Source organism: Pseudomonas sp. K2I15 (genome assembly GCF_002204795.1).
Taxonomy (GTDB): Bacteria; Pseudomonadota; Gammaproteobacteria; order Pseudomonadales; family Pseudomonadaceae; genus Aquipseudomonas.
This window is the reverse complement of the sequence record NZ_NIXO01000001.1, coordinates 1-230,686: the sequence shown is the minus strand read 5'-3', so window position 1 is coordinate 230,686 and position 230,686 is coordinate 1. Positions and strand designations below refer to the sequence as shown.

The following is a 230,686-nucleotide window of genomic DNA, read 5'->3' as shown; positions in this document are numbered from 1 at the left end:
AGGTTGTCGATATAGATCGCCACCGCGCCATCCAGCGCACTGCGCCCATTGGTGATGGCCGTGGCAAACAGCTGTGCGCTGGCCTCGTCATTGGCATCGATGGCCTGCTGGCGGCTCTTCTGCAAATTGATCAGGCGGATGTTGTAGTTGTTGATGGTCTCGGCCACCAAGGCCGCAGACTGAATCAGGTTGCCGGCCGCTTCTTCGCGCTGCTGGGCGATCAGCGAGACGTTGCGCTTGAGCTCTTCGTTGACCAGGCCAAGTTCGGCTTGCAGGCGCGGGTCAACACTGGCGGCGATGATGCTGTCCAGGCGCTTGGTCGGGTCTTGGGCGTCGTCGATGGCGTCGGTCAGCGAGGCCAGGCGGCCTTCTTTCTGCCACTGGGCGAACAGCTCCTTGTAGCGCGAACGCGGCGCCGACAAGGCGCCAATCGCCACGCGAAAGCCGGTGGTTTCGTTGCTTTGTTCGGTGCCGTCGGCGGCGAACAACGGGTACTCGCGGCGCATGCCGGTAAACAGCGTGCCCTCGCCTTCCAGGTAGTTGCCGCCCTTGACCACGAAGCCGCCATAGGTGCCCTGGCGGCGCCCGGCGTGCACCAGTTGGAACGATTCCTGGACCATTTCCGCCGCGTTGCCGATCACATCGAACATGCCGATCGGGTTGGGCAATTTGGTGCCGATGGGCATCAACCGTGCAGCCTGGCCGGTGCCACCGGCGACCTGATTGAACACCGCGTAATCGGCAAGCGGGCCGTCGCTTTCATTGCCCTCGACGCGCCGTGGAAACAGCCGGCCTTCCAGGTCCTGACGGCTGACCGCCTGGCCACCGCGTGCGGCGAACTCCCACTCCACTTCGGTGGGCAGGCGTACAAAGCCCAGGCCGCCGTCGTCCGCCGAAGAACCACGACCGCTCACCGGCAGCAGCTCGCGGTGGTATTTCATCAGCCAGGCGCTGTACACCGCCGAGAAGCGCTCGGCCTCAAAGCGCGACAGCTTGACCTTGGGCAAACGCGCCGCCATGCCAGTCGGTACGTCGCACGTCGGGGCCGGCTCGCCGCTGGCCAGGGATTGCGCCTGGGACATGACCTGCGCGTATTGCCGCGCGGTGACTTCGTACTTGCCGATGAAGTAGAGCATCGGCTTGAGCGGGGTCTTGGCGTCGGTCTTGGGCATCAAGGGCGCGATGACCTTGTTCCAGTCCTTGGGCAGATCCTTGAGGGTGAACTGGCCGTTGATAAAGTCGCGGCGATAGCCGGAAATGAACGACTGCTGATAGCCCGCCTCGCCTTCACTGAACGGGTAGCCGAGGCTGATCTCGCGGTCATCCAGGGTGCCTTGGGCCAGCACGTAGGCGTAGCGGAACAGCATGTTGCCTTCGCACGGCAGCGGCAGGCTGACGTCGTCCGGCAGCGGCTTGGGGTTGTCCAGCTTGTCGCTCGCTTCATCGGCCCAGGCCACGGTGGCCAGGGTCAGCGCCACGGCGGCGCCCAGTAACTTATACATCTCTGATTCCTTCAGAAGCCTGGATACGCGCCACACGCCAACCGCCACAGGCCGCCGCCACGGCGCTGACGCCGAGGACAGCAGCCAGGGCCAGGCCGTAATGACGCGCCAACAGGTGACTGGCGTACTCGCCCGGCACCTGCACGAATAATTGGTTCAGGCCTGACTCTGCCAGGCCGTATAAAAGTCCACTCAACACCGCGGCAAACCCGGCGCTGTACAGCGCCTGCAGCACCACGAACAGCAACAGCCCTGCGGTGGAAAAACCCAACAGCCGCAGCACCGACAATTCCCGCCGCTTGCGTGCAACCGATGCCAGCGCGCCGGCAAAGATCGCAGCAAACGCGCCCGCCAAGGCCAGCCCGGCGATGATCCAGAACACGATCGACAGGTTGCGGCTCAACGACTGCACTTGGGCGATCGTCTGGGCCTGGGTCGACACCAGCAAATTCTGCCCGACGAAATACACCCGCAGCGGCTCCACATCCACCAGGCGGCGCGCATACAGACGGAACGCCGGGTAAACCCGCTGCTCACTCACGCCTGCTGCATCGCCGTCCCAGCCAAACGCCGGCACCGCGCGGCCATCACGATAATCTTCCGCCGCTTCCAGCAAGCCCAAGGGCGCAAACAATCCGTCCCGGGCGAAGGCTTCCAGCGGCAACACGTGCAGCACTTGAACCCGCGTGCGTTGCGACTCGACGCGCCCCGCCACCTGGCGACCAAAACTTGCCTCCAGCCAATCCCCGGCCTGTGCCCCGAGCTTCTCGGCGGCGGTGTGGCTCAGTACGATTTGATCCAGGCCCTTGGGCATTGGCATACCGGCCAGCAAGGGGTCGTTGGCGGCCGTCGGCAACATCTCCACCGTCACTGCGCCCAACTGCGCCGTGGCTGCAATCTGACGGGTACGCGGCAAGGCGAACGCCACGTCACGGCGCTGGCGCAGCTGCTCGACAAACTCACTGCTGAATCGACCACCGCCCAGCGGAATAATTTCCCGGGTGGCGGGGTCGTTTTCCAAACGTTCGGTCAAACTGCTAACCAGTCCATATTTCAGGCCAAATAACACCAGCAACGGCGCGATCACCGCCACCAGCGCGAGCACCGAACACACCGACAGCCACGCATCGTTGCGGTAGTCCTGCCAGGCCAGGGAAGCCACCAGTGCGATCCGCATCAGCACGCCTCCCCGAGGGTGGCGGTGACGCCGCCGTCGGTGTCGCGACGGCAGCTGATGCGCCGTACCTGCAAGCCGCTGGCCCGGGCCAAGGGTTCGTCATGGGTGGCGATCACGCAGCACGCGCTGTTGTTCCGGGCCTGGGCCAACAGCGCCTGCATCACGCGTTCGGCGTTCAACGGGTCGAGCGCAGCGGTCGGTTCATCCGCCAGCAACAGTTGTGGACCGTGGGCCAACGCCCGGGCGCAGCTGACGCGCTGACGCTGGCCGACGGACAACGCCGCAGGCTTCTTATCCAGCTGATCAGTGATTTCCAACTGCTCGGCCAACCGCGCCACGCTGCCGTCGTCCTTCAAACCCAGCAATTGCCGCGACAACGCAATGTTGCCGCGTACGTCGAGAAAGCCCAGCAGGCCGCCGGTTTGCAGCACATAACCCAAGTGCCGACTGCGCAGTTGAGCCAGCTCGCTTTGCTGATCGCCACGCCAAAGCCCGGCGATGTCGACGCGGTTGAAATCGAACTGACCGACCTGATCCGGCGCCAATACCAGCGCCAGCAAATCCAGCAGAGTGCTCTTGCCGCAGCCACTCGGCCCGACCACCGCCAACTGTTCACCCGCACGCAGTTGCAGGCCCGGAATCACCAGGCTGTAGCGCTGGGCCCCGACGCCCCGGCTCTTGTGCACTGCGCTCAAGTTCAGCATTACGGCAACGTCGACAACGGCACGCGGTACAACGCATCACCCGGCTCGGCATCGCCGAAACGGACCCAGTTCGCCACATCGTTGTGGAAGGTTTCGTAGAGGCGGATCTTCGAATCCAGCTCGTCGATAAAGTCTTCCTGCTCGGCCACGCTCAACGACAACCATAGATCCTGGGTCATGTTCAGCGACTTGCTGCGGTACGGCAGGCCTTCGAGGTATTCGCCAAGAATGCCGCCGTCCGCCAGGTTGCCGCCCTTGCGCAAGGCCTGCGGGTCGCGGCTCATGTAGGCCGAGGCGCTGGCGATTTCCTGGAAGAAATCCTTCGGTGAAGTCTGGGTTTTACGCGCCGCGTCGACGATCAGTTTCAAGGATTGCTGCAAATCGTTGAGCTGCAATTTGGTCAGCATCACGCACACCTGGAAGGCTGGCAGCGCGGTGTTGGTCAGGTCGCGGTCGGCGGTCCAGGCGCTGACCAGTTGCGGCGCCTGACTCGCGGTTTTGCGCCCGAGGAAGTCCATGTGCATCGCATAGCCAACAGCGGCCGACTTGTCTGCCAGCGTCGGCGCAGCGCTGAGCAGCGGTACCGGCTGCGGCGTATTGCTGCGCACCTGATGCACCAGGTTGGCGAACACCGTGCCGATTTCGTCGACCCGCTCGCCGAACTTGCGCACATCGCCACCCGGCACCGGCGTGTACAGGTCGCCGATCTGTGGGTTGGCGTCGGCGGTCAGCGTGCGGTACTGGGTTTCGGCGCCGCTGTGGGTTTTCTTGCCGGCGTCGGTGCGCAGGTGCAGGGCGTAGATCTTGATCTGCTTGCCCAATGCGGCCTGGCGCACTTCGGCTTCGTTCATCTGGGTGGTGGCGAACGGGTCGTTCTTGCGCAGCGCACCGGCATCGGTCACCAGCAGGATCAAGCGCCCGCCATAACCGGACCAGTCCATGCCGTCCACCGCCTGCATCACGCCGGCGAACGCATCTTCGTTGAATGAGTGACTGGAGACGGTAGACGCCTTTACCTGCCGTGCCATGTCGAGGAAGCGTTGTGGGTCGCGGCCCTGATCGAGGGTGATCAGGGTCTTGGCCACGTATTCCAGGCCGGGGGTTTTCTTGATGCTGTTGCGAAAGCCCACCAGGCCGAAGCTCACGCTGTCCAGCTCGCCACGTTCGGCGATGCGGGTTTGCAGTTCGTGGACCACGTCGCGGACCTGGTCGATATAGGGCTGCATCGAGACGGTGGTGTCGACCACCAGCACCACAGCTGTACGGAACGCGTCGGCGTTGGCATTGATCACCGGCGTTCGTCCGACAGCCTTGGCGCTGGAGTCAGGCGTGTTGCCAGGGTCGATGGAGGCGACGTTGAGCAACTGCACCGGCTGGCCGTTTTCGTCGAAGCTCTCTTTGGAATCGAAGATCGGCAGCAGGTAGAACTGGCTCTGCGGGACGGCGCTGGCGGTCGGTTCCAGGGCCAGCACTTGCTGGTTGTCCTCGCTGTTTTTCTGCACCTTGAGCAGCAGGTTTTTCGCCGCGGCAGGATCGGCCAGCAGCTTTTCCACTTCCGCGGATTGGCGCAGGAACATCACCGGCGCCCGGCCCGACCGCTCGGTGAACTTGAGCACCAGGCTCTGCTTCCAGTCGCTGACTTGCGCCGCCGGCAACCAACCGTCGCTACGCCCGTCAGTGGCGGCGCCAACACGCAACCACGGACTGCCGTCGATGTCTTTGCGCTGGTAAACGTAGAGCACCGAAAACGCCGGCAAACCTTCGCCTGGCGCCCCGCCCGCCTCGTGGGAAAGCTTGGTGCCAGGCTTGCTCAGTACGCGCTGGAACAGGGTTTTCTTGCCGGCCATCAGCAGCGGACGTTGGCCTCCGTCGACCTCCGCGACCACCGGTTGCACGGCAGGCGGCGTGACTGTCTTGGCAGCCGCAACGACCGGCGGCGCGGCGGGCGCGTCATCTTTCAACCACCAGTAACTGGCACCGCCAATCGCCAGCGCGACCGCCACGGCAACTGCCGCCAACGCCAGCACCGGCCCACGGGTTTGTTCAGACACGGCGGAGTGCTGCGTCGGCGTCACCACCGGCTGGCGCACCGGTTGCGGCTGCGGCTTGTCGGTCGGGATTTCGATGGAAACCGGCGTGAGTCCTGCCAGGTCATTCGAGACCGCAACCGGAATCGGCAGAGGTCGAATCAGCGTTGCCTCTACCTGCGTGTCCTTCGGCAACTGATCCAGCGCCGTCAGCAATGCCGCCGCATCCGGGAAACGTTCCGCCGGGTCTTTGGCCAGCAGCTTGCGCAGCACCTCCTGATAACGCCCGTGGTGCACCGGCAATTCCGGCAGCGGTTCAGTGAGGTGCGCCAGCGCAGTAGAAAGCGCATCCGTTCCGTTGTAAGGCAGCTTGCCCACCAGGATTTCGTAGAGCACCACGCCCAACGCATACAGGTCAGCGCGCCCATCAATCTCCTGGCCCCGCGCCTGTTCCGGGCTCATGTAGCTGGGCGTGCCGACGGCAAATCCGGCCTGGGTGAACTGGGTGCGATCATCCAGCGACTTGGCGATACCAAAGTCCGACAACACCGCCGTGCCATCCGCGCGGAACAGAATGTTCGCCGGTTTCACATCACGGTGCACCAGGCCTTGGGCGTGGGCATAGCCCAGCGCCGAAGCGATCTGGCGGATATACGTCAGCCCCTGCTCCGGCGTCAGGCCCGCGGCAATGCGCTCCTTGAGCGTGCCGTTGGGCAGGTATTCCATGGCCATGTAATACAACTCACCGACATTGCCGATGTCATGGATCGTCACGGTGTGCGGGTGGGACAAACGCGCCAGGGTCTTGCCTTCGCGCAGGAAGCGCTCGCAAAAGCTCGGGTCGGCCGCCAGCGCCGCCGCCATGATCTTCAACGCCACCTTGCGCTCCAGGGAACGCTGGGTCGCCAGGTACACGCTGGCCATGGCGCCAACGCCGATTTCGCCTTCGATGTCGTACCCGGGAATGATGATGTTCATGTCGACACCTTCACAACGATGGCGGTGATGTTGTCCGGCGCGCCGCGATTGAGGCCCAGGTGTACCAGGCTGCGGACGATTTCATCCGGCTCGGCATGGCTCAGCACTTCGCGAATCTCGTGGTCTTCGACGGTCTTGTTCAGGCCGTCGCTGCACAGCAGGTAACTGTCGCCGGGAGCGATCAGCAGGTCTACCGACGACAACGCCAACTGCGCTTCCACACCAATCGCGCGGGTGACGATGTTGGCCCGCGGGTGCACCCGGGCGTCGGCCTCGCTGAGCAGGCCGCTGTCTTGCAGGTCCTGCACGTAGCTGTGGTCGCGGGAGATGCCTTCCAGCAGGCCGTCCCGCAGGCGATACAGGCGGCTGTCGCCGGCCCACAAACACACGCCGCGCAAGCCTCGGGTAGCGAGCAACACCACGGTGCTGCCCATCATGGTGACGCCGCGGTGGGCGGTTTCTTCGCGTACAGCGCCGTTGACCCGCAGCAGGTCGCTGCGCAACGCCGCCGTGTATTCCTCCAGGGAGCGGCCTACGGGAATACCGCGCAGGCTGTCGACGATCAGGCTGCTGACGTAATCCCCCGCCGCGTGCCCGCCCATGCCGTCGGCCACCACCCACAAGCCGTTTTCCGGCAGGTCGAGGCAGGCGTCTTCATTGACTTGGCGAACCATGCCGACGTGGCTTTTGCTGGCGGATTTGAACGTGGACCGCATCTACACAACACCTTCTTGGCCGAGCAAAAATTGCGCAAAATCGCCGGCGGCAGGCAGGCCCTGACACCGCAATAAACCGGGGGAAATCTGTTGCGAGCCACGGCCCCACCACAGGCTGGCGCCTTCACAGGCCTGTTCGGCGAGCGCGGTCATGCGTGCTTGCGGGTCTGTGGCGTCGACGCGCTGCAAGCCGGCAAAGCGGCTGCCCACCGTGCGTGGTCGGCAGGCTGGCGTGCCGAGGCTTTCGATTCCGTCGCTGAACCCTTCGAACGTAGCGCCGGCATCCAGCGTGCTCAGCAGCAGTTCTTCCACCTGTTCAAACCAGGCGTCCGGGCCGCCGACGACGGAGGCCGGGTCGGTGTCGTGATCCAACAGCGCAGCCACGGTCAGCGGGAAATAGCGGCCCACACGGTCGATGCTCGGCATCACCACGCCCACCGCCGCGTCCGGCCCGCACACGCCCGGCGCCAACACGAAGCGCCACAGCGGGCTGACCAGGTACGCGTTCAACCAGTCAGCCCCAAGGCTGGTCTGGCTGGCGAGCAAGCCAGACGCCAGCCAACTGTCCCAAGGGCCGATAAAACTCTGCGGCAGCGCGCGGCTGACAAAGTCGCCGCGGCTGGCCAACTTGCCGTAGAAGCCCAACGTGGTCATAACCGCTCCGGCAGGCTGAAGCCGTTAAGCACGCGGTTCTTGAACGGGTTGAAGGCGCTGTTGGCCCGCAATTCGTAGGAGATGCTCGCGCCGTCGACCCGCAGGCGCAGGTTGAAGCGGTCCGGCGAATTGCCGGCGGTCAGGTCCGATTGCTCAAGCAAACGGAACCACGCCCACGGGCCATCCAGCGTCACACCGGAGCGCCCGCTGGCCGACGGCGGCATGATGGAAATACGCACCACGCCAATGCTGCCGGGGTTGGGCCACTGCATCGCAACCGGGCGACTCGGGCCGTGGTCGTAGCTCAGTTGTTGGCCGTCCAGGTCCAGCAGGAACTGGGTGATGGTCGCGTCCATCGCCACCGGTTTGAGCTCAAAGCGCACAACCGGCTGGGTACCACCGGCGCGGAAAAACGCATCACGAATGGTCGCCGCCCGCTGGAAGGTTTGCAGCACGCCCGGTGCGATGCCGAGCTTCTGCGCCGCACCCGGCTGCCAGCGCCAGGTCTGCGTGGAGGTGTCGACGTAAGGTTGCAGGTACTTGCGAAAGTAGTTGTCCATCACCCCGCCCACCCCAAAGAACTGGCCGAAGTCATCCAGGGTCGCATCCCGCGCACTGCCGGGCGACATTGGATAACGCCCGGCCAGGGACTGGCGATACACATTCACCACTTCGCTGACCCACGCCGCGTTCAGTTGATTGCGCACCCCGCCCATCATGCTGTTGGTGGTGGAGTTGACCACCGACTTGACCAGCCCCTGCACCAGCGGCGGCTGACGCTCGGCATTCAGGCTGACCCGGGTGGCCGCAGCCGCCGCCTGGTTTTTCGCTTCGCCAAGCAATGCATCGCCACTGGCACCGACCATGGCACTGACCTGCACATACAGCGCGTTCATGTCCGCCAGCAGGCCGTCGATGGCCGCCGGCTCGCCTTCGTTCTTGCTGACGATGCTGTTGAGTTCGGCGAAGTGCGCGGTCACCGGGTCTTCACTGGCGGCCGGTGCATTCGCGCTCGGCTGATCCTGGCCGAGCAGGCTGCCGAGGCGCTCCTTGAGTTTGTCCACGCCGCCTTCTACCGGCGCGCCCTTGGCGGCCAGCAGGCGTTCTTCCTGCTGCAAGTCGGTCTCCTTGGAGACCGCCACCAGCAGCTTTTTCAGCGGCGACGTCGGCCCGGAAATCACCCGCAGCACATCCGCCGCCTGGGCCACGCTGGTGATCGGCACAAAGTCGATGTCGGCCAGCAAGGCGTCCCACTGGCGTTGATAGTCCTGGAAGTACAGGCGGCGTACGTCGGCCGCGAGGCTGACCACGTTCTGTTGATCGGCCTGTTCGCGGCCCAGCACCCATTGCTCTTCAGCGAGGGTGCCGGTCTGGTTCAGGCTGGTCAGCAGGAAGCCCTGGCGATAACCCTTGGCGGTGAAGAAGCCGCTCAATGGCTCACCCAACGGCTTGCCGCTTTTGCGACTGAACACCAGCGCAGCATCGCGGCCCGCCGCTTCGTTGATGCGAAAGTCCGGCACACCTTCCGGCAGCTTCTGGCGCTTGATGCGGTCGTATACACGCTGGGCCACCGGCAGTTGTTGCAACTGCCGACGCAGGTCGTCGATCAAGCGCGGGTCGAGACGGGCGCTTGGCGGATGGCGTTCGAACAAAGCCTGCAAGTGCCCGATCAACGCCTGGCGCTGATCCGCCGGCAAGTCGCGCGGCAGGTTGCGGTCCCAGTCCAGGGCGATCCAGGCCTTGATGAAGTCCGGGTCGTAATGCTCGTTATCGGCGAGCATCAGGTAGGCCTTCAAGCCCTCGTAGAGGAAGTCGGAATTGCCGCCGCTGTGCAGTTGCTCTTCGATACGCGTCACCAAACGGGGCGCGAATACGGCGATCAACAGCTTGCGGTAGACGCTCGCAGATTCGGCTTCGAGCATGTCGCCCTGATACAGGCCCAAGCCTTCGGACCAGCTTGGCGAGTCGCCCGCCAGGTTCTTCACGGCGTTGAGCAGCGGCAATACCGCGAGCACTTCGCGTTGCGCCGGGCTCAGGCTCTGCACGGTCTGGCCCAACGGTGCGACCTTCTGGTCAACCTGGGCGATATAGGCCTGGTTGGCGCGATAGCTCACCCACCACAGGGTGCTCACCACCAGCACCAAGGCCACAGTTGCGGCCAACACGCCACGGGCAATCCACTTGCGACGGCGCTCGACCTTCGGGTTGACGCCCACCAGGCCACGCTCGGCAAACGCCACGGCGGTGAACAGTTTTTCGATGAAGTAGCTGCGCCCGGTACCGGTCTGGCGTGCCAGGTGCTGGCGGTCCAGGTTCATGCTCTGGGCCATGGCACCGATCAAGCGGTCAATCGGGCTGCCTTCCTGGGTGCCGCTGGTAAAATACACGCCGCGCAGCAATACGCGCTCTTCAAAGGCGTTGGGTTTGAACACGCCTTCGAGGAAGCCTTGCAGGCAATCCTTCAACGCGCCGAACTGCTGCGGGAAGCCGTAGATCAGGTCGCGCCGCGCCGGGTCGCGCTCCTGTTGCAGGCGTTCCACCAAGCGCTCGTTGAGGCGCTGTTCCAGGCCGGCGAATTCGCTTTGCAGATGGGCCAGCGGGCTGTCGCTGTTCTTGCCGTCGTCCAGGGCGAAGGTCATGCCCCACACCTGGGCGCGCTCTTCCTTGCTCAGGTTGTCGAAGAACTCCATGAAGCCCGGCACCAGGTCGAGCTTGGTCAGCATCAGGTAGATCGGGAAGCGCACGCCCAGTTGGGTGTACAGCTCCTGGATGCGCAGGCGGATCGCGGCGGCATGGGCGGCGCGCTCGGCGTCGCTGCCCAGCAGCAGGTCCGAGAGGCTGATGGCGATAAACGCGCCGTCAATCGGGCGCCGGGACCGCTGCTTTTTCAGCAGGTCGAGGAAGCCCAGCCAGGCGGCTTTGTCCACCGTGGAGTTGCTGTCTTGCGTGGTGTAGCGGCCAGCGGTGTCGAGCAGCACCGCCTGATCGGTAAACCACCAATCGCAATTGCGCGTGCCGCCCACGCCACGTACCGCACCGGCACCCAGCTGCGCAGCCAAGGGGAAGTGCAGCCCGGAATTGACCAGCGCGGTGGTCTTGCCCGAGCCCGGCGGGCCGATGATCACGTACCACGGCAACTCGTACAGATTGCGGCGCTCGTCACCGCCCAGCTTGGCTTTTTTCAACAGGACCAGGGCTTCGTCCATGCGCTGGCGCAGGGTCGCCAGTTCTTCGGCGGTGGCGACGCTGGCAGGGTCTGGCGGCGTCTCAGCTGCGAGGCTGCGCATCACTTGCGCGGCCTGGCGGCGGACTTGGATAATCCGAAACACGCGGTAGGCAATCCACACCGCGAACACCAGGATGATCAGCGCCCAGCGGCGCCCTTCCGGCACCAGCACATCGAGCAACGGCCCCACAAACCAGATGATCAGGCTCAAGGCGATCAGGCCCAGCAGCGGGATCACCCAGCGAATCACAAAACTGAAAAACGCCTTCACTCGACCCCCTCCGCCAATACGGTGATTTCTACCCGGCGATTGCGCGCACGGCCTTCAGCGGTGGCGTTGGTGGCCACCGGCTCGGTGTCGCTGCGGCCTTCGGCGCTGAAGCGTTCCGGCTGGCCGGTCTTGGCCGCGAGAATCTCCAGCACCGACTTGGCCCGCGCCTCGGACAGCGCCCAGTTGGACGGGAACCGCAGGGTTGCAATCGGACGGTTATCGCTGTGGCCGGTGACGCGCACCTGGCCCTTGACCTTGCGGATGGCGTCGGCGATACGCAGCATCAGCGGCTGGAAGTCGTCGACGATGCTGGAGCTGGCCGAGGCGAACAGTTCGTCGCCACGGATGGTCACTACGGAGCGGTCGACGGCATCTTCCACTGCTACACGACCGGCCTTGATGTCTTCGACGAGGAAGCCCGCCAGGCGTGGCCGCTCGATGATTTTCGGCTGTGCAACCTGACGGTCGATGGCCTGCACCGGGATTTCACCCAGGGCATGAATATTCTTGAACACCGGCTCGGCATCCGACGCCAGCTTCATCCGCAGCCCGAACAGCAACGCCAACAGCAGCGCCACGCCGATGGCCACGGCGATCCACGGCGGCATGAATTGCGCCAGGCGATCACGGGCCACGGCCACGCCGCGCCAATGGGGCGACAGCTCGCGCTCATGCTCGCCGCGCGCACTGCGAATCGCCGCAGCAGTGCGCTCACGCAAGGCTTCCAACTGGCTACGACCGTCGTTCATCACGCGGTAGCGACCTTCGAAACCCAGGCACAGGCACAGGTACAACAGCTCCAGCAGGTACAGGCGTTCGCGCGGGCTTTGCAGGCAGTGATCCAGCAACTGGAAGACCTTTTCGCCGCCCCAGGCTTCGTTGTGCACGGTGATCAACAAGCTCTGTTTGCCCCAGTCACTGGCGCTGCCCCACGGCGTACTCAGCACGGCTTCATCGAGGGCGGTGCACAGCGCGTAACGCGCCAGCAGCACATCGTTGCGGGCCACGCCGGACGCCTCGGCACGCTCTTCAAACTGGCGCAGGTAGGCCAGCAACTGCGCGCGCAGGCTCGACGGCGCCGGGTGCGCGATCGTATTGCGCAAGCGTGTAAGCAACGACAGCAAAGGGCCGGCGGCGCTTTCCAGCGGGTTCAGGCCTTGGGCCTTGCCGGTCAGAATTGGCGCGGCAGGCATCGACAGCGGTGCAGGTTCTGCGCGAACCGGCTCCGGCGCGCGGCCGCCCGGGCGCGGCATGAACTGGGTGCGGTCATCGTCATTGGGATGCATCGCGGATTATCCTCGGATGGCCCAGAAAGCCAGGTTCAACCCCGGGAACTGGCCGGCGATGTGAAACGCAAAACCACCGGAATTACTCAGTTGCTGCCAGTGCTCACTGCCCCGGTCCAGCTCGTAATAAGTGCTGCCTGCGTGGTACGGAATCTGCCGTGGCGCCACCGGCAGCGGCAGCAGGCCGATGCCCGGCAGTTGCAGGTTGACCAGGTCGCGGATGTGTTCCACCGAGCCGACTTTGCTTTGCTGGCCGAAGCGCGCGCGCAGGGTTTCGCCCGGCACATCGGCGCGTACCACCAGGATGAAACTGGCGCTGTCGATCAGGGTTTTGTCGGCCAGCATTGCCACGTGCACGCCGTAGGCTTTTTCGACAATCGGGATCGGCGTGGCCTTGCTGTCGATCAGCATCGACAGCGCCTCGCGCAGCGCCTGCATCACCGGGATGAAGCTCAGGGCCAGGTCGTCGTGCTGGTATTGCGGGTATTCCTGGGGGCGGCGGCCGGCGGTGGAGAACGTCGAGAACTCGCCCGCCAGGCTCACCAGTTCGCTGAAAAACCGCTCCGGGTGCAGCGGGCTCAACTGGCTCAGGTGCTGGATCAGCGGCTGGGCTCGGTTGACCAGTTGCAGCAGCATGAAGTCGGCAATCTCTGAAGCACCACCGGCGCCCGAGGCCACCACGCGACCGGCCAACGCCTCGCCGCGCTGGTGCAGCAGGCCCAGCAGTTCGCTGCGAAACGCGGTCAGCGGTTTGCTGGCGGTCACATCGAGTACCGGCGGGATGTAGCTGTCGTCGAGCACCAGGGCGCGGTCGGCGCGTTTTTCCTTGATGCGCACCAGGCCAATGGCCGCGTAATCGCTGATGCCATCCTGGGCCGTCAACAAGCGCAAGGCGCGGGAGCCAACAGCCACGGGCGCACGGTTTTCGAAGGGTGCGTTGTCGTCGCGTACTTCGCGCACCTGGCTGACGTAGCGCGCCGCTTCCAGCGCTTCGCCTTCATCGACGGTGTCACGGGCGCCGGCCCGTTTGAGGGGCAACGCCAGGTACACCAGGCCATCGCGCAGGTTGTCGTCGATGTTCAGCGGGCTCGGCGCCAGGTCATCCTGGGGGATATTGAACGGCGTGCCGTCGGGCAACAAACCGCGCGCCGAGACAATCGCCAGCTTGCCCTGGGCCAGCAGGCCCTGGTCGATCAACAATTCGGAGAAGCCCCAGGCCCCTGCCGACAACGGGCGGCTGCGCGCATCGATCAGGTTTTCCAGGTAACGGTCATGCTGCTGGAAGTGCTGCGTTCCGATGAACATGCCTTCCGACCAGACCACGCGATTGTTCCAGGACATGGGGGCTCCGATTCTTATTGGGCAGGGCTGGATGGGGGAACCACGACATCGGCACGCACCGCATGCACATCGAGGCTGATCTGGTATTCGGTGTATTGGCGCGCAGGCACGCTGAGCACCGTGCGCCACTCGGCGCGGTCCAGCTCGCGATAGCCCACCAGCAGGCCGATCTGGCGAGTGGACGGGTCGAGGTTGCGCTGGACGCTCAATTGCTGGCCGGGCTGGATCACCACTTCGTCCTGGTCGAGCAGGTCGAGGCCGAGGGTCGACTGGGCGCGATCGGCCAAGGCGAAGTAATCGGAACGGCTGAAGGTGGCGGCGTTTTTCAGTTCGAAAATCCGCACGCGTACCGGGGCTGCCTGGCCATTGGCGCCGGGGTTGAGCCCGGAGATGGCGTGAAAATGCAGCTCGACGGCGGCGGTGTCTGCCTCAGCCTCGGGGGCCTCGGGTTTGGCCGCATCCTTGGCACACGCCGTCAGCAGAAGCGCTGCGGCGGCTGCGAGTAAAAACCTGGGAATCATCCTGCGTCCTCAATGACGTACTTAGCTATCCGTTGTTCCGTGTACTGCGTTTTTAGCGGCGCTGTCGGGTGCTGTGCTCTTCGTAGGCGCGGCTGAATTCACGCCCGAACAGGTCCTGGAAATCTTCCTGGGCCTCGCGGGAAATATTGCTGTAGAGCTCGGTGAACTGCTGCCAGTACTGGGCCTGGCGCGAACCGTTGAAGATGCTCGACAGCCCGCCGGGCTTGCCCATGCGCTCTTCGAGCTGCGCCGGTTCAAAGCGCGTCAGCAGGTGTTTGATGGCAGCCTCGACCCCGGCCATGACGGCCAGTTGGTGCGCCCGCAGATCGTCGAAACTGTCGCGTACGGCCAAGTCCGGCGCCATAAACGCCTGGTTGCTGTGGCGTAGTAGCAGCAGTAACGCTTCGTCGGCATTCGGGGCGAATTTCAACGGATTGTTTTCCACCGGTTGGATCACCGTCTGCTGCATGCGGAACTCGCCCTTGAGGCTCGCGCGAGCACGCAACACGTCGATCAAACCTTCGACCATCAGCCGGTAGCTGCGCCCGATGCTTTCCATCTGGGCTTCGGCCTGGGCCTTGTCCAGGCGCAACTGATCGAGGCCGGCACCGCGCAGGAAGGCTTGCAGCAAATCGGGTTGGTTGGCGTCGACCACGGGGAGCGGTTGCTCGACCTTGGGTGGCTCGATGATCGGTGGCGGTGGCGGTGGCGCAACAGGCTTGGGCGCAGGGGCATCGCCGAACAAATCCCAGTCTTCGGGAATCACTGAGCCCGAGACCGCCGGCGCAGGCGGTTCAACCACGGGCAGCGGCGTCGGCGGGCGGAAGTCGTGTTGTTCGGCCGGCACGTGATCGTGCACGGTGGCCGGCGGTACGCTGGTGGGTGCGAGGAAGTCGAACAGGTCCGGCAGGGTGTCCATCGACGAGGCGCCCTGGAACTGCGGCGCGATGACCGGCTGCGGCGTCGGGGCCTTCACGGCGGCGCCCATCAGGGCTTCGAAGCTGTTGGATGAGTCGCCGGCGAAAACCTGGTTGTCTGTCACTTTCAGGTTGAAATCGATGCGCGCCTGGATTTCGTAATCACCGATGCGGATCAGTTCGCCGTCTTGTAATGGCTCACTGTTTCCCCGGCGCAAACGAATACCGGCGTTGACTAATTCGACACCGTTGGTGCTGTTATCGGTTAAATAATAACGCCCCTCTTTGTATTGAATAACGCAATGCTGCGTAGAAACCAGGCGCTCGGGATCAGGCAATATCCAGTCATTTTCGGAACCGCGGCCAATAGCCATCACCCCCTGATCCATGGACTTTTCAGAACACTGGCCAGGGGTAATCTTGTGATAACTAGTGATAGTCAAGCACAGCGACATCTTGCCTCCTTGCTGATACTTCGCGCGCGGCCATTCCCTGGGAGAGGTGCTCCCGAGGGATCCACGACAGATCCTTCCAATACCTTGAAAGCCTGCTTCAACCCGCGTAATTGCTGATCTTAACCGGCCTCTATGACAAAAATCCTGCCTCGGCATCCGCTTCGACTGATCAGTCGCACAAGATGTTAAGCACCGCACATCTGTCATAGAGGGCGAATAGCTTACCTTGACAAGGCATAAGTACTACACCAAAAATGCACAACTTCTTGAACACCAATGATGGCACTTTGAAATCGAAACGATGTCAGAGCGCTTAATATGACCAAGAAAACATGCAAAGTTCCTCGCGCAACTAATGCATGAATTGCCCGTCATCTTACGGGCTGATAGGGAGATCGAATTTAGTGGATGTGCCTCTGCTGCTCGCCGCCGTTTCCGCGAATTCGCCTTGTGGCGAAGACCTGGAATATGACGCCGATTATTTGCATCTTGAGCGTGCCGCACAGGGTCAACCCGAGCGCAGCATGGGCGACTCGATCCTGCCTGCCGAACCTCCGGAATGGCGCAGCATCCAGCAGCAAAGCCTCGACCTCCTGCAACGCAGCAAAGACCTGCGCATCACCCATTTCCTGTTGCAAAGCGCCCTCGCCCTCCAGGGCATTGCCGGGCTTGCCGACGCGCTCACGCTGATCAACGCGCTGCTGCGCGAATACTGGGCCGACCTGCATCCGCGCCTGGATGCCGATGACGACAACGACCCCACCGTACGCATCAATGCCCTCAGCGGCCTGACCAGCGACACCACCATTCGCCTGCTGCGCGAAAGCATCCTCACCCGCTCACGCACCTTCGGCCCCGTCAGCCTGCGCGCCGCGCTGAATGCCAGCGGGCTGCAAAGTTTCCCCGGCGAAAACCTCGGTGCCGAACAGCTCAACGGCGCGTTCCTCGACAGCGACGCCGAGCAACTGCAAGCCACCCGCGACGCGCTGAACGCCGCCCGCGCGGCCTGCGAAGCCATCGAACAACACGTCAGCGACCAGGTCGGTTCCGCCCAGGGCGTGGACCTCGGCCCCTTGAAGCAACCGCTCAAGCAGGCCGTGCAGATACTCAATCAATACGCCCCACACAGTGGCGCCGCCAGCGAGCCCGAGGTTGTCAGTGACGACAATGCCCCCTCGGTTGAATACGCCGCGGCGCCCGCTGCAGCACGCCCCAGCGGCGACATCGCGAGCCGCGATGAAGTGCTGCGCAGCCTCGACAAGATCCTTGCGTACTACACCCGGCACGAGCCCTCGAGCCCGCTGCCGGTGCTGTTGAACCGGGCGAAGAATCTGGTGCACGCCGACTTTGCGGCCATCGTGCGCAACCTGATTCCCGACGGCATGTCCCAATTTGAAAATCTGCGCGGGCCCGACAGCGAATAAGCGTACGGATCGCGCAGTTACAACACCGTCGCTCAAGCGACCAGGAGCAGCAACGTGGCGAAGCAAAGTTCTCAGAAATTCATCGCGCGCAACCGTGCGCCTCGGGTGCAGATCGAGTACGACGTCGAGCTCTACGGCGCCGAGAAAAAGGTCCAGCTGCCCTTTGTCATGGGCGTGATGGCCGACCTCGCCGGCAAGCCCGCCGAGCCTCTGGCGGCTGTGGCCGACCGCAAGTTCCTTGAAGTGGACGTCGACAACTTCGACTCGCGCCTTAAGGCCATGCAGCCACGCGTCGCGTTCCACGTGCCCAATGAGCTGACCGGCGAGGGCAACCTGAGCCTGGATATCACCTTCGAAAGCATGGACGACTTCAGCCCCGCCGCCGTGGCGCGCAAGGTCGACTCGCTGAACAAGCTGCTCGAAGCCCGCACCCAACTGGCCAACCTGCTGACCTACATGGACGGCAAGACCGGCGCTGAAGAAATCATCATGAAAGCGATCAAGGACCCGGCATTGCTGCAGGCCCTTGCGAGCGCGCCGAAGCCGGCAGGGGACCAGTAATCATGACCGAGAATACCGCCCGCGAAGGCGCCCAGAACCTGGGCGCTACCGAAGAAACCAGCGAGTTCGCGTCGCTGCTGCTGCAAGAATTCAAACCCAAGACCGAGCGTGCCCGCGAAGCCGTGGAAACGGCCGTGCGTACCCTGGCCGAGCAGGCTCTGGCCCAGACCGACCTGGTGTCCAACGACGCCATCAAGTCGATCGAGTCGATCATCGCCGCCATCGACGCCAAGCTCACCGCCCAGGTCAACCAGATCATCCATCACCAGGATTTCCAGCAACTGGAAAGCGCCTGGCGTGGCCTGCACTACCTGGTGAACAACACCGAGAGCGATGAGCAGCTGAAGATTCGCGTGCTCAACATCTCAAAGCCCGAGCTGCACAAGACCCTGAAGAAATTCAAGGGTACCGCGTGGGACCAGAGCCCGATCTTCAAGAAGATGTACGAAGAAGAATACGGCCAGTTTGGCGGCGAACCTTACGGCTGCCTGGTGGGCGATTACTACTTCGACCAGTCGCCCCCCGATGTGGAGTTGCTGGGCGAGCTGTCGAAAGTCTGCGCCGCGATGCACGCACCGTTCATTGCCGCTGCCTCGCCAACCGTAATGGGCATGGGCTCGTGGCAGGAACTGTCAAACCCGCGTGACCTGACCAAGATCTTCACCACCCCGGAATACGCCGGCTGGCGCTCCCTGCGTGAATCGGAAGACTCGCGCTACATCGGCCTGACCATGCCGCGCTTCCTGGCGCGCCTGCCGTACGGCGCCAAGACCGACCCGGTGGAAGCCTTCGCCTTCGAAGAAAACACCGACGGCGCCGACAGCTCCAAGTACACCTGGGCCAACGCCGCGTACGCGATGGCGGTGAACATCAACCGTTCGTTCAAACACTTCGGCTGGTGCTCGCGCATCCGGGGCGTGGAGTCTGGCGGTGAAGTCGAGAACCTGCCGGCCCACACCTTCCCCACCGATGACGGCGGTGTGGACATGAAGTGCCCGACCGAAATCGCCATCAGCGACCGCCGTGAAGCGGAACTGGCGAAGAACGGTTTCATGCCGCTGCTGCACAAGAAAAACACCGACTTCGCCGCCTTCATCGGCGCCCAGTCGTTGCAGAAACCGGCCGAATACGATGACCCGGACGCCACCGCCAATGCCAACCTGGCCGCGCGCCTGCCGTACCTGTTCGCCACGTGCCGTTTCGCGCATTACTTGAAGTGCATCGTGCGCGACAAGATCGGTTCCTTCAAAGAGAAGGACGAGATGCAGCGCTGGTTGCAGGACTGGATCCTCAACTACGTCGACGGTGACCCGGCGCACTCCACCGAAACCACCAAGGCCCAGCACCCGTTGGCTGCTGCCGAAGTGATCGTGGAAGACGTTGAAGGCAACCCGGGGTACTACAACTCCAAGTTCTACCTGCGCCCGCACTACCAGCTTGAAGGGCTGACCGTGTCGTTGCGCCTGGTATCGAAACTGCCTTCGGCGAAAGGCGCGTAAAAAATCGGAACTGGTTCGCTCCCTGTAGGAGCGAGCTTGCTCGCGAAAAACTTGAAGGCGCTGCGTTCATCCAGGGTGCCAGCGTCATCGTTGACGACCTTCGCGAGCAAGCTCGCTCCTACAGGGGTCGGCGGCGTTAATAAATTCTGTGGCTGAGACCACACAGGGAGAAAACATGGCTGTTGATATTTTCATCAAGATCGGCGACATCAAGGGCGAGTCCATGGACAAGGCCCACAAGGACGAAATCGATGTATTGAACTGGAGCTGGGGCATGGCCCAGTCCGGCAACATGCACGTTGGCGGCGGCGGCGGCGCGGGCAAGGTGAACATCCAGGACCTGTCGCTGACCAAGTACGTCGACAAGGCTTCGCCGAACCTGATGATGCACTGCGCCAGCGGCAAGCACATCGACAAGGTCAAGCTGACCGTGCGCAAGGCCGGCGGTGAAAGCCAGGTCGAGTACATGATCATCAACCTGGAAGAAGTGCTGGTCACCTCCCTGAGCACCGGTGGTTCGGGCAGCGATGACCGCCTGACCGAAAACGTCACCCTGAACTTTGCCCAGGTGATGGTGGACTACCAGCCACAGAAAGCCGACGGCACCAAAGACGGCGGCGCGATCAAGTTTGGCTGGAACATCCGCTCCAACACCAAACGCTGATCGCCCCTGTAGCCGCCGCTTTCGGTGGCGGCTGCAAGCCCCCTGTTCCTCTCGCAACCCGTCCGTGGAGCTGCTTTGGTGGTAACTGAAATTGCTTCCCGCGATCGCCTGCAACCGTCCCTGCTGGACCGGTTGACCGACGATGACCCGACCAATCCCAAGGAAAGCGCCGACAAACGCGTGCTGTCCCTGAGCCAATTAAAAGCCTCGGTGCTGCGTGACCTGACGTGGCTGCTCAACACCACTTCATTGCTCAATGCCGATGCCACGCTGCACACGCCGGCCGGTACTTCGGTGGTCAATTACGGCCTGCCGGCGCTGGCGGGCAACAGTGTCTCCAGCGTGGATGTCAGTGCCCTGGAAGCCTTGATCCACCAGGCTATCGCCACCTTCGAGCCGCGCATCCTGCGCCATACCCTGCGGGTCAAGGCTCGCGTGGGTCATGGCGAGATGAACCACAACGCGCTGAGTTTCGAGATCGAGGGCGACCTGTGGGCGCAGCCGGTGCCGTTGCGCCTGTTGCTGCAAACCGACCTGGATCTGGAGTCGGGCCATGTGCGCGTGGTGAACGCCGACCAGCGGAGACGCCCATGAACCCGCGCCTGCTGGAGCTGTACAATCAGGAACTGCACCACGTGCGCGAAAGCGCCGCGGAGTTCGCCAAGGAATACCCGAAGATCGCCAGTCGGCTGACCCTGTCCGGCATGGACTGCGCCGACCCGTACGTCGAACGTTTGCTCGAAGGCTTCGCCTACCTGACCGCCCGGGTTCAACTCAAACTCGACGCCGAATACCCGACCTTCACCAACAACCTGCTGGAGATCGCCTACCCGCACTACCTGGCGCCGACCCCGTCGATGACCGTGGTGCAGCTACAGGCCGATCCCGACGAAGGCTCCCTGGCCAGCGGTTTTGCGCTGCCCCGCGACACCGTATTGCGCGCCGCGTTGGGCCGCGAAACCCAGACCTGCTGCGAGTACCGCACCGCTCACCCGGTGACGTTGTGGCCGTTGCAAGTCGCCCAGGCCGAGTACTTCGGCAACCCGTCGGCGGTGCTCGGGCGCCTGGCCGCCAGTGAACCCAAGGCCAAGGCCGGCTTGCGCCTGACCCTGCGTACCGGCGCCGAACTGCCGTTCAACAGCCTCGCGCTGGATAACTTGCCGCTGTACCTCAGCGGTGCCGACGAGCAACCGTTCCGCCTCTACGAACAACTGCTGGGCAATGCCTGCGCGGTGTTCGCGCGCAAGCCTGGCGGTGATTGGGTGGAACGCCTGCCGCCGGATGCATTGCGCTCGCGCGGTTTTGACGACGCCGATGCAGCGATGCCGGTGGTACCTCGCGCCTTCCAGGGCTATCGCTTGCTCCAGGAATACTTCGCCCTGCCCCACCGTTTTCTGTTCGTCGAATTCGCCGAACTGAGCCGCGCAGTCAAACGCTGCGACGGCCAGGAGCTGGAACTGATCGTGCTGTTCGACCGCCACGACCCGAGCCTGGAAGGCAGCGTCGGCAAGGCGCAATTCGTGCCGTTCTGCACCCCGGCGATCAACCTGTTTCCCAAGCGCGTGGACCGGATTCACTTGTCCGAGCGGGTCAACGAACACCACGTGATCGCCGACCGCACCCGGCCGATGGATTTCGAGATTCATTCCCTGAGCGGCATCACGGGCCACGGCACCGGGCCGGAGCAGCCGTTTTTGCCGTTCTACGCAGTGCGCGACCCATCGCGCTACGGCCGTGACCAGGCGTATTACAGCGTGCGCCGCGAGCCGCGCGTGTTGTCCAGCGACCAACGCCGCAACGGGCCGCGTTCCACCTACGTGGGCAGCGAAACCTTCGTCAGCCTGGTGGACAGCCAGCAAGCGCCGTACCGCCATGACCTGCGCCAGTTGGGCGTTACCGCGCTGTGCACCAACCGCGATTTGCCGCTGTTCATGAGCGTGGGCAACGGCAAGACCGACTTTACCCTGGCCGACAGCGCCCCGGTGCTGGCGGTGCGCTGCGTCGCCGGGCCAAGCCGCCCACGCGCCAGCCATGCCCATGACGCCAAGGCCTGGCGCCTGATCAGCCAGTTGTCGTTGAACTACCTGTCGCTGAGCGAGCAAGGCCAGGGCGCCGCGGCGCTGCGCGAACTGCTGCGCTTGTATGGCGACAGCAACGACGCCGCCCTGCAATTGCAGATCGAAGGCCTGCGCGAGGTCAGCAGCAAAGCGGTGACCCGTCGCCTGCCGATGCCCGGCCCGATCGTGTTTGGCCGGGGCCTGGAGATCACCCTGGAATTTGATGAAAACGCGTTCCGCGGCACCGGCGTGTTCCTGCTCGGTGCGGTGTTTGAACGGTTCCTGGCACGCTACGTGTCGATCAACAGTTTTACCGAGACGGTGATCCGTACCACCGAACGCGGCGAGATCATGCGATGGAAAGCCAAGCCCGGACGTCGTCCGACCCTGTGAGTACCCTGGATGCGATGCATCAGGAGCCCTGGGAATATGACTTCTTCCAGGCGCTGCGCCGTATCGAGTGCGAATCGCCAGACCTGCCACGCCTGGGGCATTCCCTGCGCCTGGCGGATGATCCGCTGCGCCTCGGCCAGCAAGCCGATTGCACCTTTGCGCCGGCCACACTGGCCTCGGTCGAGCCCGGTGCTGACGGCAAACCGGCACGCCTGGAGCAGTTCTTCTTCGGCCTTGGCGGCCCCAACGGCCCGCTGCCGCTGCACATCACCGAGTACGTGCGCGAACGCCAGCGCAACAACGCCGACAGCACCAGCAAGCGCTTCCTGGATGTGTTCCACCACCGCCTGCTGACCCTGTTTTATCGGGCCTGGGCCGAGGCACGGCCGACCGTCAGCCATGACCGCCCGGACGATGATTACTGGTCGGCGCGCCTCGCAGCCTTGAGCGGTCGCGGTACACCGAGCCTGCTCAACCAGGGCCTGATCCCCGACACGGCGAAGCTGCACTACAGCGGCCACCTGTCAGCGCAAACCCGCTACCCGGACGGCCTGAAGGCGATTCTGGGCGAGTACTTCGGCCTGCCGGTGGAGATCGAAGAATACGTCGGCCAATGGCTGGAACTGCCCGAACGCAGCCGCGTGAGTGTCAGCGCCAACCAGTTGGGCGTGGATTTTTGCCTGGGCAGCCATGTGTGGGACCGCCAGCATAAGTTCCGCATTCGCCTGGGCCCGCTGAAGCTCGATGACTACATGGGCATGCTGCCCGGCAGCCAGCCGTTCAACGAACTGGTGGCGTGGGTCGCCGAATACCTGGGCCATGAACTGGACTGGGACCTGAACCTGATTCTGCAACAACCCGAAGTGCCGGCCCTGCAACTCAATGGCCAGTTCCGCCTGGGCTTCAACACCTGGCTCGGCCAACCCGAGCACGACGCCAACGACCTAATCCTGGCCCGGCATTACGCCGAACACGCCAACACCTCAAGGAATCCAGAGCATGGGTGAAATCAGTCGCGCCGCACTGTTCGGCAAACTCAACAGCGTGGCCTACAAGGCCATCGAAGCCGCCACCGTATTCTGCAAATTGCGGGGCAACCCGTATGTGGAACTGGCCCACTGGTTTCACCAGTTGCTGCAACTGCAGGACTCGGACCTGCACCGCATCATCCGCCAGTTCAACGTTGAGCCAGCACGTCTGGCCCGCGACCTGACCGAAGCCCTGGACCGCCTGCCCCGTGGCTCGACGTCGATCACCGACTTGTCGTCCCACGTGGAAGAAGCCGTCGAGCGCGGCTGGGTGTACGGCAGCCTGATGTTTGGCGAAAGCCAGGTGCGCACCGGTTACCTGGTGCTGGGGATTCTCAAGACGCCGAGCCTGCGCCATGCGTTGCTGGGTTTGTCTGGGGAGTTCGACAAGATCAAGGCCGAAGCCCTGAGCGAACGCTTTGACGAATACGTCGGCGACTCGCCCGAGAATGCCTTGAGTGCCAGCGACGGCTTCAACGGCGGCGCCGTGCCCGGCGAAGCCAGCGGCGCCATGGCCCCGAGCGCGATGGGCAAGCAGGAAGCCCTCAAGCGCTTCACCGTCGACCTGACCGAACAAGCCCGCAGCGGCAAGCTGGACCCGATCGTCGGGCGTGACGAAGAGATCCGCCAACTGGTGGACATCCTCATGCGTCGCCGCCAGAACAACCCGATCCTTACCGGTGAAGCCGGTGTCGGCAAGACCGCCGTGGTCGAAGGTTTCGCCCTGCGCATCGTCGCCGGTGACGTACCGCCCGCGCTGAAAGACGTGGAACTGCGCAGCCTCGATGTGGGCCTGCTGCAAGCCGGCGCGAGCATGAAAGGCGAGTTCGAACAGCGCCTGCGCCAGGTCATCGAAGACGTCCAGGCCTCGCCGAAACCGATCATCCTGTTTATCGACGAAGCCCATACCCTGGTGGGTGCCGGTGGCGCCGCCGGGACCGGCGACGCGGCCAACCTGCTCAAGCCTGCACTGGCTCGCGGCACCTTGCGTACCGTGGCCGCCACGACCTGGGCCGAGTACAAGAAGCACATCGAAAAAGACCCGGCCCTGACCCGCCGTTTCCAGGTGGTGCAAGTGGCCGAGCCGTCGGAAGACAAGGCGCTGCTGATGATGCGCGGCGTGGCCTCGACCATGGAAAAACACCATCAGGTGCAGATCCTCGACGAAGCCCTGGAAGCGTCGGTGAAGCTGTCCCACCGCTACATTCCAGCGCGCCAGTTGCCGGACAAATCCGTGAGCCTGCTGGACACCGCCTGCGCCCGCGTCGCCATCAGCCTGCACGCGGTGCCGGCGGAAGTCGACGACAGCCGTCGCCGTATCGAGGCACTGGAAACCGAGCTGCAAATCATCGCCCGCGAGCATGCGATCGGCATCGCCATTGGTGCGCGCCAGACCAACAGCGAAGCGCTGCTGAGCGCCGAGCGTGAGCGCCTGGCGACGCTTGAAACCCGCTGGGCCGAAGAGAAAACCCTGGTGGACGAACTGCTCGCCACCCGTGCGACGCTGCGTGAAAAAGCCGGTGTTGTGGACAGTGATGCGGGTAACAACGAGAGCGATCAATTGCGTGCGCAACTGGTCGACCTGCAACAGCGCCTCAGCACCCTGCAAGGCGAAACCCCGCTGATCCTGCCAACCGTGGATTACCAGGCCGTGGCCTCGGTGGTCGCCGACTGGACCGGCATTCCGGTGGGCCGCATGGCGCGCAACGAACTGGAGACGGTGCTCAACCTCGACCAGCACCTGAAGAAACGCATCATCGGCCAGGACCACGCCTTGCAGATGATCGCCAAGCGCATCCAGACCTCCCGCGCCGGCCTCGACAACCCGAGCAAGCCGATTGGCGTGTTCATGCTTGCCGGCACCTCCGGCGTGGGCAAGACCGAAACCGCCCTGGCCCTGGCCGAAGCCATGTACGGCGGCGAGCAGAACGTGATCACCATCAACATGAGCGAGTTCCAGGAAGCCCACACCGTGTCCACGCTCAAGGGCGCGCCACCGGGTTACATCGGCTACGGCGAAGGCGGCGTGCTAACGGAAGCGGTGCGGCGCAAACCCTACAGCGTGGTGCTGCTGGATGAGGTGGAAAAAGCCCACCCGGACGTGCACGAAATCTTCTTCCAGGTGTTCGACAAGGGCGTGATGGAAGACGGCGAAGGCCGGGTGATCGACTTCAAGAACACCTTGATCCTGCTCACCACCAACGCGGGTACCGAGCTGATTTCCCGGGTCTGCAAGGACCCGGCGAACATCCCCGAGCCCGAGGAAATCGCCAAGGCCCTGCGCCAGCCGCTGCTGGAGATTTTCCCACCGGCGCTGCTCGGCCGCCTGGTGACCATTCCGTACTACCCGCTGAGCGACGAGATGCTCAAGGCAATCACCCGCCTGCAACTCAACCGCATCAAGAAGCGCGTGGAGAACACCCACAAAGTCGCCTTCGACTACGACGATGAAGTGGTCGACCTGATCGTGTCCCGCTGCACCGAAACCGAAAGCGGCGGGCGGATGATCGACACCCTCCTGACCAACAGCCTGCTGCCGGACATGAGCCGCGAATTCCTCACCCGCATGCTCGAAGGCAAGGCGCTGGCGGGCGTGCGCATCAGCACGCGGGATAACGAATTGCACTACGACTTCAACGATTGACCTGACGGAATGCGATCAAAACTGTGGGAGCGGGCTTGCTCGCGAAGGCGGTGCATCAGTTGATGCATCTGGTGGCTGATTCACCGCATTCGCGAGCAAGCCCGCTCCCACATTTGGAGCCGGTTCCTACAGTTATTACGCAATTTACGGGTTAACCGATGCTATTCAACCAAGCCTCACGCCTGGCCAAGATCACCAGCCCCTTGGGTCCGGATGTACTGCTGCTCAATGAAATGGGTGGCGGCGAAGAGCTGGGGCGACTGTTCAATTTCGAATTGCAGCTGACCTCGCTGGACGCCAACATCGACCTCAACCAGTTGCTGGGCAAGCCGATGAGCCTGAACCTGCAACTGGCGGATGGTGGTGAGCGGCACTTCCACGGCATCGTCGCCCGCTGCAGCCAGAACATCGACCAGGGCCAGTTCGCCAGTTACCAGGTGACCTTGCGCCCATGGTTATGGCTGCTGAGCCGCACTTCCGACTGCCGGATTTTCCAGAATCTGAGCATCCCGCAGATCATCAAACAGGTGTTTCGCGACCTGGGTTTTTCCGATTTCGAAGACGCCTTGAGCCGGCCGTACCGCGAGTGGGAATACTGCGTGCAGTACCGCGAGACCAGCTTCGATTTCGTCAGCCGCCTGATGGAACAGGAAGGTATCTACTACTTTTTCCGCCACGAACAGGACCGCCACGTGCTGGTGCTGGCCGACGCCTATGGCGCCCACAGCAACGTGCCCGGCTACGACTCGGTGCCTTACTACCCCAAGGACGAGCAGCAGCGCGAGCGCGACCATATGCACAACTGGCACCTGGCGCAGGAAGTACAGCCCGGCTCCCTTGAGCTCAACGACTACGACTTCCAGCGCCCCAGCGCCAGCATCGACGTACGCTCGGCCATGCCGCGCCCGCACACCGCCGGCGACTACCCGCTGTACGACTACCCCGGCACCTACGTCAAAAGCGAAGACGGCGAACACTACGCGCGCACCCGCATCGAAGCCCTGCAAACCCTGCACGAACAAGTAGAGTTCAGCGGCAACGCGCGAGGCCTGGGTTCCGGGCATCTGTTCAGCCTCACCGGCTTCAGCCGCCGCGACCAGAACCGCGAATACCTGATCGTCGGCGCCCGCTACTACGTCTCCCAGGAAAGCCTCGAAAGCGGCGGCGGCGCAGCCTCGGCCCAGTTCGAAAGCACCCTCACCTGCATCGACGCGCAACAGAGCTTCCGCCCGCTGGCCAACACCTACCGGCCCATCGTCAAAGGCCCGCAAACGGCACTGGTGGTGGGGCCCAAGGGCGAGGAAATCTGGACCGATCAATATGGCCGGGTAAAGGTGCATTTCTATTGGGACCGCCACGACCAGTCCAACGAAAACAGTTCGTGCTGGATTCGCGTGTCGCAGTCCTGGGCCGGGAAAAACTGGGGCTCGATGCAGATTCCACGGATCGGTCAGGAGGTGATTGTGAGCTTCCTGGAAGGCGACCCGGACCGGCCGATCATCACCGGGAGGGTGTACAACGCTGAGCAGACCGTGCCTTACGATTTGCCGGAAAACGCCACCCAAAGCGGGATGAAAAGCCGCTCCAGCAAAGGCGGCACGCCGGCCAACTTCAATGAAATCCGCATGGAGGACAAGAAGGGGCTGGAGCAGTTGTACATCCACGCCGAGCGTAATCAGGACATCGTGGTTGAGGTGGATGAAAGTCATTCGGTGGGGCATGACCGGAACAAAAGCATCGGGCATAACGAGACGGTGACCATTGGCAATAACCGCCTGCGCATCGTTAAGCAGGAAGACATCCTCTCGGTGGGCCAAAAGAAGACCGACAGCATCAGCCAGAGCTACGTCATCGAAGTGGGTGAAAACCTGCGGCTGGTGTGCGGCGAAAGCATCCTGGAGCTGAACGCCAGCGGGCAAATAAACCTCACCGGCGTGCAAATCAGCTTCTACGCCAGCGGCGACGCCGAGTTCAATACCGGCGGCGTGCTGCACCTGAACAACGGCGGCGGCCCCGGCGCGACACCCGATGGACAGGGCTCCAAAGCCAGCATCGATGCCAACGTGAAAGCCGCGTTCCCACCGCCTAAAAGCTCCTGACGAGACCTGTTTTCCATGACGTACCGAATCAACGAATTCCAGTTCCAACTGCCTGCCGGCGAGCTGCAGGACGCGACGATCAACATCCTCAAGTTCCCCGATTTGGGCACCTCGCTGATCGTCAGCCGCAGCTTCCTTGCCGAGGGTGAAACCTTGCAGAGCAACTTCGACGACCAGCTCAAACGCCTGGAAAAACAGGTGCAGGACCTGCGCTACCAGCCGGGTGTTACCGTGCGTCTGGGCGCGGCCCAGGAAGTGGAAGGCATCGAGTTGCGCAGCCAGTTCAACAAGGGCAACGACAAGGTATTCCAGTATCAATTGGCGCTGGTATTGCCCGGCACGCGCAAGATGCTCGCCTTGAGTTACGTGAAGGCCGACAAGCTGGGTGATGCCGAAGCGGCGCATTGGGCGACGATCAAAAACTCATTGTCGTTCGACGCGATTTCCTGATGAGCACCGTGCATGTCTGACGCTCTATGGGCGGCCCGCATGGGCGATGCGCTGTCGCATACCTCGATGATGGCTGACATCCTCGGCGGTGTGCTGGAGGTGGCTGCCAATATCGCGATCACTGCCGTCGCGACCGCTGCCGTGGTTGCCGCCACCGGCATTACCGTCGTCACCGGCGGGCTCGGCTGCTTCTTGCTCGGCGCAGTTGTGGGCACGATTGTCGGCTTCGCCATGAGCAAGAGCGGGGCGGACAAGGGGTTAAGCAATTTATGCGAGAGCTTCAGCAACGCACTGTTCCCGCCCACGGTGCAGGCAAATATTCTTACCGGCTCCACCAATACCCTCACCAATAACATTCCTGCCGCCCGCGCTGCCGGTGCGATCACGTCCCATGTCGCACCGGCTGGTATAGAACAGGAAGACCCCAAGCCTGAAGCAGAAGCCAGTTACCTGGACATGGCCGAGAGCTTTTTCTCCCAGATGTGGCGCCCCACTGTCGCTACTCCCGCACCCGGCGCGGTGCCCAAACCGCTGGACCTGGTCGTCTGCATGAAGCATCCGCCAATGCCGCCGCAGTTTCTGGCAGAGGGTTCGGAAAAGGTCACGGTCAACGGCCAACCCGCCGTCCGTAGCGGCGACCGCAGCACTTGCGATGCGACGGTGGTGTCGTCCGGACTGATTTCGTCGAACGTGACCATTGGCGGCGGCTCGGTCGTGGTGCGTGAAATTCGCAGCGGCAAGACTCCGGGCGTAGGGCTGGCGGTCACCGCGTTACTGATGCTCAAGGGTGGCAAGGGGAAGTTCTTCAGCAAACTGCCGTGCATGTTGATTGGCGGTGCGACCTCAATGGCTGTCAGCAGCGCGATGGGGGCCATGGCCAACGCCGCCATGGGCTCGTCCAACCCGGTGCACGCCGCAACCGGCGCGAAAGTGCTGGGCGATGCCGAGGAGCTGGATTTTGTATTGCCCGGCATCCTGCCGATTGACTGGCAGCGCTTCTACAACAGCCGCGATGAGCGACGCGATGGGTTATTCGGCGCAGGCTGGGGCGTACCTTACGAGGTGTGTGTTGAGATCCAGCCTCATCCCGAAGGCGGCGAGACGCTGGTCTACACCGACGAGCAGGGGCGGCCCATCGACATGGGCTCTATTGCATTGGGCAGCGCGGTGTTCAGTGCGGGTGAAGGGCTCGCGGTGCGGCGACACCTAAATGGGCAGTTACTGATCGAAAGCGACGACGGCGTGTACCGCTTGTTCGAGCCTACACCAGCAAACCCGTCGCGACTGCGCCTGATACAGCTCGGTGACCGCAACGACAACCGCATCCACATCGACTACGACGCCGGCGGACGCCTGGTGCGGCTGCGCGATACCTTCGACCTGGTGCAGGTCGAACTGATCCGGGACCGTGAACAGGTCACTCGCATCGAACGTCTTTATCCCGACCAACACCGTGAAGTACTCGTGAGCTATGGCTACGACGCAGCAGGTAGTCTGGCTGAGGTACGCGATGCCAGCGGCCAGGTGCAACGGCGCTTCGCTTACGACGCCGGGCGCCGAATGGTGGAGCATCAGTTGCCCACCGGGTTGCGCTGCTTCTATGACTGGGCCTTGATTGAAGACCTGGAATGGCGTGTAGTCCGACACTGGACCGATGAGGGCGACGCTTACCAGTTCGACTATGACTTGAAGACCGGCCTCACCCGCGTTACCGACAGTTTGCAACGGGTCAGCACCCGGCACTGGAACACTCAGCACCAGATCATTCAGTACAGCGACAACCTCGACCAGACCTGGCTGTTTGAGTGGAACGACGAACGCCAGTTGCTCAGCGCCACCGACCCGCAGGGCGGGCGCTATGAATACAGCTACGACGAGGCGGGCAACCTGATCGGCGAAACCGACCCGCTGGGTCGCAGCGATTCAACCCTATGGTTGGAACATTGGGCGTTGCCGCTGGTGGAGACCGACGCAGCCGACAACAGCTGGCAGTACCGCTACGACCCACGCGGCAACTGCATTGCCGAAACCGATCCGCTGGGCCACATCACCCGCTACCGTTATGACGTCCACGGCCAGGTCGTGGAAATCATTGATGCCACCGGCAAAAGTAAAAAGCTGCGCTGGAACCCGTTCGGGCAACTGGTCGAGCATGTCGATTGCTCGGGTTACCCAACGCGCTTTCGCTACGACGAGCGGGGCTATTTGCAGGTCATCACCGACGCCCTCGGCGAGCGTACTCAATTCAGCTACGACGCCCAGGGGCGCTTGCTCAACAGCCAACTGCCGGACGGGCGCACCGAGCAGTATCAGCGTGATGCCAGCGGTCAGTTGGTGGGCTATACCGACCCCGCCGGCCACACCACGCTCTACCAGCACAACCGTCGTGGCCAGGTGCGCCAGCGTACCGATGCCCACGGTCGTCAGGTGCAATTCGGCTACGATAACTACGGACGGCTGCAAGCGCTGATCAACGAGAACGGCGAACGTTATCGGTTTGCCTGGGATGCCGGGGATCGGTTGACCGAGCAACAGGACCTTGACGGAAGCGCCAAGCGCTACGACTACGACCGCCTGAATAACATCACGGCGGTGACCGCCGTTGCAGCGCCTTATGGCAATGGCTTGGCAGTGGTTCCCGAGATGCCACCGGCGCCCATCGTTCATCAACTTGAGCGCGATGCGGTAGGTCGACTGATTGCGAAAGTCACCGACGATGGCAGCACCGACTACAGCTACGATGCGCTGGACCAACTGACGGCAGTCACCTTCACCGACCTGCAGGGTAATGCCCAAGCTCTGGGCTTCGCTTACGACGCCCTTGGCCAATTGCTTGCCGAACAGAGTTCAGCGGGCAATCTGCAACACCACTACGACGAACTCGGCAACCTGATCCAGACCCAACTGCCGGACGGCCGTTGGCTCAATCGCCTGTACTACGGCAGCGGCCATCTGCACCAGATCAACATCGACGGTCAGGTCATCAGCGACTTCGAGCGCGACCGCCTGCACCGCGAAGTGCTGCGCACCCAAGGCCAGATCATTACCCGCAGCGAATACGACCGCAGCGGCCGCCTGCGCTCACGCCAACGACGCCACGTCAGCCAGCCCTCGTTGATGCCAGCAGCCGCGCAAAAGCAGTTCGAGTACGACCCCGCCGACAACCTGATCGGCAAACTCGACCAACAGCCCGCAGCACAACACCGTCAACTGCTGCACTACGACGCCACCGGCCGCATCATCGCCAGCCAGGACAACCTGCAAGGCCAGCGCGAAACATTCGCCTACGACGCCGCCGCCAACCTGCTCGACGGCCCACAACCAGGTGCCGGGCTGGTGGTGCACAACAAGCTGCTGACTTATCAAGACAAGCGTTATCGCTACGACGCATTTGGCCGGATGATCGAAAAGCGCAGCGCTCGCCATGGTGTACAGCGGTTCGCCTACGATGCTGAGAGCCGCTTGACGGAGGTGCGTAACGATAAAGGCACCGTCGTTACCATGTCCTATGACCCGCTGGGCCGCAGAATAGGTAAGTCGCTCCAGCAAGACGGTGGCTACTTATCAAGTCAAACCCGTTTTACGTGGGACGCCCTGCGGTTGCTGCAAGAACATCGCAATCAACAAACCAGTTTGTACATCTACGAGGACGATGGTTTTGAACCTCTTGCACGCGTGGATGGCCAGGGGGCCCTACAGAACACCCGGTACTACCACAATGACCTCAACGGAATACCGGAGCAATTAACCGAGGTCGACGGGCATCAAGTCTGGCAAGCCACCTATCGGGTCTGGGGCAATACGCTTGAGGAGATACGCGAGCCGTACTATCTCGAAGAACAGAACTTGCGACTTCAAGGTCAGTATCTGGATCGGGAAACCGGGCTGCACTTCAACACCTTCAGGTTCTATGATCCGGATGTAGGTCGTTTTACCACCCCGGATCCCATTGGCCTGCAAGGGGGTTTGAATCTCTATCTTTATGGCGCCAACCCTTTTACCTGGCTGGATCCATTAGGCTGGGCTCCTACCCCCCTCAACAAACCCGGATTTTATGTGTATGGGCTCTACGCTCCGAATGCTAAAACGCCCTACTACATAGGCCATACCGAACAGAATCCTTCAGCACGTGAACGACAGCATGACAAGACTACGCGGCTGGGTAATGGAGAGCTGAGGGTGTTGAAGGGTCAAGATGGAAAGATGACTTACTCTCAAGCAAAAGGCTATGAACAAGCCTATCGAGAGAAGTACAAAACCAAGGGCAAGTTTCCGGGCAACGTCATCGAACCCATCAATAAAAGTCGAACCGATACACGCGGTAAAACTCACTATAAAAATTATAGGGCTGCGGCCAAGGCGCTGGGCATCAAACCAAGCAAAATCAAATCCTGCACTTAGAAGAGGCCGCTGTATGAAAAACCTCACGACACCTAAACCCGGTGATCTTTTTTACATCCCGGCTCTCAATGCATCAGATGAGCCTGGATTTGTGATTGCCCGCTATATCGAGCTCATTCCACCGGCGCTGGGGCACCTGATCGAGATTTTCGCAAAGTTTTATACAAAAATGCCTGCTTCTATCAATGAGGTAGATACCTCAAAACGCCTATTCCGACCGATTTTCTGCAGCCTGCGCTTTTCAGGTATTCCTCGCTGGAAGATTCTGTTCAGCGATCCCGACTACAAAAAGTCGTCGTCTGGATATGATGCGATTCAATTCGCATTTGATTCGGAAATTTGGACAGGTGGCATTAGCAAACCCGCGACAGAGCAACAGTTGGCTAATATTGAGCCGTCCATTTGCTGGCGTATGCACCACATCATTTTCAGGGTCATTGCCCATTTACGTGGAGTCCTTGCTGAGAACGAACTCATGAAGTACGAGTGCTTGCCCGAAGATTTGCGCGTCGACAGCGCTATAGCCTCGGAACGGGTCAACAAGGCCGTACTCGGCGCGCAAGCACTATTCGACGCTCAATAAAAATGGGACAAGGACTGAATTACAAGTTCACCAAAAACCGAGCGGCTCGGTCAGAGTAGAAAATGGGGTCAATCCACGAATCGAGAAATACTGACTACTCGATAATTATGAAACCGTGGTCTGACCCCGTTTCCCCACCGACTGAAGAGGTCCATGAGGGATTACTTGGCGGAGGCATCGGCTACGTTTTTGCCGACAACCGAGCGAAAAAGATGAAGGAAGGCGATGAGGCCGGGTATTTCCTCGTCCAATTTACATAAGCCCAGCCAGATTCGCGGAGGCCTGGAGAGGTGATTGGTAATCGAGTAACGGAGTTATTTAACGAATTACGATTCCTACAAGCGATATCGTTCGCCAGCCACTGTAAATAGGAATATCACCCCCTCCCGCCAAGCAAGAGTAGCCGGTTACGTTGAACGACGCCGGGCAGGATCGGTGATTAACCCAGCGGGCAACTCACTGCCAAACGCGACGAGATAGAAATTCTGATGAGCAAATATTTATCAACACTCGAAATCGCCTGCCCTCCGGAGAGCCTCCAGGCTCAAAGTATTCGAGAGGCAGCCGTACTCTATATTTATCTCCTTGCAACCAAATGCAGGCTGCCTGCTGGCGGAATCGCCAAAATAATCCTTAAGCCAGCACCAGTCGAGGCGGAGCAAACACTCACGGATGTCTGCATCTACTCTCATCCATTCAAGCACCTCGATAAGCTACCAGCGGACGCTGCGGAGGGTGCCATTCGCCGTTCGTTAATCGAGGACATTCATGAAGTGCTGTTGTCGCTCGCGGTGCTTAAAGGCTGGGATGCCGATCCGATACACAAGCTCCATGCCGAGATTATCAAACGTGACTATCAGTTTTCAGGCACCGCCGGACGCGCACTAAAAAACCCGTCCAAAACGCTCACTGCGACGGCCGCTTGGCGTACGGATCAATACATCCATATAGGCGTTCTGGTGCAAGGATCCAAAAACACACCTGAAGCATTTTTCACCGCTACACGAATCGGCATCGCGTTGGGTCTTTTTGAGTCCCTGCTAGGCGCTGTTGAATGGATAAACGATCAAACCGTCCGGCTGTTCCAGGCAAACAAACGCGACTATTGGGAGATTGATACAACCACCAAAACGGTGGGGTTTCACTTTCCCAGAGCAGAGTCCGGTGATGCCCACGGCAAGTTTGACTTAGCGAAAATGTATATTGATGGGCACATAGTCGAGCAGGATTTTGAACAAGCCCGACAGTGGCTGGAACGCTCAGCCGCTCAAGGTTTTTCGCGTGCAGTCAAACTTTTGCAGCGCATGAATGATCGTGATGAGAACCTCGCCGACCCGGTGATGAACAGCAAGAAATAAACCCGAGAACGGATGGGATCAAACCATAAAGTGAAAAAACGAATCAGTGGCCGGGTTCATTTTTTTCCTCAGCCAGCAGCGATGCCGACTGGAAAACCACCGACGCCTATAGCGCTGGAGTTGCGCAAAAGCGATTCAGGGAAGAAAAACTACCAGTTCGATATAAGCGCTTCGCTAAGGCCATTTTTCGTGCTCAGTGAGGCTGCGCTTGACGTTCTGGGCGATCTGTTCGGGCCACAAGGACAAGTTCACTGGTGCTGGAGTCAAAATAGTTGTGAAATAACCGATTGGAGATCCGCATGCTGATTACCGAGGCGCTTGACTCATTTTCATCTGCCAGCGGCCAGCTGGCGGATTACCTGGCAAAGGTCCCGGCCAAGTACAGCAAAACCAACAAGCTGCGCATTGAGTCGCTCACCCGTCTGGCGTACCTGTTGTATGTCATTAACGAAAAAGACCTTGCCGGACAGATCACCGAGCCACTGTCCCGGATTCCTTTCGAGAACAACTACGACTACTGGGTATGGATTGAGGCAGCACTGGTGCTGAATGGCACGTTGGCCAAGGAACAGGGCAATACTGCGGTTTATGAGCAGGCGTTGACGCGCGTGCTGGAGGCACTGTCTTCAGGGAACGAGCTGCAGATAACGGTAAAGCGCAATACACATGAGCGCTTTATAAAGGGTGAGACGTTAAGTCTGGAAAAAATACAGGACGCTGCCGAGGAAAAGGACTTCGTCACAGAGGGAAATCAACGCATTACCTATTTGATATAGCCTGCTGAAGATCAAGTTTTTCGACAAGCCTGAATATTATCCAAGCGAGAAAATCAACGCCGACATTAGTGAAAATATAAATAGAATAAATGAGATCATTGGCGCGATCGGACTGCAAAAGCTCGCGCCATTTAAATGATCGTCAACGTAAAAGGGGACGGATCTATTTAATACTTTTATTCGCCCCCCTTACCGAAGCTTTATTCAGCCTCTGCCGCTTCAGCCTCCTTCACCGCGACCAGCCTTTTAAGCATCTTGTTCATCTCTGCGTAGCGTTGTTCGATGCGATCCATGCGGCTCTCAGGGGTACGGGGCTCTGAGGAGTCAGCGACAGCTGGCCGCGTGTAAACCTGACCGTACCTTTTCGCGATGTCTTCAAGCGGCCCCTCGGCGGCATCAAGCAGTTTTTCAAGGTTGTCCAAGCGCTCACCGGTTGTCGTGGGCGCGTTGGGCGACTTGCCGACTGCCGGGGCATCCGGCCCTTCGTTTATGGAAATGATGGAATTAGCGAGCAATTCGACGTTTATTTCAGCGCCTTCCACTCGCGCCTCCATTTTTTGCTGATCGGTCGCGGAGGGGTCAACGGTAGATTTAGTCCCGTCTGCATTCTTTTTTTGCGCGCCGGGCATTTCAGTTTGTGCCTTGATTCTTTGTTCCATGGCGTTCGAAACAGCATATTGAGCGGGAGTGAACGCCAGCCTGACCAACCCGCTCAGTGTCGCCTCGACAATGGCATTACGCGCAACAGCTGCAAGCCCTTGGGGAAGAGGTGGAAAAAAGCCTCGACGTTGCAATTCATTGATGGTCTGCGTGTTATGGGCCGCATTCGCCGGACTGTTTGGGCCACCGGATAGTTTCTGCGTTGTTTTGTGATATGAACTACCCGCTTTGGGTTTACCTTTATTAACTTCCTCCGCCTTTTTTCCTTTCTCTTTATCAGCTTTGGGTTTGTCTTTAGTTTTACCGCCTCCCCCTTTTCCAAAACCACCGGGCCGGTACGCTCTCTTGGCCCGTTCTTCATGGGTCGCCTCCGGATAACCATAGTCTGCCTTACGCGTAGCCGACTCAGGCTCACCATACGGCGTATGAATAACCTCGGGGGGTACCGGAACTTTCTGTTGTGGGGTGTCAGTATTGACGTGAGGTAAAACACGAGGGGTGTAGAACTGATCGGATAACTTCATATTATTAACCTCTAATAAATACTCAATTTAAAGAGGGCTCCCTGCAACCTCGACCTTTTACGTGGTTCAACAGAATAAAAAGTTCCAGGCTTAATACATTACGATTCAGACAAGCTATGTCGCTTCCACTCCCCCTCAACAAAAAATGGGCACCCGACCCAGTCGGCGTGCCCATCTTTCATCCCGCGCTCGCTGTGTGCGTAGCGCGTGCTTCTTTACTTACGGATTAACGCTGTCTTTAAGCGACTTGCCTGGCTTGAACGCAACGGTGTTGCTCGCCTTGATTTTAACCGGCTCGCCGGTTTGCGGGTTTTTGCCGGTGCGGGCGCCGCGGTGGCGCTGCAGGAAGGTACCGAAGCCCACCAGGGTGACGCTGTCCTTGCGATGCAGCGCGCCGGTGATTTCTTCGAGTACGGCGTTGAGTACGCGGTTAGCCTGTTCTTTGGTCAGGTCTGCTTTTTCAGCGATAGCGGCTGCGAGTTCTGGTTTACGCATAAGTGAAGCCTCTTTGACGGTTTTTTGTTGTTATGTCCGTGCTGCTCTCTTTCGGAGCAGCGCCCAAGGCGCCGCAGGCTCTACTCTGCGGCAGACGGGAGTGAGGATGGCATGCCATCGGGGCCTGCGCCAGTCTCACGGCGACCTTTCTACGGTCAAAATGATGCTTATTCCGACAGAACGACCGGTATTTACGCCAGCAACGGCGGAAGCTCTTTGTTGAGGGCCAGTTTTTCCATGACGGCCGTGCCAGTCAGGGCGTAACCCAGCAGCCGCCCGCTGGCATCGCGGCACAGGGCCTTGATGTCGGCGCCCTGCCCTTCGACGCTCCAGACGCCTTCGGTGCCCCGTGGGGGTGGCGAGACGACCAGCGGGCAGATCGGGGTTTTTACCGTGACGGGCATCGGGCCGTAGCTGACGGCAGTCGCGTTGCCCGCCAGGGTCTGGGCCAGGGCGCGGGCGCAGCTCATCAGCGGCATCACGTACAGCAGGTTCAGGCCATCGACCTCGGCGCAATCGCCCAAGGCGTAGATATTGGCGTGGGAGGTCTTGAGGTGGCGGTCGACCATGATCCCGCGGTTGATCTGCAAACCGGCGGCTGCGGCCAGGTCGACACGCGGGCGCAAGCCGATGGCAGACACCACCAGGTCGCACTGGATCACTTCACCATCCGACAGGTGGGCTTCCAGGCCCTCAGCGTTGCGTTGCAGGCGATTGAGCACCGGGCCCAGGTGGAAACGCGCACCCAGGCCTTCGAGCCCGGCCTGCACCGCTGCGGCCGCCGCCGGGTGCAGCAGGGTCGGCATGACTTGCTCGCACGGCGCCACCAGGTCGATCTCATAACCGCCGAGGATCAGGTCGTTGGCGAACTCGCAGCCGATCAGCCCGGCGCCCAGCAGCAGCACCCGGCGTTTACCGGCCGCAGCCGCACGAAAACGCGCGTAGTCTTCGAGGTCGTTGATCGGGAAAATCAGCTCGGCGGCGTCACCTTGCACCGGCACCCGCACGGTTTCTGCGCCCCAGGCCAGGATCAGGTCACGGTAGGCCACCGCTTCCTCGCCGATCCACAAGCGCTTGTGGCCAGGGTCGATACCGCTGATGCGGGTGTGGGTGCGCACTTCGGCCTTCAATTGCTCGGCCATGGCGCCCGGCTCAGCCATGCTCAGGCCGTCGGCTTCCTTGTTCTTGCCAAAGCCGGTGGAGAGCATGGGCTTGGAGTAGGAGCGCCCGTCATCTGCGGTGATCAGCAACAGCGGGGTTTCGCTATCGAGCTTGCGAAACTCCCGAGCCAGGTTGTAACCGGCCAAACCCGTGCCGACGATCACGACAGGTGCGTTCATTCCTTTCTCCTTGCAGTTAAATTCTGGAATCAGCCGATTTCGATCATTTCGAAATCCATTTTGCCCACGCCGCAGTCCGGGCACAGCCAGTCTTCGGGGACGTCCTGCCACAGGGTGCCCGGCGCGATGCCATCATCCGGCCATCCGTCTTTTTCGTCGTAGATCAGGCCACAGACGACACATTGCCACTTCTTCATTACTTGCTTCCTCAGGGTCCAGGCGTGTTGGCCGACGGTCGATAGATCCAGCCTTGCCGTGCGGCTCAGGGCGTTTTGTACTGATCGGCACGCGCAGATGCAAGCATGATCGACGCATGGGCTTGGCGCCGCCCGGCAAAAGTCCAGGGTGCCATGGTAAGCTCGCCGCCTCATTAACTGCCAATAATGACCCTCCGTGCCGCATTCAAACACCCTTCCCGATGCTTGCCGATGGCTGCCCCAGAGCCTTCTGAGCCCACTGCCCGCGCCGCTGACACTCAACTGGCTGTTCGATGAAGGTTCGCTGACCCGACGCCTCACGCGCTTGTCCAACGATGGCTTCAGCGTGACGCCGCTGTTCGAAGGCTGGCAGCCGTTGCGAGACGACGAATGTGCCGCCCTGGGCTTGTCTGCGGCCAGCATCGGCTGGGTGCGCGAAGTGTATTTGCGTGGCCATGGCCAGCCGTGGGTATTCGCCCGCAGCGTGGCGGCCCGCAGCGCCTTGCAGGGTGACGGTTTGCACATGGATGAGTTGGGCAGCCGGTCGCTGGGGGAGTTGCTGTTTTGTGATCACGCCTTCACGCGCCAGCCCATCGACGTGTGCCACTATCCACGTGAATGGTTGCCCACCGCAGATCAGGCTGATGACTTGTGGGCGCGCCGCTCGCGCTTTGATCGCGGGCCGCTGAGCGTGCTGGTGGCTGAAATCTTCCTGCCGACCCTGTGGCAAGCCGTGCACGACCATCCGGAGAATTGCTGATGTACCAGCGCCTGCTCAAATCCCTGAATCACTTGAACCCCAGGGCCTGGGACTTCATTCAACTGACCCGGATGGACAAGCCCATCGGCATTTATCTGCTGCTGTGGCCCACGCTGTGGGCGCTGTGGATTGCCGGCAAGGGTTCGCCATCGCTGCTCAACATCGTGATCTTTGTACTCGGCGTAGTACTCACCCGCGCCGGCGGTTGCGTGATCAATGACTGGGCCGACCGCAAGGTCGACGGCCATGTGAAACGCACCGAGCAGCGCCCGCTGGTGAGCGGCAAGATCAGCTCAAAAGAGGCGCTGGTGTTCTTCGCGGTGCTGATGTTCATCAGTTTCCTGCTGGTGCTGCTGACCAACTCCATGACGATCTGGCTGTCCCTGGGCGGCCTCGCGCTGGCGGCCAGCTACCCATTCATGAAGCGCTACACCTATTACCCGCAAGTGGTATTGGGCGCGGCGTTTTCCTGGGGCATGCCGATGGCGTTCACCGCCGAGACGGGCACCCTGCCCGCCGCGGCATGGCTGTTGTACATCGCCAACCTGTTGTGGACGGTGGGTTACGACACGTACTACGCCATGACCGATCGCGACGATGACCTGAAAATCGGGGTCAAATCCACCGCCATTTTGTTTGGCGATGCCGACCGGGTGATCATTCTGACGTTGCAGGGCCTGGCACTCGTGTGCCTGTGGCTGGCGGGGGTGCGCTTTGAGTTGGGCGGCTGGTTCCACCTGGGCTTGCTGGCGGCGGCCGGGTGTTTTGCCTGGGAGTTCTGGTACACCCGGGACAAGGACCGCCTCAAATGCTTCAAGGCGTTTTTGCACAACCACTGGGCCGGGTTGGCGATTTTTGTCGGGATTGTGGCGGACTACGGGCTTCGGTGAGAGGCCACGCCCCTCACCCTTGCCCGGGTTTAATCAGGGTTTGGCGACTTTCCAGGCCCCGTCCATTTTGCCGTCACCTGTCATGTCACCGGCCTTCTTGTCCATGACGAAGGTGTAGAGCGGCTTGCCGTTGTAGGCCCATTGGCTTTTCTGGTCGTCACGGGTGACGACGGTCCACTTGCCCATGGGCTTGGCGGTCGAATCGGCCGCCAACGGCGGCCAGTTGGTGGCGCACTTGTCGTTGCACATGGATTTGCCGCCGGCATCCTTGGCGAACGTGTAGAGCGTCATCCCATTGGAGTCCACCAGCATCCCGCCTTTGGTCGTCGCCGGGTCTGCCGCAAAGGCCAGTGTCGGCAGCGTTAACGCGGCCGTTACCAGCAGGGCTTTCCAGGAAAAAGTACTGTGAGTCATGGGAACCTTCCTTTTGTGGTTGTCAGGATTCGGACCCAAAGAGTAGTCCAGACAGGCGCCGATTGCCCAAGCGACTAAATTACTGTCACACGACTGCAATAATTCCGTTATCTAATGCGGCGCAAGACAGTTAAATGACAAGAGGATTTAGCATGGTTGGCAGGAGCATTCTGATCGTTGACGACGAAGCGCCCATTCGCGAGATGATCGCCGTTGCGTTGGAAATGGCCGGCTATGACTGCCTGGAGGCGGAGAACTCCCAGCAGGCCCATGCCATTATCGTCGACCGTAAGCCCGACCTGATCCTGCTGGACTGGATGCTGCCCGGCACCTCCGGCATCGAGCTGGCCCGCCGTCTGAAGCGTGATGAGCTGACCGGCGACATCCCGATCATCATGCTCACCGCCAAGGGCGAAGAGGACAACAAGATCCAGGGCCTGGAAGTCGGCGCCGATGACTACATCACCAAGCCCTTTTCCCCACGGGAACTGGTCGCCCGTCTGAAAGCCGTGCTGCGCCGTGCCGGCCCTACCGATGGCGAAGCACCGATCGAAGTCGACGGCTTGATTCTGGACCCGATCAGCCACCGCGTGACCATCGACGGCAAGCCGGCCGAAATGGGCCCTACCGAATACCGCCTGCTGCAATTCTTCATGACTCACCAGGAACGTGCCTACACCCGCGGCCAGTTGCTGGACCAGGTCTGGGGCGGCAACGTGTATGTGGAGGAGCGTACCGTCGACGTGCATATCCGCCGCCTGCGCAAAGCCTTGGGCGACGCTTACGAGAATCTGGTACAAACCGTGCGCGGCACCGGCTACCGGTTTTCCACCAAAGGCTGAGCCAGACCGAACTGCCCAGACAGCTGAAAGGACGCGTGTTTAAGTGAACCAAAACTGGTATGGCACCCTGATCCGCCACATGCTCCTGCTGATCACCGGCTGCCTGCTGGTGGGACTGGTCAGCGGCTATTACGGCTGGAGCCTGGCCGTCGGCATCGGCATTTACCTTGGCTGGACCCTCAAGCAATTGCTGCGCCTGCACGAATGGCTGCGCCAGCACAAACCCGACGAAGCGCCACCCGACGGCTACGGCCTGTGGGGCGAGGTGTTCGACAGCATCTACCACCTGCAACGCCGCGACCAACGCGTGCGCGGGCGGCTGCAAGCGGTGATCGACCGGGTGCAGGAATCCACTGCCGCGCTGAAAGACGCGGTGATCATGCTCGACAGCGATGGCAACCTTGAATGGTGGAACCGCGCCGCAGAAACCCTGCTGGGCCTCAAGACGCCCCAGGACAGCGGCCAGCCGGTGACCAACCTGGTGCGCCACCCGCGCTTCAAGGAGTACTTCGAGCAGGACAACTACGAAGAAGCGCTGGAAATTCCGTCGCCGACCAACGACCGCGTGCGCATCCAGCTGTACCTGACGCGCTACGGCAATAACGAACATTTGATGCTGGTGCGTGATGTCACACGCATTCATCAGCTGGAACAGATGCGCAAGGATTTCGTCGCCAACGTCTCCCACGAACTGCGCACGCCGCTGACGGTGATTTGCGGCTACCTGGAGACGCTGCTTGATAACGTCGAAGACGTGAACCCGCGCTGGACTCGCGCCCTGCAGCAGATGCAGCAGCAAGGCGGGCGCATGCAAACCCTGCTCAACGACCTGCTGTTGCTGGCCAAGCTGGAAGCCACTGACTACCCGTCGGACAACCACCCGGTGCCGGTGCAAAGCCTGTTGCAGACCATAAAGAGCGATGCGCAGGCGTTGTCCGGGCAGCGTGAACAGCAGATTACCCTGGAAGCCGACCCGTCGATCCTGCTCAAGGGCAGTGAGGGCGAATTGCGCAGCGCGTTTTCCAACCTGGTGTTCAACGCCGTCAAATACACCCAGGACAAGGGCAACATCCGCATCCGCTGGTGGGCCGATGACCAGGGCGCGCACCTGAGCGTGCAGGACGCCGGGATGGGCATCGACGCCAAGCACTTGCCGCGCCTGACCGAGCGCTTCTACCGCGTCGACTCCAGCCGCAACTCCAACACCGGCGGCACCGGGCTAGGCCTGGCCATCGTCAAACATGTGCTGCTGCGCCATCGCGCGCGGCTGGAAATCAGCAGCGTGCTGGGCCATGGCAGCACCTTTACCTGCCATTTCCCGCCAGCCCAGATGACGCGCTCACGGGTCATTCAACAGGACGAGTGAGCCTCCACCCGGCAGCCGCCACTAGGCAAGCGCCCCGTCAGCCGCTACATTGGCTGACTTGTGCCTGCCTTTCAGGCCCACCTGCTCACCCTTTTTGATTAGACGGAACCCGCAAAACCCCATCATGGACCCTTCCCCTGGCATCACCCTCGCGACACTCTTCGCCGACTTCGGCATGATTCTTTTTGCACTGATCCTGGTACTGCTCAACGGTTTTTTCGTTGCGGCGGAATTTGCCATGGTCAAACTGCGCTCGACCCGGGTCGAGGCCATCGCCCATAAAAACGGCTGGCGCGGGCAGATCCTGCGCACCGTACACAGCCAGCTCGACGCGTACCTGTCGGCCTGCCAGTTGGGTATCACCCTCGCCTCCCTGGGCCTGGGTTGGGTCGGTGAGCCTGCCTTCGCGCACATCCTCGAACCGTTGCTGGGCGCGATCGGCGTGCAATCGCCGGAAGTGATCAAGGGCGTGTCGTTTTTTGCCGCCTTCTTCGTGATCTCGTACCTGCACATCGTGGTCGGTGAACTCGCGCCCAAGTCCTGGGCGATTCGCAAGCCGGAGCTGCTGTCGCTGTGGACTGCCGTGCCGCTGTACCTGTTCTACTGGGCCATGTACCCCGCGATCTACCTGCTCAACGCCAGCGCCAACGCCATCCTGCGCATCGCCGGCCAGGGCGAGCCTGGCCCGCACCACGAGCACCATTACAGCCGTGAAGAACTGAAACTGATCCTGCACTCCAGCCGTGGCCAGGACCCGAGCGACCAAGGCATGCGTGTATTGGCCTCCGCCGTGGAAATGGGCGAACTGGAAGTGGTCGACTGGGCCAACTCCCGGGAAGACCTGGTGACCCTGGACTTCAACGCCCCGCTCAAGGAAATCCTGGCGTTGTTCCGTCGCCACAAGTTCAGCCGCTACCCGGTGTACGACGCCGTGCGCAACGAGTTCGTCGGCCTGCTGCACATCAAGGACCTGCTGCTCGAGCTGGCGGCCCTGGACCATATTCCCGAGTCGTTCAACCTGGCCGAACTGACCCGCCCACTGGAGCGCGTATCGCGCCACATGCCGCTGTCGCAATTGCTCGAGCAGTTCCGCAAAGGCGGCGCGCACTTTGCCCTGGTGGAAGAAGCCGACGGCAAGATCATCGGCTACCTGACTATGGAAGACGTGCTGGAAGTGCTGGTAGGCGACATCCAGGACGAACACCGCAAGGCCGAGCGCGGCATCCTCGCGTACCAGCCGGGCAAGCTGCTGGTGCGTGGTGACACGCCGCTGTTCAAGGTGGAGCGCCTGCTGGGCGTCGACCTGGACCATATCGAAGCCGAGACCCTGGCAGGGCTGATCTACGACACCCTGAAACGGGTGCCGGAAGAGGAAGAAGTGCTGGAGGTTGAAGGCCTGCGGATCATCATCAAGAAGATGAAAGGGCCGAAGATCGTGTTGGCCAAGGTGCTGTTGCTCGATTAGAGCATGCTCCCTGCAGGATCGAGCTTGCTCGCGAAGAACGTTAACGATATTGCTGGGAACCTGACACCCAGCGGCGCCCTCAGGTTTTTCGCGAGCAAGCTCGCTCCTACATAAGCCTTACCGCGTGCCCAATGCAAAATTGGGCAACGCCTGCACCGGCTGGTTGAATTCATACGGAATCGACACCAGCCCCAACGCCGTCGTGCGTTGCACCACAAAATGCAGATGCGGCCCGCTGCTGTTGCCGGTATTGCCCGACAGCGCCAACGGGCTGCCCACCGCCACGCGCTGCCCTTCCCTGACGCTGACCGAACCTTGCTTGAGGTGCAGGTACACGCCCTGGGTACCGTCATCGTGCTGCACCCGCACGAAATTGCCCGAGGGATCGCTGCCCCGTCCGGATTGGGCACTCTCGGTTCTCACCACCACACCTGCGCGCGCCGCGATGATTGGCGTGCCTTCGGGCATGGCGATGTCCATGGCGTAGCGGCTTTTGAGGTCGGAGTGGCTGAAGGTCCCGTTTGGGCCTTGGGTGAGGCGGAACGGGCCGCCGCGCCAGGGCAACGGATAGCGGTAGGACGCGGGTTGCGGCGCATACACAGGCTTTTGAATCACCCGCTGCTGATACACAAACGCCTGCGCCCCGGGTGTGTATCGGTCGCTGAAGACCACGGCGCCGTCAGCGTCGATGGATTTGTAGAGGGTCATGGACGTCGCCGACGTGGCGACGGCGAACAGTCCACAAAACAGCAGTGAGCGCACGAGCATGAGGTTGGCCTGCCGAGGGACGACTGAATGGCAGGCTAGCAAAGGATCATGACAATACAGGATAAGGCGCTGCCCCTTAATTGGCTGTCAGATCACGCACCCGGCACAAAATGCTTCTGTGCGGTGCCGCGGGCAATCAGCCGCGAGATGTAATCGAGCTTCTGCGCATCCTGGTCGATAAACCGGAAGGTCAGCTGCAGCCAGTCACTGTCAGGCCTGGGCTCGTAGGCCACGATGGCGTGCAGGTAGCCGTTGAGACGGGCCACCTCGGCGTTTTCGCCCTGCTCCAGGTCGAGCACGGCGCTTTCCAGTACCTGAGGCAGGACTTCACCGCGACGCACCACCAGCAGCGCCTCCTTGATGCTCAGCGCCTTGATCACACACTGCTGGGTGCCGCTGGACAGGCGCAACTGGCCCTGGCCACGACCGCCGGCTGGCGACGCTGCCGGAGCGGCCTGCACCGGCGGGCTGTTGAGCAAACCTTTGCTCGGCGCGGCCACTGGAGCCGGCTTGATCGCTTCAGGCTTGCCGCCCGTCAGGGCGCTGAGGGAATCGTTGCCGAACGCCGAGTTCATCTTCGTCGGTGCGCTGGCAAGCAAAGCGTCGAGGCGGCCGATCTTGTTCAGCGCCTGCTTGACCTTGTTCAACAGCTGTTCATTGGTGAACGGCTTGCTGACGTAGCCGGAAACGCCGGCCTGGATCGCCTGCACCACGTTTTCCTTGTCGCCACGGCTGGTCACCATCACAAACGGCATGGTCTTCAGATGTGGCTGCTCGCGGCACCAGGTCAACAGTTCGAGGCCAGACATTTCCGGCATTTCCCAGTCGCACAGCACCATGTCGAAGGTTTCGCGCATCAGGATGGCCTGGGCCTTTTTGCCGTTCACCGCATCTTCGATCTTGATCCCCGGGAAGTAGTTGCGCAGGCACTTCTTCACCAGATCGCGAATAAACGAGGCGTCATCCACCACCAATACACTGACTTTGCTCATCGACCCTTCATCCTATAAAAACCCCGGCAAGCATAACGCTTCGCTGATGGCATTTCGCCAAAACTCTTCAGTCACGCCGGGACTTTACGTTTCCCCGTCGCGCAAAAATTCGTACGCCACAAACGAAAACGCCCGACCAAAGGCCGGGCGTTTATTTCTCGGGCAATCTTACTTATCGTCAGGAACGCCAGGAACATTAGGGATTTGATCGGCTGTGCCTTCAACTTCGGCTTTCATGCGCTTGAGGCCCATGTGCCGCACGTCGGTACCACGGACCAGATAGATCACCAGTTCCGAGATATTGCGCGCGTGGTCGCCGATGCGCTCCAGCGAACGCAGCACCCAGATGATGCTCAACACCCGCGAGATAGAGCGCGGGTCTTCCATCATGTAGGTCGCCAGCTCGCGCAGGGCGGTCTTGTACTCACGGTCGATGATCTTGTCGTACTGGGCCACCGACAACGCCAGCTCGGCGTCGAAGCGGGCAAACGCGTCGAGGGCGTCGCGGACCATGTTGCGCACCTGGTCACCAATGTGGCGCACTTCGACATAACCACGCGGCGCTTCACCTTCTTCGCACAACTGGATGGCGCGACGGGCGATCTTGGTGGCTTCGTCGCCGATGCGCTCCAGGTCGATCACCGACTTGGAGATGCTGATGATCAAACGCAGGTCGGACGCCGCCGGCTGACGACGGGCCAGGATGCGCAGGCATTCTTCGTCGATGTTGCGTTCCATCTGGTTGATCTGGTCATCGATCTCGCGCACTTGCTGGGCCAGGCCCGAGTCGGCCTCGATCAGCGCGGTGACCGCATCGTTGACTTGCTTCTCCACCAGCCCGCCCATGGCCAGGAGGTGGCTGCGCACTTCCTCAAGCTCGGCGTTGAACTGCGCGGAGATGTGGTGGGTAAGGCCTTCTTTGCTAATCATGTTGGCGTCCTTGGAACGTCCAGTAAGGTGCGGTCGACCGCAGCATCAGTTCAGTGAGCAACCAGCCACCTGCTAGCCGTAGCGACCGGTGATGTAGTCTTCGGTCTGCTTCTTCGCCGGGTTGGTGAATAGGGTATCGGTGTCGCCAAATTCCACCAGTTTGCCCATGTACATGAACGCGGTGTAGTCGGAAACCCGCGCCGCCTGTTGCATGTTGTGGGTCACGATGACGATGGTGAACTTGGATTTCAGTTCGTAGATCAGCTCTTCGACTTTCAGCGTGGAGATCGGGTCGAGGGCCGAGCACGGTTCGTCGAGCAGCAGCACTTCCGGCTCCACGGCGATGGTGCGCGCGATTACCAGACGTTGCTGCTGGCCGCCGGACAGGCCCAGGGCCGACTCGTGCAGGCGGTCCTTGACCTCGTCCCACAGTGCCGCGCCTTTCAACGCCCATTCAACGGCTTCGTCGAGGATGCGTTTTTTGTTGATGCCCTGGATGCGCAGGCCGTAGACCACGTTTTCGTAGATGGTCTTGGGGAACGGGTTGGGCTTCTGGAACACCATGCCCACCCGGCGACGCAGCTCGGCCACGTCTTCGCCCTTGCGGTAGATGTTGGTGCCGTACAGGTTGATCGCGCCCTCGACGCGGCAGCCGTCCACCAGATCGTTCATCCGGTTGAAGGTGCGCAACAAGGTCGACTTGCCGCAGCCGGACGGGCCGATGAAGGCGGTCACGCGCTGCTTGGGGATGTTCATGCTGACGTCGAACAGCGCCTGCTTGTCGCCGTAGTACAGGCTCAGGCCCGGGACTTCGATGGCCACGGTTTCCTGGGCCAGGCTCAGGCTCTGCTTGTCGCGACCCAGGGCTGACATGTTGATGCCGTGGGAATGGGTTTCATGTTGCATGGGATGCTCCCTGTGCTACCAATTCGGTGGGAGCGGGCTTGCTCGCGAAAGCGTCAGGTCAGTCGACCTATGTGTTACTGAAACACCGCATTCGCGAGCAAGCCCGCTCCCACATTATTTAGTCCGCGTTCACTTCAATTAACTGTCCAACGCTTTGTACTTCTCGCGCAGGTGGTTACGAATCCACACCGCCGAGAGGTTGAGCGTGGCGATCACCAGCACCAGCAGCAAGGCGGTTGCGTACACCAGCGGCCGTGCAGCTTCAACGTTGGGGCTCTGGAAGCCGACGTCATAAATATGGAAGCCCAGGTGCATGATCTTCTGGTCCAGGTGCAGGTACGGGTAGTTGCCGTCCACCGGCAGCGACGGCGCCAGTTTCACCACACCCACCAGCATCAGCGGCGCCACTTCACCGGCGGCACGTGCCACAGCGAGGATCATGCCGGTCATCATCGCCGGGCTGGCCATCGGCAGCACGATCTTCCACAGCGTTTCCGCCTTGGTCGCGCCCAGTGCCAAAGAACCTTCACGCACGGTGCGGGGAATCCGCGCCAGGCCTTCTTCGGTGGCCACGATCACCACCGGCACCGCCAGCAGCGCCAGGGTCAGGGACGCCCACAGCAAGCCCGGCGTACCGAAGGTCGGAGCCGGCAGGGCTTCGGCGAAGAACAGCCGGTCGAGCGAGCCGCCCAGCACGTAGACGAAGAAGCCGAGGCCGAACACGCCGTAAACGATAGCCGGAACGCCCGCCAGGTTGTTTACCGCGATGCGGATGATGCGGGTCAGCGTGTTTTGCTTGGCGTATTCACGCAGGTACACCGCCGCCAGCACGCCGAACGGAGTCACGATCATCGCCATGATCAGGGTCATCATCACGGTGCCGAAGATCGCCGGGAAAATCCCGCCTTCGGTGTTGGCTTCCCGCGGGTCGTCGCTGAGGAATTCCCAGACCTTGCTGAAGTAGAAACCCACCTTGGTCACGTAACCCATGGCGTTCGGCTGGTAGGCATGCACCACCTTGCCGATGCCGATTTCCAGCTCTTTGCCGTTGGCATCGCGAGCGGTGAGGCTGTCGCGGTTGAACTGGCTGTGCAGGTCCGCCAGGCGGGCTTCGATGTCTTTGTAGCGGTTGTTCAGTTCGGCGCGGCCGCTGTCCATGTCGGCTTGAGCGGTGGCGTCCAGCTTGCCTTCCAGCTCCAGTTTGCGACCGTGCAGGCGGATGCGTTCGAGGCCGGCGTTGATCGCGCCGATGTCGGACTTCTCAAGGGTCTTGAGCTGGGCCGCGAGCTTATTCACGCGGTCGACACGGGCTTGCAGTTCCGGCCAGGCGGCCTCGCCTTCGGCGATGACCTTGCCGTCCTGCTTGACGTTGACCAGGGTGCCGTAGAAATTGCCCCATTCACGACGTTCGATGGCCATCAGTTCGGCCGGCTTGGTCTGGTTGGTCAGCCACTCGCCGACGATCCAGGTGAAGTCGTTGCCGTTCAAGTCGCGGTTACCGACCTTGATCAGCTCGCGGGTCATGAACTCCGGGCCTTGGTCGGGCACCGGCAAACCAGCGCTCTTCAGGCGCTCACGAGGCACTTCTTCTTTCTGCACCACTTCGCCGATGACGATGTGGTTTTCCTGGCCCGGTACGTTGTAGCTGGCCTGGATCAGGTCGGCCGGCCAGAAGTGGCCCAGGCCGCGCACGGCAATCACGGCCAGCAAACCAAGGGTCATGATGACCGCGATGGACACCGCGCCACCGCTGATCCAGACGCCCGGGGCGCCGCTCTTGAACCATCCATTCAGGGAGTTCTGTTTCACAGACTTCTACCTTTCTTAAAGCGACGAGTATTTCTTGCGCAGACGCTGACGAATCAGCTCGGCGAGGGTGTTCATGATGAAGGTGAACAGCAGCAGCACCAGCGCCGAGAGGAACAGCACGCGGTAGTGGCTACCGCCGACTTCCGACTCGGGCATTTCCACCGCGACGTTGGCCGCCAGCGTGCGCAGGCCTTCAAACAGGTTCATCTCCATCACCGGGGTGTTACCGGTGGCCATCAGCACGATCATGGTTTCACCGACCGCACGCCCCATGCCGATCATCAGTGCCGAGAAGATACCCGGGCTGGCGGTCAGGATGACGACGCGCGTCATGGTCTGCCATGGCGTGGCACCCAGGGCCAGGGAGCCCAGGGTCAGGCCGCGCGGCACGCTGAACACGGCGTCTTCGGCAATGGAGTAGATGTTCGGGATCACCGCAAAACCCATGGCCAGGCCGACGACCAGAGCGTTGCGCTGGTCGTAGGTAATCCCCAGGTCGTGGGAGATCCACATGCGCATGTCGCCGCCGAAGAACCAGGTTTCCAGGTACGGGCTCATGTACAGCGAGAGCCAGCCCACAAACAGGATTACCGGAATCAGGATCGCGCTTTCCCAGCCGTCCGGAACCCGCAGGCGGATCGACTCAGGCAGGCGGCTGAAGACAAAGCCGGCGACCAGGATGCCAATCGGCAGGAGCATCAGCAGGCTGAAAATACCCGGCAAATGCCCTTCGACATACGGCGCCAGGAACAGGCCGGCGAAGAAGCCGAGGATCACCGTCGGCATCGCTTCCATCAATTCGATCACCGGCTTGACCTTGCGGCGCAGGCTCGGGGCCATGAAGTAAGCGGTGTAGATCGCAGCGGCAACGGCCAGTGGCGCCGCCAGCAGCATGGCGTAGAACGCAGCCTTCAGGGTACCGAAGGTCAGCGGGGCCAGGCTCATCTTGGGTTCGAAGTCGGTGTTAGCGGCGGTCGATTGCCAGACGTATTTAGGCTCGTCGTAGTTTTCGTACCAGACCTTGCTCCACAACGCGCTCCAGGAAACTTCCGGGTGCGGGTTGTCCAGCAGCAGCGGTTGCAGCTTGCCGCCGGCTTCGACGATCACACGGTTGGCCCGTGGCGACATGCCGAAGACGCCGGTGCCATCGACCACCGAATCCACCAGCAGCGTGCGGTGGGCGGTGCTGTGGAACACGCCGAACTTGCCGGAAGCGTCGAGGGCGGTGAAGCCTTTACGACGCTCTTCAGCGGTAATTTCAACAATGGGCGCAGTGCCCATCTGGAAGGTACGGATCTGCTTCAGGCGTTGTTCACCGTCCGGGTCGCGGGCCATGAACCACTGCGCCAGGCCGCCGCTGGAGTTACCGATGATCAACGAGATGCCGCCCACCAGTTGGGTGCTGGCCGTGACTTGCGCAATGCCATCTTCCAATAATTTGTATCGACCGTTGAGGCTCTTGTCCCGCAGGCTGAAAACGTCTGCCTGGGCGCGGCCGTTGATCACGTAAAGCCACTGCTGGCGCGGGTCAACGAAGATGGACCTCACCGGCTCGGCCATTTGTGGAAGCTCGATGCGCTTCTGCTCGGTGGTGACTTCCTCGGTCATCATGTTTTCTTCACGGCTGATGGACAGCACGTTCAGATGCGCACCGCTGGAACCGGCCACCACCAGCGTCGAGTCGGTGGCGTTCAACGCTACGTGCTCAAGCGGGCGACCTTGTTCGTCGAGGACGATCGGCGTTTCGCCGTACGGGTATTCGATGGCGGGCGAGATGGTCTTCTTGCCGTCCGGGTACGACACTTTATAAGTGTGGCGGAACACCAGGGACTGGCCGTTGGACAGGCCGAGGATCACCAGCGGGCTACCGGGCTGGTCTTCACCGATGGAGGCGACGGTCACACCGGCCGGTAACGGCAGGTCAACGCGCTTGAGTTCGGCACCCGTGTCAACGCTAAAGAACAGCGCCTGGCCCTTGTCGGAAATCCGCATGGCGACCTGGTTCTGTTCTTCCATGGAGATCATCAGCGGCTTGCCGGCGTCCTGCAGCCAGGCAGGCGTCAGGGCGTCTTCCTTGGTCAGGTTGGCGCCGTGGAACAGCGGGGCGACCACGTAGGCAAGGAAGAAGAAGATCAAGGTGATCGCGCCCAGGACGGCGAGGCCGCCGATCAGCACGTACCAGCGGGTCAGGCGATCCTTGAGCGCGCGGATGCGGCGCTTGCGTTGCAGCTCAGGCGTATTGAAGTCAATGCGCTTGGGGGGAGAACTCGTCGTCATGGTGGAATTGGCCAGATCATTCATGCGCACACCCTAGCGGTCCTGTATGACAGAAAGATGACAATGCAGTGACGCAAGAAATCCGCCGCGCAGCATGGCTGGCAGCAGACTAAAAAATGGGAGGCGAGGTCCAGGTCTTACAGACCCCGCCCAGGCCTTGAACCGTGGGTAAACCCCGGGTCAAGGCAGGTTTACCGGCGGCTTATTTGCCACCTTCTTTCAGGCCCAGGTCAGCCAGTGCCTTGGCGGCAACTTTGGCTGGCAGAGGGATGTAGCCGTCTTTCACTACCACTTCCTGGCCCTGTTTGGACAGAACCAGCTTCACGAACTCGGCTTCCAGCGGGGCCAGAGGCTTGTTCGGGGCTTTGTTGACGTAAACGTAGAGGAAGCGCGACAGCGGGTATTTGCCGTTCAGGGCGTTTTCTTCGCTGTCTTCGATGAACTCAGTGCTGCCTTTCTTGGCCAGGGCCACGGTTTTCACGCTGGCAGTTTTGTAACCGATGCCCGAGTAACCGATGCCGTTCAGCGAGGAACTGATGGACTGCACAACCGACGCCGAACCTGGCTGTTCGTTTACGTTAGGTTTGTAGTCGCCTTTGCACAGGGCTTCTTCCTTGAAGTAGCCGTAGGTGCCGGATACCGAGTTACGACCGAACAGTTGCACTGGCTTGTTGGCCAGGTCGCCAGTCACGCCCAGGTCGCCCCAGGTCTTGACGTCAGCTTTGGCGCCGCACAGACGAGTCGAGGAGAAGATCGCGTCGACTTGCTCCATGGTCAGGTGCTGGATCGGGTTGTCCTTGTGCACGAACACGGCCAGGGCATCCACGGCAACCGGGATAGCGGTTGGCTTGTAGCCGTACTTCTGCTCGAAGGCAGCCAGTTCGGTGTCCTTCATCTTGCGGCTCATCGGGCCCAGGTTGGAGGTGCCTTCAGTCAGCGCAGGAGGTGCGGTGGCGGAGCCGGCGGCCTGAATCTGGATGTTGACGTTCGGGTATTCCTTTTTGTAGGACTCGGCCCACAAAGTCATCAGGTTCGCCAGGGTGTCGGAACCAACGCTGGACAGGTTGCCCGATACACCGGTGGTCTTGGCGTACGCCGGAATTGCCGGGTCAACACCAGCGGCTACCGCGTTAGCGGTCGCAACGCCAGCAGCGACAAAAGTCATTGCCGCCATCAAACGTTTCAGTTTCATGCCTTGCTCCTAGCAGATAGGGATAGTTGGATCGGGGCCAAGTATCGGTAGGCCGTGTGAACACTCTATGTCCGTAATGTGACAATTAGATGAAAGGCCACTATTTGTGAAAACTCTGACAGGGAGGGGGGAAGGTCAATAAAATCGGGGGCTTGCGAGGAGGTTGAAGCGATTTCTTGGAAACACTCTGTAATCGTTGTAGAGCAGAATCTGTGGCGAGGGAGCTTGCTCCCGCTGGGTCGCGTAGCGGCCCCAAAAATGGAACTGCTGCGCAGTTCAACGGGAGCAAGCTCCCTCGCCACAAGTTATCCGTCAGTTTTCATAAAAGTGTTAACGCCCACGCTTCCACAGGTACCCACCCACCGCCATTCCGATCACACACAGGACAGCAACGTAGTAAGCCGGGCCCATCGGGCTCTCCTTCATCAGCAGCGACACGGCCAATGGCGTCAGGCCACCGAATACGGCGTAGGCGACGTTGTAGGAGAAAGACAAACCACTGAAACGCACCACTGGCGGGAACGCTTTCACCATGACATAGGGCACCACACCGATGGTGCCTACAAACAGCCCGGTCAAGGCGTACAACGGGAACAGCCAGTCCGGGTGAGCCATCAGGCTGTGATAGAGCGTCCAGGAAGTTGCCAGCAACAAGGCACAACCAATGATCAGCACACGCCCGGCACCGAAACGGTCAGCCAGGGCGCCGGAGGCAATGCACCCCAGGCTCAGGGTAACGATGGCCAGGCTATTGGCCTGCAGCGCCACCGTAGGGCTGAAGTGATAGACCGTTTGCAGCACGGTCGGCGTCATCAGGATAACCACGACCACACCGGCCGAGAGCAACCAGGTCAACAGCATCGACAGCACGATGGCGCCACGGTGATCGCGCAATACCGCACGCAACGGCAGCTCGGCAGCCAAGGTTTTACGCTGCTGCATCTCGGCGAAGATCGGGGTTTCGTGCAGCCAGCGACGCAGGTACACCGACAGCAGGCCGAACACGCCGCCCAACAGGAACGGGATGCGCCAGGCGTAATCCGCAACCTGCTCCGGGCTATAAAGGGTGTTGATGGCGGTGGCCACCAGCGAACCCAACAGGATGCCGGCCGTCAGGCCGCTGGTCAGGGTGCCGCAGGCATAACCGATATGACGCGGCGGCACGTGCTCGGAAACGAACACCCATGCGCCCGGCACCTCACCGCCAATTGCGGCGCCCTGGATCACGCGCATCAGCAGCAACAGGATCGGCGCCCACAGGCCGATCTGCGCGTAGGTCGGCAGCAAGCCCATGATCAGGGTCGGCACGGCCATCATGAAGATGCTCAGGGTGAACATCTTCTTGCGGCCCAGCAGGTCGCCGAAGTGCGCCATGATGATCCCGCCCAGTGGGCGCGCCAGGTAGCCGGCGGCGAAGATGCCGAAGGTCTGCATCATGCGCAGCCATTCGGGCATGTCAGCGGGAAAGAACAGTTTCCCGACCACCGTGGCGAAAAACACGAAAATGATGAAGTCGTAGAACTCCAGCGCCCCGCCCAAGGCAGACAGCGACAGGGTTTTGTAGTCGTTGCGGGTCAGCGGGCGCGAAGGTTGCGCACTGCTTGCGGGCACGGAGGACATGGCAAGGCTTCTCTTATAGTAGTCAGGACGGCAAGCCCGGGACTTGCGGCAGGCTTGGCAAGATAGCAAATCGCTTGAAAAAGCACAGCGTTGAGCCGTTAACAGTTCAGATAAGCGAAATATTCCCGTCGCAGACGTGCAATTAACATGAGCAGGAGCACAGTTGCCGGAAAAAGCCGCGATACAGCGTCTATTTACCGACCAAATGAGCGCCGGGAGGTCGTCGTGGCGCCGACGGCTCGATATACTCGGCCATTGCAAGCGCCAGACCCGCATCCTTGAGGGGCTGCTGTGCCAAAACGCCGTTGGTGTCCCTCCAGCCGATTTGGCAGAGTTTCCCTTTAGTACGCCTTACGAGAAACGCATTGAGCGGTGTATGTTGGTGCTGAAACGTTTTTCCAGAGACGGCTATCCACTTGAAATACCCATGAAGCGTCACGGGTCAGAGGCACCGGCATGATTGAACTCGAACAAGAAGATCCTATCCCGCAAGGCGATCTCGCCCTGCAAATCACCGCACTCCCGCGTGAAACCAACGGTTTCGGCGACATCTTCGGCGGCTGGCTGGTCGCGCAGATGGACTTGGCCGGCACCGCCATGGCGAGCAAGGTTGCCGGTGGCCGCGTGGCGACCGTGGCGATTGATCGCATGGCATTCCTGGTGCCAGTGGCAGTCGGCGCACAGCTTTCCTTTTATACACAGGCCCTGGAAATCGGCCGCAGCTCGATCCAGATGATGGTCGAAGTGTGGAGTGATGACCCACTCTCCAGCGAATGGCGCAAGGTGACCGAAGCCGTGTTTGTGTTCGTTGCCATTGATGGCAGCGGTCGCACCCGGTCGGTTCCGTCGCGGGCGCGTTAAACATCGCGACGCTTTGACGGTCCATTGCCCATTGTCTGCCATTGAGAACGCGCGCCTATGTCTACGCCCAACGTTGAAACCGTAAAACTGGATGAGCTGAACGCTTGGCGCATCCGCCATAACGGCGCCGAATTGTTGGTGGCCCAGCAAGGCGCACACATCGTCAGTTACCAGCGCACCGGCGAGAAGCCGCTGATCTGGCCCAACGACCACGTGGTGTTCAAGAAAGGCAAAGGCATTCGTACCGGTGTGCCGGTGTGCTGGCCGTGGTTTGGGGTGTTCGACCGCAACCCGCAAAGCGTGAAGGCCATGTACCAGGGCGACGAGCCGGCTGGCGCGCATGGTTTTGTTCGGACCGCCGACTGGACGTTGGCTGGTGTTGAAGCTGAAGGCACAGCGTTGCGGGTTGAGTTGGAACTGCTGGTGCCTGAAGGTGGGTTCCCGGGCTGGCCGCATCAGGTCGACTTGAAGATGAGCATCCTGCTGGATGATCAGCTTCACATCAGCCTGACCAGCCATAACCGTGGCACCGATACTGTCAGCCTCAGCCAGGCGCTGCACAGCTACTTTGCGGTCAGCGATGTACGCAATGTGCAGGTCGAAGGCCTGGACGGCCTGGCCTATATCGATACCGCCGACAGCTGGAGCCACAAGCAGCAAGCCGGGCTCCTGCACTTCACCGCCGAGACCGACCGCATCTACCTCGACACGCCCGCCCAACTGAATATCGTCGATAAAGACTGGCAGCGCCGTGTTCAGCTCACCAGCACAGGCTCGTGCTCGACGGTGATCTGGAACCCCTGGACCGAACGCGCCAAGGCCTTCAGCGACATGGCCGACGACGGCTGGCAGGGTATGTTGTGTATCGAAACCGCGAACGTGCTGGACGATGTGGTGACGCTGGCCCCGGGTGAAAGCCATACCCTGGGCGTGAGCATCAGCGGTATCGCCCTCTAGAAACCCAATTCAAATTGTGGGAGCGGGCTTGCTCGCGAATGCGGTGTATCAGTCGGCACATGTATTGACTGGCACACCGCATTCGCGAGCAAGCCCGCTCCCACATTGGGTTATGTGTTGGTCCTACAGATCGGATTCCTTCACCGCCCGCACTTTCCCCGCATCCAGCGCATAGGCCGCATCGGCCAGGTCATTGTTGACCTTTTCCACCTTCAGCGTGCCCGTCACCCAAAGCGGCGTGTAGATATCCTCCAGCTTCAAACCCTTGGGATAACGCACCAGCACCAACTGGTTGGGCGGCGGTGGTGGCACGTGGATGCAGGCGCCCGGGTAAGGCACCAGGAAGAACAGCGTACTGCGGCCCTTGGCATCGGTTTCCAACGGCACCGGGTAACCCCCGATACGGATGTTCTTGCCATTCATGGCGGCCACGGTCTTGGTGGAATACATCACCGCCGGCAAACCCTTGCTCTGCTTCAGGCCGCCTTTATCCGTGAAGGTGCCTTGGGCTTCCGGGGAGTTGTGGTCGATTTCCGGCATTTCTTCGAGGGCTTTCTGGTCTGACTTGGGCATCAGTTCCAGCCAGTCGGTTTCCGGCAGTTCGCCAGCGTGCGCCAGGCCAGAGCCCAGCAAGAGGAGAGTCAATAGAAGACGGCGCATGGAGAGGCTCGGCAAGGATTACAGTGCCGGCATTCTAGCCCTCTGCGCCTGCGCAGCGCAGAGGGCTTGGTCGCTAAATTACTTCTTTCTCAGCAGACCGTAGATCACCAGCAGCACGATGGCGCCGATCAGTGCACCGATAAAGCCGGCGCCCTGGCCCGCCTGGTAGATACCCAGTGCCTGGCCACCATAGGTAGCAACCAGCGAACCGGCGATACCCAGCAGGATGGTCATGACCCAGCCCATGCTGTCGTCGCCTGGTTTCAGGAAACGCGCCAGCAGGCCGACGATCAAACCGATAAAAATGGTTCCAATAATACCCATGGCATTTCCCTCTGAATGAAGTGAGCTAAGTCAAAGCCTAGTCAGACTTTGGCTTCCTGCAATCAGAGGGTGGCGGGTAACAATGGTTCCCGCCCGGCCTTGGGTTATTGCTCGGCGATCAGCGCTTCGACCTTGAGGATCTGCGCTTCCAAAGTCGCGCGATCCTTGCAGCGCAGGTTGGCGTGGCCGACCTTGCGCCCGGCCTTGAAGGCCTTGCCGTAGTGATGCAGATGGCAGTCATCGATGGCGATGACTTTTTCCACCGGCGGCACCACACCGATGAAGTTGAGCATGGCGCTCTCGCCGACCTTGGCCGTGGAACCCAATGGCAAGCCCGCCACCGCCCGCAGGTGGTTTTCGAACTGGCTGCACTCGGCGCCTTCGGTGGTCCAGTGCCCGGAGTTGTGTACGCGCGGGGCGATTTCGTTGGCCTTCAGGCCACCGTCGACTTCAAAGAACTCGAACGCCATCACGCCGACGTAATCCAGTTGCTTGAGCACACGGCTCGAATAGTCTTCGGCCAGGGCTTGCAGCGGGTGGTCGGTGCTGGCCACGGACAGCTTGAGAATGCCGCTGTCGTGGGTGTTGTGTACCAGCGGGTAGAAGCGGGTTTCGCCATCGCGGGCACGCACGGCGATCAGCGAGACTTCACCGGTGAACGGCACGAAGCCTTCCAGCAGGCAGGCGACGCTGCCCAGCTCGGCGAAGGTACCGACCACATCGGCAGCGGTGCGCAGGACCTTCTGGCCCTTGCCGTCGTAACCCAACGTGCGGGTTTTCAACACGGCCGGCAGGCCGATGGAGGCGACTGCAGCGTCCAGGTCTGCCTGGGACTGGATGTCGGCGAAGGCCGGCGTCGGGATGCCCAGGTCCTTGAACATGCTCTTCTCGAACCAGCGGTCGCGAGCGATGCGCAAGGCTTCGGCGCTCGGGTACACCGGTACGAACTGCGACAGGAAGGCCACGGTTTCGGCCGGGACGCTTTCGAACTCGAAGGTCACCAGGTCGACTTCATCGGCCAGTTGGCGCAGGTGATCCGGGTCGCTGTAGTCAGCCCGCAGGTGTTCACCCAGCGCAGCCGCGCAGGCGTCCGGCGCCGGGTCCAGGAAAGCGAAGTTCATCCCCAGCGGCGTACCCGCCAGGGCCAGCATGCGGCCCAGTTGGCCGCCACCGATTACACCGATTTTCATCGTCACAACCTCAGGCAATGCGTGGGTCTGGATTGTCCAGGACGCTGTCTGTCTGCTCAGCACGGAATTTTTTCAGCACCGCGTGGAACTGCGGGTGCTTGGCACCGAGGATGCTGGCGGACAGCAAGGCGGCGTTGATCGCACCGGCCTTGCCGATCGCCAGGGTGGCCACCGGAATACCGGCGGGCATCTGCACGATGGACAACAGCGAGTCCACGCCCGAGAGCATCGACGACTGCACCGGTACGCCAAGCACTGGCAGGTGAGTCTTGGCCGCACACATGCCTGGCAGGTGAGCTGCACCGCCGGCACCGGCGATGATCACCTCGATGCCACGGGATTCTGCTTCATCGGCATACTGGAACAGCAAATCCGGAGTGCGGTGGGCGGAAACCACCTTCACTTCATAGGGAATGCCGAGTTTTTCCAGCATATCGGCGGTGTGGCTAAGGGTGGACCAATCGGACTTGGAGCCCATGATCACGCCAACCAATGCACTCATCGTCGTGCCTCTTCTCTCTGGGCGCCCGCAGGCGCGTCAAAAAACAACAAGCCACGCGGGAAATCCGGCGTGGCTTGGTGTACGAATTAAGGCCGGTTGGACCGGCCGAAGGCCGCGCAGTATACCGTAATAACGCAGATAAACAGCCCCTGGGATGACCATCTGTCTAGCGGCGCAAAGTGGCGGTTTTATTGACTTCTAGGTCAGCGAAAACACCGCAAAACTAATGTGGGAGCGGTCTTGCTCGCGAAGGCGGTGTATCAGCCACAGATGGGTTGCCTGACACGACGCTTTCGCGAGCAAGCCCCACATTTGATCTGTGTTAGCTCAGGTATTCTGCGCCGCGCCACCTTCCAGCTTGCGCCACAACAACCGCACATTCGCCTTGCGCACCAGGGCGCAGCGGTACAAACGAATCTCCAGCGGCACATGCCATTGCGGGCCACCGCACACCACCAGTTCGCCCCGGGCCAGCTCGGCGCGCACGCTCAGCTGCGGCACCCAGGCAATGCCCAGGCCTTCGAGGGCCATGCTTTTCAGGCTGTCGGCCATGGCGGTTTCGTAAATCGTGGTGAAGCGCAGCGCCCGCTGACGCAGCAGCAGGTTTACCGAACGCCCCAGAAATGCCCCGGCGCTGTAGGCCAAAAGCGGCACACTGCCCTCGCCTTCCAGGTCGAACAGCGGCTTGCCGTCGGCATCGGCGGCGCACACCGGCAGCATCTCGGTGTTGCCCAGGTGCAGCGACGGGAAGATCTCGGGGTCCATCTGCATCGCAGCGTCCGGGTCGTAAAACGCCAGCATCAAGTCGCAGCCGCCTTCGCGCAGCGCATGCACGGCGTCGCCGACGTTGGTGGCGACCAACCGGGTGGCGATGTTCAACCCTTCGTTACGCAACTGCGCGATCCAGCGCGGGAAGAAGCCCAGCGCCAGGGAGTGCGCCGCCGCCACTTGCATGACTTCACCCTGCCCGCCTTCCAGGTGATGGAGGTGGCGCAATACCTCGCCGAGCTGCTCGACCACGGTACGCGCGGTGACCAGGAACAACTGCCCCGCCGCCGTCAGTTCGACCGGCGTACGTGAGCGATTGACCAGGGTCAGCCCCAGCGCAGCCTCCAGGCTACGGATGCGCCGACTGAACGCCGGCTGGGTAACGAAGCGCCGCTCCGCCGCCTGGGAGAAGCTGCGGGTGGCAGCCAGGGCGCTAAAGTCTTCCAGCCATTTGCTTTCAAGGTTCATCACATCCTCCCAGGGCACGCACCATTTTGGCACACACGTCCGTCATGGTAACGGGGTCACACCGACATTATGCCGTTTATGCATAGGCCAGTGTTTAACAGCATTGGCCCAAAATCTTGCGCAAGCCTAGCATTCACAGCGTTCCGGCCTAGCCTGGGTCCCTATCGAGATGATTTCCGTCATGTCCTCCGCTGCATCTTTCCGCACAGAAAAAGACCTGCTTGGCGTACTCGAAGTACCCGCTCAAGCGTATTACGGCATCCAGACCCTGCGAGCGGTGAATAACTTCCGTCTCTCGGGCGTTCCGATTTCGCATTACCCGAAATTGGTGGTCGGCCTGGCAATGGTCAAGCAGGCAGCTGCTGACGCCAACCGCGAGCTGGGCCAGCTCAGCGAAGCCAAGCACGCTGCCATCAGCGAAGCCTGTGCCCGCCTGATCCGCGGCGATTTCCACGAAGAGTTCGTGGTGGACATGATTCAAGGCGGCGCTGGCACTTCAACCAACATGAATGCCAACGAAGTCATCGCCAACATCGCGCTGGAGGCCATGGGCCACAGCAAGGGCGAATACCAATACCTGCACCCCAACAACGACGTGAACATGGCGCAGTCGACCAACGACGCCTACCCGACCGCGATCCGCTTGGGTCTGCTGCTGGGCCACGACGCACTGCTGGCCAGCCTCGACAGCCTGATCCAGGCGTTCGCCGCCAAAGGCGTCGAGTTCAGCCACGTCCTGAAAATGGGCCGCACCCAGCTGCAAGACGCCGTGCCGATGACCCTCGGCCAGGAATTCCGCGCCTTCGCCACCACCCTCGGTGAAGACCTGGCCCGCCTGAAAACCCTGGCACCTGAGCTTCTGACCGAAGTGAACCTGGGCGGCACCGCCATCGGTACCGGCATCAACGCCGACCCGCGTTACCAGGCCCTGGCCGTTCAACGCCTGGCCACCATCAGCGGCCAGCCGCTGGTACCGGCTGCCGACCTGATCGAAGCCACCTCCGACATGGGCGCCTTCGTGCTGTTCTCCGGCATGCTCAAGCGTACCGCGGTGAAGCTGTCGAAGATCTGCAACGACTTGCGCCTGCTGTCCAGCGGCCCACGCACCGGCATCAACGAGATCAACCTGCCGGCCCGCCAGCCAGGCAGCTCGATCATGCCCGGCAAGGTCAACCCGGTGATCCCGGAAGCCGTGAACCAGGTTGCGTTCCAGATCATCGGTAACGATTTGGCGCTGACCATCGCGGCCGAAGGCGGCCAGTTGCAACTGAACGTGATGGAGCCGCTGATCGCCTACAAGATCTTCGACTCGATCCGCCTGCTGCAACGCGCCATGGACATGCTGCGCGAGCACTGCATCGTCGGTATCACCGCCAACGAAGCCCGCTGCCGCGAGCTGGTGGAACACTCCATCGGCCTGGTCACCGCGCTGAACCCCTACATCGGCTATGAAAACGCCACCCGCATCGCCCGTATCGCCCTTGAAAGCGGCCGCGGCGTGCTGGAACTGGTGCGCGAAGAAGGCTTGCTCGACGACGCCATGCTCGACGACATCCTGCGCCCCGAAAACATGATTGCCCCACGCTTGGTCCCGTTGAAGGCCTAAGCGTTTGTTGCACCGCTCACCAGGTTGAGGGACTAGACACCTCTCACCTTTTGAGGGCCTGAAGGCTCGTTCTTCAGGCCCTTTTTTTTGCTTGTAGGAGCGAGCTTGCTCGCGAAAAACTACAAGGCACCGCGCGCATCCAGGAGGAACTCATCATCGTTAACGACCTTCGCGAGCAAGCTCGCCCCTACAAACCTTTAATCGCCTCGTGCAGACGAATCACACACTCCTAGGTATAGTGCCGCCCCTCTTCGCGTCAGCGGTCGTCGGTAACGAGACCCTGGGAAGCGCGAAACCGCATGAATAACAAAACCCGCAAAAGGATTGGGGTCGGAGCGTCGTGCACTGCCTGGTGCTGAGCGATGCGTCGGACCGTCCTGCGTTTGCCATTAGAAAAATCAGCGAGGAACACTCCATGCTAGAAGTCATCAACGACTTCCTCTCAGGGAAAGTATTGATCGTGCTCATTGTCGGGCTCGGTGGTTACTTCACGATCCGCTCGCGTTTCGTTCAATTGCGTCACTTTTTCCACATGTTTTCGGTGTTTCGCGACAGCCTGAAAAGCAGCGCCGGCCAACTCAGCTCGTTCCAGGCGCTGATGCTCAGCCTCGCCGGGCGTGTGGGTGCCGGCAACATCGCAGGCGTCGGCATTGCCGTGACCCTGGGTGGCCCGGGCGCCGTGTTCTGGATGTGGGTCACCGCACTGGTGGGCATGTCTTCAAGCTTTATCGAGTGCTCTCTCGGCCAGCTGTACAAGCGCACCGACGCTGAAGGTACCTACCGTGGCGGCCCGGCGTATTACATCCAGCACGGCCTGCACAAACGCTGGCTGGGCATGGTGATGGCGTTTCTGCTGCTGGTCACCTTCGGCTTCGCCTTCAACGGCCTGCAAGCCCACGCCGTAACCCACTCGCTGAACAACGCGTTTGGCCTGGACACCACCTACACCGGCCTGGCCCTGGCCGTGCTGCTGGGCCTGGTGTTCATCGGCGGGATCAAGCGTATCGCCTCGATCGCCGACCTGCTGGTGCCGGTCAAGACCCTGGTCTACATCGCCGTGACCCTGTACGTGATCGTGCTGCAATTCGACCACGTGCCGGCCATGCTCGCGACCATCGTCAAGAGCGCCTTCGGCCTCGACCAAGCCTTCGGTGGCCTGGTGGGCAGCGCGATCATCATGGGCGTGAAACGCGGCGTGTTCGCCAACGAAGCCGGTTTGGGCAGCGCGCCTAACGTGGCGGCGGTGGCTTCGGTAGAGCACCCGATCGCCCAAGGCGTGGTGCAAGCGTTCAGCGTGTTCCTCGACACCTTCGTGATCTGCACCTGCACCGCGTTGCTGATCCTGCTGTCGGGCTTCTACACCCCGGGCTTCGAAGGCGACGGCATTGCCCTGACCCAGAATTCCCTGGCGGCAGTGGTGGGTGACTGGGGCCGGATGTTCATCTCGGTGGCCCTGGCGTTGTTCGTGTTCACCTCGATCATGTACAACTACTACCTCGGCGAGAGCAACCTGCGCTTCATTGTGGGCGACAACCGCAAGGTGTTGATCGGCTACCGTGCGCTGGTGCTGGTGCTGATTTTCTGGGGTTCCATCGAGAACCTCGGCACTGTGTTCGCCTTCGCCGACATCACCATGACCCTGCTGGCGTTCGTCAACCTGTTCGCCCTGGCGTTCCTGTTCAAGATCGCCATGCGCATCCTGAATGACTACGACGGCCAGCGTGCGGCGGGCATCAAGACGCCGGTATTTGATTCCAGCAAGTTCCCGGACCTGGACCTGGACCGCAAGGCCTGGCCGGCCAACCCGGTGAAGCCTGAGCCAACCGCTCAAGCATCGGCTGAACTGAGCGCTCAAACGCAACGCTAAGCCTAGATAGATGACACGCCGCCCGGCCTTGGGCATGCTCTGGGCCCGGCGGCGTTTTTCGTTCAGGAGATTCTTCGATGCAACCAGCCAACAACATCATGGTGCTCTACACCGGCGGCACCATCGGCATGCAGGCCAGCGCCAACGGCCTGGCGCCCGCCTCGGGTTTTGAAGCGCGCATGCGCGAACAGCTTGCCAACGAGCAACTGCCCACCTGGCGCTTTCGTGAAATGGCCCCGCTGATCGACAGCGCCAACATGACGCCCGCCTACTGGCAGCGCCTGCGTGTGGCGGTGATCGAAGCGGTGGACGCCGGCTGCGACGCCGTGCTGATCCTGCACGGCACCGACACCCTGGCCTACAGCGCGGCGGCCATGAGTTTCCAACTGCTGGGCTTGCCGGCGCCGGTGCTGTTTACCGGCTCGATGCTGCCCGCCGGTGTGCCCGACAGTGATGCCTGGGAAAACGTCAGCGGTGCGCTGGTGGCGCTGGGCGAAGGCCTGGCATCGGGTGTGCAACTTTACTTCCACGGCAAGCTGATGGCACCCACCCGCTGCGCGAAGATTCGCAGCTACGGCCGCAATCCATTTGCCGCCCTGCAACGTAACGGCGGCGTGGCCAAGGCGGACAAACTTCCGGCAGCACTGGATTACCGTCACGACAAGGCCCTGGCGAATGTCGGCGTACTGGCGCTGGTGCCGGGCATCGCCGCAGCGCAATTGGATGCGCTGATCGGCAGCGGCATTCAGGCGCTGGTGCTGGAATGCTTCGGCAGTGGCACCGGGCCGAGCGACAACCCCGCGTTCCTCGCCAGCCTCAAGCGCGCGCAGGACAACGGCGTGGTCGTGGTGGCAATCACCCAATGCCATGAAGGCGGCGTGGAGCTGGATGTGTACGAGGCCGGTAGCCGCTTGCGTGGCGTGGGCGTGTTGTCCGGTGGCGGGATGACCCGTGAAGCGGTGTTCGGCAAGCTCAATGCCTTGATCGGCGCTGAGTTGGACACCGCCGAAATCCGCCGCCTGGTCGAACTCGACCTGTGTGGCGAACTGAGCTGACCGGCATATAACTTGCTCCTCTTCCCGCCATCCCCTGGCTGGAAGCTCCCATGCTGCACTCCCACCTCACCACCCTCAACGCCGTCTCGCTGGTGCTCAACACCTTCAAGGCCGAAGGCCAACCCGCCGAGGCCTTGCTGGCCGGCAGTGGCATCTGCGCGGCGGACTTGAGCCGCGCCGACACCCGCATCACCACCAACCAGGAGATGCGCGTCTGCGCCAACGCCGTGGCCCTGCGCCGGGATATCGGCCTGGAACTGGGCCGGCAAATGCACGTTTCTTCCTATGGCATGCTCGGTTACGCACTGCTCACCAGTGCCACCTTCGGTGACGCTTTGCGCCTGGCGCTGCGGTATCCGGCGCTGCTGGGAACACTTTTCGAGCTTGACCTTGAGGAAGACGGCACACGCATCTGGTTCAGTGCCGCGGATTACCGGGAAAACCCGGCACTGGAAATGTTCAACGTCGAACTCTGCCTGGCCTCGTTGAAGGTGATCTGCGACGACCTGCTGGGGCATGTCCTGCCGCTGCTGGGTGCGCGCTTTGAACACGACGCCCCGGATTACCGCGCGCGTTACGCCGAAAGCTTCGCCTGCCCGCTGCAATTCGGCGCCACCGCCAACGCGTTTGCCTTCGACCGAAGCTGGCTGGACCAACCGCTGCCATTAGCCGACGCCGTCACCCACCAGGCCATGGCCGAGCGCTGCCGCAAGCAAAACACCGAGTTCACCGGGCGCCAGGCCTGGCTGGGCAAGATTCGCCACCTGCTCGCCAGCCAACTCAGCGCCGCACCGGGCCTCGACGGCCTGGCCGAGCAGATGAACTGTTCCCCCCGCACGTTACGCCGGCACCTGCATGACCTGGGCTGCAGCTATCAGGAGTTGCTGGACGAGCTACGCTTCGAGCGGGCCAAACGGATGCTGGGCGAGGATGAACTGCCCATTTACCGAATTGCCGAGGCGCTGGGCTTCAGCGAAACCGCGAGTTTCCGTCACGCCTTTGTGCGCTGGAGCGGTGTAGCGCCGAGCCAGTTCCGCCCCTGAAGCCACTTGCTGGGGCGTGGCCGCGCCATTTCGGGGCGAATTACGGTCACACACTTTGGCCATATTTATCCCCTTTTGGCCGCTCCTGCCGTTCTCATAAACCCCGCCCGCCGCAAGACTGCATGCATCGACACAGCCTGCGGAGAACAACAATATGCTGACGATCTACTCGGACGATCACCACCTGCACCACGGCCGATGCGAGCTGATGGACGGGCAACTGATGCCCTGCTTCGAAATGCCCTCGCGCGCCGACCATGTACTGCAACGGGTCAAGGACCGTGAGCTGGGCCCGGTGCAGGTGCCCGAGGATTTCGGCCTGGCCCCGCTGCAACGCATCCACAGCAACGACTACCTGGCCTTCTTCAAAGGTGCCTGGCAACGCTGGACCGCCTTCGGCCAGGACGGCGACCTGCTGCCCTACACCTGGCCCGCCCGCACCTTGCGCCGGGTGATGCCCACCAGCCTGCACGGCCAGCTCGGCTATTACAGCTTCGACGGTGGCGCCCCGATTACCGCCGGTACCTGGCAAGCCGCTTACAGCGCAGCGCAAGTTGCACTCACCGCCCAACAGGCCATCCAGCAAGGTGCCCACAGCGCCTTCGCCCTGTGTCGCCCACCCGGCCATCATGCCGCCGCAGACTTGATGGGCGGTTACTGCTACCTCAACAACGCCGCCATCGCCGCCCAGGCCTTTCTCGACCACGGCCACAAGAAAGTCGCGATCCTGGATGTGGACTACCACCACGGCAACGGCACCCAGTCGATTTTCTATGAGCGCAGCGACGTGCTATTCACCTCGATCCATGGCCACCCGGAAGCGGAGTTTCCGTTCTTCCTCGGTTATGCCGACGAGCTGGGCGAAGGTGCCGGCGAGGGCTTCAACTTCAACTATCCGCTGCCTGCTGGTTCTGGCTGGGAGACGTGGAGTGCCGCACTGGAGAAAGCCTGCCGGGAAATCGAATGCTACGGCGCCGACGTCATCGTCGTATCCCTGGGCGTCGACACCTTCAAGGACGACCCGATCTCGCAGTTCAAGCTCGACAGCCCGGATTACCTGGCCATGGGCGCCCGCATCGCGCAACTCGCCACGCCCACGCTGTTTGTGATGGAAGGCGGCTACGCCGTCGAAGAAATCGGCATCAACGCCGTCAACGTTCTCGAAGGTTTTGAACACGAGGGATCCGCCCAATGAACATGCTCAAGCCTCTGCTCCTCAGCGCGCTGGTGCTTAGCGGTGCCGTGCAAGCCGAAGAAAAAACCCTGCGGGTCTACAACTGGTTCGACTACATCACGCCCAAGGCCCTGGAAGACTTCAAGGCCCAGAATCCCACGATCAAACTGATCTACGACATCTTCGACACCAACGAAGCCCTGGAAGCCAAGCTGCTCACCGGCAACTCCGGCTACGACGTGGTGGTGCCGTCCAACGTGTTCCTGGCCAAGCAGATCGAAGCCTCGGTGTTCCAGCCGCTGGACCGCAGCAAATTGCCCGACTGGAACCACCTCGATCCCAAGCTGATGAAGCTGATCGAAGCCAACGACCCGGGCAACAAATTTGCCGTGCCCTACATGTACGGCACCATCCTGATCGGCTTTAACCCCGACAAGGTCAAGGCCGCGCTCGGCGCAAATGCCCCCGTGGACAGCTGGGACCTGATCTTCAACGTAGAGAACATCAGCAAGCTCAAGCAGTGCGGCGTAGCACTGCTGGATTCGCCTTCGGAGATCCTTCCGCTGGCCTTGCAGCACCTGGGCCTGGACCCCAACAGCAGCAATCCTGCGGACTACGTAAAAGCTGAGGCGCTGATGATGAAGATCCGCCCGTACATCACCTACTTCCACTCCTCCAAATACATGGCCGATATTGCCAACGGTGACATCTGCGTGGCCGTCGGCTATTCGGGCAGCTTCTCCCAGGCCGCCAACCGCGCCAAGGAAGCCAAGAATGGCGTGATCGTGGACATGCGCCTGCCCAAAGAAGGCGCGCCCATCTGGTTCGACATGCTCGCCATTCCCAAAGGCGCCAAGGACCCGGAAGACGCCTACACCTTTATCAACTACCTGCTGCAACCCGGCGTGATCGCGCCGATCAGCGATTTTGTCGGCTACCCCAACCCGAACAAAGACGCCACCGAACTGGTCGATCCGGCGATCCGTAATAACCCCAACCTGTACCCGACCGAAGCCGCCATGGCCACGCTCTACACCTTGAAGCCGCTGGGCCGTGATGCAGAGCGCGCCAGGACACGGGCCTGGACCAAGATCAAATCCGGCACCTGATACGGAGGCCCTCCACCCCGCAACGCGTAACGCGTTGCGGGGTGGAGGGCCCAACAGTTAACTACCACCCAAGCCTGCGCAGGCCCCGTAACTTTCTGGCAATTACATCGACCTTTTGCCAGCAAGGAACGCCCCATGCCCCAGTCGCCCAACGCGCAAGCATTCGTCAATACCAACAAGCTGCTCACCCAACTGACCACCGGCCCATCCCCTCGGGAAGTCGCCTCCAACATCTTGCGCCCCGCCCTGAAGGAGCTTTATCCCGAGCTCGACATCGACCCGGACCTGGCCATTGTCGTCTCGCCGTCCTGGCTGATCGTCGATAAGGAGGTTGTTCCCGGAGTGCCACAACATGACTCGCTCACCGGCGCACTGGCCCGGCATGCCCTATCAGGCACGCCACTGCGCTACATCGATGGCGAGCATTACCTCACCTACCGCTCTGCCAGCGGGCCAGACGTTCATTTGCCGGTACGTATTGATGCCATCGCACGGCTGATCAACGATTGCGCCCCGCTGCTGTTTACCGCATATCAGGAACAGCAACTGGACTTCTGGAACCAGACCGATGGCCCCCAAGGCACCCGCTGGCAAGCCTTCGCCACTGCGTTGCGAACTGCCTGGGACATCAAGGCATCCGTAGGCTGGGATGAAGACGAATGTGCCATGGCCAGGAACGTGTTTCTTTATCCCGATTACGCCCTGCGCCTGCCCAACGACAAATATGGCACCCGCGCCTACCTGATGGACGTGGATATCGACAAAGGTACCCGCACCGATCACCTCAACCTGAACCCGCTCGCCATCCTGATCGGCACCCACGATCAACACACGATGATCCTGACGTACTCGATCGCCACCGGGTATGAGCAGTTCCATAGCCTCGACGAGCTGGGCCAGGCACTGACCCGGCACGCCAGCAACCTGAAAGAAAAGTCGCTGCAATGGCGGTTGTTTGAACCCGAAGGGGATTTTTTCGAGCAACAGGCCTGCGCCCTCATCGGCTTGCAAATCGATGCCATTGGCGACATCGGCTCGTTCGTAACTCCGGACCCGGCCGCCGAAGACAGCGTCGAGGCCGAGCGGCTGGAGTTCAGCCAGCTGTCGTCAGCCGACAGGGACAAACTCGAAAAAATCAGCGAAGCGTTACCCGACTGGCTGAAAAATGCAGACGCGGCCGACCTGTCCAGCTACAGCCGCTACATGCTCGACCTCGCCACACTGAACGAGCGTGTGGCGAATAAAACCTACCAGGACGGGCTTGCGCTGATTGGCGATTACGCCCTTCAGGCGATTGCCGGGGAAATGGCCAAAAGCCTATCGCCTGCCCAAAAAACCGACCTGGGCCTGGGGGTCGACGCCCAACTCGAACAACAACTGATGCTCAAACTGGCGCAGGTGCAGATCACCGTCACCAGCCAGGTCGTGTGGGGGCTGTTTACCGCGCCGGGGCTGACAAGCACCGTCACCTTCAGCTTGGCCGAACTGGCGCTGGAAAACCTGATCGCCCTGCCTTTGGGCAACAAGGTCGCCCAGTACAGGGATGGCCGCAGTCTGCCGACCTGGATGAGCGTGACGTACCTGCAAGACCTGATCACCCTCGTGAATGTCGGCGAGCAATACCCCAAGCTGGTCAAGACGACGTTGCTCGACGACCCCGCACAATCGCTGCTTCGCCAAACCCTCTATACCGATCAGTTGCGCCTGCAGTTGCCGCTGCTGGCCCTGCAATACAAGATCCGCAATCAGTTTGGCGTTGACGAACTAGGCTACCGCTACCTCTGCGCCGCCATGGAAACCGACCCCAACCAACGGCGCGTCGATGGCCAAACCGTGGTTATCCGTCCCCTGGCCTTCGTCCCCACACGTCGTACCAGCCAGACAGCAGACCCCGTCAGCAACATGTTCGTGATTGGTCCGCAAATACCCGGTAACGGCCCCTGCCTGTTGTACCGACCGCTGTTCGCCGAACCCCTGATGCAGTTTGCCTCGCCGAACAACCTGATCTACGCCGTCAAACAGTCAACTTCCCTGCGCCAATCGGTATTGGCCTGGCTGCCCGACAGCGTGCGCTTTGACTACGCACAGTTTGTCTTCCCCGGGACCATCACGTCACCTTGGGTGCTCTCCGAGCTGCTGGTCGAACCCGTGACGGCGTTGACCATGAGCGGGCCGGTCATACTCGCCAGCCAGACCCTGCATGAGGACAACCTGGCCACGCTGTTTAAATCCAACGCGGCGGCGCTGGTCGACCTCGCCGACAAGCAGTCGGTATCCAACGCAGAAGCCCGCTGGGAAAGCTTCAAGCGCGCCGGTTGGTTGATCTTCAACGCAGCCCTGCCCTTCCTCGGCAAAACCGTGGGCACCGCAGCCTGGGTCAAACAGCTTATCGACGATGTTCAAGAAGCCATCGACGTCAGCTAGCGCAACGACGGCGAAACCAAGTGGGCCTGGTCAGCCCTGACCGATATTTTTCTCAACCTGGGCATGGCCCTGGCACTGCACCTGGCCAGCCGGCAAGGCCCAGGCCTTGCCGGGCACGCTGAAAAACCCAAGGTAACCGAGCTGGAGACGCTCACCCCGCCCAAGCCACTGGGCAAGCTACCGACCACTCAGCTACCCGACATCAAGACGTCCGAGTTGCCCTCCGGGCATGAGGACTCACTGCACACCCTGGGCGCCTTGACCCGCAAGCCGCTGAACCTGAAAAGAACCCTGGAGAGCTTCAACGTAGCAAAGCCCCAAGCACTGGGCGCGCAACAAACCCTGCCCGGCTCGCATCAGCATCTCTACCCGCTGAACGATCACTGGTATGCCCCGGTGGGCGAGCGCTGGTTCCAGGTCCAGGTGGATGAAAATGACGCAGTGATGATCGTGGATGCCACACGACCCGATCGCCTCGGCCCATTGCTGATCAACAACCGCGCCGGGCAATGGTTTATCGATACGCGCTTGCGCCTGCGCGGTGCGGGTTTCCGAAGTCGGATGAAGAAAGGCCAGCGGCTCAAGCCCGCCACCATCGCTGACCTGCGTGAGCAACTGAAGATTTTCGACAGTCAGGAGCGCAGCCACCGGGTCGCTCTGGAGGCCGCCCGTAAAGCCAGCAGGGCCGCACCGCCGGCCAGCAAAGACGCGGCGCTGGCAACGTTTATCAGTGCCTTGGATAAGCGCCGGGAAGAGTTCGAAACGCCGATTGCCCAACTCAAGTCGCTAAGCATCCTTGATGTGGTGCCGGACTATTCCAAGCGCATGCTCACGTATCTGAAACACCAGATATCCATTGCTCAAGCAGGCATCGACGAACTGTTGACCGATTTCCAGCGCGGGGTGAATGCCATGGGAAAAAATGCGGCAAACGATGCGAATTCAGTCTTCAGCCATCGAAGCATTACCGATACGACCTTGAAGCTGATCACCCAGATCGAGTACGTCCATTTACGCTTCAAACATCTCAGGGAACTGGGCGCCGAGGGTGCAGAGCTTGAAACAGAGTCCCGCGAAAACCTGCCAGAGCTTGAACTCGATGACTTGAAAAGCTTTCGCATCGCCCTGCCTCGCTACCTGTGCCTTAAGAAAGGTGGCGGGGTGGCAATGGCCGAGGCGCGCACCAGCATCTACGAAATTATCAATGTTACCGAACTCGCTATCAGGAGCACCCGCGAGCTTGAAGGAACACAGGCTGGGACCACGCTCGACGCACAAATTGAAGCACTGGATAACCTCGCCGACCAATTCACCGTCATCAATCAGAATCTCCTGGACCTGCCAGACGAATACCCCGGTTTGGTACTGAGGGAGCCCGTCGAGGAAGTGCGCCAGCAGATCGAGGAGTTTTCACAACGGGCCGTGAAGCAACTGAACAGCGCCCTGCGGGAAAAACGCGCTCAGGACGCCAAGGACGAAGGCTCGGCTTCCGCCAGTGCGCCCAAGAAAAAAACGATCATCAAAACACGCTTCAAAGGTGTGGTGGTCGGTGAGCCCCGCGCGGACGACCCCGCCCTGGTGGACATCAGGGCGCCCGTCACCCATAACGTCATCGCGACCTTCCACGAAAAAACCCCGGGCGTCTGGGTGCAACGCCAACCCGCGACGCCAGCCGTCAGCCACCCGCCCACCGTGAGCCTCGCCAACAGCCTTAGAAACGGCAATACGCTGCTCGACGATGTCGAGGGCTTCATCGACCGCACCACACTGCTGGCTGACGACCTTAAACGGTTGCCGGTGGAGATCGAGGAGAAATTCGAGCGCCGGGCGCAAGCCATGGAGCAGGCCAGCAAAACCATCGAGCAGGCCGCGAATGCCACCAACGAGACCGACAATACCGCCTCTGTCGCGGCGACTAAACGACTCGACGATGCGGTCAAAAAACTCTACCGCGAAGGGCGGCGCATCAGGCTCGACATGCTCAAGAAACGCCTGCCAACGGCCGGCCATGTGGAGCTACTCGCCAACGAAGGCGAACTGACCATCCAGGCCGTGGGTGTTCGTCGCAGGCTTAAGGGCCCCAGGAAAGACTTCATGCAGGAATACGAAGTACGGGAACAGAAAACCGGCCGGGTGTTGTGGTACGCGCACTTTCACTACAAGGCAATGACCGCGCCTGCCGAGACCTACACCACCGCGCATTTGAAAACACTGGAGCAACGCCGCCTGGGCGGAGCGTTCGAAGACCGTGAAGGAATCTCCGAGCAGGCTAGACGAGAAATCTACCGGGCCAAAATCGGCTCGCACCTGGCCCGATCGCTATTTTTGAGCACGGCCTCCGGCCAGCCGCCGGAGACGGCTACTCCCACGCCTGGCCCAAGCGCATCAGCGCCTGGCTGATTTGCGCCTCGGGCACCGCAGCAAAACCCAGCACCAGGCCGGCACGTTGGTCCGGCGGGGTGCTGGAACCTGGCAACCAATAGCTGCTCAGCCCATTGATTTCGACGCCAACCGCTGCGGCTTTTTCGATCAGTTGCTGCTCCCGCGCCAGCCCCTCTACCGGCACCGCCAGGTGTAATCCCGCCGCGACCGCCGGCAGGCGGCCAACACCCGCCACTGCCTCCGGCCATTCGGCCAACAACGTATTCAGGCGGCTCAACGCCGCCCGACGCATGCGCCGTACATGGCGCTGGAAATGCCCGGCGGCCATGAACTCGGCCATCACCGCTTGAGTGCTGACCTCGGAATGGCGCACATCCACCGCCCGGCGCCGGGCAAAAGCCTGTACCAGGCCCGGTGGCAACACCAGATACCCCAAGCGCAACGCCGGAAACGCGACTTTGCCGAACGTACCGACATAAAGCACCCGCCCGCTGCGGTCCAGCGCCGCTAACGGGGCCAGGGGCGCGCCGCTGTAGCGGTACTCGCCGTCATAGTCGTCCTCGACGATCCAGCCGCCTGTGCGCTCGGCCCACGCCAGCAACTCCAGGCGCCGGGCCAGGCTCATGACCACGCCCGTCGGGTACTGATGCGAGGGCGTGACATAGGTCAGGCGGCAGCCACTGACGGCGTTGAGCTCGGTGCAGTCGATACCCTCACTGTCCACCGCGATGCCGTGGAGTGTTGCCCCAGCAATTGCGAACGCATGGCCTGCCGCCCGGTAGCCGGGGTTTTCAACCGCCACCCCGTCTCCCGGCTCCACCAGCAGCTGTGCACAAAGGCTAATCGCCTGCTGCGCGCCACTGGTGATCACTATTTGCTCAGCGGTGCACTGCATGCCCCGGGAGCTGCGCAGATAGGCGGCGATCAAACCGCGCAGGCGCTCGTCCCCCGCCGGGTCGCCATAGCACAGTTGCTGCAGGTCCGGCTTGCGCCAGAAAGCCGCATTCAGCTTGGCCCAGACCTCGAAAGGGAACAGATCAAACGCCGGTACACCCACCCGAAAAGCCCGTGGCGGGCCGCTCGGCGGCAGCGCCAAATGATGGTTTTCCACCCGTCCCAAGGCCGGGCTGTGGATAACTCGACTGGATGAAACCACAGGTAAATCCAGCCAATTTGTGGATAACCCTGGGGATAAGCCTGTTGATAACCCTGTGGACACTTTTGTGGATAGTTTTTTCGCGCTGCCTGGCCCCTGAGGCAGTTGTGCCACATAGGTGCCGTCGCCCACCCGGCCTTCGATAAAGCCTTCTGCATACAGCTGGTCGTAGGCCCGCACCACACTGTTGCGGGAAATCGACAACGCCGCCGCCAGGTCACGGCTGGCCGGCAGTCGGGTACCGCTGACCAAACGCCCGTCCAGCACCCGCTGGCGCAACGCCTGGTAAAGCTGGCGCGTCAGGCCGTGGCGGCGATCCAGTTCTATACCGGCCGGGTTGAACGACAGCGGCGGCTCTATCGGGGGCATCGCAGGCACTCCGGCAAAATTGGACCCATAAAATGGATCACAGATGGCTCTTACAACGAACCAATAGCCTGCCTAGGATGCAGGCATTCGCCAAGGAAAATCTTCATGTACACACCCCGCGCCTTTGCCCTCGATGACTTGCCCGAAATCCAGCAATTGATCCAGCACACGCGCCTGGCGCAGTTGGTGACCTTTGGTGAGCAAGGCCTGCAGGCCAGCCACCTGCCGCTGCTGCTCAACCCCGATGAAGGCCCCAACGGCACGCTCTATGGCCACATGGCCAAGGCCAACCGCCAGTGGCAAGACCTGCAAAACGGCAGCGAAGCACTGGTGATTTTTGCCGGTGCCGAGGCCTACATCAGCCCGGCGTTTTACCCAGCCAAGGCCGAGCACGGCAAAGTGGTGCCGACTTGGAATTACCTGGCGGTGCACGCCTACGGCAACGCCGAAGTGTTCACCGACGCCGAGCGCCTGCTCCGGTTGGTCAGCGCCCTCACTGACCGCCATGAAGGCACTCGCGCCCAGCCGTGGAAAGTCAGCGACGCCCCGGCCGACTACATTGACGGCATGCTCAAGGCCATCGTCGGTTTCGCCCTGCCGATCCAGCGCCTGGAAGGCAAACGCAAGCTCAGCCAGAACCGCAGCGCGGCCGACATCGCCGGGGTGCGTGACGGGCTGGCGGCAAGCGAAGACGTACGCGACCAAACACTCGCCCGATTCATCCCAAAGGAAGGAGCCCCTTCATGAGCCCGATCGAAATCCGCCCGGTCACCGCCGCCGACCACGCCGCCTGGCTGCCCTTGTGGCAGGCCTACCTGCGCTTCTACAACACCGAACTGCCGGACGCCGTCAGCCAAAGCACCTGGCAACGCCTGATCGACGCCCATGAGCCGACCCATTCGGCCCTGGCCTGGCAGGACGGCAACGCCGTGGGCATGGTCAACTTCATCTACCACCGCTCCAACTGGAGCATCGAGAACTCCTGCTACCTGCAAGACTTACTGGTGGACCCGGCCCAGCGTGGCACCGGCGTCGGCCGCAAACTGATCGAATTCGTCTACACCACCGCCAAGGCGGACGGCTGCTGCAAGGTCCACTGGCTGACCCACGAGACCAACGCCACTGCCATTCAGCTGTATGAACGCATCGCCGAACGCCCCGGCTTTATCCAGTTTCGCAAAGGTCTTTAAGGAGAACTGCATGTCGACATCATTGGCCGATTGGAAAGGTGTTCCGGCGCCCACCGTCACCGTTATCGAAGGACGCTTCATCCGCCTCGAAAAACTCGACCCGGCCCGCCACGGCGACGGCTTGTGGCAAGCCCTGCAAGGCCCCGGTGCCGACCCGAAGTTGTGGGACTATTTGCCTTACGGCCCCTTCCTTGAACGCGCCGCCTTCGATACCTGGCTGAACAACCACGCGCTCAACAGCGACCCGTACTTCTTCAGCGTGATCGACCGCGCCAGCGGCGACGTGCAGGGCATTCTCAGCCTGATGTCGATCGTGCCGGCCCAGGGCCGCATCGAAATCGGCCACGTGACCTTCGGCGCACCGATGCAACGCTCGCCGAAAAGCACTGAGGCGGTGTACCTGCTGGCCAAGTATTCGTTCGAACAGGGCTACCGTCGCCTGGAATGGAAGTGCAACAACGACAATGCTCGCTCCAAATACGCGGCAGAGCGGTTGGGCTTCAGTTTTGAAGGGGTGTTTCGCCAGCACATGGTGGTGAAGGGGCAGAACCGCGATACCGCGTGGTATTCGATCCTCGATGGGGAATGGCCGGCGATTGGGGCGGGGTTTGAGCGGTGGTTTTCGGATGAGAACCAGACGGCTTCAGGGCAGTTTAAAAGCCTGGCGGAGTGCCGCCGCCAGGCTCTGTAAGCCTTAAACCAGCTTCTGGGCCAGCACTGCGATGTGCTCCGGCCCGATCCCGCAGCAACCGCCCAAATGGCTGGCACCCCGTGCCTGCCAATCGGCCGCCCAGTGCAGGTAACCGGGCGGGTCGAGATCGTCGCGCAAAGGGTCCAGGCCGTCGTTGGCCGTAGCCTCCTTGGGTTGCGGCGGGAAGGCGTTGGCGTAGGCACCGATATGAATCGCCACCCCCAGGCGCTCGAAGGTTTGTCGCGCGGCGTCAATCGCCGCACCGATCACTTCGGGCTGGCTGCAATTGAACAACAACACCTTTACCCCCAACTCGGCGGCCGCCACGGCTGCATCGGCGACCGGCTCGCCGGAACGCAGGCGTGGCACTTCGTCGGTGTCTTCATCCTTCAGGGTAAACGACAGCCAGAACGGCTTGCCATCCTGAGGCAGACCGGCGCGGATGGCCCGCGCCTCAACGATCGAACTCTGGGTTTCCGCCAACCAGACGTCGACATGGGGCGCCAGGCCTTGCACCAGCGGCGTCAGTAACTCCGTCACGCGCTGTGCCTCAAACAGGTCCGGACGATAGGAGCCAAACAACGGCGGGATTGAACCCGCCACCCGTACCGCCTTGCCTGAGGCTTCAACCGCCCGTCGCGCCAACTCACCGGCCAGCGCCGCCAGGGCCTGGCCTTCAGCGGCAAACCGCGCTTCGCCGATATGGAACGGCACCACCGCGTAGCTGTTGCTGGTGATCACGTTCGCCCCGGCCAGAATATACGCCGTGTGCACCGCCTCCACCGCTTGCGGAGCTTCGCTCAAGGCCAGTGCCGACCACTCCGGCTGCCTGAACGGCGCCCCACGGCGTTGCAGTTCGCGGCCCATGCCACCGTCGAGGATTACTGTGCTTGCTGCGCCCATATGCTTTTTACTCATAAGCTTATGAAAATAACTCACTATGAGAGTCGTTCTTATAACTATTTAATACGCCCCATCCGGTTAATAACAACCTTTTTATTCAGGTGTCGACTTTGAAATATCAACCGCTGCTAGCTCTGGGCCTTACGATTCTGGCCGCCTCCACCCAAGCGTTCGGCGGTGCGACCCTGGACCGCGTTGAGCAAAAGAAAGAACTGGTGGGCGTGTTGATGGAAAGTTACCCGCCGTTCTCGTTTCTCAACGACCAGAACCAACTCGATGGCTTCGACGTGGACGTAGCCAAGGCCGTGGCGAGCAAACTGGGGGTCAAGCTGCGCCTGGAAACGCCGTCCTGGGACGTGATCGCCGCCGGCCACTGGAGCGGGCGCTACGACATTTGCATTTGCTCCATGACCCCAAGCAAGGCCCGCGCCGAAGTATTCGACTTCCCGGTGCAGTACTACGCCTCGCCGGCCGTGATCGTGGTCAATGCCAAGGATGATCGTATCCACAGCGCCAAGGACCTGAGCGACAAGAAAGTCGGGCTCACCAGCGCCTCCAGCTATGAAAGCTACCTGAACAAAAACCTGGTGATCGAGGGCGCCGAAGACACTCAGTTGCAGTATCCCTTCGAGAACGTGCAGATCGCTCCGTACGACACCGATAACGTGGCCTTCCAGGATTTGGGCCTGGGCGCAGGAGTTCGCCTCGACGCGATCCTCACCAACCTGGTGACTGCCCAACCGCGGCTGACTCAGGACAAGCGCTTCAAGCTTGCCGGTGAGCCCCTGTACTCCGAACCGAACGCGGTGGCCATCGAAAAAGGCGACGCCCAGTGGGACAGCAAAGTGCGTGAAGTCTTCGCCCAGCTCAAACAGGACGGCACCCTGAGCAAGCTGTCGCAAAAATGGATCGGCGCTGATATCAGCCAATGACAGCGTTCCCGACACCTCCCAAACCAACGGTGGCCACGTCGCGGGTGCAACGGCTGTTTGGGTTCAGGACCCGGCTTTACCTGACCTGGGCAGCCCTATGTGCCTTGTTCGCCAGTTTCTTCCTGAGCTTTGACCTGAAGTTCTCAATCATCCTCGACAAGCTGCCCAATCTGGTAGGCCTGCACCTGGCGCCCAACGGCTTCCTGCAAGGTGCAGCGCTGACCTTGTTCCTGTGCCTGTGCTCGATTGTGGCTTCGTCACTGCTGGGCTTTGTCACGGCACTGGGGCGCCTGTCGAAAAGCGCCGTGGCCTTCGGCATCGCCAGCTTCTACGCCTCGTTCTTTCGTGGCACGCCGCTGCTGATACAGATCCTGCTGATTTACCTTGGCCTGCCGCAACTGGGCGTGGTGCCGGGCGCTATCGCTGCGGGGATCATCGCCCTGTCCCTGAACTATGGCGCCTACCTGAGCGAAATCTTTCGCGCCGGCATCCTCGGCGTCCCCCACGGCCAACGGGAAGCAGCCCTGGCCCTTGGCATGCGCGACAGCGTGATCTTCTGGAACGTCACCCTGCCCCAGGCCATGCGCACCATTATTCCGCCCACCACCAACCAGTTCATCTCGATGCTCAAGGACTCATCCCTGATCTCGGTCATGGGCGTCTGGGAAGTGATGTTCCTGGCGCAATCCTATGGCCGCTCAAGCTATCGCTATATCGAGATGCTGACCACGGCAGCGATTATCTACTGGGCCATGTCCATCGGGCTGGAACTGATCCAGGCGCGCATGGAGCGGCATTACGGCAAGGGGTATGTGCGGCGCGGTTGATGAGTTTTTAATCGCCCCTGACTAGAGACATCTCCCGCACACGCGGGGTCGTGGGCCTGACATTTATCCGCCCTTTACCTCGCTAAATTCCCCAACCTCATACATCAAGAGGTTGGGTTTACATGCCACTCATACAGAAACAACTCGCACTCGCCATCACCCTGGCGCTGGGGGTCACCGGTACTCAATTCGCCCATGCGCGGGGGGATATCGACCCAGACAGCGAGTGGATCCAGCTGCCTGTCGATGGCAAACCAACTCACCATCACCCCGTACTGCCCGAACCCGAGAGCGACTTCCACTTCGCCGACCATGCAACCACCCGCAACGGCCAACGTGTCGCTCATGTGCTGGACCACGCCGTGGACACTCTGCTGGCGTCAGGCGAACTCGACGAGTGGGAAGAATACGAACTGGAAAACATTGGCAAGGAGTTAGCGAATCTCAAGCCAGGGCGCCTGGGTGCAGTGCTTGAGCAACTGGCGGGCAGCCAGAATGCCAACCTTGCCACCGCCACTCAAAACAGCATGAAACAGCTGAACGCCAAGCTGCTTTCAGCCATGCGCCAGTTGAACGATGACGCAAGCCCTGGCCGCGTCTGGGTCCAATCCCTGGGCAACACCGGCAAGCTCGACAGCCAGAACGGCAGCGCCGGTTTGCAGCAACGTACCCAAGGCCTGATGCTGGGCAGCGACTGGTCGGTAGGCGACGCCTGGCGCGTGGGTGTAATCGGCGCCAAGTCCGCCAGCGACCTGAGCGCCAAACGCTTCAAGGGCGAGCTGGACAGCTGGCACCTCGGCGGTTACGCCGTGCGTCAGGACGGGCCACTGGCACTGCGCCTGGGGGCCATCTACAGCAGCCATGCCGGTCAAACCAAACGCAGCATAGACTTTGATTTTGTCGAATACCGCGAGCAGGCCAAAGGCAAATACAACGCCCAGAGCCAGAACGCCTTTGCCGAGCTGGGCTATGTGTTGGACAAGGGCAGCTTCAGCGTCGAGCCCTTTAGCGGTGTCGGCTACCAGCGCTATCACCGCGACCGCTACAAGGAAAAAGGCGGCATTAGCGCCCTGAACGTCGGCGCCCAAACCCAGGAAAACCTCAGCAGCACTTTCGGTTTACGCCTGGCCAGCGCGTTTACGCTGGACAACCAGATGGCCCTCAAGCCGCACCTGAGCACAAGCTGGAAGCATCTCTATGGTGACGTGAGCAGTACCGTGCGCCAGTCCTCTGCCTGGGTGAAAAAGTCAGGCTTCAACAGTGACTTCTCTATCGAAGGCACCTCCCTGGACCGTGACAGCGTGGCCTTGCACACCGGGCTCGACCTGGCGCTGTCGGCGCAACACACCGTGGGCCTGGCCTATACCGCCGAGGTCGGCAGCAACAGTCGCAACCAGGGCGTGACCGGCCAATGGACCCTGGCTTTCTGATTATTGGGCGAAAAAAAGGGGGCACATGCCCCCCCGAGGTTTAAGCGGTAGTGTCGAAGGCTGTTACTCAGCCTTCGATTTCAATCAGGATTTCGCCCGGGTTGACCCGGTCGCCCTTGGCCACGTGAACGGCGGTGACCTTGCCGGCGATGGCCGCCTGTACTTCGGTCTCCATCTTCATCGCTTCAGTGATCAGCACGGCCTGGCCGGCTTTCACCACGTCACCTTCCTTGACCAGCACGTCGACGATATTGCCCGGCATCGCCGTGCTGACATGGCCAGGCTCAGTGGCGTGCTTGCGCTTGCTGCCGCCGCTGCTGACGAACTCGTTGAGCGGTTCGAACACCACTTCTTCGGGCATGCCGTCGATGGACAGGTAGAAGTGGCGCTTGCCTTCGGCCTTGACGCCAACCCCGGTAATATCCACGCGGTAGCTTTCGCCGTGCACGTCGATCACGAACTCGGTCGGCACACCTTCGCCACCGGCACGCGCTACGCCACCGGCTTCAGGAATCGGCAACAGCACTTCTGGGCTCAAGGTGCCGGCGTCACGTTCTTCGAGGAACTTGCGGCCGATGTCCGGGAACATCGCGTAGGTCAGCACGTCTTCTTCAGACTTGGCCAACGCACCGATTTCGCCACGCAGCTTGGTCATTTCCGGCTTGAGCAAGTCGGCCGGGCGTACGTCGATCACCTCTTCGTTGCCGATCGCCTGGCGGCGCAGTTTTTCGTTCACCACGCCCGGCGCCTTGCCGTAGCCGCCTTGCAGGTAAAGCTTCACTTCGTTGGTGATGGTCTTGTAGCGCTCACCGGCCAGCACGTTGAAGAACGCCTGGGTGCCGACGATCTGCGACGTCGGAGTGACCAGCGGCGGGAAGCCGAGGTCTTCACGAACGCGCGGGATTTCGGCCAGCACTTCGTTCATACGGTTCAGCGCGCCCTGCTCTTTCAGCTGGTTGGCCAGGTTGGAAATCATCCCGCCCGGTACCTGGTTGACTTGCACACGGGTGTCGACGGCGGTGAATTCGCTTTCGAACTGGTGGTACTTCTTGCGCACGGCGTAGAAGTACAGGCCGATTTCCTGCAGCAGCTCAAGGCTCAGGCCGGTGTCGAATTCGCTGCCTTTAAGGGCGGCGACCATCGACTCGGTGCCCGGGTGACTGGTGCCCCAGGCAAAGCTGGAGATGGCGGTGTCGATGTGGTCGGCACCGTTTTCGATGGCCTTGAGTTGGCACATTGCAGCCAGGCCGGCCGTGTCGTGGGAGTGGATGAAAATCGGCAGGCTTTGCTCGGCCTTCAGCGCCTTGACCAGTTCGCCGGTGGCGTACGGGGTCAGCAGGCCGGCCATGTCCTTGATCGCGATCGAGTCGCAACCCATGGATTCCAACTGCTTGGCCTGGGCCACGAACGCCTCGACGGTGTGCACCGGGCTGGTGGTATAGGCGATGGTGCCCTGGGCATGTTTGCCGGCAGCTTTCACCGCTTCGATGGCCACCCGCAGGTTACGCACGTCGTTCATCGCGTCGAAGATGCGGAACACGTCGATACCGTTTACGGCAGCTTTAGCGACGAAGGCTTTGACCACGTCGTCGCTGTAGTGACGGTAGCCCAGCAGGTTCTGGCCACGCAGCAGCATTTGCAGGCGCGTGTTGGGCAACGCCGCGCGCAGTTTGCGCAGGCGCTCCCACGGGTCTTCTTTCAGGAAACGTACGCAGGCGTCAAAGGTCGCGCCGCCCCAGACTTCCAGCGACCAGTAGCCGACTTTGTCGAGCTTGTCGCAGATCGGCAGCATGTCGTCGGTGCGCATGCGGGTCGCCAGCAACGATTGGTGGGCGTCGCGCAGGATGGTGTCGGTTACGAAGATCTTTTTAGTCATTGGAATATTCCTCACAGGCCTGCGTAGGCGGCGATGGCGGCGGCGATAGCCAGGGCCAGCTCTTCGGGTTTGCGCTTGATCGAGTAGTTGGTCAGCTCAGGGTGGCTTTCCACAAAACTGGTGTTGAACTGGCCGCTGCGGAATTCCGGGTTACGCAGGATTTCCTGGTAGTAGGCGGCGGTGGTCTTCACGCCTTGCAGGCGCATGTCGTCCAGGGCGCGCAGGCCGCGGTCCATGGCTTCTTCCCAGGTCAACGCCCACACCACCAGCTTCAGGCACATCGAGTCGTAGAACGGCGGGATGGTGTAGCCGGTGTAGATCGCCGTGTCGGTACGCACGCCGGGGCCGCCGGGTGCGTAGTAACGGGTGATCTTGCCGAAGCTTGGGAGAAAGTTGTTCTTCGGGTCTTCGGCGTTGATCCGGAACTGCAACGCGAAACCCCGGTGCTGGATGTCTTCCTGCTTGACCGACAGCGGCAGGCCCGACGCGATGCGGATCTGCTCACGCACAATGTCGATGCCGGTGATTTCTTCGGTGATGGTGTGTTCCACCTGCACCCGGGTGTTCATCTCCATGAAGTACACCTCGCCCTCGGCGAGCAGGAACTCCACAGTGCCGGCGTTCTCGTAGCCCACGGCCTTGGCTGCGCGCACCGACAGGTCGCCGATGTACGCGCGCTGTTCAGGGGTCAGCTGGGGGCTTGGGGCGATTTCGATCAGCTTCTGGTTACGGCGCTGGATCGAGCAATCGCGCTCGAACAAATGCACCACGTTGCCGAAGCTGTCACCGAGAATCTGCGCCTCGATGTGCTTGGGATTGACGATGCATTTTTCCAGGAACACTTCCGCCGAACCAAACGCCTTGGTGGCTTCGGAAATCACGCGAGGGAAGGCTTGTTCGAGTTCTTCACGGCTGTTGCAGCGACGAATGCCGCGCCCGCCACCACCGGAGGTGGCCTTGAGCATGACCGGGTAACCAATGCGGTCGCCTTCGGTCAGGGCTTCGGCGATGTCGGCAACGTTGCCTTCAGTGCCAGGGGTGACCGGCACGCCGGCCTTGATCATGCTGCGGCGGGCTTCGGTCTTGTCGCCCATACGGCGAATCACTTCTGCCGACGGGCCGATGAATTTGATCCCGCGTTCGGCGCAAATGTCTGCCAGCTCGGCGTTTTCCGAGAGGAAGCCGTAGCCGGGGTGCAGCGCGTCGCAACCGGTTTCCACCGCCAGGTTCACCAGCTTGCGCGGGTTCAGGTAACCGGCCAACGGCTCGGCACCGATGCTGTGGGCTTCATCTGCGCGCTTTACATGCAGGGCATGGCGATCAGCATCGGAATAGACCGCGACCGAACGAATGCCCATCTCGGCGCAAGCACGCACGATACGTACGGCAATCTCACCACGGTTGGCGATCAGGATCTTTTTTATCACTTGGAAATTCCCTTGAGCCGATTGCTACCTACTTCGACCCTGGAGGCGGGTCGGCGCGTGACCAAATGTTTCAAGCCAGTCGCGAGACACACACTATGCCCCTGCAGGGATTAACAAAAATCAATAATAATTGGGTTGTGTATAAGTAAAGACTTATAGTCATCGCATCAGGGGTCGGCGGAAGTATTTGAGTAATGCGTAAGTCATTGATGCGTATGACATTGCGTCAGTTGCAGATTTTCAATGAAGTCTGTGATTTGCGCTCCTACAGCCGTGCAGCCGAGGAAATGTCCCTCACGCAACCGGCCGTCAGCCTACAAATCAAACAGCTGGAAGAGCTGCTGGGCCAGCCGCTGTTCGATTATGTGGGCAAAAAGCTCTATATGACTGAGGCCGCCGAAGCGTTGCAACGGGCCAGCCGAGACATTTTCGGGCGCCTGGAAAACCTCGACATGCAGCTCTCAGACATGCAGGGCTCATTGCAAGGCCAACTGAAGCTGGCGGTGGAATCCAGCGCCAAGTACTTCGTGCCGCACCTGTTCGCCGCCTTCAAGCGCCAGCACCCTGAGGTCAACCTGCACCTGACAGTGGTCAACCGCGCTCAGGTGATTCGCCGGCTTTCGGACAACCGTGATGACTTGGTGATCATGTCCATGGTGCCCCAGGACATGGGCCTGGAATTCCTGCCATTCCTCAACAACCCGATCGTCGCCGTGGCGCCCCACGATCACCCGCTGAGCCATCAAGGGCCATTGCGTTTGCAGGACCTGGAGCCGTACACGCTGCTGTTGCGCGAGCCGGGTTCCGGGACGCGGATGGCGTGTGAGGAATACTTCAAGGAAAAGCGCGTGCACTTCACCCAGACGGTGGAAGTGGCCTCGGCCGAGGCACAGCGTGAATGCGTGTGCGCAGGGTTGGGCGTGGCGCTGTTGACGCGCCACGCGGTCAACCTGGAACTGGCCACCGGCGGGCTCAAGGAGCTGCCGGTGGAAGAACTGCCGCTGTACCGCAGTTGGTGCCTGGTGCAGGCCAAGGCCAAGCGCCTGTCACCGGTGGCCCATGCATTCCTGGGCTTTATCCGCAGCGAGCGGCTACAGATCAGCGCGCTGGCTGAGCGCTTCGCTGGGCAGCCGCGGGTGCCTGCCAGTGGAGTTCCGGGTAGTCGCTGATGCTCTGTTGCAACTGACGCTGATCGCAGCGGTCTTCAATTGCACGACGAAACGCCATGCGGCGCTGGTCTTCCTGTTGGCGACGAGTCTTGACGGTGCTGTTGCTTTCTTCGTATTGCCGAGCCATTTCGAGTCTCCCAATGCGAGTACGGGGAGTACAGAATGGGCTTGGGCGATGACGATTTGGCGGCGCGGGGATGACAGGACGATGAATCTTCCGGGGCATAACCCAATCAAAATGTGGGAGCGGGCTTACTCGCGAATGCGCAGTGTCAGTCACTGAATAGCTTGGCTGGCCCACCGCTTTCGCGAGCAAGCCCGCTCCCACATTGGTCTGCGTACAAACTATCAGTCGTCGAGGGCTTTTACGGATTTGGGCGACAACCGAAGGCTGCGCAAGCTGCGCTTCACGCTCTTGAGGTGGTTGACCAGGCTCGGGCCGCGCGCCATGGCCACGCCCATTGCCAGCACGTCGATCACCACCAGGTGGGCGATACGCGAGGTCAGCGGGGTGTAGATTTCGGTGTCTTCGTGCACGTCGATCGCCAGGTTGACGGTCGACAGCTCTGCCAACGGCGTCTGGCTCGGGCACAGGGTAATCAGGGTCGCGCCGCTTTCACGCACCAGGTTGGCGGTGATCAGCAGATCCTTGGAGCGGCCAGACTGGGAAATGCAGATCGCCACGTCGGTAGGCTTCAATGTCACCGCCGACATCGCCTGCATGTGCGGGTCGCTGTAGGCCGCGGCCGTGAGCAGCAAACGGAAGAATTTGTGCTGGGCATCCGCCGCCACTGCACCGGACGCGCCGAAGCCGTAGAACTCCACACGCTGGGCCTGGGACATGGCGGTCACGGCTTTTTGCAGTTCCACCGGGTCGAGCTTTTCCCGCACTTCCATCAGGGTGTGCAGGGTGGTGTCGAAGATTTTCAGGCTGTAGTCGGCGACGGAATCGTCTTCGTGAATCGCGAACTGGCCAAAGCTCGCACCGGCCGCCAGGCTCTGGGCCAGCCTCAGCTTCAAGTCCTGGAACCCGGAGCAACCGATGGCGCGGCAGAAGCGCACGATGGTCGGCTCGCTGATGCCCACGCTGTGGGCCAGGTCGGCCATGGAACTGTGCATCACAGCCGCAGGGTCAAGCAGCACGTGATCGGCAACCTTGAGTTCCGATTTGCGTAACAGGTGGCGCGACTGGGCGATATGTTGCAACAGGTTCAAAGGGATGGACTCTTGTTATTGGCAGACGCCAGGGATGTAGCAAGCTTGTAGTTATACTACAAGAATTACCGATTTGCCCGTTCGATGCATCACTTAATCACGCTGCTGCCCGCTGAATCAGCGGGCAGGCCCGATGTAGCCCCGCGTGCGGCTTGGGCTCAACTAGGGAAAATCGGCATTTTTTCGTAACAAATCTGCCAGGCCGTCCGCTTCCATCGGCCGACTGATCAGATAGCCCTGCACCTCATCACATTGCTCGGCCCGCAGGAAATCCAGCTGCTGCTGATCTTCCACGCCCTCGGCCACCACCTTGAGCGACAGCCCATGCGCCATGGCGATGATTGCGCGGGTGATCGAAGCATCCTCGCGACCCTGGCCGAGACCCCGGATGAAGGTCTGGTCAATCTTCACGTAGTCCACGGGGATGCGCTTGAGATAGCTGAGGGACGAGTAGCCGGTGCCGAAATCATCAATCGCCAGCTTCACACCCAGGTCGCGCAGTTGCTGAAAGGTCGAGATGATGTGCTCAACACTGTCGAGCAGCTGGCTTTCGGTCAGCTCCAGCTCCAGGTACTGCGGATCAAGCCCGGTTTCTTCCAGCACCTGGCGCACCAGGCTGACCAGTTTGCCCTGGCGCAACTGGTGCACCGACAGGTTGACCGACACGCGGATCGGCGCCAGCCCCTGGCGCTGCCACTCGCAGGCCTGCCAGCAGGCCTGGCGCAACACAAACTCGCCCAGCGGCACGATCAAACCGGTTTCTTCGGCCAGCCCGATAAAGTCGCCAGGCGGAACCATGCCCCACTGCGGATGCTCCCAACGAATCAACGCCTCGACGGCATTCAGCTTGCCGCTGGCCAGGCACAGCTTGGGTTGATAGAACACCGTGAGTTGGCGCTCATCAATCGCCTTGCGCAGCTGGTTCTCCAACTGCAAACGCTCCAGGGTGCTGGCTTGCAGGCTGTCGGTGTAGAACTGGAAATTATCGCCGCCCAAATGCTTCGCGTGCTGCATGGCCATGTTCGACTGGCTGACCAGCGCGGATATTTCCCGCGCATTGTCGGGCAGCAGGCTGACGCCCATTGAGGCACTGACCACCAGCTCGTGCCCTTCCACCGTCACCGGCACCCGCAACTTGGCCAGCAACCGCGTGGCCACCCGGGCCAGGCTCGACAGGTTGCCGTAGGCGTCGAACAGCACGGCAAATTCATCGCCAGAGAGGCGCGCAATGGTGTCGGCTTCGGGCAAGGCATTGATCAAGCGGCGGGCCATTTTCTGCAATAACTGGTCGGCCACTTCATGGCCGAGGCTGTCGTTGAGCAGCTTGAAACGGTCCAGGTTGATGTGCAGCAAAGCCAGGCTGCGACCGCCCTGGCGCACCCGCTGATGGGCTTCGCGCAGCCGCTCGCGGAACAGTGAACGGTTGGCCAAGCCGGTCAATTCATCGTAGTGAGTGAGGTAGCGCATGCGCTCCTCGGATTCGCGCCGTGCAGACAAATCGGCGAAGAAGCCCACGATATGGCTGACATTTCCCCGAATATCACGCACCACATTCAGCTGCAGCCATTGTGGGTAGAGTTCGCCGTTCTTGCGGGTTTCCACCAGCTCGCCCTGCCAGGTGCCGTGGCTGAGCAGCGCCTGGCGGATCACCGGGAAATGGCGCCGCGCGTCACGGCTGCTGGGCAGTTCGACGACGTTGCGGCCAATCATGTCGTCAATGTCGAAGCCGGTGACGCGGCTGAACGCCTGGTTGACCGCTACCAGCACGTAGTCCGGGTCCAGGATAACAATGCCTTCGCTGGCGGCCTCAAACACCGTCGAGGCCAGCCGTTGCTGTTCTTCCAGGGCCTTGCCGGCGCTGATGTCGCGGCGGGTACCGAGCATCCGCGTAACGCGCCCGCTGGGCGAGCGCTCCACGGCGCGGCCACGGTCCTGAATCCATACCCAATGGCCATCGCCATGGCGCACCCGGTATTCCACCAGGTAATCCTCGCTGCGGCCCTTAAGGTGCTCCACCAGCGCACGCTTGAGCAGGGGCAAATCGTCCGGGTGCAGCCGCGGCTTGAGGTGGCTGAGCATCGCCGTGACGTATTCCGGCTCCAGGCCGAACAGCTCCTTGAGCTGGGTGTGGTGGACTTCGTCGGTTTGCAGGTTCCAGTCCCACAGGCCCAGTTCGCTGGCCTGCAACGCCATGGCCAGGCGCGCTTCGCTTTTGCTCAGGGCCAGGCTGGCGACATCCAGCTCCTGACTGCGCTGATCGACGCGGTGTTGCAGCCCAATCTGCGCCTCGCGCAATTCCTGTTCAACTTGGCGCCGCTGCTCCACTTCACGCACCAGTTCCTGGTTAAGCTGCTCGCTGCGCTGCTGCGCTTGCTGCAAATGCTCGATCAATGCCTGATTCTGGAAGCGTCGCAGCAGCCCGCGTTGAATCAGACGATTGACCTGCCATGCCACCAGGCTCAGGGACGCCAGCAAAATAAGGCCCAGGCAACCCCAGCCTTGTTGTTGCGGGTCGCCGCTCCAGAACAAATAGACAATCGCAGGCACCAGGCAGGGCACGGCAAACGAAAGGAACGCCGGCAAGCTGACGGCGTAAGCAACGCTGGCGGACAAGGTCGCCGCACCCAGCAGGCCGAACACCCAAGCCTGCTGCGCAAAACTGTCCACCGGTACCAGAGCAATGGCCGCGCTGGCCAATGTCAGGCCACTGACCGCTGAACCGAGCATGAACATGCGACCCCAGATCGGCTGCGCCTGGCGGCTCGGCATTGCCGAATCGAACGCCGCCACCTGAATCACCCGCAGGGCCACCAGTGCCAGCAGCCACACCAGCCAAATGCTGTCCAGCAGGTAGCGCTGCGGGCTCCAGAGCAACCAGGCGCAGACCAGGCCGTTAACCAGCATTAATAAGGTAGGCAGCAGGGAGCCTTGGTAAAGCAGGCGCGTGCGCTCGACCGCCATCTCCATGGCGTAGTGTTTGCGGATAACCTGCGCCGGCGCCACAGAGGGGCCAGCCAGGTCAATGCTAAGGGTCATAGGCAGTGTTCTTATAATGGTGAGCCCGAAACGTGCACGGAGCATACACAAGCAAACGTCCGGGCCAAACAGCTCCACGTCATTAAAATATCGCAATAATTAGCCGCAAACCTTGGAGCCAGACGGCTTGAGTGAGACAGGGCGCGGGCTGTGGCCAATGACCGACCGGTCATCACTGGGAACATATTGTTCGGCTACCGAGCATTGTCTGTCGGGTTTTACGCCGACCATCCGGCATTGGGATTTGCCCGACTCCCCCGGGCACCCTAGAATGCGCCGATGCGCGATGATCTCTCCCTTTTGCTGAACTCCCTCAACGATGCCCAACGCCAGGCCGTAGCAGCCCCCGTTGGCCGTCAGTTGGTCCTGGCCGGTGCTGGCTCCGGTAAAACCCGAGTGCTGGTGCACCGTATCGCCTGGTTGATCCAGGTCGAGAACGCCTCACCTCATTCAATCCTGTCGGTGACCTTCACCAACAAGGCCGCTGCCGAGATGCGTCATCGCATCGAGCAGTTGATGGGCATCAGCCCGGCCGGCATGTGGGTGGGCACCTTCCACGGCCTGGCGCACCGCCTGTTGCGGGCCCATTGGCAGGAAGCGGGCCTGGCCCAGACCTTCCAGATTCTGGACAGCGACGACCAGCAACGCCTGGTCAAGCGGGTGATCCGCGAGCTGGGCCTGGATGAACAACGCTGGCCGGTCCGTCAGGCCCAGTGGTTTATCAATGGCCAGAAAGATGAAGGCCTGCGCCCGCAACATATCCAGGCCAGCGGCGACCTGTTCCTGGCCACCATGCGCAGCATTTATGAAGCCTATGAAGTGGCCTGCCAGCGCGCCGGCGTCATCGACTTCTCCGAACTGCTGCTGCGCGCCCTCGACCTGTGGCGCGACAACCCGGGCTTGCTGGCGCACTACCAGAAACGCTTCCGCCACATCCTGGTGGACGAGTTCCAGGACACCAACGCCGTGCAGTACGCCTGGTTGCGCCTGCTGGCCAAGGGCGGCGACAGCTTGATGGTGGTGGGCGACGACGACCAGTCGATCTACGGCTGGCGCGGCGCGAAAATCGAGAACATCTACCAATACAGCGACGACTTCCCGGACGCCGAAACCATTCGCCTGGAGCAGAACTACCGCTCCACCGCCGGGATCCTCAAGGCCGCCAACGCCTTGATCGCCAACAACACCGGGCGCCTGGGCAAAGAGCTGTGGACCGACGGCGGTGAAGGCGAAGCGATCAACCTGTACGCGGCCTTCAACGAGCACGATGAAGCGCGCTACGTGGTGGAAACCATCGAAAGCGCCTTGAAAACCGGCCTGGCCCGCAGCGATATCGCCATTCTTTACCGCTCCAACGCCCAATCGCGGGTGCTGGAAGAAGCCTTGCTGCGCGAACGCATTCCGTACCGCATCTATGGCGGCCAGCGCTTCTTCGAACGTGCCGAAATCAAGAACGCCATGGCCTACCTGCGCTTGCTGGAAGGCCGCGGTAATGATGCGGCGCTGGAACGGGTGATCAATATCCCGGCACGCGGCATCGGTGAGAAGACCGTCGAGGCGATCCGCGACCACGCACGTCACAGCGATGTGTCGATGTGGGAAGCAATGCGCCTGCTGATCGCCAACAAAGGCCTGACCGGCCGTGCGGCCGGTGCCTTGGGCGTGTTTGTCGAACTGATCGAGAACCTCGCCGCCAAGTGCATGGAAATGCCCCTGCACCTGATGACCCAGACCGTGATCGAGCAGTCCGGTTTGATCGCGTACCACGAAGCGGAAAAAGGCGAGAAAGGCCAGGCCCGGGTAGAAAACCTTGAGGAGCTGGTCAGCGCCGCGCGCGCGTTCGAAAATAACGAAGAAGACGAAGACCTGACGCCCCTGGCGGCCTTCCTCGGCCACGCGTCACTGGAAGCCGGCGACACCCAGGCTGACGAGCATGAAGACAGCGTCCAGCTAATGACCTTGCACAGCGCCAAGGGCCTGGAATTCCCGTACGTGTTCCTGGTGGGCATGGAAGAAGGTTTGTTCCCCCACAAGATGAGCCTGGAAGAACCCGGCCGCCTCGAAGAGGAACGCCGCCTGGCCTATGTGGGCATCACCCGGGCCATGCAGAACCTGGTGATGACCTACGCCGAAACCCGACGCCTGTACGGCAGCGAGACCTACAATAAGGTGTCGCGCTTCGTACGTGAGGTGCCGAAAGGCCTGATTCAGGAAGTGCGCCTGTCCAACAGCGTCAGCCGCCCGTTCGGCGGCGGCCAGCAGCAGAACTCCAGCAGTATGTTTGCCGGTTCGGAAATCCCCGAGACGCCATTCAGCCTTGGCCAGCAGGTCAAGCATGCGATCTTCGGCGAGGGCGTGATCCTCAACTTCGAAGGCGCCGGTGCCCAGGCCCGGGTGCAGGTGAACTTCGCCGAAGGCAGCAAGTGGCTGATGATGGGTTACGCCAAGCTTGAAGCAATCTGAAACAACTGCGGAACTGATCGTTCCCGCGCTCTGCGTGGGAATGCCGCCTGGGGCGCTCCGCGTCCCGCCATACACACATCGCCACATGAAGAATGGCACTCGCCCTTGTATTTGGCAGCGGTGGGGCCAATATCTGTAATAAGTCCTACAGACGATTCGGTATTGGCCTTACGCAAAAGCCCGAAACACTATGCCGCTAGCCACTGACATCACACCTGTGCAACATGGCGCGCGTGCAATCCACAAATGGGAATTCCCTTTATGAAACGTTTTCTTAGCATCGCCATGGCGTTGTGCATCGGCCTGACGATGAGCCTCGACGCCAACGCCAAGCGCTTCGGTGGCGGCAAATCCATGGGTTCGGCGCCAAGCCACCAGACCAGCCAAATGGCCCCATCCGGCGGCGGCATGGGCGGCGCAGCTGCGACCGCTGGTGCTGCCGGTGCCGCAGGCGCTGCTGCCAAGGCTGGCGGTGCTTCGCGCTGGTTGGGCCCTCTGGCCGGTATCGCGGCCGGTGGCCTGCTCGCTTCCATGTTCATGGGCGGCGGCTTCCAGGGTATGCAGATCTTCGACATCCTGATCATGGCGGTCATCGCCTTCCTGATCTTCCGCTTTATCGCCGCCCGTCGTCGCAAGCAACAGGAGCACATGGCTCCAGCCGGCGCGCCGATGCAGCGTGAAGTGTTCGAGCAAAAGCCAGCACTGAACTCGATGTTTGGTGGTTCGGCTGCACCTGCCGCCGCTCGTCCGGTGATCAACGCGCCAGCCTGGTTCAACGAAGAGCGTTTCGTCGAAGCGGCCCGCAGCCACTTCCAGTCCCTGCAGCAACACTGGGACGCCAACGAAATGGACAAGATCGCCGAGTTCGTGACCCCGCAATTGCTGGAGTTCCTCAAGCGCGAACGTGCGGACCTGGGCGACGGCTTCCAGTCGACCTACATCGAAGACCTGAAAGTGCAGCTTGAAGGTGTGGATGACCGCGCCGACAAGACCATCGCCACCCTGACCTTCAGCGGCGTGTCGAAAACCTCGCGTTTCGACCAGGGCGAAGTGTTCAGCGAAAGCTGGAACATGGAACGTCCACAGGGCGACAACCAGCCTTGGCTGGTCGCCGGTATCCGCCAGAACGGCTGATCCCTGCACGCCTTGAGTGCGCTGTAACAAAAACCCCGGACTTGTCCGGGGTTTTCTATTTCACGGTTGCACTTATAGCGAGCTACTGTATAAAACGCCCCTATAAACCGCGCCATCTAGCAAGAGGATCCCGGCCGTGGAAGAAGTTATCGAACAATTGCGTGAAGCCAACGAACCGGTGCCGGTTCCTCTGGAGCTGCCTGACGAAGACCAACTGGTGGAGATTGAAGAAGAACTCTTCATCAATATTCCATTCGTCTTCAAAGAGTTTCTGCTGACCGTCAGCGATGTGGTCTACGGCAGCCTCGAGCCAGTGACAGTGACCGACCCGGGTTCCCACACCTACCTGCCGGATGTGGCCTCGACCGCCTGGGACTTGGGCGTACCGCGCGAATTGATCCCGATCTGCCAGGACGGCGACGACTACTACTGCGTCGAAGAAGACGGCACCGTGGTGCTGTGGTCCGGCGAAGAAGAACTCGTCACCGAAGAAACCTGGGAATCGGTATGGCACTGGGCACGGGACGTCTGGCTGGAAAGCTGAGACCCCTCACCACCTTGTAGGAGCGAGCTTGCTCGCAAAAAACGTCAACGATAACGCTGCCCTCCTGAGAGAACGCGGCGCTCTCAGGTTTTTCGCGAGCAAGCTCGCTCCTACAACGTATCCTTATGGTTATCCAGCGTCTCCAGCAAGGCGACCTGCATCCGCGTATGCACGCGGATGAACCAGCGCCAGAGCACGGCGGCCACCGCAGCCGTCACCACAGCGATCAGCACCAGCAACTTGTTGGTCGGCAGGATACTGGCTGATAAGGCTGCCAATAGCAGGAAAATCACCAGCAGCGAAAGGATCGGGATTACTTCGGCAATCACCCGGCGCACGCGCTGAGTGTGGCGACCGGCCATTTCCGGTTTGACGCTCATCTCCGCCAACAGCATCGACAGCGCCTTGAGCTTGCGGTACGCCGCAATCAAAAACGGCAGCGACAACAGCAACGCCCCGCCCCAGATCAACGCCTTCTGCCAGCTCGGATCACTGACCCAGCCTTCCAGATAACCGCCAATGCGCGCGGCAAAGAAACTACCCGCAAAGAAAATCGCGATCACCAGCGCCAGATTCACCCCCACCTGCAGAATGATCTTGCGGATCATCGATGCCAGCATCGCACCCTCGCCCTGTGGCTGAATGCTGCGCAGCCACTCGCCATACATCCCGAACACCCGGCTCATACGCTTGGGCATCACTGCGGCTATCTTCAGTGACAGCGGGTCAGCGCCACGAATCAGATAAGGCGTGAGCAGCGTGGTGATCGCTGAAACAGCCACCGCCACCGGATACAGAAAGTCACTGGTGACCTGCAACGTCATCCCCAGCGCGGCGATGATGAATGAAAATTCGCCAATCTGTGACAGGCCCATCCCTACCCGCAGCGAGGTGCGACCATCGTTGCCGGCGATAAACGCTCCAAGGCCGCACGACAACATCTTGCCCAGCACCACCGCCACAGTAATCACTGCAATCGGCCAAGCGTATTGCAGGAGGATTTGCGGGTCGATCATCAAGCCAATCGCGATAAAAAATATTGCACTGAACATGTCGCGAACCGGTTCGATCAGGCGCTCAATCTTCAGCAACTGCCGGGATTCTGCCATTATCGCGCCGATCAGGAACGCCCCCAGCACCATGCTGTACTCCAGCTTGACCACCAGCAGGCAGAAGCCGAAACACAGGCCCAACACGGTGATCAGCAGCATCTCGTTGCTTTCGAACTTGGCCACGTACTCCAGTAGGCGTGGCACCAGCAAAATCCCGATGACCAGCGCGACAATCATGAACAACGAGAGCTTGCCGACGGTGGAGAACACCTCGCCGGAACTGACCGTGCCGCTGACGGCGATGCTCGATAGCAAGGCGATGATGCCGATGCCCAGGATGTCTTCGACGATCAGCACGCCAAAAATCAGCTGGGCAAAGCGCTGGTTTTTCATCTTCAGGTCATTCAGCGCCTTGACGATGATGGTGGTCGAGGAAATCGCCAGGATCGCGCCCAGGAATAGCGAATCCATGGTGTTCCAGTCGAACCAGCGGCCGATTTCGTAGCCGATCCAGATCATCAGGATGATCTCGAGGAACGCCGCGATAAACGCGGTGGCGCCAACCTTGAACAGCTTGCGCAGGCTGAATTCCAGGCCCAGGCAGAACATCAGGAAGATCACCCCCAGCTCGGCCAGGGTCTTGATTGTGTCTTCGTCATGGATCAGGCCAAACGGCGGGGTGTGTGGGCCGATGATGAAGCCGGCGACGATATACCCCAGCACCACCGGCTGCTTGAGCCGATGGAACAGGATTGTCACCACCCCGGCCACCAGCATGATCACGGCCAGGTCCTGGATAAAGCTGATGGCGTGCATGGCGAGGGGCTCCTTGAGGGGTACTGGTGCTTTTCCCATTTCCACGAATGCGCGCCGAAAGGTCGCAATGAACGGAAAGAAAAGTCTGCCTTGATCGTAAGAAATGCCCTTGAGATGGGCTTTTGAAGGGTAACACCGCGACTTGCGACAGAAAGCCGGTGCAATATATGGAAACAGATCGCCCCAGGCGTGACGGCAAGCCGGCCCCCAGCGTCCCGTTATGAATGGCTCTGCAAAGATTCCAGCACCCGCAGAGGTGCCTCCCCACCCAATGCCTACAAACCCGTGAGTGTGCTATGGAACCCGGAAACACCCAGCTGTCGATGACAGTATTGATGACCCCAGACATGGCCAACTTCTCAGGCAATGTGCACGGCGGCACGCTGCTCAAGTACCTCGACGAAGTGGCCTACGCTTGCGCCAGCCGTTATGCCGGCCGCTATGTGGTGACGTTGTCGGTGGACCAGGTGATTTTTCGCGAGCCGATCCATGTCGGCGAGCTGGTGACCTTTTTGGCCTCGGTCAACTACACCGGCAACACGTCGATGGAAGTAGGGATCAAGGTGGTCACCGAGAACATCCGCGAGCGCTCAGTGCGCCATACCAATAGCTGCTTCTTCACCATGGTCGCGGTGGATGACCAGCGCAAACCGGCCGCAGTGCCGCCGCTGCAACCGCAGAACAGCGAAGACAAGCGCCGGTTTGTGCAGGCCCAGCAGCGCCGGCAGATTCGCCAGGAGCTGGAGAAGCGCTATCAGGAAATCAAGGCCGACGGCCCATAAATCCTGGGCTGTAAACCCAATCAAAAATGTGGGAGCGGGCTTGCTCGCGAAGGCGGTGTATCAGAAACACATTGAGTGACTGACACTGCGCCTTCGCGAGCAAGCCCGCTCCCACATTGGTTCTACGGTGTTCTTAGTAGCGCGCGCACTTGTCAAAGTGCGCGCACACATCAAAGCGTTGGTCCAACTGGGCCATGCGCTCCATGTGGTGATTAACCACCTCCATCGTGACGCTCTTTCGGGCATTCCCGTAGTACTGCAACATCAGCTTGTCGTTCTCCGCTACGCGCACTTTGATCGCACTGTCCTTGGGCTGCATCCACTGCTCCAGAATGGCATCCTCAGTTCCCCGCAGGCGCAGGCGGTACACGTCGGTGTACAACCCCAAGGCCCGGGTAATCCGACCGGCAGATTCTTTATTCGACAGCTCATAGTTCTGCCGATACTGGTTCCAGTAATCCGGCGGCAAGTTATACGAGCCCATTAACGCCTTGCGCTTGGCGATCAACTCATCAAGTTCTTGAGGCGAGGTCTGCATTCGGTCAACTTTGTTCTCTGACACGATGGCCGTGATCAACTGCGCGCGCTCTTCAATTATCCGATCAATCAACACCGTTCGCTGCGGAGTATCCGGTAACAGCTTGCCGAATATCGGGCCTTTGCCCTGGCAAGACGGCATGCCTGTCTCGAACAGCGGTTGCGGGATCCGCACGTCCTTGCCGTCCAATCGTGAAAGACGCTGAAGCAGCGTACTGCAACGGCCCCCCTGCAAGTCGAAGATCACTTCGTACTCTTCACCCGCCTTGGGCGTGAGGTTGAACGATTTGCCACAAACATAGGAGCCGCCGTTGGTGTTGATCATCAACATGGTGTCCTTGCCGGGCGCCAGCTTGATCTCCAGCAACCCACGGGCCTTGGCCGGCGGCGGCACAAGCATGTCGGCCCGGCGCTTGGTGTCCGCCATGAGGAAGTTGTTGAGCATGCCGGTGGTCTGGCCGGTGCAGTGTTGCGCGTCGTAGATATCGAGCGTGGTGTTGGAGGTGTTGGAGATGAACCGCAACTTCGCCGCATCGGGCTCGGTTGCGTCAGGGTAGGTACCGTGGACGCTGCAACCGCTGAGCAGCGAAACCAGGGCCAGGGCAGCCAATGCCCGTGGCGGATGAAGCAGGGATAGCGACATGATCTTCCTTGATGAACGCAGAGGGCAAAAAGACGGCCGATGGTACCGGACCCCCTTTGCCTCTCTCAATCAGGAATATTCCTACAGCCCGATTGGCGTCGCCTCAAAGCGAACCCGTGGATGCGCGATACGGTCCTGGGCGCGCACCAGCTCCAGCTCGTAACTGGCGCACGCCTGGGTCTCCAGCAGCACTTCGTGCACCGCTGCGGCGGTGAACTCAAAGGCTGCCACCAGGCTGTCGCCCAACAGCACCCGCGCCAGGAACAGACCAGACGTCAGGTCACCCACGCCCACTGGCTGACGCGGGAAAGCCAGCAATGGCCGGCGCAGGTGCCAGCTGCCTTCGGCCGTAACCAGCAGCATCTCGAAACCGTCCGGCAGTTTGCCGGGGTAATCCAGGTGCTTGACCAACACCGCTTTCGGCCCGCGGGCCAACAAAGCACGGGCCATGCCCAGGCAATCGAACAGCGACTGCGGCTTGCGCCCGGCAAAGCTGTCCAGCTCCAGCTGGTTGGGGCACAGGAAGTCAGCCATGGCTGCCGCTTCGTCCAGCAGGAAGTCGCTGACCTCCTGGGGCACGATGCAGCCTTTTTCCGGATGGCCCATCACCGGGTCGCACAGGTACAGGGCCTTGGGGTTGATCGCCTTGATCCGCGCCACGCCGGTAAGGATCGCCCGGCCCTGGGCCGCGCTGCCCAGGTAGCCCGACAGCACCGCGTCACAGTTGCCCAGCTCGCCAATCGCCGCGATGCCTTCCACCAACGCAGGAATTTGCTGCGGCGCCAACACTTCTCCCGCCCACTGACCATACTGAGTGTGGTTGGAGAACTGCACGGTATTGAGCGGCCACACATTCACCCCGACCCGTTGCATGGGGAACACGGCGGCGCTGTTTCCGGCGTGGCCAAAGACAACATGAGACTGGATCGCAAGCAGATGGGGCGTACGTTTCATGCAGGGGATTTCCGTAAAGCCGTTGAAATTCTGGCTGCGCAGTATGCGACTAAACGCGGCCTGTACGACAGACCGGAGACGCAGTTAAGCTGGCCGTACTTTGTTGGAGTTCATCGAATGCTGACCCTCGGAAATATCTTCGTGCTGATGCTGCTGGCGACCGGTGCCGCCTGGCTTTGGCACAACCACGGCCTGCGCGAGCGGGCGCTGGAACGGGTCAAGCAGCATTGCGCCAAGCTCGACATCGAGCTGCTCGATGGCGCCGTGGCGTTGAAGCGCATCGGTTTTGTGAAGGATGCCAGCGGTCGGCGGCGGTTGGCGCGGATCTACAACTTCGAATTCACCGTGACCGGCGAAACGCGGCACCCGGGGACCATCACCCAGTTCGGCGCTCACAGCGCGCAAATCGAACTGGCGCCCTACCCGTTCGAAATCAAGACCCCACTGCCCAGCGCCGAAATCATCGAGCTAAGCCAGTGGCGCCAGGAGCATGGCAGCAGCAAAACCCGTCACTGACGGCAATCGGCTAACGCACGCTGCAATTGCGCCACATCCTGCGCTTCACTGAAGATCAATTCGATACGCGAGTCCCGGCGCCATTCGCTGGGCTGCCAGGCTAAGACTGCGTTATCCACAGCGTTGGCCGACACCCAGCCGTCCAGGCTGTGGATAACCAGTTTCGCCCGCCGCCAGTCCAACGATTCCAGCCATTGTTGCAGGCGCTGCCCGTCGAATTGCTGGCTCGGATGCCAGCGCCAGCCAATGCTCCATCCACCCTCCTGGCCTTGACTGAGGCAGATAGGCGAAGTCGGATCCGTCCATATGGCCGGCATTTGCCCCACGCCCTTGGGCACCTCGAAGTTATCCACAGCCGCTGCGGCTTGAACGTTCAAACCCGGTAACTGCGCCAAGGGCAGTTGCACCTGCTGCGTCCAATAGATCGGCCGGTCGGGCAATTGCCCCTGAATCGCCAGGCGCTGCGCCTCACTCAGGGTTTCATTCTTGTTTAATACCAGCAGCCCGGCGCTGGGCAACGCTTCGCGCTGGGCCACAGGCAACGGCTTGCCCGCCGCCAACGCCTGGGCGTCCAGCACCAGCACGCACGGCTGCACCGCCAGCACCTGCTGCCAGGGCGCTTCCCGCAGTTGCTTGAGCAATTGCGCCGGATGCCCAAGCCCGGACGGCTCGATAAACAGCCGGTCGGGCTTGGCCTTACGCAACAAACGGCCGAGCCCTACCTGGAACGGCGCCCCATTGACGCAACACAGGCAGCCACCCGCCACTTCACCGAGGGCGATACCGTCGTCATCACGGGTCAGCAATGCTGCATCCAGGCCAATCTGCCCGAATTCATTAATCAACACCGCCCAACGCTCGTTGGCCGGACGCTGGGCCAGCAGGTGCTTGATCAGGCTGGTCTTGCCGGCGCCCAGGGGCCCGGCAATCACGTGGGTGGGAATGTTCTGCAGCATGGTGGACATCATTCAGACCGTGTAGAGAGGTTTGATCCTACCCGGTTACGCCAACCAATCCAGCGTCAGAATCAACCGTCGCTGATCGGCTTGCAGCTGCGGCGAACGGTGGATCAGGCCAAAACCTTCGTTGCCGTGCCATTTTTCGCCCTTGAGCAAGGCCACTTCGCCACAGTGGATTTGCTCAATGCGTTCTTCCGGCTCCGCGCTTGCCTGGCTCAGGTGCCCCCGCTCCATCACGCCTTCGCGCAGCCACTGGCTGCCGATGCCGGCGTAGGTGGTGATCAGCCGCACCGGCACATGGTCCACGTGAAAACGCGGACACATGGCCTTGTCCAATAGCCTCAAACGCACGCCGATACGCTTGGCGCCCAGCAAACAGGCAAAGGCGCTGACCAGCCACGACACGTCGGCGATAAAGCCTTCGTAGCCTTCAAGATCGCGGCAACCTGAGGCGAAGTCCTGCAAGTTGGGCTCGGCGTCTTCGCTGTTCAGCTCAACCACCAGCGACTCCGCCAACGGCTCATTGAGTGCCACCAGCAACGCCCCAAACTCGGCGATATGCAGCGGCAACTGGCGCTGCCACACCGCAAGGTTTACGCCGTCTTCAAGGATATCGGTGAGCACGGCCGGGGTTTCGTCCTGGACCTGGCGAATCACCGGGCGCAGTTTCAGTGTCGGTGCCAGCATCAGGCAGCCTCTTCAAACCAAGGGCCAAAGGGATCAGCCAACAACCGCCAACCTTCGACGCCTGTGGCCATTTCATCATCAGTCAGCAAGCAGGTGTCCAGCTCGGCGGTCATCTGCGCGAAATCGATGTTCTGCCCGATAAACACCAGCTCCTGGCGGCAATCGCCGGTGCTCGGCTGCCAATTGTTCATAATTGCCGCAACGCCTTCCTCGTCCTGTGGCCATTGGGTTTTCGGTACGAAACGCCACCAGCGCCCGGCAAAGCCATGGCGCATCAGGCCGCCGGCTTGCGACCAACTGCCGGCGTCCTGATGTTTACTGGCCAGCCAGAAAAAACCCTTGGAGCGCAGCAGTTTTCCATTCACCCAAGGCCGGTCGATAAAGTCGAAAAACCGCTGTGGATGGAACGGGCGGCGGGCGCGATAAGCCGTTGAAGCGATGCCATATTCCTCGGTTTCCGGCACATGCTCACCACGCAATTCCTGCAACCAACCGGGTGCCTGGGAAGCGCGCTCGAAGTCGAAACGGCCAGTGTTGAGGATCTTTGCCAGCGGCACTTCGCCCATGACCATCGGGATGATTTCCGCCTGGGAGTTCAGGCGTTCCAGGATCGCCATCAATTCCTGACGCTCGCTGCTGCTGATCAGGTCGATCTTGCTGATGAGGATCACGTCGGCGAATTCGATCTGCTCGATCAGCAGGTCGGTGATCGAGCGCTCGTCCTCTTCACCCAAGGTTTCGCCCCGTGAAGCCAGGCTTTCGGCAGCCTGGTAGTCGAGCAGGAAGTTCATGCCGTCGACCACGGTGACCATGGTGTCGAGCCGGGCGATGTCCGCCAGGCTCTGGCCTTCTTCATCGCGGAAGGTGAAGGTTTCGGCCACCGGCAGCGGTTCGGAAATGCCGGTGGACTCGATCAACAGGTAATCAAACCGACCTTCCTTGGCGAGCTTTCCGACTTCTTCCAGTAAGTCTTCGCGCAAGGTGCAGCAGATGCAGCCGTTGCTCATCTCCACCAGTTTTTCTTCGGAGCGATTGAGGGTGACGTCGCGCTGGACCTCACTGCCATCGATGTTGATTTCGCTCATGTCGTTGACGATCACCGCCACCCGCAGGTTTTCGCGGTTGCGCAGCACGTAGTTGAGCAGCGTGCTTTTACCGGCGCCGAGGAATCCGGACAGCACAGTAACGGGGAGACGGTTGGGCATCAGGTGTTCCTCATCAGGGTTGGCCGGTCAAATCGCCCGTTGATGGCGTTCGCGCAGCTCTTCACGTTCTTTGGCTTCGATACACAGGGTGGCCGTGGGGCGCAGCAACAGGCGCTTGAGGCCGATCGGCTCGCCAGTTTCACGGCACCAGCCGTATTCGCCGCGAGCCAGGTGTTCCAGGGCTTCGTCGATCTTGTCCAACAGCTTCTTTTCGCGCTCCAGCAGGCGCAGTTGCCATTGGCGCTGCTCTTCAGCGCTGCCCACATCAGCGGGATCGCTGTTGGGCTCCTGTTCGCGCAGCACCATGAATTCAGCGTCGATGCGCACTTGCAGGTCATTACGCTGGGCCAGCAACAGCTCGCGGAAGAACCCTTGCTGGGCTTCATTCATGTAATCGGCGGACGGTTGGGCGAGAAGGTCTTGTTCGGTCATCGGAGGCGGTTCACGGGTCAGGCTGTCTTTTAATGTTATAGTATAACAGTACAAATAAGCCAATCCCCCTTGCTCAGAGCGACGAAGGGCGCAATGCTTGCAGCCGAATAACGCCCCGAGAGCCTCCATGAAATACCTGTTGTGCGGTGTGTTGCTGATAGTGGCGAGCCAGGCCAGCGCCCAAGTGCCAAGCCTGCTGGCCAACTGCACGCGCAGCGCCAACTTGCTGGCGTGCGTCGACGCGCAGGGCAACGCCTACAGTGTCGCGACGGCAGGCAGCACCACGTATTTGCGGGGTTTCGAGGTGATCGGCAAACGCTATTGGGCACAAACCAACAGCCGCTACGGGCAGCTGACGTTCTTTACCGGGTTGGCGTCCGATGGTGAGGCGTGGGTCGGCTACACGCGGCGAGTGGGCTGGACCACCATCAACCGGTTTTCCAGTTCCGGTGGTGCCAGCGCCAAGTTCACCTGTAGCCGAATCACCGGCTGTTAGACCTGGCCGGTTTTCTGTTCCTGAACCCAGGCCATGTAGCTGTTCATCGGCGGGTTTTTCTGGAAGTAGCTTTTCAGCCCTTCAAATAAACCGTCTGCCACCGCCTGTTGATGACGCGCGGTGACCAGCCGCTGGGCGTCCTGGGTGTTGGAGATAAACCCGGTTTCCACCAGGATCGACGGCACGTCCGGCGACTTGAGTACCGCGAAGCCGGCCTGTTCCACGCGCTTTTGATGCAGCGTGGTGATGCTTTGCAGGCTGCCCAGCACTGAACTGCCCAGTTGCAGGCTGGAGGCGATGGTGGCGTTCATCGACATGTCGAGAATCACCCCGGCGAGCATCGGATCCTTGTCCTTGAGATTGAGCAAGGTGGTGGCGCCCAGCAGGTCGGCGCCGTTTTCCCGTTGCGCCATGAAGCGCGCAGTGGCGGACGTCGCCCCACCTTCAGACAACGCATAGACAGAGGCGCCGGACGCCGTAAGCCGTGGCGCCGCATCGGCGTGCACCGAGATAAACATGTCGGCCTTGTGCTGCCGGGCGATGTCCACGCGTTTACGCAGCGGCACAAAGAAGTCGTCGTTGCGCACCAACTTCACATCGAAGCCCTTCTCACGCTTCAAGCGCTTGGCCAGCAGTTGGGCGATGGACAACACCACGTCTTTTTCGCGCTGGCCCTTCGAGCCGATGGCGCCGGGGTCCTTGCCACCATGGCCTGGGTCGACCACCACGATGATGTCGCGTTTCGGATGCGCCCTGTCCACCGGTGCCGCCAAGGGTGCAGCCAACGCCGCCGGTGCCGCCGCGATTTGCTGCGGCGCATGAGTGGCGCTGGTCAGGTCCAGCACCAGGCGATGACCTTGGCCATCCTGCGGCGGCAATAGAAAGCTGTTGAGCTGCATCGGCGCCTTCAAATCCAGCACGATCCGCGTATCGCCCTGGCCAAAGTGCCCCGAGCGAATCGAGGTAATGCCGCTGTTGGTCAGGGCCAGTTGGCTGAAATCCCCGGTCAACTTCGCGCCGCTCAAATCGATGATCAACCGTTCCGGCGCGGTCAGGGTGAATGTCTTGTATTGCACCGGGCCGCTGAGATCCAACACCAGCCGCAGCTTGTTATCCGAACGCCACAGCCGTGCATTGCGGATCTGCGCGGCAGACACGCCAAAGGGCAGGGTGAACACCGCACTGGCCAGCAGCAGGTTGAGGAGTTGACGTCTGTGCATGACTTACACCGCAAATAAAGGAGCGTCCGTACTCGACATGACTGAATAAAAGACAGGGCAGAAAAACTTTCGCCGACTCAATTGTAATAATATAACATGTCTTTTTATTTCCAACGATGGACCTGCTCATGAACGCGCTGACTCTGCCCGATATCGCCGCGCAGGCTTCACGCCAAGCCTTGCCGCTCGATTGGGTGGGCATGTGCGGCATTGCCCTGCCCATTCTGATCGACGGCCAGCGCCTTAGCGCCACGGCTGATGCAGGCGTCAGCCTGGACGACGGCGAGGCGCGTGGCATTCATATGTCGCGGCTTTACCTGGCGCTAGAGATGCTTGAACAGCAGCCGCTTACGCCAGCACTGCTGCGCAGTGTATTGCAACGTTTTCTCGAGAGTCATGAAGGTTTATCCACAAATGCCTACCTGCGGATTCATGTGGATCTGCTGCTGAAACGCCCCGCGTTGGTCAGCCCGTTGGCCGGCTGGAAAAGCTATCCGGTGAGCATCGAAGCGCGTCTGGAAAACCAGATGTTCCACGTGGAACTAAAAATTGACGTTACTTACTCTTCAACCTGCCCTTGCTCGGCGGCACTCGCCAGGCAATTGATTCAGCAGCAATTTATCGAAGACTTCGGCAACACACCGCTGCAACACGAAGACGTGTTGACCTGGCTGGGCAGCGCCAACGGCATTGTCGCCACGCCCCACAGCCAACGCAGCAGCGCGCTGTTGCAGGTCCGCCTTCAAGGCGATCAGCCAACGTTACCGCTGACGCAACTGATCGACGAAACCGAAGCCGCCCTCGGCACCGCCGTACAAACCGCTGTAAAGCGCGCCGACGAACAAGCCTTCGCCCTGGCCAACGGGCAGAACCTGATGTTCTGCGAAGACGCCGCCCGCCGCCTTAACCTCGCCTTGAAACGCTCGGATGCGGTCATTGCCTTCCACTTGAAAGTGATCCACGCCGAAAGCCTGCACGCGCACGATGCCGTGGCTGAAAGCCGCTGGACGAGACCTTCCGAATGATCACCTGCACCGCTTTGCGCTGGGGCGCCCCCGGCCAACCCCTGACACCTGCTGTTGATTTCACCCTGGAAAAAGGCAGCCTCACCGGCATCATCGGCGCCAACGGCACCGGCAAGAGCAGCCTGCTCAAAGTCATCGCTGGCTTGCAGAAGCCACTGGCGGGGAAAGTGACCCTCGATGTCCCACGCCGTGGCGGCCTGTCGTTCCTGCCCCAGCAACAGAACCTCGACCGCCAGTTCCCTATCAGCCTCGAAGAGTTGGTGGCCGCCGGTTTCTGGGGTAGCAAGCAAACCCCACAACAACGCACCGAGCGTCTGAAAGCCGTGCTCGAAGACTGGTGCCTCAGTGGCCTGGAGCACCGGCCGTTGATGGCTTTGTCGGGCGGCGAACTGCAACGCGCCCTGCTCGCCCGCATGAGCCTGGCCGAATCGCCGATATTGCTCCTGGACGAACCACACGCTGCCCTCGACGAAGACGGCCAGGCACTGTGCTGGAAACACATCCACGCCTGGCACGACGCAGGCCGCACGGTGGTCGTGGTGTGCCATGACCTCGGCTCCGTACGCCAACACACCCAGCAAGTGGTGCAGATCAAAAGCAGTGGCTGCGTGTTCGGTTCAAGTAAAGAACTGATCCGCCCGCAGCCACACATGCAGGTGGCCTGATGCACTTCGCCGCCCACCTGTGGATGCCGTTTCTCGACTTTGTTTTTATGCGCCGCGCGCTTGTCGGCGGACTGGTATTGGCGTGCAGCACAGCGCCGTTGGGGGTATTCCTGATCCTGCGCCGCATGAGCCTGATCGGTGACGCGGTGTCCCACGGCATCCTGCCCGGCGCCGCCTTGGGCTTCTGGTTCGCCGGCCTGAGCCTGCCCGCGCTGACCATTGGTGGCCTGGGCGCCGGCCTGAGCATGGCCGGCCTCGCCGCCTGGATCACCCGCCGCACCGGGCTTAAGGAAGACGCCAGCCTTGCTGCCATCTACCCGATCTCCCTGGCCAGCGGCGTGCTGATCCTCGGCCTCGCCGGCAAGCGCCTCGACCTGCTGCACCTGCTGTTCGGCTCGGCCCTGGCGGTAGACGGCCCGACCCTTACCGGCATGCTCTGGGTCTCGGGCTTCAGCCTGATCGCCATGGCGGTGATCTACAAACCGCTGCTGCTGGACACCCTCGACCCGCTGTTCCTGCAAACCGTCAGCCGCCTCGGCCCGCTGGCCCACGGCCTGTTTTTGACGCTGGTGGTGCTGAACCTGGTGATCGGTTTCCAGGCCATCGGCGCCTTGATGGTGGTCGGCTTGATGATGCTGCCGGCGATTGCTTCACGTTTCTGGAGCCGGCGCCTGCCGGTGTTGATCGCCATATCCGCGGTGCTGGGATGCCTGTCGGTGTGGCTTGGTTTGTTGCTGTCGTTCTACTACTCGCTGCCCAGCGGCCCGGCGATTGTGCTGGTGGCTGGCGGCGGGTACCTGCTGTCTGTGGTCTTCGGTCCGGTGCACGGCTTGCTGCGCCGCCCGCCTTTGCTTACATCCCAATGAGGTGTTTCCCGATGCGCGCTCTACTCGTGCTGTTCAGTGTGTTGCTGCCGCTGTCGTTCGCGACGGCCCAGGCTGCCGACAAGCTTCAGGTGGTTACCAGCTTCAGTATTCTTGACGACATGACCCACCAGGTCGGTGGCGATCACATCCAGATCAGCAACATGGTCGGCCCCGACGCCGACGCCCACACCTACGAACCAACGCCAGACGATGCCAAAGCCCTGCTCAAGGCGAAGGTCATCATCAAGAACGGCCTGGGCTTCGAGCCGTGGCTGGATCGCCTGGTCACCAGCACCGAGACCAACGCCACTGTGGTCACCGCCAGTAAAGGCGTGCTCTCCCACACCATGGAAGAGGACGGCGAAACCATTCCCGACCCGCACGCGTGGCACAACCTGGCCAACACCGTTATCTACGTGAACAACATCACCAAGGCGCTGATCGCTGCCGACCCGGCCAATAAGGCCGACTACGAGCACAACAGCCAGGTGTACCTGAAAGAAATCTACCGCCTGCTGGCTGAAGCCAAGGCCAAGTTCGGCGCACTGCCGCCGGGCAACCGCCGCATCGTGACCTCCCATGACGCCTTCGGTTACCTGGGCCAGGCCTACGGTATCGAGTTCCTGTCGCCTCAAGGCCTGTCCACCGAACGTGAACCGTCTGCCGCCGAAGTCGCCACGCTGATCACCCAGATCCGCAAGGACAAAGTCAAGGCCGTGTTCATGGAAAACATCAAGGACTCGCGTCTGCTCCAGCAGATCGCTGACGAAAGCGGCGCGCAAATCGGCGGCACCCTGTACTCCGACGCCCTGGCAGCCGAAGGCCCGGCCAGCACCTTCACCGGTCTGTTCGAATACAACCTCAACACCCTGTGCGCGGCCCTGAGCAAGCCATGACCCTAAGGATGCTCGACCTGGAAGAGGCTGCCATCGGCAGCCGCTTTCCACTCGCTAGCGTGCTCGACGCCCTGCCGTGGAACAGCGATGGCTTGATTGCCGCCATCGCCCAGCAACACGGCAGCGGCGAGGTGTTGATGCTGGCCTGGATGAACCGCCGGGCCCTCGACGAAACCCTCGCCACCGGGCAGGTCTGTTACTGGTCCCGCTCGCGCCAGCAACTGTGGCGCAAGGGCGAAACCTCCGGCCACTGGCAGCAACTGGTGGAGGCACGCCTGGATTGTGACGGCGACGCCGTGTTGCTGATCGTCGACCAGCAAGGCTCGGCCTGCCACACGGGCCGGCCCACCTGCTTCTACAACGCCATCGATGGCAGTTACGTAAACATCATCACCGCGCCCCTCAAGGAGCCTGACGCATGATCCGCAAGAACCCTTCCGGCGATCTGCCCGTGATTGCCGAATCGGCCTACGTCGACAAAACCGCAATCATCTGCGGCAAGGTGATCATCGGCGAAAACGTATTTGTCGGCCCTTACGCAGTAATCCGCGCCGACGAAGTTGACGCCAATGGCGACATGGACCCGATCACCATCGGCGCCAATTCAAATATCCAGGACGGCGTGGTGATCCACTCAAAATCCGGCGCCGCCGTGACCATTGGCGAGTTCACCTCCATCGCCCACCGCTCCATCGTTCACGGCCCGTGCACCGTGGGTGACCGGGTGTTTATCGGCTTCAACAGCGTGCTGTTCAACTGCGTCGTCGGCGACGGCTGCGTGGTGCGCCACAACTCGGTGGTCGACGGCCGCGATTTGCCCGCCGCGTTCTATGTGCCCTCCACCACCCGCATCGGCCCCAACACCGACCTGTCCCAGTTCCCGCCGGTGAGTGTCAGCGCTTCGGAGTTTTCCGAAGACGTGGCGCGCACCAATGTCGACCTGGTGCTGGGTTACAAAGCCCTGCAAAACGAGTTCTGACCATGAGCCGCCTGCTGATCCGCAACGCCCGCCTGGTGAACGAAGGCCAGGAATTCGAGGCCGACCTGCTGGTCGCCAATGGCCGTATCGAGAAGATCGCCCGCAGCATCGACAACGCAAATGCTCCGGTGGAAATCGACGCCCAAGGCCAGTGGCTGCTGCCGGGGATGATCGACGACCAAGTGCACTTCCGTGAACCCGGGGCGCCGGACAAAGGCAGCTTCTACAGCGAATCCCGCGCGGCGGTGGCCGGTGGCATCACCAGTTTCATGGACATGCCCAACACCAGCCCGGCGACCCTGAACCTGGAAGCCCTGGCCGACAAGAAGCGCCGCGCCGCGCTGCATTCGGTGGCCAACTATGGCTTTCACTTTGGGGTGAGCAACGACAACCTCGACACCGTGGCCGCGCTGGACCCGCGTGAAGTCGCTGGCGTCAAAGTGTTCATGGGCGCCTCCACCGGCAATATGCTGGTGGATGATCCGAAGATTCTGGAACGCCTGTTCGCGCAAGTGCCGACCATTCTCCTGGCCCACTGCGAGCACACGCCCAGCATCCACGCCAACGAGCAACGACTGCGCGAGCGCTTCGGCGACCACATCCCTGCCGTGGCTCACCCGCTGATTCGCGACGCCGAGGCTTGCTATCGCTCATCGTCGTTAGCGGTGGAACTGGCCAAGCGGCACGGCACGCGCCTGCATGTGTTGCACATCACCAGCGCGCGGGAGTTGGTGCTGTTCGAAGACAAACCCCTGGCGGAAAAACGCATCACCGCTGAGGTCTGCCTGCATCACTTATTGTTCGATGACCGCGACTACGCGCACCTCGGCCACCAGATCAAATGCAACCCGTCGATCAAGACACGCGCCGACCGCAACGCCCTGCGCTTGGCATTGTTGAGTGATCGTTTGGATGTGATTGGCAGTGATCATGCGCCGCATACCTGGGCGCAAAAACAGCTGCCGTATCGAGAAGCGCCGTCAGGCTTGCCGCTGGTGCAACACGCCCTGCCGGCACTGCTGGAATTGGTGGCCGACGGCTTGCTGCCGCTGACCACGCTGGTGGCAAAAACCAGCCATCGCGTCGCGGACCTGTTTGCGATCCCCGACCGTGGCTACCTGCGCGAAGGCTATTGGGCCGACCTGGTACTGATCAAACCCGAACCCCACGGCAAGCCCGTCAGCAGCCAGCCGATCCTGGCCCGCTGCGGCTGGACGCCCTTCGCCGAGCGCAGCTTCCGGCACAGCGTCAGCACCACCCTGGTCTCCGGCCACCTGGCCTGGCACGACGGGCGCGTGCACGACAGTTGCCAGGGTTTGCCGTTGCATTTTCAGCGTTAAGCGCGGGGTTTGACCGTACCGCAATTGCTGCCCAGCCACTGCGCGTGGGTGTCCAGGCTGCCCTTCTGCTGAACGCCGGTGGCGTTGAAGGTGCCGTTAACCGTGGTGGTGAATTCCTGCTGGCTCTGGAACGTCGCCACGCCGGTGCCCTGGGCTTTCGGGCAGCTGAAACGGAATTTCCACTGGTTGCCGGTCTTGTCCGTCACTTCCTGTTTACAGCCCGATTGCGGGTCCGTCAGTGGGATGGAATCGGACGCCACCTGGGCTTGGGTCAGGCACACTTGCACGCCTTTACCGGCCATGGTGACGCCTTGCTTCTCGAGCATCGCGCGTTGTTCCGGGGTCATCTGTTGCTTGAGCTGACCGAGGATCAGCGACAAGTCCGGCAGGTCCTGGTTATCGACCTTCATGTTGCTGGTGGTCAGCTCCCACAAGCCCGGCGCCAACATCTGCGCTTGCGCCGCCACGGGCAGCGTTAAACCAACAACCATGGCCAAACCAAGCAGACGAGCATTCATCGGGTAACTCCTGGGCAATTGTCGGCTTTAGACGCCGCAAAAGCGCCAGTGTTGCACAGCAAATAAAATAGCGACATTCGTGGCCGAACATGGTCTGTTAAGCACTTGTTTGTCAGGAGTACCGTTGTCCATGGATTTCTTTGGCCCGCACCTGCTCGCCTATTTCATTGCCACCCTGCACTTTCTGGGCACCCTCGCCGCCATCCACGCGGTGCTGACCGTCAGGACCGCCCAAGGCTCGATTGCCTGGGCCTTGTCGCTGATGTTCATCCCTTACCTGACGCTGATTCCGTACCTGATCTTTGGTCGCAGCACCTTCGACGCCTACATTCAGGCGCGGCGCCAGGCCAACCAGGAAATGCACAAGGCGATCACCGAGCTGAACTGGCGCCCATGGGTCGAAGAAGCACTGGCCGCGCGCAACTCCCAGGCCTACGCCTCGCTGCGGGCCATGCCGAAGCTGGGGCGCATGCCGTGCCTGGCAAACAATCAGGTGCGCTTGTTGATCAATGGCGAGGCCACGTTCAGCGCGATTTTCGAGGCGATTCGTTCGGCGAAGACTGCGGTGCTGTTCCAGTTTTTTATCATCCATGACGACGAACTCGGCCGCCAACTGCACGCCCTGCTCAAGGAAAAAGCCGCCGAAGGCGTCTCGATTTTCGTCCTGTATGACCGTATCGGCAGCCATGCCCTGCCCCATCGCTATGTGCAGTCGCTGCGGGACGCCGGGGTGCAGGTCAAGGCATTCGCCACGCGCAGCGGCTGGCTCAACCGCTTCCAGGTCAACTTCCGCAACCACCGCAAGATCGTGGTGGTCGATGGCATTACCGGGTTTGTCGGCGGGCATAACGTCGGTGACGAATACATGGGCAAGAAGCCGCCCCTGGCGCCGTGGCGTGATACCCATGTGCAGGTCAGCGGCCCGGTGGTGGCGTGCTTGCAGGAGTCGTTTGCCGAGGACTGGTTCTGGGCCGCGCGGGAGCTGCCGCCGCTGCTGCTGCCGGATACCTACCCGGATGACGGCGTGCTCTGCCAATTACTCGCCAGTGGCCCGGCGGATCCTTATGAAACCTGCTCGCTGTTTTTCGTTGAAGCGATTCATGCGGCGACCGAGCGCGTGTGGATCACCAGCCCGTATTTCATTCCCGATGAGGCGGTGTTTGCTGCATTGAGGCTGGCGGTATTACGCGGGGTGGACGTTCGCCTTCTACTGCCGTCGCGGCCCGATCACCGCATCGTCTATGCCGCGTCCAGCCTGTATGCGATCGAAGCGGTACGCGCCGGGCTTCGAGTCTTCCGCTACAAGCCCGGGTTCCTGCATCAAAAAGTGGTGTTGGTGGACAGCGAAATCAGCGCCATCGGCAGTGCGAACCTGGATAACCGTTCATTCCGGCTGAATTTCGAAGTGATGTTGCTGACGGTGGATGACACCTTCGCCAGCCAGGTAGAGCAGATGCTGCTGGAGGACTTCGCCCAGGCCCATGAAATCAGCCAGGAAGAAAACCGCCAGACCCACCGCCTGCAACAACTGGGCATGCGGGTCGCGCGGCTTATTTCCCCAATCCTGTAAGGCTTGCACCGAACCACATGTGGGAGCGGGCTTGCTCGCGAAAGCGCAGTGTCAGTCACTGAATGTGTTTCTGATACAACGCCTTCGCGAGCAAGCCCGCTCCCACACAAGCCCGTTCCCACATTTAGATCACCGGTGCCATTGCTTACTGGTACAGATCGTCCCGCGTCCACGGCAGCTCGTGGCTACCATCGGCATGGGGTTTCACCGCCAGAATCTGATGCAGGTTGATCCAGCCCCGGGCAAACGCATACGCACAGCCGGCCAGGTACAGCCGCCAGATGCGCAAGGCCTGCGCAGGCACCATTTTGCCCGCCGCTTCCAGATTGTCTTCCAGGCGCTCGCTCCAGTGATCCAGTGTGCGCGCGTAATGCAGGCGCAGGCTTTCGACGTCGACCACTTCCAGGCCCACGTCACTGATCTCGGCGGTCATCATCGACAGGTGCGGCAACTCGCCGTTGGGAAACACATAACGCTCGATAAAGTCCCCGGCGCCACGCCCAACCGGCCGACCATCGATGTGCTTGGCGGTAATGCCATGGTTCATCACCAGGCCGCCCTCACGCACCGCGCCGTACAAAATCTTGCAGTACTGCGCCAGGTTGGCGTGGCCTACGTGTTCAAACATCCCCACGCTCACCACCTTGTCGAACCGCCCATCCTGAGGCAAGTCGCGGTAGTCGAGCAGCGTCAGCTCAACCTGGTCTTCCAGGCCTTCGGCTTTCACCCGCTCCTGGGCCAGCTCAAGCTGTTCCTTGCTCAGGGTGATGCCGAACACCTTGACCCCAAATTCCTGCGCGGCGTATCGCGCCAGCCCGCCCCAACCGCAGCCCACGTCGAGCAAATACTCCCCCGGCTGCAGCCGCAATTTGCGGCACAGGTGACGGAATTTATCTTGTTGGGCTTGATCGAGGGATTCGCTGCCGGTCTCGAAGTACCCGCAGGAGTAGGCCATGTCGCGGTCCAGCCAGAGCTGGTAGAACTCGTTCGACAGGTCGTAATGGTAGGAAATAGCGGCGGCGTCGGTGGCCTTGTCGTGGATCGAGCGCACCGGACGACTGTCCTCGCCGTCATCAACCAAGGCATGACTCAACTCGTCAACGACCCTGATCACTTCGGAAATGGAGCCTTCCAGCTCCAGCTTGCCCTCGACGAAGGCTTCGCCCAATGAATCGAGCGTCGGATGGCTTAGCGTGGAAACCATCATGGGGTCCTTGACCACAATGGTGACGCTGGGATCCGGGCCCAGGTTAAATTCATGGCCGTCCCAGAGTCGAAGACGCAGCGGTAGCTTGAGATTCTGTAAGGCCGGTGGAAGTTGCGCGAGCATGAGTAGTCCCCCCTTGTTTCAGACGTCTGAAATGAGGGTAGACCATTCATAGAAAAATTAGGAGGCTATCGATTCAATAGCCCTTTTCTATGGTGCCCGCCGCTGGAGCAAACCGTCCTGGATCCACTGTTTCAGCCAGGTAACCGCTTGCAATGGCGCGCCCTCCTGGTAAGTGACTGCCAACTCGGCACACAGTTCGGAAAAATTCCAGCCGCTGGTGACCATGCCTGTCAGGGCGCTGCTTTCAGCCGGTTCCAGGCTGCGGTATTGGCAAATATTCTGATGGCGCCAGACCAGGCACACCTGCGCCAACGGCAAGGCATCGCTGCCGGGAAAGTCCCACTCACCTTTGCTCGCGCGCCAGATGCCCAGGCTGTTGAAATCACACAGCACCTGCTGCACCGAGGGCGCCAACTGCACTTGCAGCCCGGGCCAGTCTTCGGGCGGCAGCGTTGCCATGTGTTGCAGGGTTAAAGGCTCGCCCTGCGGCGCATCAAAGGCCAGGGTGAATGCCCACTCCAACCGTGCCAGCTCGGCCAGCGCCAACCCTTGTTCGGCATAATGCTCAACGATAAACCCGGGGAAACGCTCGCCAAACCAGCGCAGGCTGTAATGGGCCGAGGGATAACGGCGGATATAGGCCGAACCCAGCTGCGCAAACTCATCATCCCCCAGCCAATACCAAACCGCGCTGAAGTCATCGCGCAGTACTTCCTGTAACCGTGCGTGATAGGCGTTGTGGTAAATCGCCAGGCCCGTCTCGACATCCAGAGTCGGGCCGCCGATCAAGGTGGCGCTGAAGGGGTTGTCGGCAGCGGATGTCTCGGCCAGCAAATGCTGCTCAAACGCCAATTGCCAATCGATCAGGCGCATAACGCTCTCCTGTCCAATGCGCTCGCGCCCAGTTCGCGGGCCTTGCTCAGCTCGTCGAGCAACTCCTGGAACGGCGGAAAATGGTCATCGCGCTCCAGCAAGGTCGAGACCGGGCCAAGGTGCTCCAGGGTCTGCTGATACAGCGCCCACACCGGATCGCAGACCGGATGGTCATGGGTGTCGATCACGTAGTCGCCGTAATCCATGTGCCCGGCCAGGTGCAGTTGGCGGATGCTTTCGGGTGGCAGGTTGCGGATGAATTCCCAGGCGTCGAACCCGTGATTGCGGGAGCTGACGTATACATTGTTCACGTCCAGCAACAGTTGGCAGCCGGTGAGATGGGTCAGGGCGTTGAGAAACTCCCACTCGGTAAACTCGTCCGCCTTAGAGCGCACATAACTGGAGACATTTTCCAGCACGAAAGGACGCTGCAACACATCCTGCACCTGCCGCACGCGACCGGCGACGTGGTACAGGCTTTCTTCGGTGTAAGGCAGCGGCAGCAGGTCATGCAACTGGTGCGCGTTGCCGCGGCTCCAGCACAAGTGATCGGAAATCCACGCCGGCTGGATGCGCTCGGAGAGCTGCTTGAGTTGTTTCAGGTAATCGATATCGAGGGCATGCGGCCCGCCGATTGAAAGGGACACACCATGCATCACCAGGGGATAACGCTCGGCTATCGCATCCAGGTAGTACAAGGCCTTGCCGCCCTGGACCAGATAATTCTCGGAGATCACTTCGAACCAATCCACGGCCGGCGATTGTTCAAGGATCTGCTGGTAGTACTCGCTGCGTAAACCCAGGCCGTAACCCAGACACGGAAGGGAGGCGGACATAAAAACACTCCTGGGGAAAGTGTCCGCAGCGGCGGGGGGCCCGCTGCGGTTGCACTCGGTTGTCGGTTACTCGCCGACGGTGCCGCCTTTCTGGTCGCACATCGCCTTGCTCATCGACAGAAAGCCGTGGCCCTTGCAAACACCCTGGCCTTTGCACGCGTTTTCTTTGGTCTTGCAGTCGTTCTGGCCTTTGCAGGCGTTGACGCCATAGCAATGAACCGAGGCGTCAGCTGCTTGTACCTGGGTAGCGACACCGGCAAACATGCCAGCAGCAGCGATAGCAAGGGCGGCACCAGAAACTGCGTTTTTGAAGTTCATTTTGTATTCCTCGTGATCGGTAGTGGAGTCGGTCTGAACGGATTGTTCAGTCTCGACATAGCACTAGAGTGAGGTCCCCCAATGGCGTTACAGCGAGGCTGAAAAAAATTTGAAATTTATTCGTCCAGTTTCAACAACGGCTCCTGAAACCGCAACAGACGCCCCGCATTACCCAGCACCAACAGCGTACTGAGGTTGTGCAACACCGCCGCAATCATCGCCCCCGCTGCGCCCAGCCAGCCAAATGCAGCGAACACCACGATGGCCAGCGTCCAGCCCAAACCGATGATCACGTTGACCTGCAACGTGTGCCGGCACTGGCGGCTCAGGCGTACGCAAGTGCCCAGGCGCCGCAGGTCGCTGCCGATCAGCACCACGTCCGCCGACGCCAGGGCGATATCCGCCCCGCCCGCGCCCATCGCCACACCGACCACACCGGCCTTGAGCGCCAGGGAATCGTTGATCCCGTCGCCCACCACCATCGGCCGGAAGCCGCTGCCGATTTCCCCCAGCACGCGGTTGAGTTTGTCTTCCGGCAAGGCCTGGGCTTCGACATCACTGATGCCCACTTCCAGCGCCAGGCTGTCGGCCACGCTTTGGCGGTCGCCCGTCAGTAGCAGTTGGCGACCAAGGCCGAGTTCACGCAGCTCCTTCATCGCCTGGCGGGCTTCAGGTTTAACGCTGTCCGCCAGCAACATCCACGCGAGGAACTGCCCGTTCAGCGCCAGCCCGGCAATCGGGCCGTCGTGATTAGGGACCACCGTGGTCGCGATACCCAATTGCTCAAACAATTCCGGCCGACCAAGAGCGGCTTCGCCCTGACCCGTCTGCGCCACCACACCAAGGCCCTGACGCTCGCGAATATCCGACAGCACCAGCATTTGCTCTTGCGTGGCCAACCCCGCCAACGCCCGGCTCACCGGGTGGCTGCTGGCCGAGCCGAGGCTGGCCGCAAGATTGAGCAGCACTTGCCGATCCGGCTCCGTAGTTTCGATGGACTGCAAACGCAGGGTGCCAAACGTCAGGGTGCCGGTCTTATCGACCACCAGTGACGTCAGGTCTGCCAACTCTTCGAGAAACGCCGAGCTGCGAATCAGAATGCCGTGACGCGCCGCGACTGCAATGCCTGCAATCGCCGTGGCGGGTGCCGACAACACCAACGCACACGGGCACGCCGCCACCAGCACCGCAAGCATCGCCTGGGCGTCATTGGTCACGAACCAGGTCACCGCCGCCAGCAACAACACCAGCACCATGTAACTGCCGGCGTAACGTTCCAGCAACCGGGTGATCGGCGGCTTGGAACGTTCAGCGCTCTGCATCAGGGCGATGACTTTGCCCAGGGTCGACTCATTGCCGGTGCGGGTCACTTCAAGGCGCAGCAGGCCGTCGAGGTTGATCGCGCCACCAAACACCTGCACGCCAACACTCGCCTCCAGCGGCACCGATTCTCCGGTGATCGGCGCGGTATCCAGGCTCGCCTGGCCCGACAGCACCACGCCGTCGGCGGGCACCCGGTCACCGGCGCGCACTTCGACGATATCGCCGGTCTTCAGGATACCGTTGTCGACTTCCAGAATGGTCCCGTCAGCCTGCACCAGGCGCGCATGGCTGCGGGTCAGTTTGCCCAGCGCGTGAATCGCCTCCTGGGAACCGATAACGCTGCGCTCTTCCAGCACATGGCCGAAGATCATGATGATCGGCAGCAGCGCGGCGGTCAGCAGGTCGCCGGTGGCCCAGGCGCCCAGCATCGCCAGCGCGATCAATTGGTCGGTGATGCCATGCAGGCTTGGATAACGCAGGCTGTACCAGGCCGAGCGCATAACGGGCACCGCCACCAGCAACGAGGCGACACCCAGCAGCAGTTGGCTGACGCCAGTTTGGTCCGGCGCCAACCAACGCCATACCAAGCCGAGGCTGAGCAGGCCCAAGGCGAGCATCGCCAGGGTCAGTTGCCGGGCGGCGCTGCGTTGTTCGGCCGATGAGAGCATCGGGGCTGCGTGGGCGGTCATTGTTCGGCTCCCTGAATGATCAGGCGGGAATCGTCTTTAGGGTCGACCGTGGTGACAGAACCGGCCTGACCGAGAATCTTCGGCAGGCGTTCGCGGTACAGGCGCAGCAACAGGCCGGGGTCTTTAACCTGGGCCAGGCTGGCGACGGTAGCGGTTTGTGCCTGGGCGTTGGCCAGGCGCTCGCTGGCCTGGGCGTGGGCCACCTGCACGGCGCGGTCGGCGTCCTGATTGGCAGTTTGGGTAAGTTTTTCGGCGTCGGTGCGGGCGTTGGCCACGGCCTTGTCGGCTTGCTGGCTGGCGGTCAGCACCGCGTTGAAGGCGTTGACCGCAGGGCCCGGCAGGCTTGATTGCACGTCGACACGAGTGACTTCAATGCCCAGGCCAAGCCCGGTGGAAGCCAGGTCGGCCAGGCGTTGGTTGATGCCTCGCACCAGGTCACCGCGCAGGCGCTCTCGGCGTTCGGCGGCCTGGTTATCGGCGCCGATCAGCTCGGGGCGCGCCACCAGAATGGTGTCCAAATCCCGCGCGGCGGTCAGCACCACGGCGCTGCGGGTGACCAGCCGATCCAGGGCCGGTAGAACATGATCGCCCTGCAACACAAAGGCGTAGGGCTCGGTGACTTTGTAGAACACCCGCACATCCAGCTGCACCACGCCGGCATCGCCGGTCAGCAGGTAGCCAGAGCCGGCCAGCGCATCGCTCAGCGGCGTGGCAAAACTGGCCACGCGATCGGCTTGGGTGGCCGCATCGGAACGCAGCAGGTTTTCCACCCGCCGCTCAATCACCCGGTCCGCTGCCGGCAACAACACCACCTGCTCGAACGGACGCGGCCAGGCCAGCAGCAGCCCGGCATTCTGAATCCGGTCCAACGCGCCGAAGTGCAGCACCACGGCGCGGTTCTGCGGGTCGATCTGGCGCACATTGGAAAACGCCCACGCCAGCGCGGCCAATACCGTCACCGCATACAACGCCAGAAACGTCAGCCGTCCAGCCTGGATCCACGGGCTGTCGAGGCTTTCCCGCTCACTCATGGCTGGATATCCTTCGGCCCATCCACCAATGCACGGAACGGCGCCGCGTCGGTGCGCAGGATGATTTTAGTGCCCTGCGTGACCACCGTGCCGAGGGTGTCGAGGGAGCGCAGCAGGTTGTACAGCTGCGGATTGCCGGCATAGGCACGGCCATAAATCTGCGCAGCTTCCACCCGCGATTGCGCTTCGATATCGGCGGCTCTCACCGTGGCATCGGCCTGGACGATTCGCGCATCACGCTCGGCGGCAGAACGAATCTGCGCCGCTTCACGCTTGCCCACGGCAGTGCGTTCGGTGGCGATGGTCTCGCGCTCGGCGCGCATGCGGTCAACGGTGGCGGCCAGGGTCACCGAGGGCAAGGTCAGCCGTTCGACGCCGACCTGCACCACACGCACGCCATAGGTGGTGAGCAATTGTTGATCAATCTGCTGGCGCAGCTGCGCTTCAAAATCGGCAATGCGCACTTGGCTGGCGTCAGTGTTCACCAGGTTGGCCAGGTCGAAACTGGCGGCGGTGGTTTCCAGCGCCGAGCCGACAAAGGTGCGAATCTGCCGCGCCGCTTCATCCGGCTGGTTCTGCACCGCGCGCATAAAGCGTTGCACGTTGTCGGCATCGCCCTGCACCTGCCAGGCCACGTAGGCCTGCACGATTATCCGCAGGCCATCGCGGGTGCCCACATCCTGCAAACCGCTGGAGGTGGTGCGCAGGCGCAGGTCCACCGGAATCGCCGCTTCGAACGGCGCCGGCCAGCGCCAGCCCAGGCCCGGTTCCAGCAGTACCCGCGACGGGTTGCCGAAGCGGGTAATCACCGTGGCTTCACCGGAACGCACCTGCACCAGGCTGGCAGCGGCGACGGCAAACAGCACCAGCAACACCGCCCAGCCCATACGCCGCCAAGGGAACGGGCCGGCTTCTTGTTCATCACCGTGGTGGTGATGATGGTGGCCGTGGTGGTGACCATGGCCTGCGTGATCGTGAGAATGAGCGCTCAACAGATGAACTCCTTATTGAACGGCTTTACGCGGCACCGCAGGGTCGGCCGGTAAGGTAAAGGAACGCAGATCGATGGTCGGTGCGCCACTGGCGCCCAAGCGATGATCAAGAATGAGTAATTTGGCGTGGGCCAGGCCCAGGCTCAGTTGGCTCAGGTACTGCTCCAGCACGAAGGCCTGGCCGGCCTGCTGATAGGCCTTTTGTTCGGCACTGAAGCGCAGGTCTGCCGCCTGGGCGCCGGCACTGACCTCATGGGCCGTGGCCTGGGCCTGGTCGCGGGCAGTGCTGGCTTGCAGCAACGCCTGGTTGGTCTGCTCGCTGGCGGCGCCGCGCTCCCGGGAGATCAGCGCCTGGGCGCCAATTTGAGCGGCTTGCACCGCGTGGTAGGCATTCGCCGCACCGGATGGCGGGTGAATGGCTTCCACCACGGTAGCGAGGATTTCCACACCGCTGTCGAGTTTCTTCAGGTCCGCTTGCACGGCCTGGCCAATTTCATCGGCGAGGCTGTTGCGTTGTTCACCGAGCAATTCGTCGAGGGTGCGCGAGGCAAATTCGTGGACCAGAATGCGGCTGGCGGTGCTGCGGATCAGCGTGGGCACATCGGCACTGTTGTAGGTGGCGGCCAGTGCAGCCTGATCGGTCAAGCCGATACGGTACACAAAGCGCACATCCATATTGACGATCTGGAAGCTCTGCTTGTCGCCACTGCTGCTGGCGATCACCTGGGCTTTGTCATTCACATGGCTGGCGTCCCACAAGCGGTTGGCAATCAACGGCGCCGGGCCTTCGGCGGGCGCGACGTCGGTGTTTGCCGTTTCGCCAACACTGGCGGCCAGCTCATGGACCACACCGTTTTCCACGTTCAGCACCCGGCCCAGCGGCCACGGCAAACCGGCATGCAGGCCAGGCCCGAAGACCTCCACCGGCTTGCCAAAGCGTTCATAAATCCCACGGCTTTGCAGGGCGACTTCATGCACGCCAGTCAGCAACCAGCCTACGGCCAACACCACCACCAGCACCGGCAGGAATGCCCGGCGCATGTAGGTAAAGGCCCAGATTTGCCGCAGGTCGATGCCGAAACGGTTGTGCAGTTCGTGCTGCAAGGCGAGCAGCGGTTGTGGCGGCCAGCGCAGCATTCCGGCGATAAAACTTTGCGCCATCAGGCGCGGTTCAAGGCGCTGCTGGCGAGGGCTGAACAGCGACAGCAGGCCTCGTAACAGAAACTCCAGCGCCACCAGTGCCGGCAACAGGCCGATCAACACGGCCAGGCGCAATGGCCACACGGATTCTTCACCGGCAAACAGCAGGCAAATCGCGCTGATCACCAGGCAGATAATCGCCACCCGGCTCAGTTGCGCGAGCTGCGTGGCTTCCGGCCATTGGGCGGTGCTTTCCTGGGCCATGCGCCGTTCAAACACCAGCAAGCCGAATGCCAGCGCCAGGGCAATCGCAGCACCCACGCTTGCGGCCTGGCCCAACGCTGCGGCGGGCAACGTCAGGCTCCAAAACTCCAGGAAGCTGAACAGTGCCAGCAACGACCAGCCGCACAGCCAGAAGACCGGCGCGCCAATCTGCACCAGCAAGCCACTACCGACGCGGCCAAACAGGCGGTTGAGCCAGCCAGGTTCTTCTTGTGGCAGCGGCTGTTCGATCAGCAGTGCAGCCGGCTCCTCCAGCGCCATGGCCCGCCAATCCGCGACCCACCACGCCGATTGCAAGCCGGCCACCAGCACCAGCAACGCCGAGGCACAGTTGATCAGCACCACCGGCCAGATCGACAGCGGGGCGAACAGCGCCACAAACAGCGCCAGCATCCAGCCGCCAACCGCCAGCACCGTCAGGCCAATGCCGGCCTGCCTTAACCGGCGGGCATGAAACAACCCTTGCTGAAAACGCGGCAGCCCTTCGATAGCCACGTCATCAGCGTCCAGATCCACTCGCATCCCCAAACGCCCACCCAGAAACAATTAGTTACTCTATAACCCAAAGCGTGAAATTTTTGTTTGGTTTCACGGAGATAGTGACGAAACCCCCAGAAACAGGAGCCATCACTGGTTTCAGCCGTGATAAATCGGCACACTCCCCACAGTTTTTCGCGGGCTTACGGACAAGGAAGCGTCACTCCCCATGATTTCGATCTATCAGCTTAAACCGCGTTTTCAAAACCTGCTGCGGCCTTTGGTGCAGCGCCTCTACGACAACGGCACCACCGCCAACCAGATCACCGTGCTGGCCGGGGTGGTTTCCCTGTTGGTGGGATTGCTGATCGCAGGCTTCGCCCAGCATGTGTGGCTATTTGCGCTGATCCCACTGTGGATGATCCTGCGCATGGCCCTCAACGCCATCGACGGCATGCTGGCACGGGAATTCGGCCAACAATCGCGGCTCGGCGCCTACCTCAATGAACTGTGTGACGTGATCGCCGACAGCGCGCTGATCCTGCCGTTTGCGCTGATCCCTGATGTCAGCCTGGCGCCGGTATTGCTGGTGACGCTGCTGGCGGTGTTCAGCGAATACGCGGGTGTACTCGGGCCGATGGTCGGGGCTTCGCGGCGCTATGACGGGCCCATGGGCAAGAGCGATCGGGCGTTTGTGCTCGGCGTGCTGGCCACCGGTGTGGCGCTGGGCTGGCTCGGTGCCGGTTGGGTCGATGCGGTGATGTGGCTGGTCGCGGCCTTGCTGGCCTACACGATGGTCAACCGCGTGCGCCAAGGCCTCAAAGAAGAACAAACCTCCCCTTCTGCATAAGGATTTTGCGATGCGTGAACAGCAAGAGCACACCTTCAGCACCCATGACGGGGTGGAGCTTTTCTACCGTCATTGGCCCGCCACTGCGCCCGCAGGCTTTGCGCCACGCAAGGCGATTTTGCTGTTCCATCGGGGCCACGAGCATTCCGGGCGCATTGCCCACCTGGTGGACGAGCTGAACCTGCCGGAATTCGACTTCTTCGCCTGGGACGCCCGCGGCCATGGCCAATCCCCTGGCGAGCGCGGTGACAGCCCGAGCTTCGCCACCAGTGCGCGGGACGTGCAGACCTTCGTTGACCATATCGGCGCCAGCTACAACATCGAGGAAGAAAACCTCGCGGTGATCGCCCAAAGCGTCGGCGCGGTGATTGCGGCGACCTGGGTGCACGACTACGCGCCGAAGATTCGCTCGCTGGTGCTCGCCTCCCCCGCGTTCAAGGTCAAGCTCTACGTGCCTTTCGCCCGGCCGGGCCTGGCGTTGATGCGCAAGTTTCGCGGCAACTTTTTCGTCAACAGTTACGTCAAGGCCAAGTTCTTGAGCCATGACCCGGAGCGCGTGGCGTCTTACGACAGCGATCCGCTGATCACCAAAGCCATCTCGGTGAACGTGCTGCTGGGCCTGTACGAAGCCGCTGACCGGGTTGTAGCCGATGCCCAGGCGATTCAGGTGCCCACCCAACTGTTAATCTCCGGCTCGGACTTTGTGGTGCACCGCAAACCCCAGCAGCAGTTTTTCGACCGCCTCGGCAGCTTGAAGAAAGAACTGCACATCCTCCCCGGCTTCTTCCACGACACCCTCGGTGAACGTGACCGCGCCGTGGCCTTGAGCAGCGCCCGGCGCTTTATCCTGCAGAACTTCGAGCACCCGCTGGACCGCGCCAACTTGCTGGATGCCGACAAGATCGGCCTGACCTGCGCCGAATCCGAATCCCTGGCCGCGCCGTTGCCGCGCAACTCGCTGCGCGACCTGTACTGGCGCATGACCCGCGCCAGCATGGGCCTGGGCAGCAAGCTGTCGGATGGCGTGAAGCTTGGTTTCGACACTGGCTTCGACTCCGGCAGCACCCTGGACTATGTGTACCGCAACAAGCCCACCGGCAAAGGCGGGCTGGGGCGGATGATCGACACCAACTACCTGAACTCCATTGGCTGGCGCGGTATTCGTCAGCGCAAATTGAATGTCGAAGAATTGCTGCGACTGGCAATGGGCAAGCTGCGGGACGAGGCTCGCGAGGTGCGTATCGTCGACATTGCCGCCGGGCATGGTCGGTACATTCTGGAAGCCTTGCAGGGCGTTTCGCCGCTGCCGGAATCGATCCTGTTGCGGGACTACAGCGACATCAACGTGCGTGACGGTGGCGCGCTGATTCGTGAGAAAGGCCTGGGGGATATCGCCCAGTTCGTCAAAGGTGATGCGTTTGACCGGGCGGATCTGGCGGCGTTGGAACCCAAGCCAACGTTGGCGGTGGTGTCGGGCTTGTATGAGTTGTTCGCGGATAACGCGATGGTCGGCGGGTCGCTCGCCGGTTTGGCCGAAGCCGTGGAGCCCGGTGGCTACTTGGTCTACACCGGCCAACCGTGGCACCCGCAACTGGAACTGATCGCCCGCGCCCTCACCAGCCACCGTCAGGGCCAGGCCTGGGTGATGCGCCGGCGCAGCCAGGCGGAAATGGACCAACTGGTGGAAGCTGCCGGTTTCCGCAAGATCACCCAGCGCGTGGATGAGTGGGGGATTTTCAGCGTGTCCCTGGCACAGCGGGTCTGACCTATGCGTGAACCTGGCCTGTTAAAACCGGCGGTGCTGTGGCTGCTGTTGTTGGCGCCGCTGTTTTTCAGCACCTACGGCTTTGCTACGTGGGTCACCAGCCAGCGCAGCGACGTGGGCACGATGGTGTTCGGCTGGGAAACCCATATCCCGTTCTGGGCCTGGACCATCGTGCCCTACTGGTCGATCGACCTGCTCTACGGTTTCTCACTGCTGCTGCCCAGTACGCGCCATGAGCTGAAACAACACGCCTTGCGCCTGCTGACGGCCCAGGTGATTGCGGTCACTTGCTTCCTGATCTGGCCGCTGCGCTTCACCTTCGAACGGCCGGAGTTGGACGGCGTATTCGGCTGGTTGTTTGCGGTACTCGCGGGGTTCGACAAGCCGTTCAATCAGGCGCCGTCGCTGCACATCGCCCTGCTGGTGGTGCTGTGGATAATGTACCAACGGCATAGCCAGGGCCTGTGGCGCTGGGTGGTGCATGGCTGGTTCGCGTTGATCGGGCTGTCGGTGCTGACCACTTATCAACATCACTTTATTGACTTACCCACAGGCGCCCTCGCCGGCTGGCTGTGCGTGTGGCTGTGGCCGCTGGAACATCCGAGCCCGCTGCTGAATGCGCAGTTGACCAGGGACCGGCAGCGCTGGCGGCTTGGGTTGCGCTATGGCTTCGGGTCGTTGGTGTGTTTGATCCTCGCGTTTACCCTCGGTGGCGGTTGGTTGTGGCTGATTTGGCCGGCGGTTTCCCTTGGGTTGATGAAGGCGAATTATCTGGTGCTGGGGGTTTCGGGCTTTCAAAAGCGCGCCGATGGACGACTCAGCCCGGCGGCGCGTTGGCTATTTGCGCCGTATCTGGCGGCGGCCTGGATCAACTCACGCCTGTGGACACGTAAACATCCACAGCCCGATCAGGTTGTGGATAACGTTTGGCTGGGGCGAATTCCTACGGGCAGCGAGCTGGATTCATTCAAGGCCGTGGTCGATCTGTGCGCCGAATTACCGATTAATCCACAGGGCCGCGCCTATTACAGCCTGCCCGTGCTCGACCTCACGCCGCCCACTGCGGTGCAATGCCTGGAAGCCGCCCAAGCCATTGAACGGCTGCGCTCAGCCGGCCCGTTGCTGGTGTGCTGCGCTCTCGGTTACTCACGCAGCGCCACCGCCGTGGCTGCGTGGCTGCTAAATACCAGGCGCGCAAGCGACGTCGACGAGGCGGTGGCTATTATTCGTACAGCACGCCCGCGTGTGGTCCTGCATCCCGCTCACCGTGAAGCACTTGAGGGTTTAGCCCATGCCCGCTGACATGGAATTACAAGTCGTCGCCAGCCTGCTGCGCCGGGGCCGCTCCCTGGACCAGTTATCCACAGGCCTGACGTTGCTCGGTGTGCTGTTCGGCCTCGCGCAACTGCTGATGGCGAGCATTACGCCAATCTGCCTGATCCTCAGCCTGTGGATGATTGTGCTCGGGCTGCTGCAAAAGTATTGGGCGTTGCGGGTGGCCTTCGATGCCGACCTGTTCGCCTTGCTGGCCCGCGACACCGAGCGCACGCCCGATTTTGATCAGGCCATGCAAACCCTTGGCCTGCAATCCGCCAAACGCGCGGGCCGGCCCTGGACCGAGCGCCGTCGCGGCGCCCTGAAACTGTTGCGCAAGCAAGCCTACCTGCTGGCGGCGCAAGTGCTGCTGACCGTGGCCGTCATCCTGGCCAGCCCTTGGCTGCCCTTCGCCGGATAAGGAATCCTCATGTTCGAACCCGTGGTCGCCACCCTGATTACCTCCATGGCCCGCACCGTCACCGGCGCCCGCAGCCTGTGGCTTGGCTGTGCGCCCGTGCCGGTGCAACGCATCTACTACGCCAACCACAGCAGCCACGGAGATTTCGTGCTGCTGTGGGCATCGTTGCCACAGAACCTGCGCAAATTCACCCGCCCGGTGGCCGGCAGCGACTACTGGAACACAAGCGCCCTGCGCCGCTACATCATCAACCGGGTGTTCAACGGCGTACTGATCGACCGCGAGCGCAAAGACCCTGTGGATAACCCCTTGCAACCCATGCTCCAGGCCCTGGAAAACGGCGACTCGCTGATCATCTTCCCCGAGGGAACGCGCAACCTGGAAGACGGCTTGTTGCCGTTCAAATCGGGGCTGTATCACTTGGCGAAGAGTTATCCACAAGCCGAGTTGATCCCGGTGTGGATCGCCAACCTCAACCGGGTCATGCCCAAGGGCCGCGTGCTGCCGCTGCCATTGCTGTGCACCACCAGTTTCGGCGCACCGCTGCAACTGGAGGACGGCGAAGACAAGGCACTGTTCCTCGCCCGCACCCGCGACGCCTTGCTCGCCCTCGCCCCGGAGCATTCCTGACATGGATAGCCAAACCCTGATGTTGTTCGGCGGGATCGGCGCGATCCTGGTGCTCGCCTCGCTGATCGGCCTGATCCTCAAACTACGCACCCGTGGCACGCCCAACGCGGTGATCGACAACCTTAACGCGCGCATCAACGCCTGGTGGGTGATGGTGGTGGTGATCGGCGTGGCCTTCTGGCTCGGCACCGGCGCGGTGATCCTGCTGTTTTACGCGGTGTCGTTCTATGCCCTGCGGGAATTCCTCACGCTGACGCCCACCCGGCGCAGCGATTACCCGGCACTGGTGGCGGCGTTTTACCTGGCCCTGCCGCTGCAATACCTGCTGATCTACTTCGACTGGTACGGGCTGTTCTCGATCTTCATCCCGGTGTACGTGTTCCTGCTGCTGCCTATCCTTGCTTCATTGGGCGGCGACAGCACGCACTTCCTGGAACGGGCGTCGAAGGTGCAATGGGGGCTGATGATCGCGGTGTTCTGCGTGTCCTTCGTGCCGGCGCTGCTGACCCTGGATATCGTCGGTTACGAAGGCCGCAACCTGCTGCTGATCGCCTACCTGGTGATTGTGGTGCAGCTGTCGGACGTGTTGCAGTACGTGTGCGGCAAGCTGTTCGGCAAACACAAGATCGCGCCTAACTTGTCGCCTTCGAAGACGGTGGAAGGGTTTGTCGGCGGGATTCTGTTGTCGTCGCTGATTGGCGCGGCGCTGTGGTGGACCACGCCGTTTAATCCCTGGCAGTCATTCCTGATTGCGCTGTTGATCAACCTGCTGGGGTTTGCCGGCGGGATTGTCATGTCGGCAATCAAGCGCGACCGGGGCGTGAAGGATTGGGGGCACATGATCGAGGGGCACGGCGGGATGCTGGATCGGCTGGATTCGGTGTGTTTTGCGGCGCCGATTTTCTTTCATCTCGTACGCTACTGGTGGACCTGAAAACACCCACCTCCAACACGACTAAATTCCAATGTGGGAGCTGGCTTGCCTGCGATAGCGGTTTAGCAGTCAACATTACTGTTGAAGGTTAGTCAGTCATCGCCGGCAAGCCAGCTCCCACACTTTTTTGCGGTGTTTTCAAGGTTGCGACAACGTCTGAAACTGCCACGCTTGAGCGCCCCTTCCCTTTCCTTCGCAGGACATTTCCGAGAGAATCCCAGCCGTTTGTGCCCCGTCTTTTCGGCGTCTAGTCTGCGTCCATCACTGTCAATTCAGTGACCGGGTTTAGCAGCTCGAACGTTCAACATTGGGCGCACAATTGGAGTTATTCCATGACCAAAGTAACGCCCGGCCAGTCATTCCCTTTTTTCACAACGCACCCAGAACTCAGCTTCGAAGACGCCTTGGCCTATGCATCGGACCTGCTTCACTGCGCTCAGGAGTTGAGCGAAACTTCGCCTGCAGTCATGCACCTGGTGGAAATGGCCAAGGTAATGGTGGATAGATCGCTCGACTGCCTGCATCCCCAATAGCCCGACCACGCGCCCCCCTGTGGCGAGGGAGCTTGCTCCCGCTGGAGTGCGCAGCGCTCCCAAGATTTTGGGGCCGCTACGCTGCCCAGCGGGAGCAAGCTCCCTCGCCACAACAAGCGTCCTCATCACAATAAGAAATCATCAGCCGGGAAGATGCCCCAACGGCAACGCCCCCGGCGTCTTCACCGTCTGAATCGCAAAGTTGCTGCGGATGTCACTCACTCCCGGCAACTTCAACAAGCTTCCGGTCAGGAACCGCTCATACCCGCGCAAGTCCGGCACCACCACTTGCAGCAGGAAATCCGATTCCCCCGACACCAGAAACGCCGAAATCACCTGGGGCAGCGCCGTCACCGCCAACCGAAACGCCTCCGCCTGTTCATCGTTATGCCGCTCCACTTTTACCCCGACAAACACCGTCAGCCCCAACCCGACTTCATCCCGGTCCAGACTCGCCTGGTAACCACGAATCACCCCGGCCTGCTCCAGCAACCGCACCCGACGCAAGCAGGGCGAAGCCGACAGGCCAATCTCGTCCGCCAGTTGCACGTTGCTCAAGCGCCCATCCCGTTGCAGGGCCTCAAGAATCTTGCGGTCAAACGCATCCAGTTTCAGATTTGGCATAAGTGAAGTGTTTCGCCCGGTAAAGGTGGCAGATTGTGCCAAGACTAGACGCTCTTCCGGCTGACTACGCAAGCACCTGCCCCCGCCTTCGCCCCTAAAATTGCCCTACGAATCACGTACCGCAAGGGGCAGGCACATGGCAGAACTCTGGTTGTTTTTAGTCGCGTTGGCGGTGGTATACCTGTTACCCGGCCCGGACATGATCCTGCTGCTGCAAACCGGCGCCCGTCAGGGCAACGCGATGGCACTGGCAACAGCTGCGGGTTTGGGCCTGGCCCGGGCCTGCCATGTGGCGTTGGCGGGGATGGGCCTGGCGACGTTGTTCAAGGTCGCGCCCTGGACCTTCGATGTGGTGCGTCTGGGCGGTGCGGCGTATCTGCTGTGGATCGGCGTGCAGTGCCTGCGCTCAAACCTGCTGCCTAACCTGAACGCCGAGGACGGAACCGTACCGACGCACGCCTGGCGTGAAGCCTTCCAACGCGGCCTGCTGACCAACCTGCTCAACCCCAAGGCGCTGCTGTTCTGCTCCGTATTGCTGCCGCAATTTATAGATCCCCACGGCGCATCGGTGACGGCGCAGTTCGCAACGTTGGGCGCGATTCTAGTGGCCGTCGGCCTGGCATTCGACAGTTGCTACGGCCTGGCCGGCGCCCGAATCGGCCGTTGGCTGGAGCGCAGCCCGTCGGCCCAGCGTCTTCAGCAATGGCTGTTTGGCAGTCTTTTGATCGGTTTTGCGATACGCCTCACCTTCGTGCAGCAAGCCTGAGCTGCACGGCGTATTTGCCGTCATCTTTTGTATCAAAGAGACGTGTAAGATACGCGACACATTGCCAGGGATGCTCACCATGTTTGATTCGTTCAAAGCGACCAGCCGCCGTTTTTTCGGGGCCTTAATCTCAGTGGTGAGTGTTCTGTTCAACGCCGTGCGATGGCTGGCGCGCAGCCTGTTCGGCCAGTGGCAACCGCCGCGCTGGCTGCAAGCCGCAGGCAACGGCCTGGTTAACGTTGGCCACAAGGCCCAGGCTTATCCGCGCCAGGCCGCAGGCGGTGTACTGGGCCTGGTATTGGTGGTGGCCGCAGGCTTTTATGGCTGGCATTGGTATTCCCACCTGCCGCAGCCCCATACCGTGGGCTATTCGCTGCACAAGCCCAACCTGACGGATTACACCCAGCCGCAGCCGGTTGTGGATAACTTGCAGGTGCGCTTCTCCGAATCCGTGGCACCGCTGGCGGCCATTGGCAAACCGGTCACCGAAGGCATTACCCTCAAGCCGACCATTGCTGGTACCTGGCGTTGGTCTGACGACCACAGCCTGGTGTTCACGCCGGAAAAAGACTGGCCCGTCGATGCTCATTACTCCATCGACCTGGCCAAGAAAAACCTGTTGGCCGATGGCGTGCTGCTCAGCCAATACAGCAGCCAATTCTCCACCCAGCCGTTCCGCGCGACGTTGACGCAAAACGAGTTGTACCAAGACCCAAGCAACCCGACGCAGAAGCAGCTGGTAGCGACCTTCCACTTTTCCCACCCGGTAGACGAAGACAGCGTACGCAAGCGTGCCTCGGTCACCCTCGGCAAAGGCCTGGCCTACCGCGATGCGCAACTGCCCAACCGCCCGGAAGTCACCTTCGACGAGCACAAGCTCAACGCCTTTGTGCGCTCTGCCGCCCTGGCCACTCCGCTGGAAAGCACCCCGGTCAGTGCCAAGCTCGATGAAGGCATCAAGGCCCGTGACGGCGGCAACGCCAGCCCTGCACCGTTGGTGGCCGAAGTCACCGTGCCCGGCCGCTATCGCCTGACCTTTACCGGCGCCGAAGTCAGCTTTGTCGACAACGAGCGTGGCGAGCCCGAGCCGGTGTTGATGTTCAGCAGCTCCAGCGCCGTGGCCGACGAGACCATCGCCAACAAGGTGCAGGCCTGGATGCTGCCGGAAAAAGCCCAGGACGATACCCGCCCCTGGAACCTGCAAGACATCGACGACAAGCTGCTGGCCAGCAGCACCAAGGTCAAGCTGACCCACGTGCCAAGCGTCGAACCGCTGAACACCCTGCACGCCTTCAAATTCAAGGCCCCGCCTGGCCGTGCCCTGTATGTGCGGGTACCGGCCAACCTGGAAGCCATCGGCGGTTACCTGGCGAAAAATCCGACAGCCTCCCTGGTGAGCATGCCGGCCTATCCGCGCACGTTGCAGTTCCTGTCCGACGGCGCCCTGCTCAGCCTCACCGGCGAAAAACGCCTGGGTTTCATGGCCCGTGGCGTGCCCGGCGCCCACGTAGAAATCGCCCGCCTGCTGCCCAACCAGTTGCAACACCTGGTGGACCAGAGCAGCGGCAGCTTTGCCCGACCGAATTTTGCCAATGACTACTTTGACCGGATGGTGGAGCGTCAGAGCCTGGACATTCCATTGTCAGCGGCTGACCCGTCAAAAACCGTCTACGACAACGTCGACCTGAGCAGCTACCTGACGGCCAACGGCGGCCGCCGGGGCATTTTTGTGCTCAAGCTCAGCCCACAGGACGACCCGGCCGATCGCACCTTCGAGTACTCGCACAACACCACCAGCGACCTGCGGTTCATCGTGGTCACCGACTTGGGCATCATCGCCAAGCGCTCCAGCGATGGCAGCCATGATGTGTACGTGCAGTCCATCGGCAACGGCTCGCCGGTGTCCGACGCCCAGGTCGACATCATCGGCCGCAACGGTTTGCCGGTCGCCAGTGGCCGTACCGACACCGAAGGCCACGCGCACTTTGCCAAGCTGGATGAACTGCGCCGTGAGAAAACGCCGTTGATGTATGTGGTCAGTCGCGGCAATGACCAATCCTTCCTGCCGATTGCCCGTCAGTCCCAGCAGCTGGATTTGTCGCGTTTTGATGTAGGCGGCCTGGAAGAAGACGGTGCGATCAATCGCCTCAGTGCCTACCTGTTTACCGACCGTGGCCTGTACCGGCCGGGCGAAACTGCACACCTGGGCATGATCGTGCGCAGCGGCGACTGGAAAGGCGCGCTGCAAGGCCTGCCGGTTGAGCTGCAAATCACCGACCCACGCGGCCTGGAAGTGATTCGCCAGCCACTGAAACTCTCCGCCAGCGGTTTTGAGACCTTCGACTTCCCAAGCAGCGAAGTCGCGCCTTCCGGGGACTACACCGCAACCCTGCAACTGATCGGCGAGAAGCAGCGACGCACCGACCTGGGCAGCGTCAGCTTCAAGGTCCGCGACTTTGAGCCGGACCGGATGAAAGTCAGCCTGAGCCTGCACGACACGCCGGTGCTGGGCTGGATCCCGCCGGACCAGGTGGTGGCCAAGGTCACCGCGATGCACTTGTTCGGCGCTCCGGCGGCAGGCCGTCGCGTCACGGCAAAAATGTCCCTGAGCCCGACGCTCGCAGCCTTTGATCGCTACCCGGATTACCGCTTCCGCCTGAATGATTCACTGGAAGAAGCCAGCTCCGAAGACCTGGCCGAAACCACTGTCGACGACAACGGCCAGGCCGTGCTGGACCTCAACCTGCAACGCTTCGCCAACAGCACCTACCGCCTGCAAGTGATGACCCAGGTGTACGAAGCCGAAGGCGGTCGCAACGTCGCCGCGCAAAGCGCGTTGCTGGTGTCGGCGGCGCAGTACCTGGTGGGTGTGAAGAGCCAGGATTCGCTGTCTTTCGTCGCCAAGGACGCGCCACGCCAGGTGCAATGGCTGGCCGTGGCGCCAGACCTCACGCCTGTCGCAGTCGACGGCCTGACCAGTGAAGTGGTCGAGCACCGCTACGTCTCGGTGCTGGTGAAGCAATCCAACGGCACCTACAAATACGAGTCGCGGATCAAGAACATCAGCCAACCGGCCTCACCGGTGGTGATGACCAAGGACGGCGCCAAACAAACCCTGAACACCGGCGCACCGGGCGATTTTACCCTGCAACTCAAGGACGCCAACGGCAACCTGCTGAACCAGATCGACTACAGCGTCGCAGGCCGGGGCAACACTTCGCGCTCCCTCGAGCGCAACGCCGAGTTGCAACTGCGCCTGGATAAACGCAGCTACGCCACCGGTGATGAGATCGCCATCAGCATTCGCGCGCCGTACACCGGCGCCGGGTTGATCACCATCGAGCGGGACAAGGTCTACACCCAGCAGTGGTTCAAGGCCGACAGCACCAACAGCGTGCAACATATCCGCGTTCCTGCGGGGCTTGAGGGCAATGCCTACATCAACGTGCAGTTTGTGCGGGACATCGGTTCGCCTGAGGTGTACATGAGCCCGCTGTCCTACGGCGTGGTGCCGTTCAGCATCAACCTGGATGCGCGGCGCATGGCGCTGAAAGTCGAAGGCCCGGCGAAGATCGAGCCGGGGCAGACCCTGGACATCAAGGTCAACGCCGACCGCCCTGGCCGCGCAGTGGTCTACGCGGTGGACGAAGGCATCCTGCAAGTGGCGCGCTACCAGACGCCAGACCCGCTGGGCTTCTTCTTCCAGAAGCGTGCGCTGGAGGTTGGCACCAGTCAGATCCTTGACCTGATCCTGCCGGAATTCAGCCGCCTGCTCAGTGGGGCAGCGCCCGGTGGTGATACCGAAGGCGCCCTGGCCAACCACCTCAACCCGTTCAAGCGTAAACATCAGCCGCCAGTGGCCTGGTGGTCGGGCTTGGTCGATTTGCCGGCCGGTGAAACCGTGCTGCATTATCAGGTTCCGGACAGCTTCAACGGTAAACTGCACCTGTTTGCGGTGGCCGTGGACAGCGACAGCGTGGGTGTCAGCGAGGCCAACACCGAAGTGCGCGGGCCGCTGGTGATCACCCCGAACGTGCCGGCCTTTGTCGCGCCGGGCGATGTGTTCAGCGTCAGCGCCGGGGTGTTCAGCAACCTGGAAGCCGCGGCGGACGTGAAGTTTGAAGTGCAGACCAGCGACGGCCTGCAGGTGCAAGGCGACAAGGCCAGCACCCTGGCGCTGCAACCGCGTAAGGAAGGCGTCGCCGAGTTCAAGATCAAGGTCGGGGAAAACCTCGGTTCGGCCGACTTGCGCTTCGTCGCGGTTCTGCCGGATGGCAAGCGTATCCAGGTGGCGGAAACCACGTCGATCCGGCCATTGAGCGAGCATCGGGTCGCCCTGAGCCTGGGCCGTTTCGACAGCGCCAGCAAAGAATTGAAACCGACCCGCGAGCTGTTCGGCCAGTTGCGCGATGTGCAATTGGGTGTCGCCGCTTCGCCACTGGTATGGGCTAACGGCCTCAAGCATTACCTGGATGACTACGGCTACGCGTGCACCGAGCAATTGGTGTCCAAGGCCATGCCGGCGTTGATCTGGGGCGGTAACGCGCCCGAGGCCGAGCAAGCCTTCAGCGGCGCGGTGCGCATGCTGCGTCAGCGGCAGAACCAGGCCGGTGGTTTCGGTTTGTGGGCGGCCAACCCGGACGTGGCGCCGTACGCCAGCCTGTACGCCACCGACTTCCTGATCGAAGCCAAGGAGCGCGGGCTGCCGGTACCGGAAGACCTGCTGCAACGCTCCAACGCTTACCTCACCGACCTGGCCAACGGCCCAAGTGAAGGCCTGTCGGAATTGCGCAACCGCGCCTACGCCAGTTACCTGTTGAGCCGTCAGGGGATTCTGGTGAGCGGCGCCTTGAGCGATATCCGCGAGCGCTACGAGAGCTACTTCAAGGACACCTGGCAGAACGACATTGGCGCAGCGTACCTGGCCGCCAGCTACAAGTTGCTCAAGCAGGATCGCCAAGCCGATACGTTGTTCCGCAAGGTGCCGTGGCTATCCCTGTCGGATAAGTGGGACAGCGATGGCCTGTATTACGACCCGCTGGTGCACGACGCCGAGCACCTGCATTTGCTCGCGCGGCACTTCCCCGAGTTGCTCGACGACGTGCCGGCAAGCCTGCTGGATAAACTCGGCAAGCGCCTCAACGAGCAACGCTACAACTCGCTGTCGGCAGCGCTGTTGCTGCGGGCCCTGGACAACTATGGCCAGCGCGCCCAAAGCGACATGACCCTCAAGGCCACCGCGTGGCTCAGCGACAAGCAGCAACAGTTGTTGCAGATGGCCGGCCAGCCGCCACGTGCGGCGGTGCCTGCCGGTACGCAAAAACTCCAGATGGAAAAATCCGACGGCCCGGCGGCGTTCTACATGCTGAGCGAAGCCGGCTATGACAAGGGCACCACGCTGAAGCCGATCAACAACGGCCTGGAAATCATCCACGAATACCTCGACCTCAAAGGCAACCCAGTCAGCAAGGTCGCAGTAGGTGACGAGTTCCTGGTGCGCCTGCGCTTGCGGGCCACCGACCGTGATCAGGTGCAACAAGTGGCCGTGGTCGACCTGCTGCCGGGCGGCGTCGAGCCTGTGTATAACTTGCCGCCAGAGCCGGAAGCGGCCAGCAGCGAGGAAAGCGAAGGTGACGATTCGGAGTACGTTGAAACCAGCGAAGACACCGAGGAAGCCGATGCCTGGCAAGCGCCGATCGGCGAGACCGACCTGAGCAACTGGCAGCCGGACTATGTCGACGTGCGTGATGACCGAGTGGTGTTGTACGGCACCGCGCTGCGGGATGTCGGCACCTTCGTGTACCGCGTGCGCGCCACCAACGCCGGTACCTTCAATACGCCACCGGCCTACGCCGAGGGCATGTACGAAACCACCCTGCAAGGACGCGGCAAAGTAGGCCAGCTTGAAATTACCAAGCCTTAAACGCCTGACGCCGCTGCTGGCAGCGGCGCTGATTCTGGCGGGGCTGCGGTTGTGGCCCCATGCACCGCTGGAACAGGCAGCCACCTCCTCACGGGTGGTGCTGGCCGACGACGGCTCGCTGCTGCGCATGACCCTGGCGGCTGACGGGCAATATCGCCTGTGGCTGCCACTGGAGCGGATTTCTCCGTCCCTGGTGGAAGCGCTGCTGCTCAAGGAAGACCGCAATTTCTACTGGCATCCGGGGGTCAATCCTCCGGCGTTGCTGCGGGCGGCCATGGCCACCTACAGCGGCGGCCAGCGCCAGGGCGGTTCGACGTTGACCATGCAGCTGGCCAGGCGCCTGTGGGATCTCAACACCCGCCAGGTACCCGGCAAGCTGGAGCAGATGGCCCTGGCGTTGTGGCTCGAGGCGCGTTACAGCAAGCACGACATCCTGGAGGCCCACCTCAACCTGGCGCCCATGGGCGGCAATATCGAAGGTGCCGAGGCGGCCAGCCGGATTTATTTCGGCAAGTCAGCGGCGCAATTGTCGTTGTCTGAAGCTCTGGCACTGGCAGTCATTCCCCAGCAACCCGGTCGCCGGGCGCGCTTCGGGCCATCGCTGCAAACCGCCCGGCAGCGGATGATGGCCGACTGGCGGGAAACTTATCCACAGGACCCGCGTAACGACAGTTTGCTGGACTTGCCACTGGAAGCCCGCAACCGCCAGCAGATCCCGTTTCTGGCGCCGCACCTGAGCGAACAGCTACTGGCGTCGCAAGCCGGCAACGAGCTGAACAGCACCCTCAACTTGCCGCTGCAACAATTGCTGGAACGCTTGATCACCGGCTTTATCGCCGAGCGCCGCAGCAGCGGTGTGGAAAACGCCACGGCGATCCTGGTCGACAGCCGCGACCAGAGCGTAAAAGCCCTGGTGGGCTCGGCAGATTACTTATCCACAGGCATCCACGGCCAGGTCAACGGCGTGCTGTCGCGACGCTCGCCGGGCTCCACCCTAAAGCCTTTCCTGTATGGGCTGGCGCTGGACCAAGGGGTGATCCACCCCATGAGCATCCTCAAGGACATGCCGAGTAACTTCGGCTACTTCCAGCCGGAAAATTTCGACGGCAGTTTTGTCGGTCCAGTGACAGCCCGCGATGCGTTGATCCGCAGCCGCAATATCCCGGCGGTGTGGCTGGCCAGTCAGACCAGGTCGCCGTCACTTTACGGCTTGCTGCAACGCGCCGGAATCAAGGGCCTGCGGGGCGAAAGCCATTACGGGTTGGCGCTGGCCCTTGGTGGCGGCGAGATGACGCCCGAGGAGCTGGCGCACCTGTATGTGATGTTGGCAGGTGACGGGCATTTACGGCCCTTGCGCTATTTGCAGGAGCAGCCGCAAACCACTGGCGCGCAGTTACTCACCCCGCAGGCCGCCTTTATGGTGCGCGACATGCTGCGGCGCAACCCGCGCCCGGACGGGTTGCCGGGACGCCACTGGCGCACGGCCTGGAAGACCGGCACGTCATGGGGCTTTCACGATGCCTGGAGCGCCGGCCTCGTAGGCCCGTACGTGCTGGTGGTGTGGGTGGGCAACTTCGATGGTCGTCCGAACCCTGAGTTTATCGGCGCGAAAACCGCGGCACCGCTGTTCTTCCGCATCGCAGACGCCCTGCCCCTGGCCTTGCCCAATGTGGTGATCAAACCCGATAAGCCGCCCGCCGGGCTGATCCGTATCGACGTTTGCGCCGCTTCCGGCGAATTGCCCAACCGCTGGTGCCCACGTACCCGCAAGACCTGGTACATCCCCGGCGTGTCACCGATTCGCGTGTCCAACCTGCACCGCCCGGTGCTGATCGACACCCGCACCGGCAAGGCCGCCTGCCCGCCGTTCGACCCGCAGTACACCCGTGAAGAAGTCTTCGAATTCTGGCCCAGCGATGTACAGCGGCTGTTCCGCGCCGCCGGGCTGCCACGACGTACGCCGCCCAATGTGCTGAAAAGCTGCCAACTCAATCGAACTGGCGACCAGAGTGAGGCGCCGCAGATTCGCTCGCCGCTGACCCAGGTCAGCTATCACCTGCGCCTGTCCCAGCCACAGGAAAGCATCCCGCTGAACGCCAACGCGGCCAGTGATGCACTGACGCTGTATTGGTTTGCCGACCAGACGCTGATCGGCCAGGGCCCGCCGCAAACCACATTGAACTGGCGGCCGGGTAAATCGGGAGAGTATCGGTTGCGGGTCACTGATGATCAGGGCCGTAGCGCCAGCCGGGGCTTGAAGGTGGAGTTTGTGCCCTGATCAGGCGTCTTCGTCGCCAAAACTGGCAGTGCCGGCGTCTTTTGTAAAATGCTTGTACGCCACCCCCAGCTTGCGTTGCTCAAAAATCGAGAACACCAGGGTGCCCAGCAGAATCATCATCCACACCAGGAACACCTTCATCGTGTCCACCTGGGCCACCACCAGCAGCAAGGTCACCACGCCGCCAATCACCATGCCCAGGCCCATCCAGGCGCCCAGCACACGGCCTACCGCCAGGCGCATGCCCTTGGGCAGCAACAGCCGCAGTGAGAGCAACACCACAAACATCGACAGCAAGAAGCCAAACGCGGCCATGAAGGGAATCACGAAGCCGTTGTCACGGTACAACCAGGCCAGAAAGCGATAGGCCGGGTTCAGCGCCGCCATTTGCTGGTAAGTGGCGGGGCCCGGCAAATGCAGCTGCGCAAAATGTTCCGGGGTCATGGCCATGATGCCGACACCGATCAAACCCACCACCACCGCGTAGAAGCCGCCCGCGCGCCACAGCGGCGCCAGCACCCGGCGGTTTTCCACATCCTTGGTCTCGGCCAGGCCGAACACCGCGTCACGTTGCCGGCCCTGGGCAATTACCGTCTTGCCCTCACGCTCGCAGGCGTCGCCAATCAGCATCACCTGCATATCCTGGGTGAGGAGGATTTCGCCCTGGCGACGGGAGTTGCTGATCCATTCGTGGTCGTCGGGGCGCTTCTTGCCGAACAGGTCGATGCCTTCGGCAATCACTGTCACTTCCCCGGTGGCGTCCTGCAGGCGGAAGTCATTGCAGCGAGCCTGCGCAGAGACCTGGCTCCAGCTCCAATCACCGTCCTTGTCTTTGGTGCCTTCCTCGATGATCCATACATAGCCGGCGCAAGGCTTGCCGCCAACCGGGGAGATCAGGGGCTTGTCGACGATCACCTTGCCGTTCACTTCCACCAGACCCATGGCCAAGGAGCGCATCTGGCTGGTGGCCAGACGCTGTTCGGTGCGATAGAAGTTGGGGCCGAAGCTGGCCAGCAGGCCGATCAAAATGCATACCGGGAAAAACAGCGCCACCAGGATCGTCGGGGCGTAGACCATCAGGCCGATAAAGCCGGCGAGAAAGACCAGTGCCACCAGGGTTTTCCACGCCGGCTTTTTCGCGACAACGCCTGCCTGAGTGGTTTTCATGCCCCCGGCACCTCAAGCTTCACGCCCTCGTAGCGGGTTTCTTCGGCGCTGATGGCCAGCAACGGGATGCGCTGGTAACCGAGCATCTTTGCGAAGAACAGATCAGGGAAAATCGCGATGGCAATGTTGTAGAGGTTGACCGACTCGTTGAAGAACTCGCGGCGGTCGGCGATGCGTTCTTCCACCGCCGAGATCGCCTGCTGCAACTCGACCATGTTGGGCCCGGAGATCAGCGTCGGATAATTCTCGGCCACCGCAATCACCGACTTGAGCGCCGTATTGAGCTGATTGGAGGCATCGACCTTATCGGTGAGGCTGCTGGCGTTGAGGTAGGCGGTGCGGGCGTCGCTGAGGCGGGTGAACAGCGCGTTCTCATGGTTCATCGCGGTTTGCACCACGCGCATCAGGTCGGGAATCTGGTCAGCCCGTTGCTTGAGCAGCACGTCGATGTTGGCGAAGGCTTTATCCACATCGTTGCGCCGCATCACCAGGCCGTTGTAGACGCCTACCAGCCAGCCGAACAGGCCGACCACAATAATCAGCACCACGATACCGGCGATCAGCAGTTCTATGTTCATGGTGACGGCATTCCCTGGCTAGTTATCCACAGGGCACATTCTAGGGGGAAAGCGGGGGAATACTCCCGGAATTAGTCCACAGAAACGGCAAGACCCGATGCCCGGTAGGCTGAAAAAGCAAAACCCCCGAATATCGGGGGTTTTGTTAGTACCGGTGAGGCTTACTCCACCGTCACCGACTTCGCCAGGTTACGTGGCTGGTCAACGTCAGTGCCCTTGAGCACGGCAACGTAGTACGACAGCAGTTGCAGCGGGATGGTGTAGAGGATCGGCGACAAGGTGTCGTGGATGTGCGGCATGTTGATGACGTGGGTGCCTTCGCCATTGGTCATGCCGGCCTTTTCGTCGGCGAACACGATCAGTTGGCCGCCCCGGGCCCGCACTTCCTGCAGGTTGGACTTGAGCTTCTCCAGCAGTTCGTTGTTCGGCGCCACGGTAACGACTGGCATGTCGTCATCTACCAGGGCCAACGGACCGTGCTTGAGCTCACCGGCCGGGTAGGCTTCGGCGTGGATATAGGAAATTTCCTTGAGCTTGAGCGAGCCTTCCATCGCCACCGGGTATTGCGCGCCACGGCCAAGGAACAGGGTGTGGTGCTTGTCGGCGAACAGTTCGGCGACTTTTTCCACGGTGCTGTCCATAGCCAGTGCTTCGCCGAGGCGGGCCGGCAGTCGGCGCAGTTCTTCCACCAGCTTGGCTTCGACGCCGTCTTCCAGCGTGCCGCGAACCTGGCCCAGGGACAGGGTCAGCAACAATAGGCCGACCAACTGGGTGGTGAAGGCCTTGGTGGACGCCACGCCGATTTCGCGACCGGCCTGGGTCAGCAGGGTCAGGTCGGACTCGCGCACCAGGGAGCTGATGCCCACGTTGCAGATCGCCAGGCTACCCAGGAACCCCAGTTCCTTGGCGTTGCGCAGGGCGGCCAGGGTGTCGGCGGTTTCGCCAGACTGGGAGATGGTGACGAACAGGGTGTTGGGCTGCACCACCACCTTGCGGTAGCGGAATTCGCTGGCGACTTCAACCTGGCATGGGATGCCGGCCAGTTCTTCCAACCAGTAACGGGCAACCATACCGGCGTGGTAGCTGGTGCCGCAGGCGACGATTTGTACGTTGCGCACTTTGGCAAACAGCTCGGCGGCTTGCGGGCCGAAGGCTTGCACCAATACCTGGTTCTGGCTCAGGCGACCTTCCAGGGTGCGTTGCACCACGGCCGGCTGCTCGTGGATTTCCTTGAGCATGAAGTGGCGGAACTCGCCCTTGTCGGCGGCTTCGGCACCGTCGCGGTACTGCACGGCTTCACGCTCTACGGACTTACCGTTAACGTCCCAGATCGACACGCTTTCGCGACGGATCTCGGCAATATCACCCTCTTCCAGGTACATGAAGCGGTCAGTGACCTGGCGCAGGGCCAGTTGGTCGGAGGCGAGGAAGTTCTCGCCCAGGCCCAGGCCGATCACCAATGGGCTGCCACTGCGGGCGGCGACCAGGCGGTCAGGCTGGCTGGCGCTGATCACGGCCAGGCCATAGGCGCCGTGCAGCTCCTTGACGCTGGCCTTGAGAGCGTTGGTCAGGTCGCCGAGGTCCTTGAGCTTGTGGTTCAGCAGGTGGGCGATGACTTCGGTGTCGGTGTCCGAAGTGAAGACATAACCCAGGCCTTTGAGTTGTTCACGCAGCACTTCGTGGTTTTCGATGATGCCGTTGTGGACAACCGCCAGGTCACCGGAGAAGTGCGGGTGAGCGTTGCGTTCGCACGGTGCGCCGTGGGTAGCCCAACGGGTGTGGGCGATACCCAGGCGGCCAATCAGCGGCTCACCGGCCAGCGCTTGCTCCAGCTCGCTGACTTTGCCCGGGCGACGCATGCGCTCAAGCTTGCCGGCGTTGGTGAAGAGCGCCACACCGGCGCTGTCGTAACCGCGGTATTCCAGGCGTTTGAGGCCTTCGAGCAAAATGGCGGTGACGTTTCGTTCAGCGACTGCGCCAACAATTCCACACATGGTTTCTCTCCTAGATGACTGCCGCGCAAATCAGCGTGATGCCGCGGGCTTGAATCTGGTCGCGGGCCTCAAGCGGCAGGCGATCATCGGTAATAAGGGTATGGACGCTGCTCCAAGGCAGTTCCAGGTTGGGGATCTTGCGGCCAATCTTGTCGGACTCAACCATCACCACCACTTCGCGGGCGACCTCGGCCATGACGCGGCTCAAGCCCAGCAATTCGTTGAAGGTGGTGGTGCCGCGCTCCAGGTCGATGCCATCGGCACCAATGAAGAGTTGGTCGAAATCGTAGGAACGCAGCACTTGCTCGGCGACCTGGCCCTGGAACGAGTCCGAATGCGGGTCCCAGGTGCCGCCGGTCATCAACAGCACCGGCTCGTGCTCCAGGTCGCTCAAGGCGCTGGCCACGTGCAGGGAGTTGGTCATCACCACCAGGCCGGGCTGGTGGCCCAGTTCGGGGATCATGGCGGCGGTGGTGCTGCCGCTGTCGATAATGATGCGGGCGTGTTCACGCAAACGCCTGACGGCCGCACGGGCAATGGCGCGCTTGTAGGCCGAGATGGGCTGGGCCGGGTCGCCGACCAGTTCCTGAGGCATAGTGATGGCGCCACCGTAGCGACGCAGCAACAGGCCGTTACTTTCGAGGGCTGCCAGGTCCTTGCGGATGGTCACTTCCGACGTTTCGAAACGCTTGGCCAGTTCGTCCACACTGACTTCACCCTGCTCGGTGAGCATGGCAAGGATGTTGTGGCGACGTTGGGGTGTATTTCGTTTCGACATGGTGATGATAAGTTTCGTTTCGAAAGATAACGAAGGCAATCAAAACCTATTGGCTTAGGATCGTCAAGCGGGGGCCGTAAAAAAACCTGTTGGGGCTGGATTGCTGACACCAACAGGTTTAATGAGGTTGTGGATAACTCAGGTCTTTTTGATTTTGACCGGGCGCTTCCAACCGTCGATGTTGCGTTGGCGGGCTCGTGCTACAGCCAGTTGGGACTTATCCACATCCTGGTTGATGGTTGAGCCCGCCGCCGTGTTTGAACCATCACCAATGGTGACGGGTGCGATCAACGAGTTGTTGGAGCCGATAAATACGTCTTCACCAATGGTCGTCTGGTACTTGTTGGCGCCATCGTAATTGCACGTGATGGCGCCGGCGCCGATATTGCTGCGCGCACCAATCACTGCATCACCGAGGTAGGCCAGGTGCCCTGCCTTGGCGTCATCGCCCATCTGTGCGTTTTTCAGTTCTACAAAGTTACCCACATGGGCCCTGGCCCCCAGCACGCTGCCTGGACGCAAACGCGCGAACGGGCCGGCATCACTGCCCTCGCCCATCACCGCGCCGTCAATATGGCTGTTGGCCTTGATCACCACGCCTTTGCGCAGGGTGCTGTCCTTGATCACGCAATTCGGGCCGATCACCACGTCGTCCTCAATGACCACACGGCCTTCGAGGATCACGTTGATATCGATCAGCACGTCGCGGCCCACGGTGATATCACCCCGTACATCGAAACGGGCCGGATCACGCAGCGTCACGCCCAGCGCCATCAGGCGGCGGCCTTCACGCAGTTGGTAGTGGCGTTCCAGCTCCGCCAGTTGCTTGCGGTCGTTGGCGCCCTGCACTTCCATCGGGTCGTGGGGCTGTTCGGTGGCGACCACCAGGCCATCACTGACGGCCATCTCGATGACGTCGGTCAGGTAGTACTCGCCCTGGACGTTGTTGTTGGACAGGCGGCTCATCCAGTCAGCCAGACGATCGGCCGGCACAGCGAGAATGCCGGTGTTGCCTTCGGTGATGGCGCGCTGGGCTTCGCTGGCGTCTTTATGCTCGACGATGGCCGCGACCTTGCCGTCAGCGTTGCGCACGATACGGCCGTAGCCGGTCGGGTCGTCCAACTCGACAGTGAGCAGGCCCATCTGGCCTGGCACTACGTGCTTGAGCAGGCGCTGCAAGGTTTCCACTTCGATCAGCGGCACGTCACCGTAGAGGATCAGCACGGTGTCGGCCTTGATGAACGGCACGGCTTGCGCGGTGGCATGGCCGGTACCCAATTGCTTGTCCTGCAATACGAAATTCAAGTCGTCCGCCGCAAGGCGCTCGCGCACCACATCGGCACCGTGGCCAATCACCACATGAATGCGCTGTGGATCAAGTTGCCGGGCGCTGTGGATAACATGGCCAAGCATCGAGTTGCCGGCAACCGGGTGCAGCACCTTGGGCAGGGCCGAACGCATGCGGGTGCCCTGGCCTGCGGCAAGAATTACGATTTCAAGAGACATGAATGGCTACCAATCCTGGGCGGTCAGACTTCAGACCAAAGAAGTGTTTTGCAAAAAAAGAAAAAGGGTAGCCGAGGCTACCCTTTTTAATCAATCACACATGAGGCTTGTCGGCTTAACCGCCAAACTTCTTGCGGATCTGCTGGACGGTGCGCAGCTGAGCTGCGGCCTCGGCCAGACGTGCAGCAGCAGAACCGTAGTCGAAATCTGCGCCTTTTTCGTTCAGGGCCTTCTCGGCAGCCTTGACGGCTTCCGAAGCTGCGGCTTCATCCAGGTCGGCAGCACGTTGCACGGTGTCGGCAAGTACCTTGACCATGTTCGGCTGAACCTCGAGGAAACCACCGGAGATGTAAAACACCTCCTTTTCCCCGCCCAGCTTGGTCAGAGTGATCGGACCAGGCTTCAAGGATGTAATCAATGGCGCGTGGCCAAAGTTAATACCCAGGTCGCCCAGTTCGCCGTGTGCAATCACACTCTCGATCTGACCGGAGAAGATTTCCCCTTCCGCGCTGACGATATCGCAATGGAATGTCATAGCCATCTGCTTGCCTCAACCTGATTAGCGCCCGTTACCGGGCGCCGGAATTACAGTTTCTTGGCTTTCTCGATCGCTTCTTCGATGCCGCCGACCATGTAGAACGCTTGTTCTGGCAGGTGGTCGTAGTCACCGTTGAGGATGCCTTTGAAGCCAGCAATGGTGTCTTTCAGGGAAACGTATTTACCCGAGGCACCGGTGAAGACTTCAGCCACGAAGAACGGCTGCGACAAGAAACGCTGGATCTTACGAGCGCGGGATACCAACTGCTTGTCGGTTTCCGACAGCTCGTCCATACCCAGGATCGCAATGATGTCCTTCAGTTCTTTGTAACGCTGCAGAACGTACTGGACGCCGCGAGCGGTGTCGTAGTGTTCCTGGCCGATTACGTTCGGGTCCAGCTGGCGCGAAGTCGAGTCCAGTGGATCGACCGCTGGGTAGATACCCAGGGAGGCGATGTCACGGGACAGTACGACGGTGGCGTCCAAGTGGGCGAACGTGGTCGCTGGCGACGGGTCAGTCAAGTCATCCGCAGGTACGTATACCGCTTGGATCGAGGTGATCGAACCGTTTTTGGTCGAAGTGATACGCTCTTGCAGAGTACCCATCTCTTCGGCCAGGGTCGGCTGGTAACCTACTGCGGAAGGCATACGGCCCAGCAGTGCGGATACTTCAGTACCGGCCAGGGTGTAACGATAGATGTTGTCGACGAACAGCAGAACGTCGTTACCTTCGTCACGGAACTTCTCGGCCATGGTCAGGCCGGTCAGTGCTACGCGCAGACGGTTACCCGGCGGCTCGTTCATCTGACCGTAAACCAGTGCCACTTTGTCCAGAACGTTGGAATCCTTCATCTCGTGGTAGAAGTCGTTACCCTCACGAGTACGCTCACCCACACCGGCGAACACGGAATAACCGCTGTGCTCGATGGCGATGTTACGGATCAGTTCCATCATGTTTACGGTTTTGCCTACACCGGCACCACCGAACAGACCGACTTTACCGCCCTTGGCGAACGGGCAAACCAGGTCGATAACCTTGATGCCGGTTTCCAGCAGGTCGTTGCCGCCCGCTTGTTCCGCGAAGGAAGGCGCAGGACGGTGAATGCCCCAGCGCTCTTCGGTGTCGATTGGACCGGCTTCGTCGATCGGGTTACCGAGGACGTCCATGATCCGGCCCAGGGTCGCTTTACCGACCGGTACGGAGATGGCTGCGCCAGAGTCAGTGACTTCCAGACCGCGCTTCAAGCCTTCGGTGGAACCCATTGCAATGGTACGAACCACGCCGTCGCCCAGCTGCTGCTGAACTTCCAGGGTGGTGCCGGCATCGCTTTTGACTTTCAAAGCGTTGTAGATGCTCGGTACGCTGTCGCGTGGGAATTCCACGTCGATAACGGCGCCGATGATTTGAACGATACGTCCGCTACTCATAGCTGGATCCTCTGAATATTTGAACCGTTAAACCGCGGCAGCGCCGCCGACGATTTCCGAGATCTCTTGGGTGATCGCAGCCTGACGCGCCTTGTTGTAGATCAGCTGCAAATCGCTGATCAAATCACCGGCGTTGTCGGTAGCGTTCTTCATCGCGATCATCCGCGCAGCTTGTTCGGCCGCGTTGTTCTCGACCACCGCCTGGTACACCTGCGACTCCACGTAGCGCACCATCAAGCCGTCAAGCAGCTCTTTGGCGTCTGGTTCGTAGAGGTAGTCCCAGTGGTGCTTGAGTTCTTGTTCCGGGGTGGCCACCAATGGAATCAACTGCTCCACGGTAGGCTGCTGCGTCATGGTGTTGATGAACTTGTTGGATACCACGGACAGGCGGTCAATCCGGCCTTCCAGGTATGCATCCAGCATCACTTTGACGCTGCCGATCAAATCATTGATCGACGGTTCTTCACCCAGGTGGCTGATAGCTGCAACGACGTTACCGCCGAAGTTGCGGAAAAAGGCCGCACCCTTGCTACCGACCACACACAGATCGATCTCGACGCCGTTTTCACGGTTTACCGCCATGTCCTTGACCAGGGCCTTGAACAGGTTGGTATTCAAACCACCGCACAAACCACGGTCACTGCTCACCACGACATAACCGACGCGCTTAACTTCACGGTCGAGCATGAACGGGTGGCGATATTCCGGGTTGGCGTTGGCCAGATGACCAATAACCTGGCGGATACGCTCCGCGTAGGGACGGCTAGCTGCCATGCGCATTTGTGCCTTGCGCATTTTGCTGACCGCCACTTTTTCCATGGCGCTGGTGATCTTTTGCGTGCTTTTGATGCTCGCAATCTTACTGCGAATCTCTTTTGCGCCTGCCATGTAACACCTATCAGGTTAGCAAGCGGGAGCCTCGCGGCCCCCGCTGCGGCTTACCAGGTTTGGGTGGCCTTGAACTTCTCGATACCGGCTTTGATGCCAGCGTCGATGTCGTCATTGAAGTCACCCTTCACGTTGATCTTCGCCATCAATTCGGCGTGATCGCGGTTGAAGTAAGCAATCAGCGCTTGTTCAAAGCTGCCGACCTTGGTGATTTCAACGTCGGTCAGGAACCCACGCTCAGCGGCATACAGCGACAGCGCCATGTCAGCGATCGACATTGGTGCGTATTGCTTCTGCTTCATCAGCTCGGTAACGCGCTGACCATGTTCAAGTTGCTTACGGGTCGCTTCGTCCAGGTCAGAAGCGAACTGGGCGAATGCCGCCAGTTCACGGTACTGAGCCAGAGCGGTACGGATACCACCGGAGAGCTTCTTGATGATCTTGGTCTGAGCGGCACCACCCACACGGGATACCGAAACACCGGCGTTCACTGCAGGACGGATCCCGGAGTTGAACATGGCCGATTCCAGGAAGATCTGACCGTCGGTGATGGAAATCACGTTGGTCGGAACGAACGCGGAAACGTCGCCAGCCTGGGTTTCGATGATCGGCAGTGCGGTCAGGGAACCGGTTTTGCCGGTCACTGCGCCGTTGGTGAACTTCTCTACGTATTCTTCCGAAACGCGGGATGCGCGCTCCAGCAGACGGGAGTGGAGATAGAACACGTCGCCTGGGTAAGCTTCACGGCCTGGTGGACGGCGCAGCAGCAGGGAAATCTGGCGGTAAGCCACTGCTTGCTTGGACAGATCGTCATAAACGATCAGCGCGTCTTCACCGCGGTCGCGGAAGTATTCGCCCATGGTGCAACCGGAGTACGGTGCCAGGAACTGAAGTGCAGCGGATTCCGAAGCACTGGCGGCCACGACGATGGTGTTAGCCAGGGCGCCGTTTTCTTCCAGCTTGCGAACCACGTTGGCGATGGTCGATTGTTTCTGACCGATTGCTACGTAGACGCAGAAAATCCCGCTGTCTTTCTGGTTGATGATCGCGTCGATCGCCAGAGCGGTTTTACCGATCTGACGGTCACCGATGATCAGCTCACGCTGGCCACGGCCGACAGGAATCATGGCATCGACAGCCTTGTAGCCAGTCTGTACAGGCTGGTCTACCGACTTACGCCAGATCACGCCTGGAGCAACTTTCTCGACCGCATCGGTCTCGGTGTTGTTCAGCGGACCTTTGCCGTCAACTGGGTTACCCAGTGCGTCGACAACGCGACCCAGCAGTTCCTTACCAACCGGAACTTCCAGGATGCGGCCTGTGCACTTGGCGCTCATGCCTTCAGCCAGAGTCTGGTAGGAGCCCAATACAACGGCACCTACAGAGTCTTGCTCCAGGTTGAGAGCCATACCGTAGACGCCGCCCGGAAACTCGATCATCTCGCCGTACATTACGTCGGCCAGACCGTGAATCCGCACGATGCCGTCAGATACGCTGACGACAGTGCCTTCGTTACGGGCTTGGGAGGTCACATCGAGCTTGTCGATGCGGCCCTTGATAATTTCACTTATTTCGGAAGGATTGAGTTGCTGCATTGCTCTGCTGCCCCTTCAAACTCAAGATTTCAATGCTTCGGCAAGATTCGCGAGTTTGCCGCGAATCGAGCCATCGATAACCAGGTCGCCGGCGCGAATGATGACACCACCAATCAGGGTGGCATCCTCCGCAACTTGCAGGCGCACTTCCCGGTCGAGTCGTGCACTGAGAACCTTGGCGAGTTTGTCTTGCTGTTCTTGGTTCAATGCAAAAGCACTGGTCACTTCAACATCTACCGATTTCTCTTGTTCGGCCTTGTACAGGTCAAACAGAGCGGCGATCTCCGGCAGAAGCGGGAGACGGTCGTTTTCGGCAACGACGTGGATGAAGTTCTGCACTTTTACATCAAACTTGTCGCCGCACACGTCAATAAACGTGGCGGCCTTGTCTGCGCTCGTCAGTCGCGGGGCCTTGAGCACGCGCTGCATCGTGTCGTCTTGCGACACTGCTGCAGCCAGGCCGAGCATGGCTGACCAAGAGGCCAGCTGCTGGTGGGCCTGGGCGTGCTCGAAGGCTGCCTTAGCGTAAGGTCGGGCCAACGTGGTCAATTCTGCCATGATCGCCCTCGCTTAAATTTCAGCAGCCAGTTTGTTAACCAGCTCCGCGTGCGCGTTTTGATCGATTGTGGCACCCAGGATCTTCTCAGCACCGCCGACGGCCAGAGCACCCAGTTGGGCACGCAGCGCATCTTTGACACCGTTCAGTTCCTGCTCGATCTCGGCTTGAGCCTGAACCTTCACACGGTCAGCGTCGATACGGGCTTTTTCAACAGCCTCTTCAACGATCTGGTTACCGCGTTTCTTGGCTTGCTCAATGATTTCAGCTGCCTGAGCTTTCGCTTCGCGCAGTTGTTGACCCGCTTTATCTTGGGCCAACTCCAGGTCGCGAGCTGCTCGTGCGGCAGCGTCCAGTCCGTCTGCGATCTTCTTCTGACGTTCGTGCAAAGCCGCGATGACCGGAGGCCATACGAACTTCATGCAGAAAACTACAAAAATCAAGAACGCTAAGGACTGACCAATAATGGTTGCATTAATGTTCACGCCAATACCTCGCTCGTTCGTTGCACAACACACCAATCACTCGAAAAAACGAGTGATTAACCGGCGAGTTGACCAACGAAGGGGTTCGCGAAGGTGAAGAACAGAGCGATACCAACACCGATCATGGTCACGGCGTCGAGCAGGCCGGCGACGATGAACATTTTAACTTGCAGCATTGGAACCATTTCTGGCTGACGCGCGGCGCCTTCCAGGAACTTGCCGCCCAGCAGGCCGAAACCAATGGCAGTACCCAGGGCGCCCAGGCCGATCAACAGTGCAACAGCGATAGCGGTTAGACCAACTACAGTTTCCATCTTTCCTCCCGACTTTTACGTCGTATGGTTTAGGTTTTTTAGATTTTAAAGCGGTAAAACAAATCGTTTCATAGCCCTTCAGGGCTACCCTCCCGTTTGACCGGGAGGGACATCAGACTAGTCGAGACTGGTCTTAATGGTTCTCTTCGTGCGCCATCGACAGGTAAACGATGGTCAGCATCATGAAGATAAACGCCTGCAGGGTGATGATCAGGATGTGGAACACAGCCCACGCCCACTGCAGAACAATGCCCAGGCCGCTAAGCCAGAGCAGACCACTGCCGAACATCACAGCGATCAGAATGAACACCAGCTCGCCGGCATACATGTTGCCGAACAGTCGCAGAGCCAGGGAAATCGGCTTGGCGATCAGGGTTACGAATTCCAGCAGGAAGTTCACCGGGATCAGCAGGGCTTGAACGAAGATGTTCTTGCTGCCGAACGGGTGCAGGGTCAATTCGCCGATGAAGCCGCCGATGCCCTTGATCTTGATGCTGTAGAAAATGATCAACGCGAACACCGACAGGGCCATGCCCAGGGTGGCGTTAGGGTCCGTGGTCGAAACCGCACGGAATGGAATGTGATGATCGCCGGTGATCAGGATGGCCAGCTGAGGAATCCAGTCGACCGGAATCAGGTCGACGGCGTTCATCAGGAACACCCAGACGAAGATGGTCAGTGCTAACGGTGCAATCACCGCGCTACGGCCATGGAAGCTGTCTTTCACGCTGCCATCGACGAATTCGACCAATACTTCAACGAAGTTCTGCAAAGCACCTGGCTGACCGGAAGTCGCCTTCTTTGCCGCCATGCGGAAAATCAGGACGAAGATCAGACCCAATGCGACAGACCAGCCCAGAGTATCCAGGTGGAATGCCCAGAAGCCCATTTCTTTGGCTTCTGCTGCGGTGTGGGCAAAGCCCCAGCCGCCATTGGGTAGCTGACCGAAGGTCAGGTTCTGCAAGTGGTGCTGGATATAGCCCGAAGCGGTTGTCTCTGCCATGGTTGCCTCAAACGCCCTAAGGTCTCGAAAGTCTTGTTCTCATCAGCAGGGGCGAGAACCAGCTGACCAGTTGGGTCAACACGAAGACGCCGAATACAGCTAGCGGCGCCAATGGCTTCACACCTGCAAAGGTCAGTGCAAAAAGCACTGCCGTCAAAATCAGTTTCCCCGCCTCGCCGGCATAAAAAGACCGGACGATGGCTTGGGCTGCTCGGGCGCCGGAAAACCGAAAGGCCCTGTGAGCAAAATACATATTGGGCAGCAAGGCTATCAGGCCTCCGCAGAGTCCTGAATACCCGGCTACGACTCCATACCAATACCAGAGCGCCAAAGAGGCGATCAGTAAAATGACAAATTGAGCCACTAATACCGGGAAAACGGCCAAGCGATGGAACGGCAACGTGTTTGGCGTGCGGGTTTCCATCACTCTTGCTCCTCAATGGTCGGCTGCCGGAAATCAATAACTTGGCATAATTTGTGCCGACAAAATGCGCGCAGAGTATAGGGGCGGTTCTGCCCCTATTCAACTGCCGGGTAGTGATTTCCGACTGCGCGCTACACAAGCAATTGTTTCAGCGGATGTGGGCAAGGACGCCCTGAAGCTCATCCAGTGAGTTATATCCGATGACCAATTGCCCTTTGCCTTTCTTGCCATGGCGAATTTGCACCGCAGAGCCTAGGCGTTCGGCCAGGCGCTGCTCCAGGCGTGCAATATCCGGATCAGGTTTGGCAGTTTCGACCGGTGCAGGTTTGCCACTGAGCCACTGGCGAACCAGGGCCTCGGTCTGACGAACGGTGAGGCCTCGTGCGACAACGTGTCGCGCCCCCTCAACCTGTTGATTTTCCGGCAAACCGAGCAAAGCACGGGCATGACCCATTTCCAGGTCACCATGGGAAAGCATGGTTTTGATGACTTCCGGCAGTGCAATCAGGCGCAGCAGGTTGGACACGGTCACGCGGGACTTGCCCACCGCGTCCGCAACTTCCTGCTGAGTCAGTTTGAATTCCTGCTGCAAACGCTGCAGGGCGATCGCTTCCTCGATCGGATTGAGGTCTTCACGCTGGATGTTCTCGATCAACGCCATGGCGATGGCGGTTTCATCAGGCACATCGCGCACCATCGCCGGGATGGTTTCCTTGCCAGCCTGTTGGCTGGCGCGCCAGCGGCGTTCGCCGGCGATGATTTCAAAGCGGCCAGCACCAATCGGGCGTACCACGATCGGCTGCATCACACCCTGGGCCTTGATCGAGTTCGCCAATTCTTCCAGCGCCTGCGGGTCCATGTCCCGGCGGGGCTGGTATTTGCCGCGCTGGATCAGGTCCAGCGGCAGGTGCTGCAGCTCACGCTCGTCGGCCTGCACCGCTTGCTCTTCAAGGGTCGTGACAGTCGGACCACTCAACAGTGCATCCAGTCCACGTCCGAGACCTCGTTTCTTGACGGCCATGGGGATTCCTTAAGTTGGCTGGGCTGCAGCGGTGCGAGAATTGCGGCGTTGACGGCGAACCATCTCGCCAGCCAGTGCCAGGTAGGCAATGGCGCCGCGGGATGACTTGTCATACGCCAGCGCGGGCATGCCATAGCTTGGCGCTTCTGCCAGGCGGATGTTGCGTGGAATCACGGTGTCGTACAACTGATCGCCGAAGTGTTCCTTGAGCTGCGCCGACACATCGTTCATCAGGCTCAGGCGCGGGTCATACATGGTCCGCAGCAGGCCTTCGATTTGCAGGTTCGGGTTGAGCAGCTCGGCAATACGCTTGATGTTATCCACAAGGTCGCTCAACCCTTCGAGCGCGAAGTACTCGCACTGCATGGGGATAATCACCCCGTCGGCTGCGACCAGTGCGTTCAACGTCAGCATCGACAGCGACGGTGGGCAGTCGATCAAAATGTAGTCGTAATTCTCGCGGATCGGCGCCAAGGCGCTGCGCAGACGGCTTTCTTTCATCTGCATTTCCAGCAGCACCACTTCCGCCGCAGTCAAATCGCGGTTGGCCGGCAGCAGTTGATAACCGCCGTGCTCGGAGAAGTGCATGGCCTGGGCCAGGTCGCACTCGCCAATCAGCAAGTCGTAGACCGAGTTTTCCAGGCCGTGTTTATCCACACCGCTACCCATGGTGGCGTTGCCCTGTGGATCGAGATCGATCAACAGCACCCGACGCTTGGTAGCGACAAGGGATGCTGCGAGGTTGATGCAGGTGGTGGTTTTGCCCACGCCACCTTTCTGGTTCGCTATCGCGAATACCTTAGCCATTCTTGCTTGTGTTCCCAATCATGCCGTGCGGCGCAGTATCAGCAGATGGCGTTGGCCTTGGCAACCGGGTACGGCCAAGGCGTGTTCGCTATCGAGGTGGAAGTCTGCCGGCAATGCTAACAGCTCGTCGCTTGGATGAACGCCCTTCATTGCCAGCCAACGGGTATCGCGGTCGCCGAGGTGGCGGGTCCAGTTGCTGAAGTTCTCCATGCTGCTGAACGCCCGGGAAACAATTCCGTTGAAAGGCTGCTGCGGCGTGAAGGCTTCGACACGACTGTGGATAACTTGCAGGTTATCCAGCTTGAGTTCGAGTTTGACCTGGGTCAGGAAGCGGGTTTTCTTGCCGTTGCTGTCCAGGCACGTCACTTGCGACTCGGGAAACAGGATCGCCAACGGTATGCCGGGCATACCGCCGCCGCTGCCAACGTCGAGCCAGCGGCCGTTTTCGATAAACGGCATCACGCTGAGGCTGTCGAGCAAATGGCGAGAGACCATTTCGTCCGGATCACGCACCGCAGTGAGGTTGTAAGCCTTGTTCCATTTGATCAACAGGGCCAGATAACCCAGCATTAGCTCGTGCTGGGCTTCGGTCAGGTTGACGCCAAGCTGGCGAGCACCTGTGGATAACTCTTCGGAGTGTTGCGAGGTGACCAACGAACTCAAGCGCTTTGCTCCAACTGACGGCCCGCGCCGCGTTTTTTCAAATGAATCATCAACAGCGAAATGGCTGCCGGCGTGACGCCCGGGATTCGGGACGCCTGGCCCAGGGTCTCTGGCCGAGTTATCCCCAGCTTGCCTTGAATCTCTTTCGACAGACCGGAAATGTTTGTGTAATCGATATCCACAGGCAGCTTGGTGTCTTCGCTGGCCCGCAGACGAGCGATCTCATCCTGCTGGCGGTCGATGTAACCGGCGTACTTGGTCTTGATTTCGACCTGCTCGGCGACCTGTGGATCTTCTGCGCCGCCGCCGGTTACCGAGATCAGACCAGCGTAGTCGATTTCCGGACGGGACAGCAGATTCAGCAAGTTGTATTCGTGAGTCAGCGGCGTGCCGAATTTTTCGGCAATCGCATCGCCTTGCTCGGTGCCCGGGCGAACCCAGGTACTTTTCAGGCGTTGCTCTTCCAGATCGATGCTTTCGCGTTTTTTGCAGAAGGCAGCCCAACGAGCGTCGTCGACCAGGCCCAGCTCGCGACCTTTTTCGGTCAAGCGCAGGTCGGCGTTGTCTTCGCGCAGGATCAGGCGGTATTCGGCCCGGGATGTAAACATCCGGTACGGTTCCTGGGTTCCAAGGGTAATCAGGTCGTCGACCAACACCCCGATGTACGCCTCATCGCGACGTGGGCACCAGCTGTCTTTGCCCTGTGCACGCAATGCAGCGTTGGCCCCGGCCAGCAAACCCTGGGCGCCGGCTTCTTCGTAACCGGTGGTGCCGTTGATTTGGCCAGCGAAGAACAAACCGCCGATAACCTTGGTTTCCAGGCTGTATTTCAGGTCACGCGGGTCGAAGTAGTCGTACTCGATGGCGTAACCAGGCCGCACGATGTGCGCATTTTCCATACCGCGAATCGATTGCACGATCTGGATTTGCACGTCGAACGGCAGGGAAGTGGAAATCCCGTTCGGGTACAGCTCGTGGGTAGTCAAACCTTCCGGTTCGATGAAGACCTGGTGGCTTTCCTTGTCGGCAAAGCGGTGGATCTTGTCTTCAATCGACGGGCAGTAGCGCGGACCAATACCTTCGATTACCCCGGAATACATCGGCGAACGGTCGAGGTTCGCGGCAATGATTTCGTGGGTGCGGGCGTTGGTGTGGGTAATCCAGCAACTGACCTGTTTCGGATGTTGTTCCTTGGAGCCCATGAACGACATCACCGGGATCGGTGTATCGCCAGCCTGCTCGGTCATCACCGAGAAATCCACCGAACGGCCATCGATACGCGGCGGTGTGCCGGTTTTCAGGCGACCGACACGCAGTGGCAGTTCGCGAAGGCGCTGAGCCAAGGCGATGGACGGCGGATCACCGGCACGGCCACCGGAATAGTTCTGCATACCGATGTGGATAAGTCCGCCGAGGAACGTGCCGGTGGTCAACACCACGGATTCTGCGAAGAAACGCAGGCCCATTTGCGTCACAACACCGCGTACCTGGTCCTGTTCGACGATCAGGTCATCGGCGGCCTGTTGAAATATCCACAGGTTCGGCTGGTTTTCCAGGGTTTCACGGACAGCGGCCTTGTACAGGATCCGGTCGGCTTGAGCACGAGTGGCTCGCACCGCCGGGCCTTTGCGGCTGTTCAATACGCGAAATTGAATACCACCCTTATCGGTAGCCATGGCCATCGCGCCGCCCAGGGCATCGATTTCCTTGACCAGATGGCTTTTGCCAATCCCGCCAATCGCGGGGTTGCAGCTCATGGCGCCGAGGGTTTCCACGTTATGCGTCAGCAACAGGGTTTTTGCCCCCATGCGTGCAGACGCCAGTGCTGCCTCGGTACCGGCATGACCGCCGCCGATGACGATCACTTCAAAACGGGAAGGGAAATCCACCACGCACCTCGTGCCTGCTTCTGTAGGTAATTAGGAATGAGCGTTCGAGATCAGGTTTTCGAACGAGTCGGCAAGTATAGGGACTTCGCCGTTCCTAAAGAACCCTTTGCACAAAATTTAACCAGCTGTGGATGAATCACAGACAATAGAAATTAAAAGAGAGAAATTTATTAAATCTTTGTTTTTATGTTTATTTCTACTGAGGCCTGTTTCTGTGGATAGATCTCTACAGGTCTTTATTTACGTTATGTACAGAGATTCAAAAGTCTGTGGTTAGGTGCCAAGGAGGCCCTTGGATAAGTGGTTTAAGCCTGTGGATTAAACAGGTGGTTATCCACAGAGGGGTTTTTACTCAGGTTTTAAGCCCTGTTATCAACTGGGCACAGGGGCGGTTATTCACAGGGCTTAATCCACAGAAAAGCGTCCACTGAGGCAAATCCCAGGCGCAAAAATGCCGTCGCAACGGTCGCGTTATTCAGAAAAGAGAATTGAATGCCCTGAAACGGGCAGAACAGACAGGCGCGAATGGCCTGTCTGGGGGACTAAGGAATGGTTATTTACCGATGCAGAAGCTGGAAAAGATCCTTCCCAGCAGATCATCGGAGCTGAAAGCGCCGGTAATCTCACCCAACAACTGTTGGGCCTGGCGCAAATCTTCAGCCAGAAGCTCACCCGCCCCTGCCAGGGTCAACTGCGCCCTGCCGTGCTCCAGGGCCGAGCTGGCATGACGCAACGCTTCCAGGTGCCTGCGGCGAGCACTGAAGCTGCTTTCCGAGGTCTGCTCGTAGCCCATGCAGGCCTTAAGGTGATCGCGCAGCAACTCCAAGCCATCACCCGCCGACTTGGCGCTGAGGCTGATCGTCACATGGCCATCCTCGCTGACTTCCAGGGCAATCGCCTCGCCCGTCAGGTCGGCCTTGTTACGAATCAGCGTGACCTTGGCCGGGTCTGGCCGTTGCTCGAGGAATTCTGGCCAAAGCGCGAATGGATCTGCTGCTTCTGGCGCAGTGGCATCCACCACCAGCAGCACGCGATCGGCTTCTGTGATGGCCTTCAACGCGCGTTCCACACCGATCTTTTCCACCTGGTCATCGGTGTCACGCAGCCCCGCCGTGTCCACCACGTGCAGTGGCATGCCATCAATGTGGATATGTTCGCGCAAGATATCCCGCGTAGTGCCGGCAATCTCGGTGACGATGGCCGCTTCACGCCCGGCCAGAGCGTTCAGAAGGCTCGACTTGCCAGCGTTGGGGCGGCCGGCAATCACCACAGTCATACCGTCACGCAGCAAGGCACCTTGCCCTGCTTCACGCAGTACTGTGGATAACTCGTCGCGGACTTTATCCAGCATCGCGAGGACATGGCCATCGGCGAGGAAGTCGATTTCTTCCTCCGGGAAATCAATCGCTGCCTCAACGTAGATACGCAAACTGATCAGTTGCTCGGTGAGGTTATGCACACGCAGGGAAAACGCGCCCTGCAACGAGCGCAACGCATTACGCGCGGCTTGTGCAGAACTGGCTTCGATCAGGTCGGCAATCGCTTCGGCCTGGGCCAGGTCGAGTTTGTCGTTGAGAAACGCTCGTTCGCTGAATTCACCCGGGCGTGCCAAGTGGCAACCCAGTTGCAGGCAACGCTGCAGCAGCATATCCAGGACGATCGGGCCGCCATGGCCTTGCAGTTCCAGGACATCTTCACCGGTGAACGAATTCGGTCCCGGGAAATAAAGGGCAATACCTTCATCCAGCACCTCTTCATCGGCGCCTAGAAAAGGCCCGTAATGCGCATACCGCGGCTTCAGCTCCCGCCCACTGATGGCTTGGGCGGCCACGCTGGCGAGCGGTCCGGAAATACGAACGATACCGACACCACCACGACCTTGAGCGGTGGCGACAGCGGCGATGGTTTCACGAGGAGCGCTCATGGCGGGTACCCGGCTAAAAGTGACGGAAAGCAAAACGCCCCACTAGGGGGCGTCTTGAGTGGTGTTATCCACAGAGTAAATTACGCCTCGGCTTTTTTGGTAGCCGCTTCGATTTTACGTGTGATGTACCACTGTTGGGAGATCGACAAGCAGTTGTTGACCACCCAGTACAGCACCAGACCAGCCGGGAACCACAGGAAGAAGAAGGTGAAGATGATTGGCATCATTTTCATTACCTTGGCCTGCATCGGGTCCGGAGGCGTCGGGTTCAGACGCTGCTGGATGAACATGGTCGCGCCCATGATGATCGGCAGGATAAAGAACGGGTCTTTGATCGACAGGTCAGTTATCCACAGCATGAACGGTGCCTGGCGCATTTCCACGCTTTCCAGGAGTACCCAGTACAGCGACAGGAACACCGGCATCTGCACCAGAATCGGCAAGCATCCACCCAGCGGGTTGATCTTCTCTTTCTTGTACAGCTCCATCATGGCCTGCGACATTTTCTGCCGGTCATCACCATGTTGTTCTTTCAACGCGGCCAGTTTCGGGGCCACGGCACGCATACGTGCCATCGACTTGTAGCTGGCAGCCGACAGTGGGAAGAAGATCCCCTTGATCAGCATGGTCAGCAGGATGATCGAGAAGCCCCAGTTACCGACGATGCTGTGGATATGTTGCAGCAGCCAGAAGATAGGCTGGGCAATGAACCACAAAATGCCGTAATCCACAGTCAGCTCCAGACCTGGGGATAACTCTTTGAGGACTGCCTGGCTCTTAGGGCCGGCATACAAAGTAGCGCTGGCTTCAGCCTTGGCACCTGGAGCGACGGTCAACGTCGGGCCAGTAAAGCCAATGATGTAGTTACCTTGGCTGTCTTTGCGGGTTTGAACCAGGTTGGCATCACCCTTGTTCGGGATCCATGCGGTCACGAAGTAGTGTTGCAACCAGGCAACCCAGCCACCTTGAACAGTTTCTTTCAGCGCGCCCTTGTCGATATCTTTCATCGACACTTTTTTGTACGGCTCGTTACTTGTCCACAGGGCGGCGCCCAGGTAAGTCGCGGTGCCGGTGGCGGTGCTGGAAGAAGGATCGGCGCTGTTATCACGCTTGAGCTGGGCAAACAGGTTGCCAGTCCAGGCCTTTGCGCTGGTGTTGTCGATCAGATAAGTGACTTTCAGATCGTACAAACCGCGGGTAAAGCTGAAACGCTTGATGTAGTTGACGCCGTCGTGACTGAATTTCAGGTCAACGTTCAACTGGTTCTGGCCATCAGCCAGTTGATAAGTCTTCTGTTCGGTCGAATAAACCGGACGACCGGTAGCACGAGCATCCGGACCGTCGGTGCCGGTCAGGCCACTTTGCGCCAGATATACCCGTTCGCCGCCGTTATCGAACAACTGGAACGGAACATCCGGATGGTCTTGGCGACGTGGATACAGCGGCAGTTTCAACTGGGCGATGTCACCACCCTGTGGATCGATAGCCAGGTCCAGCACATCCGTTTTTACGTGGATGAGGTCTTTATTGGTGACGACCGGGGTTTCTACCGGGGTGCTGGTATCGGCATTCGCGCTGGGTACATCGGCACTGGCGGCAGCATTGTTACCCAGTGGCGTGTCCGGAATAGCAGGCGCCGACTGATTGGTAGCAACATTCTGAGTCGGCAGGGCAGCTTGGCCATAATCCTGGTTCCACTTAAGAACCATAGAGTAGGACACGATTGCCAGGGCGACGATCAGGATCGTGCGTTTAATATCCATGATTACTCGGCCATCGAAGAAGAACGGGAGGTAGGGATAGGTGGAACCGGGTCATAACCACCGGGATTCCACGGATGACAGCGACCTAAACGACGAAAGGTCAGCCAGCCACCGCGCAGAAGGCCATGATTTTCTATGGCTTCCAACGCGTAGCAGGAACAACTGGGGTAGAAACGACAGTGGTTTGCCATCAGGGGACTAATGGCATAGCGGTAAAACTGGATCGGAACGAGGGCCAGTTTACGCATCAGTACTGTCTACCCCTACAGTTTCGGTGCTGACAGCTGGTGCTGGCTTGTTGGTACGAGCCAAACGTTTCCAGAGCTTGCCGAAATGCTGAATCAATTCGGGGTTTTCTACGTCCCCCAAGCCTTTGCGCGCGACGATAACAATATCCCAACCAACCAGAGTGTCCTGGTGGAGGCGAAACGATTCGCGCATCAGACGCTTGAGGCGATTGCGCTCAACGGAGAGCTTTACGCTCTTCTTGCCGATCACCAACCCGAGACGGGGGTGATCCAGATCGTTGTTACGCGCAAGGAGCAGGAGATTTTTCCCCGGAACCTTGCCGGTGGGGGAGTCAAAGACTGCCTTGAAATGCCGGGGGGTTAGCAGACGCTTTTCCCGACTGAAGTCCTGACTCACCACCAGTACCGGATTATCAAACTGCCAGACGCGCACGACCTTTGGCGCGGCGACGCGACAGGACTGCACGGCCGTTCTTGGTGGCCATGCGAGCACGGAAGCCGTGAGTACGGGCGCGTTTGATGGTGCTTGGTTGGAAAGTACGTTTCATGGCGTGTTACCTGGTTCGTCCACAACGGGCCGGAATGGCCCCCGTTTTAAGAGACCGGCGATTCTAGAGAAAGCAAGCCTCTAGGTCAATTTCCAACCAGCTTTTCCTTTAATTAGATCTCTGGAGGCATCTGGACCGAATCCGGACGGTTTGGCTTTCACGAGCAATGCCATAGATATAAAAATAAAGAAGGAAGTTATTTAAAGCTTTTCTGTAAAGCTTATAAAAGCTAGGGAGGCGTTCTTCTGTGGATAACTGCCTTGAGGCCATATTCCACGTGATGTACAGAGAATGACAACACGGGGGAGAAACGGTGCTCTGCCTGTGCTGCGCTATCGGATAAGCTGTGTGTGGAATGGCTACTTATCCACAGGCCAGTTACCCACAGACTTTCGACCCCACTTGTACAACGGGCTTAGGGTCGCTTATCCACAGAGCTTATGCACAGACCATTTGTCGCCTTTTTTACGGTTAAGGCATTGATTCTTGGCGCCCTGTGAGCAACCTACATGTGGATAAGTGGACGGCTGGCCGCTACAATGGCGGCTGTTTTTGCCTCACCGGCTTTCAACTTAGGGGATATCCGTGTCAGTGGAACTTTGGCAGCAGTGCGTGGAGCTTTTGCGCGATGAGCTGCCTGCCCAGCAATTCAACACCTGGATCCGTCCGCTACAGGTCGAAGCCGAAGGCGACGAGTTGCGTGTCTACGCACCTAATCGTTTTGTTCTCGACTGGGTCAACGAGAAATACCTGAGCCGCGTTCTCGAATTGCTCGATGAACATGGCAACGGGCTTGCTCCGGTGCTCTCCTTGTTAATAGGCAGCAAACGCAGCTCGGCACCTCGTGCTGCGCCGAATGCACCGTTGGCAGCGAGCGCCTCGCAGGCCCAGGCCGCTGCGGCACCTGTTAACAACTCGCCAGCACCTGTTGCCCAGACGCCTTCGAAATCCTCGTCGCAGAAAAATGCGCCTATAAATGAAGAGCCGTCCCGCGACAGCTTTGACCCAATGGCCGGCGCCAGCTCCCAACAGGCCCCGGTTCGTGCTGAACAGCGCACCGTCCAGGTAGAAGGTGCGCTCAAGCACACCAGTTACCTGAACCGCACGTTCACCTTTGAGAACTTTGTCGAAGGTAAATCCAACCAGTTGGCCCGCGCGGCTGCCTGGCAGGTCGCCGACAACCCCAAGCACGGTTACAACCCGCTCTTCCTTTATGGTGGCGTTGGCTTGGGTAAAACTCACTTGATGCACGCTGTGGGTAACCACCTATTAAAGAAAAACCCGAATGCCAAGGTCGTGTACCTGCACTCGGAGCGGTTCGTTGCCGACATGGTCAAGGCACTGCAGCTCAACGCGATCAACGAGTTCAAACGGTTCTACCGTTCTGTTGACGCCTTGCTGATCGATGACATTCAATTTTTCGCCCGCAAGGAACGTTCCCAGGAAGAGTTTTTCCACACGTTCAACGCATTGCTTGAAGGTGGCCAGCAGGTCATCTTGACCAGTGACCGTTATCCGAAGGAAATCGAAGGCCTGGAAGAGCGTCTGAAGTCGCGCTTCGGTTGGGGCCTGACCGTTGCGGTAGAGCCGCCGGAGCTGGAAACCCGCGTCGCGATCCTGATGAAAAAGGCCGACCAGGCTAAGGTTGACCTGCCTCACGACGCCGCGTTCTTCATCGCCCAGCGCATCCGTTCCAACGTGCGTGAGCTGGAAGGCGCGCTCAAGCGGGTCATTGCTCACTCGCACTTCATGGGCCGCGACATCACCATCGAGCTGATTCGCGAATCCCTGAAAGACCTGTTGGCGTTGCAAGACAAGCTGGTGAGTGTGGATAACATCCAGCGCACCGTGGCCGAGTACTACAAGATCAAGATTTCCGACCTGCTGTCCAAGCGCCGCTCGCGTTCGGTAGCACGCCCCCGTCAGGTGGCGATGGCGCTCTCCAAAGAGCTGACCAACCACAGCCTGCCGGAAATTGGTGATGTGTTTGGCGGTCGCGACCACACCACGGTCTTGCACGCGTGCCGCAAGATCAACGAACTTAAGGAATCCGACGCGGATATTCGCGAGGACTACAAGAACCTGCTGCGTACACTGACTACTTGATGAACACCAGCGCAGCTTATTAAGGCAAGGGACTAGACCATGCATTTCACCATTCAACGCGAAGCCCTGTTGAAACCCCTGCAACTGGTCGCAGGCGTCGTCGAGCGCCGACAGACCTTGCCGGTGCTTTCCAACGTATTGCTGGTTGTCGAAGGCCAGCAACTGTCCTTGACCGGTACCGACCTGGAAGTAGAGCTGGTCGGTCGTGTCCAGCTGGAAGAGCCCGCCGAACCTGGCGAGATCACCGTGCCGGCGCGCAAGCTGATGGACATCTGCAAAAGCTTGCCCAACGATGCGCTGATCGACATCAAGGTTGATGAGCAGAAGTTGGTGGTCAAGGCTGGTCGCAGTCGTTTCACCCTGTCGACCTTGCCGGCCAACGACTTTCCGACCGTGGAAGAAGGTCCTGGCTCGCTGACGTGCAGCCTGGAACAAAGCAGGCTACGCCGTTTGATCGAGCGCACCAGCTTCGCCATGGCCCAGCAGGACGTGCGTTATTACCTGAACGGCATGCTGCTGGAAGTCTCCGAAGGCATCATCCGCGCCGTAGCCACCGACGGTCACCGTCTGGCCATGTGCTCGATGAAAGCCGATATCGGTCAGCCGGATCGCCACCAGGTGATTGTGCCGCGTAAAGGTATTCTGGAACTAGCACGTCTGCTGACCGAGCCGGACGGCAATGTCAGCATCGTTCTGGGCCAGCACCACATTCGCGCGACCACCGGTGAGTTCACCTTCACGTCCAAGCTGGTTGACGGCAAGTTCCCGGATTACGAGCGCGTACTGCCTAAAGGCGGCGACAAGCTGGTGATCGGTGATCGTCAGGCCCTGCGTGAAGCGTTCAGCCGTACCGCTATTCTTTCCAACGAGAAGTACCGCGGTATTCGCCTGCAATTGGCCAACGGCCAACTGAAAATCCAGGCCAACAACCCGGAACAGGAAGAAGCGGAAGAAGAAGTGGGCGTCGACTACAACGGCGGCAACCTCGAAATCGGCTTCAACGTCAGCTACTTGCTGGACGTGCTGGGCGTGATGACCACCGAGCAGGTTCGCCTGATTCTGTCCGACTCCAACAGCAGCGCCCTGGTACAAGAATCCGACAACGATGACTCGGCTTACGTTGTCATGCCGATGCGCCTGTAACCATGTTCAGCAGAAGCTAGATGTCCCTCAGTCGCGTCTCGGTCACCGCGGTGCGCAATTTGCACCCGGTGACCTTCTCCCCTTCCCCCCGCATCAATATTCTCCACGGCGCCAACGGCAGTGGCAAAACCAGCGTGCTGGAAGCCATTCACCTGCTGGGGCTGGCCCGTTCCTTTCGCAGTGCTCGCCTGTTACCGGTGATTCAGTACGAACAACTGGCGTGCACGGTATTTGGCCAAGTCGAATTGGCGGAAGGCGGTCATAGCAGCCTAGGGATATCCCGTGATCGCCAAGGGGAGTTTCAGATCCGCATCGACGGGCAGAATGCTCGCAGTGCCGCGCAACTGGCGGAAATCCTGCCACTGCAATTGATCAACCCGGACAGCTTCCGCTTATTGGAAGGTGCGCCAAAAATCCGCAGGCAATTCCTCGATTGGGGAGTGTTCCACGTGGAACCGCGTTTCATGGCCACTTGGCAGCGCCTGCAGAAGGCCCTGCGGCAGCGGAACTCATGGCTGCGGCATGGTACACTTGACGCCGCTTCGCAAGCTGCTTGGGACCGGGAACTGTGCCTGGCCAGCGCTGAAATAGATGAATACCGCCGCGCCTATATCAAAGCCTTGAAACCAGTCTTTGAGCAGACCTTGAGCGAGTTACTTGAACTCGAGGGGCTGACGTTGAGCTACTACCGTGGTTGGGACAAAGACCGGGAACTGAGTGCAGTGCTCGCGACGTCCTTACAGCGGGATCAGCAAATTGGTCACACCCAGGCCGGACCACAACGCGCTGATTTGCGCCTTAGATTGGGCGCACATAATGCCGCGGACATCTTGTCCCGCGGTCAGCAGAAGTTGGTGGTCTGTGCTCTGCGTATCGCCCAAGGGCATCTGGTTAGCCAGGCCCGGCGCGGGCAATGTATTTATCTGGTGGATGACTTGCCGTCTGAACTGGACGAGCAGCACCGCCGCGCGTTATGCCGCTTGTTGGAAGACTTACGCTGCCAGGTGTTTATCACCTGTGTAGACCACGAATTATTGAGGGAAGGCTGGCAGACGGAAACGCCAGTCGCTTTGTTCCACGTGGAACAAGGCCGTATCACCCAGACCCACGACCATCGGGAGTGAAGGCATGAGCGAAGAAAATACGAATACGTACGACTCGACCAGCATTAAAGTGCTTAAAGGTTTGGATGCCGTACGCAAACGTCCCGGTATGTACATCGGTGATACCGATGATGGCAGCGGTCTGCACCACATGGTGTTCGAGGTGGTCGATAACTCGATCGACGAAGCTTTGGCCGGTCACTGCGACGACATTAGCATCATCATCCACCCGGACGAATCCATCACCGTGCGCGACAACGGTCGCGGCATTCCGGTAGATGTGCATAAAGAAGAAGGCGTATCGGCGGCAGAGGTCATCATGACCGTGCTCCACGCCGGCGGTAAGTTCGACGACAACTCCTATAAAGTCTCCGGCGGTTTGCACGGTGTAGGTGTTTCCGTGGTGAACGCCCTCTCCGAACTGCTGGTGCTGACCGTGCGTCGCAGCGGCAAGATCTGGGAGCAGACCTACGTTCACGGCGTTCCGCAAGAACCGATGAAAATCGTCGGTGAAAGCGAAACCACCGGTACCCAGATTCACTTCCGTCCTTCCGACGAAACCTTCAAGAACATCCACTTCAGCTGGGACATCCTGGCCAAGCGAATTCGTGAACTGTCCTTCCTCAACTCCGGTGTGGGTATCGTCCTCAAGGATGAGCGCAGCGGCAAGGAAGAGCTGTTCAAGTACGAAGGCGGCCTGCGTGCATTCGTTGAATACCTGAACACCAACAAGACTCCGGTCAACCAGGTGTTCCACTTCAATGTTCAGCGTGAAGACGGCATCGGCGTGGAAATCGCTTTGCAGTGGAACGACAGCTTCAACGAGAACCTGTTGTGCTTCACCAACAACATTCCTCAGCGCGATGGCGGTACTCACCTGGTGGGCTTCCGTTCCGCACTGACGCGTAACCTGAACACCTACATCGAAGCGGAAGGCCTGGCGAAGAAGCACAAAGTCGCCACCACCGGTGACGATGCCCGTGAAGGCCTGACTGCGATTATTTCGGTCAAGGTTCCGGATCCGAAGTTCAGCTCCCAGACCAAAGACAAGCTGGTGTCTTCCGAAGTGAAGACTGCCGTTGAACAGGAAATGGGCAAGTACTTCTCCGACTTCCTGCTGGAAAACCCGAACGAAGCCAAGCTGGTTGTCGGCAAGATGATCGACGCGGCGCGGGCGCGTGAAGCGGCGCGTAAAGCCCGTGAGATGACCCGTCGTAAAGGTGCGCTGGATATCGCTGGCCTGCCAGGCAAACTGGCTGACTGCCAGGAGAAAGACCCTGCTCTCTCCGAACTGTACCTGGTGGAAGGTGACTCTGCTGGCGGTTCCGCCAAGCAGGGTCGTAACCGTCGTACCCAGGCCATCCTGCCGTTGAAGGGTAAGATCCTCAACGTCGAGAAGGCACGTTTCGACAAGATGATTTCCTCGCAGGAAGTCGGCACCTTGATCACCGCCCTGGGCTGTGGCATCGGCCGCGATGAATACAACATCGACAAGCTGCGCTATCACAACATCATCATCATGACCGATGCTGACGTCGACGGTTCTCACATCCGTACCTTGCTGCTGACGTTCTTCTTCCGTCAATTGCCGGAGCTGATCGAGCGTGGCTACATCTACATCGCACAGCCGCCGTTGTACAAAGTGAAAAAGGGCAAGCAAGAGCAATACATCAAAGACGACGACGCCATGGAAGAGTACATGACGCAGTCGGCCCTGGAAGATGCGAGCCTGCACTTGAACGACGAAGCCCCGGGCATCTCCGGTGAAGCGTTGGAGCGTCTGGTAAACGACTTCCGCATGGTGATGAAGACCCTCAAGCGTTTGTCGCGCCTGTACCCTCAGGAGCTGACCGAGCACTTCATCTACCTGCCAGCCGTCAGCCTGGAGCAGTTGGGCGATCACGCCCACATGCAGAATTGGCTGGCCCAGTATGAAGTCCGTCTGCGTACCGTCGAAAAATCCGGCCTGGTTTACAAAGCCAGCCTGCGTGAAGACCGTGAACGTAACGTGTGGCTGCCAGAGGTCGAGCTGATCTCCCACGGCCTGTCGAACTACGTCACCTTCAACCGCGACTTCTTCGGCAGCAACGATTACAAGACGGTTGTGACCCTCGGCGCCCAACTGAGCACCCTGCTGGACGACGGTGCTTACATTCAGCGTGGCGAGCGCAAGAAAGCGGTCAAAGAGTTCAAGGAAGCCCTGGACTGGTTGATGGCTGAAAGCACCAAGCGTCACACCATTCAGCGATACAAAGGTCTGGGCGAAATGAACCCGGATCAGCTGTGGGAAACCACCATGGACCCAGCTCAGCGTCGCATGCTGCGTGTGACCATCGAAGACGCCATTGGCGCGGATCAGATCTTCAACACCCTGATGGGTGATGCGGTCGAGCCTCGTCGTGACTTCATCGAGAGCAACGCCCTGGCGGTGTCCAACCTGGACTTCTGATCAGGTTGTAGCGCGAAATAAAAAAGGCCAACGCTTAGCGTTGGCCTTTTTTATTGGGTAGAAGATGGGGTTTTATAAATGCTCCACGTGGAACATCTCACTCATCGGAGGCTGCTGTCACACTCTCCAACCGATACCCATACCCGTAGATAGTCAGCAACTGCCAACCCCTATCCGCCGTCAGCCCCAGTTTATTCCGCAGCCGATAGATATGTGTATCCAGCGGCCGTGACGACACCATCTCTTCATGGGACCAGAATCGCTCGTACAGATATTCCCGAGACAGCGGCCGCGCCAGATTCTCGAACAGGCACCGAGCCAGGCGGTATTCGCGCTCCGTCAGGCTGATGGGTTTCCCTGCCCTGCTCACTGTGAGTTCAGCATCATCGAAGGTCAGGTCGTTGAAGGTCAGCACTTCGCTGGCCGCGGATTTTTGCAGGCCATGGCGCCGTAGCACGGCATTGACGCGGGCCTTCAGTTCGTTGGGACGAAACGGCTTGCTGACGTAATCATCCGCGCCACTGTTCAACGCCTGGACGATATCGCTCTCGGCATCGCGGCTGGTGAGCATGATGGCGGCAGGCGGCGCTTCCATGTGCTCGCGGGTCCAGCGCAGCAAAGCCAGGCCGCTGAGGTCGGGCAGTTGCCAGTCAAGGATCAGCAGGTCGAAGGTCTCCCGGCGCAGTTGGCGCAGCAGGTCTTCTCCACGCTCGAAGCAGTGCAGGGTCCATGGCTGATCCGCAGCGGTGGGGATTTGTCGCAGTGTCTGTTCCACCCGCCGCAGTTCAGCAGGTTCGTCATCCAGTATTGCGACACGCATGGCAGGGTCCTTTCTTATTGAAGAATGCGGGCGTTGAATCTGAACAATTATGGCCAGATTCTCAGGCCCTTTGAATCTCTCGGTACGCTGATATCAAATGGCCGGAAGCCATTGGAAATCGTCTATACCCGAGCTGGGAAGATACCGGCTCGAGACCTTCAGGAAAAGGATCAATGGCAATCTGGTTTTATGCTGTTTCGAGACGCGTGACCGTTCTGGACAAGGTTAATGTATGGGGGCGACTGGCATTGGTAGTGATGGCGGCAACCTTGGGGACGGAAACAGTGGGAGCGTCCAAACCGATAGCGCCTTTGCCGTTCGATAAGCGCCAGACCTTGAGTGAACCCGGCGATAGTATGGGCTTCGCCAGCTCACCGTTTCAGCAGCTCAGCGAACCACAGCAGAGCCAACGGTGGGTATTTTAAGCAGCACCAAATCTGAACAAATGTTGCGAATCGATCCGATGCACCTATGTTGTAGGTAAATTCGCTGTTGCTGGATGACACACGGATTGGAGCGAGGGAAGTGCTCCGACACAGGGAAGTGTCATCTTCTGCAATGGATTCCACCCCCAGACATTTCGGCTATCGACTGCGATACCTCATCGAGTATCGTAGACGGTACTCAGGTCTTCCCGCTGCAAGACGCTTTCTGAAAGTGCTTTCTGATGACCCATTAGAACTAGAATCTTGATGAGCGCCATGACCTTTTTCCCCTGCCGATTCCGTTTTGCCGTTTCTACCCTGCTGGGCTCTGGTTTGATCGTTGCGCTTGGCGTAGTGAGTCTGCCGGCTTTTGCACGTCCCGCCCCTCCCCGCGCGCCCTATATCGACGACAACCAAATGTGCCGCGCGCAGCCTCTGCCGGCGGTGGTGCAGCACCTGACAGGCGAAGCCTGGAAACTGGATGCCAAGGGTGTGTCCACTGCCCTGGAAGAAGGCATGGTCATCGATGAACAAGAGAGCGTAAAAACCGCGCCTGCCGCGTTTGTCAGCCTGTTGCTGGGGGACGGTTCGCGGATCGTCTTGCCGTCCAGCTCCCAGGTTCGGTTGCACTTGGTCGAGGAGCAATCTATCCCCCAGGTCATTCTTGAGGAGGGCCAGGTCGAGGCTTACGTGATCAAGCGTGCCAGCGACTATGATCGTTTCCAGATCATGACCCCTGTCGGCGTACTCGGTGTACGCGGCACGCATTTCCGAGTGCGCAATGATGGTGAACAATCGCTGGTGGAAGTGCTCAATGGGCAAGTGGCGGTCAATCGCGATGATGCCCCGCCGGCCCAGCGACCTATCAAGAAGAAGCCCATTACCGGTCCGGTTGCTGGCGAAGTAAAGGTCGGTGCGCGGCAGGGTTTGGCATTCAAGAAACAAGGCGAACTCAAGCCGGTGGAACTGCTTGATGCGCCACGCTTGGTCGGCCAGGATGGCCAAAAGGGTGATGCGCCAGTGTGGACGCTGTTCCTGCGGCCGTTGGCCGGTGCCCAGCGTTACAGGGCCCAGGTCGCGACCGATAAGGAGTTTCTGAACATCAAGCAGGAAAACTTCTCCGACAAGCCGCAAATGCGCTTCACTGGGCTGAAAGCATCGTTCTATCACGTGCGCTTGTCGGCCTATGATGAACACGGGCTGGAGGGAGAAACCGGCGTCTATGACATCTTCTATTACCCGCCCGCAACTCGCGTGCAATAGCGCTTCGGAAGAGCGCCGGTGAGGCTGTGGCCCAGGGCTGAAAAGCGCCAGCCGACTCAGGCTCAGCGACTGTTCAATGGCTTGGTGCGCGAATGGCTTTGGGTCAGCCTGCTGCTGTTGCCCATCACGGCCTTCCTGTCCCTGAGCCCGGGCTTGGCCCTCAATAACCTGCTGTACGACAGCCTTCGCCGCCTGGCGCCGTTGCCGGTGGATCCACGCATCCTGCTGGTGACGATCGACGACCGAAGCCTGCTGGAGCTTGGCCAATGGCCGTGGTCCCGGCGCGTACATGCCGACTTGCTTGACCGGCTGAGCGCCGCCAAGCCAGCGGGCATTCTGTTTGATGTAATCTTCAGTGAGCCCGCCCGGGAACCGGCCAATGACCTGCGCCTGGCCGAAGCTATGTGCAACGCTGGCACTGTCCTGTTGCCTTTGATTCGTGAAGGCACACCCCGCTACGGCCAACCTGTGGCGCAAATTCTGCCTGTGCTGCCCTTACGCGATTGCGCCAGGAGTGTCGGCCATATCAACGTTGAGGCAGACAGCGACGGTATCGTTCGAAGCCTGTATTTGCGTGAAGGCCCGCCCGGGAAGATGACGCCACAGCTTGCCTGGTTGGCGTTTGAACTGAGCGGCCAGCCATCCGTGATGCCGGGCGCGCTCGGCCCGTCGGACAGCACTAACTGGCAGCGGGAAAATGCCATTCGAATTCCTTTTATCGCAAGCAATGCCGGCTTTCCCAGCGTGCCGTATATCAGCGTATTACGCGGTGAGGTGCCGCCCGAGCTGCTGCGCGACCGCTTGATCCTGATCGGCGCTACTGCGCCGGGAATGGGCGACCGGTACGTCACGCCGCTGTCAGCCAGCGTCGGCACCACACCGGGCGTGGAGATCCAGGCGAATATCCTCAATGGCTTGCTGCAAGGTCGCAGCATCGTCGACCTGCCCGCGTGGATGGCGACGCTGCTGGCCATCGCGATGGTTGTGCTGCTGTTGGGCTTGCTGCTGTTTCGTCCGCGTTATGCGCTATGGCTGACCCTAGGCTGCATGGGCGCAGCGCTTCTCGGCTCTTGGGGACTGTTGCGCCTGGGCCATTGGTGGTCGCCGGCGGCGTGCCTGATTGGCATGCTGCTCAGCTACCTGATCTGGAACTGGCGGCGCCTGAGCGTGATCCTGGCCTACTTCGGCTGGGAACTGGCACGCCTGGACAACGAACCCAAAGTGCTCCCGGAGCGCCGTCGAGCGCCCGCCAGCCAAGGTGATGTATTGCAGGGACGGATCTTCGCCCTGGAACAAGCGGTCAGCCGTACGCGCGACACGCGACGTTTTATGGCCGATGGCCTGGAGTGTTTGCCGGTAGCGACCTTGATTACCGACCCCAAGGGCAACGTATTGCTGGCCAACCGGATTGCCCGCGATGTGTTCGGCAACGAATTGGTGTCTGAAAACCTGCTGGAGCAGCTCGCTGCATTGGGTTATCCACCGTTGCGGGACGGGGTTCGCCCTGCTCTGTCGGCGCTGGAGATTGTCGAGTTTCGCGACACCCTTAACCGCAGCCTTCGCCTCGACTTGGCCCCACTGCTACCGGCGGATGGTGACGTGGCCCTGGGCTGGCTGCTGAGCCTCACAGACCTGAGTATCGAGCGCGACGCCCAACAGCAACGGGAAATCCTGCTGCGCTTTCTGTCCCATGACCTGCGTGCGCCGCATTCGGCGATCCTGGCGCTGCTGGATGTCCAGGACACCACTGCGCCGATATTTGCCCAGATTGAACAACAAGTCCGTCGCGCCTTGAACCTCACCGAATCATTCGTGCAACTGGCGAAAGCCGAATCTGACGGCTACCAATTCCAGCCCAGCCTGTTCGCCATGCTGGTGCTCGATGCATTTGACCAGGTAGCGGTGCACGCCCAGTTGAAAGGCATCCATCTGGTTCATGACCTGAATGATGACGGCGACGAGATGGTCTGGGCGGATCAATCGCTGCTGACCCGCGCCTTGTTCAACCTGCTGGAGAACGCGGTCAAATACAGCCCCTCAGGTACCACCGTAACGTTAAGCCTGACCTGCAGGGACGATCGGCTGGAATGCCGCATCAGCGACCAGGGCCGAGGAATTGCCCCGCAGGACCTGCCCGAACTCTTCGCCCAATACCGGCGCTTCGCCTCGGCTCAGGGCAGTGAAGGATTGGGATTGGGGCTGACCATGGTCAAGGCCGTAGTGGATCGCCACGGTGGGCGTATCGGCTGCGAAAGTGTGGTGGATAAAGGCACGACCTTCATCCTTAACCTGCCGTTGTGGAGAGAGTGAACCGCAGCTTTTTACCTGTGCATAAAAAACCGGTCTCAAGGACCGGTTTTTTAATGCGGAAAAAACTTATGCACCTTTTCCATGGTTTTATGAGCTTGAGAAATATGTAATTAAATCAGTAACCTATAAGCGAAAAAGCGCAATTCGCCAACAAACCGTACACAGGTTATCCACAGAAACTCAAATCACCGGCGTGTCGACGACAACCGGCTCTGGCGGCAGTGAGCCCATGGCGCGTTGCTGTGCTTCATTCCAGGCCTGGGCGCGGTCGTTCAGCGCTGCAATGGCGCGTGGGCCTTCGCCCTCGGCGTACATCGGTTCGCCAATGATCACGGTGATGGTGCCTTCACGCTTTGCCCAGCCAGTCTTTGGCCAGAACTTGCCGGCGTTGTGGGCAATCGGCAGCACTGGCAGGCCGGCGTTCACCGCCAAGGCCGTACCGCCACGTGAGAACTTGCCCACAGTGCCGTAGGGCACCCGTGTACCCTCCGGGAAGATCAGCACCCAAACACCATCCTTGAGCAGTTCGTCACCCTTCTTCGCCACATGCTTGAGCGCGGCCTTGGGGTTGTCGCGGTCAATGGCGATCGGCCGCAGCATGGCCATGGCCCAGCCGAAAAATGGCACGTATAGCAACTCACGCTTGAGCACCTGGCTCAGGGGCGAGAAGTACGCAGACAGGAAGAAGGTCTCCCAGGTGCTCTGGTGGTTCGACAGAATCACGCAAGGCTGGTCCGGGACGTTTTCGGCGCCCTTGATCTCGAAACGAATGTTCAGGAACACCTTGGTCAACCACAACGCGCAGTTGCACCAGAAGACGTTGATGAAACGATAGCGCGCCTTGAACGGCAGAAAAGGCGCGATAAAAAAGCTCAGGGTGCACCAGAGAAGAGAACTGGTGCCCAGCAGCAGGTAAAAGAAGAAGGTTCTGATGGCCTGCAAAATCGACATGGCGGCATTTACCGTTGCGGGACAACGCCCGCCTGTTAAAAGCGCGCTCCCGAACAATCCTTGATCAGGAAGTCAGAAGGGCTGCTAGTTGTTGATAAGTTCTGCGGCAACCGCCGCCAGATCGTCAAAAATCAAGGTACCCACCGGCAGGGTCTTAGCCTGGGTCTTTTCGCCTTTCCCGGTTTTTACCAAAACTGGCTGAGAGTCGACGGCTTTGGCGGCTTCCAGGTCACCGAGGCTGTCCCCGACAAACCATAGCCCAGCCAATGGCACGTTGTAATGTTCAGCAATAGTTTTAAGCATACCCGGTTTGGGCTTGCGGCAATCGCAGCCTTCATCGGGGCCGTGCGGGCAATACACCACCAGCCCTACGTCGCCGCCCTGCTCGGCCACCAGCGTGCGCAGGCGCGCGTGCATGGCGTCGAGGGTGGCGATGTCGTAGTAGCCGCGGGCGATGCCGGACTGGTTGGTGGCGATGGCCACCGTCCAGCCCGCTTTGCTCAACTGCGCGATGGCCTCGATCGAGCCGGGCAGTGGAATCCATTCCGCCACCGATTTGATGTAAGCGTCGGAGTCGTAATTGATCACGCCGTCACGGTCGAGAATCAGCAGTTTCAACATGGTCAGCTCAGCGTCGAAATGTCAGCGATGTTGACGAACAAGCCACGCAGACGCGCCAGCATGGCGTAGCGGTTTTTCCGCACGCCCACGTCTTCGGCATTGATCATCACCGCTTCGAAGAACGCATCCACCGGCTCACGCAAGGTGGCCAGGCGCGCCAGTGCTTCGGCGTAATTGCGTTCGGCGATCAGCGGCTTCACTGCGTTTTCTGCCTTGGCGATGGCCGAGTTCAGCGAGAACTCCTTGGCATCGGCAAACAGGCCCGGGTCGACTTCGGCATTGCCGAGGTTGTCGGCCTTGCTCAGCAGGTTCGACACACGCTTGTTCACGGCGGCCAGGGCATCGGCTTCCGGCAGCTTGCGGAAGGCCTGAACGGCTTGTACGCGTTGGTCGAAGTCCAGCGCCGAACCCGGCTGCAGGGCACGCACCGACAGGTACACCGAAACGTCCACGCCTTCGTCTTCGTAACGCGCACGCAGGCGGTCGAACACGAACTCCAGCACTTGCTCGGCCAGGCCCGCTTGCTTGACCTTGGCACCAAACTGGCCGACAGCGAACACCACGGCCTGGGTCAGGTCGAGGTCGAGCTTCTTGTCGATCAGGATACGCAGCACGCCCAGGGCCGCACGGCGCAGGGCATACGGGTCTTTGCTGCCGGTAGGCAACATGCCGATACCGAAGATACCGACGAGGGTATCCAGCTTGTCAGCGATGGCCACGGCCGCACCGGTGAGGGTGGTCGGCAGCTCGGCGCCAGCACCGCGCGGCATGTACTGCTCGTTCAGTGCCAGTGCTACGTCTTGCGGCTCGCCGTCATTGAGGGCGTAGTAGTAACCGGCAACACCTTGCATCTCCGGGAACTCGCCGACCATCTCGGTGGCCAGGTCGCACTTGGACAGTAAGCCTGCACGCGCAGCCCAGGCCGGGTCGCCGCCAATGCGTGGAGCAATGTAGGCCGCCAGCTTGGAAACCCGCACAGCCTTGTCGTAGACGCTGCCGAGTTTTTCCTGGAACACCACGTTTTGCAGGCGCAGGTTGAAGTCTTCCAGCTTCTGCTTCTTGTCTTGCTTGAAGAAGAACTCGGCGTCGGTCAAACGCGGGCGAACGACTTTCTCGTTACCGGCGATGATCTGCTGCGGGTCCTTGCTTTCGATGTTAGCCACGGTAATGAAGCGCGGCAGCAATTTGCCATCCACGTCCAGCAGGCAGAAATACTTCTGGTTGTCCTGCATGGTGGTGATCAGCGCTTCTTGCGGCACGTCGAGGAAACGCTCTTCGAACGAGCACACCAGCGGCACCGGCCATTCAACCAACGCGGTCACTTCGTCCATTAGGCTTGGCGGCACGATGGCGGTGCCTTCCTGCAGGCGGGCCAGCTCTTCGGTGCGCTTGCTGATCAGCTCGCGACGCTCATTGGCATCCGCCAGCACGTAGGCTGCACGCAGGTCATTGAGGTAGTTGGCCGGCGCGGTGATACGCACGGCTTCAGGATGGTGGAAGCGGTGACCACGGGAATCACGGCCTGCCTTCTGGGCGAGGATGGTGCAGTCGACGACTTCGTCGCCCAGCAGCATGACCAACCATTGGGTTGGACGCACGAACTCTTCCTTGCGGGCACCCCAGCGCATGCGCTTGGGGATCGGCAGGTCGTTCAGCGAGTCTTCAACAATGGTCGGCAACAGGCTGACAGTCGGCTTGCCCTTGATGACCTGGCTGAAGCGCAGTTTCGGACCGCTCTGGTCGATTTCGCTCAGCTCAACGCCACACTTCTTGGCGAAACCAAGGGCGGCTTGAGTCGGGTTGCCTTCAGCATCGAAAGCAGCCTGGCGTGGCGGGCCGTCGAGGTTGATGCTGCGGTCCGGCTGCTGGGTTTCCAGCGCGGTGAGCAATACAGCCAGGCGGCGCGGCGCGGCGTAGACCTTCTTTGCGGCGAACTTCAGGCCAGCGGTTTGCAGGCCTTTTTCAATACCGGCCAGGAATGCGTCGGCCAGGGTGTTCAGTGCCTTGGGTGGCAGCTCTTCGGTGCCCAGTTCAACCAGGAAATCTTGAGCACTCATTGTGCAGCCTCCAGCTTAGCCAACACTTCATCACGCAGGTCCGGGTGCGCCATCGGGAAGCCCAGCTTGGCGCGAGCCAGCAGGTAGGCTTGGGCGACGGAACGCGCCAGGGTGCGTACACGCAGAATGTATTGCTGGCGCGCAGTCACCGAGATGGCACGGCGAGCGTCCAGCAGGTTGAAGGTGTGGGAAGCCTTCAACACCATTTCATAGCTCGGCAACGGCAACGGCTGATCCAGTTCGATCAGGCGCTTGGCTTCGCTTTCATAGAAGTCGAACAGTTCGAACAGCTTCTCGACGTTGGCGTGTTCGAAGTTGTAGGTCGACTGCTCCACTTCGTTCTGGTGGAACACATCGCCGTAGGTAACCTTGCCGAACGGGCCGTCAGCCCACACCAGGTCGTAGACCGAATCCACGCCTTGCAGGTACATGGCCAGGCGCTCGAGACCGTAGGTGATCTCGCCGGTCACCGGGTAGCACTCGATGCCGCCGGCTTGCTGGAAGTAAGTGAACTGCGTCACTTCCATGCCGTTGAGCCAGACTTCCCAGCCCAGGCCCCAGGCGCCCAGGGTTGGCGATTCCCAGTTGTCTTCGACGAAACGGATGTCGTGGACCAGCGGGTCCAGGCCGACATGTTTCAGCGAGCCCAGGTACAGCTCCTGGAAGTTGTCCGGGTTGGGCTTCAACACCACCTGAAACTGGTAGTAGTGCTGCAGGCGGTTCGGGTTTTCGCCGTAGCGGCCGTCAGTCGGGCGACGACTGGGCTGCACATAAGCGGCGTTCCAGGTTTCCGGGCCGATGGCCCGCAGGAAGGTAGCGGTGTGGAAAGTGCCGGCGCCTACTTCCATATCGTAGGGCTGAAGTACCACACAACCTTGCTCGGCCCAGTATTGCTGGAGGGCGAGGATCAAGTCTTGGAAGGTACGCACGGCTGGCGTAGGCTGGCTCACGAAATTCACCTGTTACTTGGGCTGCGATTTAAAGAGCGGGAGTATACCCGATTCGGCCGCGCCACCATCCCCTGGAGCCTTATGCCACGCTGCTTTTGGTGTTCTGAAGATCCGCTGTACATGGCTTATCACGATCAGGAGTGGGGAACGCCGCTGCGCGATGCGCAGGGTTTGTTCGAGTTGCTTTTGCTCGAAGGGTTCCAGGCGGGCCTGTCCTGGATCACCGTTTTACGCAAACGCGAGCATTATCGAAAGGTCTTGTTCGGCTTTGATGCGCAGCGTTTGGCACAACTGAGCGATGCCGAGGTCGAAGCGCTGATGCTCGATCCGGGCATCGTGCGTAACCGCCTGAAACTCAATGCCACACGGCGCAATGCCGCTGCCTGGCTGGCGCTCAAGGACCCTGTGGGGTTGCTCTGGTCGTTTGTTGGCGGCGTGCCCAAGGTCAATCATTTCACGGACCGCAGCCAGGTTCCGGCGATTACGCCCGAGGCTGAAGCGATGAGTAAAGCGCTGAAAAAAGCTGGCTTCACGTTCGTCGGGCCGACCATCTGCTACGCGTTCATGCAGGCCTCGGGCATGGTCATGGACCACACCCAAGACTGTGACCGTTACGCGGACCTGGCCAACGCCGGTTAGAATGGCGGCTTTGCGCACCACACACGATCAGGAGTGACCTGTGGAAAAGTTTAAAGGCGCCTTGCTGGTAGGCGCTCTGCGGTTGTTTGCCCTGCTGCCTTGGCGCGCGGTGCAAGCGGTCGGTTCGGCGATTGGCTGGATCATGTGGAAAACCCCCAACCGTTCCCGCGAGACGGTGCGGATCAACCTCTCCAAATGCTTCCCCGACATGGACCCGGCCGAGCGCGAACGCCTGGTGGGCCAGAGCCTCAAGGACATCGGCAAGTCCCTGACTGAAAGTGCCTGCGCGTGGATCTGGCCGGCCCAACGTTCCATCGACCTGGTGCGCGAAGTCGAAGGCCTGGAAGTGCTGCACGAAGCATTGGCCTCGGGCAAAGGCGTGGTGGGCATCACCAGCCACCTGGGCAACTGGGAAGTGCTGAACCACTTCTATTGCAGCCAGTGCAAACCGATCATTTTCTACCGTCCGCCCAAGCTCAAGGCGGTGGATGACTTGCTGCGCAAACAGCGCGTGCAACTGGGCAATCGCGTGGCGGCGTCTACCAAGGAAGGCATCCTCAGTGTGATCAAGGAAGTGCGCAAAGGCGGCCAGGTGGGCATTCCCGCAGACCCGGAGCCTGCGGAATCGGCCGGGATCTTTGTGCCGTTCTTCGCCACCCAGGCGCTGACCAGCAAGTTTGTGCCGAACATGTTGGCGGGGCACAAAGCGGTTGGAGTGTTCCTGCATGCGCTGCGGCTGCCGGATGGCTCGGGCTATAAAGTGATTTTGGAAGCGGCGCCGGAAGACATGTACAGCACCGACACCGCGACTTCGTGTGCGGCGATGAGCAAGGTGGTGGAGCGGTACGTGGCCGCCTATCCGAGCCAGTACATGTGGAGCATGAAGCGCTTCAAGAAACGCCCGCCGGGTGAGGCGCGCTGGTACTGATTCATCGCTGATTCAAGACTCATGCAAAACCAATGTGGGAGGTGGCTTGCTCCCGAAAGCAGTGGGTCAGTCGATGCATATTTGACTGAACCACCGCCTTCGGGAGCAAGCCCCCTCCCACATTTTGGTATTGCGTCAGGCCTGGCGGTCGAGTTTCTTCAAGAACACCGTCATTTCTTTTTCGGCCTGTTTGTCGCCATGCGCCAGGGCCGCTTCTATGCCTTTCTCCCAAGCTAGTCGCGCTGCGCCGTTATCACCCTGCCCCAGCTGCGCTTTACCCAACAGCTTCCACGCCGCCGAATACTTCGGATCGAACTCGACGCACTTCTGCAAATGCTCGGCCGCCTTGGCGTTGTCCTTCAGATCCAGATAACCCTTGCCCAAACCAAACCGCAGCAGTGAGTTATCCACACCCTTGGCGAGCATTTTTTCCAGGGATTCGAGCATGTCGGTCACTCCGCTTGATCAGAAAAAGCTCAGGCCCACGTGGAACAGCTTCTCCACATCGCGGATATGTTTTTTATCCACAAGGAACAAAATCACATGGTCGCCGGTGGCGATCACCGTGTCGTCGTGGGCGATGATCACTTCTTCATCGCGAATGATTGCGCCAATGGTAGTGCCCGGCGGCAGGCCAATGTCGCGGATCGCTTTGCCAATCACCTTGCTCGACTTCGAATCACCGTGAGCAATCGCCTCGATGGCTTCCGCCGCGCCCCGGCGCAGCGAGTGCACGCTGACGATATCGCCGCGCCGCACGTGGGCCAGCAAGGTGCCGATGGTCGCGAGTTGCGGGCTGATGGCGATGTCGATATCGCCGCCCTGGATCAGGTCGACATAGGCCGGGTTGTTGATGATGGTCATCACCTTCTTCGCCCCCAGCCGCTTGGCCAGCAACGACGACATGATGTTGGCTTCGTCGTCGTTGGTCAGGGCCAGGAAGATGTCGGCGTCGGCGATGTTCTCTTCCAGCAGCAGGTCGCGGTCCGAAGCGCTGCCTTGCAGGACCACGGTGCTGTCGAGGGTGTCGGACAAGTACCGGCAGCGTGCCGGATTCATCTCGATGATCTTCACCTGATAGCGGCTTTCGATGGCCTCGGCCAACCGCTCGCCGATCTGGCCGCCGCCGGCAATGACGATGCGTTTGTAGGTTTCGTCGAGCCGCCGCATTTCGCTCATCACCGCGCGAATGTTCGCCTTGGCAGCGATGAAAAATACTTCGTCGTCGGCTTCGATTACCGTATCGCCCTGGGGCAGAATCGGTCGGTCGCGGCGGAAGATAGCTGCCACCCGCGTCTCGACGTTGGGCATGTGCTCGCGCAGCTGGCGCAGTTGCTGGCCCACCAACGGCCCGCCGTAGTAGGCCTTGACCGCCACCAGTTGCGCCTTGCCTTCGGCAAAGTCGATCACCTGCAAGGCGCCTGGGTGTTCGATCAGGCGCTTGATGTAGTGGGTCACCACCTGTTCCGGGCTGATCAGCACGTCTACCGGAATCGCGTCATTGTCGAAAAGTCCGGCGCGGGTCAGGTACGCCGCCTCACGCACCCGGGCGATTTTGGTCGGGGTGTGGAACAGGGTGTGCGCGACCTGGCAGGCGACCATGTTGGTCTCGTCACTGTTGGTGACCGCCACCAGCATGTCGGCATCGTCGGCGCCCGCCTGGCGCAGCACCGTAGGAAACGAGGCGCGGCCTTGTACGGTACGGATGTCCAGGCGGTCGCCCAAATCCCGCAGGCGCTCCGCGTCGGTGTCGACCACGGTGATGTCGTTGGCTTCGCTGGCCAAATGCTCGGCCAGCGTACCGCCGACCTGCCCTGCGCCGAGGATGATGATTTTCATCCGGTCACTCCCTTAAACCATTCAGCCGCGAGCGGCGGCAATCTTGATCAGCTTGGCGTAATAGAAACCGTCGTGGCCGCCTTCCTGGGCCAGCAACTGGCGGCCATGAGGCTGCTTGATCCCGGCCTGGATGTCGAGGTCCAGTTCCCGTGCGCCGCTGGTGCGGGCAAGGAAAGCTTCGATGACCTCGGTGTTTTCGGTGGGCAGCGTCGAGCAGGTGGCGTACAGCAGGATGCCGCCGACTTCGAGCGTCGGCCACAATGCGTCCAGCAACTCGCCTTGCAGCATGGCCAGGGCGGCAATGTCGTCGGGTTGGCGGGTCAGCTTGATGTCCGGGTGGCGACGGATCACGCCGGTGGCGGAACACGGGGCGTCCAGCAGGATGCGCTGGAAGGGCTTGCCGTCCCACCAGGTGGCGGTGTCGCGGCCGTCGGCGGCGATCAGTTCGGCGCTGAGGCCCAGGCGGGCGAGGTTTTCCCGCACGCGCACCAGGCGCTTGGCTTCCAGGTCCACGGCGACGACGCCGGCCAGGTCTGCTTGCACTTCCATGATGTGGCAGGTCTTGCCGCCGGGGGCGCAGCAGGCGTCCAGCACCCGTTGGCCCGGAGCCAGGTCCAGCAGGTCGGCGGCCAGTTGCGCAGCTTCGTCCTGCACGCTGATCCAGCCTTCGGCGAAGCCTGGCAGGGTACGTACATCGCCAGGTTCTGTAAGAACGATGCCGTCCTGGCTGTAGACACAGGCTGTGGCTGCTACACCGGCTTCGCCAAGCAACGTGAGATACGCATCGCGTGTGTGATGACGGCGATTGACCCGCAAAATCATCGGCGGGTGTGCGTTGTTGGCGGCGCAGATGGCTTCCCATTGCTCAGGCCAGAATGCCTTCAGGGATTTTTGCAGCCAGCGTGGGTGGGCGGTGCGCACCACCGGGTCGTGTTCCAGCTCGGCCAGCAGTGCTTCGCTTTCACGCTGGGCGCGGCGCAACACGGCGTTGAGCAGGGCCTTGGCCCAGGGCTTTTTCAGCTTCTCGGCGCAACCCACGGTTTCGCCGATAGCGGCGTGGGCCGGCACGCGGGTGTAGAGCAGTTGGTACAGGCCCACCAGCAGCAGCGCTTCAACATCGGCGTCCGCCGCCTTGAACGGCTTTTGCAGCAGCTTGGCCGCCAGTGCCGACAACCGTGGCTGCCAGCGGGCGGTACCGAAGGCCAGGTCTTGGGTAAAGCCGCGGTCGCGGTCTTCGACTTTATCCAGTTGGATCGGCAACGAACTGTTGAGGGAAGCCTTGCCGTTGAGTACGGCGGCCAGGGCCTTGGCGGCGGCCAGACGTGGGTTCATTGGGCGTCCACCGCTTGGCCGAGGATGATGCCTGCGGCAAATTTCTCACGACGGCTGTTGAACAAATCGCTGAAGTTCAGCGCCTTGCCGCCGGGCAATTGCAGACGTGTCAGACACAGCGCCTGTTCACCGCAGGCCACTAGGAGACCGTCTTTGCTGGCGCCGATGATCTCACCGGGCGCGCCCTTACCGTCGGCCAGGGTGGCGGCCAGTACCTTCAGGGCTTCGCCGTTGAGCGTGCTGTGGCAGATCGGCCATGGGTTGAAGGCCCGTACCAGGCGCTCCAGCTCCACGGCCGGGCGGCTCCAGTCGATGCGGGCTTCGTCCTTGTTCAATTTGTGAGCGTAAGTGGCGAGGCTGTCGTCCTGCACTTCGCCTTCCAGGGTACCGGCGGCCAGGCCTGCGATGGCTTGGACTACAGCCGGCGGGCCCATTTCGGCGAGGCGATCGTGCAGGCTGCCACCTGTGTCTTCACCGGTGATCGGGGTGGTGACTTTCAACAGCATCGGGCCGGTATCCAGGCCGGCCTCCATGCGCATCACCGTCACACCACTTTCAGCGTCACCGGCTTCGATGGCACGCTGGATCGGCGCCGCACCGCGCCAGCGAGGCAGCAGCGAGGCGTGGCTGTTGATGCAGCCCAGGCGCGGGATATCCAGCACGGCCTGGGGCAGGATCAAACCGTAGGCCACCACCACCAGCAGGTCCGGCTTCAGCGCAGCCAGTTCGGCCTGGGCATCGGCGTTGCGCAGGGTTGGCGGTTGCAGCACCACAATGTTGTTTTCCAGCGCCAGTTGCTTGACCGGGCTGGGCATCAGTTTTTGCCCACGACCGGCCGGACGATCGGGCTGGGTGTAGACGGCCACGATTTCATACGGGCTGGCGAGCAGGGCCCTGAGGTGTTCGGCGGCGAATTCGGGGGTGCCGGCAAAAACGATGCGCAGTGGCTCGGTCATGGGAAACGTCTCACAAAAGAAAAAGGCTTGCCGGAGCAAGCCTTTGAAAGAAGGGAATCAAGCTTGCTGGCGATGCTTCTTTTCCAGCTTCTTCTTGATCCGGTCGCGTTTAAGCGTGGACAGGTAATCGACAAACAGCTTGCCGTTGAGGTGGTCGCATTCGTGTTGGATGCACACCGCCAGCAGGCCTTCGGCAATCATCTCGAACGGCTTGCCGTCACGGTCCAGGGCGTTGATCTTGACGCGCTGGGGACGGTCGACGTTCTCGTAGAAGTCGGGCACCGACAGGCAGCCTTCCTGGTACTGGCCCATCTCGTCGGTCAGGGTTTCGAACTCAGGGTTGATAAACACCAGGGGCTCGCTGCGGTCTTCGGACAGGTCCATGACCACGACGCGCTGATGCACGTCGACCTGGGTCGCGGCGAGGCCGATACCCGGGGCTTCATACATTGTTTCAAACATGTCATCGACCAACTGACGAACCTTGGCGTCCACTACGGCCACTGGCTTGGCGATGGTGCGCAGGCGTGAGTCCGGAAATTCGAGGATGTTCAAAATAGCCATAAGCGTAATTGCTGCACATGTGAGGTAAAGGCAAGTCGGCGCGGGGGGATGGACCCCGGGCGCCGGTGGAAAACGTCCGAGAGCCGCGATGGCTGTGGCGTTTCACGCGAATGCACATAATAAAGGAGATTCACCCCATGAGGAAATCGCTACTCGTCTTGCTGCTGTGGGCCCAGGCCGTGGTTGCCCAGGTTCCCGCGAGCAATCCACAGGCCGGTCAGCCGCTGGCGCTGCACACTCAGCAAGCCATTCAGCGCTTTTTACTGCACAACCGCATGCTCGATACGCTCCAGGAGCTGGACCACGCTCCCTATATTGTTGCCGCAGATGCCGGCCGGGTATTGGGTGCCAATGGCGAGCGTGTTTATGCGCGGGGCGCACTGGACCCTGCCGTCCAACGCTACGGGATCTTCCGCCGGGGCAAGGTATACACCGACCCCGATAGCCAGGAATTGCTGGGTATCAACGCCGACGATATCGGCACCGCACGCTTTTTGACGGCGGGCGACGTCAGCACCTTGGGCGTACAGCGGGTCACCCAGGAGGTACGCCCCGGGGACCGATTGCTCAGCCAGCAAGCGACTGTTGACCTGGCCAACCTGGTGATTCAGTGGCCTGCCCGCGCGATTGCCGGGCACATCATCGACGTGCCCCGAGGTGTGACGCAGATCGGCGTGCTGGACGCGGTCACGCTGAACAAGGGCCGCCGTGATGGCCTGATGGAAGGTCATTTGCTGGCCGTGGTGAAAGCTGGAGAAATCGTTCGGGACAGGATGACCGGCGCCCCGGTGAAGATTCCCGACGAGCCTGCCGGAACGCTATTGGTGTTTCGCACCTACGAAAAGCTCAGTTATGGCCTGGTGCTCAGCGCGTCGCGGTCGCTGGCCGCAATGGACCGTTTTGAGGTTCCTGATCGAAGGCAATAATTAGGTTGCTAAATAAGTTACCAACAGAGTTATCCACAGCTTGTTCCGATCAAGGACGATCAAATGTTACCGACGAATAACCGCGAAATTTCCCCGGCAGAACTGGAAGCCCGACTACGCTTGCACAGGCTGCCGGAACTGGGTCCCAAAGGTTTTCAAAAACTCATTGAGGCGTTCGGTTCTGCGTCAAAAGCCATCAGTGCACCGGCCAGTGCCTGGCGTTCCTTGGGCCTCAAGGCTGCCAGCGCCGATGCCCGGCGCAGCGAAGAAGTACGTGATGGCGCCAGTGCGGCATTGAGCTGGTTGGAGCGTCCGGCCCAGCATTTGCTGATGTGGGACCAACCCGACTACCCGGCGCTGCTCGCAGAACTGGATGACGCGCCCCCGCTATTATTCGTTGCCGGTAACCCGGCGATTCTGGAAAAACCGCAACTGGCGATGGTCGGCAGCCGCCGTGCCTCCAGGCCAGGAATGGACACCGCCGCCGCGTTTTCCCGCAGCCTGGCGAGTGCCGGTTTTGTCATTACCAGTGGCCTCGCCCTGGGCATCGACGGTGCCGCTCACCAGGCGGCTTTGGATGTTGGTGGACATACAATCGGCGTGCTGGGCACCGGACTCGAAAAATTTTATCCACAGCGCCACCGTCGCCTGGCCGAGGCGATGATTGCCCAAGGCAGCGCCGTGGTTTCCGAGTTTCCATTGGACGCCCCGCCCCAGGCCGGCAACTTCCCAAGGCGCAACCGCATTATCAGTGGCCTGTCCCTCGGCGTGCTGGTGGTGGAGGCCAGCATGGCCAGCGGTTCGCTGATCACCGCGCGGCTGGCAGCGGAGCAAGGGCGTGAGGTGTACGCGATTCCCGGCTCGATCCATCACCCAGGCGCCAAAGGCTGCCATCAACTGATCCGTGATGGCGCGGTGCTGGTGGAAACCATTGAACACATCCTCGAAAACCTGCGCGGCTGGCAGGCGCTGTCCCGTCCGGCGCCGATTGCAGTCACTCACCCGCTGGTGGCGTTGTTGCACGCCGCGCCCCACACCAGTGAAGCCTTGGCGATTGCCAGCGGAAGGGCTTTGTCCGAGGTACTGGCCAGCCTTACGGAACTGGAACTGGAAGGCCGGGTGATCTGCGAAAGCGGGCGCTGGCTTGCACGCGGCTAGGTTTTGTAACGAAGATCGGTAAACTGCGCAGAGCTTTAGTCCGGAGAGTGAGCAATGGTCAACAGGTGGCGTGTGCGAGAAGCCGCACGAGAAATTCGCGCAGGCGCGGTGATTGCCTATCCAACCGAGGCGGTCTGGGGCCTGGGCTGTGACCCTTGGAACGAGGAAGCTGTGGATCGGTTGCTGGCGATCAAGGGCCGGTCTGTGGATAAAGGGCTGATCCTGGTCGCCGACAATATCCGCCAGTTTGATTTTTTGTTCGAAGACTTCCCTGATCTGTGGATAGACCGCATGGCCAGCACCTGGCCGGGTCCCAATACGTGGCTGGTGCCCCATCAGGATTTGTTGCCTGAGTGGATTACCGGGGTGCATGACACGGTGGCGCTTCGGGTGACTGATCATCCGCAGGTGCGGGATTTGTGTTCGCTGGTTGGGCCACTGATATCCACCTCGGCCAACCCACAGGGCCGCCCGGCGGCGCGCACGCGGATTCGCGTGGAGCAGTATTTCCGTGGGCAGGTGGATCGGGTGTTGGGCGGGAATCTGGGGGGGCGCAAGAACCCGAGTCTGATTCGGGATTTGGCGACGGGTGAGGTTGTGCGGCCTTCCTGAGACCGAGGTGCCTGCATTCGCGAGCAAGTCGAATCGTCGCACCGCCGCTCCCACATTTACCGAGTTCCACCTTTGGAATGCGGGCAAATGTGGGAGCGGGCTTGCTCGCGAAGAGGCCCTCAGGGCCACTAAGAATCTGAAGCCTTACGGCAACAGAATGGTCGACCCAGTCGTGCGCCGCGCCGACAGCTCAGTCTGCGCCTTCGCCGCATCCCCCAGCGAAAACCGCTGATTAATATCAATCTGCAGCTTCCCGCTGATGATCATTGAAAACAGATCATCCGCCATCGCCTGCAGGTTTTCCGGGTTGTTGGCGTAGGTCGCCAAGGTTGGCCGGGTGACATACAGCGAGCCCTTGGCCGCCAGAATCCCCAGGTTGACCCCGTCCACAGCACCCGAAGCATTCCCAAAACTCACCACCAGCCCGCGTGGCGCAACGCTGTCCAGCGAAGTGAGCCAGGTGTCCTTGCCCACACCGTCGTACACCACCGGGCATTTCTTGCCGTCAGTCAGTTCCAGCACGCGCTGTGCGACGTTTTCCTTGCTGTAGTCGATGGTTTCCCAGGCGCCGAGGGATTTGGCCTGCGCCGCCTTTTCCGGCGAACTGACCGTACCGATCAGCTTCACGCCCAAGGCCTTGGCCCATTGGCAAGCCAGCGAGCCCACACCACCGGCGGCGGCGTGGAACAGAATCGTTTCGCCGCCTTTCAGCTCATAGGTCTGGCGCAGAAGGTACTGCACGGTCAGGCCCTTGAGCATCGCGCCGGCGGCCTGTTCGAAGCTGATGTCGTCCGGCAGGTGCACCAGGTTGGCAGCCGGCAACACGTGCAGTTCGCTGTAGGCGCCCAGCGGGCCACTGCCGTAGGCCACACGATCGCCGACCTTGAATTGAGTGACTTCACTGCCCACCGCATCAACAACGCCCGCACCTTCGGCGCCCAGGCCCGACGGCAAGGCCGGTGGCGCATACAGGCCGCTGCGGAAATAGGTGTCGATGAAATTCAGGCCAATGGCCTTGTTTTGTACGCGAACCTGTTGCGGGCCGGGGTCTGCCGGGGTGTAGTCCACATACTCAAGCACTTCGGGGCCGCCATGGGCACGGAACTGGATACGTTTGGCCATCTGCACTCTCCTCAAGTCAATTTCGCGTAGCCCCCTATCGGACTCCTAAGCTTGACCTTCGTCAACTACGGCAGACCTGAGTGCAGTGGTATCCTGTGCGCCCATTTGCCGCCGACGCCCAATGGCCTCGCGTAGCTTTGCCCGATTCAAGGTGATGTCATGACTACCCGCACCGAGGCTGTCAAAGCCTACCTGCTCGACTTGCAAGACCGCATTTGCAGCGCCCTGGAAACCTTCGAGACGGACACTCGCTTTATCGAAGACGCCTGGACCCGGCCTGCCGGCGGCGGTGGTCGCACCCGTGTGATCGAAAACGGTTCGGTGATCGAAAAAGGCGGCGTTAACTTTTCCCACGTGTTTGGCAGCGGCCTCCCACCATCCGCCAGTGCGCATCGCCCGGAATTGGCCGGTCGCGGTTTTGAAGCCCTCGGCGTGTCGCTGGTGATCCACCCGCACAACCCGCATGTGCCGACTTCCCACGCCAACGTGCGCTTTTTCATCGCCGAAAAAGAAGGCGAAGAGCCGGTGTGGTGGTTCGGTGGCGGCTTCGACCTCACGCCCTACTACGGTAACGACGAAGACTGCATCCACTGGCACCGTGTCGCCGAACAGGCCTGCGCGCCGTTTGGCCCGGACGTGTACTCGCGCTACAAGGCCTGGTGCGACACCTACTTCCACATCAAGCACCGTAACGAACCGCGCGGCATCGGCGGTTTGTTCTTCGATGATTTGAACGAGTGGGACTTCGACACCAGCTTCGCCTTCATGCGCGCCATCGGCGACGCTTACATCGACGCCTACCTGCCGATCGTTCAGCGCCGCAAGGCCATGGCCTATACCGAGCAGCAGCGCGAGTTCCAGGAATTCCGCCGTGGCCGCTACGTCGAGTTCAACCTGGTCTACGACCGCGGCACGCTGTTTGGCCTGCAATCGGGCGGGCGCACTGAATCGATCCTGATGTCGTTGCCACCGCAAGTGCGCTGGAGCTATGACTGGAAGGCCGTACCCGACAGCGAAGAAGCGCGCCTCACCGACTACTTCCTGCAAGACCGCGACTGGCTGGGCGTGCTGCCCAAGGCGGCGGTCTGATGGATCGTTATGTCGTCTTCGGCAACCCTATCGGCCACAGCAAATCGCCGATGATTCACCGCCTGTTCGCCGAACAAACCGGTGAGCAACTGGGCTACAGCACATTGCTCGCGCCGCTGGAGGATTTCACCGGCTGTGCCCGCGAGTTTTTCCAGCAAGGCCGTGGCGCCAACGTCACCGTGCCGTTCAAGGAAGACGCCTATCGCCTGGCCAACAGCCTGACCGAGCGCGCCCAGCGGGCTGGCGCGGTGAACACCCTGAGCAAACTCGCCGATGGCAGCCTGCTGGGAGACAACACCGACGGCGCCGGCCTGGTGCGGGATTTGACGGTGAATGCCGGGTTCAGCCTGCAAGGTAAACGCATCCTGCTGCTGGGCGCCGGTGGTGCTGTGCGCGGTGCCTTGGAGCCGTTGCTGGCAGAGCAACCTGCTTCACTGATCATCGCTAACCGCACCGTGGAAAAAGCCGAATTGCTCGCCGGGCTGTTCGACGACCTCGGCCCGGTGTCCGCCAGCGGTTTCGACTGGCTGCGTGAGCCGGTGGACCTGATCATCAACGCGACTTCCGCCAGCCTGTCAGGCGATGTACCGCCGATTGCGGGCAGCCTGATCGACCCCGGAAAGACTTTTTGCTACGACATGATGTACGCCAAGGAGCCTACTGCGTTCTGCCGTTGGGCCAGTGAGCATGGCGCAGCGGTCGCAATGGATGGCTTGGGCATGCTGGTGGAGCAGGCGGCGGAAGCGTTCTTCCTGTGGCGCGGTGTGCGGCCGGATTCGGCACCGGTTTTAGCTGAGCTGCGTAGGCAACTGGCTTGATGCAAATTTAATTGTGGGAGCGGGCTTGCTCGCGAATGCGGTGTGCCAGTCACTATATTTATTGATTGATACACCGCATTCGCGAGCAAGCCCGCTCCCACATGTTCAACCGCATTCAGTCTTCGAAATGGATAGGGCACTTGTCGGCCCCTTCCAGCTTCTTCAGCTCCTCCACCACCTGTGGCCGGGCTTTGCGCAACGCCAGGCTTCGCCCCAGTCCATTCAATCGGCGCGCTTCCTGGTGCAGCATCTCCACCCCGGAATAGTCGATAAAGTTGATCTGCTGCGCCTCGATCACCACCCGCTGGCCGTGCAGGCTTTGCAGCCGCACTTGCAGGTAATGGCTGGCGCCGAAAAAGATCGACCCACCGACTCGCAGCACATCTTCCTCACCGTCACGCCATTGCTGGACTCGCGGCTGCGAGGTGCGCTTGAGGTAGAAAAACAGCGACGCCAGCACCCCGGCGTAAATCGCCGTCTGCAATTCCAGCAACAGCGTGGCGATGCAGGTCAGGCTCATCACCACGAACTCCGCGCGGCTGACCCGGAACAGCGCCTGAATACCGCGATGGTCCACCAACCCCCAGCAAATCAGCAGGATGCTTGCGGCCATGCTCGGAATAGGGATATGCGCGATCAGCGCCGCGCCGAACAACGCAAACAGCGCCACCCACAGCGCGGAAAACACCCCGGCCAGCGGCGAACAAGCGCCCGCCTCATAGCTCAGGCCGGAACGGGTGAAGGAGCCTGCCGACAAGTACCCGGAGAAAAATCCGCCAACGATGTTGGATAAACCCTGCGCACGCACTTCCTGATTCGCATTGAGCAATTGCTGGGAGCGGGCCGACAGTGAGCGCGCAATCGACAGGCTGGTCACCAGCCCCAGCATGCCCACCGCCACCGCACTCGGTAACAGGCGCAAGACCATATCCAGGTCCATCGGCAGCGGGCTGAATGGCGGCAGCTTGCCGACAAACGAACTGACCCGTGCCACTTGCCCGAACATCGCCGGCCACAGCCACGGGATTAGGCTGCCCAAGGCCAGCGCGATCAACAGCGTTGGCCAGCGCGGCACCCAGAGTTTGAGCAGCACACCCACCAACAAGGTTCCGAGCCCAAGCAGCAGTGAAGGATGATTCCATTCCCCTGCATGGTTGATCAGCGCCAGCAGGCTGTTGATCGCCGTGGCCTGGCTGGGCAGGTCCAGCCCCAGCAGGTTGGGCAACTGGCCCAGGGCAATCACCACCGCAGCGCCAAGGGTGAAGCCGAGTACCACTGAGTGCGAGACGAAGTTCACCAGGGCGCCGAAGCGCAGCATGCCCAATAGCCACTGGAAGACGCCGGCCAGGAACGTCAGCAACAGGATGAGCGTGATGTAGTCCTGGGAGCCGGGCACCGCCAGCGGGCTGACGCTGGCGTACAGCACGATGGAAATCGCCGCCGTGGGGCCGCAGATCAGGTGCCAGGATGAGCCCCAGAGGCAGGCGATCAGCACCGGGATGATCGCGGCGTACAGGCCGTACTCCGGTGGGAGACCGGCGATCAGCGCGTAGGCAATGGATTGCGGTAACGCCAGGACTGCGCCGCTTAGGCCGACAATCGCGTCCCGCCCGACGCTGGCGCGGGTTTGGCGCGGTAGCCAGCTGAGGAAGGGGAAGAGTGTATGGCGGTTGGGCCAGGGCATTGAGGGCTCGGATTGAGAGGTTTGAATCAGGGTATCAGGCGCAATCGTGACGCGGAGCGTCACAGGATGCATTCCCACGCAGAGCGTGGGAATGATCGGTGCGTTAGAGTTTGGCTTTTACTGCGGCCAGCGCATCCTGGCCGTCCACGGTTTTAACCCCGTCCAGCCACTTATCCAGCACCGCCGGATTCGCCTTGATCCACGCCTTTGCCGCCTCGGCATTACTGACCTTCTTGTTCACCACCTCAGCCATGATGGCGTTCTCCATCTGCTGGGTGAAACTCAAGTTGGTCAGCAATTTTCCCACATTCGGGCACGCCTGCGCATAGCCCTTGCGGGTCAACGTATACACACTGCCCGTGTCACCGAAGTACTTCTCCCCACCCTTGAGGTAATGCATCTTCAATTGCACGTTCATCGGGTGCGGCGTCCAACCGAGGAAGGTCACGAACTTCTGCTTCTTCACCGCCCGCGACACTTCGGCCAGCATTGCCTGTTCGCTGGACTCGACCAGCTTCCACTGGCCCAGGTCAAAGTCGTTCTTCTTGATGATTTCCTGCAACGAGATGTTCGCCGGCGCACCCGAACCGATGCCGTAGATCTTCTTGTCGAACTTGTCGGCAAACTTGTTCAGGTCGGCAAAATCATGCACCCCGGCGTCCCACACATAGTCCGGCACGGCGAGGGTGAACTCGGTGCCGTCGAGGTTCTTCGCCAGTTGCACCACATCGCCATTGGCCACGAACTTGTCGTAGAAGCCCTGCTGCGCCGGCATCCAGTTACCCAGGAACACATCCACCTGGCCGTCCTTGAGCCCGCCAAAGGTGATCGGCACCGCGAGGGTGTCGACCTTGGCCTTGTAGCCCATGCCGTTCAACAAAAAACCGGTGATGGCATTGGTGGCGGCGATATCGCTCCAGCCCGGATCGGCCATCTTCACGGTGTCGCAGCTTGAGTCCGCGTAGGCGCCGGCACTGCTCAATGCCAGCAGCGCAACGCTCAACACGGTGGATAACTTTTGCATGGCCTTCCCCTCAGTTTTATTGGTTTTGGCAGGGTTGTGGAAAACGTGCCTTGCGCTCCAGATCGTCGAGGTCGATATGGTTGCGCATGTATTGCTGACTGGCGTCTACCAGTGGCTGGTGGTCCCAGCTCTTCAGCTTGCCTTGGGTCAGCGCCTCAAACACCAGGCGGCGACGGCGTTGGCTGGCGAGCACCTGCTGGTGGATCGCCGGGATGTCCCATTTGGCCCGCGCCTCACTCAAAAACGCCTCGAACAGTGGCCGGTGTTCCGGTGACTGGCTGAGTTCTTCCCGCTCGTGCGGGTCGTTGTGCACATCGAACAGTAGGCAAGGATCGTCCTCGCTGTAGATGAATTTGTAAGCGCCACGGCGAATCATCATCAGCGGGCTGATGGTGCCCTCGGCCATGTATTCGCCGAACACTTCGTCATGCCCGCCCTGCCCTTGCAAGTGCGAGACCAGCGAGCGGCCATCCAGCGGCAGCTTGGGGTCGAGTTCGCCACCGGCCAGTTCTACCAGGGTTGGCAGCAGGTCGGCGGTGGACACGGCGGCGTTTACGCGGCCCGCCGCAAACTGCCCCGGCGCGCTGATCAGCAGCGGCACCCGGGCGGCCATTTCAAACCAGTGCATTTTGTACCAGAGCCCGCGTTCGCCGAGCATGTCGCCGTGGTCGCCGGAGAAGATGATGATGGTGTCGTCGGCCAGGCCCGTGTCTTCCAGGGTTTGCAGCAGTTTGCCGACGTTGCTGTCGATGTAGCTGCACGCGCCGAAGTAGGCGCGGCGCGCATCGCGGATCTTGTTCACCGGCAGCGGCTTGTCCCACAGGTCATAGACCTTGAGCAGCCGTTGGGAGTGAGGGTCCAGCTCGGCCTGTGGTGGGGTTGTAGGCAACGGGATGTCGTTGTCGTCGTACAGGTCCCAGAACGGCTTGGGAATGGTGTACGGGTCGTGTGGGTGAGTCATCGACACGGTCAGGCAGAACGGCTGGTCGCCGTCCTCGCGGATATGGTCGAACAGGTACTGCTGGGCCTTGAACACCACCTCTTCGTCGAAATCCAGCTGGTTGGTGCGCACGCACGGGCCGGCTTGCAGCACCGACGCCATGTTGTGGTACCAGGTGGGGCGCACGTCCGGCTCATCCCAATTCACCGCCCAGCCATAGTCGGCCGGGTAGATATCACTGGTCAGGCGTTCTTCATAACCGTGGAGCTGGTCGGGGCCGCAAAAGTGCATCTTGCCCGACAGCGCCGTGCGGTAGCCGAGGCGACGCAGGTAGTGGGCATAGGTCGGCACATCGGCGGGGAAATCGGCTGCGTTGTCGTAGGCGCCAATCTTGCTCGGCAACTGGCCACTCACCAGGGTAAAGCGCGATGGTGCACACAGCGGGCTGTTGCAGTAAGCGGCGTCGAACACCACGCCCTCAGCGGCGAGGCGGCTCAAGTTCGGCAGTTTGATAGGCGAAGGACCGTAGAACGGAAGCATCGGCGCGGCCATTTGATCGGCCATGATAAAAAGAATGTTCTTGCGCTTCATGGTTTCGCGGCATTCCATAGTCAACGTTTATGCGAATGAGCATGCAGGCCATGGAAATCGTGGTAAAGCCCATGAGAAGCAATGTCTAGGATAAGCACAGCTTATGTATGAATCCCTCGGTAACCTGTCACTTGATCTGCTGCGCGCTTTTGAAGCCGCAGCGCGCCAACGCAGCTTTACGGCGGCTGCGATGGAACTGGGCACCACCCAGCCGGCCATCAGCCAGCAGATCAAGCGCCTTGAGGAACAGCTGAAGGTGCGCCTGTTTGATCGCATTTACCGTGGCATCGAACTGACCGACGCGGGCGCCCTGTTGTTCGAGCAGGTGCAGGCCGGTTTGCAGAGCATCAACCAGGGCTTGAGCGCCATTGCCGAGCAGGACCAGCACGAAGTCCTACAGGTGGCGACGGACTTTGCCTTCGCCGCTTATTGGCTGATGCCACGCCTGCATCGTTTCCATGAAGCCAACCCGCAGGTGGATGTGAGCCTGGTTACCAGCGAACGCAATCACGCCACGTTGCGCAGCGATATCGATGTGGCGGTGCTGTTCGGTGACGGCCGCTTCAAACAGGGCGACAGTTTGTGGCTGTTCAACGAGGAAGTGTTCCCGGTGTGCAGCCCGCAGCTACTTCAGGACCGCGCCGCGCCGTTGTCGGTGCAGAGCTTGCTGGAATTCCCCTTGCTGCACCTGCGCCAGCAAAACAACAACCAGTGGTTCGACTGGGCCGGCGTGTTCCGCGAGCTGGGCATCACCGCCGCACCCACACCCGGCCAACTGCGTTTCGACAACTACACGCTGTTGATCCAGGCGGCGATCGCCGGCCAGGGCGTGGCCATCGGCTGGCGCCACCTTGTGGATAACTTGCTGGAGCAAAAGTGGCTGTGTCGGCCGATTGGCGACACGGTGATCTCGCGCTTCGGCTATTACGTGGTGCTGCCCCAGCGCAAACGCCGCAGCCAGTTGATCGAACGTTTCGTCGACTGGTTGATGGCTGAGCAGGCCAGCAGCGCACAATCGCTGACCGGTCTGGCCCTGCCGTCCATTGCGGTCTAGGATTTGCCGATCATTGAGCCCGGAGCCTGTCATGCAACGTATCAAGGGCTACCACGCCCATATCTACTTCGACGCCAGCACCATCGACCAGGCGCGCAAACTCTGCGAAGACGCCGCGCAAATGTTCCCGCTGCGCATGGGCCGCGTGCATGAGCGCCCGGTAGGCCCTCACCCGGACTGGAGCTGCCAGTTGGCGTTCGACCCTGAATACATCGGCGTCGTGCTGCCGTGGCTGGCGCTCAACCGCAGCGGCCTGGTGGTGTTCCTGCACCCTACAACCGGCGATGACCTCAAGGACCACACCGAACATGCGATTTGGATGGGGGCAATGCGCACGCTGGACCTGTCGAGATTCTAGGTCCATATATTCCCTATATATGGGACTGATATTTATATATTGAGACTTTACCGGTCTTGGGTTTATATTCGCCTCATCCGCTCAGAACACTCAGGTGAAGCGATGCAGGCGCAATTGATCGCGCTCGATTGGGGAACCAGTTCCCTTCGTGCTTATAAGCTCGGCCCGGCAGGCGTCGTGATCGAACGACGCGCCCTGGCGTCGGGGATCATGCACTTGCCCACCGAACCCCGGGAGATTGCCGGTGTTCAGTGCAGCAATGGTTTCGAGTTGGCATTCGATGCCGCATGCGGTGACTGGCTCGATGCCCAGCCCGACCTTCCCGTCATCGCCTGCGGCATGGTCGGTAGCGCCCAGGGCTGGAGCGAAGCGGCGTATCGCGACACCCCGGCGGATGTTTCCACCCTCGGCCAGGCGCTGCATGTTGTGCGTAGCCTGCGGGGCGCAGCGGTGCATATCGTTCCCGGCGTGATTCAACGTAGCGCGTTGCCCAATGTGATGCGTGGTGAAGAAACCCAGGTGCTCGGCGTGTTGCAAAGCTTGTCCGCCGATACCGGGCGCGACGTATTGATCGGCCTGCCGGGCAGCCATTCCAAGTGGGTCGAGGTGGTGGAAGGCTGCATCACCCACTTCGACACTTTCATGACCGGCGAGCTGTTCGCCGTGCTCAGCCAACACAGCATCTTGGGTCGCACTCAACGCCCTTCCGAACAGTTCCAGGCGGCCGCTTTTGATCGCGGCGTGCACGTGGCGCTGTCGGCAGACGGCCAGACGGGCCTGTTGTCGAACGTGTTCAGCGCGCGCTCCCTGGGATTGACCGGCGAGCTGGCGCCTGACGAGCAACCGGACTACCTGTCCGGGCTGTTGATCGGCCACGAACTTATCGGCCTGCGCGCGCGCAAGGCCAGCCAGCAGCGCGACATCGTTCTGGTGGGCGCAACCCAACTCTGCACCCGCTACCAGCGTGCACTCCAACTCTGTGGCTTCCCCCATGTGACCCTGGCGCAGGAGGCTACCGAGCGTGGCCTTTGGCAGCTGGCCATGGCGGCGGGGCTGCTGCCTGCAACCTGATGAGAGGCCCGACATGCTCAAGCAAGCACTGACACACAACGGTTTGATCGCGATCCTGCGCGGCCTGCGACCGGACGAGGCGCTGGCGATCGGCGAGGTGCTGTACCGGGCGGGCTTCAGGGTTATCGAAGTGCCGCTTAACTCGCCGGATCCGTACGTCAGCATCCGTATCCTGCGCGACAGCCTGCCCGCCGATTGCCTGATCGGCGCCGGCACCGTGCTGACCCCGGAACAGGTCGATCACGTCAAAGCCGCCGGTGGCCAGGTTATTGTCATGCCCCACAGCGATGCCAAGGTGCTTCGGGCTGCCAAGGCCGCAGGCCTGTACCTGTCGCCGGGTGTTGCCACACCGACCGAAGCGTTTGCCGCGCTGGCCGAAGGCGCCGACGTGCTGAAGCTGTTCCCGGCCGAGCAAATGGGGCCGGCGGTGGTCAAGGCCTGGCTCGCGGTACTGCCGGCGGGCACGGTGTTGCTGCCGGTGGGCGGTATCACGCCGGACAACATGCAGGTATTTTTCGACGCCGGCGTAAAAGGCTTCGGCCTGGGCTCCGGGTTATTCAAGCCGGGCATGAGCGTTGACCAAGTGGCGAGCAACGCCCAGGCCTACGTCGCGGCCTGGAATGCCCTGGGCTGATGAGCTTTCTCCATCTACAAGAGAGATAAGAAGATGAAAATCACCAAACTGACCACCTTCATCGTCCCGCCGCGTTGGTGCTTCCTCAAGGTTGAAACCGACCAGGGCGTGACCGGTTGGGGCGAACCTGTGGTCGAGGGCCGCGCCCACACCGTGGCGGCTGCCGTTGAAGAATTGTCCGACTACTTGATCGGCAAAGACCCACGCAACATTGAAGACATCTGGACCGTGCTCTACCGTGGCGGTTTCTACCGTGGCGGCGCGATCCACATGAGCGCCCTTGCCGGTATCGACCAGGCGCTGTGGGACATCAAGGGCAAGGCCCTCGGTGTGTCGGTCAGCGATTTGCTCGGTGGCCAGGTGCGGGACAAGATCCGCGTGTATTCATGGATCGGTGGCGACCGCCCGGCAGACACTGCCCGCGCCGCCAAGGAAGCCGTGGCCCGTGGTTTTACCGCCGTCAAAATGAATGGCACCGAAGAACTGCAGTTTCTCGACAGTTTCGAAAAAGTCGACCAGGCCTTGGCCAACGTCGCTGCCGTGCGTGACGCGGTAGGCCCGAACGTCGGCATCGGCGTCGACTTCCATGGCCGGGTGCACAAGCCCATGGCCAAGGTGCTGATGAAGGAACTCGACCCCTACAAACTGATGTTTATCGAAGAGCCGGTACTCAGCGAAAACTACGAAGCGCTGAAAGAGCTGGCGCCGCTCACCAGCACCCCGATTGCCCTCGGCGAGCGCCTGTTCTCGCGCTGGGACTTCAAGCGCGTGCTCAGCGAAGGCTACGTCGACATCATCCAGCCGGACGCCTCCCACGCCGGCGGTATCACCGAGACCCGCAAGATCGCCAACATGGCTGAAGCTTACGATGTGGCGCTGGCCCTGCACTGCCCGCTCGGCCCGATTGCCCTGGCGGCGTGCCTGCAGCTGGATGCGGTTTGCTACAACGCGTTCATCCAGGAGCAAAGCCTGGGGATTCACTACAACGAGAGCAATGACCTGCTGGATTACGTGCGTGATCCGGGTGTTTTCGACTACGACCAGGGTTTCGTGAAAATCCCCAACGGGCCAGGCCTGGGCATCGAGATCAACGAGGAATACGTGATCGAGCGTGCGGCCATCGGGCACCGCTGGCGCAACCCGATCTGGCGCCATGCCGACGGCAGTTTTGCCGAGTGGTGATCTCGCCCTGAAGAAACACCGTCAGTGTGGGAGCGGGCTTGCTCGCGAAAGCGGTGTATCAGCCGCAGATGTGTTGACTGACACTGCGCCTTCGCGAGCAAGCCCGCTCCCACATTTGATCCGGTTTCACCCGTAAGCCCCGTCCTCAATAACCATAAGAAGAGGCAACCCCCATGCAATCCGAGTCCTTCACCGGGCAGGCTTCTTTAGTCACGCCCAGCCGAAAGCGCTACTTCATCATGGTGCTGCTGTTCATCACGGTAGTGATCAACTACCTGGACCGCAGCAACCTGTCGATTGCCGCCCCGGCGTTGACCAGCGAGCTGGGGATCGACCCGGTGCATGTCGGGCTGATCTTCTCCGCGTTCGGCTGGACCTACGCTGCCATGCAGATCCCCGGCGGTTGGCTGGTGGACCGGGTGCCGCCGCGCATTCTCTACAGCGTCGCCCTGCTGCTATGGTCGATAGCCACCGTGATGCTGGGCTTCGCCGCCAGCTTTATCGCGCTGTTCGTGCTGCGCATGGCGGTCGGCGCCCTGGAAGCCCCGGCGTACCCGATCAACAGCCGCGTGGTGACCACCTGGTTTCCCGAGCGTGAGCGGGCCACGGCGATTGGGGTCTACACCTCCGGGCAATTTGTCGGGTTGGCCTTTCTCACGCCGGTATTGGCGTGGCTGCAACACACCTTTGGCTGGCACATGGTGTTTGTCGCCACCGGCGGCGTGGGCATTGTGTGGGCGTTGATCTGGTACGCGGTGTACCGCGAGCCACGAGATTTTAAAGGCGCGAATGCGGCAGAAATCGAGCTGATCCGCGAAGGCGGCGGGCTGGTGGACATCCAGGTGCAGGCGGCCAAGGCGCCGTTCAGTTGGGTCGACCTCGGCATCGTGATGAGCAAGCGCAAGCTGTGGGGGATTTACCTGGGGCAGTTCTGCCTGAACTCCACGCTGTGGTTTTTCCTGACGTGGTTCCCGACCTACCTGGTGAAATATCGCGGCATGGACTTCATCAAGTCCGGGCTGTTGGCGTCGCTGCCGTTTCTCGCGGCGTTTGTCGGGGTGCTGTGTTCGGGGTTGTTTTCCGACTGGCTGATTCGCCGGGGAGCGTCGGTGGGGTTTGCGCGCAAGTTGCCGATCATTGGTGGGTTGTTGATTTCGACGGCGATCATTGGCGCCAACTTTGTTGACTCCACGGCGTGGGTCATTGCCTTTTTGGCGGTGGCGTTTTTCGGCAATGGCCTGGCGTCGATCACCTGGTCGCTGGTGTCGACGTTGGCACCAGCAAGGCTGCTGGGGCTGACGGGTGGGGTGTTCAATTTCATCGGCAATCTGTCGGCGATTACCACGCCGATCGTGATTGGCTTTCTGGCCACCGGGGATTCGTTTGCGCCGGCGATTACGTACATCGCGGTGCTGGCGTTGCTGGGGGCGCTTTCGTACATCTTGCTGGTGGGCAAGGTCGAGCGTATCGAACTTTAGAGGACTGATAAGTCTCTGTGGCGAGGGAGCTTGCTCCCGCTGGAGTGCGCAGCGCTCCCATGATTTTGGGGCCGCTGCGCAGCCCAGCGGGAGCAAGCTCCCTCGCCACAAAAGCAGTCCGGCTCTAGTACAGCGCGCCATCCAGAATCTGATAAACGATGCTGGTACCAATCGCGATCAGCACGATGTCCCCGCCCGAACGGCGCCATTCGTAACCCGGGTATTGCGGCAGATGGCCCAGCGCCCTAGGGTCCAGTCGCTCGCCATAGTAGTTCGGCGGCAGGCGCTGGCCGCGCACCAGATGGATGCCCGGAGGCGGCGGCGCGCCACGGCGGAAGTCGCCGTGGTTATCGCGGATCACTTGCCGTACCGGGCCGAAGTCTTGAGGAGGGCCACCACGGTGATTTTCCTGCTGACCACGATGGTCATCGCCACGGTGATCGTTTTGTTGGCCTTGAGGGCCGCCACGGTCCGGTCCGCCACCTTGGTCATACGGTGCGGCTTGCACCAGGGCACTGGCGCCGAGCAGCAGCACACCCAGACCGGCTATCACACGCTTTGGCATCTTCATCAGGGGTTTCCTCAACTACACAAAACAACAAAAAGGGATTTCGAACCGGGTTCGAAATCCCTTGGTCTTGTTAGCTTAGGTGCTGAATTGCCAGCATGATTCCTCTGTATCAGAAACTTTACCTAGCGCTTACGAGCGACTTACTTACGGGCGTTGCGCACACCTTCTGACAGCGCCGAACACAGGGTCAATACACCGTCGATAGCCTGCTGATCATTGCTGGCATTGGCGATGTGATCGATCAGTGCCGAACCCACCACCACACCGTCTGCCAGACGGGCGATTGCAGCGGCCTGTTCCGGGGTACGGATACCAAAACCGATGCTGATCGGCAGGTTGGTATGCCGACGCAGACGGGTCACGGCTTCTTCGACGTGTTCCAGGGTCGCGGCGCCAGCACCGGTCACACCGGCCACCGAGACGTAGTACACAAACCCGGAACTGCCGTTGAGCACGGTTGGCAGGCGCACGTCATCGGTGGTCGGCGTGGTCAGGCGGATAAAGTCGATACCGGCAGCCTGGGCCGGGTCGCACAGCTCGCCGTTATGCTCAGGCGGCATGTCGACCACGATCAGGCCGTCTACGCCGGCTTCTTTCGCGTCGCTGATAAAGCGCGGCACGCCGTACATATGGATCGGGTTGAAATAGCCCATCAGCACCAGCGGCGTGTCGCTGTTGCCCTCGCGGAACTCACGAACCATTTGCAGGGTTTTGGTGAGGTTCTGCTTGGCGGTCAGTGCGCGGATGTTGGCCAGTTGAATGGCCGGGCCATCGGCCATCGGGTCGGTGAAGGGCATGCCCAGCTCGATCACATCGGCGCCAGCGGCTGGCAAGCCCTTGAGGATTGCCAGCGAGGTGTCATAACCCGGGTCGCCGGCGGTGACGAAGGTCACCAGGGCGGCGCGGTTTTGTTCTTTGAGTTGCGCAAAACGTGTTTGCAGGCGGCTCATTTAGTGTTTCTCCTGCTGAGACTGTTCCATGTGGTGCATCACGGTTTGCATGTCTTTGTCGCCACGGCCCGAGAGGTTGACCACCATCAGGTGATCCTTGGGCAAGGTCGGTGCGCGTTTGAACACTTCGGCCAGGGCGTGGGCGCTTTCCAGTGCAGGAATAATCCCTTCCAGGCGGCAGCATTTGTGAAAGGCGTCGAGGGCTTCGTCGTCGGTCACAGAGGTGTACTGAACGCGGCCGATGTCATGCAACCAGGCGTGTTCAGGGCCGATGCCCGGGTAGTCGAGGCCGGCGGAGATCGAGTGGGCGTCGATGATCTGGCCATCGTCGTCCTGCAACAGGAAGGTACGGTTGCCGTGCAATACACCCGGTACGCCGCCGTTGAGGCTGGCCGCGTGTTTGCCGGTTTCGATGCCGTAGCCGGCCGCTTCAACGCCGATGATTTCGACGCTGGTGTCATCCAGGAACGGATGGAACAGGCCCATGGCGTTGGAACCGCCACCGATGCAGGCCACCAGGCTGTCGGGCAGGCGGCCTTCCTGGGCTTGCAGTTGGGTACGGGTTTCCTTGCCGATCACGGCCTGGAAGTCACGCACCATGGCGGGGTACGGGTGCGGGCCGGCAACAGTGCCGATCAGGTAGAAGGTGCTGTCGACGTTGGTCACCCAGTCACGCAGGGCTTCGTTCATCGCGTCTTTCAGGGTGCCGGTACCGGCGACTACCGGGATCACTTCGGCGCCCAGCAGCTTCATGCGGAACACGTTGGCCTGCTGGCGCTCGATGTCGGTGGTGCCCATGTAGATCACGCAGTCCAGGCCAAAACGCGCGGCGACGGTGGCCGTGGCCACACCGTGCATGCCGGCGCCGGTCTCGGCGATGATGCGTTTTTTGCCCATGCGCCGCGCCAGCAGGATCTGGCCGATGCAGTTGTTGATCTTGTGGGCGCCGGTGTGGTTGAGCTCTTCGCGCTTGAGGTAGATCTTGGCGCCGCCGCAGAATTCGGTCAGGCGTTCGGCGAAGTACAGCGGGCTTGGGCGTCCGACGTAGTCGCGCTGGAAGTAGGCCAGTTCTTCGTTGAAGGCCGGATCGATCTTGGCCGCTTCGTATTCACGGGCCAGGTCAAGGATCAGCGGCATCAGGGTTTCCGCCACGTAGCGGCCGCCGAACGAACCAAACAGGCCATTGGCGTCTGGGCCGTTGCGTAAATCGGTCTGGGTCTGAGTCATGGGACGCTCCAGGTAGAAAATGTGTAAGAGGCAATGACGGTCACTCTACCCCTGACGCTTCAACGTGAAAACCGATAAGATCGCCGCAACCTGTCAGGAAAACTCACAGATGAGCCGAGACTTACCACCGCTGAATGCCTTGCGTGCTTTCGAGGCGACCGCTCGCTTGAACAGCGTGAGCCAGGCCGCCGAGCAACTGCACGTCACCCATGGCGCGGTCAGCCGGCAGCTCAAGGTGTTGGAGGAGCACCTCGGCGTGAGCCTGTTCGTCAAGGATGGGCGCGGCCTCAAACTCACAGATGCCGGCATTCGCCTGCGGGATGCGAGTTTCGAGGCGTTTGAGCGTTTAAGGGACACTTGCGCCGAACTCACACAAAGCAGTGCCGACGCGCCGTTTGTACTCGGCTGCTCCGGCAGCCTGCTGGCGCGCTGGTTTATTCCGCGTCTGGGCCGCCTGAACGCCGATTTGCCGGATTTGCGTCTGCACCTGTCGGCAGGCGAAGGCGATCTTGACCCGCGCCGCCCCGGGTTGGACGCGCTGCTGGTGTTCGCCGAGCCGCCGTGGCCTGCGGACATGCAGGTTTACGAGTTGGCCAGCGAACGCATCGGCCCGGTCATGAGCCCGCGTTTTGCCCATTACGAGCGGTTGCGCCAGGCGCCCGCCGAGGCGCTGCGCAATGAAGCCCTGTTGCACACCACCTCGCGCCCACAAGCCTGGCCCAGCTGGGCGCAGCACCACGGGATCGACGCTGGCGCGTTGAAGTACGGTCAGGGTTTCGAGCATTTATATTATTTGCTGGAAGCGGCGGTGGCAGGGCTTGGGGTGGCGATTGCGCCTGAACCGCTGGTGGCAGAGGACCTGCGAGCGGGCCGCCTGGTTGCGCCGTGGGGTTTCAGTGAAACCCCGGCGCAACTGGCGTTGTGGCTACCCAAGCGCGCCGCGGATGGGCGCGCCCGGCAACTGGCGCTGTGGCTCAAGGCTGAGCTTGCGCGCCAGGACGTTTAGTCACCGCGTTTGCACAGCAAGTAAGCCGCCAGCAGACCCAGCGCGCCGACGGCGACGCCAGCGGTAGTCCATGGGTGCTCTTGCGCGTAGTCCCGTGTTGCAACACTGGTTTCGCGGATTTTGACTTTGCTTTCTTCGTAGGCATCGCTGATCAGGTGGCGGGAATGCTTGAGGGCATTCTCGGCATTGCTTTTCAGGGCCTTCAGGGTTTTGCGCGACTCGTCAGACGCATCGTCCTTGAGGCTTTCCAGAGATTTGAGCAGGCTCGAAATCTCGGCTTCCATGCTTTCCAATGACGCTTTGCGTAAAGAGGTGTTGGCCATGTGGGCTCTCCTGGAGTGATTGAGTGGCGTGTGTTGTTTCCGACTGCGGCGGTTTCAGAAAGTGCAGTAAATCTGAACTTTCGCGTGGGAATGGCCGCCAGAAGCAGTACGAGAATTCACTGCTAGTCTTGATTAACGACCCAGGAGAAAACCTTATGAGTGATCATCACACCTACAAGAAAGTCGAACTGGTGGGCTCTTCCGCGACCAGCATCGAGGACGCCATCAACAACGCCCTGGCGGAAGCCAACAAGAGCATCAAGCACTTGGAGTGGTTTGAAGTGACCGAAACCCGTGGCCACATCAAGGACGGCAAGGCCGCGCATTTCCAGGTCACCCTCAAGGTGGGGTTCCGAATTGCCAGTAGTTGATACCGCCGGTTGAACTTGCGCGCTGGCCGATTGCCATAAACTCCGCTACAACCTTTAGGTACGTCGACGTGACGAGCGTCGGCGTGCTTCTTTTCGATCAACCCAAGGAAAGTGACGGATGAAGAACTTTTTGTTGGCGGTAGGTTTGTTGAGCATTGCGGGCACAGCCCTGGCGGCGGGCAAGCCTTGTGACGAGCTGAAAAGCGAGATTGCGGCGAAACTGGATGCCAAGGGTGTTGCGCATTATTCGCTGGACGTAGTGGATAAAGGTGCTGCTGGCGACAGTAAGGTAGTTGGCACCTGCGAAGGTGGTACCAAGGAAATCGCCTACAAGCGCGGGTGATCCCGTGTTGCAGACGTAAAAAACCGACGCGAGTGCGTCGGTTTTTTTATGCCTGCGGTTTAACCCTTCATGATCTGCGCCAGCAGCTCGTAGGAATGAATCCGGTCGGCGTGCTCGTATAGGTCGCAGGTAAAGATCAGCTCATCAGCGCCGGTCTGCTCCACCAGTACTTCCAGCTTGGCGCGGATTTTCTGCGGGCTGCCCACCATCGCCAGGCCAAGGAAACTGCCTACGGCGTCTTTCTCGTGCGGCAGCCACAGGCCGTCCATGGTTTTAACCGGCGGACGCTGCACCAGGCTTTGCCCACGCATCAACGCGAGGATTCGCTGGTACACCGACGTGGCCAGGTAATCGGCCTGCTCATCCGTATCGGCAGCCACCAGCGGGATGCCGAGCATCACGTAGGGTTTGTCCAGCACGGCTGAAGGCTTGAAGTGGTTGCGGTAGACACGAATCGCCTCATGCATCAGGCGTGGTGCGAAATGTGAGGCAAAGGCGTAAGGCAAACCTTTTTCGCCTGCAAGCTGCGCGCTGAACAGGCTTGAGCCCAGTAGCCACACAGGGACGTTGGTGCCAGTGCCGGGTACGGCGATCACCCGTTGGTCCGGGGTTCGCGGGCCCAGGTAGGCCATCAGTTCTGCTACGTCTTCCGGGAAGTCGTCGGCGCTGCCGGAACGTTCACGGCGCAGGGCGCGGGCGGTCATCTGGTCGGAACCCGGCGCGCGGCCAAGCCCTAGGTCAATGCGGCCCGGGTACAGGCTTTCGAGGGTGCCGAACTGCTCGGCGATCACCAGGGGCGCGTGGTTGGGCAGCATCACGCCGCCGGAGCCGACGCGAATCGTCGAGGTGCCGCCGGCCAGATAGCCGAGCAATACGGAGGTCGCCGAACTGGCGATGCCGTCCATATTGTGGTGCTCGGCGACCCAGAAGCGGTTGTAGCCAAACTTTTCCACGTGCTGGGCCAGGTCCAGGGAATTGCGCAGCGACTGCGCCGCACTGCCGTTGGCCCGCACGGGCACCAGGTCGAGGGTCGAGAATTTTACGTCGGACAGCGGTTTCATAAGCCTGCTTCTCCAAGGGGGCCGCAGGTTTTATGTCGAGCCAAAACCTGCCGCTTCATGTGCATGACTATGCAATGAGGGCATATACCCGAGATTCAATAGCTGAAGTGAATTTGCCTACCGGAAAAGCGGTTTAGTCCGACGAGGTGAACTTTGCCAGCGCTTCTATCCTCAGAACCCTTACTGACGGAAAACCACAGGCACGAGGAGATTGATATGAGTATCAAGAAGAAAGCATCGGCGCATTGGGAAGGTGATCTGAAAACCGGCCTCGGTTCCATTTCAACGGAAACCGGCGTGTTGCGCGAAGCGCCCTACGGCTTCAAGGCCCGTTTCGAAGGGGGCAAGGGCACCAACCCGGAAGAATTGATCGGCGCCGCCCATGTCGGTTGTTTCTCCATGGCCTTTTCCATGATTCTCGGCGACGCCGGGCTCAAGGCCGACAGCATCGACACCCAGGCCGAAGTCACCCTGGACCAAGTGGACGGTGGCTTTGCGATTACTGCGGTGCACCTGACCCTCAAGGCGAAGATCCCGGGCGCGAGCCAGGCGCAGTTCGATGAACTGAGCAAAAAGGCCAAGGAAGGATGCCCGGTGTCCAAGGTACTGAATGCCACCATTACCCTGGATGGCACGCTGGTTAGTTGATGCAGCCCCCTTGCAGGGGTGAGCTTGCTCGCCCCTGCAGGTGCAAGTGTGGTCGAATAGCCGATGCAGACTTAGCGCACACCCGTGCGCGTGCATTCAGGGAGCTTCACACATGAAACGTTTTGTCTTGGCGGTTATCTGCGGTGCGGTGGCCACGTCGGCCCTGGCTGCTGGCGAGATAAAAGACTGTAAAGAGCTCAAAGACGAGATCGAAGTCAAAATCCAGGCCAATGCCGTTCCCTCCTACACGCTCGAAATCGTCAGCAAGGAAGAAGGCGAGAAGCATGACGAGGCCATGCGTGTCGGCACCTGTGACAACGGCTCCAAAATCATCATCTACCAGAAGAACAACGACTGATCAGATGCAGTTGACGCTACGTTCTTCAGCCAACAACTGACCCGCCTTGTTGTACAGCCGGATATTCGGGTTGTAGCCCAGTGACCGCCCTTCCAGGCGATAACGCTGGCCTGCCTCGAAACGGTCGTATTGCAGGGTCATGAAGCAGGTGCGGTCGGTGGTTTGGCCAAATCCGCCGAAACTGCCGCCGGTAGGCACCTCGAAATCAAAACGCACCATCAGTTCATGGCTGCCAGGCGGCACCTGGAAGAAGCGCCCGTCGTTCAGGTTTTTCCCGTCCAGGCGTTGCGCCATCACCAACTTGGCGCCGGGTGTCGGGGTGGCGAAGTCGACCCAGGCTTGTTGCGGATCAACCGCAGGCAGCGGTGTCGACGCGCAGGCACTGAGAAAAATCGCAGCGACGGGAAGCAATAGCTGACGCATGTTAAGCACTCAACTGTAGGAATGGTTTTTTGAGCGGCTGCGTTCGGCAGCACGCTCCCTATGAGTATAAACACGCCACGCCATGGAAAAATTCCCCACAGGCGAGATAGTCTGGCGGGACAGTTACCGGCGAGAGGTTTTAATGGTCAGGCGTTTGCTTCCCGGGTTGATGCTGCTGGTGCTCAGCGGCTGTTCCAGCGTCAGTTATTACAGCCAATTGGCAGACGGGCAATTGCAGTTGCTGCGAGCCCGGGAGCCGGTATCGGAGGTCATCGCCGACCCGTTCCGACCACAGGTGCTGCGTGAGCACCTGGCACAGTCGCAGAAAGCCCGCACCTTCGCGAGCGAACACCTGCACCTGCCGGATAACCAGAGTTACCGACTGTATGCCGATATCGGTCGCCCTTATGTGGTCTGGAACGTCTTCGCCACGCCTGAATTTTCCCTGTCGCCGCAGACCCACTGCTTCCCGATTGCCGGCTGCGTGGCCTATCGCGGTTACTACAACCAGGGCGCCGCGCGCGGCCAGGCGGCGTTGCTGAAGCAGCAAGGCATGGATGTGGCGATTGGCGGCGTCGAGGCCTATTCCACCCTGGGCTGGTTCAACGACCCGATCATGAGTTCGATGATGAGCTGGGGTGATGAGCGCTTGGCCACACTGATTTTTCATGAGCTGGCGCACCAGCGGTTTTATGTGAAGGACGACACTGAGTTCAATGAGTCGTACGCCACCTTCGTCGAGCAGGAAGGCACCCGGCAGTGGCGCGCAGCCCAAGGCTTGCCGCCTGCCAGCGAGTCGGCGTTGAAACAGCGCGACCAATTCACTCGGCTGGTGCTCGACACCCGCAAGCGCCTGGAAGAGTTGTATATGCAGCCGCTGGCGGCAAGCGCCATGCGCCAGGCCAAGGCCGCCGAATTCGAGCGCCTGCGCGGTGATTACCGGAAAATGCGCGATAGCCAGTGGGGCGGCGACAAACGTTATGACGCCTGGATCAACCTGCCGATGAACAATGCAAGGCTGTTGCCATTTGGCCTGTATGACCAGTGGGTGCCGGCGTTTGCCGCGTTGTTCCGGGAGGAAGGCGGGGATTGGCTGAAGTTTTTTGCGGCGGTGGAGACGCTGGGCGGGTTGCCCGTAGTTGAGCGTAAAGCGGCACTGAGGCGTTTGGAGGAACCCGAGCCTTTGGTTGGCAGATAGGGCCTCATCGCGGGCAAGCCCGGCTCCCACAGTTGGTCGCGTTTCCCTGTGGGAGCCGGGCTTGCCCGCGATAGCGATCTTATGGCCGCTGCAAAAACGCCTGATGCATCTGCGTCAATGTTTCAAAATGCCAGGTCGGCGCTTCGGCACTCAGCTCCTCATGGCTGCCAAACCCGTAACCCACCGCCGCGGCATCCAGCCCATTGCTGCGCGCACCGATCAGGTCGTGCTTGCGATCGCCAATCATCAAGGTATTGGCCGGGTCCAGGCCTTCTTCAGCCATCAGGTGGGCGATCAGCTCAACCTTGTTGGTGCGGGTGCCGTCCAGCTCGCTGCCGTAGATCACCTTGAAGTGCCGGGCGAAATCAAAATGCCGGGCGATTTCCCGGGCGAACACCCAAGGCTTGGACGTGGCCACATACAGCTGGCGGCCCTGGCCGTTCAGCTCTTCAAGCAGCGGCATCACGCCGTCGAACACGCGGTTTTCGTACAGGCCGGTGACCTTGAAGCGCTCGCGGTAAAAATTCACCGCCTCCCAGGCCCTGGCCTCGTCGAAGCCATAAAACTGCATGAACGCTTGCAGCAGCGGCGGGCCGATGAAGTGCTCAAGCCTGGTCAGGTCCGGCTCATCAATGCCCAGTTTGGCGAGGGCGTACTGGATCGAGCGGGTGATGCCTTCGCGCGGGTCGGTGAGGGTGCCGTCCAGATCGAACAAAACGGTTTGGTAATGCATGGGTGTCCTTGTCATTGGTCGAAGCCTTCGGCCAGGTGCAGGTCTTTGAGCTTCACGTAGTTCGCGGCGCTGTAGGTGAAAAACGCCCGTTCCTTGTCAGTCAGCGCGCGGATCTGTTTAACCGGGCTGCCGACATACAAAAAGCCGCTCTCAAGTTTCTTGCCCGGCGGCACCAGGCTGCCGGCGCCGATGATCACGTCGTCTTCCACCACGGCGCCGTCCATCACAATGCTGCCCATGCCGATCAGAATCCGGTTGCCCACCGTGCAGCCATGCAGCATGACCTTGTGAGCAATGGTCACGTCGTCACCGATCAGCAGCGGGAAACCATCAGGATTGAAGGGGCCGGCGTGGGTAATGTGCAGCACGCAGCCGTCCTGCACGCTGGTGCGCGCACCGATGCGGATGCGGTGCATGTCGCCGCGGATCACCGTCAATGGCCATACCGAGCTGTCGGCGCCGATTTCGACGTCGCCGATCACCACCGCCGATGCATCGACGAAAGCCCCGGCGGCCAAGGCCGGCGTGTGATTCTGGTAGGTGCGAAGGGTCACGATAGGCTCTCTCTCTTCTGCTGATAGCTGCGGTGGGCGTTGATTGTAATTAAGATGGCCCCATCTTTGTTCTTACATGTTTCTTCTGCCAAGGTGCCAACCGTGAGCGCGAACAACCCTCTTCTGCAGTCCTACGACCTGCCGCCGTTCTCGGCGATCCGTGCCGAGCACGTGCAGCCGGCCATCGAACAGATCCTCGCCGACAACCGCGTCGCCATCGAAGGCATCCTGCAAAGCCAGGGTAAAAATCCGACCTGGGCCGGCCTGATCCTGGCCATGGACGAACTCAATGACCGCCTGGGCGCCGCTTGGAGCCCGGTCAGCCACCTGAATGCCGTGTGCAACAGCGCCGAACTGCGCGAAGCCTACGAGGCGTGCCTGCCGGCATTGAGCGCCTACTCCACCGAGATGGGCCAGAACCGCGAGCTGTTCCAGGCCTTCGAAGCCTTGGCCAACAGCCCGGAGGCTGCCGGCTTCGACGTGGCGCAAAAAACCATTCTGGAACACTCCCTGCGGGATTTCCGCTTGTCGGGTATCGATTTGCCGCCTGAGCAGCAAAAACGCTATGCCGAAGTGCAGAGCAAGCTTTCCGAGCTGGGCAGCAAGTTCTCCAACCAGTTGCTCGACGCCACCCAGGCCTGGACCAAGCACGTGACGGACGAGGCTACCCTCGCCGGGCTGACTGATTCGGCCAAGGCGCAAATGGCCGCCGCTGCCCAGGCCAAGGGCCTCGACGGCTGGCTGATCACCTTGGAATTCCCGAGCTACTACGCGGTGATGACCTACGCCCACGACCGCGCCCTGCGTGAAGAAATCTACGCGGCCTACTGTACCCGTGCGTCGGACCAAGGCCCGAATGCCGGTAAGAACGATAACGGCCCGGTTATGGAACAAATCCTCGACCTGCGTCAGGAACTGGCGCAACTGCTGGGCTTTGCCTCGTTCTCCGAACTGAGCCTGGCCACCAAAATGGCCGAGTCCAGCGACCAGGTGCTGAGCTTCCTGCGGGACCTGGCCAAGCGCAGCAAGCCGTTTGCCACCCAAGACCTGCAACAGCTCAAGGCTTACGCCGCCGAACAAGGCTGCCCGGACCTGCAAAGCTGGGACAGCGGTTTCTACGGCGAAAAGCTGCGTGAACAACGCTACAGCGTGGCCCAGGAAGCCCTGCGCGCCTACTTCCCGATCGACAAGGTACTCAGCGGCCTGTTCGCCATTGTGCAGCGCCTGTACGGCATCGAGATCGCCGAGCAGAAAGGCTTCGACACCTGGCACCCGGACGTTCGCCTGTTCGAAATCAAGGAAAACGGCCAGCACGTCGGCCGCTTCTTCTTCGACCTGTACGCCCGCGCCAACAAGCGTGGCGGTGCCTGGATGGATGGCGCGCGTGACCGTCGCCGCACGGTTGACGGCGTGCTGCAAAGTCCGGTGGCCAACCTGGTGTGCAACTTTACCCCGGCTGACAGCGGCAAGCCTGCCCTGCTGACCCACGACGAAGTGACCACGCTGTTCCACGAATTCGGCCACGGCCTGCATCACCTGTTGACCCGTGTTGAGCACGCTGGCGTGTCCGGCATCAACGGCGTGGCCTGGGATGCGGTGGAGTTGCCGAGCCAGTTCATGGAGAACTGGTGCTGGGAGCCGGAAGGCCTGGCGCTGATTTCCGGCCACTATGAAACCGGTGAGCCGCTGCCTCAGGACCTGCTGCAAAAAATGCTCGCAGCAAAGAACTTCCAGTCCGGCCTGATGATGGTTCGCCAGTTGGAATTCTCGTTGTTCGATTTTGAGCTGCACGCCACCCACGGCGATGGCCGCAGTGTGCTGCAGGTGCTTGAAGGCGTGCGTGACGAGGTGTCGGTGATGCGTCCGCCCGCCTACAACCGCTTCCCCAATAGCTTCGCGCACATCTTCGCCGGCGGTTACGCGGCGGGTTACTACAGCTACAAGTGGGCGGAAGTGTTGTCGGCCGATGCCTTCTCCAAGTTCGAAGAAGACGGCGTGCTTAACGCCGAGACTGGCCGGGCGTTCCGCGAGGCGATCCTGGCCCGTGGTGGTTCCCAGGCGCCGATGGTGCTGTTCGTCGACTTCCGCGGACGTGCGCCGTCGATTGACGCACTCTTGCGCCACAGCGGCCTGAGTGAGGACGCGGCAGCATGAGTGAAGCACCTGTGAAAACCAAAAAACGCTTTATCGCCGGGGCGGTCTGCCCGGCGTGCAGCGAGCCGGACAAGTTGATGATGTGGAGCGAGGACGACGTGCCGCACCGCGAATGCGTGGCCTGCGGTTATTCCGACACGTTGAATGAGCAAGGTCTGTCAGTGCCCAAGGAATTGGGCACGCGGGTGAATACATCGGCCTTGAAAGCGCCGGATCCCAAGGTGCAGGCGGTGCAGTTCTTCCCTAATCCAAAGCTGAAAAAAGACTGACCGGCACGTGCTCCCTGGGCTGATGGCTTAGGGAGCAACTACTAATGCGGTCTTTTCTGCTGCCGAGTCCTTGGCACTGTCCGCGGTATTCAGCCAGCTTTTCATCGAGCACAGGGCAAAGGCGCTGGTGCTGCAATCGCCATTGGCCAACGCTGTGCGCAATTTGTCGATATCTGCCTTCATCATGTAGCGAACGCCGTCCTTGAAGCCGTTGCTGGTGCCAAAACCACCCAGCGTCATTTCGTTCAGCGCCTCCTCTTTGCTCCACCCCTGTACTACCACTCGATACATGGCTGCCATCAAGCCGGTGCGGTCCGAGCCGTGTTTGCAGTGCATCAACACCGGGCCCTCTGCTTGTGCGTCCTGAATCGCCCGAAGCGCTGCCAGCACGTCGCTGTCGTCGACATGGTTGGTGCGGTAGTTCAGTTGCACTTGTTTGATACCAGGCGACTTCAGCCACTTGGCATCGGATTCGGGCAGAAAATTGATCACAGTACCGATCTTCAGCTTTTCCAGAACCGGGAGGGCGCCGCTATCCGGCAGTGCGCTGCGATAGAGGGTGGGCGACATTTGATACAGGTTGTATTGGCTACCCACAGGCTGCGCCCATTCCAGTGAGCGAATGGGCGTGAGTTCTTCGGCCTGGGCGTGGACAGTGGTGAAAAGCGCCATGAACGCCAGGCTGAGGGCAGGCAGCAATTGATTGTTGAACATGGTCGATCTAACCGAATAGGGAAATGGCTGATGGGGGCCAGATTCGCCTACGCGGGGTCAATGTCCCGTGAGGGACTCGTCAAAGAATCGTGAATGCCCACTGTTTTTTCCCGCTGAATCGATTCTCCTCGATCCTTAGCCTGCTATCCTTTGTAACTATTGATTGCTGCTGCGCTCTATCCCTTTGGGTCCGTTGGATCCAATTTGCTGCCAAAACTATAAGTCGCTCCCAGAAGCGGCTGATAAATCCGTGACCACATGATGAGGTGCCACCATGTCTGATCAAGATCAAGACAACCCCCGGCGTGAGTTTTTGCGCAAATCCTTGACCTTGATCCCGGTGGTCACTGTCGCCAGCACGGGCCTGGGCGGTTCGATGCTGATGGCGGTTCCCGAGCCCGCTCAAGCCAGCCCCGAAAAGGCGCCTGTCAGCACTAAGGCTTATGAGCCGAGCTATTTCACTGCCGAGGAATGGGCCTTTATCAACGCGGCTGTTGCCCGCCTGATCCCGGCGGACGACCAAGGCCCGGGCGCCCTGGAAGCCGGCGCGCCGGAATACATCGACCGCCAGATGAACACGCCGTACGCGGCTGGCGCCCTGTGGTTCATGCAAGGCCCGTTCAATGCCGACGCGCCGCCTGAAATGGGCTGGCAGAGCAAATTGGTACCCAAGGAGATCTATCGCCTCGGCATCGCCGCCACGGATGCCTGGTCGAAAGCGATGAACGGTAAGCTATTTGCCGAACAAGACAGCGCTACCCAGGAACAATTGCTGCAACGTCTGGAGGCCGGCGATGCCCAGTTCGACAGCGTTCCGCCGAAAATTTTCTTTAATTTGTTGCTGCAAAACACCAAGGAAGGGTTCTTCTGCGACCCGGTCCACGGTGGCAACAAAGGCATGGTCGGCTGGACCATGATCGGCTTCCCCGGCGCCCGCGCCGATTTCATGGATTGGGTTGAACGCAACGAGCAATACCCCTTCCCGGCTGTTTCGATCCGTGGCGAGAGGGCATAAACGTGGCGACCATCATGAAGAAAGTGGATGCAGTGATCGTAGGCTTCGGCTGGACCGGCGCGATCATGGCCAAGGAGCTGACGGAAGCGGGCCTCAACGTGGTAGCGCTGGAGCGCGGCCCGATGCAGGACACCTACCCCGACGGCAACTATCCCCAGGTCATCGACGAATTGACCTACAGCGTGCGCAAAAAGCTGTTTCAGGACATCTCCAAGGAAACCGTGACCATTCGCCATAGCGTGAATGATGTGGCCATGCCTAACCGCCAACTGGGCGCCTTCTTGCCCGGCAACGGCGTGGGTGGCGCTGGCCTGCACTGGTCGGGCGTGCACTTTCGGGTGGACCCGATCGAGTTGCGCATGCGCAGCCATTACGAAGAGCGCTACGGGAAAAACTTCATTCCCAAGGACATGACCATTCAGGATTTCGGCGTCAGCTATGAAGAGCTGGAGCCGTTCTTCGACTATGCCGAGAAAGTCTTCGGCACCTCCGGGCAAGCCTGGACGGTAAAGGGCCAGTTGGTGGGCGAAGGTAAGGGCGGTAACCCTTACGCGCCGGACCGCTCGAATCATTTCCCGTTGGAATCGCAGAAGAACACCGTCTCCGCACAGCTGTTCCAGAAAGCCGCCACAGCCGTGGGGTACAAACCCTACAATCTGCCTTCCGCAAATACGTCGGGGCCGTACACCAACCCCTACGGCGCGCAGATGGGGCCGTGCAACTTCTGCGGTTTTTGCAGCGGTTATGTCTGCTACATGTACTCCAAGGCTTCGCCGAACGTGAACATCCTCCCGGCCCTGCGCCAGGAGCCCAAGTTCGAACTGCGGCCCAACTCCCACGTGTTGAAGGTCAACCTCGACAGCACCAAGCGCAAGGCTACCGGCGTTACGTACGTCGACGCCCAGGGGCGCGAATGCGAGCAGCCGGCAGACCTGGTGATCCTCGGCTCCTTCCAGTTCAACAACGTGCGCCTGATGTTGTTGTCGGGCATCGGAAAACCCTACGACCCGATCTCCGGCGAGGGCGTGGTGGGCAGGAACTTCGCCTACCAGAACATGGCCACCATCAAGGCGTTCTTCGACAAGGACGTGCACACCAACAACTTCATCGGCGCCGGCGGCAATGGTGTGGCGATTGACGACTTCAACGCGGACAACTTTGACCATGGGCCTCACGGCTTTGTGGGCGGCTCGCCGATGTGGGTCAACCAGGCGGGCAGCCGGCCGATTGCCGGCACCTCCAACCCGCCGGGCACGCCAGCCTGGGGCAGTGCCTGGAAGCGTGCCACCGCCGATTATTACACCCACCAAGTGTCGATGGATGCCCACGGCGCGCATCAGTCCTACCGTGGCAACTACCTCGACCTGGACCCGGTTTACCGCGATGCCTACGGCATGCCGTTGCTGCGCATGACTTTCGACTGGCAGGAAAACGACATCAAGATGAACCGCTTCATGGTCGACAAAATGAGCAAGATCGCCGAAGCGATGAACCCCAAGGCGATCGCCTTGCTGGGCAAAAAGGTGGGCGAGCACTTCAACACCGCGGCTTACCAGACCACCCACCTCAACGGTGGCGCGATCATGGGCACTGACCCGAAAACCAGTGCCTTGAACCGCTATCTGCAGTGCTGGGACGTGCATAACGTGTTTGTCCCGGGTGCTTCCGCGTTCCCACAAGGCTTGGGCTACAACCCTACGGGCCTGGTGGCAGCGTTGACGTACTGGTCCGCTCGCGCCATCCGCGAGCAGTACCTGAAAAACCCCGGCCCGCTGGTTCAGGCATAAGGAGCGATGACCATGAAAGCATTTGTTATCGCGTCCCTGGCCTTGTTCAGCAGCTGCTCGGTGAGTGCGGCTGAAACCGACCTGGTCAAACAGGGCGAATACCTGGCGCGCGCCGGTGATTGTGTAGCCTGCCACACCGCCAAGGGCGGCAAGCCGTTCGCGGGTGGCCTGCCGATGGAAACCCCGATCGGCACTATTTACTCCACCAACATTACCCCGGACAAAACCGGCCTGGGCGACTACAGCTTCGAAGACTTCGACAAGGCCGTGCGCCATGGCGTCGCTAAAAACGGTAGTACCCTTTACCCGGCGATGCCCTACCCGTCTTACGCGCGGGTCAGTGAAAGCGACATGCAGGCGCTGTATGCGTACTTCATGAAGGGCGTGGAGCCGGTGGCGCAAGTAAACAAGGACAGCGATATTCCCTGGCCGTTGAGCATGCGCTGGCCGTTGGCCGGGTGGCGTTGGATGTTTGCGCCCAAGGTCGAGGACTATCAGGCCCAAGCGGGTGCCGACCCGGTGATCAGCCGTGGTGCGTATCTGGTGGAAGGCCTCGGCCACTGCGGCGCCTGCCATACACCACGGGCCCTGACCATGCAGGAAAAGTCCCTGAGTGCGACGGATGGCAGTGCTTTCTTGTCTGGCAGTGCACCACTGGAAGGCTGGATTGCCAAGAGCCTGCGGGGCGACCACAAGGACGGCCTGGGGAGCTGGAGCGAGGAGCAACTGGTGCAATTCCTCAAGACCGGTCGCAGCGATCGCAGCGCGGTGTTTGGCGGCATGAGCGACGTTGTAGTCCACAGCATGCAGTACATGTCGCAAGATGACCTGACGGCCATCGCTCGCTACCTCAAGAGCCTGCCGGCGGTAGATCCCAAGGATCAGCCGCACCAGTACGACAAACAGGTCGCCGACGCGCTATGGAAGGGCGATGACAGCAAGCCCGGGGCATCGGTGTATATCGACAACTGCGCGGCGTGCCACCGCACTGACGGCCATGGCTACACCCGGGTATTCCCGGCGTTGGCGGGCAACCCGGTGTTGCAGACGGCGGATGCCACCTCGTTGATCAACATCGTGTTGAACGGCGGCACGTTGCCGGCCACACATACGGCGCCTTCGACCTTCACCATGCCGGCATTTGCCTGGCGGCTGTCGGATCAGGAAGTGGCGGACGTAGTCAGTTTCGTCCGGAGCAGTTGGGGTAACAAAGGCGCGCCGGTGAAAGCCAGTGACGTGGCGAGCCTGCGCAAGAATGATATGCAGACCACCTCCGGCGATGACCTTGGCCAGGTGACATCCAAGCACTGATGGGGCGTTGACCGCCCAACGGCACTGGTCAGAAACCTTGCGCCTCTATACTGTATAAAAAAACAGTATCGAGGCGCTTTCATGTCCACTCCTCTGCCGCCTCGCGGGCGCGGCACGGCCACTAACCTGCACAATCGTTTTGCGCCCACCCTCAGCGTGGCGGAAGACGACGGCTGGTATCAGGAAGTGCCACAGACCCAGGGCACCGAAGTCCGTATCGAAACCGCAAAAACCATCATCACCCGCAACAGCTCTCCGGATATTCCGTTTGATCGTGCAATTAACCCGTATCGCGGCTGCGAGCATGGCTGACTGTAGTGGGTTATAGGTACACATGAACGAAGCGTGATTTTGCGACTTATATAGAAGAAAAGGTATCTACCGCCTTATGAGGTGGTTTTCCCCTAGGAACATTTGGTGACAAACGGTGCAATCCAGTGGTGGCATGGCTTACGCGAATGTTCCGCGTTTCATACACATTTTACCCACAGCGTTATCCACAGGTAGTGCGTTGCTGATCCCCCAAAAACGCATTATCTTGTACCCCGCCTTCGTTGAAGACCCCACATGTAGTGTCTTTGAGCTTTTTTCATAGTGAAAAAATGCGCTAAAACCCCCTATTTCTAACGGGTTTCCACTATTTCTGGCTTTTCCAATGGATGTCTCAGCAAGGGACTAATAAGGGCCTATTGAGGGCCTTTTGGTGCGTTTGTAGGCGTTTTTGGGGGCTGGAGGGGGTCGGAGGGGGGATTAATCGTTAATTACGCACACGGGCGCTCACAGGGGCTTGCAGAGCCTCTGACTTAACGATATGATGGCGACAGAAACGCAGAAACCGCCAATGAAGGCGGTCTCAGCAGAAGATGTCTACAGGTAGCCACGCCACGTTTGGCGACAGAAACGTGACTACCCGTACCCTCCGACGCATACGTTTCAGCACTGTCGGAAGAAGGACGCCATTAAAAGCCAATTGATGCAATTGCGTCAATCGGTGATTGATCGGTGGTCGTCTCCAGACAGGTGCGATTAACTTAACCCTGCTGGAGACTGCCCAAATGGACATGTCGATTGGATTCACCCGCAACACCAGTGTAGGCGCCAAAACGGTGCCGGTTCGTCAATATCGTCGGTTCCGCTTCGGTGAATGGGAGGATGTTTGTCACCACCGCCGTAGCCCACCGCGTTAAGACGGGAACGTTGCCACCAAGCTTGTGCTGATTTGGTGGCTTCCGGCTTTAGCACCTCTCTGGTGAGCCCTTTGCCAGTCGCGACACCTTTGACCTTCCGGTCTGTCCTCGATCAATACCCAGTCTTCAAAAACCCAACTCCTAGCCATTGATCTATCTATTCATCAATATTGATAGCTAAACGCTATCGAAAGCTTCTCTCGCGACGGAACGTCGAAGGGGTATCCACTTGAGAGCTACCGCTCTCGGGCAGACCTACAGCAGTGGACGCACTACGTGCCTGTATATATTGCAACCGTATATCGAGCTGGGTATACGACCTGTCTAGATCAATGCTTACAGCGCTGCTGTAAGAGGATTCGGTCAGAGGCGTTTTTCTGGGAAATCCCTTTTTCCGCCGAAAAACTCGGAGCACCTTGATGGGTGTTTGGATCTGCCAGCCTGAAAACGATCATGGCACCGGGATAGTTCCTCCACCTATTAAACAACCTGCAACAGGGCCAAATGAACCTGCTCGCAAATATAAAATAAGTGTTGGACTGGGTGCCGCTGGGCAAGGTTCTGGCAGGCGCTGAGCTGTGTGCTGTTGCAGGTATCAGAGACGACGAAGCCCGCTCAAGGCGGGCTCTGTGGGGCGTTACAGTTAGGCTTTCAGCTCACGCTTGATCCTGTACACCGTGGCAACGCCGCAGTCTGCCAGCTTGGCAACATCATCTGCCGACAGGGTTGGATTCTTCACGATCAGTGCCTCTACCTTCTTCCACAATTCGGCATTCTTACTCTTGCCCGCTGGCTTCCAGTTGGGATCTTCTGCCCGTTTCTTCTTCAAGCCCTGTTGGATTCGCTCAACACGCTTTTCTTGATCCAACCTTGCCATGGTCGCCATCAGGTCAAGCAGCATGTCATTGATCACGCTCATGATTTGACCAGAAATGCCTTTATCTGCCACCAACATATGACTGGTAGGCAAGTCGGCAATTACCAGACGCAAGCCCTTTGCCTTGATTGTCATCTTGAGGGTTAGCCAATCTTCTTGAGAAAGCCTGCTGAGGCGGTCAACAGACTCGCAAAGGAGAATGTCTCCCGGTTGAGCCACATCAAGCAATTTCATCAGCTCGGGGCGCTGGAGTGTGGTCCCGGAAACGTTCTCGCTGTACACACCAACGATGTTCAGGCCCTTGTCCGTAGCAAACGACTCAAGGAGCGACTTGGCACGGTCGGCGTCTTGATCTCGGGTGCTGGCCCGAAGGTAGAGGTGGGCGTTCATGGCTAGCTATCCTTTAGGCTATTGATGTGATAGATAAAGGATAAACTATCTGATAGCCAACCGGATATAGGTATTTGATAGCTGGATTGCCTACCGGACGGGCGGTTATTCGACTACCCGAGAAGTAGACTTCTTTGATAGTTAATCTTCAGAACTCTCCCTTGGGGTCAACCACCCGGAGATTGCCCGCGTTGGTGAGCAGAACGCCTGTGTAACGGCGTGGGCCACCCTCGCCAGTAAATTCAGCAAGCTTCAACGCGAGCAGGTTGCGGAATGGCCCAAGATCACTTCCGGAGACTTCATCCTGCCCATCAAAGATTCGCTTGAGCAATTCATCAAGCACTTCCATCCCATATGCAGGCATGTCAACTCTCCCTAAGCCCCGGATGGGCGAATCTTGATTGAAGTCACCTGCCCGGCGCCTGTCAATGTTGCCGTCCTGTTGAAAAACGGTGATTCCAGCTCAGAACTGCCGTTCTGGCGCTAAAACCTCAAGTTGAGCGTTTCCACAGAAAAAAGCTTAGCCCTCGATCCCCACAAGCCACGGAAACACTGAGCTACAGACATGCTACAACTTTCACTACCAGAGGTGGCCCAATAGCTGGCAAGGGGTTTCGGGGACGTTAAACCGCAGTTTTAGCCAGGTTTAAAACTTACGTTCAGCCGCCTTGGGTGCAACCTTGCATTGGCCAATATCTACCGTTGTCTTACCAAGAAAATCGGTCGTCCTCTTGAAGGATAAATCTGTCCGACTGATCTCCATTGAGCTAAAGACCACATTATTGGCTGTAAATACAGCCGATTCCTTCCTAGCTACGTCCATAGATGAAATCACATAGCTCGCAGAGCCCAATGACTCATCGAGGGTAATATTCCACAGCACGGGCTTCGTGCCGTTGGTCATAAAACACTCTAGGTAGACTGGGCTGGCTTGGCACAGAGCTGGAAGGGTGAGACCAGCCATTAGAAGAGCTTTCCGTATCACAAGGGAGTCCTTTAGGTGGAGGGAAGTCAGACTGCCAGTAGCATGGCAGAACCATGTGATTCCGCCACCACACTGATCCGCCCCAAGACTGCATGACTGCCTACAGCTCACGCTGTACGTATTAACCCACCCGAATCAGCGGACTATCACCAATCTGCACTAGGTAAGCGATTGTGGGAAGGCGGGCATGGTGTGCGGCCTGCCTCAAGGCTTGGTCAACCTTCTTGGCGATGGGTGCTTGATTCAATTCATCTTGGTAGGTGGTAGTCCAGACTGAGTATCCAGTTACTCGCTTCAAGCCTTGTTTGTGAAGTGACATCTGGAACTTCAAACGCTGTAGTGGCGTAACGTCTTTTAGCTGGGGTATCACTGTGCAATGCACCATGGCGTCTTCTCTATGATGGGCTGGCGCCGTGATCATACGTGGATAGCCTGTGAGCGTGTGTGTCCGGGGCGCCCGCCCCACCTGAGAAACTGTTCATAACTCCGTTATGCGCAATGGTCAGTCGCTCTAGGCTGGGAAAACTGCCCAATCGTTACCCAGACTGGACAGGGGTTTCGCCCAATGAATACAGCGGTATGACTGGGGAATGGGATCAGTTTGTTGCGTGAAAGAGTTAGAGCAATAGGGGTGGTGTTTGACTTTTTCAGTGCGCAAAAATGCCCCGCCATCACTGACAGGGCAATGCTTAGAGGGCTTGTTCAACCAAGGCCCTGTCTAGCCACGTGTAGTCGGGAACATAGCTACTGGCCCAAGAGCCAGATGCTGCAACAACGGCGTGGTAGTCGGCCAACTGCTCAGGGGTGTAGAAATCCAACGGCCTCAGCATGACAACCTGATCGAATGATTTCACCTTGTCAGCAACTTTAGACAGTGCGGCCAGGACGAACTGCTCCAACCAATCGGCGTTAACGTCATGCCCATGCAGCATATTGAAAATGCAAGCCTCATCCGCCCCAAGGTCGAAGGAATCGCAATCGACGTAACGGGACATCTGCTCAACCTGTTCCAAGCCTTTGAGCAAAGGGCTCAGTTCTGGCCGGTATGCTGACAGCCTTTGAGTCTCGGCTATAGCCACTTCCATGGGCGTCATGTAACGCCTTGGGAACGAGAACATCTGTTTGCCGGTAACAGCCTCCAGAAGCGCCGATAGCTCAGGCGTGCTTGTACGCGGGTTATCTAGCACCTTGAGCCATTCCCGATGGGTGGTGTTACCACGATCAAGCAATTTGGTCAGAGTCTCAATGTAGGACTGGCGCTTACTGGGAGCTAGCTTTGCCACTTTGGCGAACTCCGCCCAGACCGATTGCCCGATACACTCGACGAGCAGATTCATGATGTCGAGGTCTGTCATCCAGTTGGCAATGTCCCAGCGGACAGACTTGTCATTGCGTTGGATAAACTCTCCCCCTCCAAGCCATTGGCTACCGTGCTCGTAATTAAGTTCAGCACGCCCAATGACCAAATTGGCCGGAGTAAACTTACCAACGAAGGGCTGCCCCTTCACAGGATAAACGTGGCAGAACTGGTACAAGCCGAATGAATCGTGCGACCAAGCGTTGGCGGCCTGCTGCACCTTGTGCATTTCACGTAGCTCCAGGAGTTGAGGCGCCGTGATGAACTGGAAAATCTGAACAGTCCCGGCTTGCTTGGCGTGCCGAAGGAGCAACTGGATGAACGCATTGGATACAGGAAGCGGTTTAGCCTTCCGGCACTTCTGTGATGTAGATTTAGCTGATTTGTTACGGCGGGCTCTTTTACAGTCTTCGCTACATGTCATTACAGAGCGGTGGGATGGCGTGAACTTTACTCTACAAACAGTGCAGGTTTTGCGGGCGTCTCTCTTAGGTTTTGTTGCTGGTGTTGCTAGCGCCATCTAGGTTCGCTCCTGTTTCTGGTTTTGTTGTGCCATGAATGGCGATGTATGAATAACGGCATGCACTTCCACAGAAGGCCGCGGCCTTGAAAGTTAGAAAGCCGATACCACAATGTCTACAGTGGCATGTACGTTGATTACGTGGTCTATGGTTCATACAAGAAGCCCCTGTAGTGCGATTTGAGCATCCTTCTCTAGCGAGACCACCCAGACAAAGGCGCCCTTGCTATCAACGCCTGTATGACGCCATACAGGCTTGTGAAGCCTTTGCGAAAGTTCATAGGCGGCGTGCATTGCCGCACTTGCGTCATGGTAAACTTGATTCATGTATTCTCTCCAATAGGCAGTGGTAGTCGGTGATCACTTAACACAGATATCCAGCAAAGTTGCTCAGGCATGCCCATCAGAATTGATTGCCAAACGGTGTCGCTGACACCGGGTAACTGTTGGGAAACTTGTTCGCCGTAAATCTCAGAAACGTACTGTTGAGTAGCAGCGTGATAATCCGCCTGTAAGGCGATTTGTTCGTATTTCATTTGGCCTCCTGCGATTGGTATAGCTGTCTCGAAACTTCTAGCTCAGCAAACTTCCTTGAGCGGGCAAGATCTTCTTGTTGCCAGTCAAACCAATTGCCTCGCAAGCTGTTAGCCTGATGCTCGACATAGGAGTGAAGTTGTTTCGCCGTAATGGCGGTCATGTACTCGTTACGGAGAATCCCGCAAGTGGTAGCACCGATATTGAGCAGCGCAATTACAATGCCCATGACAAGAAGCTGCTTTATAGTCTTTAGTTCAGGCACAGGGCCTCCGTGGTCTAGCTTTTTGTTTGAAAGGGGAAAGCCTGTTGTCAGCAGGCTTATTGAACTTCTTTGGGCAGGTACGAATTGAAAGTTTTCTGCATTTCCTCACGCACCTTGGATGAAACAGCGTCTCCAATTTCCGTAGCGGTAGCACCAGTCTGGGCAGTGATATTCACCTCGACAGTTACAGGCGTATTGTTGGTGACGTTGTTAGTTACAGTTCCAGCCTTATTGGACTGATCATCGGCAACCATTTCACCCCTACTTCCCGGCGTGGAGCGTGATGCTGTAGCAACTGCCTGAGCTGCAACTTTAGCAACTGCATTGTTTGGGTCGGACTGGCTCAACAGGTCTTCCAAATGTTTGCCGTAGTCAGGCAATGCACGAGTATTCAGCCTAGAAGCATCCAAGGCTGGAATTCTTGGATCAAGTGGGGCATGTTGCTCGTCAAAGCCAACTTGATCCCAACGCTGGCGATTGTCTTTAGCCACTTGCTGCAAATCTTTACCAACGCCCAACAATCTCCACATCCGTGAAATAGGGTCGTTTGCATCAGCGTCAAGCTGTTGTTGTGTTGTGCGAGAGCCACCACTCTTACCGTTGAGGTCAAAGGGATTAACGCCCATGCCTTCAATCATGTAACCTGCACCAACTTCCTCTGCTCGCTGTTGCGGAGTCTTCTCGCTGTTGTCGGCATTCTTGCCAGCCATCATTCTAAGCATGCCGGTTTGAAGCTGAACTAGTGCAGTGTCGAAGTCACGGAAAGCAGCTTGTAGGCTCGTTGTACTTTGGATTAACTCACGCTCTGCCGTCAAACGATCTCCCAGCGCTGAAATCAACTTTGGGTCTTCATTGATACCCACACTACGCAAGTATTGATCGTTCTCAACTCGTACAGCCTGAGCATCAAGTGAATGCTTGTGCCTCTCAAGTAGTTCAGGCGATTGGGCGACAATATCTCGCATACCTTGCTGAACCATCGCCCCGTTGACTTTACCGTCATGCTGAGCCTCCAGCACGAAGCCTGCCAACTTGTTAACATCACCCTTGTAACCAAGGGCCTTGCCGATTGCTTGATACAAGATTGTTGTTAGGCGAGTACCGAGACTATCGGTCAGGGGCCTTAGGTCACTTCCCATGAATCTATCTTTCGAATACGTTAGTGTTCAAGGATGCTCGCAATTCATCCTCCGCGACCTATACAAAGGCCGCTGCTACATGTTGCCATGCAGACCAGACTATCTCTTGACCGGCTCTTTGCAGAACTACGGCCTTCCCCATTTCCACCCGCTTGGGTGTACGCCTCTCGGCTAGTCGTTACACTTTCCCATTGCTGGGCTTAGCTCGGCATTGTCCACGTGGGAGTTTCACCGAATTAGAGGAATGTTCATTGCACTGTTTCCAATGCACGGGGCTAGCAATTAACCCTGATTGAGCTGCAATGCGGCGGCGGCCTGTCTAGGTTTGTCCAAGTTACCGATTCTGAAAACAGCAGCTTGATCCTTTTGAAGTTGAATCGCCTCTTCCAAACTTTTCCCTTGAGCGCGGAAACCTTGAATCATGTTCGAATAAGCGACTGCACTTTCGCGATTGATCTGCATACCGAACTCTTGGGAGTTTGAAATATAGGCACTTTTAATACGAGCGCGTTCTTTATCGTTGTTGCCAGCGGCAAGTAACGTGTTGTCGAACTGCTGATTATCGGCGGCTGTTTCTTGGCGTTGTTTGATGCGCTCACCCAAGTAACCAGCTGCTTCTGTAAGGGCGTACAACGCTGCTCCAGCGGCGCCAAGGCCAACGGTGAGACTACCCAGCCCGCCGCTCTCTGGGCGCTCTTGTCGAAGCTTCCACGCGTTGAAACGATCCTGTGCCATTGAGTATCTACCGGCACCCTGTTCGCCTCTAACAGCAGCTCTGGCTTCTCGTGCAGCAGACAGCAACTTAGACTGCTGGTGACGTTCTGCAAGTCGTAAGCCACGCTCTCGGGCAGTAACTAATCCAGCCTCGGCACGTTGCAACTTACTTTGATGTAGTGCGGCCTGTTGCTGCAATCGAACTGTTTGCGCTTGGCGACGTTGCAGGATGTCAGCTAAACGGGCTTCACGGATTTTCGATTGCTCCGAAGTGGCTTGCAACTTCGCCCTACCAAGATCCACCTTCAAACTTTCCTGCTGTGCCTTATGTTGCTTGGCGGACAACACAGCGGCGGTTACTTGTTGTTTCAAGGATGCACTTTGCAAGAAGCTCTCTTCGCGCTTTCCAGCAGAAGTTAGCTTTTGTTCGGCAAGCTGAGCCCTAAACTGTGATTGACGAAGGCGGGACAACTTTCCTTCGGTCGCAATCTGTTTATCGAGACTCTTTTGCATGGCGGTATTGGCCGCTGCTGATGCGTCACGCTTGGTTGAGATTCCAAGTTTACGATCAAGTTTTTTATTCAGGTCATCCGCAGTTTTCATCACGCCCAACATAGATGTCTGAACTCGTTTCAACATTTGCTCAAAGGCAAGCAGCGGACCACTTCTTACATCGAACTGGAGTACACCTGTTAGGCGTGCGATTTCTTCTGTGTGGGCACTCATGGGTTAGTCCCTCCGAAGCTGTGCTCTACTTGCGTAGTTGCATATTGGCGTAGTTGTCGCTCAACATGAGCTTGGAAAGATTTAGCACCCATACCCTCATAGATGATGTTGCCAGACTCAAACAGTCCAGACATGCGACCATGAATAAGGAACAGTTCAACATGTGCAACTACTGGACGACTACCGGCGATTGCAACGGTGATACTTCCATCTTTGCAGCGGAACCAAAGAATGCTGTAAATCTGTTCGCCGTAAATGCGTTCAACCACTTCCTTGAAGTTGGCAAGGATACGTTTGATATTGAGGGATGTATCGGATCTTAGTTTGAAGATGATTCTACGTGGAGCGGGTTGTGTAAGCTTGGCGATACGTGCCGCCAGTTGTTCCGGTACTACAATTTTTTCCATCAGTCTTCCTCTTGTGTGATGAATACCCACGAACCAACGGGAATACCGGATTGGGCAACGGGTAGTGTAAAACTTCGGGACATCAGTTCTGGGTGCTGAGTATTGAATTCGCGAAGTGCTTTGAAAATGACGCCCTCGGTGTAATCATTCGACGACATAATAATAACCATACCTGCAACCTCCTGTAGAACCCCTAGGGCGCTCTTAGCTGCAAGGTGCTGCACTGGTGGCGCCTCACTCTTAGTTATTGCTGTAACGGCTTGTAAGGGCTCTTGCTGGAGCCTTGGGTCGTTGGGCAAATACTTGGTTAGCAGTTGCCGCGTTAGATTGTCGATCACGAACGCTTCCCTTTCGCTGGGGCTGGAGCTTGCACAGGTGCGGTTGTCTCTTGAGGTGGCTGGAACGTAGCTCTGATTTCAGCTTCAATCTCTGCACGGCGTTTAGCAGCAGCTTCTGCAAGTTCTCGCTCTTGGCGACGTGCCTCAATGTTTATTTGGGCTTGTACTTCCGACTCAATGAACTTCTCGTTATGAATTTCAATCTCCGCCGTGTAATCGTCTTCAACCTTTTGTAGGATTGCTGCAAGCATTGGTTTGATTTGACTCTCTGGACGATTGAAGTAGACTTCAAAGGTGTTCGCATTAAGCGCTACAGTGCCAATCGTTGTTAGCGTGTAGCCCTTGGCTGTGAATTCGACATATACCGGAATCAAGTCTTCGGCATACTTCACGAGTACAGCTTCAATACCCCCGTCTTGGTGTCCACCGACAGGACGCCCTGTTACTGGGTCAACGCCTGCAAAGTGATTGATACCAGCCTTACGGCCACGGAATTGTTCTTCTGCTGCTGACTTGCGGGATTGTAGTTCTTTTGGGTCTAATGTTTTAAGCATGGGATTCTCCTAGTTGGATTGGTTTGTCTGAATGGATGACTTTTAGAATCTCGGGCGTTAGTGCGTCATGCACCATCTGCTCAAGCATTTCTTGTGTGGTGTTGGGGTTCACATCACGGAAGACGACCTCAAGTCGCCCAACGACTACTCTTCGCTCGGTAACTTTTCGAATCCGATGATGTTGGGATTTGCAAGCGGCGCTGCAATAGACGCCCCGGCTATTCTTTGAATCGAACGTTGCACCACAATGAATGCAGTTTCGCTTTACTACGGCCATAGGCATGGCTCCTTTTAAATTAGGTGATTGGGGTAGTTGGTATGTTTTGGTTGGAACTGAAACGAACTGAGGAATAGCGTGGACAAAAGAAAGGGGCATTTCTGCCCCAACACTTTGCCGATGCTCTTTGTGTGTTGCGAATTAGTTGCCCCATTCCACTAGATCGAGGGGCTGCGATTCGATCAAGGAACCACCCTTGACCTAACAGTGTTGGCCGACGACTGCTGACGTTTGGACGGCATGGATACCGGGCCGGGGAAGCGAACTCTGACGAGGCCGCTAGGAGAAACTGGAGGATGTCGCCATGAGGGCGGAACGAGTAGAAAAACTCTGTCCTCTGTATGCTTATTATACACCCCGAATCGTGTTTTGCATAGTACCATTTGTCAGATAAAGCAAGAGCTATTTACAGCTAAGCGATAAGCGGTAATTCCGGCAGGTGCTAACTCTCCTTCGTTGGCAGCAATTCGTTGGAGGTGATCCATACTAGGCCGGGTGGTGGTGGTGGTACATCTTCCGTCTTCGGTCTCGGTGTGCCACGCGGTGTGCCAATGATCCGCTTCACGCCGGTAGTAGGCTTCATGCGGCGATCTGGAGGGCTGCTGATGCCTGCTTGAAATTCAGTTACCTTGCCTTTGAACGCTGGCCTCACCTCTGTGGTTAGCGTCTTGCCAGTAAAGTCGATCACCAGCTTTTCAAAGATGTTGCCTAGGTAGCGGTTGATCCTTGCTCGCTCCAGTGCGGCTGGTTCACTTCGGTCATTGAGTAACCATTCCATCCTATCGCCAACCTCCAGCCCGCCAATATTGAAAGCATCCTCCAGCTCTGAAAGGGCGGTTTCAGCGGTAGCTAGCTTCGCTCTGGTGTCTCTGTCGTCGCCTTTGGCCTTGGTGAGCATATCCAGCAGGACCGACTGCCGGTCTGTATCGTCTTCATCCATGAGGCGTTGTTGTGTCTGGCTGGTGCGGGTGGCGATCTTCTTCATTTGAACCAGTAGAGCGTCACGCTCACGACGAAGGGTTTTCAAATCTTCACTGGCCTCCATGAAGTAGTTTTTCAGGTTCGTCCAGTGTTCAAACTTGAATAGGAGGCGACGTAGGTATTCACCCCGGATGCTGCGTATTCCCGGTTCAGTGCAGCTGTTAGTCATGCTGGCCGTGCAGTGAAAGTACTCTTTGCCGGTCTTCAACATGAACCTGACACTACCGCCACAAGCGGCACACTTTACCAAGCCCCGATAGATGTTGAGATTACTGGCATCCTGTTTACCGGCGAAGGGTCTACGCTTGTTGATGACAGCTTGCACCTCAGCGAACAGATTCTTGTCGATGATCACCGGATAGTAGTCGGTTAGCACCCGGTCGGATGGGGTGTTCTTCCCGGCCTGTTCGTTAAAGTTGGTGATGGTGTGTTCACCGATCAGGCGCCGATTTTTCAATAGGTATTGCACTTGGTGAACCTTCCAGCTTGAGCCGAACTGCTCGTTCACCCTTCGGCATGACTCGGCTACGCCATACTGCAATGAGGCGTGGAACAGTGCCCGTATCTGGTCAGCAATGTCGTCACGGACCACGAATTTTTTCTCTACGACATCCAGCCACTGCGGGCACTTGTCTGTTACCACCTCGCCCTGTTCCATTCGGTCGTGATTCTTCTTCCAGCCGTTGCGGGCGAAGTCGCTTTTACGGGTGGACTCCTTGTTGGCGCGTTCCATGTCAACGAGAATTGTCATCAGGCCCCCAAGGTCAAGCGTTCCCGGAGTGTAGATCTGTAGCCGGTCGGCGATGCCTATTTGAAGCCCTGCCCCCAGAATCTCAAAGAACAACGGTACGGCATGAGCAAGTGCCATACGGGTCATGCGGTCGGCATTCTCGAACAGTAGAAGGCTGCCGGGCGGAATATCGCCAGCCTTTGCCCGGTTGATCACTTCGCGTAGCTTACCTTCATGGGCGTTCTTGCCCCGATAGCTGCTCATGCCGGGGTCTGTGAGTTCTTCCACCAGCGTCATGCCGAAGTGCTTGCAGAATGCCTCTTGGCTGGTGCGCTGGCGTTCCTCGGTAGAGCCATCGCTTTGACGATCTGTGGACCAGCGCATGTAGCTGTATACGTTGCCAGACATAAGGCTCACCGAGAAAAGGTACTAATCACTGAGTATAGCTGTATCTACTGCTATGCGCGGCCCAGTCACGCCTATTGGGACCTGTCGCCGGGGCTGGATTTCGAAACCAAGCTGATCGCCAAGACCAACGCCGCCGACGTGCTGGAGCAGCAACTGTCAAAGCCGGGCTATACCTGCGCACCGATCAACCTGGGCTCCAATACCGACCCGTACCAGCCCATCGAGCGCGAGTACAAGATCACCCGCCAAACCCTTGAAGTGCTGCTGCGGTACCGCCACCCGGTGACGATCATCACCAAGGGCTCGCTGATCCTGCGCGACCTCGACCTGCTGACCGAGCTGGCACAGCAGCGGCTGGTGGCGGTGATGATCAGCCTCACCAGCCTGGACGATGAGCTCAAGCGCATCCTCGAACCGCGCACGGCTGCGCCCAAGGCCCGGCTGCGGGCAATTCGAGTGATGCGCGAGGCGGGGATCCCGGTAGGCGTGTTGTGTTCGCCAATGATTCCGATGATCAACGACAGCGAGCTGGAAAGCCTGCTGACTGAAGCCCATGCCGCTGGCGCACAAAGCGCGGCGTACATGATGCTGCGCCTGCCCCTGGAGGTGGCGCCGCTGTTTGAGGAATGGCTGGCAGCCCATTACCCGCAGCGGGCGGCCCATGTAATGAGCCTGGTGCGGCAGGTGCGCGGAGGTGAGGTCTACGACAGCCGCTTCGGTGTACGCATGCGCGGCGAAGGGCCGTTTGCCGATCTGTTGGCGCAACGTTTCGCCAAGGCGATCAAACGGTTGGGGCTCAATCGCCGGGAAGGGTTTAATCTGGATTGCACGGCGTTTTGTCCGCCGGGCAGGCAGATGGCTTTGTTGTAAACTGCTGGGTAAAGCGCACGGTCTTGTAGGAATAGTCGCGTTTTGACATCACTGAAAGCCCCGATCTAGAGCGGTTCATTCAGTTTGAGTTAAGTTTCGGCGGGTACCTTGTTCATCGAGTGACTAATGAGTCGGCGACCCGGTTTGGGCGCCAACCACACTGGAAAACGCCCCTGCTCCAACCAAGAGGATGAATCATGAGTGACAAGGATAAACAGCCGTTGGCTGCGTCGGCTTCAGCCCCTCACGTGGCGGAGTCCGCCGATGCAGCGCTGCAGCACATCGTTGAAGGCTTTTTGCATTTCCATAATGAGATCTTTCCGCAGCAGGAAGAACTCTTCAAAAAACTCGCCACGGCCCAGAGCCCAAGGGCGATGTTCATTACCTGCGCCGACTCGCGCATCGTTCCCGAACTGATCACCCACAGCTCCCCGGGGGATTTGTTCGTGACCCGTAACGTCGGCAACGTCGTGCCGCCTTATGGGCAGATGAACGGCGGTGTTTCCACCGCCATCGAGTACGCGGTGCTGGCCCTTGGTGTGCAGCACATCATCATTTGCGGGCACTCCGACTGCGGCGCCATGCGCGCAGTGCTCAACCCCCAAAGCCTGGAAAAAATGCCCACGGTAAAGGCCTGGCTGCGCCACGCCGAGGTCGCCAAGACCATGGTCCAGGACAACTGCGACTGCGCCAACGAACACGAAAGCATGCATGTGCTGACCGAAGAAAACGTGATCGCCCAGTTGCAGCACCTGCGCACTCACCCTTCGGTGGCCTCGCGCATGGCCAATGGGCATTTGTTTATCCATGGCTGGGTCTACGACATCGAGACCAGCGAAATCAGGGCCTACGATGCGGATCAGGCAGCGTTCCTGCCGTTGAACGGTACTCAACCGATCCCATCCGCGACGCCTAAAGCGCGCTTCTAAAACAATCCCCTGTCGGGTAAAGCGATGGCTGCCATTCGAGCAGCCAGGCCTTGCCACGCCCGGCGAATGCCTCGGGAGAGTCATCATGCGTGCTGCTCAATTAAAAGCTGTACTGCCACGGGAGCTGCTGGCCTCCGTGGTTGTGTTTCTGGTCGCCCTGCCGCTGTGCATGGGAATCGCGATTGCATCCGGGATGCCGCCCGCCAAAGGCCTGATCACCGGGATTATCGGTGGGTTGGTGGTGGGCTGGTTGGCGGGGTCGCCGCTGCAAGTCAGCGGCCCGGCCGCCGGGTTGGCGGTGCTGGTGTTCGAAGTGGTGCGCCAGCATGGCATGGCCATGCTTGGGCCCATCCTGTTGCTGGCGGGCTTCCTGCAACTGGTGGCCGGGCGCTTGCGCCTGGGCTGCTGGTTTCGCGTTACCGCACCTGCGGTGGTGTACGGGATGCTGGCGGGGATCGGGGTGCTGATTGTCCTGTCACAAGTGCATGTGATGCTCGACGGTGTACCAAAACCTTCCGGGCTGGATAATCTCGCCGGGTTTCCGGCGGCGTTGGTCCAGGCGATTCCTACACTGGGCGGCGGGCTTGGCTGGCAGGCCGGGTTGCTGGGGCTGGCAACGATCCTGGTGATGTGGCTGTGGGATAAATTTCGTCCGCAAAAGCTGCGTTTCGTGCCCGGCGCCCTGCTCGGCGTGGGTTTGGCGACAGTCACCAGCCTGGTGCTGGCGTTGCAGGTCAAGCGTGTAGAGGTGCCGGAAAACCTGGCGGACGCCATCGACTGGCTGCGCCCCAGCGACCTGCTGAACCTGGCGGATCCCAATCTATTGATCGCCGCTTTCGCCGTGGCGTTTATCGCCAGCGCTGAAACATTGCTTTCGGCGGCGGCAGTCGACCGCATGCACAGTGGCCAGCGTTCCGATTTCGACAAGGAATTGTCGGCACAAGGCGTAGGCAACATGCTGTGTGGCCTGGTCGGCGCCTTGCCGATGACCGGTGTGATCGTGCGCAGTTCGGCCAACGTCCAGGCCGGCGCTACCACGCGCTTGTCGGCGATGTTCCACGGCCTGTGGCTATTGGGGTTTGTATTGCTGCTGTCCAGCGTGCTGCAAAGCATTCCGGTGGCGAGCCTGGCAGGCGTGCTGGTGTACACCGGGATCAAGCTGGTAGACATGAAGGCGTTTCGTGGCTTGGCGCGTTATGGGCGGATGCCGATGTTTACCTACGCGGCGACTGCCCTGGCGATCATCTTTACCGACTTGCTGACCGGTGTATTGGTGGGCTTCGGGCTGACGTTGGTCAAGCTCGCGTTCAAGGCTTCACGCTTGAAGATAAGCCTGATCGACCTGCCGCAGGATGGCGAGATGGAGTTGCGATTGACGGGGGCTGCGACCTTTCTCAAGGTGCCGGCGTTGACCCAGGTGTTGTCGACGGTGCCCGCCGGGACCACCGTGCACGTGCCGCTCAATAACTTGAGTTACATCGACCACTCCTGCCTTGAATTGCTGGAGGAATGGGGGCGGGCCAATGCGGCCAAGGGCTCGAAGCTGATGATTGAGGCGCGGGGGTTGAAACGCAGGTTGGAAGGTAGGGTGCGGACGACGACCGGGATAGGTTCGGCGCCGTCCATTGGCTGACAAAACCGGATCAAAATGTGGGAGCGGGCTTGCTCGCGAAGGCGGTGTATCAGACACATATTCAGTGAATGACACTCCGCCTTCGCAAGCAAGCCCGCTCCCACATTGGATCTATGTCAGTCAGGAGATTTACGCCGG

The 230,686-nt window shown here is 60.3% G+C and carries 207 protein-coding genes and 2 pseudogenes (1 of these 209 cut by a window edge); 96 read left to right on the top strand and 113 right to left on the bottom strand.

What is annotated here, in order from left to right; genetic code table 11:
- The 11 genes in view from CEC48_RS01050 to tagH are tightly spaced (at most 52 nt apart) and all read right to left on the bottom strand, a layout consistent with a single transcriptional unit that may run on beyond the window.
- Positions 1-1,502 carry the 5' portion of an SUMF1/EgtB/PvdO family nonheme iron enzyme gene (locus tag CEC48_RS01050; RefSeq protein WP_088422052.1) on the bottom strand. Its footprint begins 211 nt before the window's first position, so the window shows 1,502 of its 1,713 coding nt (coding positions 1-1,502); the start codon lies at positions 1,500-1,502; its stop codon lies beyond the left edge, outside the window.
- Complete coding sequence (locus CEC48_RS01045; protein ID WP_088422051.1) at positions 1,495-2,679, bottom strand: ABC transporter permease; 1,185 nt, start codon at positions 2,677-2,679, stop codon at positions 1,495-1,497. Before CEC48_RS01045 ends, CEC48_RS01050 begins: the two co-directional genes overlap by 8 nt.
- Complete coding sequence (locus CEC48_RS01040) at positions 2,679-3,383, bottom strand: ABC transporter ATP-binding protein (protein ID WP_088422050.1); 705 nt, start codon at positions 3,381-3,383, stop codon at positions 2,679-2,681. The genes CEC48_RS01045 and CEC48_RS01040 overlap by 1 nt, the downstream gene beginning before the upstream one ends.
- Positions 3,383-6,388: a serine/threonine-protein kinase gene (locus CEC48_RS01035; RefSeq protein WP_088422049.1), complete on the bottom strand. Its 3,006-nt coding sequence runs from the start codon at positions 6,386-6,388 to the stop codon at positions 3,383-3,385. Before CEC48_RS01035 ends, CEC48_RS01040 begins: the two co-directional genes overlap by 1 nt.
- Positions 6,385-7,104: a PP2C family serine/threonine-protein phosphatase gene (locus CEC48_RS01030; protein WP_088422048.1), complete on the bottom strand. Its 720-nt coding sequence runs from the start codon at positions 7,102-7,104 to the stop codon at positions 6,385-6,387. Before CEC48_RS01030 ends, CEC48_RS01035 begins: the two co-directional genes overlap by 4 nt.
- Complete coding sequence (tagF, locus tag CEC48_RS01025; RefSeq protein WP_088422047.1) at positions 7,105-7,758, bottom strand: type VI secretion system-associated protein TagF; 654 nt, start codon at positions 7,756-7,758, stop codon at positions 7,105-7,107.
- Positions 7,755-11,255 (bottom strand): type VI secretion system membrane subunit TssM, encoded by a 3,501-nt coding sequence (gene tssM, locus CEC48_RS01020; protein WP_088422046.1) that lies wholly within the window; start codon positions 11,253-11,255, stop codon positions 7,755-7,757. The genes tagF and tssM overlap by 4 nt, the downstream gene beginning before the upstream one ends.
- Positions 11,252-12,541: a DotU family type VI secretion system protein gene (locus CEC48_RS01015; protein ID WP_088422045.1), complete on the bottom strand. Its 1,290-nt coding sequence runs from the start codon at positions 12,539-12,541 to the stop codon at positions 11,252-11,254. Before CEC48_RS01015 ends, tssM begins: the two co-directional genes overlap by 4 nt.
- Before the next feature lie 6 nt (positions 12,542-12,547).
- Complete coding sequence (tssK, locus tag CEC48_RS01010; RefSeq protein ID WP_088422044.1) at positions 12,548-13,882, bottom strand: type VI secretion system baseplate subunit TssK; 1,335 nt, start codon at positions 13,880-13,882, stop codon at positions 12,548-12,550.
- Between the two features lie 14 nt (positions 13,883-13,896).
- Positions 13,897-14,403: a type VI secretion system lipoprotein TssJ gene (gene tssJ / locus CEC48_RS01005; RefSeq protein WP_088422043.1), complete on the bottom strand. Its 507-nt coding sequence runs from the start codon at positions 14,401-14,403 to the stop codon at positions 13,897-13,899.
- Between the two features lie 52 nt (positions 14,404-14,455).
- Positions 14,456-15,775 carry a type VI secretion system-associated FHA domain protein TagH gene (gene tagH, locus CEC48_RS01000; protein ID WP_088422042.1) on the bottom strand — a complete coding sequence of 440 codons (1,320 nt, stop codon included), beginning with the start codon at positions 15,773-15,775 and terminating at the stop codon, positions 14,456-14,458.
- Positions 15,776-16,179: 404 nt separating this feature from the next.
- Here tagH and tssA point away from each other — a divergent pair, with 404 nt between their 5' ends.
- The 14 genes from tssA to CEC48_RS00920 all read left to right on the top strand — a co-directional run bounded on the left by tssA (position 16,180) and on the right by CEC48_RS00920 (position 35,712).
- Positions 16,180-17,199, top strand: coding sequence for a type VI secretion system protein TssA (gene tssA, locus CEC48_RS00995; protein ID WP_088422041.1), 1,020 nt, complete (start codon positions 16,180-16,182; stop codon positions 17,197-17,199).
- A gap of 54 nt (positions 17,200-17,253) precedes the next feature.
- Positions 17,254-17,760 (top strand): type VI secretion system contractile sheath small subunit, encoded by a 507-nt coding sequence (gene tssB, locus CEC48_RS00990; RefSeq protein ID WP_088422040.1) that lies wholly within the window; start codon positions 17,254-17,256, stop codon positions 17,758-17,760.
- 2 nt (positions 17,761-17,762) lie between these two features.
- The gene (gene tssC / locus CEC48_RS00985; RefSeq protein ID WP_088422039.1) at positions 17,763-19,259 is read left to right on the top strand and encodes a type VI secretion system contractile sheath large subunit; all 1,497 of its coding nucleotides are present in this window, start codon (positions 17,763-17,765) and stop codon (positions 19,257-19,259) included.
- Positions 19,260-19,434: 175 nt separating this feature from the next.
- Entirely contained in the window at positions 19,435-19,923 is a 489-nt protein-coding gene (locus tag CEC48_RS00975; RefSeq protein ID WP_088422037.1) for a type VI secretion system tube protein Hcp, read from the top strand.
- Positions 19,924-20,001: 78 nt separating this feature from the next.
- The gene (gene tssE / locus CEC48_RS00970; protein WP_088422223.1) at positions 20,002-20,517 is read left to right on the top strand and encodes a type VI secretion system baseplate subunit TssE; all 516 of its coding nucleotides are present in this window, start codon (positions 20,002-20,004) and stop codon (positions 20,515-20,517) included.
- The gene (gene tssF, locus CEC48_RS00965; protein WP_088422036.1) at positions 20,514-22,373 is read left to right on the top strand and encodes a type VI secretion system baseplate subunit TssF; all 1,860 of its coding nucleotides are present in this window, start codon (positions 20,514-20,516) and stop codon (positions 22,371-22,373) included. The genes tssE and tssF overlap by 4 nt, the downstream gene beginning before the upstream one ends.
- Positions 22,337-23,380 (top strand): type VI secretion system baseplate subunit TssG, encoded by a 1,044-nt coding sequence (gene tssG / locus CEC48_RS00960; protein ID WP_088422035.1) that lies wholly within the window; start codon positions 22,337-22,339, stop codon positions 23,378-23,380. The genes tssF and tssG overlap by 37 nt, the downstream gene beginning before the upstream one ends.
- Complete coding sequence (gene tssH, locus CEC48_RS00955) at positions 23,373-26,045, top strand: type VI secretion system ATPase TssH (RefSeq protein WP_088422034.1); 2,673 nt, start codon at positions 23,373-23,375, stop codon at positions 26,043-26,045. Before tssG ends, tssH begins: the two co-directional genes overlap by 8 nt.
- A 158-nt stretch (positions 26,046-26,203) precedes the next feature.
- A complete protein-coding gene (locus tag CEC48_RS00950; protein WP_088422033.1) occupies positions 26,204-28,144 on the top strand; it encodes a type VI secretion system Vgr family protein in 1,941 nt (646 codons plus the stop codon).
- Between the two features lie 15 nt (positions 28,145-28,159).
- Positions 28,160-28,594 carry a DcrB-related protein gene (locus CEC48_RS00945; protein WP_088422032.1) on the top strand — a complete coding sequence of 145 codons (435 nt, stop codon included), beginning with the start codon at positions 28,160-28,162 and terminating at the stop codon, positions 28,592-28,594.
- A 12-nt stretch (positions 28,595-28,606) separates the two neighbouring features.
- Positions 28,607-32,995, top strand: coding sequence for an RHS repeat-associated core domain-containing protein (locus CEC48_RS00940; RefSeq protein ID WP_088422031.1), 4,389 nt, complete (start codon positions 28,607-28,609; stop codon positions 32,993-32,995).
- A gap of 13 nt (positions 32,996-33,008) precedes the next feature.
- Entirely contained in the window at positions 33,009-33,578 is a 570-nt protein-coding gene (locus tag CEC48_RS00935; RefSeq protein ID WP_088422030.1) for a hypothetical protein, read from the top strand.
- Between the two features lie 488 nt (positions 33,579-34,066).
- The gene (locus CEC48_RS00925) at positions 34,067-34,936 is read left to right on the top strand and encodes a tetratricopeptide repeat protein (RefSeq protein WP_088422028.1); all 870 of its coding nucleotides are present in this window, start codon (positions 34,067-34,069) and stop codon (positions 34,934-34,936) included.
- Positions 34,937-35,235: 299 nt separating this feature from the next.
- Positions 35,236-35,712 carry a DUF6707 family protein gene (locus CEC48_RS00920; protein ID WP_176438641.1) on the top strand — a complete coding sequence of 159 codons (477 nt, stop codon included), beginning with the start codon at positions 35,236-35,238 and terminating at the stop codon, positions 35,710-35,712.
- A 200-nt stretch (positions 35,713-35,912) separates the two neighbouring features.
- On the opposite strand, the gene CEC48_RS31715 is transcribed toward CEC48_RS00920, so the two are convergent.
- The 4 genes from CEC48_RS31715 to CEC48_RS00900 all read right to left on the bottom strand — a co-directional run bounded on the left by CEC48_RS31715 (position 35,913) and on the right by CEC48_RS00900 (position 38,928).
- Positions 35,913-36,896 carry a hypothetical protein gene (locus CEC48_RS31715; RefSeq protein WP_256579627.1) on the bottom strand — a complete coding sequence of 328 codons (984 nt, stop codon included), beginning with the start codon at positions 36,894-36,896 and terminating at the stop codon, positions 35,913-35,915.
- Positions 36,897-37,115: 219 nt separating this feature from the next.
- Positions 37,116-37,391: an HU family DNA-binding protein gene (locus CEC48_RS00910; protein ID WP_003213368.1), complete on the bottom strand. Its 276-nt coding sequence runs from the start codon at positions 37,389-37,391 to the stop codon at positions 37,116-37,118.
- Between the two features lie 191 nt (positions 37,392-37,582).
- Positions 37,583-38,731 carry an NAD(P)/FAD-dependent oxidoreductase gene (locus CEC48_RS00905; RefSeq protein WP_088422027.1) on the bottom strand — a complete coding sequence of 383 codons (1,149 nt, stop codon included), beginning with the start codon at positions 38,729-38,731 and terminating at the stop codon, positions 37,583-37,585.
- 29 nt (positions 38,732-38,760) lie between these two features.
- Positions 38,761-38,928: a rubredoxin gene (locus CEC48_RS00900; protein ID WP_003213373.1), complete on the bottom strand. Its 168-nt coding sequence runs from the start codon at positions 38,926-38,928 to the stop codon at positions 38,761-38,763.
- Positions 38,929-39,124: 196 nt separating this feature from the next.
- On the opposite strand from CEC48_RS00900, the gene CEC48_RS00895 reads away from it, so the two are divergent.
- A complete protein-coding gene (locus tag CEC48_RS00895) occupies positions 39,125-39,688 on the top strand; it encodes a chorismate lyase (RefSeq protein WP_088422026.1) in 564 nt (187 codons plus the stop codon).
- On the top strand, positions 39,688-40,578 hold the full coding sequence (gene ubiA, locus CEC48_RS00890; protein WP_088422025.1) for a 4-hydroxybenzoate octaprenyltransferase: 891 nt from the start codon (positions 39,688-39,690) through the stop codon (positions 40,576-40,578). Before CEC48_RS00895 ends, ubiA begins: the two co-directional genes overlap by 1 nt.
- Before the next feature lie 33 nt (positions 40,579-40,611).
- Here ubiA and CEC48_RS00885 read toward each other — a convergent pair whose 3' ends face one another.
- Positions 40,612-40,992 (bottom strand): hypothetical protein, encoded by a 381-nt coding sequence (locus tag CEC48_RS00885; RefSeq protein ID WP_088422024.1) that lies wholly within the window; start codon positions 40,990-40,992, stop codon positions 40,612-40,614.
- 152 nt (positions 40,993-41,144) lie between these two features.
- Between CEC48_RS00885 and phoB the strand changes: the two genes are divergently transcribed.
- The 3 genes from phoB to CEC48_RS00870 all read left to right on the top strand — a co-directional run bounded on the left by phoB (position 41,145) and on the right by CEC48_RS00870 (position 44,665).
- Entirely contained in the window at positions 41,145-41,834 is a 690-nt protein-coding gene (phoB, locus tag CEC48_RS00880) for a phosphate regulon transcriptional regulator PhoB (protein WP_003195617.1), read from the top strand.
- A gap of 43 nt (positions 41,835-41,877) precedes the next feature.
- A complete protein-coding gene (gene phoR, locus CEC48_RS00875) occupies positions 41,878-43,200 on the top strand; it encodes a phosphate regulon sensor histidine kinase PhoR (protein WP_088422023.1) in 1,323 nt (440 codons plus the stop codon).
- Between the two features lie 124 nt (positions 43,201-43,324).
- A complete protein-coding gene (locus CEC48_RS00870; protein WP_076013189.1) occupies positions 43,325-44,665 on the top strand; it encodes a hemolysin family protein in 1,341 nt (446 codons plus the stop codon).
- A 117-nt stretch (positions 44,666-44,782) separates the two neighbouring features.
- On the opposite strand, the gene CEC48_RS00865 is transcribed toward CEC48_RS00870, so the two are convergent.
- The 8 genes from CEC48_RS00865 to CEC48_RS00830 form a co-directional block, all read right to left on the bottom strand.
- Positions 44,783-45,433, bottom strand: a complete 651-nt coding sequence (locus CEC48_RS00865) for a M23 family metallopeptidase (protein ID WP_088422022.1) — start codon at positions 45,431-45,433, stop codon at positions 44,783-44,785.
- 92 nt (positions 45,434-45,525) lie between these two features.
- On the bottom strand, positions 45,526-46,425 hold the full coding sequence (locus CEC48_RS00860; protein ID WP_088422021.1) for a response regulator: 900 nt from the start codon (positions 46,423-46,425) through the stop codon (positions 45,526-45,528).
- Between the two features lie 168 nt (positions 46,426-46,593).
- Positions 46,594-47,355 (bottom strand): phosphate signaling complex protein PhoU, encoded by a 762-nt coding sequence (phoU, locus tag CEC48_RS00855; protein WP_010168319.1) that lies wholly within the window; start codon positions 47,353-47,355, stop codon positions 46,594-46,596.
- Between the two features lie 72 nt (positions 47,356-47,427).
- Positions 47,428-48,261, bottom strand: a complete 834-nt coding sequence (gene pstB / locus CEC48_RS00850; RefSeq protein ID WP_065883786.1) for a phosphate ABC transporter ATP-binding protein PstB — start codon at positions 48,259-48,261, stop codon at positions 47,428-47,430.
- A gap of 138 nt (positions 48,262-48,399) precedes the next feature.
- Positions 48,400-50,070, bottom strand: a complete 1,671-nt coding sequence (pstA, locus tag CEC48_RS00845) for a phosphate ABC transporter permease PstA (RefSeq protein WP_088422020.1) — start codon at positions 50,068-50,070, stop codon at positions 48,400-48,402.
- 15 nt (positions 50,071-50,085) lie between these two features.
- A complete protein-coding gene (locus CEC48_RS00840) occupies positions 50,086-52,119 on the bottom strand; it encodes an ABC transporter permease subunit (RefSeq protein ID WP_176438643.1) in 2,034 nt (677 codons plus the stop codon).
- A 430-nt stretch (positions 52,120-52,549) separates the two neighbouring features.
- A complete protein-coding gene (locus CEC48_RS00835; protein ID WP_088422018.1) occupies positions 52,550-53,539 on the bottom strand; it encodes a phosphate ABC transporter substrate-binding protein PstS in 990 nt (329 codons plus the stop codon).
- 330 nt (positions 53,540-53,869) lie between these two features.
- The gene (locus tag CEC48_RS00830) at positions 53,870-55,159 is read right to left on the bottom strand and encodes an MFS transporter (protein WP_088422017.1); all 1,290 of its coding nucleotides are present in this window, start codon (positions 55,157-55,159) and stop codon (positions 53,870-53,872) included.
- 456 nt (positions 55,160-55,615) lie between these two features.
- Here CEC48_RS00830 and CEC48_RS00820 point away from each other — a divergent pair, with 456 nt between their 5' ends.
- Both CEC48_RS00820 and CEC48_RS00815 read left to right on the top strand, forming a co-directional pair.
- Positions 55,616-56,020, top strand: coding sequence for an acyl-CoA thioesterase (locus CEC48_RS00820; protein WP_003176975.1), 405 nt, complete (start codon positions 55,616-55,618; stop codon positions 56,018-56,020).
- A gap of 57 nt (positions 56,021-56,077) precedes the next feature.
- Positions 56,078-56,977, top strand: coding sequence for a D-hexose-6-phosphate mutarotase (locus tag CEC48_RS00815; RefSeq protein ID WP_088422015.1), 900 nt, complete (start codon positions 56,078-56,080; stop codon positions 56,975-56,977).
- A gap of 123 nt (positions 56,978-57,100) precedes the next feature.
- On the opposite strand, the gene CEC48_RS00810 is transcribed toward CEC48_RS00815, so the two are convergent.
- The 5 genes from CEC48_RS00810 to CEC48_RS00790 form a co-directional block, all read right to left on the bottom strand.
- Entirely contained in the window at positions 57,101-57,637 is a 537-nt protein-coding gene (locus CEC48_RS00810) for a DUF3299 domain-containing protein (protein WP_088422014.1), read from the bottom strand.
- 78 nt (positions 57,638-57,715) lie between these two features.
- The gene (locus tag CEC48_RS00805; RefSeq protein ID WP_088422013.1) at positions 57,716-57,961 is read right to left on the bottom strand and encodes a GlsB/YeaQ/YmgE family stress response membrane protein; all 246 of its coding nucleotides are present in this window, start codon (positions 57,959-57,961) and stop codon (positions 57,716-57,718) included.
- A gap of 104 nt (positions 57,962-58,065) precedes the next feature.
- Positions 58,066-59,151 carry a 5-(carboxyamino)imidazole ribonucleotide synthase gene (locus CEC48_RS00800; protein WP_088422012.1) on the bottom strand — a complete coding sequence of 362 codons (1,086 nt, stop codon included), beginning with the start codon at positions 59,149-59,151 and terminating at the stop codon, positions 58,066-58,068.
- Positions 59,152-59,161: 10 nt separating this feature from the next.
- Positions 59,162-59,653, bottom strand: a complete 492-nt coding sequence (gene purE, locus CEC48_RS00795) for a 5-(carboxyamino)imidazole ribonucleotide mutase (RefSeq protein WP_003195648.1) — start codon at positions 59,651-59,653, stop codon at positions 59,162-59,164.
- 327 nt (positions 59,654-59,980) lie between these two features.
- Positions 59,981-60,889: a LysR substrate-binding domain-containing protein gene (locus tag CEC48_RS00790; RefSeq protein ID WP_003213413.1), complete on the bottom strand. Its 909-nt coding sequence runs from the start codon at positions 60,887-60,889 to the stop codon at positions 59,981-59,983.
- Between the two features lie 181 nt (positions 60,890-61,070).
- Here CEC48_RS00790 and aspA point away from each other — a divergent pair, with 181 nt between their 5' ends.
- The 8 genes from aspA to CEC48_RS31455 all read left to right on the top strand — a co-directional run bounded on the left by aspA (position 61,071) and on the right by CEC48_RS31455 (position 73,567).
- On the top strand, positions 61,071-62,495 hold the full coding sequence (gene aspA / locus CEC48_RS00785) for an aspartate ammonia-lyase (RefSeq protein WP_088422011.1): 1,425 nt from the start codon (positions 61,071-61,073) through the stop codon (positions 62,493-62,495).
- A gap of 415 nt (positions 62,496-62,910) precedes the next feature.
- Complete coding sequence (locus CEC48_RS00780; protein WP_088422010.1) at positions 62,911-64,362, top strand: sodium:alanine symporter family protein; 1,452 nt, start codon at positions 62,911-62,913, stop codon at positions 64,360-64,362.
- 77 nt (positions 64,363-64,439) lie between these two features.
- Positions 64,440-65,417 (top strand): asparaginase, encoded by a 978-nt coding sequence (locus CEC48_RS00775; RefSeq protein WP_088422009.1) that lies wholly within the window; start codon positions 64,440-64,442, stop codon positions 65,415-65,417.
- A gap of 50 nt (positions 65,418-65,467) precedes the next feature.
- A complete protein-coding gene (locus CEC48_RS00770) occupies positions 65,468-66,460 on the top strand; it encodes an AraC family transcriptional regulator (RefSeq protein ID WP_088422008.1) in 993 nt (330 codons plus the stop codon).
- Positions 66,461-66,614: 154 nt separating this feature from the next.
- Positions 66,615-67,655 carry a histone deacetylase family protein gene (locus CEC48_RS00765; protein ID WP_088422007.1) on the top strand — a complete coding sequence of 347 codons (1,041 nt, stop codon included), beginning with the start codon at positions 66,615-66,617 and terminating at the stop codon, positions 67,653-67,655.
- The gene (locus CEC48_RS00760; protein ID WP_088422006.1) at positions 67,652-68,743 is read left to right on the top strand and encodes a polyamine ABC transporter substrate-binding protein; all 1,092 of its coding nucleotides are present in this window, start codon (positions 67,652-67,654) and stop codon (positions 68,741-68,743) included. The genes CEC48_RS00765 and CEC48_RS00760 overlap by 4 nt, the downstream gene beginning before the upstream one ends.
- Before the next feature lie 135 nt (positions 68,744-68,878).
- Entirely contained in the window at positions 68,879-71,167 is a 2,289-nt protein-coding gene (locus CEC48_RS31460; protein ID WP_176438640.1) for a dermonecrotic toxin domain-containing protein, read from the top strand.
- A 258-nt stretch (positions 71,168-71,425) separates the two neighbouring features.
- Positions 71,426-73,567: a hypothetical protein gene (locus CEC48_RS31455; protein ID WP_176438639.1), complete on the top strand. Its 2,142-nt coding sequence runs from the start codon at positions 71,426-71,428 to the stop codon at positions 73,565-73,567.
- On the opposite strand, the gene CEC48_RS00750 is transcribed toward CEC48_RS31455, so the two are convergent.
- Positions 73,527-75,074 (bottom strand): PLP-dependent aminotransferase family protein, encoded by a 1,548-nt coding sequence (locus CEC48_RS00750; protein WP_088422005.1) that lies wholly within the window; start codon positions 75,072-75,074, stop codon positions 73,527-73,529. The genes CEC48_RS31455 and CEC48_RS00750 overlap by 41 nt on opposite strands.
- Before the next feature lie 105 nt (positions 75,075-75,179).
- Here CEC48_RS00750 and CEC48_RS00745 point away from each other — a divergent pair, with 105 nt between their 5' ends.
- Genes CEC48_RS00745 through CEC48_RS00735 form a run of 3 tightly spaced genes read left to right on the top strand, consistent with a single transcriptional unit; the run spans position 75,180 to position 76,955 of the window.
- On the top strand, positions 75,180-75,821 hold the full coding sequence (locus CEC48_RS00745) for an FMN-binding negative transcriptional regulator (RefSeq protein ID WP_088422004.1): 642 nt from the start codon (positions 75,180-75,182) through the stop codon (positions 75,819-75,821).
- Entirely contained in the window at positions 75,818-76,264 is a 447-nt protein-coding gene (locus tag CEC48_RS00740; protein ID WP_088422003.1) for a GNAT family N-acetyltransferase, read from the top strand. Before CEC48_RS00745 ends, CEC48_RS00740 begins: the two co-directional genes overlap by 4 nt.
- Positions 76,265-76,274: 10 nt before the next feature.
- Positions 76,275-76,955: a GNAT family N-acetyltransferase gene (locus CEC48_RS00735; protein WP_088422002.1), complete on the top strand. Its 681-nt coding sequence runs from the start codon at positions 76,275-76,277 to the stop codon at positions 76,953-76,955.
- Positions 76,956-76,958: 3 nt separating this feature from the next.
- On the opposite strand, the gene CEC48_RS00730 is transcribed toward CEC48_RS00735, so the two are convergent.
- A complete protein-coding gene (locus tag CEC48_RS00730; protein ID WP_088422001.1) occupies positions 76,959-77,858 on the bottom strand; it encodes a homocysteine S-methyltransferase family protein in 900 nt (299 codons plus the stop codon).
- Between the two features lie 110 nt (positions 77,859-77,968).
- On the opposite strand from CEC48_RS00730, the gene CEC48_RS00725 reads away from it, so the two are divergent.
- From CEC48_RS00725 to CEC48_RS00715, 3 genes are all read left to right on the top strand, one after another.
- A complete protein-coding gene (locus tag CEC48_RS00725; RefSeq protein WP_088422000.1) occupies positions 77,969-78,790 on the top strand; it encodes an ABC transporter substrate-binding protein in 822 nt (273 codons plus the stop codon).
- The gene (locus CEC48_RS00720; RefSeq protein WP_088421999.1) at positions 78,787-79,617 is read left to right on the top strand and encodes an amino acid ABC transporter permease; all 831 of its coding nucleotides are present in this window, start codon (positions 78,787-78,789) and stop codon (positions 79,615-79,617) included. Before CEC48_RS00725 ends, CEC48_RS00720 begins: the two co-directional genes overlap by 4 nt.
- 122 nt (positions 79,618-79,739) lie before the next feature.
- Complete coding sequence (locus CEC48_RS00715) at positions 79,740-81,047, top strand: autotransporter domain-containing protein (RefSeq protein WP_088421998.1); 1,308 nt, start codon at positions 79,740-79,742, stop codon at positions 81,045-81,047.
- 67 nt (positions 81,048-81,114) lie between these two features.
- Here CEC48_RS00715 and oadA read toward each other — a convergent pair whose 3' ends face one another.
- A complete protein-coding gene (gene oadA, locus CEC48_RS00710) occupies positions 81,115-82,923 on the bottom strand; it encodes a sodium-extruding oxaloacetate decarboxylase subunit alpha (RefSeq protein WP_088421997.1) in 1,809 nt (602 codons plus the stop codon).
- An 11-nt stretch (positions 82,924-82,934) separates the two neighbouring features.
- The gene (locus CEC48_RS00705; protein ID WP_088421996.1) at positions 82,935-84,350 is read right to left on the bottom strand and encodes an acetyl-CoA carboxylase biotin carboxylase subunit; all 1,416 of its coding nucleotides are present in this window, start codon (positions 84,348-84,350) and stop codon (positions 82,935-82,937) included.
- Between the two features lie 194 nt (positions 84,351-84,544).
- Here CEC48_RS00705 and CEC48_RS00700 point away from each other — a divergent pair, with 194 nt between their 5' ends.
- Positions 84,545-85,519, top strand: a complete 975-nt coding sequence (locus tag CEC48_RS00700; RefSeq protein ID WP_088421995.1) for a LysR family transcriptional regulator — start codon at positions 84,545-84,547, stop codon at positions 85,517-85,519.
- Here the strand turns inward: CEC48_RS00700 and CEC48_RS31705 are convergent.
- From CEC48_RS31705 to CEC48_RS00685, 3 genes are all read right to left on the bottom strand, one after another.
- On the bottom strand, positions 85,449-85,646 hold the full coding sequence (locus tag CEC48_RS31705; RefSeq protein ID WP_076013218.1) for a PA3496 family putative envelope integrity protein: 198 nt from the start codon (positions 85,644-85,646) through the stop codon (positions 85,449-85,451). The two genes, CEC48_RS00700 and CEC48_RS31705, sit on opposite strands and share 71 nt — an antisense overlap.
- Before the next feature lie 221 nt (positions 85,647-85,867).
- A complete protein-coding gene (hexR, locus tag CEC48_RS00690) occupies positions 85,868-86,734 on the bottom strand; it encodes a transcriptional regulator HexR (RefSeq protein WP_088421994.1) in 867 nt (288 codons plus the stop codon).
- A gap of 162 nt (positions 86,735-86,896) precedes the next feature.
- Positions 86,897-89,770: a GGDEF domain-containing phosphodiesterase gene (locus CEC48_RS00685; RefSeq protein ID WP_088421993.1), complete on the bottom strand. Its 2,874-nt coding sequence runs from the start codon at positions 89,768-89,770 to the stop codon at positions 86,897-86,899.
- Positions 89,771-90,049: 279 nt separating this feature from the next.
- Between CEC48_RS00685 and uvrD the strand changes: the two genes are divergently transcribed.
- From uvrD to CEC48_RS00670, 3 genes are all read left to right on the top strand, one after another.
- Positions 90,050-92,233 carry a DNA helicase II gene (gene uvrD / locus CEC48_RS00680; RefSeq protein WP_088421992.1) on the top strand — a complete coding sequence of 728 codons (2,184 nt, stop codon included), beginning with the start codon at positions 90,050-90,052 and terminating at the stop codon, positions 92,231-92,233.
- A gap of 261 nt (positions 92,234-92,494) precedes the next feature.
- Complete coding sequence (locus CEC48_RS00675) at positions 92,495-93,367, top strand: Tim44 domain-containing protein (protein ID WP_088421991.1); 873 nt, start codon at positions 92,495-92,497, stop codon at positions 93,365-93,367.
- A gap of 136 nt (positions 93,368-93,503) precedes the next feature.
- Positions 93,504-93,911: an SMI1/KNR4 family protein gene (locus CEC48_RS00670; RefSeq protein ID WP_088421990.1), complete on the top strand. Its 408-nt coding sequence runs from the start codon at positions 93,504-93,506 to the stop codon at positions 93,909-93,911.
- A 110-nt stretch (positions 93,912-94,021) separates the two neighbouring features.
- Here CEC48_RS00670 and CEC48_RS00665 read toward each other — a convergent pair whose 3' ends face one another.
- Positions 94,022-95,779, bottom strand: coding sequence for a cation:proton antiporter (locus CEC48_RS00665; RefSeq protein WP_088421989.1), 1,758 nt, complete (start codon positions 95,777-95,779; stop codon positions 94,022-94,024).
- Between the two features lie 296 nt (positions 95,780-96,075).
- On the opposite strand from CEC48_RS00665, the gene CEC48_RS00660 reads away from it, so the two are divergent.
- On the top strand, positions 96,076-96,561 hold the full coding sequence (locus tag CEC48_RS00660; protein WP_088421988.1) for an acyl-CoA thioesterase: 486 nt from the start codon (positions 96,076-96,078) through the stop codon (positions 96,559-96,561).
- 133 nt (positions 96,562-96,694) lie between these two features.
- Here the strand turns inward: CEC48_RS00660 and CEC48_RS00655 are convergent, their stop codons facing one another.
- Positions 96,695-97,741 (bottom strand): hypothetical protein, encoded by a 1,047-nt coding sequence (locus CEC48_RS00655; protein ID WP_088421987.1) that lies wholly within the window; start codon positions 97,739-97,741, stop codon positions 96,695-96,697.
- An 81-nt stretch (positions 97,742-97,822) separates the two neighbouring features.
- Positions 97,823-98,695: a pyridoxal kinase PdxY gene (gene pdxY, locus CEC48_RS00650; protein WP_063033787.1), complete on the bottom strand. Its 873-nt coding sequence runs from the start codon at positions 98,693-98,695 to the stop codon at positions 97,823-97,825.
- 117 nt (positions 98,696-98,812) lie between these two features.
- On the opposite strand from pdxY, the gene CEC48_RS00645 reads away from it, so the two are divergent.
- Complete coding sequence (locus tag CEC48_RS00645) at positions 98,813-99,211, top strand: DUF3301 domain-containing protein (protein WP_017476780.1); 399 nt, start codon at positions 98,813-98,815, stop codon at positions 99,209-99,211.
- On the opposite strand, the gene CEC48_RS00640 is transcribed toward CEC48_RS00645, so the two are convergent.
- From CEC48_RS00640 to dksA, 4 genes are read right to left on the bottom strand one after another with little or no spacing between them, the layout of a single operon-like run.
- A complete protein-coding gene (locus CEC48_RS00640) occupies positions 99,205-100,167 on the bottom strand; it encodes a GTP-binding protein (protein ID WP_088421986.1) in 963 nt (320 codons plus the stop codon). The two genes, CEC48_RS00645 and CEC48_RS00640, sit on opposite strands and share 7 nt — an antisense overlap.
- Positions 100,168-100,212: 45 nt before the next feature.
- Entirely contained in the window at positions 100,213-100,857 is a 645-nt protein-coding gene (locus CEC48_RS00635; protein ID WP_088421985.1) for a DUF1826 domain-containing protein, read from the bottom strand.
- The gene (gene zigA / locus CEC48_RS00630; RefSeq protein WP_088421984.1) at positions 100,857-102,062 is read right to left on the bottom strand and encodes a zinc metallochaperone GTPase ZigA; all 1,206 of its coding nucleotides are present in this window, start codon (positions 102,060-102,062) and stop codon (positions 100,857-100,859) included. Before zigA ends, CEC48_RS00635 begins: the two co-directional genes overlap by 1 nt.
- Positions 102,063-102,089: 27 nt before the next feature.
- Positions 102,090-102,494 carry an RNA polymerase-binding protein DksA gene (dksA, locus tag CEC48_RS00625; RefSeq protein WP_088421983.1) on the bottom strand — a complete coding sequence of 135 codons (405 nt, stop codon included), beginning with the start codon at positions 102,492-102,494 and terminating at the stop codon, positions 102,090-102,092.
- Positions 102,495-102,621: 127 nt separating this feature from the next.
- Between dksA and CEC48_RS00620 the strand changes: the two genes are divergently transcribed.
- Positions 102,622-102,990: a glutamine synthetase gene (locus tag CEC48_RS00620; RefSeq protein WP_088421982.1), complete on the top strand. Its 369-nt coding sequence runs from the start codon at positions 102,622-102,624 to the stop codon at positions 102,988-102,990.
- On the opposite strand, the gene CEC48_RS00615 is transcribed toward CEC48_RS00620, so the two are convergent.
- Positions 102,987-104,210, bottom strand: coding sequence for an N-acetylmuramoyl-L-alanine amidase (locus CEC48_RS00615; protein ID WP_088421981.1), 1,224 nt, complete (start codon positions 104,208-104,210; stop codon positions 102,987-102,989). The two genes, CEC48_RS00620 and CEC48_RS00615, sit on opposite strands and share 4 nt — an antisense overlap.
- Before the next feature lie 128 nt (positions 104,211-104,338).
- Between CEC48_RS00615 and folE2 the strand changes: the two genes are divergently transcribed.
- The 7 genes from folE2 to CEC48_RS00580 are packed head-to-tail and all read left to right on the top strand — an operon-like array spanning position 104,339 to position 109,981.
- The gene (gene folE2, locus CEC48_RS00610) at positions 104,339-105,235 is read left to right on the top strand and encodes a GTP cyclohydrolase FolE2 (RefSeq protein ID WP_088421980.1); all 897 of its coding nucleotides are present in this window, start codon (positions 104,339-104,341) and stop codon (positions 105,233-105,235) included.
- Positions 105,232-105,900: a metal ABC transporter ATP-binding protein gene (locus CEC48_RS00605; protein ID WP_088421979.1), complete on the top strand. Its 669-nt coding sequence runs from the start codon at positions 105,232-105,234 to the stop codon at positions 105,898-105,900. The genes folE2 and CEC48_RS00605 overlap by 4 nt, the downstream gene beginning before the upstream one ends.
- Complete coding sequence (locus CEC48_RS00600; protein ID WP_088421978.1) at positions 105,900-106,766, top strand: metal ABC transporter permease; 867 nt, start codon at positions 105,900-105,902, stop codon at positions 106,764-106,766. Before CEC48_RS00605 ends, CEC48_RS00600 begins: the two co-directional genes overlap by 1 nt.
- A gap of 11 nt (positions 106,767-106,777) precedes the next feature.
- Complete coding sequence (locus CEC48_RS00595; protein WP_088421977.1) at positions 106,778-107,662, top strand: metal ABC transporter substrate-binding protein; 885 nt, start codon at positions 106,778-106,780, stop codon at positions 107,660-107,662.
- Complete coding sequence (gene hisI, locus CEC48_RS00590; RefSeq protein WP_088421976.1) at positions 107,659-108,084, top strand: phosphoribosyl-AMP cyclohydrolase; 426 nt, start codon at positions 107,659-107,661, stop codon at positions 108,082-108,084. Before CEC48_RS00595 ends, hisI begins: the two co-directional genes overlap by 4 nt.
- Positions 108,081-108,641 carry a DapH/DapD/GlmU-related protein gene (locus CEC48_RS00585; RefSeq protein ID WP_017476792.1) on the top strand — a complete coding sequence of 187 codons (561 nt, stop codon included), beginning with the start codon at positions 108,081-108,083 and terminating at the stop codon, positions 108,639-108,641. Before hisI ends, CEC48_RS00585 begins: the two co-directional genes overlap by 4 nt.
- A gap of 2 nt (positions 108,642-108,643) precedes the next feature.
- A complete protein-coding gene (locus CEC48_RS00580; RefSeq protein ID WP_088421975.1) occupies positions 108,644-109,981 on the top strand; it encodes a dihydroorotase in 1,338 nt (445 codons plus the stop codon).
- Here CEC48_RS00580 and CEC48_RS00575 read toward each other — a convergent pair.
- Positions 109,978-110,499, bottom strand: a complete 522-nt coding sequence (locus CEC48_RS00575; RefSeq protein ID WP_088421974.1) for a DUF3617 domain-containing protein — start codon at positions 110,497-110,499, stop codon at positions 109,978-109,980. The two genes, CEC48_RS00580 and CEC48_RS00575, sit on opposite strands and share 4 nt — an antisense overlap.
- 130 nt (positions 110,500-110,629) lie before the next feature.
- Between CEC48_RS00575 and cls the strand changes: the two genes are divergently transcribed.
- Entirely contained in the window at positions 110,630-112,069 is a 1,440-nt protein-coding gene (gene cls, locus CEC48_RS00570; protein WP_088421973.1) for a cardiolipin synthase, read from the top strand.
- 145 nt (positions 112,070-112,214) lie between these two features.
- Here the strand turns inward: cls and cfaB are convergent, their stop codons facing one another.
- The 8 genes from cfaB to hflK (CEC48_RS00530) form a co-directional block, all read right to left on the bottom strand.
- The gene (gene cfaB / locus CEC48_RS00565) at positions 112,215-113,399 is read right to left on the bottom strand and encodes a C17 cyclopropane fatty acid synthase CfaB (protein ID WP_088421972.1); all 1,185 of its coding nucleotides are present in this window, start codon (positions 113,397-113,399) and stop codon (positions 112,215-112,217) included.
- 87 nt (positions 113,400-113,486) lie between these two features.
- Entirely contained in the window at positions 113,487-114,272 is a 786-nt protein-coding gene (locus CEC48_RS00560) for a DNA-binding domain-containing protein (protein WP_088421971.1), read from the bottom strand.
- Positions 114,263-115,108, bottom strand: coding sequence for a DUF692 domain-containing protein (locus CEC48_RS00555; RefSeq protein ID WP_088421970.1), 846 nt, complete (start codon positions 115,106-115,108; stop codon positions 114,263-114,265). Before CEC48_RS00555 ends, CEC48_RS00560 begins: the two co-directional genes overlap by 10 nt.
- Positions 115,109-115,174: 66 nt before the next feature.
- Complete coding sequence (locus CEC48_RS00550) at positions 115,175-115,426, bottom strand: hypothetical protein (RefSeq protein WP_088421969.1); 252 nt, start codon at positions 115,424-115,426, stop codon at positions 115,175-115,177.
- A 116-nt stretch (positions 115,427-115,542) separates the two neighbouring features.
- A complete protein-coding gene (locus CEC48_RS00545) occupies positions 115,543-117,438 on the bottom strand; it encodes a cation-translocating P-type ATPase (protein ID WP_088421968.1) in 1,896 nt (631 codons plus the stop codon).
- Positions 117,435-118,469 (bottom strand): protease modulator HflK, encoded by a 1,035-nt coding sequence (gene hflK / locus CEC48_RS00540; protein WP_088421967.1) that lies wholly within the window; start codon positions 118,467-118,469, stop codon positions 117,435-117,437. The genes CEC48_RS00545 and hflK (CEC48_RS00540) overlap by 4 nt, the downstream gene beginning before the upstream one ends.
- Positions 118,466-119,464: a protease modulator HflC gene (gene hflC, locus CEC48_RS00535; protein ID WP_176438642.1), complete on the bottom strand. Its 999-nt coding sequence runs from the start codon at positions 119,462-119,464 to the stop codon at positions 118,466-118,468. Before hflC ends, hflK (CEC48_RS00540) begins: the two co-directional genes overlap by 4 nt.
- Positions 119,465-119,473: 9 nt before the next feature.
- A complete protein-coding gene (hflK, locus tag CEC48_RS00530) occupies positions 119,474-121,405 on the bottom strand; it encodes a protease modulator HflK (RefSeq protein ID WP_088421965.1) in 1,932 nt (643 codons plus the stop codon).
- A 184-nt stretch (positions 121,406-121,589) separates the two neighbouring features.
- Between hflK (CEC48_RS00530) and CEC48_RS00525 the strand changes: the two genes are divergently transcribed.
- From CEC48_RS00525 to CEC48_RS00495, 7 genes are all read left to right on the top strand, one after another.
- Complete coding sequence (locus CEC48_RS00525; RefSeq protein WP_088421964.1) at positions 121,590-122,210, top strand: CDP-alcohol phosphatidyltransferase family protein; 621 nt, start codon at positions 121,590-121,592, stop codon at positions 122,208-122,210.
- A gap of 10 nt (positions 122,211-122,220) precedes the next feature.
- Positions 122,221-123,975 carry a bifunctional alpha/beta hydrolase/class I SAM-dependent methyltransferase gene (locus CEC48_RS00520; protein ID WP_088421963.1) on the top strand — a complete coding sequence of 585 codons (1,755 nt, stop codon included), beginning with the start codon at positions 122,221-122,223 and terminating at the stop codon, positions 123,973-123,975.
- A 3-nt stretch (positions 123,976-123,978) separates the two neighbouring features.
- Positions 123,979-125,277 (top strand): phosphatase PAP2/dual specificity phosphatase family protein, encoded by a 1,299-nt coding sequence (locus CEC48_RS00515; RefSeq protein WP_088421962.1) that lies wholly within the window; start codon positions 123,979-123,981, stop codon positions 125,275-125,277.
- Positions 125,267-125,710 carry a hypothetical protein gene (locus tag CEC48_RS00510; protein WP_088421961.1) on the top strand — a complete coding sequence of 148 codons (444 nt, stop codon included), beginning with the start codon at positions 125,267-125,269 and terminating at the stop codon, positions 125,708-125,710. The genes CEC48_RS00515 and CEC48_RS00510 overlap by 11 nt, the downstream gene beginning before the upstream one ends.
- Positions 125,711-125,719: 9 nt before the next feature.
- A complete protein-coding gene (locus tag CEC48_RS00505; protein ID WP_088421960.1) occupies positions 125,720-126,340 on the top strand; it encodes a 1-acyl-sn-glycerol-3-phosphate acyltransferase in 621 nt (206 codons plus the stop codon).
- 1 nt (position 126,341) lies between these two features.
- Positions 126,342-127,274 (top strand): phosphatidate cytidylyltransferase, encoded by a 933-nt coding sequence (locus tag CEC48_RS00500; RefSeq protein WP_063033761.1) that lies wholly within the window; start codon positions 126,342-126,344, stop codon positions 127,272-127,274.
- Between the two features lie 332 nt (positions 127,275-127,606).
- On the top strand, positions 127,607-127,807 hold the full coding sequence (locus tag CEC48_RS00495) for a DUF3077 domain-containing protein (protein ID WP_088421959.1): 201 nt from the start codon (positions 127,607-127,609) through the stop codon (positions 127,805-127,807).
- A 141-nt stretch (positions 127,808-127,948) separates the two neighbouring features.
- On the opposite strand, the gene CEC48_RS00490 is transcribed toward CEC48_RS00495, so the two are convergent.
- Positions 127,949-128,422, bottom strand: coding sequence for an Lrp/AsnC family transcriptional regulator (locus CEC48_RS00490; protein ID WP_088422221.1), 474 nt, complete (start codon positions 128,420-128,422; stop codon positions 127,949-127,951).
- Between the two features lie 145 nt (positions 128,423-128,567).
- Between CEC48_RS00490 and CEC48_RS00485 the strand changes: the two genes are divergently transcribed.
- From CEC48_RS00485 to pbpC, 3 genes are all read left to right on the top strand, one after another.
- A complete protein-coding gene (locus CEC48_RS00485; RefSeq protein WP_088421958.1) occupies positions 128,568-129,197 on the top strand; it encodes a LysE family translocator in 630 nt (209 codons plus the stop codon).
- A gap of 79 nt (positions 129,198-129,276) precedes the next feature.
- Entirely contained in the window at positions 129,277-135,120 is a 5,844-nt protein-coding gene (locus tag CEC48_RS00480; RefSeq protein ID WP_088422220.1) for an alpha-2-macroglobulin, read from the top strand.
- Positions 135,101-137,398: a penicillin-binding protein 1C gene (gene pbpC, locus CEC48_RS00475; protein ID WP_088421957.1), complete on the top strand. Its 2,298-nt coding sequence runs from the start codon at positions 135,101-135,103 to the stop codon at positions 137,396-137,398. The genes CEC48_RS00480 and pbpC overlap by 20 nt, the downstream gene beginning before the upstream one ends.
- Here the strand turns inward: pbpC and CEC48_RS00470 are convergent, their stop codons facing one another.
- From CEC48_RS00470 to rpmH, 23 genes are all read right to left on the bottom strand, one after another.
- Entirely contained in the window at positions 137,399-138,565 is a 1,167-nt protein-coding gene (locus CEC48_RS00470) for a hypothetical protein (protein WP_088421956.1), read from the bottom strand.
- Positions 138,562-139,143: a LemA family protein gene (locus tag CEC48_RS00465; RefSeq protein ID WP_088421955.1), complete on the bottom strand. Its 582-nt coding sequence runs from the start codon at positions 139,141-139,143 to the stop codon at positions 138,562-138,564. The genes CEC48_RS00470 and CEC48_RS00465 overlap by 4 nt, the downstream gene beginning before the upstream one ends.
- 161 nt (positions 139,144-139,304) lie before the next feature.
- Positions 139,305-141,137 (bottom strand): glutamine--fructose-6-phosphate transaminase (isomerizing), encoded by a 1,833-nt coding sequence (gene glmS / locus CEC48_RS00460; protein ID WP_088421954.1) that lies wholly within the window; start codon positions 141,135-141,137, stop codon positions 139,305-139,307.
- A 10-nt stretch (positions 141,138-141,147) separates the two neighbouring features.
- Entirely contained in the window at positions 141,148-141,915 is a 768-nt protein-coding gene (locus CEC48_RS00455) for a DeoR/GlpR family DNA-binding transcription regulator (protein ID WP_003213539.1), read from the bottom strand.
- 138 nt (positions 141,916-142,053) lie between these two features.
- The gene (gene glmU, locus CEC48_RS00450; RefSeq protein ID WP_088421953.1) at positions 142,054-143,421 is read right to left on the bottom strand and encodes a bifunctional UDP-N-acetylglucosamine diphosphorylase/glucosamine-1-phosphate N-acetyltransferase GlmU; all 1,368 of its coding nucleotides are present in this window, start codon (positions 143,419-143,421) and stop codon (positions 142,054-142,056) included.
- 115 nt (positions 143,422-143,536) lie between these two features.
- Positions 143,537-143,962: a F0F1 ATP synthase subunit epsilon gene (locus CEC48_RS00445; protein WP_088421952.1), complete on the bottom strand. Its 426-nt coding sequence runs from the start codon at positions 143,960-143,962 to the stop codon at positions 143,537-143,539.
- 44 nt (positions 143,963-144,006) lie between these two features.
- Positions 144,007-145,386 (bottom strand): F0F1 ATP synthase subunit beta, encoded by a 1,380-nt coding sequence (gene atpD / locus CEC48_RS00440; RefSeq protein WP_003213545.1) that lies wholly within the window; start codon positions 145,384-145,386, stop codon positions 144,007-144,009.
- Between the two features lie 27 nt (positions 145,387-145,413).
- On the bottom strand, positions 145,414-146,274 hold the full coding sequence (gene atpG, locus CEC48_RS00435) for a F0F1 ATP synthase subunit gamma (RefSeq protein WP_076013260.1): 861 nt from the start codon (positions 146,272-146,274) through the stop codon (positions 145,414-145,416).
- A 50-nt stretch (positions 146,275-146,324) separates the two neighbouring features.
- Entirely contained in the window at positions 146,325-147,869 is a 1,545-nt protein-coding gene (gene atpA, locus CEC48_RS00430) for a F0F1 ATP synthase subunit alpha (protein WP_003213549.1), read from the bottom strand.
- Between the two features lie 21 nt (positions 147,870-147,890).
- A complete protein-coding gene (locus CEC48_RS00425; RefSeq protein WP_003213551.1) occupies positions 147,891-148,427 on the bottom strand; it encodes a F0F1 ATP synthase subunit delta in 537 nt (178 codons plus the stop codon).
- A gap of 12 nt (positions 148,428-148,439) precedes the next feature.
- Entirely contained in the window at positions 148,440-148,910 is a 471-nt protein-coding gene (locus CEC48_RS00420) for a F0F1 ATP synthase subunit B (RefSeq protein WP_008439543.1), read from the bottom strand.
- A gap of 56 nt (positions 148,911-148,966) precedes the next feature.
- On the bottom strand, positions 148,967-149,224 hold the full coding sequence (gene atpE / locus CEC48_RS00415) for a F0F1 ATP synthase subunit C (protein ID WP_002555987.1): 258 nt from the start codon (positions 149,222-149,224) through the stop codon (positions 148,967-148,969).
- Between the two features lie 133 nt (positions 149,225-149,357).
- Positions 149,358-150,227, bottom strand: coding sequence for a F0F1 ATP synthase subunit A (gene atpB / locus CEC48_RS00410; protein WP_088421951.1), 870 nt, complete (start codon positions 150,225-150,227; stop codon positions 149,358-149,360).
- Positions 150,228-150,243: 16 nt separating this feature from the next.
- Positions 150,244-150,651: a F0F1 ATP synthase subunit I gene (locus CEC48_RS00405; protein ID WP_088421950.1), complete on the bottom strand. Its 408-nt coding sequence runs from the start codon at positions 150,649-150,651 to the stop codon at positions 150,244-150,246.
- A gap of 148 nt (positions 150,652-150,799) precedes the next feature.
- Positions 150,800-151,672, bottom strand: coding sequence for a ParB/RepB/Spo0J family partition protein (locus CEC48_RS00400; RefSeq protein WP_003213558.1), 873 nt, complete (start codon positions 151,670-151,672; stop codon positions 150,800-150,802).
- Between the two features lie 9 nt (positions 151,673-151,681).
- The gene (locus tag CEC48_RS00395) at positions 151,682-152,479 is read right to left on the bottom strand and encodes a ParA family protein (protein WP_003213559.1); all 798 of its coding nucleotides are present in this window, start codon (positions 152,477-152,479) and stop codon (positions 151,682-151,684) included.
- An 18-nt stretch (positions 152,480-152,497) separates the two neighbouring features.
- Entirely contained in the window at positions 152,498-153,142 is a 645-nt protein-coding gene (gene rsmG / locus CEC48_RS00390) for a 16S rRNA (guanine(527)-N(7))-methyltransferase RsmG (RefSeq protein ID WP_088421949.1), read from the bottom strand.
- Positions 153,139-155,031, bottom strand: a complete 1,893-nt coding sequence (mnmG, locus tag CEC48_RS00385; protein ID WP_088422219.1) for a tRNA uridine-5-carboxymethylaminomethyl(34) synthesis enzyme MnmG — start codon at positions 155,029-155,031, stop codon at positions 153,139-153,141. Before mnmG ends, rsmG begins: the two co-directional genes overlap by 4 nt.
- Before the next feature lie 553 nt (positions 155,032-155,584).
- Complete coding sequence (gene mnmE, locus CEC48_RS00380; protein WP_088421948.1) at positions 155,585-156,955, bottom strand: tRNA uridine-5-carboxymethylaminomethyl(34) synthesis GTPase MnmE; 1,371 nt, start codon at positions 156,953-156,955, stop codon at positions 155,585-155,587.
- Positions 156,956-157,035: 80 nt separating this feature from the next.
- Positions 157,036-158,718, bottom strand: coding sequence for a membrane protein insertase YidC (gene yidC / locus CEC48_RS00375; protein ID WP_088421947.1), 1,683 nt, complete (start codon positions 158,716-158,718; stop codon positions 157,036-157,038).
- Positions 158,719-158,720: 2 nt separating this feature from the next.
- Positions 158,721-158,966, bottom strand: a complete 246-nt coding sequence (yidD, locus tag CEC48_RS00370) for a membrane protein insertion efficiency factor YidD (RefSeq protein WP_003213574.1) — start codon at positions 158,964-158,966, stop codon at positions 158,721-158,723.
- A complete protein-coding gene (gene rnpA, locus CEC48_RS00365) occupies positions 158,959-159,363 on the bottom strand; it encodes a ribonuclease P protein component (RefSeq protein WP_053128141.1) in 405 nt (134 codons plus the stop codon). The genes yidD and rnpA overlap by 8 nt, the downstream gene beginning before the upstream one ends.
- Before the next feature lie 16 nt (positions 159,364-159,379).
- A complete protein-coding gene (gene rpmH / locus CEC48_RS00360; protein WP_003213577.1) occupies positions 159,380-159,514 on the bottom strand; it encodes a 50S ribosomal protein L34 in 135 nt (44 codons plus the stop codon).
- Positions 159,515-160,099: 585 nt separating this feature from the next.
- Between rpmH and dnaA the strand changes: the two genes are divergently transcribed.
- From dnaA to gyrB, 4 genes are read left to right on the top strand one after another with little or no spacing between them, the layout of a single operon-like run.
- On the top strand, positions 160,100-161,620 hold the full coding sequence (dnaA, locus tag CEC48_RS00355; protein ID WP_032868695.1) for a chromosomal replication initiator protein DnaA: 1,521 nt from the start codon (positions 160,100-160,102) through the stop codon (positions 161,618-161,620).
- A gap of 39 nt (positions 161,621-161,659) precedes the next feature.
- Positions 161,660-162,763 (top strand): DNA polymerase III subunit beta, encoded by a 1,104-nt coding sequence (dnaN, locus tag CEC48_RS00350; RefSeq protein ID WP_003213582.1) that lies wholly within the window; start codon positions 161,660-161,662, stop codon positions 162,761-162,763.
- A gap of 20 nt (positions 162,764-162,783) precedes the next feature.
- Positions 162,784-163,887 carry a DNA replication/repair protein RecF gene (gene recF, locus CEC48_RS00345; RefSeq protein ID WP_003213585.1) on the top strand — a complete coding sequence of 368 codons (1,104 nt, stop codon included), beginning with the start codon at positions 162,784-162,786 and terminating at the stop codon, positions 163,885-163,887.
- Between the two features lie 4 nt (positions 163,888-163,891).
- A complete protein-coding gene (gene gyrB, locus CEC48_RS00340) occupies positions 163,892-166,315 on the top strand; it encodes a DNA topoisomerase (ATP-hydrolyzing) subunit B (protein ID WP_088421945.1) in 2,424 nt (807 codons plus the stop codon).
- 97 nt (positions 166,316-166,412) lie between these two features.
- Here the strand turns inward: gyrB and CEC48_RS00335 are convergent, their stop codons facing one another.
- Positions 166,413-167,135 carry a response regulator transcription factor gene (locus tag CEC48_RS00335; protein WP_088421944.1) on the bottom strand — a complete coding sequence of 241 codons (723 nt, stop codon included), beginning with the start codon at positions 167,133-167,135 and terminating at the stop codon, positions 166,413-166,415.
- Between the two features lie 173 nt (positions 167,136-167,308).
- On the opposite strand from CEC48_RS00335, the gene CEC48_RS00330 reads away from it, so the two are divergent.
- From CEC48_RS00330 to CEC48_RS00320, 3 genes are all read left to right on the top strand, one after another.
- On the top strand, positions 167,309-167,560 hold the full coding sequence (locus tag CEC48_RS00330) for a hypothetical protein (RefSeq protein ID WP_088421943.1): 252 nt from the start codon (positions 167,309-167,311) through the stop codon (positions 167,558-167,560).
- Positions 167,561-167,836: 276 nt separating this feature from the next.
- Positions 167,837-168,823 carry a FecR domain-containing protein gene (locus CEC48_RS00325; protein ID WP_371917738.1) on the top strand — a complete coding sequence of 329 codons (987 nt, stop codon included), beginning with the start codon at positions 167,837-167,839 and terminating at the stop codon, positions 168,821-168,823.
- Between the two features lie 18 nt (positions 168,824-168,841).
- Complete coding sequence (locus CEC48_RS00320; RefSeq protein ID WP_088421942.1) at positions 168,842-171,133, top strand: CHASE2 domain-containing protein; 2,292 nt, start codon at positions 168,842-168,844, stop codon at positions 171,131-171,133.
- A gap of 180 nt (positions 171,134-171,313) precedes the next feature.
- Here the strand turns inward: CEC48_RS00320 and CEC48_RS00315 are convergent, their stop codons facing one another.
- From CEC48_RS00315 to glyQ, 4 genes are all read right to left on the bottom strand, one after another.
- Entirely contained in the window at positions 171,314-172,084 is a 771-nt protein-coding gene (locus CEC48_RS00315) for a 1-acyl-sn-glycerol-3-phosphate acyltransferase (RefSeq protein ID WP_076013274.1), read from the bottom strand.
- Between the two features lie 84 nt (positions 172,085-172,168).
- Positions 172,169-172,705, bottom strand: coding sequence for a D-glycero-beta-D-manno-heptose 1,7-bisphosphate 7-phosphatase (gmhB, locus tag CEC48_RS00310; protein WP_176438638.1), 537 nt, complete (start codon positions 172,703-172,705; stop codon positions 172,169-172,171).
- A gap of 2 nt (positions 172,706-172,707) precedes the next feature.
- The gene (gene glyS, locus CEC48_RS00305) at positions 172,708-174,762 is read right to left on the bottom strand and encodes a glycine--tRNA ligase subunit beta (protein ID WP_088421941.1); all 2,055 of its coding nucleotides are present in this window, start codon (positions 174,760-174,762) and stop codon (positions 172,708-172,710) included.
- Positions 174,759-175,712 (bottom strand): glycine--tRNA ligase subunit alpha, encoded by a 954-nt coding sequence (glyQ, locus tag CEC48_RS00300; protein ID WP_071486670.1) that lies wholly within the window; start codon positions 175,710-175,712, stop codon positions 174,759-174,761. Before glyQ ends, glyS begins: the two co-directional genes overlap by 4 nt.
- A gap of 81 nt (positions 175,713-175,793) precedes the next feature.
- Between glyQ and CEC48_RS00295 the strand changes: the two genes are divergently transcribed.
- Positions 175,794-176,351: a DNA-3-methyladenine glycosylase I gene (locus CEC48_RS00295; RefSeq protein ID WP_088421940.1), complete on the top strand. Its 558-nt coding sequence runs from the start codon at positions 175,794-175,796 to the stop codon at positions 176,349-176,351.
- A 40-nt stretch (positions 176,352-176,391) separates the two neighbouring features.
- Complete coding sequence (locus CEC48_RS00290) at positions 176,392-177,279, top strand: lysophospholipid acyltransferase (protein WP_088421939.1); 888 nt, start codon at positions 176,392-176,394, stop codon at positions 177,277-177,279.
- 135 nt (positions 177,280-177,414) lie between these two features.
- Here the strand turns inward: CEC48_RS00290 and CEC48_RS00285 are convergent, their stop codons facing one another.
- The 5 genes from CEC48_RS00285 to def are packed head-to-tail and all read right to left on the bottom strand — an operon-like array spanning position 177,415 to position 181,970.
- Entirely contained in the window at positions 177,415-177,726 is a 312-nt protein-coding gene (locus CEC48_RS00285; RefSeq protein ID WP_088421938.1) for a lipopolysaccharide assembly protein LapB, read from the bottom strand.
- An 18-nt stretch (positions 177,727-177,744) separates the two neighbouring features.
- Positions 177,745-179,118, bottom strand: a complete 1,374-nt coding sequence (gene trkA / locus CEC48_RS00280; RefSeq protein WP_003213611.1) for a Trk system potassium transporter TrkA — start codon at positions 179,116-179,118, stop codon at positions 177,745-177,747.
- A 21-nt stretch (positions 179,119-179,139) separates the two neighbouring features.
- Positions 179,140-180,450 carry a 16S rRNA (cytosine(967)-C(5))-methyltransferase RsmB gene (gene rsmB / locus CEC48_RS00275; protein WP_088421937.1) on the bottom strand — a complete coding sequence of 437 codons (1,311 nt, stop codon included), beginning with the start codon at positions 180,448-180,450 and terminating at the stop codon, positions 179,140-179,142.
- Positions 180,447-181,406 carry a methionyl-tRNA formyltransferase gene (gene fmt, locus CEC48_RS00270; RefSeq protein ID WP_088421936.1) on the bottom strand — a complete coding sequence of 320 codons (960 nt, stop codon included), beginning with the start codon at positions 181,404-181,406 and terminating at the stop codon, positions 180,447-180,449. The genes rsmB and fmt overlap by 4 nt, the downstream gene beginning before the upstream one ends.
- Before the next feature lie 57 nt (positions 181,407-181,463).
- Positions 181,464-181,970, bottom strand: a complete 507-nt coding sequence (gene def / locus CEC48_RS00265) for a peptide deformylase (RefSeq protein ID WP_088421935.1) — start codon at positions 181,968-181,970, stop codon at positions 181,464-181,466.
- Between the two features lie 137 nt (positions 181,971-182,107).
- Between def and CEC48_RS00260 the strand changes: the two genes are divergently transcribed.
- The 3 genes from CEC48_RS00260 to CEC48_RS00250 all read left to right on the top strand — a co-directional run bounded on the left by CEC48_RS00260 (position 182,108) and on the right by CEC48_RS00250 (position 184,666).
- Positions 182,108-182,896: a peptidoglycan-binding protein gene (locus tag CEC48_RS00260; RefSeq protein WP_088421934.1), complete on the top strand. Its 789-nt coding sequence runs from the start codon at positions 182,108-182,110 to the stop codon at positions 182,894-182,896.
- A gap of 63 nt (positions 182,897-182,959) precedes the next feature.
- The gene (gene dprA, locus CEC48_RS00255) at positions 182,960-184,054 is read left to right on the top strand and encodes a DNA-processing protein DprA (RefSeq protein ID WP_088421933.1); all 1,095 of its coding nucleotides are present in this window, start codon (positions 182,960-182,962) and stop codon (positions 184,052-184,054) included.
- Between the two features lie 54 nt (positions 184,055-184,108).
- On the top strand, positions 184,109-184,666 hold the full coding sequence (locus CEC48_RS00250; protein ID WP_088421932.1) for an L-threonylcarbamoyladenylate synthase: 558 nt from the start codon (positions 184,109-184,111) through the stop codon (positions 184,664-184,666).
- A 144-nt stretch (positions 184,667-184,810) separates the two neighbouring features.
- Here CEC48_RS00250 and CEC48_RS00245 read toward each other — a convergent pair whose 3' ends face one another.
- Positions 184,811-185,788, bottom strand: a complete 978-nt coding sequence (locus CEC48_RS00245; RefSeq protein ID WP_088421931.1) for an NADPH:quinone reductase — start codon at positions 185,786-185,788, stop codon at positions 184,811-184,813.
- Positions 185,789-185,947: 159 nt separating this feature from the next.
- On the opposite strand from CEC48_RS00245, the gene hemF reads away from it, so the two are divergent.
- Both hemF and aroE read left to right on the top strand, forming a co-directional pair.
- Positions 185,948-186,877, top strand: a complete 930-nt coding sequence (hemF, locus tag CEC48_RS00240) for an oxygen-dependent coproporphyrinogen oxidase (RefSeq protein WP_088421930.1) — start codon at positions 185,948-185,950, stop codon at positions 186,875-186,877.
- The gene (aroE, locus tag CEC48_RS00235) at positions 186,877-187,695 is read left to right on the top strand and encodes a shikimate dehydrogenase (protein ID WP_088421929.1); all 819 of its coding nucleotides are present in this window, start codon (positions 186,877-186,879) and stop codon (positions 187,693-187,695) included. Before hemF ends, aroE begins: the two co-directional genes overlap by 1 nt.
- Before the next feature lie 115 nt (positions 187,696-187,810).
- Here aroE and CEC48_RS00230 read toward each other — a convergent pair whose 3' ends face one another.
- The 3 genes from CEC48_RS00230 to betC form a co-directional block, all read right to left on the bottom strand.
- A complete protein-coding gene (locus CEC48_RS00230; protein WP_088421928.1) occupies positions 187,811-189,379 on the bottom strand; it encodes a SulP family inorganic anion transporter in 1,569 nt (522 codons plus the stop codon).
- Positions 189,380-189,482: 103 nt separating this feature from the next.
- Positions 189,483-190,403 (bottom strand): choline ABC transporter substrate-binding protein, encoded by a 921-nt coding sequence (gene choX / locus CEC48_RS00225; protein ID WP_088421927.1) that lies wholly within the window; start codon positions 190,401-190,403, stop codon positions 189,483-189,485.
- A 16-nt stretch (positions 190,404-190,419) separates the two neighbouring features.
- Positions 190,420-191,934 carry a choline-sulfatase gene (gene betC / locus CEC48_RS00220; RefSeq protein ID WP_088421926.1) on the bottom strand — a complete coding sequence of 505 codons (1,515 nt, stop codon included), beginning with the start codon at positions 191,932-191,934 and terminating at the stop codon, positions 190,420-190,422.
- A 103-nt stretch (positions 191,935-192,037) separates the two neighbouring features.
- Between betC and CEC48_RS00215 the strand changes: the two genes are divergently transcribed.
- The 6 genes from CEC48_RS00215 to CEC48_RS00190 all read left to right on the top strand — a co-directional run bounded on the left by CEC48_RS00215 (position 192,038) and on the right by CEC48_RS00190 (position 197,711).
- Positions 192,038-192,988 carry a LysR family transcriptional regulator gene (locus CEC48_RS00215; RefSeq protein ID WP_088421925.1) on the top strand — a complete coding sequence of 317 codons (951 nt, stop codon included), beginning with the start codon at positions 192,038-192,040 and terminating at the stop codon, positions 192,986-192,988.
- A gap of 31 nt (positions 192,989-193,019) precedes the next feature.
- On the top strand, positions 193,020-193,346 hold the full coding sequence (locus CEC48_RS00210) for a DOPA 4,5-dioxygenase family protein (RefSeq protein ID WP_088421924.1): 327 nt from the start codon (positions 193,020-193,022) through the stop codon (positions 193,344-193,346).
- A 102-nt stretch (positions 193,347-193,448) separates the two neighbouring features.
- Complete coding sequence (locus tag CEC48_RS00205; RefSeq protein WP_088421923.1) at positions 193,449-194,417, top strand: 2-dehydro-3-deoxygalactonokinase; 969 nt, start codon at positions 193,449-193,451, stop codon at positions 194,415-194,417.
- A gap of 13 nt (positions 194,418-194,430) precedes the next feature.
- The gene (locus CEC48_RS00200; RefSeq protein ID WP_088421922.1) at positions 194,431-195,051 is read left to right on the top strand and encodes a 2-dehydro-3-deoxy-6-phosphogalactonate aldolase; all 621 of its coding nucleotides are present in this window, start codon (positions 194,431-194,433) and stop codon (positions 195,049-195,051) included.
- 33 nt (positions 195,052-195,084) lie between these two features.
- On the top strand, positions 195,085-196,233 hold the full coding sequence (gene dgoD / locus CEC48_RS00195) for a galactonate dehydratase (RefSeq protein ID WP_003213645.1): 1,149 nt from the start codon (positions 195,085-195,087) through the stop codon (positions 196,231-196,233).
- A gap of 173 nt (positions 196,234-196,406) precedes the next feature.
- The gene (locus tag CEC48_RS00190) at positions 196,407-197,711 is read left to right on the top strand and encodes an MFS transporter (protein ID WP_088421921.1); all 1,305 of its coding nucleotides are present in this window, start codon (positions 196,407-196,409) and stop codon (positions 197,709-197,711) included.
- Positions 197,712-197,835: 124 nt separating this feature from the next.
- On the opposite strand, the gene CEC48_RS00185 is transcribed toward CEC48_RS00190, so the two are convergent.
- The 3 genes from CEC48_RS00185 to trpB all read right to left on the bottom strand — a co-directional run bounded on the left by CEC48_RS00185 (position 197,836) and on the right by trpB (position 200,459).
- On the bottom strand, positions 197,836-198,282 hold the full coding sequence (locus CEC48_RS00185) for an anti-virulence regulator CigR family protein (protein ID WP_088421920.1): 447 nt from the start codon (positions 198,280-198,282) through the stop codon (positions 197,836-197,838).
- A gap of 140 nt (positions 198,283-198,422) precedes the next feature.
- A complete protein-coding gene (trpA, locus tag CEC48_RS00180) occupies positions 198,423-199,232 on the bottom strand; it encodes a tryptophan synthase subunit alpha (RefSeq protein WP_088421919.1) in 810 nt (269 codons plus the stop codon).
- Positions 199,233-200,459, bottom strand: coding sequence for a tryptophan synthase subunit beta (trpB, locus tag CEC48_RS00175; RefSeq protein ID WP_088421918.1), 1,227 nt, complete (start codon positions 200,457-200,459; stop codon positions 199,233-199,235).
- A 109-nt stretch (positions 200,460-200,568) separates the two neighbouring features.
- Here trpB and CEC48_RS00170 point away from each other — a divergent pair, with 109 nt between their 5' ends.
- Entirely contained in the window at positions 200,569-201,465 is an 897-nt protein-coding gene (locus CEC48_RS00170) for a LysR family transcriptional regulator (RefSeq protein WP_088421917.1), read from the top strand.
- Here CEC48_RS00170 and CEC48_RS00165 read toward each other — a convergent pair.
- Positions 201,462-201,788: a YqjD family protein gene (locus CEC48_RS00165; RefSeq protein ID WP_032885107.1), complete on the bottom strand. Its 327-nt coding sequence runs from the start codon at positions 201,786-201,788 to the stop codon at positions 201,462-201,464. The genes CEC48_RS00170 and CEC48_RS00165 overlap by 4 nt on opposite strands.
- A gap of 155 nt (positions 201,789-201,943) precedes the next feature.
- Between CEC48_RS00165 and CEC48_RS00160 the strand changes: the two genes are divergently transcribed.
- Both CEC48_RS00160 and CEC48_RS00155 read left to right on the top strand, forming a co-directional pair.
- The gene (locus CEC48_RS00160; protein WP_003187305.1) at positions 201,944-202,159 is read left to right on the top strand and encodes a dodecin; all 216 of its coding nucleotides are present in this window, start codon (positions 201,944-201,946) and stop codon (positions 202,157-202,159) included.
- Positions 202,160-202,277: 118 nt separating this feature from the next.
- The gene (locus CEC48_RS00155) at positions 202,278-202,502 is read left to right on the top strand and encodes a DUF1161 domain-containing protein (RefSeq protein ID WP_088421916.1); all 225 of its coding nucleotides are present in this window, start codon (positions 202,278-202,280) and stop codon (positions 202,500-202,502) included.
- 59 nt (positions 202,503-202,561) lie between these two features.
- On the opposite strand, the gene CEC48_RS00150 is transcribed toward CEC48_RS00155, so the two are convergent.
- Positions 202,562-203,563 (bottom strand): LLM class flavin-dependent oxidoreductase, encoded by a 1,002-nt coding sequence (locus tag CEC48_RS00150; protein WP_088421915.1) that lies wholly within the window; start codon positions 203,561-203,563, stop codon positions 202,562-202,564.
- A 216-nt stretch (positions 203,564-203,779) separates the two neighbouring features.
- Here CEC48_RS00150 and CEC48_RS00145 point away from each other — a divergent pair, with 216 nt between their 5' ends.
- Together CEC48_RS00145 and CEC48_RS00140 are read left to right on the top strand one after the other, a co-directional pair.
- Complete coding sequence (locus CEC48_RS00145) at positions 203,780-204,211, top strand: OsmC family protein (RefSeq protein WP_088421914.1); 432 nt, start codon at positions 203,780-203,782, stop codon at positions 204,209-204,211.
- 112 nt (positions 204,212-204,323) lie between these two features.
- Positions 204,324-204,569, top strand: coding sequence for a DUF1161 domain-containing protein (locus CEC48_RS00140; RefSeq protein WP_088421913.1), 246 nt, complete (start codon positions 204,324-204,326; stop codon positions 204,567-204,569).
- Here the strand turns inward: CEC48_RS00140 and CEC48_RS00135 are convergent, their stop codons facing one another.
- Positions 204,570-204,992, bottom strand: a complete 423-nt coding sequence (locus tag CEC48_RS00135) for a hypothetical protein (protein WP_088421912.1) — start codon at positions 204,990-204,992, stop codon at positions 204,570-204,572.
- A gap of 142 nt (positions 204,993-205,134) precedes the next feature.
- Between CEC48_RS00135 and CEC48_RS00130 the strand changes: the two genes are divergently transcribed.
- Positions 205,135-206,190 carry an aminopeptidase gene (locus CEC48_RS00130; protein WP_088421911.1) on the top strand — a complete coding sequence of 352 codons (1,056 nt, stop codon included), beginning with the start codon at positions 205,135-205,137 and terminating at the stop codon, positions 206,188-206,190.
- Between the two features lie 79 nt (positions 206,191-206,269).
- Here CEC48_RS00130 and CEC48_RS00125 read toward each other — a convergent pair whose 3' ends face one another.
- Both CEC48_RS00125 and CEC48_RS00120 read right to left on the bottom strand, forming a co-directional pair.
- Positions 206,270-206,923, bottom strand: coding sequence for an HAD family hydrolase (locus CEC48_RS00125; protein ID WP_088421910.1), 654 nt, complete (start codon positions 206,921-206,923; stop codon positions 206,270-206,272).
- 11 nt (positions 206,924-206,934) lie between these two features.
- Complete coding sequence (locus CEC48_RS00120; RefSeq protein ID WP_088421909.1) at positions 206,935-207,477, bottom strand: gamma carbonic anhydrase family protein; 543 nt, start codon at positions 207,475-207,477, stop codon at positions 206,935-206,937.
- Positions 207,478-207,579: 102 nt separating this feature from the next.
- Here CEC48_RS00120 and prlC point away from each other — a divergent pair, with 102 nt between their 5' ends.
- Positions 207,580-209,631, top strand: coding sequence for an oligopeptidase A (prlC, locus tag CEC48_RS00115; protein WP_088421908.1), 2,052 nt, complete (start codon positions 207,580-207,582; stop codon positions 209,629-209,631).
- The gene (locus CEC48_RS00110) at positions 209,628-209,900 is read left to right on the top strand and encodes a YheV family putative zinc ribbon protein (protein ID WP_003214872.1); all 273 of its coding nucleotides are present in this window, start codon (positions 209,628-209,630) and stop codon (positions 209,898-209,900) included. The genes prlC and CEC48_RS00110 overlap by 4 nt, the downstream gene beginning before the upstream one ends.
- A 27-nt stretch (positions 209,901-209,927) precedes the next feature.
- Here CEC48_RS00110 and CEC48_RS00105 read toward each other — a convergent pair whose 3' ends face one another.
- Entirely contained in the window at positions 209,928-210,614 is a 687-nt protein-coding gene (locus CEC48_RS00105; protein ID WP_088421907.1) for a dual specificity protein phosphatase family protein, read from the bottom strand.
- A 274-nt stretch (positions 210,615-210,888) separates the two neighbouring features.
- On the opposite strand from CEC48_RS00105, the gene CEC48_RS00100 reads away from it, so the two are divergent.
- From CEC48_RS00100 to CEC48_RS00085, 4 genes and pseudogenes are all read left to right on the top strand, one after another.
- Positions 210,889-211,629: a gluconate 2-dehydrogenase subunit 3 family protein gene (locus tag CEC48_RS00100; protein WP_088421906.1), complete on the top strand. Its 741-nt coding sequence runs from the start codon at positions 210,889-210,891 to the stop codon at positions 211,627-211,629.
- 2 nt (positions 211,630-211,631) lie between these two features.
- Positions 211,632-213,416, top strand: a complete 1,785-nt coding sequence (locus CEC48_RS00095) for a GMC family oxidoreductase (RefSeq protein WP_088421905.1) — start codon at positions 211,632-211,634, stop codon at positions 213,414-213,416.
- A 12-nt stretch (positions 213,417-213,428) separates the two neighbouring features.
- Complete coding sequence (locus tag CEC48_RS00090; RefSeq protein WP_088421904.1) at positions 213,429-214,727, top strand: cytochrome c; 1,299 nt, start codon at positions 213,429-213,431, stop codon at positions 214,725-214,727.
- Between the two features lie 81 nt (positions 214,728-214,808).
- A pseudogene (locus tag CEC48_RS00085) lies at positions 214,809-215,036 on the top strand (radical SAM protein); the annotation flags it as partial.
- Positions 215,037-216,557: 1,521 nt separating this feature from the next.
- Here CEC48_RS00085 and CEC48_RS00080 read toward each other — a convergent pair.
- The 4 genes from CEC48_RS00080 to CEC48_RS00060 all read right to left on the bottom strand — a co-directional run bounded on the left by CEC48_RS00080 (position 216,558) and on the right by CEC48_RS00060 (position 219,752).
- Positions 216,558-217,181, bottom strand: coding sequence for a recombinase family protein (locus CEC48_RS00080; protein ID WP_088421902.1), 624 nt, complete (start codon positions 217,179-217,181; stop codon positions 216,558-216,560).
- 148 nt (positions 217,182-217,329) lie between these two features.
- The gene (locus CEC48_RS00075) at positions 217,330-217,545 is read right to left on the bottom strand and encodes a hypothetical protein (RefSeq protein WP_088421901.1); all 216 of its coding nucleotides are present in this window, start codon (positions 217,543-217,545) and stop codon (positions 217,330-217,332) included.
- Between the two features lie 282 nt (positions 217,546-217,827).
- Complete coding sequence (locus tag CEC48_RS00070) at positions 217,828-218,085, bottom strand: hypothetical protein (protein ID WP_141099639.1); 258 nt, start codon at positions 218,083-218,085, stop codon at positions 217,828-217,830.
- Between the two features lie 770 nt (positions 218,086-218,855).
- Complete coding sequence (locus CEC48_RS00060; RefSeq protein WP_141099638.1) at positions 218,856-219,752, bottom strand: hypothetical protein; 897 nt, start codon at positions 219,750-219,752, stop codon at positions 218,856-218,858.
- An 88-nt stretch (positions 219,753-219,840) separates the two neighbouring features.
- Here CEC48_RS00060 and CEC48_RS30790 point away from each other — a divergent pair, with 88 nt between their 5' ends.
- Positions 219,841-220,047 (top strand): hypothetical protein, encoded by a 207-nt coding sequence (locus CEC48_RS30790; RefSeq protein WP_141099637.1) that lies wholly within the window; start codon positions 219,841-219,843, stop codon positions 220,045-220,047.
- Positions 220,048-220,196: 149 nt separating this feature from the next.
- Here the strand turns inward: CEC48_RS30790 and CEC48_RS31450 are convergent, their stop codons facing one another.
- From CEC48_RS31450 to CEC48_RS00020, 9 genes are all read right to left on the bottom strand, one after another.
- Positions 220,197-220,370, bottom strand: a complete 174-nt coding sequence (locus CEC48_RS31450; RefSeq protein ID WP_176438636.1) for a hypothetical protein — start codon at positions 220,368-220,370, stop codon at positions 220,197-220,199.
- Positions 220,367-220,579 (bottom strand): hypothetical protein, encoded by a 213-nt coding sequence (locus tag CEC48_RS00055; RefSeq protein ID WP_088421897.1) that lies wholly within the window; start codon positions 220,577-220,579, stop codon positions 220,367-220,369. The genes CEC48_RS31450 and CEC48_RS00055 overlap by 4 nt, the downstream gene beginning before the upstream one ends.
- Complete coding sequence (locus CEC48_RS00050) at positions 220,576-220,842, bottom strand: hypothetical protein (RefSeq protein ID WP_088421896.1); 267 nt, start codon at positions 220,840-220,842, stop codon at positions 220,576-220,578. The genes CEC48_RS00055 and CEC48_RS00050 overlap by 4 nt, the downstream gene beginning before the upstream one ends.
- A gap of 56 nt (positions 220,843-220,898) precedes the next feature.
- Positions 220,899-221,981, bottom strand: a complete 1,083-nt coding sequence (locus CEC48_RS00045) for a hypothetical protein (RefSeq protein WP_088421895.1) — start codon at positions 221,979-221,981, stop codon at positions 220,899-220,901.
- 282 nt (positions 221,982-222,263) lie between these two features.
- Positions 222,264-223,421: a hypothetical protein gene (locus CEC48_RS00040; protein ID WP_088421894.1), complete on the bottom strand. Its 1,158-nt coding sequence runs from the start codon at positions 223,419-223,421 to the stop codon at positions 222,264-222,266.
- A complete protein-coding gene (locus CEC48_RS00035; protein ID WP_088421893.1) occupies positions 223,418-223,828 on the bottom strand; it encodes a hypothetical protein in 411 nt (136 codons plus the stop codon). The genes CEC48_RS00040 and CEC48_RS00035 overlap by 4 nt, the downstream gene beginning before the upstream one ends.
- Complete coding sequence (locus CEC48_RS00030) at positions 223,828-224,166, bottom strand: hypothetical protein (RefSeq protein WP_088421892.1); 339 nt, start codon at positions 224,164-224,166, stop codon at positions 223,828-223,830. Before CEC48_RS00030 ends, CEC48_RS00035 begins: the two co-directional genes overlap by 1 nt.
- A complete protein-coding gene (locus CEC48_RS00025) occupies positions 224,163-224,720 on the bottom strand; it encodes a hypothetical protein (protein ID WP_088421891.1) in 558 nt (185 codons plus the stop codon). The genes CEC48_RS00030 and CEC48_RS00025 overlap by 4 nt, the downstream gene beginning before the upstream one ends.
- A gap of 719 nt (positions 224,721-225,439) precedes the next feature.
- Positions 225,440-227,116 carry a recombinase family protein gene (locus CEC48_RS00020; protein WP_088421890.1) on the bottom strand — a complete coding sequence of 559 codons (1,677 nt, stop codon included), beginning with the start codon at positions 227,114-227,116 and terminating at the stop codon, positions 225,440-225,442.
- 30 nt (positions 227,117-227,146) lie between these two features.
- Here CEC48_RS00020 and CEC48_RS00015 point away from each other — a divergent pair.
- From CEC48_RS00015 to CEC48_RS00005, 3 genes and pseudogenes are all read left to right on the top strand, one after another.
- A pseudogene (locus tag CEC48_RS00015) lies at positions 227,147-227,986 on the top strand (PA0069 family radical SAM protein); the annotation flags it as partial.
- Between the two features lie 197 nt (positions 227,987-228,183).
- The gene (locus CEC48_RS00010) at positions 228,184-228,915 is read left to right on the top strand and encodes a carbonic anhydrase (RefSeq protein ID WP_088421888.1); all 732 of its coding nucleotides are present in this window, start codon (positions 228,184-228,186) and stop codon (positions 228,913-228,915) included.
- 85 nt (positions 228,916-229,000) lie between these two features.
- The gene (locus tag CEC48_RS00005) at positions 229,001-230,548 is read left to right on the top strand and encodes a SulP family inorganic anion transporter (protein ID WP_088421887.1); all 1,548 of its coding nucleotides are present in this window, start codon (positions 229,001-229,003) and stop codon (positions 230,546-230,548) included.
- Positions 230,549-230,686 lie beyond the last annotated feature (138 nt).

Excerpts from the sequence above, each read along its gene's own strand:
- CEC48_RS00505 (WP_088421960.1), top strand. The coding sequence starts at position 125,720 with ATGTTCGAACCCGTGGTCGCCACCCTGATTACCTCCATGGCCCGCACC.
- CEC48_RS00470 (WP_088421956.1), bottom strand. The coding sequence starts at position 138,565 with ATGAAAACCACTCAGGCAGGCGTTGTCGCGAAAAAGCCGGCGTGGAAA.
- glmS (WP_088421954.1), bottom strand. The coding sequence starts at position 141,137 with ATGTGTGGAATTGTTGGCGCAGTCGCTGAACGAAACGTCACCGCCATT.
- CEC48_RS00580 (WP_088421975.1), top strand. The coding sequence starts at position 108,644 with ATGAGCCGCCTGCTGATCCGCAACGCCCGCCTGGTGAACGAAGGCCAG.
- CEC48_RS00145 (WP_088421914.1), top strand. The coding sequence starts at position 203,780 with ATGAGTATCAAGAAGAAAGCATCGGCGCATTGGGAAGGTGATCTGAAA.
- CEC48_RS00950 (WP_088422033.1), top strand. The coding sequence starts at position 26,204 with ATGCTATTCAACCAAGCCTCACGCCTGGCCAAGATCACCAGCCCCTTG.
- CEC48_RS00455 (WP_003213539.1), bottom strand. The coding sequence starts at position 141,915 with ATGTCGAAACGAAATACACCCCAACGTCGCCACAACATCCTTGCCATG.
- CEC48_RS00560 (WP_088421971.1), bottom strand. The coding sequence starts at position 114,272 with ATGCGCCTGATCGATTGGCAATTGGCGTTTGAGCAGCATTTGCTGGCC.
- dgoD (WP_003213645.1), top strand. The coding sequence starts at position 195,085 with ATGAAAATCACCAAACTGACCACCTTCATCGTCCCGCCGCGTTGGTGC.
- CEC48_RS00150 (WP_088421915.1), bottom strand. The coding sequence starts at position 203,563 with ATGAAACCGCTGTCCGACGTAAAATTCTCGACCCTCGACCTGGTGCCC.
- CEC48_RS00140 (WP_088421913.1), top strand. The coding sequence starts at position 204,324 with ATGAAACGTTTTGTCTTGGCGGTTATCTGCGGTGCGGTGGCCACGTCG.
- CEC48_RS00170 (WP_088421917.1), top strand. The coding sequence starts at position 200,569 with ATGAGCCGAGACTTACCACCGCTGAATGCCTTGCGTGCTTTCGAGGCG.
- CEC48_RS00815 (WP_088422015.1), top strand. The coding sequence starts at position 56,078 with ATGTCTACGCCCAACGTTGAAACCGTAAAACTGGATGAGCTGAACGCT.
- phoB (WP_003195617.1), top strand. The coding sequence starts at position 41,145 with ATGGTTGGCAGGAGCATTCTGATCGTTGACGACGAAGCGCCCATTCGC.
- CEC48_RS00745 (WP_088422004.1), top strand. The coding sequence starts at position 75,180 with ATGTACACACCCCGCGCCTTTGCCCTCGATGACTTGCCCGAAATCCAG.
- CEC48_RS00260 (WP_088421934.1), top strand. The coding sequence starts at position 182,108 with ATGAGGAAATCGCTACTCGTCTTGCTGCTGTGGGCCCAGGCCGTGGTT.
- atpE (WP_002555987.1), bottom strand. The coding sequence starts at position 149,224 with ATGGAAACTGTAGTTGGTCTAACCGCTATCGCTGTTGCACTGTTGATC.
- CEC48_RS00900 (WP_003213373.1), bottom strand. The coding sequence starts at position 38,928 with ATGAAGAAGTGGCAATGTGTCGTCTGTGGCCTGATCTACGACGAAAAA.
- CEC48_RS00830 (WP_088422017.1), bottom strand. The coding sequence starts at position 55,159 with ATGTCCTCCGTGCCCGCAAGCAGTGCGCAACCTTCGCGCCCGCTGACC.
- CEC48_RS00765 (WP_088422007.1), top strand. The coding sequence starts at position 66,615 with ATGCTGACGATCTACTCGGACGATCACCACCTGCACCACGGCCGATGC.
- CEC48_RS00215 (WP_088421925.1), top strand. The coding sequence starts at position 192,038 with ATGTATGAATCCCTCGGTAACCTGTCACTTGATCTGCTGCGCGCTTTT.
- hflK (WP_088421967.1), bottom strand. The coding sequence starts at position 118,469 with ATGAGTGAGCGGGAAAGCCTCGACAGCCCGTGGATCCAGGCTGGACGG.
- CEC48_RS00545 (WP_088421968.1), bottom strand. The coding sequence starts at position 117,438 with ATGACCGCCCACGCAGCCCCGATGCTCTCATCGGCCGAACAACGCAGC.
- rsmB (WP_088421937.1), bottom strand. The coding sequence starts at position 180,450 with ATGAACCCACGTCTGGCCGCCGCCAAGGCCCTGGCCGCCGTACTCAAC.
- CEC48_RS00715 (WP_088421998.1), top strand. The coding sequence starts at position 79,740 with ATGCCACTCATACAGAAACAACTCGCACTCGCCATCACCCTGGCGCTG.
- aspA (WP_088422011.1), top strand. The coding sequence starts at position 61,071 with ATGTCCTCCGCTGCATCTTTCCGCACAGAAAAAGACCTGCTTGGCGTA.
- CEC48_RS00865 (WP_088422022.1), bottom strand. The coding sequence starts at position 45,433 with ATGCTCGTGCGCTCACTGCTGTTTTGTGGACTGTTCGCCGTCGCCACG.
- CEC48_RS00975 (WP_088422037.1), top strand. The coding sequence starts at position 19,435 with ATGGCTGTTGATATTTTCATCAAGATCGGCGACATCAAGGGCGAGTCC.
- CEC48_RS00190 (WP_088421921.1), top strand. The coding sequence starts at position 196,407 with ATGCAATCCGAGTCCTTCACCGGGCAGGCTTCTTTAGTCACGCCCAGC.
- tssH (WP_088422034.1), top strand. The coding sequence starts at position 23,373 with ATGGGTGAAATCAGTCGCGCCGCACTGTTCGGCAAACTCAACAGCGTG.
- CEC48_RS00245 (WP_088421931.1), bottom strand. The coding sequence starts at position 185,788 with ATGGCCAAACGTATCCAGTTCCGTGCCCATGGCGGCCCCGAAGTGCTT.
- CEC48_RS00110 (WP_003214872.1), top strand. The coding sequence starts at position 209,628 with ATGAGTGAAGCACCTGTGAAAACCAAAAAACGCTTTATCGCCGGGGCG.
- purE (WP_003195648.1), bottom strand. The coding sequence starts at position 59,653 with ATGAGTGCATTGGTTGGCGTGATCATGGGCTCCAAGTCCGATTGGTCC.
- CEC48_RS31715 (WP_256579627.1), bottom strand. The coding sequence starts at position 36,896 with ATGAAGTTATCCGATCAGTTCTACACCCCTCGTGTTTTACCTCACGTC.
- CEC48_RS00750 (WP_088422005.1), bottom strand. The coding sequence starts at position 75,074 with ATGCCCCCGATAGAGCCGCCGCTGTCGTTCAACCCGGCCGGTATAGAA.
- CEC48_RS00925 (WP_088422028.1), top strand. The coding sequence starts at position 34,067 with ATGAGCAAATATTTATCAACACTCGAAATCGCCTGCCCTCCGGAGAGC.
- dksA (WP_088421983.1), bottom strand. The coding sequence starts at position 102,494 with ATGACCGAACAAGACCTTCTCGCCCAACCGTCCGCCGATTACATGAAT.
- CEC48_RS00445 (WP_088421952.1), bottom strand. The coding sequence starts at position 143,962 with ATGGCTATGACATTCCATTGCGATATCGTCAGCGCGGAAGGGGAAATC.
- CEC48_RS00675 (WP_088421991.1), top strand. The coding sequence starts at position 92,495 with ATGAAACGTTTTCTTAGCATCGCCATGGCGTTGTGCATCGGCCTGACG.
- CEC48_RS00160 (WP_003187305.1), top strand. The coding sequence starts at position 201,944 with ATGAGTGATCATCACACCTACAAGAAAGTCGAACTGGTGGGCTCTTCC.
- CEC48_RS30790 (WP_141099637.1), top strand. The coding sequence starts at position 219,841 with ATGAACGCATTGGATACAGGAAGCGGTTTAGCCTTCCGGCACTTCTGT.
- CEC48_RS00600 (WP_088421978.1), top strand. The coding sequence starts at position 105,900 with ATGCACTTCGCCGCCCACCTGTGGATGCCGTTTCTCGACTTTGTTTTT.
- CEC48_RS00230 (WP_088421928.1), bottom strand. The coding sequence starts at position 189,379 with ATGCCCTGGCCCAACCGCCATACACTCTTCCCCTTCCTCAGCTGGCTA.
- CEC48_RS00060 (WP_141099638.1), bottom strand. The coding sequence starts at position 219,752 with ATGCACAAGGTGCAGCAGGCCGCCAACGCTTGGTCGCACGATTCATTC.
- CEC48_RS00250 (WP_088421932.1), top strand. The coding sequence starts at position 184,109 with ATGGTCAACAGGTGGCGTGTGCGAGAAGCCGCACGAGAAATTCGCGCA.
- CEC48_RS00595 (WP_088421977.1), top strand. The coding sequence starts at position 106,778 with ATGCGCGCTCTACTCGTGCTGTTCAGTGTGTTGCTGCCGCTGTCGTTC.
- CEC48_RS00870 (WP_076013189.1), top strand. The coding sequence starts at position 43,325 with ATGGACCCTTCCCCTGGCATCACCCTCGCGACACTCTTCGCCGACTTC.
- CEC48_RS01040 (WP_088422050.1), bottom strand. The coding sequence starts at position 3,383 with ATGCTGAACTTGAGCGCAGTGCACAAGAGCCGGGGCGTCGGGGCCCAG.
- CEC48_RS01015 (WP_088422045.1), bottom strand. The coding sequence starts at position 12,541 with ATGCATCCCAATGACGATGACCGCACCCAGTTCATGCCGCGCCCGGGC.
- CEC48_RS00790 (WP_003213413.1), bottom strand. The coding sequence starts at position 60,889 with ATGAACCTTGAAAGCAAATGGCTGGAAGACTTTAGCGCCCTGGCTGCC.
- CEC48_RS00210 (WP_088421924.1), top strand. The coding sequence starts at position 193,020 with ATGCAACGTATCAAGGGCTACCACGCCCATATCTACTTCGACGCCAGC.
- CEC48_RS00640 (WP_088421986.1), bottom strand. The coding sequence starts at position 100,167 with ATGCTGCAGAACATTCCCACCCACGTGATTGCCGGGCCCCTGGGCGCC.
- CEC48_RS00485 (WP_088421958.1), top strand. The coding sequence starts at position 128,568 with ATGGCAGAACTCTGGTTGTTTTTAGTCGCGTTGGCGGTGGTATACCTG.
- glmU (WP_088421953.1), bottom strand. The coding sequence starts at position 143,421 with ATGTCTCTTGAAATCGTAATTCTTGCCGCAGGCCAGGGCACCCGCATG.
- fmt (WP_088421936.1), bottom strand. The coding sequence starts at position 181,406 with ATGACCGAGCCACTGCGCATCGTTTTTGCCGGCACCCCCGAATTCGCC.
- pdxY (WP_063033787.1), bottom strand. The coding sequence starts at position 98,695 with ATGAAACGTACGCCCCATCTGCTTGCGATCCAGTCTCATGTTGTCTTT.
- CEC48_RS00025 (WP_088421891.1), bottom strand. The coding sequence starts at position 224,720 with ATGCTTAAAACATTAGACCCAAAAGAACTACAATCCCGCAAGTCAGCA.
- CEC48_RS00665 (WP_088421989.1), bottom strand. The coding sequence starts at position 95,779 with ATGCACGCCATCAGCTTTATCCAGGACCTGGCCGTGATCATGCTGGTG.
- yidC (WP_088421947.1), bottom strand. The coding sequence starts at position 158,718 with ATGGATATTAAACGCACGATCCTGATCGTCGCCCTGGCAATCGTGTCC.
- CEC48_RS00070 (WP_141099639.1), bottom strand. The coding sequence starts at position 218,085 with ATGACCAACGGCACGAAGCCCGTGCTGTGGAATATTACCCTCGATGAG.
- CEC48_RS00080 (WP_088421902.1), bottom strand. The coding sequence starts at position 217,181 with ATGAACGCCCACCTCTACCTTCGGGCCAGCACCCGAGATCAAGACGCC.
- CEC48_RS00575 (WP_088421974.1), bottom strand. The coding sequence starts at position 110,499 with ATGAATGCTCGTCTGCTTGGTTTGGCCATGGTTGTTGGTTTAACGCTG.
- CEC48_RS00010 (WP_088421888.1), top strand. The coding sequence starts at position 228,184 with ATGAGTGACAAGGATAAACAGCCGTTGGCTGCGTCGGCTTCAGCCCCT.
- CEC48_RS00770 (WP_088422008.1), top strand. The coding sequence starts at position 65,468 with ATGCTGCACTCCCACCTCACCACCCTCAACGCCGTCTCGCTGGTGCTC.
- CEC48_RS00805 (WP_088422013.1), bottom strand. The coding sequence starts at position 57,961 with ATGGGTATTATTGGAACCATTTTTATCGGTTTGATCGTCGGCCTGCTG.
- CEC48_RS00330 (WP_088421943.1), top strand. The coding sequence starts at position 167,309 with ATGGCAATCTGGTTTTATGCTGTTTCGAGACGCGTGACCGTTCTGGAC.
- CEC48_RS00550 (WP_088421969.1), bottom strand. The coding sequence starts at position 115,426 with ATGAACTTCAAAAACGCAGTTTCTGGTGCCGCCCTTGCTATCGCTGCT.
- tssJ (WP_088422043.1), bottom strand. The coding sequence starts at position 14,403 with ATGATTCCCAGGTTTTTACTCGCAGCCGCCGCAGCGCTTCTGCTGACG.
- CEC48_RS00700 (WP_088421995.1), top strand. The coding sequence starts at position 84,545 with ATGCGTAAGTCATTGATGCGTATGACATTGCGTCAGTTGCAGATTTTC.
- aroE (WP_088421929.1), top strand. The coding sequence starts at position 186,877 with ATGGATCGTTATGTCGTCTTCGGCAACCCTATCGGCCACAGCAAATCG.
- CEC48_RS00465 (WP_088421955.1), bottom strand. The coding sequence starts at position 139,143 with ATGAACATAGAACTGCTGATCGCCGGTATCGTGGTGCTGATTATTGTG.
- tssC (WP_088422039.1), top strand. The coding sequence starts at position 17,763 with ATGACCGAGAATACCGCCCGCGAAGGCGCCCAGAACCTGGGCGCTACC.
- CEC48_RS00775 (WP_088422009.1), top strand. The coding sequence starts at position 64,440 with ATGCAACCAGCCAACAACATCATGGTGCTCTACACCGGCGGCACCATC.
- CEC48_RS00495 (WP_088421959.1), top strand. The coding sequence starts at position 127,607 with ATGACCAAAGTAACGCCCGGCCAGTCATTCCCTTTTTTCACAACGCAC.
- CEC48_RS00425 (WP_003213551.1), bottom strand. The coding sequence starts at position 148,427 with ATGGCAGAATTGACCACGTTGGCCCGACCTTACGCTAAGGCAGCCTTC.
- tssF (WP_088422036.1), top strand. The coding sequence starts at position 20,514 with ATGAACCCGCGCCTGCTGGAGCTGTACAATCAGGAACTGCACCACGTG.
- CEC48_RS00515 (WP_088421962.1), top strand. The coding sequence starts at position 123,979 with ATGCGTGAACCTGGCCTGTTAAAACCGGCGGTGCTGTGGCTGCTGTTG.
- CEC48_RS00905 (WP_088422027.1), bottom strand. The coding sequence starts at position 38,731 with ATGAACGCACCTGTCGTGATCGTCGGCACGGGTTTGGCCGGTTACAAC.
- zigA (WP_088421984.1), bottom strand. The coding sequence starts at position 102,062 with ATGCCCAACCGTCTCCCCGTTACTGTGCTGTCCGGATTCCTCGGCGCC.
- CEC48_RS00165 (WP_032885107.1), bottom strand. The coding sequence starts at position 201,788 with ATGGCCAACACCTCTTTACGCAAAGCGTCATTGGAAAGCATGGAAGCC.
- CEC48_RS01045 (WP_088422051.1), bottom strand. The coding sequence starts at position 2,679 with ATGCGGATCGCACTGGTGGCTTCCCTGGCCTGGCAGGACTACCGCAAC.
- CEC48_RS00325 (WP_371917738.1), top strand. The coding sequence starts at position 167,837 with ATGACCTTTTTCCCCTGCCGATTCCGTTTTGCCGTTTCTACCCTGCTG.
- CEC48_RS00720 (WP_088421999.1), top strand. The coding sequence starts at position 78,787 with ATGACAGCGTTCCCGACACCTCCCAAACCAACGGTGGCCACGTCGCGG.
- CEC48_RS00135 (WP_088421912.1), bottom strand. The coding sequence starts at position 204,992 with ATGCGTCAGCTATTGCTTCCCGTCGCTGCGATTTTTCTCAGTGCCTGC.
- betC (WP_088421926.1), bottom strand. The coding sequence starts at position 191,934 with ATGAAGCGCAAGAACATTCTTTTTATCATGGCCGATCAAATGGCCGCG.
- CEC48_RS00125 (WP_088421910.1), bottom strand. The coding sequence starts at position 206,923 with ATGCATTACCAAACCGTTTTGTTCGATCTGGACGGCACCCTCACCGAC.
- CEC48_RS00555 (WP_088421970.1), bottom strand. The coding sequence starts at position 115,108 with ATGTCCGCCTCCCTTCCGTGTCTGGGTTACGGCCTGGGTTTACGCAGC.
- oadA (WP_088421997.1), bottom strand. The coding sequence starts at position 82,923 with ATGACTAAAAAGATCTTCGTAACCGACACCATCCTGCGCGACGCCCAC.
- uvrD (WP_088421992.1), top strand. The coding sequence starts at position 90,050 with ATGCGCGATGATCTCTCCCTTTTGCTGAACTCCCTCAACGATGCCCAA.
- pstB (WP_065883786.1), bottom strand. The coding sequence starts at position 48,261 with ATGCAACATGAAACCCATTCCCACGGCATCAACATGTCAGCCCTGGGT.
- CEC48_RS31705 (WP_076013218.1), bottom strand. The coding sequence starts at position 85,646 with ATGGCTCGGCAATACGAAGAAAGCAACAGCACCGTCAAGACTCGTCGC.
- CEC48_RS31460 (WP_176438640.1), top strand. The coding sequence starts at position 68,879 with ATGCCCCAGTCGCCCAACGCGCAAGCATTCGTCAATACCAACAAGCTG.
- CEC48_RS00860 (WP_088422021.1), bottom strand. The coding sequence starts at position 46,425 with ATGAGCAAAGTCAGTGTATTGGTGGTGGATGACGCCTCGTTTATTCGC.
- atpD (WP_003213545.1), bottom strand. The coding sequence starts at position 145,386 with ATGAGTAGCGGACGTATCGTTCAAATCATCGGCGCCGTTATCGACGTG.
- def (WP_088421935.1), bottom strand. The coding sequence starts at position 181,970 with ATGGCTATTTTGAACATCCTCGAATTTCCGGACTCACGCCTGCGCACC.
- CEC48_RS00090 (WP_088421904.1), top strand. The coding sequence starts at position 213,429 with ATGAAAGCATTTGTTATCGCGTCCCTGGCCTTGTTCAGCAGCTGCTCG.
- CEC48_RS00155 (WP_088421916.1), top strand. The coding sequence starts at position 202,278 with ATGAAGAACTTTTTGTTGGCGGTAGGTTTGTTGAGCATTGCGGGCACA.
- CEC48_RS00655 (WP_088421987.1), bottom strand. The coding sequence starts at position 97,741 with ATGTCGCTATCCCTGCTTCATCCGCCACGGGCATTGGCTGCCCTGGCC.
- cfaB (WP_088421972.1), bottom strand. The coding sequence starts at position 113,399 with ATGCTCGCGCAACTTCCACCGGCCTTACAGAATCTCAAGCTACCGCTG.
- hisI (WP_088421976.1), top strand. The coding sequence starts at position 107,659 with ATGACCCTAAGGATGCTCGACCTGGAAGAGGCTGCCATCGGCAGCCGC.
- CEC48_RS00935 (WP_088422030.1), top strand. The coding sequence starts at position 33,009 with ATGAAAAACCTCACGACACCTAAACCCGGTGATCTTTTTTACATCCCG.
- CEC48_RS00400 (WP_003213558.1), bottom strand. The coding sequence starts at position 151,672 with ATGGCCGTCAAGAAACGAGGTCTCGGACGTGGACTGGATGCACTGTTG.
- CEC48_RS00835 (WP_088422018.1), bottom strand. The coding sequence starts at position 53,539 with ATGAAACTGAAACGTTTGATGGCGGCAATGACTTTTGTCGCTGCTGGC.
- gyrB (WP_088421945.1), top strand. The coding sequence starts at position 163,892 with ATGAGCGAAGAAAATACGAATACGTACGACTCGACCAGCATTAAAGTG.
- trpB (WP_088421918.1), bottom strand. The coding sequence starts at position 200,459 with ATGACTCAGACCCAGACCGATTTACGCAACGGCCCAGACGCCAATGGC.
- CEC48_RS00740 (WP_088422003.1), top strand. The coding sequence starts at position 75,818 with ATGAGCCCGATCGAAATCCGCCCGGTCACCGCCGCCGACCACGCCGCC.
- hemF (WP_088421930.1), top strand. The coding sequence starts at position 185,948 with ATGACTACCCGCACCGAGGCTGTCAAAGCCTACCTGCTCGACTTGCAA.
- atpB (WP_088421951.1), bottom strand. The coding sequence starts at position 150,227 with ATGGCAGAGACAACCGCTTCGGGCTATATCCAGCACCACTTGCAGAAC.
- tssG (WP_088422035.1), top strand. The coding sequence starts at position 22,337 with ATGGAAAGCCAAGCCCGGACGTCGTCCGACCCTGTGAGTACCCTGGAT.
- CEC48_RS00945 (WP_088422032.1), top strand. The coding sequence starts at position 28,160 with ATGACGTACCGAATCAACGAATTCCAGTTCCAACTGCCTGCCGGCGAG.
- CEC48_RS00760 (WP_088422006.1), top strand. The coding sequence starts at position 67,652 with ATGAACATGCTCAAGCCTCTGCTCCTCAGCGCGCTGGTGCTTAGCGGT.
- CEC48_RS00525 (WP_088421964.1), top strand. The coding sequence starts at position 121,590 with ATGATTTCGATCTATCAGCTTAAACCGCGTTTTCAAAACCTGCTGCGG.
- CEC48_RS00200 (WP_088421922.1), top strand. The coding sequence starts at position 194,431 with ATGCTCAAGCAAGCACTGACACACAACGGTTTGATCGCGATCCTGCGC.
- CEC48_RS00660 (WP_088421988.1), top strand. The coding sequence starts at position 96,076 with ATGGAACCCGGAAACACCCAGCTGTCGATGACAGTATTGATGACCCCA.
- CEC48_RS31450 (WP_176438636.1), bottom strand. The coding sequence starts at position 220,370 with ATGAATCAAGTTTACCATGACGCAAGTGCGGCAATGCACGCCGCCTAT.
- CEC48_RS00605 (WP_088421979.1), top strand. The coding sequence starts at position 105,232 with ATGATCACCTGCACCGCTTTGCGCTGGGGCGCCCCCGGCCAACCCCTG.
- CEC48_RS00510 (WP_088421961.1), top strand. The coding sequence starts at position 125,267 with ATGCCCGCTGACATGGAATTACAAGTCGTCGCCAGCCTGCTGCGCCGG.
- CEC48_RS00315 (WP_076013274.1), bottom strand. The coding sequence starts at position 172,084 with ATGTCGATTTTGCAGGCCATCAGAACCTTCTTCTTTTACCTGCTGCTG.
- CEC48_RS00285 (WP_088421938.1), bottom strand. The coding sequence starts at position 177,726 with ATGCTCGAATCCCTGGAAAAAATGCTCGCCAAGGGTGTGGATAACTCA.
- CEC48_RS00645 (WP_017476780.1), top strand. The coding sequence starts at position 98,813 with ATGCTGACCCTCGGAAATATCTTCGTGCTGATGCTGCTGGCGACCGGT.
- CEC48_RS00500 (WP_063033761.1), top strand. The coding sequence starts at position 126,342 with ATGGATAGCCAAACCCTGATGTTGTTCGGCGGGATCGGCGCGATCCTG.
- dnaN (WP_003213582.1), top strand. The coding sequence starts at position 161,660 with ATGCATTTCACCATTCAACGCGAAGCCCTGTTGAAACCCCTGCAACTG.
- mnmE (WP_088421948.1), bottom strand. The coding sequence starts at position 156,955 with ATGAGCGCTCCTCGTGAAACCATCGCCGCTGTCGCCACCGCTCAAGGT.
- CEC48_RS00620 (WP_088421982.1), top strand. The coding sequence starts at position 102,622 with ATGAAATACCTGTTGTGCGGTGTGTTGCTGATAGTGGCGAGCCAGGCC.
- trpA (WP_088421919.1), bottom strand. The coding sequence starts at position 199,232 with ATGAGCCGCCTGCAAACACGTTTTGCGCAACTCAAAGAACAAAACCGC.
- CEC48_RS00045 (WP_088421895.1), bottom strand. The coding sequence starts at position 221,981 with ATGGGAAGTGACCTAAGGCCCCTGACCGATAGTCTCGGTACTCGCCTA.
- tssK (WP_088422044.1), bottom strand. The coding sequence starts at position 13,882 with ATGTCCTGGAACAATCGCGTGGTCTGGTCGGAAGGCATGTTCATCGGA.
- choX (WP_088421927.1), bottom strand. The coding sequence starts at position 190,403 with ATGCAAAAGTTATCCACCGTGTTGAGCGTTGCGCTGCTGGCATTGAGC.
- CEC48_RS00020 (WP_088421890.1), bottom strand. The coding sequence starts at position 227,116 with ATGTCTGGCAACGTATACAGCTACATGCGCTGGTCCACAGATCGTCAA.
- CEC48_RS00520 (WP_088421963.1), top strand. The coding sequence starts at position 122,221 with ATGCGTGAACAGCAAGAGCACACCTTCAGCACCCATGACGGGGTGGAG.
- rpmH (WP_003213577.1), bottom strand. The coding sequence starts at position 159,514 with ATGAAACGTACTTTCCAACCAAGCACCATCAAACGCGCCCGTACTCAC.
- CEC48_RS00405 (WP_088421950.1), bottom strand. The coding sequence starts at position 150,651 with ATGGAAACCCGCACGCCAAACACGTTGCCGTTCCATCGCTTGGCCGTT.
- CEC48_RS00005 (WP_088421887.1), top strand. The coding sequence starts at position 229,001 with ATGCGTGCTGCTCAATTAAAAGCTGTACTGCCACGGGAGCTGCTGGCC.
- CEC48_RS00820 (WP_003176975.1), top strand. The coding sequence starts at position 55,616 with ATGATTGAACTCGAACAAGAAGATCCTATCCCGCAAGGCGATCTCGCC.
- CEC48_RS00100 (WP_088421906.1), top strand. The coding sequence starts at position 210,889 with ATGTCTGATCAAGATCAAGACAACCCCCGGCGTGAGTTTTTGCGCAAA.
- CEC48_RS00780 (WP_088422010.1), top strand. The coding sequence starts at position 62,911 with ATGCTAGAAGTCATCAACGACTTCCTCTCAGGGAAAGTATTGATCGTG.
- CEC48_RS00395 (WP_003213559.1), bottom strand. The coding sequence starts at position 152,479 with ATGGCTAAGGTATTCGCGATAGCGAACCAGAAAGGTGGCGTGGGCAAA.
- CEC48_RS00910 (WP_003213368.1), bottom strand. The coding sequence starts at position 37,391 with ATGCGTAAACCAGAACTCGCAGCCGCTATCGCTGAAAAAGCAGACCTG.
- atpG (WP_076013260.1), bottom strand. The coding sequence starts at position 146,274 with ATGGCAGGCGCAAAAGAGATTCGCAGTAAGATTGCGAGCATCAAAAGC.
- CEC48_RS00055 (WP_088421897.1), bottom strand. The coding sequence starts at position 220,579 with ATGAAATACGAACAAATCGCCTTACAGGCGGATTATCACGCTGCTACT.
- CEC48_RS00810 (WP_088422014.1), bottom strand. The coding sequence starts at position 57,637 with ATGCGCCGTCTTCTATTGACTCTCCTCTTGCTGGGCTCTGGCCTGGCG.
- CEC48_RS00615 (WP_088421981.1), bottom strand. The coding sequence starts at position 104,210 with ATGCACAGACGTCAACTCCTCAACCTGCTGCTGGCCAGTGCGGTGTTC.
- recF (WP_003213585.1), top strand. The coding sequence starts at position 162,784 with ATGTCCCTCAGTCGCGTCTCGGTCACCGCGGTGCGCAATTTGCACCCG.
- CEC48_RS00185 (WP_088421920.1), bottom strand. The coding sequence starts at position 198,282 with ATGAAGATGCCAAAGCGTGTGATAGCCGGTCTGGGTGTGCTGCTGCTC.
- CEC48_RS00635 (WP_088421985.1), bottom strand. The coding sequence starts at position 100,857 with ATGCTGGCACCGACACTGAAACTGCGCCCGGTGATTCGCCAGGTCCAG.
- CEC48_RS00205 (WP_088421923.1), top strand. The coding sequence starts at position 193,449 with ATGCAGGCGCAATTGATCGCGCTCGATTGGGGAACCAGTTCCCTTCGT.
- tagH (WP_088422042.1), bottom strand. The coding sequence starts at position 15,775 with ATGTCGCTGTGCTTGACTATCACTAGTTATCACAAGATTACCCCTGGC.
- CEC48_RS01030 (WP_088422048.1), bottom strand. The coding sequence starts at position 7,104 with ATGCGGTCCACGTTCAAATCCGCCAGCAAAAGCCACGTCGGCATGGTT.
- CEC48_RS00480 (WP_088422220.1), top strand. The coding sequence starts at position 129,277 with ATGTTTGATTCGTTCAAAGCGACCAGCCGCCGTTTTTTCGGGGCCTTA.
- cls (WP_088421973.1), top strand. The coding sequence starts at position 110,630 with ATGGATTTCTTTGGCCCGCACCTGCTCGCCTATTTCATTGCCACCCTG.
- CEC48_RS00585 (WP_017476792.1), top strand. The coding sequence starts at position 108,081 with ATGATCCGCAAGAACCCTTCCGGCGATCTGCCCGTGATTGCCGAATCG.
- CEC48_RS00940 (WP_088422031.1), top strand. The coding sequence starts at position 28,607 with ATGTCTGACGCTCTATGGGCGGCCCGCATGGGCGATGCGCTGTCGCAT.
- CEC48_RS00035 (WP_088421893.1), bottom strand. The coding sequence starts at position 223,828 with ATGGAAAAAATTGTAGTACCGGAACAACTGGCGGCACGTATCGCCAAG.
- CEC48_RS00735 (WP_088422002.1), top strand. The coding sequence starts at position 76,275 with ATGTCGACATCATTGGCCGATTGGAAAGGTGTTCCGGCGCCCACCGTC.
- folE2 (WP_088421980.1), top strand. The coding sequence starts at position 104,339 with ATGAACGCGCTGACTCTGCCCGATATCGCCGCGCAGGCTTCACGCCAA.
- trkA (WP_003213611.1), bottom strand. The coding sequence starts at position 179,118 with ATGAAAATCATCATCCTCGGCGCAGGGCAGGTCGGCGGTACGCTGGCC.
- CEC48_RS00295 (WP_088421940.1), top strand. The coding sequence starts at position 175,794 with ATGCCACGCTGCTTTTGGTGTTCTGAAGATCCGCTGTACATGGCTTAT.
- CEC48_RS00335 (WP_088421944.1), bottom strand. The coding sequence starts at position 167,135 with ATGCGTGTCGCAATACTGGATGACGAACCTGCTGAACTGCGGCGGGTG.
- CEC48_RS00920 (WP_176438641.1), top strand. The coding sequence starts at position 35,236 with ATGCTGATTACCGAGGCGCTTGACTCATTTTCATCTGCCAGCGGCCAG.
- atpA (WP_003213549.1), bottom strand. The coding sequence starts at position 147,869 with ATGCAGCAACTCAATCCTTCCGAAATAAGTGAAATTATCAAGGGCCGC.
- yidD (WP_003213574.1), bottom strand. The coding sequence starts at position 158,966 with ATGCGTAAACTGGCCCTCGTTCCGATCCAGTTTTACCGCTATGCCATT.
- CEC48_RS00040 (WP_088421894.1), bottom strand. The coding sequence starts at position 223,421 with ATGAGTGCCCACACAGAAGAAATCGCACGCCTAACAGGTGTACTCCAG.
- tagF (WP_088422047.1), bottom strand. The coding sequence starts at position 7,758 with ATGACCACGTTGGGCTTCTACGGCAAGTTGGCCAGCCGCGGCGACTTT.
- hflK (WP_088421965.1), bottom strand. The coding sequence starts at position 121,405 with ATGCGAGTGGATCTGGACGCTGATGACGTGGCTATCGAAGGGCTGCCG.
- glyS (WP_088421941.1), bottom strand. The coding sequence starts at position 174,762 with ATGAGTGCTCAAGATTTCCTGGTTGAACTGGGCACCGAAGAGCTGCCA.
- CEC48_RS00800 (WP_088422012.1), bottom strand. The coding sequence starts at position 59,151 with ATGAAAATCGGTGTAATCGGTGGCGGCCAACTGGGCCGCATGCTGGCC.
- dprA (WP_088421933.1), top strand. The coding sequence starts at position 182,960 with ATGTTACCGACGAATAACCGCGAAATTTCCCCGGCAGAACTGGAAGCC.
- CEC48_RS00075 (WP_088421901.1), bottom strand. The coding sequence starts at position 217,545 with ATGCCTGCATATGGGATGGAAGTGCTTGATGAATTGCTCAAGCGAATC.
- CEC48_RS00685 (WP_088421993.1), bottom strand. The coding sequence starts at position 89,770 with ATGACCCTTAGCATTGACCTGGCTGGCCCCTCTGTGGCGCCGGCGCAG.
- phoU (WP_010168319.1), bottom strand. The coding sequence starts at position 47,355 with ATGATTAGCAAAGAAGGCCTTACCCACCACATCTCCGCGCAGTTCAAC.
- CEC48_RS00730 (WP_088422001.1), bottom strand. The coding sequence starts at position 77,858 with ATGGGCGCAGCAAGCACAGTAATCCTCGACGGTGGCATGGGCCGCGAA.
- CEC48_RS00105 (WP_088421907.1), bottom strand. The coding sequence starts at position 210,614 with ATGTTCAACAATCAATTGCTGCCTGCCCTCAGCCTGGCGTTCATGGCG.
- CEC48_RS00885 (WP_088422024.1), bottom strand. The coding sequence starts at position 40,992 with ATGACTCACAGTACTTTTTCCTGGAAAGCCCTGCTGGTAACGGCCGCG.
- ubiA (WP_088422025.1), top strand. The coding sequence starts at position 39,688 with ATGTACCAGCGCCTGCTCAAATCCCTGAATCACTTGAACCCCAGGGCC.
- CEC48_RS01035 (WP_088422049.1), bottom strand. The coding sequence starts at position 6,388 with ATGAACATCATCATTCCCGGGTACGACATCGAAGGCGAAATCGGCGTT.
- CEC48_RS00130 (WP_088421911.1), top strand. The coding sequence starts at position 205,135 with ATGGTCAGGCGTTTGCTTCCCGGGTTGATGCTGCTGGTGCTCAGCGGC.
- gmhB (WP_176438638.1), bottom strand. The coding sequence starts at position 172,705 with ATGTTGAAACTGCTGATTCTCGACCGTGACGGCGTGATCAATTACGAC.